Below are 161,836 nucleotides of genomic sequence, written 5' to 3'. Positions count from 1 at the left end.
TGAGCCTTATTCTAAGCGGCAAAGCCGCTAAGAATAACGACACGGCGAGCTCACCCCGAATTTCTCCGCTCCAGCCGCTCAACGTTTTAACAGCCGTTTGAGCCCTCACGCCAGCTGGCAGGCTATGGTCAATTGATGGGGAGCCACGCAAATGACGACCGTGGTTAGTGGTTACAAGCTTTAAATTGGCGACATCAGTGAAGTCTGCCCGATGAACTGAGGCAAGTTCTTGATGAATCGGCTGAAACGGTCGATTTCACCAAGAATTGTTGAGGAACAAGTAGAGACATTCAGCTTACGCAAAGTATCCCGGTCCCCCAATCCAAATCCGTTGGTGTTGCCGTACCGCTCCAAAAGTGGGCAATTGTTTTGACCTCAATCTTGCCCAATCGCTTCGTCAAATTCTTCGCCCATATTGCAGATAGGCTCAATTCTGCCTAGCAACCGCCTCAGGACGTGTGGCTCAGCGGTGAGATTATTCGGTTCTTTCTAAGGTTTGGCGAATAGCCTTAAAATTTCTCGATAATTTAGGTCCTTACGTTCGAAATTTGGAAAATTGCAACACTCAACATTAGATAATTAGGATGGTTGATGCGGCGATTTATCTCCTATCGCGCTAATTAATTTAGTTGGAGTATTCAGTCGTCGTCTTGAAAGCCGCTAAATCAGTGTTGATTGTGTCTTCGCCAAAGTATAGAAAGAACCGATTATTCTTAGCGATTTATCGCTTAGAATAAGGCTCGATTTGAAGCCAATTCCCGTTTTTGGAATTGGCTTCAAACGATGCCCACCGCGTTCCAGCCACGACAAACGTCCTGAGGCGGTTGCGTCACCACCAAACCCAGCACACCCGCAATTGGATGAGAAATTCCGATCAGCGATAACGCTTTTGGAATTGGTAGAAAACGACGCCCACCACGTTCCAGTCCGCATCAGCAGTCCCAGCCGGTTGCGCTCACGCGCAACACCCACCAAAACCTGCAATCAGGCAACAAAAAAAATCCAGATCATCAACCTCAACAGGTTAAATGATCTGGATCAGTGAACTGTCAGAGCCGCGCATAACAACACGCAATTAGACTAGCGCAGGAAGGATGTTAGGCAAGTTGCGTTGGATATGCGTACGAAGCGCGTGAGTTTTAACGGAACATCGTCCGCGTCGCGCGCGCCATTACCTTGGCGTTCTTTTCATAGTGATGGAGTTTCGTTAATTGACTGTCAGGAATGCCTAAGAAGTGGTAAACCGCGACTTGAGCAGCCCGGAAGGAATATTGTTCGGTGAAGACCATGTCAAATGGCATTTCCACGAATTGACTGATGAAAGCCAAGTTCTTGGATCCCTTTGGCACGACTGCTGGCCGGTCGCCAACAGCGCGCTGATTGAATAAGGCGCTGGCATATGGCATGTGTGCGGGGATCACGTTGACGATGCTAGCCATGATCTCATCCATATGGTTGCGGATGTTGTCGCGGCTTGGATCGATCGCGGCCAGTTGGCCAATGAACTCTTCCAACATTTCCCGACCGGTCATTTCCATGAATGGTTTGTCTACATAATCGCCGACTTGGCGTGGGTACAAACTGTAACCCCAGAAGACGGTTTCGTTTTCTTTTTGGGCATGGAAGTGAGGTTGATGGTGGACAACGATCGACAATAACTCATTGCTGTCAATGAAAGTATTCAGCGCGTTCCCTGGTTGTTGCTGGGTGATCCGGCAGATTTCATTCAACAGGTAATGATTGTTGGTCGTGACTGTGAAACTGGTCCATTCAGATTGTTCCCGATCACCGAAGAATTTATCAGGTTGACCTAATTGATAGAAATGGTTAGCGGCCTGTTTCCATAATTGCGCGGAAGCGGCGTATTCCATATTTTCTTTCGCCGGGGTATCCATGTCACCGATCGAGCTACTGTCAGTGATCGAGCCATTGGTGTCAAAGACGAAATCGTCAGGATCAACTTTGATGATCCCGCGAGCGTCTTTGGCGTCCTTAGGTTGATCGACACGTTCGTAGCGTAAACCTTCAACGATGATATCATCGCGTAGTGGCGTGTCGGCGAACAATAATTCTGTGATCTTGCAATTGTTAACGAACGTCACGCCTTGCTTTTCTAGGAAGTGGCGCATTGGCAAAATAATACTTTCATATTGGTTGTATGGAGAACGCGTGACCCCTTCCAACGTGTTGATCCGGCTGAATTCAAGGATCATCCGGTTCATGTAACGCCGCAGCTCCATCGCCGCGCTTTGCCGCTTGAACGCGAAGGTGGTTTCCCACATGTACCAGAAATTCGTCGTGAACATATGCGGGCTCTTAGAGAACCATTCCTCAATACTGATGTTGTTCAATTCTGGTTCCTTGGATTCAGGCAACATCATCAATTTGGTCAAAAGTTCGCGGTCGCGGTTATTGAATTGCATGTGGCGATAATCGTTCTTACCGCCGTTGATCCGCAATCCTTCAGTTTTATCCATCAATCGGCCGACATCATGGGTTGGATGATCATGGTCGAAGTTAAGGATGTCGTCAGTGACGCTCCAGCCAGGATGATCTTCGGAAGGAACGGAACCTAACAGATCCCAAAGGTTCTCGTAAGTTTCTTCGTTGAGCATCCGGCCACCTTTCGCCAAATAACCCTTGTTGTTACCTAATGCTTGATTACTATATTCGTGTTCGTAATCGCTGACTTTAGCGCCATCGTTGGCACCGTGGGTTTCCAAACCATACATGGTGATTTGTTTTCCTTGCCAGTGACCATCACGAATCAAATAAAGACCTGCTGCTAAGTTACCAATACCTGTACCGATCATATAAGCTTTACGGGTCATAACTATCACTCCTTGTTTACTTTTACAGGCCCATTATAAAACGTTTGCGCCAAAAAACCATTAGACAAACTTCGAAAAGTGTCGCATTTTTTGACACATTCGCTAAAGTGTCTAAGTAAAAGCAAGGATAAAAAAGTATTGAAAACTCGGCTAGCCGACTTGTCCCAACGCCTTAGGCCGGCTTTGCCGATTTCAATGTTACTCAGTAAGTTAGACCATCATGTTTTGCCGGTAAAATCAAAAAATAGCAGCACCCTACTCAAAAAGCGGATGGACAGACGCAGTAAAAAACATCGTAATGAAGCAATCAGTCGACTAGTTAAACAAAAATATCCGGCATCCAGCCAAGTGCGATCGCTTTTTCTCCGAGATGCGTCCCGATCACTGGTCCGAAGTAAGTGACCTCCGTCACCACATCGGGGAACTGGCCTTGGAGTTTTTTCTGCCAAGCTAAGGCCGCATCAGGGTCATTGGCATGGATGATCAAGAGTCTCAGTGGGATCGGACTGTGCGCTAAATCATCAGCAAAGATTTTTTCAGCATGCTGATAGGCACGTTTAAGTGAACGGACTTTTTCAAAAAGCACGATCTTATTCGTCTGTTGATCAAACGTCAAAAGCGGTTTGATCTTCAGCATGCTACCTAAAGCTGCAGACATATTGGATAAACGACCGCCACGAGCAAGATTTTTGAGATCATTGACGATAAAGACTTCATTGATCTGGCCGCGCAAGCGATCTAGTTCACTGATGATCGTTGCTAGATCGGCACCTTGTTCGGCCAAACGAGCGGCGGCGATCACCAAATAACCTAATAATCGAACCGTGATCCCTGAATCATAGGGAACGACCTTCAGCCCCGTTACTTTCGGTGTTACTGATTGTAAAGTGTGGTAGAAACCGGAGATCGTGCTCGCCAAATGAATCGATAAAACCACATCATAGCCTGCATTAGCGATATTTTCATAAGTTCGTAACATATCGCCTAATGGTGGCTGGGAAGTGCTTGGTAACGTCGCGGCCACTCGTAATTTCTCATAAAAGGCCGTTGTCTCCAGATCAATACCTTCGCGATAAACTTGATCGTCCATGATAAAGGGGATCGGCACCACAGTGATTGAATAGCGTTGGCATTCAGCAGCAGTCAAATAAGCTGAACTATCCGTCACGATCGCAATTTTCAAAAGACCCCTCCTAAATTTACTTGCTCATTGACAAGTATTAGTCTTGTGCAGTGAGATCAACTCGATTTCAGCAGCTTTAGCCGATGATTGCAAGCTGATCTCGTGAGTAAAACCCACCAATGATCCAGATTATGGTAAAATAGAACAGTCTGTTCCTGAGCTGGCCACTTAATGCTTATCGCACTTTTAATTGTAATTTATCAGTGCTCCGTAATAAACGATTCAATAAGGTAGTCAGCAAGCGGATCTCATCTGGGCCCCAATTTCCGATCAAGAATTGTTCGAGATCGTGTAGCTGGGTCTCGATCGTGTGTTGCAAGTGACTGCCAGTCGCGGTCAAAATATATTGACGTTGGCGTTTGTCTGGCTGCGGTTCAACTTGAATGAGCTTTTTATCTGTTAAGGTCGCCAGTTGCCGGCTCAAGGTAGAGTTATCTAGAACGAGCGATTGTTTCAGTTGAGTCATACTGGTGGGTTGCTCGGCGAGATTCAGCAATAAGCGGATCTGCGAAATAGGTAGATCCAGCTGTTCGCTGAGCTGTTGTTCGATCAATCGAATTTGCTGGGCTAAGTCCACTAAAACTGTGGTCAAGTCTTCCATAAGCGCTCAAGTCACCTCCAAATAAATGATATTTGTATTATACAACAAAAACAATGTATCGTACAACAAATATTTTTAACCTTGAATTACCAATGAAAGGAATGATTTTATGTCATTTGATGGTATTTTTCTACACGCTATGACAGCCGAATTGACAGATGAGCTTGTTGGTGGTCGTGTTGTCAAATTACAACAGCCTTACCCCCAGGATGTGATCGTGGTCGTTCGCAATCAGCGTCAGAATTTCCCCCTACTGCTTTCAGTCAATCCGACTTTAGCACGGGCCCAGATCACTCGGATCCCTTATGCCAATCCCAAAACACCACCCAATTTTGTGATGACTTTACGAAAATATTTGGAGAATGCCACCGTCGTTGGTGTGGAACAGGTAGCCAATGATCGGATCTTGCGGCTACGACTTCGTTCGCGTAACGAACTTGGTGACCAAGAGGACCTGCTTTTGATCGCTGAGATCATGGGTCGGCATAGCAATATTTTGTTGGTCGACAGTGCGACTGGTCGGATCATTGATTTGATCAAACATGTGTCGCCCGACCAGAACCGCTTTCGTCTACTGATGCCTGGCGCGCAGTATGTTCAACCAGAGTTGCAGAATGGCTTTGATCCTTTTGGAAAGTCGGCCCTGACCTCAGCTGATTGGGAACGACTTTTATTAGCATTACGTGACCTCAAAACAAAGCCAGAACAAGTTTGGCAACGGACTTTTCAAGGGCTGGGCAAAGACAGCGCCGCTGAATTGGCTTTACAGACCAAGCGCTGTTTAGATGTTGCCAGTTTACAAACGACAACACTTGACTTTTGGCAACACTTTTCTCAACAGCAAGCGACGATCGGCCGATTCAATGGTCAATTGCAATTCAGCGCTGTGCCCTATCAAGTTATGACCGAACAGCAAAGTGATTTTGCGGATCTGAGTGTGATGCTGGATCAATTTTATGGGCAAAAGGCTGAAACAGATCGCAAACACCAATTGGCTAGTAATATGTTGCAACGCCTGAGCACGGTGATCAAACGGAATCGGAAAAAAGTCAAAAAGCTACAACAAACGCTGGATCATGCTGAAAATGCTGATATCGATCGGATCAAGGGTGAAATTCTAACGACCTATCTGAATCAAGTGCCGGAGCATGCGAAATCCGTGACCCTACCTAATTATTACGAAGAAGGGCAACCCTTAGTGATCAAACTAGCGCCAGAACTTTCGCCTTCCAAGAATGCGCAGAAATATTTTACTCGTTATCAAAAGGCCAAGACAGCTTTGGTGGTGGTCAAGCAACAGCTAGAAGAGACACAAACTGAATTGGATTATTTGCTAGGTGTGGAAGCACAAGTCGGCGTTGGTGACCCTAAGGATCTTGCTGATATTCAATATGAATTGGAGCAACAAGGCGTACTCCGACCTAATCAAAAACGGAAAAAGCAACGGGTCAAAGTCAATCCAGCGGAGCGTTTCTATGCCAGTGATGGAACTGAGATCTTAGTTGGGAAGAACAACCTACAAAATGATCAACTGACCCTAAAAACGGCTAAGAAGACTGATCTTTGGCTCCATACTAAAAATATTCCCGGTTCGCATGTGATCATCACTGATCCCGCACCTAGCGAAGCGACGATCAAAGAGGCCGCCATGTTGGCTGCTTATTTCTCCAAGGCCCGGCAATCAAGCCAAGTTCCGGTGGATTATGTTCCGGTCAAGGCAATCAAAAAACCCAATGGGGCCAAGCCTGGCTTCGTGATCTATACGGGTCAACATACGCTTTATGTGACCCCAGAACTTGAACTGGTCACGCGTTTGCGCCAGAAGCCAATAGCGCCGGTCAAGTCCTGATCGCTAGGTTGAAGAAATCTACGGACCTATTTGATCGATCAAGCTTTCAGCTATAACATATAAAAAACGTTCGCGCCAACTGCCCTCTGATCCATTGATCAAGGGCAGTCGTGGAGCGAACGTTTTTTTGGATCTAAAATTTTTCTGGGTCAATGGCGTGGTGCTCAGGGAAATAGTGTGGTTAAAGAGACGATCGATTCAATCCCGTAGGACCAGTCTTGATTCAAGAAAGCGGTTGGATCGCGAACGCGCGGGATTCCAGGACGGTCAGGATCGCCTTCGCCTCGTCCATCGTCGTGATCAAGGGTACACTGTGCATCACAGCGACTTCACGGAGCAGCGCGCCAGAAATACTGACGGGACCGCGCCATTCAGCAGTATTGATCACCATTTGGATTCGCCCACTACTGATCTCGGTCGCGATATCTGGTTGCTTTTTGCCGATATTATGGACAAAATCAGTTGGCAGACCTGCAGCCTGAAAGGCGGCGGCAGTTTTTGCGGTCGCAACGATCTGATAGCCTAGCTGTTTGAAACGATTGGCGATCGCTAGACCTTGAGTCAGGTCATGAGACGCGATCGAAAACAGGATCCGACCGTAAGCAGGTAAAGGTTGACGTGCGGCCTCCAGTGCCTTATAAAGCGCCTTTTCGAAAGTTAGGTCGCTACCGATCGCTTCCCCAGTCGTTTTCATTTGCACTTGGGATAATTTTTCCCGCTTATTTAGTTTGGTAAAAGAATAGACTGGGATCTTAACGTGGAAATTATGACTTGGCAAGATCTGATCACCGGGATAACCTAATTCCGATAAACTTGCGCCTAATAAAACCTGTACGCCCAGCGCAACCACCGGTTCAGTCGTTGTCTTATTGATGAATGCGAGATTTCGACTTCCTTTTAGATCGATCGCTAGCACATATAGTTGAGCCTCTTTGACCAGAAAACGAATATTCATAAAACCCCGAGCGTTCAGTTCCTGCCCAACCAATTTAAAGACAGTCTGGATCTGTTGGGCCATTTCGGGACTCAGGTTTTGAGCTGGCGTAACGGTCATCGCTTCGCCGGAATGGAGGCTTGAATGTTCTAAATGGGCCAAAATCCCGGTGATCAGGACTTGATCACCATCAAAGATGCCATCGACTTCGTATTTATCACCACTAAGAAATTCTCTAAGTGTAAAGGGAAAATTAGCTGGATCCCGTTGGAAATGACCCAAATAACGTTGTAGATCCTCGAGATTACGGATCACTTCTGTTGGTGAGAAGAAATGCTCGGGATTGGGGTGGATCAGTAACGGAAAACGGAGATCGTTTTGCTGAACTAATTCGGGAATCGCAGTCGGTTGTAGTAGTTGTCGAATCTGCGGTCCTTTTAAAGTCAATTTGGCCAACAGCTGCCGAAAACGCTCAGGCTGATGGACCTGATCCAAGGCATCAGCCTGAGCACCTAAAATTTTGAGACCACGTGCTTGTAAAGCCGCGGTCAATTTACTAGCAGACTTCCCACCTAATTGGGTAATGATATATTTAGGCTGTTCCACGGTCGCAACATTCAGCGCTGATTCTGCGTTGATCGGTGCATAATATAAACGGTCAGCAACACCTACACTGGTCGAATACGCATCAGGATTATTGTTCAGTAAAATAGTTTGATAGCCTAGCTGGCGCATCGCCAGTAGCCCGCGGACAGTCTCATAATCGACTTCACTACCCTGCTCGATCTTAGTTGGACCAGCGCCGATCACCAATATTTTTTCTCGCTGATCCGAACAAACAACTTCATTTTCGGTGGCATAAGTAATGAAATATTGTTGCGAATGGATCAACGGCGTCGTCGCTAAACTATTGAGTTCCTGAAAACCTGGTTCGATCGCTGCTTCTTTGCGGAAATCACGTAACTGTTGAACCGTGATCTCCCACAATTGACTGATCTTTAAATCAGAAAAGCCATAGACTTTAGCGCGAGCCAAAGTGGCGCTATCCCCCTTATGCAAGCGCAATTCGTTTTCAAGTTCGATGATATTTTGGATCTTAGCAATGAAAAACGCATCGATTTTAGAGATATGACTAAGGTCGCTGACACTATATCCTCGGCGCAAGGCCTCTGCTAAACAAAAAATCTCCTCATCAGTCGGATGGATCAGTTGCGCGGTCAGTTCATCATCAGGTAAGGCGGCGATATTCGGTTTCCAGAGATGATCGATCCGCAAATTGAAAGAGCGAACCCCCTTCAATAAGGCGGCCTCAACGTTCCGCTCAAACACCAGGACTTCACCAGTCGCCTTCATCTCTGCGCCTAACGTTCGATCCGCACCCGTGATCCGGTCAAAGGGCCAACCAGGAAATTTACAAGCAATGTAATCAAAAGCAGGCTCGACCAGCGCCGTACTGCCCTGCTCATAAGGATGGGCGATCTGATCAAGACGCAAACCTAATGTCAGCAAGGTCGCGATCTTAGCCAGTGGATAGCCTAATGCTTTGGCAGCAAAAGCACTGGTACGTCCTAAGCGTGGCGTCGCCTTCATGATCCAGTAGGCATCGCTGTCTGGCGCCACCGCAAATTGAATGTTACAAGACCCCACGATCTTCAATTCCCGAACGATCATGATCGCGGTTTGACGCAGGCGTTGGACTTGACGATCAGTCAAGGTTTGGATCGGCGCCAAGGTGATCGAATCACCAGAATGGATCCCAACAGGATTAAGCTGTTCGCAGTTAAAGATCGCAGTGACTTGATCGGCAGAGTCGCGGAGAACTTCAAATTCGATCTCTTTAGCGCCAACCACACTTTGGCATAAAGCAACTTGGTGCAATGGTGATAAGGCCAAAGCCCGTTCAAAAATCTCTTGTAACTGATGCTGACTTTCAGCGACACCGCCGCCAGTCCCACCAATGGAATTGACCGGACGGACCATGATCGGCCAGCCCAGTTGATTGCTGGCCGCAGTCAATTCTGATGTTTTGGTAACGATCAAGCTAGCTAAGATCGGCAATTGTAGGGCCTGCATCGTCGTTTGGAATTTTTGCACACTGGTCGCCGCTGTTTCGCGACTCAAGTCGGTCCCTAAGATCTTGACGCCTAATTGATCCAGCAGTCCTGATCGGCGTAAAGCCAAGACTAAGTTGACCGTAGTTTGACCACCGACTGTTGCTAAGATAGCGTCCGGCAATTCCTTACGAATGATCTCTGTTAAAAATTTCAAGGTGATCGGTTCTAAGTAAATACTAACATTGGGATGACGGTCAGTCATATTGGTCGCCGGATTGGAGTTGACTAGGACAACTTGATAGCCGGCGTCTGCTAATGTATTGACAGCTTCGGTCCCTAAATAATCAAATTCAGTTGATTGGCCGACCACATAAGGTCCCGAGCCAATAACCAGTATTTTTTCAATATCAGTACGTTTTCCCATTAGAATACCCTCTGCTTACGTTCGATATCCGCATTCATCAAATCAAGAAAATCATCAAAGAGATGTTGCGCGTCTGTAGGACCAGCGGCTGCTTCTGGATCAAAATTCACTGCAAAAACAGGCAGGAAACGATGACGAAAACCCAAGACCTCTTGATGATTGACGGCAAGATGCGTGGTCAAGAGATTTGAATCCGCTGGGATCGTGGTCAGGCCGTAATTCCCATTCTGGGCGGTAAAACTAATATTCTGGGTGATTTTCTCTTTGACGACTAGATTGATCGAATGTCGCGCGAATTGTCGAGTCTCAACGCTGACGTCATTGACCAACGCCATTATGGAAAAACCTAAGCCGATCGCAAAAATCGGATAGTGGCCTTGGATCTCTTTTAACATGGTGATCGTTTTCGTCAAAGCTTGAGGATCGCCGGGACCATCACTGATCAAGATACCATCTGGTGCGATCGTTTCGATCGTTTCACTGGCCGTGTCAAAAGGCAAGACCGTAACATTACATTGACGTTTCGACAATTCTCGGAGCACAGTATTTTTTAAGCCGAGATCAAGGACAACAACATTGCGCCCGATATTCGGGCTAGGATAAGCCTGTTTGGTCGAAACTTGGCTAACTTGATTATTGGCCACGACCAACGCCTTGATCTGATCATGGGCGTGAGCATCGTGGGTGTCCATTAAACTCGCCTTCATATTGCCATGAATGGCCAAGTGTCGATAAAGCCGACGCGTATCAACATTCTGTAAACCAGGGATCCGTTTTGAGCGCAAAAACTGATCTAACGTCATCTGCGCGCGCCAGTGGCTGGTCAGCTGATAGGATTCGCCAAGAACGACCCCCTTGATCGTTGGTTCGATCGTTTCATAATCATCACGATTGATCCCGACCGCACCTTGCTGGGGATAGGTGAAGCCAATGATCTGGCCGGTGTAACTTTTATTAGTGATCGCCTCCTGGTAACCAGTAGCGCCCGTGTAAAGAACCAGTTCTCCCGTTGTATTCACCGCGGCGCCGATCGCCTGGCCCGGGAAAACTGTCCCATCTTCAAGAATTAAGAATCGTTTCATTATTTGGCCTTCATTTCCGGTCTGGCAGTGCACTTCTGGTGGAGCGACTACCTTATTCTCATTACGCAATCTTTGCAAGCATCATTGACTCAAGCCAAAGACTCAAGCCAAAACGACCTGATCGATCTGATCGATCTCAGCGACTTGGACCTTGATTTTTTCCGTCCGAGCTGTCGGAATATTCTTGCCGACAAAATCTGGACGGATCGGTAATTCGCGATGACCGCGATCGATCAAAACAGCTAAAGCAATCTTTTGTGGTCGCCCAACGGCCATCAACGCATCTAACGCTGCTCGGATCGTGCGGCCAGTATACAAGACATCATCAACCAAAACCACATTTTTTCCGGTGATCGCCACAGGTAATTCAGGAATCGTGTGATGGTCAGCTGGGCGGTCGTCACGATAATCACTAGCATCCAGCGCGATCACCGGGATTGCCCTGCCCTCCAATTGGGCGATCCGTTCACCGATCCGTTGCGCCAAGACGATCCCTCTAGTCTTGATCCCAACGATGACCAGATCATTTAGGCCACGATTTTGTTCAATGATCTCATAGGTGATCCGCGTCAACGCGCGTTGCATCGCTGTTTTATCCAATACTACTTTGGCCATAAGCCGCCTCCTAAAAAAACTCACGTACCAGCAACGGTCCGTGAGTTTGATTTGTTGTTAGCGTCGTGAACTCGTGACGCTGCTTCCGCTTGTCTCACCGACCCTAATTAAAGATGTTGCACATTAAATCAAGTTTAGGGACAGATTTATAAAAAGTCAAGTCAGGCCTGCCCTGAGCCTGGGTTCATCGACCAGTCTTCTATATTGATAAAATATTGATAAAAATCAAAAAAAGGTTACCAAGCCTCAGCGCTGGTCTGCTGTTGTTTCACTGGTATGCCGGTCGCGCTCCTGTCGCAACCTGGTCAGCGTTTCTGTAAAAATCGCTGGCAGCGGCGCTTCAAAGGTCAACCACTGACCAGTTGTCGGGTGCTTGAATCCCAAAGTCGCCGCATGCAGAAATTGACCGTGCCCCGATAAAGTCTTTTTGGGACCATAGAGCGGATCACCTGCCAACGGGTGGCCAATATAACGAAAGTGGACCCGGATCTGATGTGTCCGACCTGTTTCCAATTGGCACTCCACCAAGGTATATTGGTCAAACCGTTCCAGGACCTTGAAATGAGTGACAGCATGACGACCACCAGCAACGACCGCCTGACGCTGGCGATTCTTAGGGTCACGCGCGATCGGGGCATCAATGGTGCCGGTGTCCGCGCTGATCACCCCATGGACCAAGGCCAAGTAACGGCGTAAATTTGTTTTGGCCTTGAGTTGGGCGGCTAAACTTTGATGTGCTATATCGGTTTTGGCTACCATCAAGAGACCAGAAGTATCCTTATCAATGCGATGAACAATACCTGGTCGGATCTGTCCATTGATACTGGAAAGCTGCCCGTGGGCCAATAATCCGTTAACTAAGGTGCCATCAGGATGTCCGGGGCTGGGATGAACAACTAGTCCTTGAGGCTTATTGACGACCAAAACTTGGTCATCTTCGTAAATGATATCCAGCGGCATCGCTTGGGGTTTAGCTGTTATCGGCAGAGGTTCCACAAAAATCAGGGTCAATTCATCGCCGGAGTGGACCGCATACTTGGCCCGCGTTGGTTGACCATTGACCAATAAACGTTCGGCCTTGATCGCACTCTGGATCTGACTTCGACTCAGCGTTGGATCGAGCTGGGTCATGACCCTGTCTAGGCGGCCGCTTTCAGTGGTGATTTTAAAATGTTGTGTTTTCATTTTTTGCGACCTTGAACGTTCTCAGTGGGGTCTTCGTCTTTTTCCAGAAACAAGACATAAATAAAAATTAGGATCACGCCGAAGGTCAAGGCCATATCGGCAATGTTAAAAATCGGAAAGTTGATGAATTCAAATTGAAACATGTCAACGACATAGCCTTGGCGCGCGCGATCAATAAAATTCCCTAGCGTTCCTGCTAGAACTAAGACCAACCCACTGAAATAAACCAGACTATCATGGCGCCGAAAAGCACGCACCAAAAGTGGTAGGATCACAGCCAACGCAATGATCGTAATGATGTAAAAGAACCAAGTCTGTCCTTCAAAACTACTCCAAGCCGCTCCGGTATTGCGGATATGAGTCAATGAGAGCAACCCTGGCATAAAAGTCCGGGTCTGCCCCAAAGTAAGATTTGAACTGATCCAGTACTTGAGCAATTGATCGCCGCCAAGAACCAAGCCACCAAGAATAAGAATAAGAATCTGCATGGATCTACTCCTTTAAATGAAAGTTACTGTTCGAAATAACGTTTTTAAACGTTGTTAAGTGATCAATAAAATAAATCAGGATCCATTACTAGGCCTGCTGATCAGAATAAACCGCTGATTTGACCAGCGCCGTCGATATCGATCTGTTCAGCAGCAGGATGAGCTGGTAGTCCGGGCATAGTCAAAATATTTCCTGCTAGGGCCACGATGAAACCGGCGCCTAGTTTAGGAACCAACTCGCGGATCGTTAAGGTGAAGCCACTGGGTGCCCCTAATGCTTTGGGAACATCTGAGAAAGAATACTGTGTTTTGGCGATACAGACTGGTAACTTTTCCCAGCCAAATTTACGGATCTGGCGCAATTGGCGTTGCGCAGTAGCGCTCAGTTCGACTTGTCCAGCACCATAGATTTTTTGCGCGATCGTGGTCAATTTTGTCGGTAAGTCGGCTTGATCATCATAGAGCCGGCGATAATCTGCCGGTTGCTGGACCGCATTAAGGACTAGATCGGCCAATGCCAAGCCGCCAGTGCCACCATTGGCGAAGACGGTAGTCAATGCGCTCGAGACCTGATCTTGAGCAATCAATTCTTGGAGTAAAGCCAACTCCGCTGGGGTATCTTGAGCGAATTGGTTGATACTAGCAACGACAGGGAGCTGATATTGACGCATATTGTGTAAATGACGTTGCAGATTGACATAACCTTGACGCAAGGCGCCAAGGTCTTCTTGATCTAGAGTGGCCAATTTCTGACCACCATTGTATTTAAGGGCGCGAACAGTCGCCACCACTACGATCACATCAGGCGCTTTAGGTAAATGTGGGGTCACGATATCAAGAAATTTTTCCGCGCCCAGATCGGCACCGAAGCCAGCTTCCGTGATCGCAAATTCGCCAGTATGCAAAGCCGCTTCTGTTGCCAAAATACTGTTACAACCGTGAGCGATATTCGCAAAAGGCCCCCCATGAATGATTGCTGGGGTCTGTTCTAAAGTCTGCACCAGATTAGGTTGCAAAGCATCTTTCAATAGTACTGTCAACGCGCCAGCCACCCCAAGATCAGCGACATAAACTGGTTGCCGTTCATAGGTATAGCCAATCAAGATCCGCGCTAAACGCGCTTTCAGATCAGTTAGATCTCGTGCTAAACATAAAATGGCCATCATCTCACTGGCCACGGTGATATCAAAACCATCACTGCGCATTTGCCCATTGGCTGGACGACCTAGGCCGATGATCGTTTCTCGCAGCGCCCGATCATTGATATCTAAGGCGCGCCGCCAGAGGATCCGTTTGGGATCAAGACCTAGTCGATTCCCCTGATGTAAATGATTGTCGATCAATGCGGCCAGTGTATTGTTGGCCGCAGTCAACGCATGCATATCTCCGGTAAAATGCAGATTGATATCCGCCATCGGTACGACTTGAGCATAGCCGCCACCGGTCGCGCCGCCCTTCATGCCCATCACCGGACCTAATGAAGGTTCACGTAACGCGATCACGGCGCGATGTCCACGCTGATTGAGCGCGTCTGCTAAGCCGATCGTGACCGTTGACTTCCCTTCACCGGCTGGCGTGGGATTGATCGACGTGACCAGAACTAATTTGCCTAAGGGGCGTTGACGCAGTTTAGCCAAGGTCGGTGCCGGTAGTTTAGCTTTATCATGACCATAAGGCTCGATCTCGGCCGCTGCTAATTCAAGTTTTGCGGCAATCGTTTCAATCGTGGCCGGTTGATTTTCCTGTGCAATGGCAATATCTGTTTTCATGATGAGGCCTGCCCTTCTTGTGCGACCAGTTGTTGTAATTGGAGCACGGTTTTATGACTCAGCAATAAATGGTAAACTTGTCCTTTGGCGGTTTGGGCCTTGACCGTTCGTTTACTGAAATCAAACGTTGTAAAAGCGCTCAGTGGTAGCTCAAAAGCTTGGCGACTAAAAGGAAAATGCAGGTCCAAGCGGCGCGCGACCAAGTCGATCCGAAAATAAGAACTCATTAATAGGTAGATCGTCAAAGCAAGATAAATGATAAAAAATAGAACCGCGACCCAGCTGACTGAACCACTCATTTCCAGTTGAAAAACCAGCCCTAATAAAAGTAGAGCCGTGGTCCAGAGCCAGAGATTGAGTCGATTCAAAGTTAGCGGTTGGCAATGGAATTTCTTCGTTATTTTCATGAATAGCGCACCTCAACGTCTATCTTATCACAGACTGTTGTACAATGGGACTATCAAAAACGTGGCAATTTTTATGAGCAAGAGAAACGAATGGGAGGATTTTATGATCTGGTTAACGACAGATTCGGCCGTCGATAATGAGCGTTGTTTGACGGGGATCGGCTTTTTCATTCAAGGCCAGCAACTTGCGCGTAGCCCTATTCGCTATGGTCAAAAAATCGCCTTCACAGATAACCACCATGGCGAATTTCAAGCAGTCTTGGCTGGGTTGACTTATTTAGCAGGCCAGACTACTTTGGCAGCGCAAACTGTGGTCTTACAAACAGATAGTCAACTGGTCGAACAAGCGCTCACGAAGCGTTACGCGAAACATTATCAGTCAGAAGTCAGGGCGATCTTGGCCTTGAGCGATCAATGTCAACTTTTTTTAGTCAAGCGGATCACAGATCGGCAGAATCGTACCGCCCATCAACTAGCACGTCAGGCCATTTATGGTTGACAGTGATTTCAAAACAAACCGGTCGGCCAGTCTTTAAAATTTATTAAAGCTTTCCTTAATAACGGGGGCTGCAATAACTGGGGCTGCAAAATTAGCCATGGATCTGATCGCATTAAAAAACGGCCACGTTGCTAAAGGCAAACAGGTCGTTTTTTGAAGACTGAGCTAAAATAGTTGTGCCGAATGATTGGAAAGATTTACTTAAAAACACGGAAACGCTGATCAGCTGGCAAGTAATCTTTGCTTGGCGCTGGTGCTTCGATCGAGCCATAAGGCATTTGTGCCCGTAAACGCCAGTCTTGGGGAATATCAAAAGCAGTTGCGACTGCCTCATCGATCAATGGATTATAATGTTGGAGGCTGGCGCCGATACCGTTATTGGCCAGGCTGGTCCAAACACCGACCGTCATGATCCCCTGCCCTTGCTCAGACCAATCAAGGAAGTTGTCACGATAAAGTGGGAAGTTCTTTTCCAGTTCATGCACCACGGCCATATCCGTGTAATAGAGGATGGTCCCGTGACCGGCTTTGAATGTCGCCAGCTTCGCTTGAGTTTTCTTGAAAGCTTCTGGATCAGGGACTTCTCGTTGTAAACGTGTCGCGATCAAATCCCATAATTTATCATGTTCAGCCCCGAATAGGAAAACAGCCCGCGTTGTTTGACTATTAAAGGCGGTCGGTGATTCTGCGATCACGGCCTCCGCTAATTCGATGACTTGCTCGTCGGACAAAGAAATATCCTTGCCTAGCGCATAAATAGAACGACGTTGTTTCAATAATGCTAAATAATCTTGATTCATTTGATTTGCTCCTAACCAATATATTTTAACTATGATTTCAATATATCAGCTTGTTTAAAGTAAGTCTAATAATCGTGCTCTTTTCCTAAGGATTTTTTTCTAAAAATATCCTCAAAACAAATGATAAAAACCAATTAGCGTTGGCACGGCGTAAAGTGACCTCGATAGTCTTGCTGAAAGTGGCCTGCAGGATCGTCAAATGGTCAACTTCAAGGGGCTAGTCACAATCAACAAAATGCTTGTTTTTTACTTGGTCGTTTTGCTTAAATCGGCAAGGATTAGGATGAAACCGTGAATCTTTACTAGAATTATGATAGAATTTAGGCAATATCTTAAAAAGGGGTCACAACATGAAAGTTGCAGTAATGACAGATAGCACCGCCTATTTGACGTCAGAGCAAGTAGCGCGCTATCAAATCCACGTTTTGCCTATCCCGATTTTATGGGGCGATGAAACTTTGCGGGATATGATCGATATCGGTCAGGAGCCATTCTATGATCGCATGCGGACAGATCCAGTGTTACCAACGACTTCGCAACCATCGATCGGCGCGGTCCAAGAATTGGTCGGCCAATTGGTCGCGGAAGGTTATGAGGCCTTGATCGCGCCCGTGATCTCCAGCGGGATCAGTTCGTTTTATAGTAATCTTGCTGCCTATGCAGCTCAAGAGAAGCGCTTGCGGGTCTATCCTTTTGATTCGCATATTACCTGTGCTGGGTTAGCTTTTGCGGCTCAGCTAGCCGGGAAAATGGCCCAAGCGCCCGATGCGGATCCTGAACAGATCATGACCGCATTAGCTCAGCTTCGTGAAACCACTGGCGTTTATTTTATGGTCGATGATCTGGCACACTTACGTCGAACGGGGCGCCTTAGCAACGCTTCAAGTTTTGTTGCTGGTCTCCTAAAAATAAAACCGATCTTGTCCATGGATATCCACGCCGCCGGCAAAGGTGAGATCTCCGCGATCGCCAAAGAACGACAAACCAAACGGGCAGTTCAATGGATCATGGATCATTTCGCTGCGGCGATCAAAGATCTCGATTACCCGATCCGTTGTACGATCTTTGACGCCAACGATCCGATCGCCAAGCAAGAATGGTTAACGGAATTCTCTAAACAATTCCCGCAAGTGACTTTTGATACCAGTATCATTGGTCCAGTTATTGGGGTCCATACCGGCGAGAAAGCGATGTCGATGATCTGGGCCAAAGATTGGGAGAAATTTTAGCCAGCTATTTGCTCAAATCGGCGCTCAATCAAAATATGAAAGCAACGAACATTGACCTGACCTTGGGGCCAATGTTTTTTTGATTGTTTACAATTCTTTTTAGTCGTTTTTCTCGGCAAAGTTTGCTAGACTTGAAGTGCAAGAATTTATTTTGTCATTGGAGGGGTCGTCATGTACTATGTGGTCATGCCGAAGCGCGATATTCGCGATAATTTGGCAACAGAACAATATTTAATGAATCAAAAATCGTTTGATGAACCATTATTGCTTTTCTATATTGAAAAACCCTGCATTATTGTTGGTCGCAATCAAAACACCTTTGAAGAGATCAATCAGGATTACGTTGAGCAACATGGAATCACGGTAACTCGCCGGCTTTCGGGTGGCGGCGCTGTTTATCAAGATCTTGGGAATCTTTGCTTCAGCTTTGTGGTCGATGCTAAGGATCAAGCGTTTGGCGATTTCAAATCATTCGTTCAACCGATCGTGACCGCGTTACAGAAGATGGGTGCCAGTTCCGTTGAAGTTAGTGGTCGCAATGATATCCTCGTTGACGGCAAGAAATTCTCCGGTAATGCGATGTATACTCGTAATGGCAAAACCTTCAGTCATGGCACCCTCTCCTTTGATGTTGATCTGGATGTTTTGACCAAAGCGTTGAATGTTCCGGCAGATAAGATCGCTTCTAAGGGCATCAAATCGATTCGTTCACGGGTCACGAACATCAAACCTTATTTACGCCCAGAATTTCAGGATCTGACCACAGAACAATTCCGCGATCGTTTGATCAAAGAGATTTTTGGTGTTCAGGATCTGGCCGAAGTCGCGGATAAGGAATATCAGATCACTGCCGAAGACCAAGCGGCGATCGATCTGATCGCACAGGAAACTTATCGTAACTGGAATTGGGTCTACGGCAAGAACCCGCAATTCAGTATTCAAAAACGGAAACATTTTGATTACGGAACGGTCGACGCACGGATGTTGGTGGAGAATGGTCGGATCAAGGCGATCACGTTCTTCGGGGACTTCTTTGGACCTAAAGATGTTCATGAGCTGGCCGATAATTTAACTGGGATCATTTATGATCGCGGCCATTTGACCACGGCGTTGGCAAAACTGGACGTCAACCAGTATTTTACTGGGATCAGTCAAGAACAATTGATCGATCTGTTGGCGCAATGATCTTAAAATGATTTTTAATTCAATACGTATTGATCAAGCAAGTCCAAAACGATTTATGGACTTGCTTTTTTGATTGCTTAGCTGATGGCTATAACGCGTGAGCGTAACTACTGGTGACTGCCACTTGGCAACGATTCAGGCTTGAAATCGTCGCAGAACGGCACCTGATTTTTTCAGAAGTTAACAGTTAAACTTGTTTCTCGACTAATTTTGCATTAGGCTGTAATTATCATTGTTGCAAAGGAGCAAGTTATGTTACGGGTAGGACGAAAAACCAAAGCAGATAATCAAATCATTTCCGTGATCGATATGGATCCTCAAGATCGCACCAAATTAATGGACAACTATCATTTGACCGGTGAATTTTTACGTTATGCTACTGACCCGCTCGAACGGGCGCGCGTTGAATTTAATTCATTTACCGAAAACTGGTTGATCGTTTATAATGTGCCAGTGGCCGCGACCTCTGCGGACCACCGCGTGATCCATCCGGTCAGTTTCATTATCAAAGCGGATCAATTATTTGTTTTTGTGACGACACAGACCAAGTATGTCTTGTCGATGACAACAGAAGCCAACTCTGATGATCAAACCCGAGGGATGTGGGATTCTGTTTTTACGATCCTTTTTGAGATTACCACAACTTATTTTGATCATATCCAACGGTTAACGGAAGCTCGAACCCAGATCGAAAGTCATTTGCGCCAACGTCAGCGCAATAATTCGCAACACATTTTTGAATTAGCAAATTTGAGTACGGATCTCACCTATTATTTGACTGGGGCCAATGGCAATTTAGTAGCGATCAGCCAATTGCGCTTGGCCGCAAAGCGGGCCGCGAATTTGGAATTGAGTAGTATCAGTCAATCTCAATTAGAAGATGTTGAAGTCGAGGCCCGTCAAGCTCAAGAAATGCTGGAATTAAATAGTGATATCGTTGATAAATTATCGAACACCTACAACAATCTACTGAATAATAATTTAAACCAAGTGATGAAGTTACTGACGATCTATTCCGTTGTCTTAATGATCCCGCCGATCATCTTTGGTTTTTATGGGATGAATATGTCTTTGCCGCTGGCCGATAAAGAATGGGGTTGGCTATTTTCGATCTTGATTTCTTTGATCCCGATCATCTGGGTCATGTACCGTTTACACCACGATCACTTCATTTAAAAAACCAGTCTTAGCGTGAAAATCATCGCTGGGACTGGTTTAGTTGGTGGCGCTATTTAGCTACTTTTTTATAATCGGGACGGCCCCAATACTGGAATAGATCAGTCCGCAGATAGCCATTATATAGTTTGCGCCGTTTAGTGGCGTGTTGACCATAAAAATTTTGGAATTCTAGGTCGCTGGTCAAAATGTATTTGCTCCACGTGGTCAATGGTCGGAAGGCCTGGCCCATTTCTGCGTAGATCTCACGAGCCTTTTTCTGGTCGTTTAGGCGTTTCCCATAAGGCGGATTGGCGATAATAATACCATTACGGAGATCCGTCTGGAAATCTTTGACGGCAACTTGTTTGAAAGTAATGTCATGCAGGACCCCAGCCTGATCAGCGTTGACCTTGGCCAAAGCGATCATGGTCTCATCGATATCATTGGCAAAGATCTGCAAAGTGAGGTCAGTCTTTATCTCGGCTTGGGCAGCGGCGCGTGCGTCTGTCACCATTTGGGGCGTGATCGTCGCGAATTGTTCGAACGCGAAATGGCGTTTAAGCCCTGGGGCGATATTCCGCGCTTTTAAGGCCGCCTCAATGGCGATCGTCCCGGAACCGGTCATGGGGTCAAGGAAGGGATCATTGGCCCGCCAAGGTGTTAACGCTAAAAGTCCGGCCGCAAAGTTCTCTTTCAGTGGAGCGCCACCATGATCAAGCCGGTAGCCACGTTTGAATAAGCTGTCGCCAGTAGTGTCGATCAATATTTCGGCTTGGTTTTTCCGCAAACGAACATCGATCTTTGTCAACGCGCCGGTTTCTGGTAACCGGGTCCGGCGATGATAGGCATCCTGCAAACGCTGAACGATTGCTTTCTTGGTAATGGCTTGAACGTCAGGCACACTGTGTAATTTCGAAGCGACCGCGCGCCCAGTCACCGGAAATTGGGCATCCATCGTGAGATAAGTTTCCCAAGGGATCGCGTTGACTTGATCAAACAGTTCCGTAAAATCCATGGCCTTGAATGTTTTGACAATGATCATGACGCGATCAGCGGTCCGCAGCCACAAATTTGTTTTAATGATATCGGCCTCATCACCGCTAAAATAGACGCGACCATTATCGGTACGTGTCTGGTAACCCAATGCCTGTAATTCTTTCGCTACGATCGCTTCAAAACCTGCCGCCATCGTTGCCATCAATTGATATGCCATCTTTTGCCTCCTAAAGCTGTGAGCCCTGTGTCGACCCATTGACTGGGATCTAGTCAATGGGTCGACACAGTGTTGTAATAACTGGTGGATCAAATTTTTAAAGATCTCTGCGACGATTCCGCAGAAACATTTTTCCTGAAAAAAATTGACGCAAAACGAGTTTGCGCCAACCACCTTGGTAAATTTCTATAAGCCACGTTTTGTTCCAACCAGAATTAGGTCCATTCTGATCTTCAGTAATCATCTATCTGCTGCCGCTCCTACTTTAGGTTCGATTTCCGCCGTAGGACTCCCCTACCAAAATTTGGGTTGCTCGCTCGTGGGGTTTACCCGTTCCAAGCGCCGATTTTCAAGGGCGCATCGTCTCTGTGGCACTTTCAAGGCATTGACCATGGCGTAAACTTTAGGTCGTTGCCTGCCGTTACCTGTCACCAGGCACCTTAGCTTATTGGGCTAAGCGCGAACACTACAAGCATCACAGCTTGTGCGAGCGTGGACTTTCCTCAGTTTATCCGAAATAAACCGCGATTACTCGAAACTTACCATTGATATCAAATTAATATGAGTCGCTTAGGTCGGCTAAAAGCGATCGATCTGACTGCGATTCTCAAAACTGCCCAAACCAAGATTATCCTGAGTCGTTGGACTGGTTGGATTGCTCGTTGTGGGTTTATTAGCGATCTTGGCCGCTTCTTTCTCACCAAAAACATGACGTTCAAGATTACTGATGCGGCGCAAAATATCGTAATTGGTCGTATTCTGCATTGCGGAAACACCAGAATTGAAATTAGGCGCATTTACGCCACTATTGTCATTCTGTCGTGAAAGTTCATCGACTTTTTTGACCAACCGCGTATTTTCTTGTTCTAAGGTCTTGATTCGATTGCGAAAAGTCTCATAGTCTTGAATAACTTGATCCAAGAATGGATCGACCTCGGCATCATCGTAACCACGATACTTCTTCTTGAAGTCCTTATTAACGATGTCTTCAGGCGATAGATTGATCTTGAATTCGCGATTCTCTTCTGACTTGTCCATAAATGCTTGCACCTCATTCATCACTGATCACGCATCTTTAATAGTATAGCAAAAAAAACGCTAAATGAGAACCAAAAGTCTCTAATAATCCAGATTCCTTATAAAAAATCAATAATCATGATTCATTTCGTCGGCTAAATCTTGCAATTCATAGAAATCGATCAGTTCAAGCCCATATCCTCGCGGCTGTAAAACCTTGGTAATGTAATCATAGTCATAATGGGGTTTGCCGGGATGCTCCGGATCATATAACAGTAAGGCATTTTCAGTATGCTGGCCCATGAACTGTTGATAATTTTGCAATTGACCGGGATTCTCATAGGGATGATCAGAAGTATAGCCCACAAAATCTGCCTTGGCCAAAATCTGCGCCAATTGGCTTTGGTTTTTTTCATTCCATTGTTGACCAAAAGCCGTGAATGGCAACATGACCGCCACTCGTAAGTCAGGATAATCTGCCTTCAGTTCGCCGACTGTCGTCACTGCCCATTGCTCGGTACCTAGTTGGGCGCCGGTGATCACCCATGTCAAACCATCCTCTAAGTATCGCCGCAATGTATTTCTTAGCGAATACTTAATAACCTGTAATTTAGGGTCATTATCTTGATAAACATTGAGTTCGTAAGAACGGTAACCAGTCAACCACAATCGCTTTGCCATCTAAAAACAGCCTTTCTAATGAAGTTAAGTCGGACAATCTGGTATAATGTGGGCATTGGGAGTGTCGTAAAATGATAATCAATTATCCAAATGGTCAACCCTATCGCTTTGAACCAGATAAATCTCAGTCTACCACAAATCAGGTCAGCTCGCGCGATCAGGCTGTGGTTTTTGGTGGGCGTGGGATGACGCTGGAAGAAACGATCAATGAAAGCAATGAGTTTTATCGGCAGCAACAACGAGCGGTGATCTATAAGAAGCCGACGCCGATCCAGATCGTCAAGGTCGACTATCCGCAGCGAAGTAAGGCGGTGATCCGCGAGGCATACTTCCGTCAGGCTTCGACCACTGACTATAACGGTGTTTATCGCGGTTACTATCTAGATTTTGAAGCCAAAGAAACCACAAATAAACGTTCATTTCCGCTTAAAAATTTCCATCAACATCAAGTGGATCATTTTCAAAACTGCTTACAACAGAATGGTATTTGTTTTACGATCATGCGTTTCACAAGTTTGGCGCGATATTTTTTGACACCTGCGTCACTTTTGATCCAACATTGGCAGGAGCAAAAGGATGGCCGTAAATCAATTCCATTAAGTGAGATCGAGACTTCCGGCTACGAACTGACTTTGGCATATCGTCCCACTCTGGATTATCTGAATGCGGTCGATCAATTGATCCAGAAAACAAATCTGAAAAATTAGGTGATAGGTTTATGGCGCAACAAGAAAAAGCAATGACCCGTGAGGCTCGCAAAGCTGCCCAGAATCGCAAAAATGGACACAACCCCCGGCCCAAGAAAAGAAAACCGCTTTGGCGACGGATCCTCAAATGGCTTCTTTGGCTGATCGTAGCTGGTTTTGCCTTAGGAGTCTGTTTGTTCGCGTACTATGTCAAGGATACACCGGCGCTTTCGGCCAGTAAATTGGAAAGTGGCGGCGCCACCACGCTGTATGCTGCTGACGCCACCACGGTCTTAACTAAATTAGGCAATGAAGATCGCACCAATGTTAAAAGCACTGCGATCCCGCAACAATTGAAAGATGCGGTAGTTTCGATCGAGGATCGCCGTTTTTATCGGGAGCCATTGGGGATCGATCCGATCCGGATCGTGTCATCGGCCTTCTATAATGTGACCCACCCAAACAGTGATCCTCAAGGCGGCAGTACTTTGACGCAACAGCTAGTCAAGCTTGCTTACTTTTCAACGAAGAAATCAGATCAGACACTGCGGCGTAAAGCGCAAGAAGCCTGGTTGGCGATCCAAGTCGAACGACGTTTCTCCAAAGAACAGATCTTGGAATATTATATCAATGCGGTTTATGAGGCCAACGGTGTTTATGGCATGGGGACTGCGGCGACCTATTATTACGGCAAAGAGCTGGATAAGCTGACTTTGGCGCAAACCGCGTTGATAGCGGGGATCCCCAACTCACCGAATACGTACGACCCCTACGCTCATCCTGAAGCGGCCAAGCAAAGACGAGATCTCGTTTTACAGGCAATGGCTGATAATGGTAAAATCACCGCCAGTCAGGCTCAGACTGCTAAGGCGGTAGCAATCACGGATGGTCTGAAGGCTAAGGCCACCACAACTGGTTCTGATAGCAACGCCCTGATCGCCGATGCTTATATTCAAGAAGTCATCAAGCAGATCAAGAAAAAGGGCTACGAACCCTATCAGGACAATTTAAAAGTTGTAACAAATCTGAATCTTTCAGCACAAAAATATTTATATCAATTGGTCAATGGTGATCAGATCAGCTTCCCTGACGATAAATTTCAAACGGGGGTAACCGTCACTGATCCGAATAACGGCAACGTTGTCGCGATGATCGGGAATCGCAAGGTCGGTAATGTGCAGATGGCTTTGAACCGAGCGACCCAGACCGATCGGAGCAATGGATCAACGATCAAACCGTTGTTGGACTATGGCCCGGCCATTGAATATTTGAATTGGGCGACAGACCATTCAGTCAAAGATACTCCCTACACTTACCCAGGCACGAATATCTCGCTGATGGACTGGGATAATAAGTATATGGGTACGATGACCATGCGCCAAGCCCTAGCGGTTTCGCGAAATATCCCCGCAGTGAGAACACTTGAAGAAGTCGGCCTGACCAAGGCGACGCAGTTCGTTAATAAGTTAGGCATTGACCTGCCCAGCAAGGTGGGACTTTCCGTCGGGATCGGGGCTTCGATCTCGACTTTGCAAGTCGCTTCGGCTTATAACGCATTTGCAAATGGTGGGACTTATTACCAACCGCAATACATCAAATCAATTACGACTTCTGATAAAATCAGTCATGATTATTCAGAATCTAGCTCTGGAACCAGCGCGATGAAAGCATCCACAGCTTATATGATCACTGATATGTTGAAAGATGTGCTTACCAGCGGGATCGGCACTACTGCTGCGATCTCGGGACTTTATCAAGCCGGTAAAACAGGAACAGTCGGCTATACACCTAGCGAGATCGCCAAGAATCCAGCACTGAACAATACGGTCAGGGATGCATGGTTCGCTGGGTACACGAAGCATTACTCGATCGCGGTTTGGACCGGCTATGATAAAGCCGATCAACAAGGTGTGGCTGATCAAACGATCGCTCAAGTGATCTATCGTTACATGATGGCCTACCTCAGCCAAAACGTCAGTAATACCGACTGGACCAAACCAAGTTCAGTCGTTGCCCAGAATAATGTTCTCTATGTCAAAGGTTACGCTCCTGAACAACAGACTAGTTCTTCGGAGAGTTCCAGCTCCAGCTCGGAGAGTAGTTCGTCAAGTTCAGTGAGCGACTCTGAATCAAGTAGTCAAACACCAGCGACCCCAAGTTATTCCGAAGGATCTAGTAGTACCATCACTCCGGAAACACCAAGTGATGACTCGCAATCAAGTAGTAGCTCGACCACCAGTCAATCTAGCAGTAGTACGGTTTCGCCAGGAAATGGCACAAACGAGAATACAAATAATGGTGCCAGTCAATAATGGCGTCTAGTCAATCGAGATTGGGCTCCAAATCAAGAAAAAGTGCCGTCACGTAAGTATGACGGCACTTTTTGTGGGCAAATTTTAGATGAACAAGCTACTCTAAAAAAACTTCGGGTGACTTTGATTCACGCTAAAGTTACCCATCAAGCCAAAGTGCGAGCTGACCTGCATTGCTCCTGAGCATTAACCTAGCTAGGATTTTGGAAGCGCTCCTTGCTTCCGGAACCCTAGCGTAGTTAAGCGTAAGGAGCTAGGTCAGTGAGCACGTTTCAAGCCAGAGTGCGGAGCGAGCCGGGTTGCTTGTGAGCATTAACCTAGCGATTGTTTTGGGAGCGCATCTTGCTCCCGAAACAATTGCGTAGTTAAGCGCAACAAGCAGGCGCACGCAGCACGTTTCAAGCCAGAGTGCGAAACACAACGGTTTGACTTTGAGCATTAGCCTAGTTCTGGATTTTGGAAGCGCTCCTTGCTTCCGGAACCCTAGCGTAGTTAAGCGCAACAAGCAGGCGCGCGCAGCACATTTCAAAAAACGGGACACAGTATGCGCTCAGCCATTCATTGCCAAATAATTTTGACCAAATGGGCATAAGTCGAGTAGTGGACAGTGGGCACATTCGGGCTTTTTAGCGTGGCAAACTTCGCGCCCAAAATAAATCATCGCGTGGTGACCGTGGATCCATTCGTCCTCTGGTAATGCTGTGGTGATCCGCGTTTCGATCTGACGGACTGAATCATTAGCGGCCGCGATCGTGAGCCGCTTACTGATCCGGGTAACGTGGGTATCCACGGCAAAAGCAGGTACCCCAAAGGCATCGCCTAAAACCACATTGGCCGATTTACGCCCTACCCCTGGCAACGTGACTAATTCCGCGCGGGTGTTGGGGACAACGCCGGCAAAGTCATGGGTCAATTTTTGGCCTAAAGCGACTAAATACTTGGCCTTGTTGTGGTAAAGACCAATAGTTTTGATATAGGGCTCGACCTCGGCTGGGGTCGCCACTGCTAAAGTGGCTGGATCAGGAAAGCGAGCAAAAAGCGCTGGGGTCGCTTTATTAACGGAAACATCGGTCGCTTGCGCGCTAAGCAACACGGAAACAACTTTTTGAAATGGTGTCCGCGCATCAAGACTCGGCACCGCGTTGGGGTACATCTTCATGATGCGCTCGATCGCGATCCGCGTCACTTTTTTGGTTAACATCTGAGTCTGCCCCTTTTCTAAAAAAGTTTGACTGAGCAACTATTATTTGAATTTTGCCTTATAGCGTTGGAGATCGTCAGCGTTCTTGATTTGGCGCCGTTGCCAGTCGATCAGGATCCGATCGATATACTTCAGCGAACGGGCGTCACTTAAAACAGCCTCGCGCAGGGCTAGACGGATCAGCGTTAGAGAATACTGATCACGGTTGAGCCAATTGTCGATAGTCTCCATTTCGATCGGTGACAAAGGACGACCAAATTCCACTTGAAATTCTTTGTAGAGTTTGGCGATGTCAGCTTGCTCTTCCTGAAAAGAATGAACGACCTGCTTTTGATCCCGTAATTGTGCGACCCGTTGGAAGAATGGCGCCACGCTGTATTGGTCGCGATGTTGCGCGTGATAGGTATCAGTTGTGACCATGATGAACCGTTGCTGCGTTAACTGTGAAAGAATTTGATAGACTTCGCCGACCGGTTTTTTGACGACCAAAGCCAATTGATCCGGACTAGGAAATTTCTCATTAAGTTGGCTATATTTTACGATTTGTAGAAAAATCGCCAACTGATGATCATTCATGCCGAGCTCCGCATAATGATCCAAAATCAAGTTGGCAATTACCGTGTAAGGTGTTCCGACTAAATCGTTGATGGTAAATTCAGTCATTTGATCACGGTTCCTTTTCTTAATGTGTCGATTGTGTTTATGGTTCGATCCGGTTGATCATGCGTGGGAATGGAATAGCTTCACGCAGGTGGTCAAGTTTGCAGATCCAAGTGATCGCGCGTTCAAAGCCTAGGCCAAAACCAGAATGTGGCGTACTCCCATATTTCCGCAGATCTAAATACCAGTCATAGTCCTCTTCATGTAGTCCGGCGTCGAGGATCCGTTGTTTCAAGACCTCATAGTCAGTTTCCCGTTCGGAACCACCGATGATCTCACCATAGCCTTCTGGTGCTAAGAGGTCGGCGCAAAGATAAACGTCATCACGACCAGGGACTTTCTTCATATAGAATGGTTTGATCGCCACGGGGTAATTCAAAATGAAAACAGGTTGTTCAAATTGATCAGAGATGAAAGTCTCGTCAGGTGCGCCGAAGTCATCGCCCCACTTGATATCGGTACCATGATCTTGCAACATTTTGACTGCTTCATCATAACTGATCCGCGGATAAGGTAGCTTGGTATATTTCTTCAGTGTTTCTAGATCACGGCCTAATAAATGCAGTTCATATTCGCAATTATCCAACACACTTTGGACCAAGTAGGCGATATATTTCTCTTGGACCGCCAAACTTTCATCTTGATGAGTAAAGGCCATTTCTGGTTCGATCATCCAAAATTCAGTCAGATGGCGCCGAGTCTTGGATTTTTCTGCCCGGAAAGTTGGCCCGAAGGAGAAGACTTTCCCAAAGGCTTGAGCGCCAGCTTCCATATAAAGCTGACCACTTTGACTTAAATAAGCGTCATGATCAAAATAATCGATTTGGAACAGTTCAGTAGTCCCTTCCGGCGCCGATCCAGTTAAGATCGGTGGATCGATCTTAATGAAACCTTCCTTGTTGAAAAATTCATAAGTCGCGCGGATCATTTCATTACGGATCTGCATGATCGCAAATGGTCGCTTCGAGCGCAACCATAAATGACGATGATCGAGTAAGAACTCGATACCGTGATCTTTGGGCGTGATCGGATAATCTTCACTTTCGCCAATGATCTCAATATCACTGATCTCGATCTCATAGCCAAAATGAGAGCGATCATCTTGATGGATCGTCCCAGTTACCCAGAAACTGGTCTCTTGATGCATTTCTTTAGCGGCTTCAAAGACTGCCGCCGCAACATTATTTTTAACGATGACGCCTTGGAAAAAGGCGCTCCCATCTCTTAATTGTAAGAATGCGATTTTACCACTTGAGCGTTTATCGGTCAGCCAAACACCGATTTTTACTTCCTCATTGACATGATCCTTAGCTTCGTTGATGCGAATGATTTGTACCATTTTGAAAAACTCTCCCAACTTTTATTCTTAGAATGTCCTTAAAGGTTGTCGATCAGATCGACAGTTTTACCTGTATAAAAATCTAGTAACCGGTAGCTTAGCTGACCGTTTTGTTTCTTAGCCGCGACTTCCCAAACAGGTCGCCCTGCGTCGATACCGAGATTGATCCCATAGATCTTTCGGGGTGCGATTTGCTTTTGGATCCGTGCTCGCACTTCGCCTTGGGTCAGCCCTTTGTTACCAGCAAGGACTTTGATTTTGCCACTTTTGCCATTGACCACGACATAGGTCAATTTGTTTTGCTGATCATAACCAGTGACGGCGTAGTAGGTTTGTTGACGCTGATAAATCGTGAAATTCGTTGTTCGTTGCAGATCGCCAGCTTTTTTAGCGATAGCTTCGGTCTGACGTTGCGCGCTGATCCGAGGCATCATTGTTGCCAGATACAAACCGATCAACAGGATCACAGCTGTCAAAACACTGATAATGATCATTCGTTTTCGCTGTCGAGTCATACTTCACTTCCTCAAATGCTGCGCTAGGGCCAGCTAAAAATAGTCGATTTTCCAGATCAAAACTAACTTTCTTGATCTAGGTCGCAAAATTACCGCGATGCTGTTTCAATTATAGCAAAAATACCACTGATTGCCACGTCTCGCAAAAAAATACTTGATTTTTTGCTGCCTGGAGTTTTTTGATCATTTGCTGAGGTAAAAATGCCAGCGCAGGACTATTTTCTAACTTACCCGACTGGTTCTTTCTTGTTGATGAGCGCTACTGGAGAAAATCATGGATATGATCGGCTAAGAGTGAGTTGGCTAATTGGACGCGCGGTAATTGGGCGGGGAAAGCTTGCTGAATGATTCCCGCGTAACTGCTTTGATTGATCCGCTCATCCAAAACCAGGACCAGACCATGATCTTCTTCCGAGCGGATCAAACGGCCAAACCCCTGTTTCAATTTGAGGACAGCGCGAGGTAAGGCATCGTCCCAGAAAGGCTGGCCTTGCCCACTGCTCGCCAAGCGGTGCTGGCGATAATTAGTCAAAGGATTTTTAGGTGACTCAAACGGGATCCGGGTAATGATCAATAAGGATAGCTGTTGGCCCGGAAAATCAACGCCTTCCCAGAAACTTTGAGACCCTAATAAGATTCCATTATTAGTGAAGCGGAAACGCTTGGCGATTTTATCATTGCTCCCGGTGATCCCTTGGGCCATGATCTCGCGTTTTCCCCCTAGCGCACGTTGCAGCGGATAGTAAACATTTTTTACACTGGCTAATGAGTTGAAGAGGATCAAGGTCTGTACGCTAGTTTTTCGGAGGATCGGCAGAATGACCGCGACCAACCAATGATCATAATCAGCGCCGTTCTCTGATGGTGAGAAAGTCGTCGCTGGCGTTACTAATTCGGCTTTACGACCATAATCGAATGGCGATGGTAATTGTAATAGGTCGAGTTGATCACGTTGATAGCGCAATTGTTTCAGGAAATAGGTGAAACTCGTCCCAACGGCCAATGAAGCGCCGGTATAAATTTGCTGCGGGAATTGTTGATCCAAGGCTAAGCGAATCGTACGATGGGACCGCGCTAACCAATTGAAACGATAATTGATCCCGTCGTCATCAAGGTCTAGGTAAAAACCGAACTCTGAAAATGACTGATCTTGTAAATGAGTTTGCGCATCTTCTAGCTGATCTAATCCGCGTTCTAACTTGGTATTCAACCGTTGCCAATCATTGACTTTTTGACGGGTATTACTTTGCATTTGGCTAGCGTTGAAATTCGTTTCTAAACTAAAACTGGCTTCCAAATATTGATCTAGGGCATGACTGACTTGGCGCAAGACTGTGGTCAAGGCCGTCCGTTCTTCAGGAACAGTCGCTAAGTCAAGATAGATCGGTCGGGTAATATAGTTTTCATGGGCCAACATCAGGATACAATCGTTCAAGGTCAGAAGTTCTTGCTGGAATTGAGCCAACAATGAACGGATCTCTGTCAACCAAAGATAGCTTTGCTCCAGGGTAGGCTCCACCTCGTTATTATCGATCAAAGTGTGGAGCAATTCGGTCGCTTGCCGGGCCCAGCTGACCAAGCGCATCACGGAGAAATAATGATGCGAACTATTCGTCAGATCATCTGCGAAATGTTGGGCCTCATCAATGACCAGCATCGTTTGCTCAGGCGCAAATTCTGATAGATGTTGGGCCAAATAGGCGTTGTTCGTGATCGTAATGTCTGCGGTAGCCGCTTGATCACAGATCCGCCGCCAGAAATCGACTTTAGCGTAAATGCTACTTGCGACTAATTGCGGCAAATGATTGATTCCTTGGAAAAAGGCCGTATCATAATTCGTCATTTGCAGCTCATCCAAATCACCAGTCCGAGTTTGCGTCAACCAAATCAAGAGCCGCATCTCGTTCACGACCGTTCCGCGATTTTGTTGGCCTTGCCGTAAGTAAGTCGTGAATCGGTCCAGATCGACATAATGACTAGAACTTTTCAAGATCGCGGCTGAAAAATGTGGCTGGCGGAGATCATTCAATAGTGGGATTGCCTGACGATAAAGTTGATTTTGAAGGACTGTGGTCGAAGTCGTGATCACCAAACGGGTCGTGGTCATCGCTGCTGAGCTGAGCTGATATGAGAGCGGTAATAGATAGCCTAGTGATTTACCGATACCCGTAGGCGCTTCAATGACTAATGGTCGACCAGCAGGATTATGCCGGTGTTGCTGGATAAAATCCATCATTTTGAATTGGCTTTGTCGCGGACGCAACAACCGCCCCCACTGCTGCATTTTGGCCATGAAAGTTTCTGGATAATCATCATGCCCAAGCCATTCGTGTGCTGGTGTTACTGCCGCTGGTCGACGTAAAACCAGATCACCGACTTGGATCAGATGTGCTGGCAAGGCCTGATCGCGGCGATGTTGATAAGCTCGCGAAAATACGGTTCCCGTTTCCCGACTTAAATAGCCGCCTAGGTGACTCAGTTGACCTAAAACTACTCCTGGGACCTGATCGATCCGTTTCAATAGTAATAACAAGATCTTTGCTGTGGCAATCGCGTCACTATCAGCCTGATGCGGGTGTTTGTGGGTAATATTCAAATAACCACTCAGGTCTTGAAGTCGATAACTAGCCGCTTGAGGCAACATGATCTGAGCCAATTCAACCGTATCGATCGCCGTGACCTGCAAGGGAGGTAACCCGATCTCTTGGAAGGCCTCATTCAGAAAAGGAAGATCGAAGTTAACGTTGTGAGCGACAAAGATCTTATTTTTTAAAAGTTGTTGTAAAGTGGTGGCGACCTCCTTGAAGGTCGGCGCGCGCAAAAGCGCCTTGGGATCAAGTTGCGTCAATTGTAAGATCTCCACCGGGACCTCACGTTGGGGGTTCAAAGTCAGCGAAATATGTTCTGTGATCTGTCGTTCATGAACGATCGCGCAACCGAATTGAATGATTCGATTGCCAACACCCCGTTGTGTGCCCGTCGTTTCTAAATCGACCACCGCAAAATCTTGTCCACTCAACAAACCACCTCCATTCATTTTTTACTCAGAGTGCGCAACACAACGGGTTGACTTCGAGCATTAGCCTAGCGATTGCTTTTGGAAGCAGCACTTCGCTTCCGAAACAATTGCGTAGCTAAGCACAGAAGTCAGTTGTGCGGAGCACGTTTCAAATCAGAGTGCGCAGCACAACGGGTTGACTTCGAGCATTAGCCTAGCGATTGCTTTTGGAAGCAGCACTTCGCTTCCGAAATAATTGCGTAGCTAAGCACAGAAGTCAGTTGCGCGAAACACGTTTCAAATCGCCGCGCCTGTTACCCTTAGAAAGGCAACGGCGATGATCAGGCTAGATCGATCAGTTGGTTGTTACTGAGAAAATATAAATACTTATGGGCGATCGGCCGTTGCAAAATATTGCTCAAGGCCTCTGCGTAAAGATTCAACTGCCCTTGATATTTGGCGATAAGCGTCGTCAATTTAGCCGTCTGGGTCGCCCCCGTAGGCAAATGATCTGTTTTGTAATCAAACAATAAAACTTGCTCTGGGGTGATGACGTACCCATCCATAATACCATGAACCAATAGATTTTGAATATCCGGTTCATCAGGCATCTCGAAAATCGCTTGCGCCGGCAATAATAAAGAAAACGGCACCTCGCGAAAAACCTGATTTTGGGGATCTTGTAACTGTTGCCCCAGTTCAGTGCTGAAAAACGTTTGGACAGACTGAAGTTCGATCTTGGCTGCAACTGCTGGTAAAATCAGTCCGGCAGTCACTAGTGATCGGCGTAACTCCTCTAGGTAGGTCAAGGTCAGTGGGCGGCGCAGCTCAACGCGCTGCAACAAGAGATGGGTCGCTGTTCCGATTTGGGCACCAGTGACGGCCTGATCAGTCGCCAAGAAGGCCGGCTCCGGGAAATCTTGCGCTAAAAACCGACCAGGTAAGCGGTCATTATCTGCCCCGAGTTGCCCGGCTGGTAAAGGTCGTGGAGCAGTTTGTTGCCCAGCAAGCGGTAGAAAACTAAGCCGAAATTGATCCGGATCTGTAAAGGCCTGCTTGATCTCCGAAACAGATTGATAGGCGGTGGTCTGCGTGGCTGACTGGTGAGGATATTCGAAATCCAACAAAGTTTGGACGGTCGAGCGTAATTTAGTATCTAGTGGTGCTGGCGCTGTAGTTGCCCGCGTTGTGTCCGACGCCGCTGGTAATGATCGTAATAACTCAGGCGCTTGGTAAAGATGGATCAAATATTTAGCGCCATTTCCGGCGATTTTGGCCTGACTATCAGTTTGTTCGCTACCACCGGTGATCGCCAGTTGGGGGGCCCGCAAAACCGCCGGCAAGATCATACTCAAAAAATCGCGTAATTTACTTGGATCCCGTAAGGTTATGGGGAGTAGTTGTTGCTGTTCTAAGGCCGGATTTTCATATTTGGCCAAAGTCTCGGACCAATTACTGATCGACCCCACCAAGATCAATTTCTGCTTAGCGCGGGTCAAAGCAACATAAAGCTTCCGCATTTCTTCAGAAATACTGGCCTGCTGCCGTTGTCGGCGGATAAAAGTATCGATCAACGTTGGATATTTGATCCGAGTCTCAGGATCAAAATACTTAGTCCCCAGACCTAAGCGACCATCAAGGACGATCGCGTTTTTGGTGTAGTCACTATTATTGAAACCATGATCTAGGTCATATAAACAAACGATCGGAAACTCCAATCCTTTACTACCATGGATCGTCATTAACCGAACTGCGTCTTGATCGGCATCCCCGACCTGCGCTTGAGCCAGATCCTGATCATGAGTCTGCATCTGTTCAATAAACGCGATGAATTGATACAATCCTTTGAAACTCGACTGTTCATAAGCAAAAGCACGCTGATATAAGGCATGAAGATTCATTGACCGTTGTAGGCCTCCGGGCATCCCGCCAACATAATCCAAATAGCCGGTCTTCTGATAGATCGTCCAGATCAGTTCCGCGATACTATGCTGCGTGCTGTAATCGCGGAAACTTGTCAGTTGCGCTAGAAATTGCTGGCATTTTTTAGTCAGCTCGCTCAGCCTAGCTGGCGTTTCTGGGACGGTATTTTCAGCGGTGGCAGCAACAGCGGCCATGGCCTGGAGCGCATGATAGAAATTACCGGTGCGTTGCTGACCACGGATCCTAGCCAATTCATTTTCGTTGAACCCCGCGATCGGTGACCGCAAAACTGCGACCAAGGGGATATCCTGTTCCGGATTATTGATCAAAGTCAATAGTGCCAACATGACTTGGATCTCCGTTGTTTGAAAATAATCGTTGGCATCTTGTACATAAACTGGCACGCCTAGCTCCGTCAGTTGATTGACGATCTCCAGGTTGTTCGCCCGAGTCGGCACCAAGATCGCAACATCGCGATAAGCCATTGGACGCAATGGTTGATCTGGCCCGTCACAGATCGGATAACCAGCATCATGCATTTGACGGATCCGGCGCCCTAAGATCTGGATCGTCGCCGCCTTTTTATCAAACGCAGCTAGGGCTTCAGCACTTACTGAATCACTGTCCTCAAGAGCGGTTTCTGGTTGTTCCACCGTCTTAGTTTCAAAAAGATGAAGTTCGGTATCAGTGGGCAGGTCCTCAGGATAAGCCGTTGATCCCGTTTTGAGTTGAGCGTCCTCATCATAGTCCAACTCGGCCAGATCATGGTGCATCAACTGCTCAAAAATAAAATTCGTGCTGGCATTGATATTTTCCGCAGAGCGAAAATTTTCCGCTAAAATAATTCGTTCACCAGGTTCATCCGTGGCTTTGAAGGCTGTATATTTGTCTAAAAATTTGCGCGGATCGGCTTGGCGAAACCCATAGATCGACTGTTTAACATCACCGACCATGAATAGATTACCTGGATCTCGCCGGGAAACCGTTTGTAAAATCGCTTCTTGTAACGGATTGATATCTTGATATTCGTCAACCATGACCTCATGGAAACGCTGTTGATAATAATCACGAACTGGCCGAGTCTGGTCATTAGGATCTTGATAAGTCAGTAACTGCCAAGTCAATTGTTCCAAATCGTTAAAATCCAGTGCTTTAAGCCGTAATTTCTCGTTTTGATAGGCCGTAATAAACTCACTGGTGATCTCAGCCAAGTGCGCGACGACTGTTTGGGTCGCTTTTTGACCGGCAATGATCTGTGCCTCAGGTAATTCGAAAAAATCACTGCGAAAATCTTTTAAGTCATCACGCAACACTTGTAATTGGCGACTGACAGCTAGGCGTGTTTCGGTTTCATCAGTGGTGATCACTTCGCCATTTTTCTTCAAAGTTTTCATAAAGCGAGCAGGCAATTGCAGACCTTGTAGGCATTCTTTAAATTGCAAATAAGTCGTCTGGGACTGGGCCAATAATGTAGTCAAAGCGGTCAAGCTTGCCTGTGCTGGTTCCGTGACGACTTCAGCCTTGATGATCGGTGTTGCCGTTTGGATCAAGACAATGAACTGCTGCTGAAGTTGTTGACAACGTTGCCGTAAGTACGGCGTCAGCCATTTTTGGAAAAATGGGCTACTATCGACGGTCGTCTCGATTTGATAATCGGTTGGTAGCCGTTGCAACCATTGGCTCGTTTCCGGACGGGTGATCGCAAAATAATAAAGTTGGAAAATGGTTTGGGTCAAGCCATCATCGGAACGGTCATTGCCGAATTGATCCGCCAATGCGAAAAAGTCTGGATCATCTGCATCATAATGGTGATCGCGTAAATCACCCCAAACCTTCTCCATTAAAAGTTGACGTTCTGTATCATCGGTCAGTAAGCGAAAACTAGGGTCAAGATCCAGCAAATAATAAAATTTATGGATCACTTGCAAGCAAAAAGCGTGTAATGTACTGATCTGCGCTGCCGCTAACAAATTAAGTTGTTTGCGTAAGCGTTGTTGCTGCTGCGGATCACTGGTCCGACCAAGTTCATTCTCTAGCGCTTTGCGGATCCGCGCCTGCATCTCCGCGGCGGCGGCGTCCGTAAAAGTTACGACCAAAAGTTGATCCAGATCAGTCCCCTGTTGCAAGATCTCGGTGATCAAACGTTCCACTAGGACCGTTGTTTTACCAGAGCCTGCCGATGCCGAAACTAGGATATCGTGCCCATGATGGTCGATCGCCGCCTGTTGTTGGGGCGTGAAATTAGTCATGAAGATGCGCCTGCCCTTCTGCTTGTTTTTGCGTGAATTCAGCCAATTTTGCTAGGAAGTCGGTTTTATCGATCGTTAATAATTGACGATAGCGATTTTCTGGTAGCATCGCATCAAACATCATGATGGCTTTAAAATCACTGTATTGTAAACCAGTTTCATCAGCGCCGATTCGATAAGGCGCGATCCGCAAAGCGCCCGAAAAGATCTCCGTAGCCGCCTGTTGCAGTAAAAAGCGATTGTAGGCTAATAATTCAGGTAGTTGTGGTCGCGGAAAACTATTGCCAGCCGTTACTGAATAACCATTCTTCTTGGAATAGCCGCGGGGATAAAGGCTGGATTTTTTATTTTGACTTGCAGGATCAAGCGCGGCCAGAAAATCTTGGTTGTTTTGATGGCCTTCTGGCGTCTGATCTTTAGCTTGGCTTTCGGTATTTTCCAACAAGATGCCGTTGTAGCGATGGTCATCAAGGATCTGCAATAAAAGTTTATTGGGATCGTCAAGCCCGGATTTGTAGGCCATTTTTTGTTCGGAAAGGTGGAGATAAAATGCGCCGAGCGAGGTTGCCGCAGGTAATGCCAAGACTTGACGATTGTTTTGGATACTTTGTAAGTAGGTCAATAATTGGAGTGATAAGCCATAGTAAACTCGGGTGTAATCAAATTTTTTCAGCCCAGATTTGTAGTCGATGATCTGATAATACCAATCCGACCCCCACTGACCAACGTCTAGGCGATCGATCTTGCCGCGAACTGATAGTTTCTGTTTGCCAGGGAGCGTGAACTCAAGCGCTGGCAATTGACCATCTCCTTCGATCTGACCAAACTGGATCTCGGTCTTTGCGGGATAAAGAAAGGAATGCGCTGCTTGTTTTTGGATCACATTTGCCATGAACGCGCTTGTTTGCGCCAAACGTTTGGCAAAATAATGCATCTGCCCCGGACCATTCAATAATTGATAGGCTGGATCGTTTGCTAAGGTTTGTTGGATCTGTTTGGTGATCGTCAACAAGTCAGCCTTTGATAACTGATCAAGTGGCTGCCCGATCGTTGCGACCGCTTTAAGGAAATGATCTAAATAATCATGGAAATAAGTACCGGTATCTGCGCTATTCAGCGCAAACTGTTGCCGCGGCCGTAACCGTAACCCATATTTTAAGAAGAATTCGTAAGGATTGGTATAGTAACTCTCTAATTGCGAGACCGAACTAAATAAATGATCACCATAGATCAAGGCGACGTTTTCAGGGCTAAGGTCGGTGGCCACGTTGTGATAAGTCAGACTTTGCCAGAGACGACGGTAAAAGCTACTGGCCTCACCGGTCAACAGAAGATCGGCGATCGCTTGCCAATCAGCCGGCAGTGGTTGTTTCTTTGTTTGAGCTTCCCGAGCCAATAGTAACAATGGCCCAATGACACCTGCCCGTGAGGCCGCATAACTTAAGGCCGGCTGGCTACGTTGTGGCTCCAGTTGGGGATGGTCGGTCAAATAAGCCGGGTCGCCCAATTGGAAATGATCCTGGAGCCGAATCACGTAGGGTGAAAGTTCTTGCGCGCCTTGCTGGTCATTGAAAGCCGGATAAGTAAAGATCAAACGCTGACTACTACTGAAAAAGATATTACCATAACGTAAAGGCAGATCGGCGGAACTTTCAACGCTGGCTTGACGTAGTTGCGGATCACCGGGTTCTGAGTATAACCGGTTGAGTAATGAACGTTCTTGATCATCGATCAATTGCTGACCTTGACTGAGAGCAGGCAGATTTTGGCGAGTTGCGCCTAAAATGATCGTGATCCGATGTGTTTGAGTTTGGACCATCCCCAGCTTAGAAACAAGGACCGCGTCTAAAGTCGCTGGGATCTGCGCAAATTCGGTATTATTAAAACCAGCGTTCAATAAATCGGTGAATAGATTCAAGTCAAATGGCGTTGTGCCCCAAACTTGAACATAATCATCTAAGAGCGCAATAAAAGCCTGATAGGTCTGTTTAGGTCGTTGCGCCAAAATCAGATCAGCATGCTCGACCGCATCTTGTTCCCATTGTTGTAGTTGCTGGATCACACCGATTTTTTTCAGGAAATGAAAAAGTTCGCTAGCAAAATCAGCGCTATCAGTCACCTGTGCCACGGTTGTGCGCCATTGCTGCAGGGCTTGACCGTAGAAGCGATGTAACGACTCGATAGCTGCCTGTTGCACCGCTTGTTCCGGTGTTAACTTGGTCGCGGGTTGCTGCGCCTGCTTTACATATGGGCCGGTCGCTTGCCAAGGGGTAGTGTTGAGCCAGTGATAGGAACGCAGTCCGAACGCCAGCGCATAATTTTCTAACCAATCTAATTGCTGCCGAAAGTCGGCCAAAGATTGTCCGTCAGGTCGCCACAACTCGGTCCGCAACAATACAAAAAGATCAGTCAGCTGAAAGTTGCCTTGGCTCAGGGCTAAAAGACTGCGAATGAACACGACAAAAGGATGGTTGGCCATCGGCGTCTGTTGGTCGCTGAAGAAAGGGACGTCATTTTGGCGGAAAAGTGACTCGATCGTTGCCGAATAACTATTCAGATCCTCCGCCAGCACGAGAAAGTCGCGATAGCGATAGCCTTGCAAGGCGACAAGTTGTCGAAGATAGTTGACCACACCGCGCACTTCACTGGTCAAGGAATCTGCTTGCCAGACTTGAAGGTTTGGTTGCGATAATCGTTGCCGCGATTGGCTGGTTTGGCCAGCATTACTGGCGATCCAAAAATCCTCCACCTGCTGTAACTCGGCGCTGATCCTTTTATTAGGCGCCGGAAATAGGTCCGCAGCGGCGAAGTCAGTCAGCCCATCATACCCCAATTGCTTCAAGATGCGCCAAGAGCTGGCAAAGTAATAAGGTAGACGTTCGCCGGATGTCGGTAGATATAAAGTCAGGTAGATCGTTGCCTGTTGCTGTAACAATGTCCTGATCAAAGCCAATTGTTGCTGATCGAACTCGGAAAATCCGCTGATAAAAAATTCGTATTGACTGAAATCACGTTGTTGGACTTGTTGGATCAAGTAATGGAGCAACTGCTCATTGGTAACGAAATTGCTAGTGATCTCCGTTTGATACAGTTGATAGATCCGACTCAGCTCTTGGAGTTTAGCAGTCGTCGACCGTGGGACTCCTTGAGTAGCCAACTTTTCAGCAGCTTGATCCAAGGTTGCGGGACTAAAATCACCTTGAGCCAATTCTGTCAGCTGATCGCCTAACTGTTCGAGAAATCCCATTCGTCGTCGTTCGCCGTAAAAAATCGGGAAATGGGCCCGCTCACGATCTAGTAACTCACTCAGCAGCATCGCCTGACTGGCCTTCGTCAATTGAGGTTGCTGATAATAAGGATCATCACGTAGAAAGTACCAAAGCAAACGCGAGAATGAAAGGATCTGTAAGCGACTGCTGGCAATGATCCCTTTACTGGTCGTCTGCGGATCAGCGGCGCCGATCGCCTGCAAGATCTGGACTTCACTGCTGAACTTGATATGGTTGGGAACTAGACAAATAAACTGTTTTTCAGGTGATTGTTGATAAGCATGCCCGATTTGTTGATACATTTCACCGGTCACATCATCTTGTTGCAAGCCATAAATTATTTTTAGTGACACGCCTACACCTCCGTGAGTATTCTGCTATTATTTTAGCATATTTTCACCTTAGAAAAACGTCAGGGCAAGTTGGCTCGAAAATCTGAACAGATCACTTTGGACAAGCAAGGACCAACACTTATCGGCCTGATCGAGGTCATTGAGCAAGTCAACAACCAACCACATTTCAAATCAGGCCCGATCTGGTCCGATTATTTAAAAATAAGTGATGTTATTTGAACCAGTTGGGTCAAATTATCACAATATGTTATAATCAAAAAGGAAAAACTCGCTTAAAGCAGTTTTAGCGCGAGTAATCAGCTAAAGATAAGGAAGGCGAATCTTTTGAGCATTGCTTCTCCTGCATCGCAGTCATCTGATCACTGGCCGGTGAATCAAACGAGTCATGGGCAAAGCCACGCCAAATTGATCCTGACTGGCGAACACGCTGTCGTATATGATATTCCCGGGATCGCGATCCCTTTACCAGCGATCACCGTCAGTGCGGAATTGATCAGTAGTGGGCAACAAGCTGGTCGCCCCGCTCAAGTGACATTGAGCTCAGCTCTTTACCAAGGCGATCTGGTCGAAGCACCCGCAGATCTTGCCAATCTTCAGGGACTATTCGCACATTTCTTTTCATTGTTCACTGCGGCTGAACCCCTACCTGAAAAGATCCAAGTGACATTGACCAGCAAGATCCCCTTTGAGCGTGGAATGGGTTCCTCAGCGGCGATCGCGACGGCGATCGTCACGGCATTGGCGGTTCAATTTCCTGATAAATTACCACCAGCAAGGCAAACTGAGCTGATCGGCGCCGAAGAGAAGATCCAGCATGGCAATCCTAGTGGTCTTGACGCGCTGGTCGTTAGTTCAAGTCAGGGCTATTATTTTTGTCGGGGCCAAGTGCCGGTACCTTTGACCTTGACATTGCCTGGCTATCTGGTGATCATCGACAGCGGCGCCACGGGTCAGACCGGCACGGCGATCGCGAAAGTAGCCGCCTTACGCCAAAAACAGCCAATGTTGTGGCAACAATTGATGCAACAGATCGGTGTGATCACACCTCAGATCCAGCAGTTATTGACTGATTGGGCACTGGTCGCGCCAGACCTTGATGGCGCTCAACACCAATTTGGTCAGCTGTTGAGCGAGAATCAGCGAGCATTGCAGCGCTTAAGTGTGAGCACCCCGTTGTTAGATCAGTTGATCCAACAGTTACTGGCTGAAGGTGCTTTAGGAGCCAAACTGACCGGTGGTGGTTTAGGCGGTTGTGTTTTTGGCTATTTCAACTCCTTCAAGGCAGCACAACAGGCACAAGCCAAGTTTTCCAGCAAACAAACTTGGTTGACGAAACTGGGCTGATCAGCGAACGGGATGCCTTGACCGATCAGCCGATCAGGGCTGCGTGAAGAGCGCCTTACGTTTTGATTTTTAAGTTCTTAGACCTAACCATTACACTAGATATCGTGCGCTCCGCTTGATTGCTGACCGCGCTTTTTTAGACGGTATCTTTCAACAAACAAACAGTAAAGGAGTGTCAGCATGGCTACAGCCCGTGCCTATACGAATATTGCTTTGATCAAATATTGGGGTAAACGCGACTCTCAGCAAATGTTACCTTGGAATAGTTCGTTGTCCCTGACCCTAGACCAGTTCTACACGGAAACAAAAGTGACGTTCCTACCTAAGCGTAGTCAGCAACAGCAGGATGAATTTATCTTTGCTGGGGTCGCACAGCCGATCAGCGCTAAAGTGACTCGTGTTTTATCCTTGATTCGCCAACAAGCAGATTTGACCAATTTTGCCCGGATCGAGACCGATAATCATGTTCCGACTTCAGCTGGGTTAGCTTCTTCAGCATCAGCTTTTGCCGCATTAGCGGCAGCCGGTGCCCGCGCGGCTGGTTTGACTTTAGACCAACGCCAACTTTCGATTTTAGCACGTCATGGCTCGGGATCAGCTAGTCGCTCGATCGCTGGTGGATTTGTCGTTTGGCACGCGGGGCACGATGACCAAAGTTCCTATGCCGAATCATTACTCCCCCGGGTCGATTTCCCGATCGTTGTGATTGCTGTTTTGGTTGATCAGCGCCCGAAAAAAGTCCTGTCCAGCACAGGTATGGCGCAATCTGTATTGACTTCGCCGTTTTATCAAGCGTGGGTCAATACAGCAGAGGCAGGCATCGAAACAATGACCGCAGCGATCAAGGCTCGCGATATCCCCCAGATCGGCGCTTTAGCTGAGGCTAACGCCATGCAAATGCATGCGACCACTTTGAGTGCGGTGCCACCATTCACTTATTTTGCGCCGCTGACATTGCGGATCTGGGAACTGGTTCAGGCAATTCGTATAAAAGGGTTAAATTGTTATTTAACCCTTGACGCCGGTCCCAACCCTAAATTAATATGTGCTAGGCAAGATGCTGAGCGTGTGATCAAAGCGTTACAAAAAGACGAACCACAATTACGCTATACAGTTTGCGGCCCCGGTCCTGGGGTCACTTATATTGAGCAAACCAAGTAGACTCGACGTCAGGCAGTCGGTTGTGTTCAAATTGATTTTTTTAATTTAACGATTTTAATAATATAGAGAGATTTGGAAAGGTCGAGTATGTGAATGATTACTGTTAAGGCGCCAGGAAAATTATATATTGCCGGAGAATACGCGGTTTTGGAACCAGGGCATCCAGCGTTGATCGTTGCTTTAGACCGCTTCATCACGGTTTCACTTGTTGAAACTCAGGAGCAAGGGTCGATCAATTCGCGACAATATTTGGAGACTGACTTTCATTGGCGCCGCAATGGCGACCGCATGGTATTTGATAATCGGGATAATCCGTATCATTACATTTTGGAAGCGATTCGGATCGTCGAGGCTTTGGCGCTTGAAATGGGCCGCTCACTGCGGGTCTTTGATTTGAACATCAATAGCCAATTAGAGGATCAAGGCGGTCGTAAATATGGTTTAGGCAGTTCTGCCGCCGTGACCGTCGCAACAGTTAAAGCCCTTTGTGAGTTCTACCAGTTACCCCTGAACCGTTTAGATATTTTCAAATTAGCGGCGATCGCCCACTTCAACGTCCAAGGAAATGGGTCCTTGGGTGATATTGCCGCCAGCGTTTTTGGAGGTTGGATCGCTTTTAGTACCTTTGACAAGGATTGGCTACGAACAGTTTTAAAAAATAATTCTTTCGCGCAGATCATTGCTAGCGATTGGCCCGGCCTAAAGATCGAATTATTAAAAGTCCCCCACGAATTGGAATTATTGATCGGTTGGACCGGATCCCCGGCTTCTACCAGCCACTTAGTCGATCGGATCACGATCGCTAAGTTTGCGGAAAAACAACAGTATCAGGATTTCCTGAACGCAAGTCGTCATTGTGTCGAGGCCATGATCAAGGGTATCAAAGAAGCCAAACTGAGCGTGGTCAAAGATGGGATCCGTTTGAATCGGCAATTGATCAAGGGTTTAGGCGTTTTTTCAAACGTGGCGATCGAAACGCCAGCTTTGGCTGAGCTCTGCCAGATCGCGGAAGACCATGGTGGCGCGGCGAAGTCCTCAGGCGCTGGTGGCGGTGATTGTGGCATTGTTTTAACAGACCAGACTGTCGATCAAGCTCGCTTGATTTCTGACTGGAATCGCCATCAGATCACTACCCTCCCCTTGACCGTTTTTGAATTGACCGGAGCAAGTGTATGACCTCAACAGACCCCTTGAGATTACAAGAACAACGTAAACGTGCGCACCTCGCGCTGGCTGAGAAATTTTATCGTGCTCATCCCCAAGGACATGCGGATTTTCAACAAGTTCGCTTACTTCATCCTGAGCTACCCGAAGTCAGTTTGGCCGAGATCGATCTATCCCGCTCTCTTTTCAAGAAAGAAATCGCGGCTCCCTTTTATATCAACGCGATGACTGGTGGCACCGCAGCGGCGCAGCCGATCAATCAGAAACTAGCACACTTGGCGGCGCATTTTGAGTTGCCGCTGGCAGTGGGTTCGATGAGTATTTTGCAACGAGCGCCTGAACTGGCCGCCAGTTTTACGGTCGTTCGTGCAGAAGACCCGACCGGCGTGGTCTTCGCTAACCTAGGCGCAAACCACTCACCAGCAGTCGCTGAACAAATGGTCGATCTTTTGGCCGCTGATGCTTTGCAGATCCATTTGAATGCGGCTCAAGAATTTGCGATGCCTGAAGGCGATGATGATTTTCATTGGCGTGAAAACTTCCAATCGTTGCAAGCACGATTAGGCGCGCAGCTCCCTTTGATCGCCAAAGAAGTCGGTTTCGGCATGAGCCCAGCAGCACTGACGACTTTCGCAGAATGGCATTTGGCCGGGGTCGATCTTTCCGGCGCCAGTAGCACGAATTTTATTGCCATTGAAAATGAACGGCGCGATCAGCCCCTACTTTCCGACCTTAGTGATTTTGGTCTTTCCACAGTGGAAAGTTTATTGGGACGTTGGCAAGTTTATCAAAAGCTAACGCGATTTTCACCGTTGACTTTTGCCAGTGGTGGGATCCGCACACCTTGGGAAGCCATCAAAGCATTCGCTTTAGGCGCAGATCTCGTTGGTATGTCCGGTTATTTCTTACACCTAGCATTGCATCAAGATGAAATGGCGATGATCAAGGAATTTGAGCGCTGGTTAGCTGAATTTCGCGGTCTACTGGCCTTAATGGGTTGTCATAACGTCGGCGAGTTACGTCAGGTCCCGTTGATTTTAGGTCCCGAACTTGCATCATTTGCGCAACAACTGGGGCTCGATCCGTGCGAGCTCAACCGTCTTCGGTCGCAAGATTGAATTTATTGGCTGTTATTACCCCTGTGTCAGAAAATATAATGATGTATCATTCAGAATATCGGTTGATCAGAATTCAAAGCAGAAATAGCTCAATACCTTTTCTAAACATGGTATTGAGCTATTTTAATAAACTGAAATCAAGCCGCTTAGCTTATTTTTTCCGGCAAAGCTTATTAGTTGAAATATTTTCTCGGATTTTGCAAAAGCACGGCTAGGCCCATTATCTTTCTGGAAAAACAATCATCTGAGTTTTAAAATCTAGCAATTTTGTGTGGCGTTCTAGAACATCCCATACAGAATCGATTCTAGACTAGTTTGAAAATAGGCGCCATAGAAAATCATAAGCAATTAGAAAGACGGCAATAGCACTTGTTAAGAATAATTTTTGTTTAGCGGACGGATCTTTTTTTATCAGAAAGTTATCAGAAAGTTACATGAGGCAACGCATGTAATTACAGCAGAAAATATTATTGTTTTTAACATTGATCGCAAATACCTCCCGAGGGTCTGTTTAGCGTGTGCGCAGATTTTTAGGGTAGAAGTTCTTGACGGTATTGCCAACTAAATAGCCCCAGCTAAAAATCAATCCTTGCGTAGCCACGGGATACCAGCCTTTTGCTAAGGTGGTTGCAGGCAAGTCGACTGTTTCACCATGGCGAAAACGCTGATAGTCAGCCTGATCCAATTCAATTGTTACGGCAAAGGCCGCTGATGGCAGGGCCATTACTAAAGCCTGATTCGGAACAAAACGATTTTTGCGCAACTCGCCTAACCATAAGCCGCGGCGGACATAATGGACCCCGGACAAGGCCGGCAGTTCCTTAGGGATAGCGAACAATTGCTGTTGATCATGTTGGAGTTGTAACTTTTCAAAGAAGTCGGGTAAGCTGATTTTATTTTGACGACAGAAATCTAGCCAAATTGCCCCTTCATTCTTGGAGAGTGGTTGTAAGCCCGTTGAACGTTCTTGGCGCCGTTGCTGAGGATGGCGCCTTTCTGGTGCAGTCAGTGGGGTGTCCGTCCGCTTAACTACCTGACTCTTGATTGCTGGAGCAGGCATAGTCCGCTGTAACTTGGCCAAAAAATGACCTTCACCGCGTAAATGCTGGGGCCAAAAACGTAAAGTCTGTGTCATTTCCGGTCGATCTTGGCCCCATTCTGGGCGACCTCGATCCACTTGAGCCCAGGTAGCACTATTAGGCGCGACCAAGCGCATTGTTGGTTCCTTCGTCAAAAGCCAAGCGATATTTTCCTCGTCTTCTTCCGGAGCAAAGGTACAAGTGGAATAGACTAGCGTGCCCTCAGGCGCCAACATTTTAAGAGCCTCGGTCAAGATCTGACGTTGTCGTTGCTGACAGGCCAAGGGATAATCGGCCTGCCAATATTGGATCGCATCAGGGTCCTTGCGAAACATCCCCTCACCTGAGCAAGGCGCATCGACGACGATCATGTCAAAAAAATTAGGGAAAAGCTGCGCCAAACGTTGCGGTTCATGATTGGTAACGACCACATTGCTATAACCGAAACGTTCAACATTTTCAGAAAGGATCTTAGCACGTTGCCGATCGATCTCATTGGCGACCAATAACCCAGTTTCGCCTAAGATCCCGGCCAGCTGGGTGGTTTTACCCCCGGGAGCCGCACAAAGATCAAGGACCCGACTACCTGGCCGCGGGTCAGCAAAAGCGGCCACCGCCTGAGCACTAGGTTCTTGGCTATAGATCGCGCCAGAAGTCTGTGCGATCGCTGTCCCCTTGACCTGTCCATAATAACCTAGCAGACTCCAAGGAATCGCAGTTGCCTTAGCTTTTAGGTCGACGATCTCCGGCGAACGTGTGGTCATTTTCTTGGGATTGAAGCGGAACCCTTTGACAGCAGGCTGGTCGAAACTGGCAAGAAACGCCGTGCCTTCGACTGGACCTAGTAAACAACGATATTTTTCACGAAAAGCGTTAGGTAGTGACAATGATGGCAACCTATTTTTCCTCCTCAGTCAATTGTTTGACAGCGCGTTTCAGGCGGGGATAATTGCGAGAATAAGTCAAGTATAGAAAAGTGATCAATAATGCGATCAAATCAAACATAAGCAACAGACCAACAATGATCCAGCCATGACTGACGTTAAAGAAACGCAAACCAATAAAGGCGCCTAGACCAGTCGTGACGAGTAAATGTAAGGCGGTCTGACCTAATAATTTTAGACGCAGTTGATTTTTCAGAAAACTCCCTAGGGCAAAATTACGCCCGGCCAAAACAATCAAATAGATCAAGATCCAAGTTACCGTGGTCATCACTGTGAAAATCAAAATACTTTGGGTCAGCAAGATCCCGGAACGCTGGAACCATCCTTGTCGTTCCCGCTTCACCGTTGATGTGTCGACTAAGCGAGTTGCTTTCTTGGCATCAAAAAAATCAATGATCCGTCGGGTATCCGCACTATTCGGCTCGGTCGGATCGTAAATGATCCGAAAACCATTGGTCAGGAGATTCTGGTCACTTTGTTGCGGAGAAAGCGAAATGAAGATATGATCATTGATCGCGTAATTGCCACTGGCGCCAGTCACTCCGATCACCGCAAGATAACGATCATTGCTCAGGAAGTACTGTTGAGATTGTGGTCGATAAGCCTCTTGGGTACGATCCTTGCCCAGTAAGACAAAGGGCACCTCGGACTGAAAATCATTACTATTAAAAATACGGCCGGAAGTCGTCGGTAAACTCTCACCTGATGTTCCCTTCGCGTAAACATAAGAAAAGTTAGGATCATCTTTATCGACCAATTGCAATTGAAAATCAGTCAGATCGCTGGCCGCTAGTTCTTTGATCACCGGGGCTATCGCTATTTTTTTGCCACCAGTAATGATCAGACTGTTTTCAGAAAGGCCATTACGATCAAGGCGACTTTGGCTATTACGTTGTTCATCTTGCTGAAAACAAATCACCAGCAAAATCGTTAAAATCAACAATAAAATATCGAGGAACATTCGTCGTTTCATTGATAGGCTCCAATTTTTAGAAATTAAAATAACAAAACTTGTTCATGAACACCATCGCTGGTCATAGGCAAATAACGTGAGATCAGTTGGGCTGGCGCCGAAAAACGCCGGCGCGCGAATTGCCAAAAAGTCAAACTATTGGTAACACCAAAGGGCTCGCCGATCACCAATAAATCAGGACGTTGTGACGCCGGGAGCTGCTGGAGCTGCTGAAAAAGCAGCCAGTCCAGTGGATCGTTGTTAGGACTCCACGATAATACCACGATATCGACTTGCGTGGCATATTTATGAAGCGCGGCTGGTGCGGCTAAGGCTTCCACAGGATAGTAAGTCTGGCGCCCGGTTTTATTCTCAGTCCGCCAAGCAAAACTGTCTGTGGCGATCACCGACTGCCCCAATCCTGCCAATGATCGTGCCAACCGACCATTGCCAGCCATCAGTTCTAAATAACGTCGCCCCGGTAAAAGGTGGGTCCAGATCGCTAACGCTTGTTCAGAGATCAAAGTCCATTGACCAAAGTGATATTGTAAATATTTTCTAAAGTTATGTAACAAATGATCCAAAGTCAGAAAATCACGTTGGCAAGCGACGCTATCACGGCCGGAACCCTCTGCGCTCGCTACCATTTGCCACCAATCATCATCAGTCAATTGCAATGGCGGTAATGGTCGCGATAATAGTCGGCCTTTTTCCAATTCCTGACAACAACGTTGGATCTCCGCCAATTGCAGCTGGATCGACAAGACGGCGGCATACCGCTGCGCCAATTTCGTCACGTTTTCGAGATAATCCAACTGTTGTTCCTCCTTAAGGATCAGATCCAACCTGATTTGCTCCGCTGTATTTGCAGCGATCGATTTGATCAATAAAATCTCGGTCGAACATCATACTTTCCTGAAACTCATTATACCTTAAAAAAAGATTTTTTTGAATGCTAGGTCGACAAGCGCAAAACCTCGATTCAAAATAGTCCAGGCTCGCTCAATTTTGGGAACTTTTTCGGAGAACTGCTGGTCTTTTCACAAAACTACGCTAAAATAGAAGTGGTGTTATAAAACGGATACAAAAAGGATGAGATCAAATGACGGTTACTTATAAATATGCGGACGATCTAGCGCCATTATCGACAGAAGCAGCTTGGCAAGCGGATCGAGAAGAATCACGGGTCGTGCTCCCTACTGGTTTAGAACCATTGACCTTGGCGTGGGCCGATGCGCCTGCAGCTGAGATCTTAGGGGCGATCATTGAGGAGTTGTGCCCGCAGGCATCGTTGGTAGCAGCAACAGAATTAGCGGCTCAAGCGCTCCAAACCACTTGGGGCAAGAAAGCGCCCCTCGCCTTGACACCAGCGCGTGGCTCATTGGGAACACGTTTTTCTGAATTAGGCGCCGGCCCGACGATGACGGCTGCAGATTGGTCGACTGCTTTAGTTCAGGACTTGGCCAAATCGGAGACCCCATTAAGTTTAGTGGCCCATGACCCAGCGTTGTTGATCGCGTTGGCGGAAAAACTACTACCAGGAAATCATCTGACCGGTTTTGCTGATCTCAGTCGACTAGCGCCACTCGTTCAGAAACAATTTCTGGCGACTGCCCTACTTGATGACGTAGCTCCGCTTAGTGTTGATCAAACTGAAGACTTGGTGACTCTGGCCGGCTGGCAACAAGAGCGAGCACATTTACAAGAAACAGTAAAGGCGGAGCAACGTTATTATGTCCCCGTCGATGGTGGTCAATTAGCCGTGATCTTGCCACAGATCCTTGATTATTTCTTGATTGCTCAACAGGCTCCAGACCAAGACTTGACGATCGTGACGGCGACCACTGATTTTAGCAATATCATCGCGGCGCGCTACGCCCAATTATTGGGCGCGCCGATCAAGCGGCTCTTTGTTACCCTAACCGATGATCACCTCTTGGCCCAATATCAACAAGGTGAGCAGGCAGCCTTACCTTGGGCGACACTGAAAAATCTCCTGCGCCTGGCTGCAAGTTTTGATGGTCAAGCACGTGACCTGACAGCCACTTGGGCCCAATTGAGCGCAACTTGGCAAGATTGGCTTCAAATCGAAGTCGTTGCTGAACCTGCGATCTTGCGTGAGATCCGCCGCGGGCAAACTCAAGATCAATTGACCCTTGGTGTGACCGCAGCTCAGGCCAGCGCGTTCGTTCAAGCTCATCAACTTAAAAACGCGATCGTTTTGAGCTTGGCGGATCCTTTCCAGACTCCAGAAGCTATCCTGCGCGGGATCACAAATCGTCAAGACGGTAAAACTGATTTTGAGGCAGTTCAGATCCTGCGGCAGATCGTTGATCTGAAAGTGCCCCGAGTGCTGACCCATCTAAAGGCAAAAACATTACCAACTTTGCCGCAAGTCCCAGCTGAAGAAATCGTCACACAATTATCAGAAAATCTGTGACCGTTCTTTTCACTTAAACCAAGTCAAGCTAAAAAAGCATCTTACCCCCAGCGTCGCCACTGGCCACGACAAGGGTAAGATGCTTTTATTAGATTGTTAGGCGCAAACATCACTGACTTTAGTGAATACCTTGCCCCTGTTCATCGATGATTGGCGCGTTGAAATTACGTTGGTAATAATCCACATCAATGATTTTATATTTCTTATTGACGAACCGAGCGATGATCTTGCCATAATCGACTGGCGCCCATCCTTCGCTACCAAGAACGACCAAGCGATCGTTGATCACATCGGCTTTTTTTCCATAATCGCCGCCAAAGAAGGCTTTGACCATTGCTAACGTTGTATTCCTATTGTACGGTAGGAAGTTGGCCATCTTAGTGGTCGAAAAAGCAGCAAACTCACCTGTGGGAAAATTTGCTAAATCTTGATTTGACATATTCTTCACCTACATTTTATTTTGTATCTCTCGGATTTAATGCTAAAATTAAGTCGAGTCCAATTCCGACTGACCATTAAGGAGGTATGACGGTATGGCATTATCAACTATCGGACAAGCTTTGATCGATTTTCAGAAACAAAAAGAATTGACTGACACGCAGATCGCGTTTGAAAGTCACTTCACGGTGGAAAAAATCCACCAAATCAAAGCAGGTGAAAGCGAGCCCACTGATGACGAAGCTAAAAGACTGACTGCTTATTTCGCTAGCAAAAAGTAGCGTGATCAGTTTTAACAGTGAAGGCCGCTTTGGCGGTCTTTTTTTGTGATGTCGAACTCAGTCATTTTTATTGACGTAAAATCTTAGCCATTGTCCGACCACGAGCCAATTCATCGACTAGCTTATCCAAATAGCGGATCTTCTGGAGCAAAGGTTCCGCGATCGTTTCGACTTGAACGCCACAGACCTTGCCCGTGATCAAACTAGCCTTTGGATTAAAGGCTGGCGCCTCTGCAAAAAAAGTATAGAGGTCGACTTGGGCGCTGACCTGTGCTTGGATCTGGTCGGCAGAATAGCCCGTCAACCAAGTGATCACCTGATCCAATTCTACTTGTTTCCGCCCTTTTTTAGTTACTTTCTGTAAATAAAGTGGGTAGATACGAGCGAATGCCATCCGATACAGTTTAGGTTGAGCCATTTGATCAACTCCTTATCCTGTCTTTAGCCGATACCTAATGAGATACGCGCATAACGACTCATCATTTCTGGGTTCCATTGAGGATACCAAACCAAATCGATCTCCACATCCTCGACTTCAGGCAATTTCATCACGGCGGTATTGATCGAATCTGATAAATAGTCGGTCAAAGGACAACCCATCGTCGTCAAAGTCATTTTGATCGTACACAAACCGTCATCATCAAGTTCGACTTCATAAACCAGACCGAGATTAACAATGTCGATGCCCAGTTCGGGATCGATGACTGTTTCAAGGGCACCAAGAATTTTTTCTTGCATTACTTCTGCTTGTTCCACGGTTATCACTCCTCATCGCCATTATACTGATTCCCTGGAAAAAGCGCAATTGACAATTATAGGGTGATACCACGGCGGCGAACACCTGGGGCCGATCTGCTGATCTGTTATTTCGATTGCAATGATCCTAGTGATCATGATTGAGCGGCTGTATTTGCCTGATTTAAATCACGGCCGGTAACTACAGAAATCAGAATTGCAGGATCACTTCATTCGGGCAAGTCTGAAATGGATCGTCATCAGCTCAGCAGCGCAAACCTGATTTTGACATGAACAAGGCCAAAACGAAGCGGTATTCCTGAATTATTTGCTTTATTTATACGTGATTTTTTGCTAAAATAAAGCAACATACCTATTTATTGTATGAAAAACTGAGAATAATTAAAAAGTTCCACTTAAAAAAAGAAATATCGAGATAGAGGAGTAACGAACGTATTATGACAAAGAAATTAATTGCCTTAGATCTAGACGGCACGACCTTGAACAATGAGTCAAAGATCACGGCGAAAACGATCGCGGCCTTACATCAAGCCGCGGCGCAAGGCCACATGGTGGCGATCGCCACTGGTCGACCTAATCGAATCAGTGAGAATTATTATCATCAATTGGGTCTCCAGGGGCCGATGGTCAATTTCAATGGTGGCCTGATCCATATTCCCGAACATTCTTGGGCCGGTGAATATTCATCCGCGATCCCTCGTGATCTGGTTTTTGATGTTTTGAAATTGAAACAGGATCTACCAATCGAAATGATCGCCGCAGAAGGCAAAAATTTTGTTTATGCGGATCGGGTCTCAAACTTAGACATTGGTTTTTTCCCCAAAGCATTGTCGCCGGACCAGGTGTTGAATGAACGTAATTTACGAGCAGACCCCACTTCGTTGACGATCTTCGTTGACAATAAAGATCAAGAATTCATTCGTGAGACCTTATATGCGAAGTATCCGAATATTGAAATGAACAGTTGGGGCGGTGCGATCAATGCGTTAGAGATCGTGGAAAAGGGCATCAATAAATATCGTGGCGTGCAATATTTAGCCGATTATTTTGAGATCGACAATAAGGATATCATTGCTTTTGGTGATGAAGTCAATGATCTAGAGATGTTGACCCACGTTGGCTGGGGTGTGGCGATGGCGAATGGCGTGCCTGAGGTCAAAGCGGTAGCCAATGATGTGACTACCCTACCCAATAACGAAGATGGGTTGGCCGATTATTTGACCAAATATCTCGCGGTTTAAAAAACAGAGTCGCGACGCCCATTCTTGGCGTGCTTGCGACTCTGTTTTTTCATTGATCATTATTGCTACTGCTCACTGCGCAAAACGCCGCCGTCCGCGTAACGGTTCGGCTGCATTTCATTCAAAACGACATGGACATGTTCCGCCGGCGCGCCGGTATTCTTGACCACTGCCGCTGTTACCTCGGCAACCAAAGCTTTTAACTGGTCTTCACTACGGCCAGCAATCAAATCAATATGAACTAAAGGCATCTTTTTCCCTCCTTAATTGGAATTAGGTCTGCCTTTATCATGAACAAGGAGCGCTAAAAATGCAACCAAAAATTCAGAGAAGTTCTTGCACCTCGATCCTGATCGGTAAAAACGCCAGCAACGATGGCTCAGTGATCATCGGGCGCAATGAAGATAGTCAAACGGCTTGGCCGAAGCATCTTCAATTCAATCCCCGCCAAAAGGTCACAGGTAATCACTTTCGCTCACGGGCGAACAAATTTGAGCTGGAGCTACCAGAGCTGATTTTTCAACATTCGGCCACGCCAGAATGGACAGATCGTTATGGGATCTTCGCCGAAGATGGGATCAATGAGTATCATGTCGCAGTCAGTGCGACCGAGAGCGCTTATGGGAATGAACGGGTTTTGGCCCATGATCCCTTCAAAACTGGAACCGGCATATTGGAAGAAGCCATCGTGACCGTCGTGCTCCCCTACGTCAAAACCGCGCGGGCTGGCGTCCAACGTTTAGGAGCGATCATCAATGAACATGGTAGCGCTGAAGCCAACGGCATTTTGTTCGCCGACCAAAATGAAGCTTGGTATTTTGAAGTCGCTTCCGGTCATCAATGGGTCGCCCAACGGATCCCCGATGATGCATATGCAGTCGTCGCCAATCAGATCTCGATCCAAACCATTGATTTTACCGATCCAGATAATTTCATCTGGGCACCCCATTTAGAAGATTTCGTGACTAAAAATAACCTGTGGCCCGCCACACGACCATTCAATTTTCGGCGGATCTTTGGTACCAATGATGACTCGGATCTGACTTATAATACGCCCCGAGTCTGGAGTGGCCAACGTTTATTAACACCATCCTGCGAGCAAACGCCTCAAGATCACGAATTACCTTTTTTGCGTCAACCGGATTATCCGATCACGATCGCGGCCGCGGCACGTGTTTTAGGTGATCATTTTCAGGACACCCCTTATGATTTAATGGGGAATCAACCAGTGGCCAAACGTTTTCGCCCGATCAGTGTCGCCACCACCCAAGAATCCCATTTGTTACAATTACGGTCCACAGCGACACCAGAGTTAGTTGGGATCCATTGGCTGGCAATGGGTGTGACCGCACAAAGTGTTTTTGTGCCTTTCTACAGTCAAGGCGCGAAAGTACCACAAATGTATCAGCGCGGACGAGAAAATTATACCCCGACCTCGGCCTATTGGATCTTCAAGCAGGCTGGCGTTTTGGTCGATCGCGCCCCTCAAGCTTACGCTCGCGATCTCAGTGGCACGCAAACCCAAACCACCCAGGACTTATGGCGGCAATTGGCCTTGGCCGATGCAAAAATCGCTGCACTGGCCGGTGTTCAGCGCCAGGCTGCGCTCGATCAAAGCAATGCTCAAGTGGCCAAGATCGCGCTTAGTGCTTACCAAAAGTTGATCAGCACGTTGATCACTAAACAGACCGCCCGTTCGCCCTTGAACTTTAAAGTGGATCCTAATTTATAAACATTTTGAAGTCCAATTGGCGCCTAGAGCTTAGCGAAAACACCAGCTCAGAACCTTGTTTGAATAAACGTTCGGAAATAGCACTTGCTCATTCAACTAAGACACAGCGCTGAGTAATCAAAAAACCACCAAAATCCAATGTGATTTTTGGTGGTTTTTGATACGCTGAGATTAGCTCGCGTTAGCTTAGGTCAAAGAAATGTTGATAGATCGTAGCGGCCAATTCTGCCGGCGGTGGAACGGGTTCATTTAAGGCCAACTGATCAGTCGCCACATCCGCGTAAAGTTGCTGGCGCTGCTCAAAGCGTTGAAGTAGACCATTGCGCGTCAGGGTCGCGACCAGGGGACGACCAGCGGCATGATCGATCCGTTGCCAAGATAACTCAAAGCTGCCGTTTAGCCAAAGAACTTGAGCTTGTCTCCGTAAAAGTTGCTGGCTGGCCGGCGTTTCAACGATACCACCGCCTAATGCGAGCACATCAGGAGATCCTTGTCCTTGTAGGCAGCGAGCTAAGGTCTGGTATTCCAATCGACGAAACTCGGCTTCACCAGCACGGTCAAAAATCTTTTCGATCGGCCCGTAAGTTTGGCTGATGACCTGATCCAAATCAACAGCTGACAATTGATAGCGTTGGGCCAAAGCATGGGCCACTGTGCTTTTACCAACACCCATAAAACCAATCAAGATCAAAGTCATGATCGGCCACCTGCTAACGCGCGCACTAGATCGGTCAAAAAAGTGGGATTAGAAATAGCGATGCTATTCAAGCCACGGATCGGTAGTTTGGCTTTGACTAATAATTCGGCAATGACCAGCATCATCGCGATCCGGTGATCACCATGACTATCTAGGTCAGCAACAGTCGGTACTTGGAGCGCCGAGCCACCATGAATGATCAATCCCGCTGGCTGTTCGTCGATCTGGCCGCCAAACAAACGTAATTGCTCAGAAATCACCGCTAACCGATCTGTTTCTTTATGCCGTAAAGTCTCCGCGTCGGTGATGACTGAGGTTCCCGGCAATTGGGTCGCCAGTAATGCCAACAAAGGAACTTCATCGATCAGGCCGCCAAGATTGTGTTGGTCGATCCTGATCGTACCAGAAGGTCGTGACCAAGTTTTGACTAAAATATCTGCGGCTGGTTCAACCGTTCCGGTTTGACTTGCTGGTAAAATCGTGATCGGCGCGCCAAGATCTTGCAACAGTCGCAACAACCCTGTTCTGGTTGGGTTTAGACTGTGATTGGCGATCGTTAATTCACTATTGGGCCGCAACAACGCGGCACAGATCATAAATGCCGCGCTAGAAGGATCACCAGGGATCGTTAACTTTTGGGCCTGTAAAGGCCGCCTCTGGGGGGTAACCTGGATCTTACCGGCATTCGTCAGCACTTGAGCACCAAATAAGCGCAAAAGACGTTCAGTATGATCACGAGTCGGTGCTAATTCCCAGAATACACTAGGTTGATCCGCCTGCAGCGCCGCCAAGATCAACGCGCTTTTCAATTGCGCACTAGCGACAGGCAAACGATAGCGCAGACCATTGAGCCACTGATTTGGTGCGATCGATAAGGGTAACGTTGCTGTCACTGTTTGGAATTTGGCCCCCATCTCACTTAAAGGTTCGATAATATCGGCTAAAGGCCGTTGAGAGAGACTGATATCGCCCCGTAAATGACTCGTAAAACGCTGACGGGCCAGTAAGCCCAGCAAGAGGCGCGTTGTCGTCCCAGAATTACCAAGATCAAGCTCGATTTTTTCTTGAACAGGTTGAAATCGCCAGCCGCCTTGACCGCTCACTTCAGTGACTGCGCCCTTAGTTTTGATGGTGATCCCCAAAGTTTGTAACGCTTGCCGGGTTGAAAGAATATCGCCAGCAGGCAATAACCCATTGATCACCGTAGTACCCTGAGCTAAAGCGCCTAACAATAACGCGCGATGGGAAATACTTTTATCACCGGGTGTCTGATAGGTGCCGGTCAGTCCAGCGCTGGTCGTCGGATCAAATCCAGTCGCAAAAAGGGTCGTCAGCGTTGTCACAAGATCGCTTCCTTTCGTGATTCCAAAAACAGTTGCCAGTATCAAGTCACAAGACAGTGATAGCCGGCAAAAAACTATCTTATCTCAGCAAGGCTTTGATAGAGCAAGCCTTATTTTTCAAAAAAATCTGTTTTGATCGTATCCAAATAATACTGATAAGCTGCCTTGATCCGCCCAAATTCATCGCCGCCAAACATGTCGCAAAAGGCCTGCATCAAAACGATCGCGGTCATATTTTGAGCAATCACGGAAGCTGCGGGAACGGCGGTCACATCAGAACGCTGCACTGTTGCCCGACTGGCGGTCATGGTGCGTAGATCCACTGTCGGTGCGCCTTGCGGTTGTGTCGGGATCGGCTTCATTACCAGATCGATCACCAATGGTTGGCCATTGGTCATACCACCTTCCAACCCGCCTTGATGATTGCTGGTTCGTGAAAAACCTGCTGTCGTGGCAACGATCGGATCCAGTGTTGCTCGGCCCCATTGCTGACCCAGCTCAAAGCCGGAGCCAAAACTGATTCCTTTGATGGCATTGATGCTCAGTAATGCTTGCGCTAAACGACCATCCAATTTGTCTGTGGCGGAAACATAAGAGCCCAGTCCGATCGGTAGACCCAAAACGACTACCCTGATCTGCCCACCTAATGTTGTTCCTTCGGCCTGGGCACGATCGATCTCTTGACACATTGCCTGCATGGCCTGGTCATTCAACGTGCGCACCGGATCACGGCTGACTCGGTCCTGCCATTTGGCAAATTCTGGTAGAGTTTGCGCCCCACTGGCCGTCTTTTGAACAGATGAAGGGATCGTTGCAGTCCCGATCGCGCTGACCCAGCCCAAGACCTCGATCCCGAATCGTTGCAAAAATTGGCGGCAAAGGCTGCCGACTGCCACCCGCATCGCAGTCTCACGGGCACTGGCGCGTTCCAAAACATTACGCAGATCTTGTTGCTGCCCATACTTTAGCGCACCGCTTAGATCGGCATGACCTGGGCGGGGTTGGGTCACTGTTCGTTTCCGTCGCGCCGCTGAGCTTAACTGACCGCTGGCATTATTGGAAGCCGTGGGCCAAACAGACATGATCTCTTGCCAATTCGCGAAGTCCTGGTTAGGTAAAAGCAACCCGATCGGCCCGCCTAAAGTTTGACCGAAGCGAACACCACTGGTGATCTGCACTTGATCTGTCTCGATCTGCATCCGACCACCGCGACCATAACCCTTTTGCCGTTGGGCCAGATCAGCCAATAAGGTTGTTTGACTTAACGATACATTGGCTGGAAAACCACTAATGATCGCCGATAAATAGGGACCGTGAGACTCACCAGCTGTGACATAACTCAACATGTTGACCACCCCAGCCAAGTTGCTAGCTTTGTTAACGGTATTTTTTGTAAATAAGGCTGCCCCCAATCATGGAGCAAGACCAGTTCGACCTGCCCGGCCGCGACCTTCTTGTCTAAAGCAATCTTAGCCAGCAGCTGTTGACTGGTCATCGTCGCCGGGATTGTTGTGGGCAATCTTAAAGCTTTTAGTTTCGTGGTTACCAGCAACAACAACTGCGCCGGGATCAACTGATGCGTCACTAAAGCTTGCAAAATCGCGACCATCCCAATACTGACAGCCTCGCCATGACGTAATCGTCCTGCAGCCAGCGCCTCAACGGCATGGCCGACCGTATGACCAAAATTCAAATAACGGCGTTCCTTAAAGTCATAGAAATCACGCTGGACCAAGTCTGATTTGACACGCGCACCTTGGGCCACTAATGACGCCAGACCAACTCGTGTTTGTAAAAAATCTGTCGGAAGCCCAGCCAACAAGTTGCGCGCAGTGGGCTGGTCAGGACTGATCAGCAAACATTTGATCATTTCTGCCAAGCCACTACTCAACTCGCGGGGCGGCAAACTGACAAGAAATTCTGGATCGCTGAAAACAGCTTGAGCCGGATAAAAACTACCGATCAAATTTTTTGTCATCGCAAGATCAACAGCAGTTTTACCGCCTAGGCTACTGTCTCCCTGCGCCACGACTGTCGTTGGAACTTGGATCAAAGCCATCCCCCGCATATAGGTACTTGCCACAAACGCCCCAAGGTCTCCAATCACCCCACCGCCCAAAGCTAACAAAATATCACGGCGAGAGAACTTCTTTTGTAATAACAGGTCGTAAAGTGTGTTGACCTGTTGGAGATTCTTAGTTGCCTCACCAGCAGGAACGACTTTCGTCACCACTTGATAGTTGGCCGCTTGTAATTGGCTGGTCAGGGAACGCAAATAAAGCGGCGCCACATTGTCGTCGCTTAAAACCAACAGCTTTTGCGCCGCGGTCGTTTTCAAAAATGAAAGCAAGTATTGCCGCGCCCCTTTGCCTGAGATGACCTGGGTCGTTTTATCCGCCAATGCTAGCGTCCATCGTTGTGGTTTATCATCACGGCGCTCACTGGTTGCAATATGTTCAGTCATGAGCTTCAACATTTTTTTTCATAACAGAAGTTGAGTTTGCTGGTCCTTGCATTGGTTCTTGCACCAAAGCATGGATCTGTTGAACTTGTTGAACAAGCGGTGCAAACGCTGCTGGGGTCAATTGTTGGGCCGCGTCAGATAAAGCTTTAGCCGGATCTTGGTGCACTTCGACCAACATGCCTTGAGCACCTGCCGCCACTCCCGCTTTTGCCAAAGACGCGACCAAATCAGCGTGCCCTGAGGCGTGACTAGGATCCACGATCACAGGATAGTGACTCAACTTGCGTAAAACTGCGATTGCCCCCACGTCTAAAACATTTCGTGTATAAGTACTGTCAAACGAGCGAATGCCGCGCTCGACCAAGATGATCTGTAAGTTACCTTGAGCGGCGATGTATTCTGCGGCGTTCAGCATCTCATCGATCGTTGCTGCCAGGCCACGCTTGAGCGCCACTGGTTTGCCAGCTTTGCCCACTGCCTTCAAGAGATCAAAATTCTGCATATTACGCGCGCCGATCTGAAAAATATCGGTATAAGGCGCCGCGATCCCGATCTCTGCTTCGGACATGACCTCGGTGATCACATCAAGTCCTTGTTCATCAGCGGCCGCGCGCAAATAGCGTAAGCCAGTCTCACCTAGACCTTGAAAATCATAGGGTGACGTCCGTGGCTTGAACGCCCCGCCACGAATGACGGTCGCGCCTGCTGTTTTGACTTTGGCAGCCAATTCAGTGATCATTGCTTGATTCTCGACTGAACATGGACCAGCCATGACCGTGAAATTAGCGCCGCCGATTTGATTATGGGCAGTCCGAATGATCGTGTCCTCCGGCTGAAAAACGCGGCTACCAAGAACATAGCGAGGTTGCTTGGTGATCACCTGAGCGACTGCTGCCTGCTCGCGCTGATTAAGATCCAAATGATCCACATCAAAGATCACCAAATGATGTTTGACCAAGATCCCATGATAATGCGCTTCTTTCAACTTACGCAAGATCTCTTGCATGATTGCTTGATTAACTGGCTGTTTAAATTGAATGATCAAAATAAAACCTCACTTTATTTTTAAATAATTCTGGAGCTGTCTGAGCGGCAGATGTTGACCTGTCCAAATCTGAAACGCTAAATCAGCCTGATACAGCAACATCGCCAAACCATTATGGGTCGCCAGACCGCAACTCTGCGCCAAACGCAACAATTCACTTTGCCGCGGCTGGTAGATCACATCCCAAACACTGGCAGTGGTCGGAAGTTGCTGCAATTGGCTCAGTGCCAATGGACTTGCTCCTTGATGGTCACCGAAACCAAGATTCGTGGCGTTGATCACTAAATCGACTTGTTGCCAATCGACCTGCGCCAATTCTGACCAATCGCGAGCAGTGATCACGGCTTGTCCCAGTGCATCTAGTAATTGTTGTAGCTGGACGAAATGAACACTCGTCCGCCGTTGGAAAACTTGGAGCTGCTGAGTTTCTGCTTGCGCCAAAGCCACTAAGATCGCTCGTGCTGCGGCACCGGCGCCTAGTAATACCACCCGACTATTGTGCAGATCAATGCCTGCTGTGACCAGTCCTTGGACAAAGCCGCGTCCATCCGTATTACTACCGATCAGGTAACCGTTATTATTTTTAACTGTATTGACAGCGCCGATCAAGCGAGCATCTGGTGTCAATTCATCTAAAAAAGGCAAAACCGTTTCTTTATCAGGCAAAGAAAGATTGCAGCCTGCAAGATCCAAGGTGCGCAGACTAGTCGTCAAGGCAGCACCATCATGACCACCACTGTCGAAAGCCAAATAAACTGCATTGATTTGATTGGCCGCAAAACCTTGGTTGTGTAACAAGGGTGACAAACTATGCTGGGCCGGGTGCGCCAACAACCCATAAACCTTCGTAGCGCCATTGATCGTGTTTTCCGGCCATAAAAAATCAGATGAATTTAATCTTTGCTTATTGGGCATTCAATTCACTGATCTTCAAGATCACGTCCACCGCTTTTTCCATCACTTGCAACGAAACGAATTCGTAACGGCCGTGCATATTCTCGCCGCCTGCGAATAAGTTCGGCGTTGGCAAGCCCATGAAGGAGATTTTGGAGCCATCGGTGCCGCCGCGAACAGGTTCTTCATCGGGGGTGATTCCTAGGGCGACCATGGCCCGCTCCGCCAATTCAACCACGTCCATATGGTCCTTCATCACTTCGACCATGTTGTAATATTGATCATACATCTTCACTTGAACGCGCGGTTGGGTAAATGGCTCGTTCAATTTCGCCGCGATCGTTTCCACCAAAGCCTTGCGTCGCGCCAAACCATCGCGTTCAAAATCCCGAATGATATAAGACATTTTCGCTTCATCAACGGTCCCATTGAAGCTCAACAGATGGAAAAAGCCTTCGCGACCATCCGTTTTTTCTGGGACTTCCGCCGCTGGTAAAGCGTTTTGGAAATCGATTCCCAGTTGTAAGGCGTTGACCATGATCCCCTTGGCCGTGCTAGGGTGCACGTTTTTGCCGGCGATGGTAACTTCTAAGGCCGCGGCGCTAAACGTCTCGTATTCCAACTGACCTTCGGGACCGCCATCAACGGTATAAGCGAAATCAGCGTTAAAATCAGCCACATCAAACTTATCGGCGCCGGTCCCGATTTCTTCGTCAGGGCCAAAACCAACCTTCAAATCACCGTGCTTGATTTCCGGATGGGCCAACAAATACGCCAGCGCGGTCATAATCTCGGCCACCCCTGATTTGTCATCGGAACCAAGCAGCGTACTGCCATCGGTGGTGATCAAAGTATGCCCCGCATAATGGGTCAGCGCCGGAAATTCCGCTGGATCCAAGACATAGTTACCAGCCGCATCAAGCGGAATAATGGCTTGACCGTCATAATTCTCAACGATTTGCGGGGAAATCCCTTCCGCGTTGAAATCAGCGGTATCCACATGGGCCAAAAATCCGATCGTTGGCACTTTTTTGGCTTGGTTACTTGGCAAAAGCGCGGTCACGTAGCCATTAGTTTCGTTATACTTTACTTCCGCCAAGCCCAGATCCTTTAATTGCTGGACCAACTTGTTTAGAAAAATGACTTGACGTTCCGTTGAAGGAATTGTCGTAGAATTTTCGTCCGAGCGGGTATTTTCTTTCACGTAACTAAGGAATAAAGGGAGTAGCTGTTGATATTTTGTCATGGTAAGACCTCCAAATTTTATAAATGTGTTTTCTGGTGCAGACCGCTGCGCCTTAAAGTATCCGCTTGCCCAACTTCTTCCACTTAGCTACGTCAGTTTTCTGGAGGCATGGACCGCTCCAAAATCCTGACTAGACTAATGCTCGGAAGCTAACGGGGGTGGCTCACACTCTGCTAAATAAATTGAAACGGATCGGTGCTCAGTTGGGACGAACACACGCTGAGTTGCCAGTTGTTGGCCTGGGCCCACTGGTTGATCAGCGGCGGCAGTTTGGTCTTGATGACCGCTTCGATGTGATGGCCGGGATCGATCACCGATAAACCATGGGCCAACATATCATGGGCGGTATGATAGTAAACATCACCTGTGATCAACACTTGCGCGCCGGTCCCAGCCACTGCCGGATAAAACTTACCACCGTCACCACCAATGATCGCCACCTGCTCCACCAATTGGTCGGGCTGGTGCGTGATCAAGCGTAACCCAGCGACCTGAAATTTGCTTTTGCAAGTCACCGCCAACTCACGGACGGTTTGCGTTTGCGGCAAACGCCCGACCACGCCCAAATACGCCGCCAATTGCGGCTCGGCTTTCGGACGCGGATTGAACGACCGCAACTCAGTCAAACCCAGCACTTCGGCCAGCCACGTGTTCATGCCGCCACTGACCTCATCAAGATTTGTATGCGCCGCAAAAACACTGATGTCATGTTGCAATAACGTGGCGTACATGGCGTTTTGCGGATCCGCCAGATCTAAGTTGATCGCGGGATGGAACATCATTGGGTGATGGGCAATGATCAAATCGACCTGGGCCGACACCGCCTCAGCCACAACTTCGGGCCGCACGTCTAACGTGACCATCACCTTGTGGACCGCTTGCTCCCGCCGTCCTAACTGCAATCCCACCGGGTCATGCGGTTCCGCATAGGCCGGTGGCGCTAATCGTTCCATTGCAGTGATCAATTGTTGCACAGTTGGTGTACTCATCGGTGCCCTCCTTGATAAAAAGATAAAAAATTATTTTAGCGATTGGACTTGTGCGAGTCCGGCTTCGATCAAGGTGATCTCACGTTGCAAGGCCGCCAATTTCTCCAGCGGCAAAGTTTGCGCCTGTTGCAGTTGACGCACCAATTTCTGCCGTTGCGCTAATTTGAATTGCCAGTAGCGCACAAACGTTGGCTCTGCCCCAGCCTGAAGCAAGCAAGGCCCCATCAACGCTTCAAGGGCGGTATATTGCAACGGTTCCTTGCTGGGCCGCGCCTGCATCATCTGATAGCAGTGCCCCTCGTCAAACACGATTTTCTCCGCGGTGATCCGCCATTGATGGGCTGCTAGCCATTGCCGCACCTCGGCCACATTTTGGTTCGGTTGTAAGACCAGCCCTGCTAAACTAGCGACCGTTGCCGCACTGCGGGCCAAGATCTGCGTGATCAAGAAACCACCCATTCCCGCCAAAACCGCGCATTGCATATGATCGGCAGGCGCAATAGCCGCCAACCCATCGGCCAAGCGCACCGTGATCCGCTCACTTAAGCCCGCGGTGGCCACATGCTCCGTCGCAATGGCAAAAGGTCCCGGGATCACTTCGCCAGCCACCCCTTGCTGCAATTGACCGATCTCGGCCAAATAAATTGGCAAATGAGCATGATCGGAGCCAATATCGGCGATGCGCGACCACGGCGCCGTCAAATCCGCGACGGCCTGTAAACGTCTTGATAATTTTTGGATCGCAGTGACCTCCTTCAGCATTTCAATTCTTCGGACAAGTCGGGACTCGTCAGTTGATAATATCCCTATTATAGCAATTATTCCGCTTTGAAAGAACCTCCCGCAGGCGCAAATCTTGAGGTTGCTGGTGGGAAAAACGAAGCTCCAGTCAAAATCAACTAGGGATTGGGCGGGAATTGCTGTCTAGTGGGCTTGCCGTGACCTATTTTGATCTATCGCCTAATTGCAAGTTTTGGTGGGTGTTGCGCGTGAGCGCAACCGGGTCGGGCCATTTGTGCGGCTGGAACGCAGTGGGCATCGTTTTAAGCCAATTCGCAAAACTCGCGGCTTGTCTTAAAATCGAGCCTTATTCTAAGTGGCAAAGCCGCAAAGAATAATCTCACTGCTGAGCCGCATGGCCCGACCCGGTTGCTAGGCAGAATTGAGCCTATCTGCAATTATAGTTGGATATTTGACAAAGCACTTTTACAAGCGAGCGGTCAAAACAATTGCCTACTTTTGAGATGGTACGGCAATACCAACTGATTTGGATCAGGCGGTCGGGCTATTTTGCGTTGGCTGAACATTTCTACGATGAAAACCAACCCACTCAGCTGATTCATTAAGAACTTGCCTCAGTTCATCAAGCAGACTGCGCTGGTATCACCAATTGAAAGCTGTTGATCACTAGCCACGATCGTCAATTACGTGGCACCTCATCAATTGACCATAGCTTGCCAGTCGGCGTGAGTGCTCAAGCGACTGTTAAAACGTTGAGCGGCTGGAGCGGAGCGTGGCGTTGAAATGTGTTCGCCGACCTAGCTTCTTCCGCTTAGCTACGCAACTATTCCGGAGGCATAAACCTGCCTTCAAAATAGTTGCTAGGCTAATGCTCAGAAGCTGCCCAGGTCGGTTCACACTCTGGCGTTGGTGGTTCGTTTATCCGCCAGGCGGAAGGTCGGGCTGGGGGTGAGTCAGCCGCGATATTATTGTTGGCGATTTATCGCCTACAATAAGGCCGAGTTTTGAGATTTTCGGTGGGTTTCCGAAAAGCTCAAAATCGTGCCCGCCGCGTTCCACCACCCCCAGCCCGACCTGGAGCCCCACTATACCTGCCGACCACCAACGCCACGCGCAGCGCAAGTTGCGGCCAACCTACTTTTTATAAGATCGGCAACGTAGTCATTTGCTGGATCTGCTGATCTTTGATCAACAAATACTGATCGAAATTCTGTTCCAGAAAGTAGCGATCATGACTGATGGCCAGCAAAGTTCCCTGATAATCATGGATCAACTGCTCGATTTCCTCTTTCGCTTCAATATCCAAATGGTTCGTCGGTTCATCAAGAATCAACAAATTGACCGCTTGCTGCGCTAATTTCGCCAAAACTAACCGCACCGTTTCGCCGCCGGATAAATCTTGCAAGCGTTTAGTCACTTCTGATGCGGGAAAGCCATAGCGGGCCAGCAAGCGCCGTGCCGGTTCTTCGGCGCCCATGAAGCTCATCGCATAGGCTAACAAGCGTTGTTGCGGTTGGGCAAAGCGGATATGCTGGGGCAAATAGCCGATCTGCAAACTGGCACCGCGCTTCAATTCACCGTCCGCTAGTTCATGTTGCTGTAAAATCGTTTGGACCAGCGTGGTTTTGCCAGCGCCATTATCACCTAGTAGCGCCACCTTATCACCACGATAAATGGCAAAATCACTGTCGGCGAAGAGTAGCTTCTCCCCAGCAAAACAGCCGATTCCCCGCGCCAACAAGACTTCATTGCCCGAACGCGAGCTAGCGCTGAGTTTCGGGACGGGCGGCGTTTGCGGCTGCGGTCGTTTGATCACGGTGAGCCGTTCCAAACGTTTGGCCACTTCCTTAGCCTTCTTGAAGAATTTCGGATTATCGCTTTCCACACCCCACTGGCGATATTGCCGAATCAAACGTTGCAGTCGCTTGATCTCTTTTTGCTGCAGATCATAATCTTTTTGCAATTTTTCCAACTCGGCCTGCTTCAAGAAGCGAAAACGCGAATAGTTGCCAGGGTAACTCTTCAGCTGACCGTCCTCAAGTTGGTACGTCTTGGTGGTGACGTGATCGAGAAAAGCGCGGTCATGGGAAATGACCAGAAACGCCGCTTTGGTATGCTTCAAAAACTCTTCTAGCCATAAAATCCCGGCCAGGTCCAAGTGATTGGTTGGTTCGTCTAGTAAATAAAGATCGGCCTCCTGAGCCAAGGCCTTGGCCAGCTCGACCTTCACTTTCTCACCCCCGCTAAGCTGATCCAGCGGCGCTTCAGCCAAATCCCCTAAGCCGACCCCCTTCAGAATACTTTGCAAGCGCTCCGCTAAGGTGTAACCGCCGGCGGCCTCATAATCCTCCTGAACGCGACTATATTTAGGCAAAATCGCGGTTAGATCTTGTTGCGGATCGGTCATCAATTTTTCATAGTAATGTAGCGTTTCACTGAGTTGGCCGATCTGACTGAAATTCCGTAGTAAATAAGTCATCACACTGACGGATTCATTGGCGGTTTGTTGCTGGACGTAACCGATGCGCAGGCCTTTCTGTTGACTCACACTGCCCGCGTCCACCCCTTCGATCCCCAGTAAAACCTCGAATAAGGTCGTTTTGCCACTGCCATTGACGCCGATCAAGGCAGACTTCTCGCCAGGTTCCAGTTGCAGATTTAAATGGTCTAAAATCGGATAATTGCTAAAACGTTTGGTAATGTCATTTGCTTGTAAATACATGATTGGACTCCTTATCCCAGCCCACAAAAAAAGTCATGAAGCGAAATCCATGACCTAAAAAGCCATAACGGCGTTTTCAAATTGAGGGACATTGGTCATTTTCTTCGTGTTGGTTCGCTTAAAAAAGGATAGACTGATAGCGTTGTTGGCCCACAGTCGAACACGATTGCATGACAAAAACTGGTGTAGGCACCGATCAAATTGCGTGGTTGTAAGGTTTCTGACATGCTGACCATCGAACTGGCCCTCCTCTCTAATAAAATAATAATTTAATTGTACGCTATTGGGCCTACTTCTGGCAAGCCCTTCGGACAAATTGCCCGCAGCTGAGCTGTTGGTGCTTTTCAGATAGGTTGGCCGCAGCTTGCGCTGCGAAATTCGGGGTGAGCTCGCTGTGGGCGTCACTTTGAGCTTCGCAAAGTGCGCGAATCTCAAAGCTGAGCCTTGTCCTAAGCGGTAAACCGCCAAGGACAATTGGTTCTTTCTAAACTTTGGCGAAGACACGATCAGCGCTGATATAATGGCTTTCAAGACGACGACTAAATACTCCAATTAAATAAATTAGAGCAATAGGAGATAAATGGCTGCATCAAGTCAACCTAATTATCTAAGCTTGAGTGTTGCAATTTATCAAATTCCCGAAGCAAGACTCTTGGTTATCGAAAAATTTTAAGGCTATTCGCTAAACGTTAGAAAGAACCGGACAATTTCACGGCGAGCTCACCCGAATTTCTCCGCTCCAGCCGCTCAACGTATCATAGTTGTTTCAGCACTCACTCCAATTGGCAAGCTGTGGTCAATTGATGAGGAGCCACGCAAATGACGACCTTGGTTAGTGGTTACCAGCTTTAAATTGGTGACACCAGTGCAGTCTGCCTTAAAAACTGGGGTAAGTTCTCGATGAATCAACTGAATCGGTCGGTTACAACTCAATGATTGTTTAGGGAACAGGTAAAGTGTTCAACCAATGCAAACTGTACCAACCAACTAATCCAATTCTATTGGCATTGCCGTACCACCTTAAAAAAAGGCAATTGTTTGACATCTAGCTTGCAAAACCACTTCGTCAGATACTCAACTTCGATTGCAGATGAGCTCAATGCTGCCTAGCAACCGCCTCAGGACGTGTGGCTCAGCGGTGACGTTATTCTTAGCGATTTATCGCTTAGAATAAGGCTCGATTTTGAGCCAATCCGTGGGTTTCGGATTGGCTCAAAACGATGCCCACCGCGTTCGAAACAGAGTGCGCAGCGCAACGGATTGACTTCGAGCGTTAGCCTAGCAATGGCTTTGGAAGCGGGCTTCGCTTCCGAAACAATTGCGTAGCTAAGCGCAGAAGTCAGTTGTGCGGAGCACGTTTCCAGCCACGACAAACGTCCTGAGGCGGTTGCGTCACCACCCAACCCACTGCATCAGCAGTCCAACGCAAAAAAATCACCGGACCGCGAACAGCCGGTGATTCCATGATGATTTTGCAAACAATTCTGTTTAGTGATTTAGAACTTCGGTAAACTTCAAAAGTTTCCTAATGTTCGACTTCTTGCAGTTTTTGATTGTCGTCTAACTGTGAGACGCCCATCAGATGTTTCTTTTGTAAATGATTCATTACTAACCATAAGAGTGCTAGGAAGATCACGCTGACCAAGATCAGGAAGAAAATCGAGAAGTTGACCGTTCCCCTGTTGATGCCACTGGTGATGGCTTGACGGAAGCCCATGATCGAATAACTCATTGGTAAGAATGGATGGATCACGTTATAGAAGTGGTTGGTGATCTGCATTGGGAAGGTCCCACCGGCGCCACCTAATTGGAGCATCAGAAGGATCATCGCAAAGAATCGACCTGGGTTGTCCAGCCACATAGACAGGAACATGATCAGGTACATCGAGGCCATCGCGAACAACCATGCAATCAGGTAGAACAAGCCGACATGATCAACTTGTAGGCCGAACGCCATGATCAAAGTTGCTTCAACCAAGGCCATCCCTGTCGCGACAACGGCGCCAATAGTAATTTTACTGAAGAACCATTGAGTAGCCGTACCATCTTTCTTGGAAACCTTGCGGATCGGATAAGCGAAGTTAAAGACTAACGCGCCGACATACAAGGCCAAGGACAAAACATATGGCGCTAAGGCGTGGCCATAGTTAGCGACCTTACTGAAATAAGTATGCTTGGTCTTTGTTGGTGCAGCAAACATTTCTGCTGTCTCACTGCTTAACTTGATGCCATTGACTTCTTTAGCACCATCGCCTAGAGAAGTTGACAACGTCTTACTACCTGATTTCAGCTTAGTTGCGCCAGAAGTCAATTGGCCATTTTTATCAGTCAATTGCGTGGTTCCAGCCAACAATTGGCTGACGCCACTTGTTAAGGTTGGAATCTGACCATTCAAAGTCGTTAAACCACTGGCCAACTGACTAGAACCGCTGGTCAAGGCGCCGCCATTAGCCGCTAATTGTTGACCACCAGCGTTTAATTGGTTGACGCCAGCCGCTAATTGACCAACGCCGCCATTCAAAGTCGCACTATTGGCATTTAGCTTTTGTGCGCCGGCATTCAGCTGGTTGACGCCAGCAATCAAAGCTGGCACGCTAGCATTCAGGCTGTTCAAACCTGTATTTAATTGGCTAGCACCAGCTTTAAGCTTCACTCCATTGGTCTTCAAAGCCGCGATTCCGGCATTCAAAGCTGGTAATTGCGCTGCCAATTTTTGGACCGCGGCCAAGTTCGCTGGGCTCAAGAATTTGGTGTCGATCGTCGTTAACATTGAACTCATGCCTTGGAGCAGTTGGGTGGTAGCCTGGGCTTCGCCATTGCGAACCTGAGCCAGTCCATTATAGGATTGCTTCATTGCGGCCAGACCACCCTGAATTTGCGCCTTGCTCTGTTGCGAAAGATTCGGATCGGCCAATCCTGCGTTGATGGCAGCCTCGCCCTGTTCAAACGCCACATTGGCCTTCGCGACGCTTGCCTGATTCTCTTGCAATACGCCACTCAACTTGGAAATACTGGCTTTCGCAGTCGCCAACTGAGCTTGAACCTGACCCGCTTGTTCTAATAAATCGGGCAATTTCGTAATCAGTGGTGTCAACCCAGCAACTAATTGATCGGTGCCATCAACGTATTGGCTGATACCAGCGTTTAAGTTTGTGCTACCTTGAGCCAATCGAGTGATCCCTGATTCCAAAGTACCAGTCTGCCCACTCATCGTTTGCAAACCAGTCGCCAACTGACCAACACCATTGGTATAGCTCGTCACGCCACTAGATAGCGTACCGACTTTGCCGTTCAGTGTATTCAAGCCAGAAGCTACTTGATTCGTACCACTAATATAGGTCCCTAACCCACTGTTCAATTGGTTAGCGCCAGTGGCTAATTGTTGCACGCCGCTAGACAATGGCTTGACTTTCAAGCTCATGGTTTGGATACCATCATGGACCGTTGAGACGCCGACTGTATATTGGTTGACGCCGTCGTCCAAGGTAACCAACCCGTCGTTCAATTGGGTCGCACCCTTTGCCGCCTTCTTCATGCCTTTGCCGACCAATTTGACTTGATCAAACAAAGCGCTGGCATAGGCATTGGTCACGTTGGCACGGATCTCTTTATCAAGCGTGGAAACACCGACACCAGAAATAACTTGACTCAGATAGTTCAATGAATCGTTGGTTTCATACTTGAGTTGCATTTTCTTAGGATGTTCATCCAGAACGGTCGCTGCATTGGCCGAAAAGTTCTCAGGGATCGTGACTACTGTATAGTATTTGTTGTCCTTCATTCCCTGTTTAGCCCGCTTAGCACTAACAAAATGCCAGCCAAGTTCTTTGTTCTTGCGCAACTTTTTCTCGGTTTCTTGACCGACATTCAAAGTCGTGCCGTTATATTTGACCGCAGTATCGTTATTGACCACTGCGACCGGCAGATCTTGGGTACTGCCATAAGGATCCCAGACCGACTTCAAGAAGAAGATCGCGTACAAGAATGGGATCACCATAATGACCAGTACCGATAATAAAATCAATTTGTTTTTCTTAATAAAACCAAATTCGTCCTTAACCATTTGAAAAAACACGTCCTCCCGCTAGGAAATGACCTCTCCTAGATATAAATCGATCAATTGTTGGAACGATCGGTGTTGCTCGGCGCCGACCTTGTTCAAAAAGCCCATGATCTCGATCACGGTGTAACCCATCACACTGCTAATGAAAGCTTCTTCAAAAGAGTCATTATCCATTTGCTTGAGCTTGATGTGCCGAATCACTCGCCGTAAAAGGTTCAAGACCCGTCCGGTTTCTTGAACGAACGGACTTTCTTCAGAATAACGATGGACGTAATACAATAATTGAACCATCGCTCCCTGAGACTCAAAATAATCATGAGCGATATTGGCATATCCGCGAAGCGCGTCCTTGCCAGAGATCCCGGTTAGATTTTCCGTCATTTTCAAGTATAGGGTCTTCATGAAAGTCGTCCCCATATCTTCGATCACCGCGTCAATGTTCGCATAATAGTTATAAAGTGATTGCGAACGAATATCGAGCTTCCGCGCCAAACTCCGAAATGATAATGTCGGAAAACCGTTCTCTATGACAATTTCCTGAGCCGTGGCCATAATTTTTTCCTTACTCATATCACGCTGCTTTGCCACTAAAAATCACCCGCCTTTACCTTTGGTGTGCCACTAATATTACTACAATTTGGAATTATATTACGACAGGATGCATTAGTCAACCTACATCTTGTAGTTTTTTACCTGTATAGCAAACTTTGTTTCCTTGAAGCGTTTTCATTTGCGGATCAATAGGATTTTTATTTTTGATCAAAATAAGAAAAAAGTATCTCTATTGAACGACACATTTTCTATTCAAAATCTTTCGTCCGATACCAGCGATCGAATCTCGGAGTGAACGCACCCGCTCGAAACTATCGTTGCAAAACCTAGTGTTTCAGCATCAAGTGGCAATGATAAAGCCATTTAGGATCAGTTGAACCTGAATGAGGTCTTCCCACACAAAAAAGCATCAAAGCCAAGGAATCTAGGCTCTGATGCTTTTTAAACCAAACATATTGGTGAATAAATTATTCTAAGAAGTCTTTCAATTGATTTGACCGCGATGGGTGACGTAACTTCCGCAACGCCTTGGCCTCGATCTGACGGATCCGTTCCCGGGTCACACCAAAGACCTTACCGACTTCTTCCAAGGTGCGGGTCCGGCCATCATCTAGACCGAAGCGCAACCGCAAGACATTTTCTTCGCGGTCGGTCAGGGTATCCAGCACACTCTCCAATTGTTCTTTGAGCAATTCATAAGAAGCATGATCTTCAGGGCTGGTAGCGTCGGCGTCTTCGATAAAATCACCTAAATGAGAATCATCTTCTTCACCGATCGGCGTTTCCAATGAAACAGGCTCTTGGGCGATCTTCAAGATCTCACGAACTTTTTCAGTAGGCATGTCCATTTCAGCGCCAATTTCTTCGGGCGTTGGTTCACGACCTAGATCTTGCAACAATTGCCGTTGGATCCGAATCAATTTATTGATCGTTTCGACCATGTGGACAGGGATCCGGATCGTCCGCGCCTGATCGGCGATCGCACGGGTGATCGCCTGACGGATCCACCAAGTCGCATAAGTCGAGAACTTGAAACCTTTCCGATAATCAAATTTTTCCACGGCCTTCATCAAGCCCATGTTACCTTCTTGGATCAAATCCAGAAATTGCATGCCTCGACCGACGTAACGTTTGGCGATCGATACGACCAACCGTAAGTTAGCTTCTGCTAAACGCTGCTTGGCGATTTGATCACCTTGCTCGATCTTTAGGGCTAAAGCAACTTCTTCTTCGGCGGTCAATAAAGGAACACGACCGATCTCTTTGAGATACATCCGGACTGGATCATTGATCTTGACGCCAGTCGGTGCGGAGAGATTCTGCATTTCCTTCTTGGTTACTTTTTTCTGCTTCTTCAACGATAATTCGCTGGGGTCGCCATTCTCATCAACGATAGCAAAACCCTTGTCTTCCATTTGTTGCAACAATTCTTCAACAGCCTGATCTTCAAGTTGATAAGGCTGAACGATCTTAGTGACCAATTCAGTATTGGTTACTTCCTTATCCGCTTTGTGAGCCGCAATCAGCTTCTTGATTGCTGTTTCCAATTTGACCTCGGGTTGTTTGACTGTTTCTTTGGTATTCTTTGCCATCAATTTTACCCCCATTTAACTAAAAACCTATTAACCTATTTATTAGAACTTGTGACATAAAGGATTTATTTCACGCGTCTAAATCAACTGACGCTTTAAAGTCAACACCTGATCAAGCCAGATCATTTCGGCCTCACTATCACCGACTTCAGTAGCATGCTGCACATTTTTTTGCGCAGCGGTCAATGCTTGCCGGATCTGTGCCTGCGCGACATTGCGCTGGTAGTCCCCGATTTCTTCATCGGAGACATCCTCAGGAACTTCCATCATCTCGATCTCCAAAAGCAAACTCTGCAGATCAGGCGTGATCAAATCGACGAATGCCGCCAAGGTATGTTCTCCTGGTGAGCGGGCGTAATCACGCCAAGCCTCAAAAAGTTCTTGGATCTGCTCATTATTAAAATGAAAATCTTCATCGGCCGACAATCGTGCCAGTAAACTATCCTGCCTGATCGCCAAGTACAAGAGCCGTCTTTCGGAGATCGCAGCGCCATCAAGTTTGGTAGAAAGCACTGGTGTTGGCGGTTGCTGAGCGGTCGGCGCAGTCACATCACGATTTTGTCGTTGCTGTGCGCGTTGTTGCCGGTGAAATTGACGCGTGATCCCTTCAAATTCTTGATGCAAGGCAGCCAGGTCAACATTACCTTGAGATGCCACCTGTTTCAAATAAAGATCCTGCTCGATCACGGAAGGCAATTTAACTATTTCTTGTAAGGCCGCCTGCACATAGGCTAAACGATCCGCATCCTGATTCAGATTATATTTATTGGCCAATTGTGCCAACGTAAACTGGATCGGTGTCTGCACATGATCCTGTAATTGCTTTTGAAATGCGCTCGCCCCATATTTCTTGACGAACTCGTCCGGATCCTTCCGCTCAGGTAAACTAACGACACCAACTTCAAAATCGCTATTTCGCAACAGTTGTAATGCCGCGGCCGAAGCGTGTTGCCCCGGCTCGTCACCATCATAACAGATGATCAATTTCTTCGCGGCCCGAGACAATAGGTAAAGTTGCTGACTCGTCAAACTCGTTCCCATTGAGGCAACACCATTTTTGACCCCCGCACGAAAAGCAGTGATCACGTCCATAAAGCCTTCAAAAAGTATGGCCGTTTGTGCTTGCCGCATTATTGGCCGCGCCTGCGCGAAATGATAGAGAGTATCGCGTTTTTGAAAGATCTTGGTCTCCGGTGAGTTCAAATATTTGGGTTCGTGCTCCTTTTGCACCAAGATCCGACCGGAAAAAGCAATCACGTTTCCATTTTGATCTTGGATCGGGAACATCACGCGACCACGAAAGCGGTCGATCAACGTGCCATCCTCTCGTTGTGCAAACAGACCTGAACGTACCAATAATTCTCGTGGGACCTGACGACTGGTCAAGAAGTCTAGCAAAACATTGGCCTGTTGAGGTGCATAGCCTAAGCCAAACTCGGCGATCGCAGCATCATCCATCTCCCGCTGGTGAAGATAATTCAACGCGTCCTCGCCCACTTGAGTTTTGGTCAAAATATGACTATACAGGACCTGAGCGTCTTGATAGAGCTTCTGCAATTGCCGCGTTTCTGAATGCTGTGACTGTTGATTAGCCGCAACTACATTCTCCGGCAAAGGCAGATCGCTGAACTCGGCGACTTTGATCACCGCTTCTGGAAAAGAAATCTGCTCCAATTCCATCAAGAATTTAAAAACATTACCACCGCGATGACAACTGAAACAATGGAAGATCTGTTTCTCTTCATTGACCGAAAACGACGGTGTCCGTTCCTCATGGAAAGGACACAGACCAAATAAATTCTTGCCCGCCTTGTGTAATTGGACGGTTTGGCCAATCAAATCAACGATATTCGTCTTCGAGCGCACCATATCGATGTAGCTCTCAGGAATCTTCGTTGCCATGATCTTCACATCCTTTCCTTGCAACTCATAAGCAAGAAATAGGCTGACCACAATCTGTTCGCCAGCCTAGACACACTTATACAACATATAATTTATCATAAAATCGAGAGAACTTCAAATGTAATGCTTGCGAAAAGCTTTGGCTAGCTGGTCAACTATACCGACTTAGGTTGGCCGCAGCTTGCGCTGCGCAGAGCGTTGATGTTGGGATGTGGTGCTTTGTGGACAAAGGTAGCTTGGCCACGGCTTGCGCTGCGAAATTCGGGGTGAGCTCGCTGTGGGCGTCACTTTGAGCTTCGCAAAACCCGCGTATCTCAAAGCTGAGCCTTATTCTAAGCGGCAAAGCCGCTAAGAATAACGACACGGCGATCTCACCCGAATTTCTCTGCTCCAACCGCTCAACGTTATAACAGCCGTTTGAGCACTCACGCAGACTGGCAAGCTATGGCCGATGGATGGGGAACCACGCAATTAATAACCATGGCTAGTGGTCATAAGTTTTAAATTGGCGACACCGGTATAGTCTGTCTGATAAACAAACCCAGTTCTCAGTAAATCAATTAAATCCATTGGCATTGCCATACCACCAAAAAAGCCGGCGGTTGCGTTCACACCAAACCCCAGCATACCTGCAATCAGGAAAGAAATCAGAACGAAACCAGCTTTTTAGCAGCGCCACTCAAATCAATTTCGGAAAGGCCAACCTCTTTGCAAATAAAGTTGCGTCCTCGCCATCGTGGCGCTAAACTAGTATTCATTAAGCTGGTAAAGAAAGGAAGCGCTGTATGTTAAATTTTCAAATCGTGACTCAACTCTCTGACCAACAAACTGAAGAAATCGTGGATTTGATTGCCCAATGTCATCTTTATGACGGCGGCGCGAAAGATCCTTATTTGGATAATCGCTTTAATTATTTCCAAGAAATGCCTTGGGTTGCGTTGGCCAGCAGCGACCAACACATTGTCGGGGTGGCCACGATCTACGCCGATGCTCAACCACCAGAGGAAGCGGAAATGGCGGTTTTTGTGCTTCCACATAAGCGGCGTCAAGGGATTGGCCAGCGGTTAGGCGAACTTTGTCAAACAACCTTGCGTCAATATGGTTATGATCAATGGGAATATTGGACGGAACTCGCCTTTTTGAACAGGGAGCCAGATTTTTTAGCTGCGATTGGGCTAACAGCGGATCCGGATTGGGAATTGCAAATGGCGCGACCGCAACAAGCAACACTGGCCCTACCTGCCCGCGCCAAGACTGTTTTACGACCATTAAGCCTTGCTGAGATTCCTGCTGTTCTTCCCATCTATCAGGCGGCGTTTCCAGAAAACACCGTGGACAGTACCCGTCAATATCTGTTGGGGTGCCTGCAGGATCAGCAAAATGACTTTCAGGTTCTTTGGCGGGGGTCAGAACCGCTGGGTGCTTGCGCCATTAATCTAGATGTGGACCGCGCTTATCTATTCAGTTTGTTCATCAGTCCGGAGCAGCAGGGAAACGGCTGGGGCACTTATTTGCTCAACCAACTGTGCCTGACCTATGATCAAGTTTCCACGTTACGCTTAGGCGTGGAAGCCAGTAATGTTCAGGCCCATCATTTATACGAGCGGGCCGGCTTTCAAGTCGAAACCACGGTGATCTACTTGGACTGTCCTGAACCGAAACGCCATTTGGCTTAAAAAACGCGCAAGCTGACCTGGTCAGCTTCTGAGCATTAGCCTAGTCAGAATTTGTGCAGCGCACGATACTTCCAGAAGCCTGGCGTAAATAGGCGGAAGGAGCTGGGTCAGCGAACACGTTTAAAAGTCCCCTAGTCGCCGCCAGCGCCATTAAGATTATTTCACCAGTCAAAAACCGCTTCTCAGCCTCACGTCAGACAATTGGCGTGGCACTGAAAAGCGGTTTTTATTTTTTTAGTCGGGCATCAGTATTCTTAAGCGCTCATCCCTATTTGACAACTAATTCTTGCAGATCACCGAAGATCGTGATCAGCTTTTGCAGGATCCGCAATTGATTCAAGCGGTTATTCCGCACTTGCAGATCGTCGGCCATGATCATATTTTCTTCGAAATAGTTTTCAATCAGGGGGCGTAGATCACGGAGCGCTTCATAATTCTGTTCGACCGTTTGCTGGGCGAATTGGCTGCGGATTTGCGTCACGGCGTCGAACAACACTTGTTCAGACGGATTCTCAAACAAGGCGGGATCCACGGACAAATCACTGGATTTAGCGTCAGTTTGCTTGGTCAAACGCAAGACCCGAGTCAACGCTTCGATGGTTTCCTTGAAATCGTCATCGTGGCGGTGCTCGTTCAAGGTCTCGGCTACTTCATTGATCATGGTTGGATCGATCGCGTTGGAATCAGCCAAGGCTTCCACGAAGTCATGACGGAAATTCTTCTCACTGAACAATTGGCGCATCCGATCGGTGAAGAAATGCCGCAGTTCGGCGCCGTTCTTTTGCCAGTCCAGCTTGAAGGTCAAGCCCCGGTCGGCCAAAACGTGTTCGATTTCGGCTTGTAATTTGCCTAAGGAAAGGTGCCATTGGTTGGCCAACAAGATTCGGACCACACCGTAAGCTTGCCGCCGCAACGCGTAAGGATCGTTGGAACCATTGGGGATCATGCCCACCACGAAAAAGGCCAGCGTGCTGTCAAGTTTATCGGCGATCGCCAAGGTCGCGCCAACTCTAGAAGCGGGCAAGGCGCCTTCCGCGGAGATCGGCAAATAATGTTCGCGGATCGCCTGGGCGACGGCGTCATTTTCACCAAAAATCTTAGCGTAGATCTCCCCCATCGTGCCTTGCAATTCGGGGAACTCACCGACCATGCCAGTCACCAGATCAAACTTGTAGATCCGACTGGCCCGATCCAAATCGGCCATTTCTTGCGCGCTCAAGCCAAACAATTGACCTAGGCTTTGGGCAATGACATTGACCCGCTGCATTTTCTCATAGAGCGTGCCGATCTTGTCGTGGAAGGTGACCTTCTTCAATTTCGCCACATAAGCATCGATCGACAGCTTCTGATCCTCTTCGAAGAAGAAGCGGGCGTCATCTAAGCGCGCAACCAGCACTTTCTCGTTGCCGGCGATGACATTGTCTAAATACTCGCGATTACCGTTGCGGACCCCGATAAAATCAGCAGCCAACTGGCCGTTCTGGTCACGCACATAGAAATAGCGCTGATTATCTTTCATTGAAGTGATCAAAACTGGTTCAGGAACGGCCAAGTATTTGTGATCAAAGTGGCCAGCGAACGCGGTTGGATATTCCACCAAGTTGACTACTTCTTCTAATAAATCAGGATCAAGATCAACTTGCCAATTATGATCATGGGCGATGGTTTGGATCTGAGCCTCGATCAGGGCCTGCCGTCGCGCCAAATCCGCGATCACCTTAACTTGAGCCAAGTCCTGTTCATAGTCGGTCGCCGTGGCGATCGTCACCGGTTTGCCTAAGAAACGATGACCTTGTGAGACGCGGCCCGCAGTCACATCCAGCAGGCTCATCGGAATGATTTGGTCATCCAGCAGGCTGACCAACCAGTGGATCGGCCGAATATATTCGAAATGATTCGTGCCCCACTTCATGCGCGTGGGGAAAGTCAGGCCTTTGACCACCTGGATCAATTCAGGCAGGATCGCTGCGGCGGGCCGACCCACTGTCTTCTTTTCGACGAAGACATAATCAACGCCTTTGAAGTCTTTGAAAGTGATCGCGCTGGGATCAACCCCTTGACCCCGAGCAAAACCCAGCGCCGCCTTGCTAAACTCGCCGTCAGGTGTCAAGGCGATCTTCTTAGCGGGACCTTTGACTTCTTCAACTTGGTCGGGCTGTTCTGTCGCCAGATCCCGCACCAAGACAGCTAAGCGCCGCGGTGTCGCGAAAACCTCGATTCGCGCAAACGCCAAATGCTGGTCGTTCAAAAAAGCGGCCGTTTTGGTCTTCAGTTGTTCCACGCTTGGGCGTACAACATGGGCCGGCATTTCTTCCAAACCGATTTCTAATAAATAATTTGCCGTCATTTTAGTTTTCCTCCCCAGCGGTTTCTTGAGCATGTTCCAATAATGGGAAGCCGAGTTTCTCCCGTTCTTCCACGAAGGCCTTGGCAATCTTGTGCGCCATGCTGCGAATCCGGGACAGATAACCGGCCCGTTCAGTCACGGAAACGGCACCGCGAGCGTCCAGCAGATTGAAAGTATGGCTACATTTCAGCACGTAATCATAGGCAGGATGGACCAGCCCTAATTTGATCAACCTCAGCGCCTCTTTTTCATAACTATTGAAGAAATTCAGCAACATTTCCTGGTCGCTCTCTTCAAAGGCGTACTTTGAGTGCTCGTATTCTGGCTCCTTGAAAATATCGCCGTAGAGCACACCATCGCCCCACTGCAAATCGAAAACAGAATTGACGTTTTGGATATAAGAAGCCAAACGTTCGACCCCATAAGTGATTTCAGACGTGACCGGATCAACGGTCAGTCCCCCGACTTGTTGGAAATAGGTGAACTGCGAAACTTCCATGCCATCCAGCCAAACTTCCCAACCAACACCGGCACAACCCATTGACGGATTTTCCCAGTTGTCTTCAACGAAACGAATATCGTGTTCCAACGGCTCGATCCCCAGCTCCCGCAAGCTATCCAAGTAATATTCTTGGATATTCTTCGGTGACGGCTTCATGACCACTTGAAATTGATGATGCTGAAACAAGCGATTCGGATTCTCGCCATAACGCCCATCTGCCGGCCGCCGGGATGGTTCCACATAAGCCGCGTTCCAAGGTTCTGGCCCGATCGCCCGTAGGAAAGTATACGGCGACATCGTACCCGCGCCTTTCTCGTTATCATAGGCCTCCATCAACATACAACCCTTTTTCGCCCAAAATTGTTGCAACGTCAAGATCATCTCTTGAATATTCAACTGTTTGACCATTTCCTCACCTCATCGTTGATTGTCCATCCGCCTTAAGCGTTCCCGGAACATAAAAAAATCCCTATGCGGCTACACTGGTAGCCACATAGGGACGATTATTTTCGCGGTTCCACCCTAATTTAGATGCGTACATCTACACTTCATTGCTTAACCGCTCCTAGGCGCCAGATAGCGTGATTGTGCCCTTTCACTGTCGGCACTCGCTGGAAAACGCTGATTGACCTGATCATTGCGGTGGTATTAAGTTACGACTTATGATAGCCCTAAATTTGTGAAATTGCAAGAGTTAAAATTAACGGCGGAGTCGATAATTGCCGGTTTAGCAAGGTGGAAAGCAGATTGACCGCGGCTTGCGCTGCGAAACTCGGGGTGAGCTCGCTGTGGGCGTCACTTTGAGCTTTTCGGAAGGCGCCGAAAATCTCAAAGCTGAGCCTTGACCTAAGCGGTAAACCGCTAAGGTCAATTTCACGGCGATCTCACCCCGAATTTCTCCGCTCCAGCCGCTCAACGTTATCTTAGTCATTAAAGCCCGCATGTATTCTATAAATAGATTTGGAGATAGTATCACTTCCCAATCGGAAAATATTAAAGTCATGAGACATGACTCGCCGGTATTATGAGTTCGTTTGCCATTATTTGTGTATTTTTTTAATAATGGCTTGTTGAGCTTGGGGAAAACTCGTATACTGAAATAGTTGTATAAGTTTTAAAATCTTGTTTTTATAATTGGAGGAGTGCTATGTCACTTTGGAAATGTATCAAGCGGCAGCGTCGTCTTAGTCTGATCACGCTGTTTTGGCAAATTGTGGGCGCTGGTTGTACAACCATGTATGGCTTGGGCAGTGCAAATATTGTCACGAATATCGTTAAGTTGAATCTGAGAGCTGTCATTTTATGGCTGGTTGTTCTCGAATTAACAAATATCGTTTGGGGTTGGCAGATCGTTGCGAACGAAACCAGTATGGAAAGATGGGTCCAAGCCATGGATCAGGATATTCGCCAGCAGATCGTGGTTAATTTAAGCCGCTTGCCGTATGCGGATTATCATCAGCAGGACCAGGCAACCTATCTTTCTTGGGTGACCAACGATATCAATACGATCAACGATTATGGTTTTGAGACCTTGGCCTTAGTCGTCTCGCAGGGGCTAACGATCGTGATGAGTATTGGCGCGATCATTCAATTTCACTATTCATTGATCATTACGATCGCGCTCCTGTTGGCAGTGATGTTGACGGCGCCACGCGTTTTCACGAAGAAAATGAACGCCGCAGCCTTGAAGTCCTCACACAGCGCCGAACAGCTGACCAAAAGTTTTACGGATCTGTTTGGTGGTTTCGATGAACTGATGCAATTGAATCGGCAGAAAGCCGCCGTTAAGTTCACGAAAGGCGCCACGACCAACTTTGCGACCAGCAAGATCGCGCAGGCGCGCACGTCTGGGCGTATGATGGGCGCCTCAAATTTCATCAGTTTGACTAGTCAAGTCATTGTCATGGCCCACGCCTGCGCTTTGTTCTTCGCAAAACTGGTACCGGTTGGGGCAATCAGTGGTGCGCGCTACTTTTCCGCCACGATCTTCGCTAACCTGACGGGCTTGATGGCCAATCTGGTCGAAATGAAAACTGTTGAACCGATTTTTGCCAAATATACGCAAGTCACAGCGTCGCCGCACATTTCCACGACCACTGCCGCACCGGCACAATTAGCGCCGGCGACAGTCAGTTTGGAGGACGTCACGTTTACTTATGACGACAAGCCGATCCTCCAGGATTTCTCCTATACCTTTACCGCTCAGCAAAAATACGCCGTGATCGGACCATCAGGTGTGGGCAAAAGCACCTTGCTGAATTTATTGGCCGGGCGACTCATTCCCACGACAGGAACTGTGACGCTGGCCGGTCATGACTATCAACAATTGCCCGCTCCGCAGGTCCGCGAACAAATTGTTTATCTCAGCCAACAGCCGCATATCTTTTCGGCGACGTTAGGCTTCAATATCATGTTGGACGCGCCGGAAGATCCGGAACGGTTACAGGCCGCCTTACATTTCAGCGGGCTCGATCAAATGCCCCAGGTTTTTCCAGCGGGCTTGGCGACAGAGATCATTCAGTCTGGTCAGCAGTTATCAGGCGGCCAACGGGAACGGATCGCGTTGGCCCGTGGTTTCTACCAGCAGCGTAAAATCTGGCTAGTTGATGAGGCGACAGCTTCGCTTGATCCGCAGGCGGCAACTGCCATCGAGACTGCCTTGTTGCAACTGAGCGACGTCACGCTGATCGTCGTCAGCCATCATTTTGCTAATCCAGATTTTATTACCTCGGTTGACGGAGTCCTTGATTTCAACCAATAGAAAACGCCCAACAAGAATACTCAAAAAGCACCCGTTTCAAACTGGCCTAGATCCTGTGGGCAACCTCAACAGCTAGAAAGTTATCCAATTCAATAAATGGCATGACTCCGATGAAACCTGGAGTCATGCCATTTATTTGTTCATATAGAGTAAAATGACGAATGCACCAACATTGATCAAGCGAACGGGGCAACCCGCCAGCACCCGCAACCAACACCAGCGACAGCGCCTACTTAGCCAACAAATAACTTTCCTCTATGCGCTGGCAAATTTCAGACAGTGGCACCGACCCATCTAGAATAATGGTGTACCAATGTTGCTTGTTCATGTGCCAGCCGGGATAATAGTCGGGCCGTTCAAGTAGCCCAGCTAAGTTTTCTGGCGCGCTGCGAAGATCAATGATCTCCACGATTTCATCAGAATCACCGCCTAATTTACGCCGCGGGACAGTCAGCAACAAGCTATACCATTTATTATTATCCTGGCGGCGCCAGACTGCGTTGGTGGGAAATTTCTCCCAGAGATATGCCAACTGATCGCCGTACTGCTGTTGGACAGCGTTGATCAGCTGGATTGCTTGTGCGGTTTCAAAAACCGTGGTCACGCAACATTTAGCGGCAATGTCGTCCAGAACTGCGGCGACGGCGGCGCGCACTTCCGCGACAAACGCGCCCGTGGCGTTGGTCTGATAGAGAATATATTCCTCATTGCTCGCTATTTCGGTCAAAGTTGTCTGCCCGCGGCCATCTTGATCGATCAATACCGACAAATGAAAATCGCCGTTCAAAATTGTTGTTGTATAGTGATAACCACGACTGACCGCTTGAAAGCCGTATTCAAGTAACTTCTCTGGCAGTGCGTTGCGAAATGATGGTGCTTGTGCCATGGGTAAATGACCTCCAAATCTTTCAATGAGTTGAACCAGCCAGTGATCAATCTCGCTTCAACAATAGCCCATTACCGCCATTGACCAATCCGTCTAGAAATTTTTTACTCTTGGGCACTAGCCCGACTTGATCTTGATAAATATGATCCAGAACGCGCTGTAATTCGCGCTTGGTCCGCGGGTTCAGGTCCGTGGCGCCCAACTGCAGCGGCATCATCCGCGCCAAGCGTTGCACCAGAACGATGGCGTTAGGTTGGGCGTGGAGACGATGAGGATCACGGGCCCAATGGTTCTGGCAAAGCAGGCCGCCAAACGCCTCCGAATAGTCTAGAGGCAAATCATTGCGGCCGCAAATGGCGCAACCGGTGAGATCAGGGGCGACACCGAAACGGTCCAGTAACTTGATTTCCACCATGTTCGTCAATAATTGCGGATCAATACCGCCGTCGATTTGGTTCAAGGCGGTTTGGATCAAGGTGAAAGCGCGGCCCAAGGGCTCACCTTCAGGAAAAGCCGCGCCAGCCAAGCTGAGAATGTAAGCCGCATAAGCCTGCAACAACAGGTCTTCGCTGATGTTGCGCCAGAGTTTGGTTGTTTTCGTGGCAGTCAAATAGGATAAGCCCTCGGGACTGATCCGCCCGATATAAGTTGCTTCCGTAAATGGCAAAATAGCGCTGGTCAGCTTGAACCCGCGCTTTTTTGCACCACGAACGAGAAACATTTTCGGGCCGAATTGATCGGTCAAGATCTGAACCAGCAAATCACGCTCGGCGTAATCACGCCGATACATGACCAAGCCTTGAAATTCGGCGTCGATCAAACGACTCAATTCTTGAAATCCTTCTGATTGTAGCCAGCTCGTTGTAAGAAAATCGGATTATCGCGCCAATTCCGTTGCGTCTTGACTTGCAGTTTCAAGTTGACGCGCTCACCAAGGAGCGGCTCGATCTCCTTCCGGGAGCGGATCCCGATTTGCTTGATCATCGCCGCCCCTTTGCCAATGACGATTCCCTTTTGACTATCCCGGTCAACGAAAACGGTGGCGTCGATCACCAGTTTCCCCTGCTCATGGGTATTCATTTGGTTGACGATGACCGCAGTGGAATGGGGAATCTCATCGCGGGTCAGTAACAGGATCTGCTCACGGATCAATTCCGCCACGATAAAGTACTCAGGGTGGTCGGTCAATTGGTCGTCAGGATAATATTTCGGTCCCGCTGGCAAATAGGATTTGATCTCTTTGACCAATTCGTCCACATTGTTGCCTTCCGTGGCCGATAATGGAATCACTTCCGCAAACTTCGCCAACTCTTGGTAGCCCACGATCAGGTCCAGCAAGTCGTCAGGATGGACCAAGTCGATTTTGTTGATGACCAAGAATAACGGCGTGTCCAGTTTTGCCAAGCGCTCCAAAATGAAACGGTCACCAGGGCCGATTTTGTCGGCGGCGCCCGTCATGTAAACGGCGATGTCCACCTCACTGAGGGCGGAGAAAGCCGCCTGGTCCATATAGTTGTCCAAGTCGTTTTTAGGCTTGTGGATCCCTGGGGTGTCCAAGAAAATGATCTGGGCGTCAGCGTCGGTGATCACCCCCTGGATCTTATTGCGCGTGGTCTGCGCTTTCGGTGACATAATCGCCACCTTTTCGCCAATGATTCGGTTCATTAGTGTTGATTTGCCCACATTTGGGCGGCCTAACAAGGCTACGAAGCCTGATTTAAATGGTTGTTCCGTCATTACGATCATCCTTTAGGAAAAATGAAAACGGCAAGATCTCACTGACCGATACCGTTCTGGTGTCACCATGAAGATTGCTCATGGTGATGGTGCCATCTGGAGCCATGAACTCGGTCATGACTTGGCGACAAGCGCCACAAGGTGAAACGGGGCCTTTCGTGTCGGCCACCACCGCGATCGCCTTGATGTGCTGTTGACCCGCGGCCACCGCCTTGAAAATCGCCACCCGTTCCGCGCAAACGGTCAGCGGAAAGGACGAGTTTTCAATGTTACAGCCCTGATAGATCGTGCCATTTTCGGTCAAAACGGCGGCACCCACCGCAAATTTGGAATAAGGTACATAGGCGGCCAGCCGCGCTTCTTGCGCCGCTGCGGTCAATTCTGTTAGATCCATCCAAAAATCTCCCTTATCATGCAAAATGTTTTTCTAAAACAATAACTGCCAAAAATATGGAACGAAGATGATCAAGCCGACGATGACCGCCAACGCCGCGGCCACCAAGACGATCGCCGCGGAAACGTCCTTGATGTGCTTGGCCAAGGGATCGTACTGCTTGGCCACCAACAAATCGACGATATATTCCACCGCCGTATTCCACAGCTCGGCGATCAACACAATGAAAATCACCCCGATCAGCCAGAGCCACTCGGTGGTATTGACTTGGATCACCGCGCTGAAAACAATCACCAAAAAGCCGATCAACACGTGAAACTTGAAATTCTGCTCATGCTGGAAGGTAAAGCGCAGACCGGTCCAAGCGTGTTTGAACGACTGCCAGAAATTATGGTTCTTGCCTGTTTGCGGCGGCTTAACGTTTGAGGCCATAAGCATCAAGTATTTCTTCTTGAAGTTTGATCATCACCTGCTCATCGGCGGGCTCGATGTGATCATAACCATTTAAGTGGAGAAACCCGTGGACCACCGTATAGCCGAATTCCCGGTCAAAACTATGTTCGTAAGTTTTGGCTTGTTCCGCCACGTGCCCAGGGGCGATAAACAAATCGCCGATATTACGCGGAATGTCCAGCTCGTCTTCCAGCTCGCGGAAGTTGGGCCACTCATCGGCCTCATCATCCTCGATGGCGAAACTGATCACATCAGTCACCCGATCCTTGTCGCGATACTCCCGATTGATCTCGCGGATCTTGTCATCGGTGATCAAGCTGATCGACATTTCCGTGTCGGCGGGCAGTTCCAGCTTCGCCGCCGCAAAGTCAACTAATTTACGGATCCAATCTTCCCGTTCTGCGGGTAACAAATGGTCGTCATTAATGATTTCTAGATTCACGTTTCATCTGCTCCTGATCAAATTTTTCGTACGCGTCAATGATTTTAGCGACAACTGGATGGCGTACCACATCCGTTGAAGAAAAGCGCACGATCCCGATTCGCTTGACTTGCTGCAAGATCTCGGTTGCCTGCCGCAACCCACTCTTCTGATTATGCGGCAGATCCACTTGGGTCAAATCACCGTTAATGATCATTTTCGAATTGATCCCCAAACGGGTCAGAAACATCTTCATCTGCGCGGTGGTCGTGTTCTGGGCCTCATCCAAGATCACGAACGCCTCTTCCAAAGTCCGCCCGCGCATATAAGCCAGCGGCGCGATCTCAATAATGCCTCGATCCAACATCCGATTGGCCTGCTCCGTGCCCAAAATCGTGTACAACGCGTCATACAGCGGCCGCAAATAAGGATCGATCTTCTCTTTCAAGTCGCCGGGAAGAAAGCCCAGACTCTCCCCCGCTTCCACCGCAGGCCGGGTCAAAATGATCCGCTGGACTTGGTTGCTCTTCAAGGCTGAGACCGCCAAGACCACCGCTAGAAATGTTTTCCCCGTCCCCGCCGGCCCTACGCCAAAGGTGATTTCATTGTGGCGGACCGATTGAACATATTGGCGCTGCCCCAGATTCTTCACCCGGATCGGCCGCTGCTGACTGTCGCGGATCAGGACTTCCTGATAAAGTTCGCTAAAATATTCCAAAGTCCCTTTTTGCGCCATTTTCAAAGCGCTTTGAACATCGGCGGTGCTGAGGGTGATTCCTTGGGCGCTGACTTGTGCTAATTGTTCCAAGACTTGCAGCGCTAAACTGGCTGTGGGCGCCGGCCCGGTGATCGTGATTCTCTCCGCGAAAGCGCGTAGTTCAACGTTCAAGTCTTCTTCTAACAAATGGAGAAATTCATCATTGACTCCCAGTAGGTTCAACGCCTGTTCTGGGTGGGTCAAGGTGAACGCCTTTTCAACCGAGGTTTCTTCGACCAACTATTTCGCTCCCATCAAATACTTGCAATACCTAAATTTTAGCACAAACCGCTCCAGAGCGCGACTAGCAAAAAGGTGAAAGTAGTTTGACCGCGGCTTGCGCTGCGCGTGGCGTTGGTGGTGGGCAGATATGGAATGGCTCCAGGTCGGGCTGGGGGTGGTGGAACGCTGCGGGCACGACTTGAAGCTTTTCGGAAGTGCACCGAAAATCTTCAAGCTCGGCCTTATTGTAGGCGATTAATCGCCAACAATAATATCGCGGCTGACTCACCCCCGGTCCGACCTTCCGCCGACAAACGAACAGACCACCAACACTACGCTCCGCTCCAGCCGCCCAACGTTAACTTAATCATTGAAGCACTCACGCCAACTGGCAAGCTATAGCCAATTGATGAGGCGCCACGCAAATGACGGTCGTGGTTAGTGGTTACCGGCTTTAAATTGGTGACACCAGCGCTGTCTACTTGATGGACAAACCTAGTTCTCGGTGAATCAGCTGGATCGGTCAGTTTTCAACCCGAACCCGCTTAGGTAAGTGAGATAAAGTTGGTGGCACTATCCGAAATGTACCGACCTACTAATCCAAATCCGTTGGTATTGCCGTACCACCGCAAAAGTGGGCAATTGTTATGACCTCTAACTCGCAAAACCACTTCGTCAAATCCTTCGTATCAATTGCAGATAAGCACAATTCTGCCTAGCAACCGCCTCAGGACGTGTGGCTCAGCGGTGAGATTATTCTTGGCGATTTATCGCTTAGAATAAGGTCTGATTTTGAGACAAGCCGCGAGTTTTGCGGATTGGCTCAAAACAGTGCCCACCGCGTTCCAGCCACGATAAACGTCCTGAGGCGGTTGCGTCCCCATCCAAACCCACCACACCTGCAATTAAGAATAAAATCAAAAATGGAACCGAATGAGGTAACAATCTGTCTAGGCAAACGCTTACTAACTGTTTGGGTCAAAAACAGCACTCGCTTTTTGTCCGAGTGCCGTTGCCATGATCGTTATTTGGTGGGGCCAAAATTTCAAACGTTTCAATTTTGCTAGACGGTTAAGCTGCGCCTTGGCAGCCAAACCGCGGAAGTCATTGGACGTTTAGCGCCGTCCTAACCGCCTGCGACGGGCGAACGAGCGCGATCAGTACTGATCTCCTTACCTGGGTAGAAACGTTCCTGCGGCCTTACCAGGTGCCTGAACGCTTTACTTCATCAAAGCCGTTTTGACGAGCTGGTTGACTTTGCCGCCATCGGCACGTCCCTTGACTTTGGGCATCAGAGCCTTCATTACTGCCCCCATATCCTTCATGGAGGTCGCTCCGGTTTCATTGATCGCGGCGCTGACCGCTTCGCCTAACTCAGCATCGCTCAAAGGTGCGGGCAGATAGGTTTGGACAATAGCGATTTCCGCTTTGGTTTCGGCGGCCAAATCGTCGCGACCCGCCTTTTCAAATTCGGCCAGCGAATCCTGGCGTTGTTTCAGTTCGGTGCTCAAAACCGCTAATTCTTCCTCGCGGGTCAAGGTGGCTTGGAGGCTTTCCTTCTTGATTTTAGCGTTCATCAGGGACGATTTGATCATCCGCACGACATTCAATTTGGTTTTGTCGTGGGCCTTCATCGCTGTTTTTAAATCATTGGTCAATTGTGTGGTCAGATCCATCATAATTCCTCGCTTTCTTTTTTTGAAAAAATAGTTTGGCGGCGTCAGGTCAGTTCCCTGCGTTCACCGGTGAAATTCAACAAAGCGCCAGCAAAGAAAAAAGCCCCTTAGTTAGTGATCACATTCGTAATCCCAAACCAAGAGGGCGTTTCTCATTATCTAAACTTTTTACGTTTCCGGGCAGCTTCGGATTTTAATTTACGCTTAACGCTAGGTTTCTCGTAAAATTCTCGTTTCCGATATTCTTGAAGTGTACCACTTTTAGAAACGGAACGTTTAAAACGTCGAAGAGCATCATCAATTGACTCATTGTCACGGACAACTGTCTTATTAGCCATGTGATTTCCCTCCTTCCGGTTTCTATGTAACTACCCACGACCTGTGCAAATTGCGCAACCCCATAAGTGTTCTTGTCTATTATAGCGAAAGATAAAAATGAGGTCAACAACTTTAGGAAAATTCCGTTAAAATAGTTATGTAAGCGTTGAATATGCTATGATTGACTTAGCAAGAAAAAGTCGAAATAAATGAGGATGATAGGAATGGCACAACGAAAAACCCTTTATTTATGCTTGATCTCAGATTCCGTAGGTGAAACAGCCTTCAAACTGACCCAGGCCGCTATGGCGCAATTTCCTGAAGTCAAACCGATCTATGAACGTTTCCCCTTCGTTAATACCAAAGAAAAAGTCGACAGTCTGATCCAAGTTGCGGTGGAAAAGAATGCGATCATCACCCATACTGTTGTGACGCAAGGCTTAAGCGAGTATATTCAGATCCAAGCGGCCAATCATGAATTGACCGCGATCGACCTACTATCACCAGTCGTTCGCTCCGTCAGCAAGCGTTTCAACTTGCAACCGACGCATGAGGCTGGCGCGGTCCATCATTTGAACGAACTATATTTCGACCGGATCTCCGCCATGGAATTCGCGGTGCTTTATGATGATGGCAAAGATCCACGCGGTTTTCTTGACGCTGACGTGATTTTATTAGGCATCTCGCGTACCTCCAAAACACCGATCTCGCTTTTCTTGGCTAATCGCAATATCAAAGTCGCCAATTTGCCGATCGTGCCCCAAGCGCATATCCCTGACGAGATCTACCAAGTCGATCCTCATAAGATCATTGGTCTGACCAATGATCCTAAGGTGTTGAACAACATTCGTCGTGAGCGAATGATCGCCTATGGCTTGAATCCGGACACCAACTATTCCAATATGGATGAGATCAAAAACGAGCTGGCCTTTGCGGAGAACCTCTACAAGAAACTGGGCTGCTACGTGATCAATGTTTCTAACCGCTCGATCGAAGAAACAGCGACTCTGATCTTAGAACGCCTTGGCTTGGATCATTATTAAGCTTGCAGATGGTCCGACAAAAGTAAAAACGATCAAAATAATATTTATCTAAATAATCAAAAAACGCGCTAATGCCTTGTGTTCTGGTCAAGTTGACAGATCAGCGAGCATTGGCGCGTTTTTTTAGTTGGCCAATTTTTTAATGACCGAGGGGATAAATTCAAAATTTCAGATCGAGCCGACCAGTTCAGGTCTAAGCACGGAGTTTAGCGATCATATCCGGATCAAAACGACCGGCCCGTACCATGGCGATCTCAGCACCATAAGGCGCGATCGTCCCCTTAGCGTCTGCCGTGATCCCCACATATGGCGTTTCCATGATTTTCGGTACTGCCAACAATTGGGGATGATGCGCCACGCGATTCAGCGCATCAAAGCCGATCGTGCCAAATCCCAGATTGGTGTGGCGATCCTTGTGACTCCCTTGGGGATTTTTCGAGTCATTCAAATGGATCACGCTCAGCCGCTCCAGCCCGATCACGTGATCAAACTGGTTCAGAACCCCATCAAAATCATTTTTGATGTCGTAACCTGCATCACTGGTATGACAAGTATCAAAAGTAACGCTAAGATGATCATTTTGCTGGGTCCGATCAATGATCTGCGCGAGTTCCTCAAAAGTTCGCCCAACTTCTGTCCCTTTTCCGGCCATCGTTTCCAGTGCGATCGTCGCCTTTTGATCCCGAGAAATGATCTCATCTAAAGCATGAGCGATCTGGGTGATCGCCACATCAGCGCCAGCACCAACATGCGCGCCAGGATGGAAACTGATCGCATAGGCACCTAACGCATCAGCCCGGCGCAGCTCTTCTTGCATAAATTCAATCGCGAAAGGCAATTTCTCCGGCTTGATCGTATTACCCAAGTTCAGAATATAAGGCGCGTGCACCACCAATTTTGCAATGTCATTGGCTGCCATCAGTGCTTGGCCTTCAGGGATCCGCAACTCCGCGATCGGTTTACGTCGCGTATTTTGCGGCGCGCCGGTAAAAACCATCATTGTGGTCGCCTGATAGGAAATCGCTTCTTCCGCGGCGCCCACTAACATTTTTTGCCCGCTCATACTTACATGTGAGCCAATCAATAATGGTGTGGTCATGATAAAACCTCCTCTATTTGAAACGTGTTCGCTACCCCAGCTCCTTCCGCTTAGCTACGCCAGGCTTTCGGAGGCCAAGCCCTGCCTCCAAAAGCCTGGCTAGGCTAATGCTCAGGAGCTCCCGGGGTGGCTCACACTCTCTATTTACTCGACCTTAGGCTCATAGAAATGGCCCATGACCTTAAATGATTCAGTGATACTAACAAAGGCATACGGATCCGATTTATACATAGCATCGGAAAGATCATGCATTTCATAACGTGAGATGACCGTGAACAAGATCGTTTTTTCTTCATGTTTGAAGGCACCCTCAGCGTCATGCACGATCGTGATCCCACGCCGCATCGAATGTTGGATCTCATTGATCACTTTTTTCGGCTGATTAGTGATGATCATCACCTGCAAACGCTGGTGACTAGTATAAACCATGTCGATCACCCGACCGTTGATAAAGATCCCCATGGCACTATATAAGGCATGGACCCAACCAAAAACAAACCCGGCCGCGATGATGATGATCAAATTGAAGAAGATATTGATTGAGCCCATACTCCGACCTGTTTTTTTACGTAAAATAATACCAATGATATCCAGACCACCCGTGGAAATATTATTCTTCAGGGCCATCCCCGTCCCCATACCGTTGATCAAACCACCAAAAATCGCGCAAACGATCGGATCATTGGTAATGTGAACAGCTGGCATCAAATGCATCATGATCGTCGAGAACAACACCGCCAAAAATGTAAAAGCAGTAAAGTGATGCCCAATCTTGAACCAAGCCAAAATGAATAAAGGAATATTCAAAGCGAAATACAAAATCGGCGTCGTCAAAGGAATATGGACCTTTTCGGAAATACTGGCAATCACCTGTGCCGCGCCAGTCACGCCAGACGAATAAATCTTACCTGGCTGCCAAAAGAAATTCAAAGCAATCGAAACCGCAATCGCATAAAAAAACGCCATTGATAACTTGGACAAGTTAGAATGTCGCCTTCTCATTTTTTCTAAATCGTTAAACATGGTCGTAAGGATCCTCTCTACACGCTAATGTGCCACTATTGTAACACATTGTCACAGTTGGGAGTTAGTCTTGATCTGCCATTTTAAAAAAAATAGCGTAATGGAAATCCACTCGCGCTTTTCTTACAGAAAGCGATAATACTCTCCAATCATCTTAGCAAGCCGATCAATAGAAATCGCCTGATGCTACGCCACTTATTTAGACCAGTGCGTCTGAATGAACTGCTCACGGCCACCCGCCTCTTCCAAGGCCATCCGTGCCGGATCCTTCTTGTAGAAATCCTGATGATAGTCTTCCGCCGGATAAAACGGCTCAACTGGCTCGATCGTCGTCACGATCGGCTGCTTGAACACACCTGAGGCCGCCAAAGCCGCCCGTGAAGCCGTGGCGATCTGTTGTTGCGCTTCATTGGCCACATAAATGACCGGCCGATAATTATCGCCCCGATCCTGAAATTGGCCAGACGCATCAGTCGGATCGGTCACCTGCCAGTAAATGTCGACCAGCTCCTGATACGAAATCACCGCCGGATCGAAATCGATCTTGACCGCCTCTGTATGACCGGTCGTGCCGCTACAAACTTGTTCGTAAGTTGGATCGACCACATGACCGCCTGTATACCCCGAGGTTACTTTCAAAATCCCTGGATGCTGGTCGAAAGGTTGCACCATACACCAGAAACAGCCACCGGCAAAAATCGCGCTTGCTTGTGTCATCAAACTCACTTCTTTCTCCATCATTATCTCCATTATCTGTGTTATCCGCTGAAAATGCAATGAAACAAGTTGGGCACAATTTGATTTGATGGCACCTCTGTTCGGGATTCTTTTTGCCTAATTGCATGTGTGGTGGGGGTTGTATAAGCGCAACCGGCTGGGACTGCTTTTGCGGACTGGAACGTGGTGGGCGTCGTTTGAAGCCAATTCCAAAAACGGGAATTGTCTCCAAATCGAGCCTTATTCTAAGCGATAAATCGCTAAGAATAATCTCACCGCTGAGCCACACGTCCTGAGGCGGTTGCTGGGCAGAATTGAGCTTATTTTCAATCGAGGCGACGTATCGAACGAAGTGCTTTTGCGAACTAGAGGTCAAACAATTGCCCACTTTTGAGGTGGTACGGCAATACCAACAAATTCGGATTAGAAGGTTGGGACTTTTGCATCGGTTGAACATCTTTACTCGTTTCCATAACAATCCACGGGTGGAAGGCCAACCGATTCAGTTGATTCACTGAGAACTAGCTCTGTTCATCAGACAGACTGTACTGGTGTCACCAATTTAAAGCTGGTGACCACTAACTACGGTCGTCAATTGCGTGGCTCCCCATCAATTGACCATAGCTTGTCAGTTGGCGTGAGTGCTCAAGCGACTGTTATAACGTTGAGCGGCTGGAGCGGAGAAATTCGGGGTGAGATAGCCGTGTCGTTATTCTTAGCGGCTTTGCCGCTTAGAATAAGGCTCAGCTTTGAGATTCGCGGGTTTTGCGAAGCTCAAAGTGACGCCCACAGCGATCTCACCCCGAATTTCGCAGCGCAAGCTGCGGCCAACCTACTATATCATCCAATTCCCAAATTTCATGCAAAAAAGCCACGTCCGCAGACATGACTTTTCATTAAGTGCGAATTGCGCTTTGTTGACGTTCAAGCCACCAAACCCTAATCCTGTTTCTCGACCTCGATACCAAGTTCATCCAATTGCGCTGGCGCTACTGGCGTTGGCGCCGCGGTCATTGGTTCGGTCGCGTTGGAGTTCTTCGGAAAGGCGATCACATCCCGAATATTGTCCCGATCCGCTAACAGCATCGCAAAGCGATCCAACCCGATCGCCAAGCCGCCTAGTGGTGGGAACCCGTAGTCCATCGCGTCCAGCAAGAAGCCGAATTGCTTTTGGGCGGTCTCCGGGCTGATTTCCAAGGCCTTCAACATTTTCTCTTGGATCTCACGTTGATGGATACGGATCGAACCGCCACCTAATTCGTAGCCGTTCAAGACAATATCGTAGCTTTGCGCGTGGGCGGCGTGAGGATCTGTGTCCAGCAAATGAACATCTTCTTCGTTAGGCATCGTGAAGGGATGGTGCGCCGCGATCCAACGCTGGTCGCCTTCATCATATTCAAACAAAGGCCAATCAACGACCCAAGTGAACGCAAATTGGTTTTTCGGAATGAGGTTCAATTCTTTGGCGAAGAAAGTCCGTAAATAGCCCAGACTATCTGCCACAACCTTTTGACTGGCGGCGACGAAAAGAATCAGGTCGCCATCTTGCGCGCCTAGTCGATCCAACAAATTGGCAGCATCATCCTTTAAGAATTTCGCGATCGGACCGGCAACGGTGCCCGCTTCGACTTTGACCCAAGCCAGCCCTTTAGCGCCAAAACGCTTGAGATAATCTTGAATGCCGTCGATCTTTTTCCGTGAATATTGAGCCGCTGCTTGGGGCGCGACGATTGCCTTGACTTGGCCATCATTGGCAATGGCATCGGTGAAGACCTTGAAGCTGCTCTCCTTGAAATAGTCGCTCAGATCTTGGAGTTCCATGCCATAACGCAAGTCTGGTTTATCAGAGCCATAGCGGGCCATGGCGTCATTCCAAGTGATCCGTGGGAACGGTAATTTGACGTCAATCCCCTTCTCATCGTGCATGACTTGGGCGATAACGCCCTCAGTGATCGCTTGGATCTCTTCGGCGGATAAGAAACTTGTTTCCAAATCGATTTGGGTAAATTCCGGTTGGCGGTCGCCCCGCAGATCTTCGTCCCGGAAGCAACGGGCAATCTGGTAATACCGGTCAAAACCCGCGCCCATCAACAATTCCTTGAACAATTGTGGCGATTGCGGCAAGGCGAAGAAGCTGCCGGGATAGACCCGTGATGGCACTAAATAATCCCGGGCGCCTTCTGGAGTCGACTTGGTCAGATCAGGTGTTTCAATTTCGATAAAGCCATGATCGTCTAAATAATGATGGACCGATTTAACGATTTGCGCCCGTGTCCGCAAGCCTTTCATCATTTCTGGCCGGCGCAGATCCAAATAACGATACTTCAATTTGGTATCTTCGGAGGCGGTCACATTGTCGGCGATATCGAAAGGTGGTGTTTTTGACTTATTCAAAACCGTCAATTTCGTCACTTCAACTTCGATCTTGCCGGTTTTCATTTTTGGATTGACCGCGTGCTCCCCACGAGCGCGCACCCGGCCTTGGACCGCGATCACGTATTCAGAACGCAGCGTTTCCGCAACGGCTAAAGCAGCCGCATCGATTTCATTACTGAAAACCAATTGGACGATGCCTTCCCGATCACGCAGATCAATGAAAACCAGGTTGCCCAAGCTCCGCCGTTTCTGAACCCATCCCGCCAGATCAACGGTTTGACCTAAATACTGCTCATCAACTAAACCACAATATGTTGTTCGTTCTACCATTACGCTTTGCCTCCAAATTGTTGCATCAAATCTTGATAAACCTTGTTAAAATCAGTCTGGATCGCGCTGAGACTGACGGAAACCTGCTCGCCAGACGCTAAGTCCTTCACTGGAACTTGCCCACTAGCCAACTCGCTATCACCTAATGTGATCACGAAGCGGCTGTTCAGCCGTGTAGCGTTTTTGAATTGGCCTTTGACTTTGCGATCAAGATAATCTTGATCGGCGCGGAAGCCGGCATGGCGAATCGCGTTCAGGATCTGTAAGGCCGTGCTATCTAAGTTGTCGCCTGCCTTGACCAGATAAAAGTCCAATCCTGGCGCGGCTAAGCCCAACTTTGTCTCATCCAGCAGCAACAACAGCCGTTCAAGACCGATGCCAAAGCCGATGCCCGGTTCATCAGGTCCACCGAATTCTTGAACCAGTCCGTCATAACGACCGCCGGCGATCACCGTCATTTCTGTATTGTTGAAAGCCGGCGCGCTGACCATGATCTCAAAAATCGTATCCGTATAATAATCTAACCCACGAACCATGGTTTGATTGACCGTGTAGTCGATTCCTAAAGCGGCCAAGCCCGCCTTGACCGCCGCGAAATGAGCCGCGGAGTCCGGGGTCAAATAATCCAAGATACTTGGCGCGTCGGCGACCAACTCTTGATCGTGGGCGTCCTTGCTGTCAAGAATGCGCAAAGGGTTCGTCGTCAAGCGCCGTTGAGAATCAGCGGAAAGCTGATCTTGCAAAGGGGTCAAATAGTTGACCAACGCTTCGTGATAAGCTTGGCGCGTCGCCGCGTCGCCTAAACTATTGATCTCCAATTTCAAATCGTGGAGTTGCAACTGATGCAACAATTCCTCCGCCATCGCGATAATTTCCACGTCTAAGGCTGGAGAACTGGCGCCGAATGCCTCGACCCCGATTTGATGGAATTGACGCTGACGACCGGATTGCGGCCGTTCATAGCGAAACATCGGCCCATGATAATAAACTTTGTAAGGTTTGACATATTCCGGTCCAAAAAGTTTGTTTTCCACATAAGCGCGGACCACACCGGCGGTGCCTTCCGGGCGTAAAGCAATGTGACGCTCGCCCTTGTCAAAGAAATCATACATTTCCTTAGAAACAACGTCAGAACTTTCGCCAGATGAACGTTCGAAAACATCATAGGATTCGAAGATCGGCGTCCGGATCTCTTGGAAATCATAGGTGCCGAATACTTCCGCCGCCTTTTGTTCCACAAATTGCCATTTTCGTGACTCTGCTGGGGTAATATCCGCAGTGCCTTTCGGTTTTTGATAGCGCATGGTTATTCCTCCTTGATGAAAAAAGACAAAAAGCACCCCTATCTTGTTTGATAAGGGTGCTTTTTGCACGGTACCACCTTAATTTGGTCTAATTGGATAACGTCGTTGCAGACGGAGCCCAGGCTCAACCTCAAAATGGTCGTTTCGTTCGTTCTGCTTTCTCACCTACCGCAGTCTCTGTGCTTGAACTACTTTTCATTTTTCATCGGTTTGATATTCGCTTACTAATTTACACGTCTAGTCAGCAAAAGTCAAGACTGGCAACGTTTTCACGGTGATAAATCGTCATCGCAGACCTACAAAATACTCAGCAGCGAATATTCTAAGATTTATTCAGGCCTGGCTCAGCAAGTGCCAGTTTTTGAAGCGATCGATCTTGTGCTTACAACGACAAAAGCAGCAAATGATCACTTATCTGGTTAATTATTTGCCGCATTTCTTGTTTACGATCCCCCCTACGTCAGGCGTAGAATAAAGAAAAAATGTGTCAGAAAGATTGTTTTGTCTAAAAAATCTGATCTTTTAACGTTAAGGCCAGACATTCCCTCAGTAATCATGGTAAAATCAAGCTAAACGTCTGACAAAATTAAGCGATTTCCTGAATAACATGCAAAGGAATGGATCGAATGAAAACTTTCTTACATAAGCTCTGGCAATGGCGCCTTTGGCTGATCGTCGGCTTAGCGATCTTAGGCTCGATCGGGACGACGATCGTGATGGCCAATTCGCAACAAGTCGTTGTGCAGGCCAATGTTTTGAATGTACGTAAAGGGCCTGGCTTGGCTTACGACGTCACTGCTCAAGTCAATAAGGGCCAGCGGTTGACCGTGATCGATGAACGCAATGAGTGGTATGAAGTTCGTCTCAGCGAAACTGAAGTCGGTTGGGTCGCCAGCTGGTTGATCAAGAATACAGAAGTCAGTGCGACCTCGAATCGGATCGGTTTAGTCAATGAAGGCAGTACACCCCTATATGTCAGTAACAATACTGGGGCTAAGCAGCTCAAACAATTGAACGCCGGCGATAAAGTCACTGTTTTATATCAGGAAGGCGACTGGCTCGAGGTCAAATATGAGGATTCTGTAGCTTGGCTATTGACCAGCAAAGTCAAGTTGACCGATCAAGTCGAAAGCACTGCTAAAACGACAAATACTGGCGATTCCAGTAGTCTTTTGACCAAATCTAGTAATCAAGTCGTGATCATTGATACCGATAATACCGCCTTGCGTGAGCAACCGAACGCCGAGGCCACGGTCGTGCAAAAATTAGCGGCAAAAACAGCGTTGACCTATCTGAAGACGGTCAATCAATGGTATCAAGTCAAGACGGCCGCCGGAAAAACTGGTTATGTGGCGAGCTGGGTCGTTTCGATCGCAGATAAGAGCACCTTGGATGACACGATGCCAAAGATCGCCTCCAACTTAGCCGAGGCCACGATCGTATTGGATCCCGGACATGGTGGCAATGATGTAGGCGCCCTGTCACAGACCTCAAAATACGAAAAGAGTTATACCTTAGCGGTTGCCAATGTGATCGAAAACAAATTAAAAGATGCGGGCGCAAATGTCGTCATGACACGAACTGATGATAGTTTCGTTGATCTGGCACCGCGGGCTCAGGCTGCCAATAAACTCAAGGCCGACGCCTTTATTAGTTTACATTTTGATTCAAGTGAGACAGCCAATTCGGCTACGGGGACAACCACTTATTTCTATCACGACAATCGGGACAAGAAACTGGCCCAAGTCCTTAACGAACAATTCAATAATCTGCCATTGACGAATCGCGGCATTGAATATGGCAACTTCCAAGTCTTACGTGATAATCAACGACCGGCAGTACTGCTGGAGTTAGGTTACATCAACAATAGCAAGGATTTCAGTTACATCACCAAGAGCAGTTATTACAACAAAGTCGCCAATGATATCGTGATCGCTTTGACCAATTATTTCAAGTAATTCCTTGATGCCCGTGGCAATGGCAGCCAAGTTTTGCAGCCTCGAATTGACTGCTTAACCGGATAAAATCAAATTTAACCGCAATATAAACAAAGGTGTCCCATCAAATTGATGAGCACCTTTGTTTTACTATTAAGTAAGAAATCCGAATCCACTCAAGTTCGAAGAATTAGGGCTGACTCCCCCAAAAAACGAAAAAAATCAGTCATTGGCCTCCGTCTTTCGATTTCAATCAAAAAAGATGTGAATAATAATCTAGGATAGGGACATCATGTTTCAATAAGTACTGGCCAACCCCGCGCTCGATATCGGATTTCGCTTGATCGGTTATTCCGGGTAACGGAAAGACCAAGAGCAGACTCTCATCCCACTTCTTTTCTAGCTGATCGATCAAGATACCAGAAGTGGTATATTTCCATTTGGATCGCCGACCTGGATCATTGTAATGAGCAGGATCGGGTGGTATATCGAAATTGCAATCATTTCCCGAAGCGACAACGCCGAGGAACTTATCCATCGTGAATTTAAGCCAGACGATGTGATTAACAGTATTCAAATCATTGTTCCGTTTTATTGCCTCATAGTCCAGCTCAACAATCTTAGTGGCTGGATCAACTTTGAAATCAGTCATTATTGGGTGGGCGACTTCTGGCATCTCGATTTTTTCCAAGAACTCATTGATCAACTTGATAATCACTTCAACCGGAACAGGTGGTAACTGTGCCTGTGACTTGGCCATCGTTAACCTCGACAAATCCCCATAATGTACTGAGGCTTTAACTGGGCTTAGTCGCTTCTGAGTCAGATATTGATCCATTTCTTCTGAAAATTTCAATATACAGACCTCCCATTAACTACGGAATCGGCTGGTTTCGCCAGATCAGAATTCAAAATTAGAATTCAAAAAAAGATTCAGCCATTATTTTCTGACTAGCTCAAAAATTTCCCAGCTCAGTCTACCTTCAACAACGGCACGATCGCCACGATTTGATCGACGGTGTAAGTTGCCATCGGCGCGTCCGCAAAAAGATCCGGATCAAAATAGATCGTCTGGATCCCAGCCCGTTCACCTGCTTCGATGTCCAGCCGGCGATCGCCGACCATTGCGGTCTTTTGGGGAGCTAAGTTAAATTTTGTCACCAAGGCGTTGACCCCACTAGGGTCTGGCTTTCGGGGAAAATCATCATCAGCGGTGACCCCACCGGCAAAATATTGCCAAAGCCCATCTTGCCGCATTTGCGCGATCGCGCCTTGGTTATTATGAGTCTCCAACAAGTTGACCCCACCACTGGCCACTACTTGAGCCAAAACTTCTGCGACGCCCTGAAAAGGCTTCACGCTGGGTGCCTCGGGCCGCGTCAGGTAAAATTGAAACCGTTGTTCGACCTGAGTACGATCCAAACCATAGACCTGTTGATAATAGGTCAAGGCGAAACGAATCGACTTGATTTTGATCAAACGATACAATTCGTCTTGGTCCAAGCTGGTTTGGCCAAAATCTGCCAAGGCTTGCCGCAAACAAAGCAACATTTTGGGATAGGTATCATATAAGGTGCCGTCATAATCCCAAATCAAATTCTTAATCATGGGCCACCTCCAGATTGATCGTCACCGGCCCATCATTCACCACGGTCACGGTCATGTCCGCGCCGAATTCACCGGTAGGGATCGGCTGCTGCAGCAAATCCGCCAACAGCGCGTTGAAGGCCAAGTAGCCGGCCTCAGCTTGATCCGGTTTGGCGGCGGCAGTGAAGCTCGGTCGATTTCCTTTGCGCGTATCCGCGTAAAGGGTGAATTGTGAGATCGACAGGATCTCTCCGCCGACTTGTTGCAGATTCAGATTCATTTTTTGTTGATCATCTTCAAAAATCCGTAACTTGGCGATCTTATTAGCCATTTTTGTAAGTTCTTGCGTCGTATCTTCTGGGGCGATCCCGACAAACAAGACCAACCCCTGTTTGATCTGACCGACCGTTGTTCCCGCAACACTAACACTAGCTGATTTGACCCGCTGTAACGTTACCCGCATAAAAGACTCCTATCCGATTTGCTTAAATCTATTTTTATTTAAAATCGTATTACTAATAAGCTGATCCTGACTTTGTTCCAACAAACGATCACAAACTGACTTTCAGTTTCAAGGATCCCACGCCGCCTAACGAAAAAAGCGCCTACCCAGATCAAAAGATATCTGTCGGCGACTTTTTGCGAAACTAACCTTTGGCCCGTTTCACCTCATAAACATCAGGGATATTCTTGAGACTATCAATGATCCTTTCTAGATGTTGGGCATTGCGCACACCAACAGTGACATAAATATTGGCCATCTTATTATGATCGACACGCCCATTGACATTGTTGAGATTCTTGCTTTGAGAATTTAAGGTCTGCAACACTTCGTTCAATAAACCGCTACGATTGTAGCCGAAGATCTCCAAATTCGCCAGATAAGATTGCGTTGTATCATCGACTTCATCCCACTCGACTTCGATCAAACGCATCGCATCTTTTTCATTGAGGATATTTGGACAGTCAGCGCGATGGATTGTCACGCCACGCCCCTTTGTCACATAACCAACGATGGGGTCCCCCGGCACTGGGTTACAACATTTGGCTAAACGGATCAACAGGTTATTGACCCCTTGGATCACCACGCCACCTTCATGTTGGATCTTCAGTTTTTCCGGACCATCTTTTGGCTTCGCCGGCGTTTTAGGTGTGGATAAGATCTCTTCTGCCTGTTGCTTCTGTAACTCTTCTTCTTTTTCTTTACGTTCTTTTTCGGTCAGACGATTGGCGACGACTTGCGCCGAGATCTCACCATAACCGACGGCGCCTAACAGTTCCTCATCAGTGTTGAAGTTAAAACGCGCCAGCGCCTGACTCATATGTTCCTTATCCAAAAATTGCTTAGCCGGATAACCCAGATCCTGTAACTGTTTCTCTAACAATTCACGGCCACGATCGATATTGACATCTTTTTCTTTTTGCTTATAAAAGCGGCGGATCTTATTACGGGCGCGACTAGTAAACGCGATCGTCGCCCAATCTTTACTGGGAGCGGCAGAAGTTGACGTCAACATTTCGACGATATCGCCGTTTTTCATTTGATAATTCAATGGCACGATCTTGCCATTGACCTTGGCGCCTACGGTGTGATTCCCGACTTCTGTATGGACCAAATAAGCGAAATCGATCGGCACTGAGCCTTTAGGCAACTCATAAACATCGCCACGGGGCGTGAAAACATAGACCCGATCACTGAAAATATCCCCTTTGACACTTTCCATGAAGTCTTTGGCGTCTTCCGACTCGTCTTGGATCTCAAGGATCTCCCGGAAAATATCCAGTTTCTGACCGGTAACGTCAAGATGGACCTCATCTTTGACGCCTTCTTTATAAGCCCAGTGTGCGGCCACACCATATTCAGCCACTTGATGCATCTCTTGCGTCCGGATCTGCACTTCCAGCGGCTTCCCTTGAGGACCGATCACGGTCGTGTGCAGGGATTGGTAGCCATTGGCTTTGGGCATCGCGATATAATCCTTGAAACGGCCGGGCAATGGTTTCCACTTGGTGTGGATCGCGCCCAAAACCGCATAACAGTCTTTGATCGAATCGACCACTACCCGGATCGCCAACAAGTCATAAAGTTCATTGAATTGCTTGTGCTGATCGCGCATTTTTTTATAAATAGAATAAATGTGTTTGGGACGGCCATAGATCTCATACTTAACGTTCAATTCGCTCAAAGCAGCCTTGATCTCACCAATGGCTTCTGAAATGTAACTTTCGCGCTCACCGCGTTTAGAGTTCATCAGATGGACGATGCGATAGTATTGTTGCGGATTCAAGTAATGGAGCGAGATATCCTCCAATTCCCACTTGATCCGACTGATCCCTAAACGATCAGCCAAAGGGGCATAAATCTCCAATGTTTCATCAGCGATCCGCCGTTGTTTGTCTGGACGCAGATGTTGCAATGTGCGCATGTTGTTTAAGCGATCGGCCAGTTTGACCATGATCACCCGCAGATCCTTCGCCATGGCCAGCAACATTTTTCGGTGATTCTCGGCTAATTGTTCTTGATGCGACTTATATTTGATCTTGCCTAACTTGGTGACCCCATCAACGATGATCGCCACATCCTTACCAAAAAGCTCCTCAACATCTCCGAGGGTCACATTGGTATCCTCCACTACATCATGCAAATAGCCAGAGGCCACGGTCTCTGGATCCATATGTAATTCTGCTAAGATCCCGGCAACTTGGATCGGGTGAATAATATATGGTTCGCCTGATTGTCGCTTTTGTTCCCGATGGACATATGCCGCAAAATCATAGGCTTTTTGCACAAAAGCGAGATGATCTTGATTCATATATTCTCGGCAAAGTTCCATGACTTCATCTTGAGTCAAGACACGTTCTTTTGACACCGCCATCATCCCCAATTTTAATCAAATATTCATATTCTTTATTCTAAAAAATCCGCCTGACCCAGTGAGCGCAAATAGTCTTAAAAAAACAAACGCTTTTGATCAAGATTTCCGTGGTGTCGCCAAATAAATGATCACCGCTAATAACAGATACATCCCTACCAACCAATAATTATACTGCGCAAACCGCCACCAAACACTTAAGGCGAAAATTGCTGGAAACGCCAATAGCCACCAAGCGGACCAGTGTTGACGCTTGATCATGATCGAACTGATGATCACGATCAACGGGTCCAAGATCAGAAATAAACTAATAATACGCTGGACTGTCGAAATATGTAACCAACTGGTCAATAGTGGCAAGGGAAAACACACGACCAAAGCCACTAATAGAAAAATCAAAATAGGTTTCGGCAAGACTTTCTTTATTTTTGTCATCGGTTCAACAATCATTCCTATTCATTTAGATTCAAACAAAAACTAAATTCAAATAAAGCCGGTCGAATAACTTTACTGCGACAATGACTCGACCTCAATAGCATAGCTTAAACTGCTCAGAAAATAAAGTGGTGCTGTCTCTGTCCGCAGGATCCGCGGGCCAAGTCCCACTGTGCGAACACCCTGCTCGGCTAGGAGATCCATTTCTTCTGGCGCCAAACCACCTTCAGGGCCAAAGATCATCCGGATTGCTGGTTTGTTCAGCATTGGATCTGCCACTTGTAGCACTGGATCCACTAATGTCTGCCGCAGTTCCTGAAATCGTTGGGCTAAAGCCAAGTTTTTTTGCCCGTTCTTAACGACTTCTTCATAGGCCACTAGATTCAGACCAGCACTTGGTAAATCATGCAGGGAGGACCAGTAGGCCACCTGAGGGACTTGACGACGGTGCGACTGCTCCGCAGCGCTTAACGCGATCTGCTGTAAATGCGCGATTTTTTTGGCGACCTGCTCTTTCTTCCAACGCATCACCGCACGCTGACTCGGAAAGAAAACAATCGTTGCCGCACCTAACTCGGTGGCCTTTTGGACGATCAATTTGGCCTTTTCCCCCTTGGGAAGACCACAGATGATCGTCGCTTGCACTGGTAGTTCTGTATTCGCTAACGGCTTTGTCCCTAGCGTCGCCGTCAAGCTAGCTTGCTGGAGATCGATCGCCGTGATCGTGGCCCCATAACCGAGCTGGTCACAGCCAACGATCTCCAAAGGCGCGCCCACATTCAAACGTAAGACTTTGATCACATGCTGAAAAGCCGTTCCCGTTATAACCAGCGTTTGTTGCGGCTGTAACGTTTCTTCAACAAATAATAGCTGCATCAGCTTTCTCCCTCCTTTTGACAACGGAGGCAGAACCAGTCACCGGCCTGTAAAAGCAGATCGACCACAAAGCCAGCCTGAGTCAGCGCGTTTTGGATCTTAGGTAATTGTGTGTTGATGATCCCCGTCAAGATCACCTGACCCTCTGGCTGTAAATGACCAGTCAATTGTGGGATCAATGGCAAAAGCGCTTCTGGCAACATATTGGCGATGATCAAGTCAGCACGCCCTTCGACCGGCGTCAATAAACTACCGGCCATCAATTTAATAGCCGCTTCACCATGATTGAGGCGTAGATTTTTTTCAGTGAACGCCAAAGCATTTTCATCCAGTTCTGTGGCCTGAATAGTGCTAGCTCCTAGCCGCCAAGCGACTAAACTTAAGATTCCCGAACCAGTTCCCACATCAAAAACGGATCGGCCCGGACGTAAACTTAATTCTAAGGCGCTGACCGCTAGCCGCGTTGTTGGGTGCATGCCGGTCCCAAAAGATCGTCCGGGATCAAGGCGGATCACGATCTCGTCATTAGTCGTGGGCTGATGATCCTCCCACTGTGGGACAACCGTAATGAATCGAGTCAAATGTTGAACGTGATAGTAAGATTCCCAAGCCAAGGCTCCTTTTTGATCATCGACCTGACGCGTGGATAAACGCCACCCAACTGTTAAAAAGCCTTGGTCTTGCAAACTTTGCAAACGCTGGTCCAACTTCTGAAGAAAATCAGTCAATTCTTGTGCCGCTGGTAAATAGGCCAGGACCGCGGCGCGATCATTCCCCGGTGCCGTCGTTGTTTCGTCATCCAACCACTGGACGCCGCCAGTACCCAACTCGATCAATTGATCCGCGATCAAGTCGACCATCTCTGGCGCGCAATCCACCCGAATTTGTTCCCAGATCATCGTCTTACTCCTTAATATTTAGGATAGCTGTAATAGCCAGTCGCGCCATTAGCCCGAGCCGCCGCTACCGCCGCCTCAAAATCAGTTGTGGACCAAGCCAATTGAAAAGTAGCCACCTCCAGATCAGGGTCAAGAAAATCAAGAAAATCATTCATCCCGTCATCAAGCAGCGTCGTTAAATAAGTTACTAATCCTTGTAGTACAGCCTTTTCGATCCCCTTACGACCAGCAAAAGGAATCGTCGCCAAATAATTCTCCGCGTAATCCTGACCAGCAACTTTCTGCTCATCGTAAATCAGGATCGCGTCATCATAATTGACTTCCTCCGCTTGAGTATCACCTTCTTGATCCTCGATCTCCAGTTCATTTGTTTGTCCAGTCATCAAGATCTCGATCTCAAATGAGCGGATCTCCTTGTCCCAATTGATATTCAGATCGCCAGGGAAATCACTTTGTTCGATCTGTTCATCTAAGTAACTTAAAATATCCATAGCTACCACTCCTTTTTCTGATGGTAATATTTTTGAATTTATTAACGTCTTTGTAGTGCAACCATTTTATTAACTGTTCCTATTATGACACAGAAACCCTTGGGTCACCACAAAAAACCAGTTGAATCAACGTAGCTCGTTTTACTTTGCCCATCGTCGCCGATTTTGCCGCGACTAGACTCTTGCTTAGGTGTAATCACTAAACAATTTTCTCATTATAGCTTAGACTAGAGTCAGTGAAAGATTGGAGGAATCGGTATGAAAGTATTTGTAATTGGTGCGCATGGTCAAATCGGCCAACGGACTGTTGAAAAATTAGCCGCACAAGGTGATCAAGTCACTGCTGGTGTGCGTGATCCTGAAACACAAGCCGTCTCGAAACAAACTAACGTTGATTATGTCGCCTTTGATTTGAATTGGTCAGAAGCAAAAATGGCCACGACTTTAAGTCACCACGATGTTGTGATCTTCACCGCGGGCTCAGCTGGTCGTGAACTCTTGAAGATCGACCTTGATGGCGCGGTCAAAACAATGAATGCCACAGAGAAAGCTGGGATCAAGCGGTACTTCTTGGTTAGCTCTGTTGATGCCAATCATCCCGAAAAGTGGTCAGGAAGCTTACATGATTACTTTATCGCTAAGCACTACGCCGATGAATGGTTGACTCATCGCACTGATCTTGACTATGTAATCATTCGCCCCGTTGCCTTAACTAATGAAGTTGGTTCAGGCGCAGTCGATCTTGATCATCACAGTGATCTATCTGCCAGTGTCAGCCGCGATAATGTCGCTGATCTCCTGGTAAAATTAGTTCATCGGCCAGAATTGAAGCAACTTGAGATCACCGTTTCTGATGGTGGCCAAGCACTGGATCAAGCCATTGATGAACTAAGCTCAAAGGCTTGGGAACTATAACCCGCCAGCAAAACTTGTCAGTCAACAGTTGCGGTTGACCACTGATTGGCTTAAAATAAACAACCAGACGCTTATTAAAAATGAGCAACAAAGGGCAATTAAAACTAAGAGACTGGGACAAAACAATGTTTTGTCCCAGTCTCTCCTAAGTTTTTTGCTGATCAGATCCTGATCCATGAGAAACAGGTCGGTTCGTTGACGGCGATTTTGGATAGGTACGGGTGTATTTCTTGAAATCATTTTGCACCTGTTCCAAGTGCTGTGGATCTTGGCGTACCTGATGCATCAATTTTGAAAAGTCAAATTCACTGCTCGTCGTTGGCTTCTTCTTTCTAAAAGCGAACATGTCTCTCACCTCTTGGTCATTATTATAGTAAGCTCACCATAAAATTGCTAGAATTAAGGTGCCTAAATGAGTAAACGTAAGAATAAATTACCAAAAACTTTAGTCGAAAAAATCCTTGATCGCGCCAAGATCCCCTATGAACAACTGGAATTCACCCTGGGTCAATCCCACGAAGCCGATGTCGCCCAATTGATCTACAAAACACTGGTCCTTCACGGTGAAAAGACCGGTCCCTTGGTCGGTGTGATCCCGATCAGCGCACACCTCGATGAGCGAAAACTGGCAACGATCTCGGGGAATAAACGCGTACGGATGTTACCACAAAAAGAGTTGGAGCAAACAACCGGCTATGTTCATGGTGCCAATACACCGATCGGGATCTACGAGCAACATCATTTTCCGATCTACATCGATACCGAAGCACTAGAACATCCGACCATGACTGTCTCAGCAGGAAAGTTAGGACGTTCGATCCAATTACGCCCACAAGATCTAATCACATTTGTCCACGCAACGGTCACTGATCTAACTGTTGATACTGAGGAACTAAACCAATAAACAGACACCATTTTTTTAGGAGAAGAGGTCCTAGCCATGTTCCAAGCTACTGATAATCGTTTTGCGACAATCGCCGTCGCTAGTCAATTGCCTGACACACTGATCGATGCGCTTTGGTTGATCATCGATCAAGATCTGCAAGGTGTTTTTCCATTACAGAATCTACTTCACTTCAAACTCAAAGCCACTGATCAAAACAATGTCCAGATCACCTTTGATTCAGAAGCTACCGGTGACCAAATCGCTTTTGACACGACCGCAGCCTATCATAATAGCTATCCTGAAATGATCCTAGCTTATGACGATGGCCGTTCACAGACGATTTTACTCCCCTCAGATGTTGATCAAGATTAATGGCGACCAACGAAAAAAGATTCTCCTTGCACTTTTTAGGAGAATCTTTTTTATTCGCAAAAATCCGCTTTTAAAGGCCAGCCAACCGTTCTAAACAGGAGTCTTCTATGAATCGCTATTGAATAAATTAGTTCTATAAAGTATCATCATGCTTCTTTAAATCCTTGAGAATAGCGATGGTTGTATCTAGCAAGTATTTGGTTGTAGCCTGCAATGAATATTAATGATCATTTCTTTCGTTTAGGCAACTCGAAGTAGGTACGGATCTTCGCCGCAGCCACTGGCGCAGTCAAATCGGTATTATCCAAGACCATTGTTGCTACCTGAGGAAACAATTTTGCTAGCTCACCAGGTCGACTTAATAAGCGATATGTGGACATGCTCTGCCGCAGTTCTTGTTCAGACGCCTGACGATCCCGTTTTGAAGGCTTTTTCTGTAAACGATGGTCACTCTGATTACGTTGCAAACGGGTTTCTAAATCGGCTTGCAACTCGACAAAGTACACTGATTGTCCTGCCGCTAGAAAAATATCGCTGATCTCTGTTAAGAAGTCGCGATCCGCCTCACCGGAAAAATCGATCATTATTGTGAAAATAATCGTCTCGACCAAATTTGCTTCAGGTTTCGCGACGAAAGCACGGAATAACTCTTTTCTCGTTCGATCAGACAAAGCAAAAGTCCGTTCATCATACCCTAGAAAATTAGCGAAAAGATCGATCGTTTGATGATTAAATAGAAGTCGACCATCTATTTCTTGGCTCAAGGCCTCTCCCACTGTCATTTTACCAACGGCTTGGGCGCCGATCAAAACTAATAGGCTCATCTGTCTTCCTCCCAAGATCGAAGTAGTTGACCTCAATCCAATTTTCTGATCGTCCAAGGATGCCGGTGGGCGCCATCACCGGTACTGACTGCGCCAACCTGCGAGGTATCACTCATTGTGCTTGCAGTTGAATGCTTAGCATTGTGGTTCTGATTACTTTTTTTCGCAAGGGGTGCTCGGCGGCCAGGTTTTTTACTGTTTTTTTGCGGACGTGTCGTGGTCCTTGATTTGTTTGGTACATGTTGCGAGGTATGGCCACCTTCATGAAGCGCCTTGGGCTGACTTGTCCCACCAGTAGAGCGAGTCGTTCGCTGATCTGCAGACTTTACTGGCATACCTTGAGCTGCTGATTTGGTCTTTTCCGACTGGCGCTTGGGTAATGATTTTTTTTCGGCCAACTTTTGCTTGCTGGGTCTGGCGGCCACATCAGCAGTCTTTACCTGTGGCATTGGTCGCTTCACGTCATGCGGTTTAGTTGAACTCGATTTTGACATTTTCCCGCTTTTTTTCACCGGTACTGTTCGTGTTGTCGTCGTTGGAATCACTTTGGCAGCACGATCGGTCTGCTGTTCTTGGGTGTTTACAGGCCGATCCTGGGCTGATTGTTTCGCGCGAGGCCCTTGTGTCGTTGCCGCGTTCGGCTTGGCCGCTGACTTTTGATTTTTTTTCGTGTTCTGGTTGTCAACTGACCTTGGTTGCACGCCTCTAGTAGGCTTTACCGCCATTTCAGAACGGGTAGATTTATTATTCTTATTTTGTACTTGAGCTTGCTGTTGTAAGCTCTTTTCCATCGTCATTTCTGCGCGTGGCTCCAACATTTGACTGTGGGTCACCGGCGTATGCTGGATCGAACGCGACTTCGAGCCGTTTACTGACTTCGATCGCCGCTTCGATTGCCGCTGCTTTGTTTGGTTCGCGCCGGCCGCTGTTAAGCGTTGTTCCTGAAGCTTAACATGGATCAATTGCTCTTGAGTCGAAACAGCGGGTGTGATCGGCCGGATCGTCCAACGTCTTTGTTTTAGTTTTGTGGTCGTCGGTCGGGTCTCCCGCGTCGTTTGCGCCACGGATTTTTGGGCCGTCCCCTGATTGCGGCGAGAAGGCTTCTGCCCAGCCGTGGTCGTGGTTATTTTTTTAGAATGTTGAGCTTGATCGGCTTCTGGTGCTTTTGTGGTTGATCTAGTCGATTTTTCTACTACGGGTGCGTTTTTTTTCTCAGATGAACCAGGCCGTTGCTGCTTGGACGAAGGTTGAGCGGCCGGTTTCTGCCCGGATCGCGTACTGGTTCGTCGTGGCGTTGAGGTATGCTTTTTCGAAGACGCGACATTGGCTTTCGTCTCCACCTGGGGAGTGGTGACTTTCTTGGCCGTGGATTTAGTCGTTGTTGCTTTGCTAACCTTAGCATCACCTTGAGTAATGCCCTGAGTTTTCTTGTTTGATCGCGATGCGCCATTTGGTAGCTGTTTGGCCACAGTAGTGCCTTTGTTCTGATTAACGGCCAGATTTGTTTGATCGTTTTTCTTCACTGCTTGATTCCTCATTATTTCTTTTTTTGATTGGGTCACTGGTACAGTACTTATTGATTTGTTGGCTTGGCCGTGTCGTTTGCGCCGCTGCCTAAGTTTTCGTTGCCGTTGTTTACTTGTTGGCAAAGCGCCGATCTCAGGCACTTTTGTTGCCGTGGTCGAAACCTCTAACAACCGCTTTTTCTCACTCTTAGTAGTTGTCTGGCGTTGTTGCTTGCGAGTCTCTTGGCGGCGTTTCTTGGTCTGGGATCGGGCTGAGCGTGTAGCACTGACCTGATCAATGGTGCCTGCGGTTGTGACTTTCGATTTTGGCAAAACTTTTTTGGTTACTTGGGCCTGATCGTTATTCGCTTTTTCTTTTTTTCGGACTGATCCTGATGTTGGATTTGTTGCCTTGATAGCCTTGACCTTAGCCTTTTGCCGCGAACGAGCCCGCGTTTTCGTTGGTTTCTTACCAAAGGCAGTTTGAGGCAAAGTCAATGTTTTTCTTAAATTTTTATGCAAGGCGGCGTACGCGCCTTTTTTCTGAGTCTCATAAAAATTATTGATGGCATTCGCCGCAAAATCCGCCGCTTGAATGCCATAGTTAAGTTGCGACTCATAATAATTGATCGAAACGGTCAGATCTGGACGTTGCATTTCAAAATTGAAATGGATCCGCAGATGATCTGCCAGCGAATTCTGACTACCGTCTTTTAGAGCACGCTGGTCTAATTGCGCCAATAATTCCGTGATTTCCGGTTGCGTCGCGACGATCTGATCTAATAAAAGTTGGACCCAGTAGTCGTAAGAACTATTTTTACTAGCAAAATCGGTGACTGGTAAATGCCGCTTATCAAGGATCAAGGCATAAATCGCGATTTCCGGCGTCAGCACCTGCCGTAGCATCGTCGCGCGTTCCTTTTGGTTCAACGCCGCGGCCTTGACCTCATTATTGGGCCATTTCTTAGTTGGGCTACTACGACGAAAACGTTCGGCGGCGTTCTTTTGACGACGGCGCAACCCTTTCATCGCCTCGGTCGTGCCAACTACCGCGGCCAAGGTAAAATAACGGCCTTGATCTTGGCCCAGATTGCCGGACTCATCGATATATACCGTTAATGTTTCTGTTGTCATGTTGTTCATCTCACTTAATTCATCTCATTAGTTGTAACGTCAGTGCTCAGGCCGATCCCCCGCCTGAGCCGATATTGGCAAGCCACGATTACCCGCGCCAAACCAGTTTCTACGCAAATAGTGCCGACACCTACACTCAATAGAATGTGGCCAAGGCGCCAGAAAATCGCACGGCACACATGGCCAGGGAAATCTCAGTAACGGTGCTAACGATCGATCAATGCAAACCCGCCAGAATAAATGTCAGCGCCGAGCAAAAGCGGGCTGGCCAAATCCAGTCGCACCTACTATGGACTTGGATATCTTATTTAGTTTCTAATAATATGATACCCTAAATTCAGGCAAAAAGGAATTTTAACTCGTTAACGCCCCTAGTAAAATACTCAGTCATAGAATTAGGCACCGCAACAATATCTTCAGGCTGGTTTTCGCGCGACGATCAGAAAACGATCTTCGAAAGTTGCAATACTCCCCTGTTCCGTGATCAAACGACTGAGTTGGCGTAGTCGCGGCAGACAAGCGGCCACGGAAAAGTTCGGGAACTCCCACGGGATCATGGTGGCGTAATAGACGATCGCGCCCACATCAAAGAAACTCATTTTACTAAAGGCCGAATTCTGCTGTTCGATCCGCAGACCGGCTGCCTGCATGCGCGCGCAAGCATCGATCAGGGTGTTGTCCGGATATGCCGGGCTGTAATTGGGGTCGAGGAAGCGCGACAGGGCAAAATTATTGGTCGCACCGACCTGCTGGGTGATGAAGATCCCACCGGGTCGCAACTTGTTGACAGTCTCTTGAACTGGCAATGCGCCATGACTGTTGGTGATGATGTCAAAATGCTGATCTGGCACCTTGGCCAAGTCTTCGTTTTGGTCAGAAATCACGGTCACCGCGGAAGTCGCGTATTTCTCGCGCAACAACTTCAGATTTGGCGCCCAGCCTTCCGTGACCACCGTCTTATGCGCGGGATGTCTAAAGCTGTCCATTAGTTCGCCGCCACCGGTATCAACATCAAGCCACATCAGCTCGTCCTTAAGATTAGCCTTGACCACAGCCTGATAATCCCAAGGTAAGGGCTCATTTTCCCAGCGGCCGTCCAGATGGCTGAAATCCCACCCGTGCATCGCTAACTGACTTTCCGCCTGCCATTGATCAACTTGATCCATTTGCTGGTCCTCCATGCTCTGGTGTCATCATTTTGGTATTGCCATTGTCAAAATAGTAACCCTTTTCAGCAGTTACGGCAATGGTAGCAGAAGCAAGTTAAAAGAGAAATTAAAACAATCAAAAAAATCAAAAAAATAGAGTCAGGCAAACGTTCAAAAACCATTTTAGGTCGACGTTTACACAGCTCTATCAGTTGAAATTCGAGACAGGCACAGCTTACAAGACCTCATGCTGATCATTGGGCTGGCCCGCCAGAATAAACCTTTTCAAAAAATCATTAGCGCAATTTTATTTCGCCGCTACCGGACGACACAAACAGTCTCATAGAAATGAGGAATGACGGTCAAAATCTACCGCCCGATCCTGCCGTGATCACGCTGCTATTCTAACTCAAGTGACGATCTTGCTTTTCAAATTTTTTTACAGTGGAAACTTGTGGTGTTGAGGACATCACTAAGATAACCAACACGTCCGTCTTGAAGCCGCTCCAAGCTAACGGACCTGGAATTTACGTTTAAAGCTTATGACGTTCCCTACACATAGACATAATAGAATCATAAGCGGAAGCAGTCCATGCCATGTATATTCCCCACTGAAAAGAAGGACCAAGATACAGACAAGAAAAATGAGGCAACCTCCAATCGTAGTCCAAAGTTGAAAACGTTCTAAGCCGTTGATTTTTTTCATTGAATTATCTTCACTTTCTTGAATTTTTATTGAGTTGCTACCGACCTTCAAACCTTGCGAGCCAGCTTACACCATATTTGATCAAATATTCATTTACTATCTTCTTACGTAGAATACGCTTTTTCTAACACTTTGGCAACTCAATTTTGTCAACGGACCCGTATACCCGCATCTTTAAAAAATCCATCAGCGTGATCATGCAGCGGTCACTGTTGCCGCACTTCAAACGTTGTCGGGAATGCCCTACTTATCCGAGTTTTATCCCAGTCGCTACCAAAAACAAACAAAAAAAGATAAAAGAAAAACCCCGAAGATGCCTTGATACCAGCATTTTCAGGATTCATTTACAAGTGATAAGGAGAGTACAGGAATTGAACCTGCGCGCCGTTTTACCGGTTCGCCGGATTTCGAGTTGTAATCTGATGGTTTGAATGACGTCGGATTGTTGATTTAACGGCATTCTTGGCGCGATTGAAAAGGTTGAAATCGGCTGAATTTGGATGACGTGGTACTGAATTGGTACGCGTATATACTTAGTTGTTCGTCACTGGTTGGCGGCCTTTTTAATATCTTGTGTATTCTGACTTTATTTAGATACGCCTAGGACGAGCTCCAGACCACTATAGTCACTTGAATCTTGGACGCACCAGTTCTGCTGACCAACACTTTCGTTTCTTAGATGGTGTATAGACATCTAATCTCGTTAAACTAGTTCTGCGTAATAGCTACGTACGCTTGGTTACGCACTTGACCTACGTCGGGAAAAGTAATTAGCCAGCCGCTTTTTATATAATAGAATTAATGGCCTCAGCTACTTTCTTTGAGAAAATAGGAGGAACAGCATTACCAATCTGAGTTAGTGCCGAAGTGCGAGAAGACTCAAAGTAATAATCGTCGGGGAATCCTTGTAGGCGTGCTGCCTCACGAACCGTGATAGACCTATTCTGCGTATAGTCAGGATGAATATAATGATGTCCATCTTTAGCAATATGGGCCACAATCGTGTGGGACGGCTCATCCCATCCAAGTGCTTTAAAACGGTCCAAGAATTTATCAGTATGACGATGTGTAATTAGTTTTTGATTTAGCTCGTTATATTTTACATTGATTCCGTTAGCTTTTGCTTTAGCCACAATCTGATATATTTGTAGATCGTTGTCATTATTAGGTCTTGAACAATTTTGTGTTAGTGGAATGCTGGCATTACCTCGAAAGTTCTTCTTAATGAATTTTGTTGGTATCTTGGCATAGTTGTTATTTTCAGTGCCAGCTGACAACCTTGGCAAATCATAAAATGTTTCCCTGACCGTATGTGCCCGCGTTTTTAGGTGAGATAACTCGTCAAAAAAACGCTGGATCATTTGAGTATCGCTACTTCTTGCACCGAAAATAATTACTCGTTTTCTTGACTGAGGCGTACCAAAGTCAGAAGCGTCTAAAACTCGATAATCAAGATTATATCCTGCCTTTTGAAATTCTAGCTTCATTTTCGGAAAGAGGAGTTGGCCATCCATATCTTTAAAACTTAATAGCCCTCGAACGTTTTCAAATACGAAAAACTTTGGTAGATACCTTCTTAAAAAATCGATGTAGTATCTGTATAGGTATATACGACCGTCAGATGCTTTTTTGGGGGCATTTCGCGCTCTACCAATAGTTGAATATGCTTGACACGGTGGCCCACCAATAAGGCCATCTACAGAGGCAGAGCCAATTCGTTCGTCAAGCTGTTTAAATATGTTTTGAATGTTGTTGTCATTTATTTCTTCGTTGATTGTACCTTTTAACAATCTTGTAGGAACGGAGCCAAATACATCTTGTAAGCTTAGCTTATTGTTCAAGAAATCGTAGTAGGTCGATTCACGGTGATTAGCTTTGAAATAGTAGAACGCATCTCGTAAACGCAACGTTTCACTTGCTGCGGCTTCCTTCTCAACGTGACCGACAATATTAAAATCGTGACGGAATCCTTCGGTGAGCCCGCCTGCTCCAGAAAATAAATCGATAATATTCATAATTTTTACCTCTTGTCCAGGATACTAGTAGTTATACAAAAATGGAAGAGGCTCTAACAGTATTTAAACAGTAGCGCGAGTATAGGGGCCAATTTGTCCCACATAAGTTTCAAATCTGGGAATTGCGGCCACTGTTCTGAATCGTGCATTAGCTGATCAAGTTTTTTAATAACGCCGATGCTTCCTATTTCGCTTTTCAGTGTCTGTGATGCCTGACCACCCGATAATTGATTCATTTCACTGAGAAATTCAATCGAGTCAAAGAGCTTATCTTTCAAGGGCATGTCGTAGACCCGTTTTGGCGTCGAAACAGGTTGCCCAACTATGCCTAAATTGTGCAAATTATCGAGATTTTTGATAATTACAATGCTGCAGGTACTGTCAATCATCGCACGAAGGAGCAATCCTTGTGTGAGGATAAATCTATTTGGATCGGCTTCATCCGTTGCTGCAGCGACCATCTCTTCACGAAGCATCTGAATTTTTGTTATAATATTACTAGGCACAGAAAAGCTAGTGGGAATAAGTTTCTTATAGACACTGTGATTCCGTTTATAGGTATCCGTTTGTTGAGCGATTTGACTTATCAGCCTATCTTTCCCAGCAGCGGAAATCTTTGTCTGATCATCCTCAAGAAGTTCGGAAACCGTGTTAATTGATTCTATTTCTTTTGGTGTTACATCAGGGGAGTGCAGTACCTCGTTGGCGTCTGGATTTTCGTTCAACGACTGTTCTTGCTTTTTTTTCTTGGTGTTTTGACGAGCAGCTCGCCATTTTGATTGAATAACGTTCATTAGCTTATCTAGATTTTCTCGAAGTCGTTCCAGAGAATCATTTGAGTTCCATAAAATTGCTTGCCTATCAGTAGAAATATAATCATCGCGTTGATCATTGTCGATAACGTCGACGTTAAAATAGCCAGTTGCATATGTGTAAAAATAATCGTTTGCGCGATCAGAAAACTGGGACTGTGAGCGTTCACTTGCAAGCTTTCCTCGAGATAGCACAGAAAACCCCTGATTTGCTGAAGATAGCGGAGTAAACTTTGTGAACACAGCCCCGTAAATCCCTTGTGATTTAAGATTCTGCAGTGCAGTATTACTTTGAAGCTCATCACTGAAATCTTCGGGGAATCTGAAGGTGAATTCAAGGTGATCTGGAATCACGCTAAGCTCGAATGCATCCTCGTCTAGCTTCTCAACATTGCCGCTCTCATCAGTAAGTAATACCAAAAAATCAGAGGCAGAGTACTTATTGAATCGTCGTGCGAGTGAACGCTTAAGGTCACTCAACTTTGTGATGTTTTTGAGAGACAATTCATCAATTACGATTGTCGTCCCATTCTCTTCACTGGTGACGGAATCATTCTCGATTGCCTTTGGATGATACTGCTTATCTTCATCAGTATTCTTGATGTCCATGAAGTTCATTTCAAAAGAATTTTCAAGTCCATTTTTCACACTAGTCACTTGGATACGATTAGCTATCCCAAAAAGTGCAAGTTTTCCGAGACCTTTCTTCCCAGTAACCAATCTCCCTCTTGGCGTTTTACTATTGGTTTGTGAAAGTCGACGATTTTTTGCAACACGAAGAAAGTTGGAGTTTAATTCAGCATGGGACATCCCACAGCCGTTATCGGACACAGTAATCTTTTTAGCAAAGTAATCAATGTGTAAGTTGACTGCTGTTGCATCAGCATCCCAAGCATTGGTTATGAGTTCAGCCAATGCCTGGGGAAGTTGTTTGTATAGTCCAACGCCTAGGTGTTGAACAGCGCTTGGTGCGTAATCGAGAATATAACTATCGCTTGTCATCTAGTTTACTCCTAAATTTTTTTGATGGGAGGCAGACAATTTATCCGCTTGAGATGGTAGAAGAAGCTTTATTATTGATAATAGTCAATTGTAGGTTAGTATCCCCAACCCTTCAAAGAGGTCAGTTGATACGACTGTAAGAACAGACAGTCGTTTGTTGCAAACTGGTACTTAGACCATCTTATTGGTCGGAACCCAATTTCCTTGAGCATACACGACTAACTTCGAAGCAGTGAACGCAGCCGCAGTCAGGTCAACATTCAAGATATACCCAGCCTCGTACCGACTTGGAAGAAACGTTGCCGCTGGCCACCGCAGTTTGATGGCTAATGACGTCCACTCGGCTATAACTCCTTTGCGTATTGGTTCGGAATCAAGAACATCTTAGAATTGCACCCACGTTCAGTCAACGTGATATAGCCAAGTGTGTGTTCCATTGTTAACCATTTATAGTACTTTGCATTAATCGAAACATGAGCTCGTAATTTTGGTAATGCTCTTTCCTGCCACCACGAGAGAGAACTTCCGTATAGTACGGTTGATGGTATTTTCATCCGCCACATTAACCATTTTTAAAACGAGATTGGTAAATTCAAGTGCCGCAGTACCATTTGCTGTCACTAAGTTAGGATCAATGACAGCTTGTTTATCTGTAAAGTCACTTGCGTTGGTGTAATGAGAAAAATCAGGCCATAGGTATTGCGCATTACCAGTGTGACTGTAGCCCGTGAGCAGTCCGTTTTGTGCCAAGAAGTATACTTCCCCGCAGATAACGGCAACGCTTTGCCAGTCCGCAACCTTTCCTTGATGATATCTGAAAAACGCATGTCCTCGATATTCTAAGAGTTGCCGCTAATCAGAACAATTAGGTCAGCCTGCTTGGACAGATCAGTCGAAGCGCAGATCCCAATCAGCCCATGCCTCTAATAATACAAATACTGCTTTTTTCACGTTGAGTCCTTTCAAGTTATGTGAGACCGACATTGAGCGCGCCGTTGATGTGAACGTCAAGCTGAGACACAGTGTTGTAATCTGACGGTTTGAACGCCGTTGAATTGTTGATTTAACGGCATTCTTGGTGCGATTGAAACGGCTGAATTTGTGTGAAGTGGTTCTGATTTGGCACACAGATATACTTGGTTGGTCGTCACTTATTGGCGTTTTTTTCATTGAGCGCCTGCCAAACCAAGACGCCGCAATCGTAAGTTTATGACGTTGGACCTGTAGGTGTACTGTCAATCGAATTAAGCTCAACTCTATGCCATGCTTGCCGGGCCAATCGTGAGAGTGAGTGGGCGACCCAGCGCATTGGCAAGCTTGGTTAACGTATCGATGGAAGTGTTGTTTCCGTTTTCAATACGCACAATGGTCGTCTTAGGAACGCCAGACTTGTCCGCCAACTTCTGCTGGGATAAACCAGCTTCCTCGCGGGCCTTAAGCAGCGCCATTGCACTTGCCATTTTGTTCTTTTCTTCATTGTAGACTTCACGGTACGAAGAGTCTTTCATCATTTCCGCAAAGTAGGCGTCGAGATCACCGGTGTGTTCCATTGTAAATTCATGCAGGTCTTTACTCATTTGTCGTCTTCCTCCTTGTAGGTTTGATAGAACTCAGCTCGCAGGTCGATGGCATGATCAATCTCTCGCTGCGGCGTCTTGTTGGTCTTTTTGGAGAAGCCATGGGTGATAACGTAATCACTGCCAGCTACGTGAAAATACAAACCGCGCTGGTAGGTTTTCCCCTGTCGCGAACGCAACTCATACAAATTAGTTGTCAGCTTCTTAATCAGCAAATGTTGAGCCGCTTCCTGTAAGCCAAGCTCTTCCGTAGTATGGATGGCTAACTGTAATTTTGCTCGTTCCTTGAATGGTAACGATTCGAGAAATTCAATGAATTCCATGTGGCCGTTCGGCCGCTTGTAAGGTCTGAATTTTGGCTTTTCCATAAGTCGATTTTAACATATATTGTACCAAAACACAAATATGCGACCGAACTGTTGCAAGAATAATTGCCGGTGTAGAAATACTGATTTAGCAAACTGGTCGGACGTCATAACCAGATAATAATTTACGCATAATTTCCACCGTATACAGATACGACCAATGCCCGATGTCAAACTAACGACAACGGCTCATGATTAAGGTGAATTGGGGCAAAGATGAAAGTGTATGACGATATGGAAATTATTTTTGATCACGTAACAATGAAGTTTGGCGATCACGCTGCCGTTAAGAATTTTTCGGCAACGTTGAACACTCACGGTGTGGTCGGGCTGATCGGCCCTAACGCTGCGGGTAAATCAACGCTGATCAGAATGCTAACGACGCAAACCAAGCCAACTGATGGTGACATCTTGCTAAATGGGACTAGTGTTGTGAAACACCCAGATTCACTACGGGGCATACTTGGTTACCTTCCCCAGCAAATTCCATATTACCCTGAACTCACCGTGTGAGCCTACCTGCACTACATTGGAGCGGCAAAAAGATTGCCAACGGACAAACAAATCGAAAGCCTCTTGGCGCAACTGCACTTGGAAAACATTCACGCCGCCGATTGGTTGATTATTCTGGTGGTATGCGGCAACGGGTTGCGATTGCTGCCAGCTTGGTTGGTGATCCGCAGTTGATTGTCTGCGACGAGCCACCCGTCGGCCTGGATCCGATTGAAAGAGCCAGCCTGCGCACTTTGTATAGTCAACTTGCGCAAACGCAACTGGTGCTGATGCCGACCCACATTATTTCAGATATCGAATCAGTTGCCAACCCGTATTTTATTGATGCGCCAAAATCAACCTTACTTTGACGGCACGCCGGATGATGCAATCACCGCGACACAAGGCTGTGGATGGGAAATTACCTCGCCGATTGGGCAGCCCTTACCCGATATTCCGATTAGCGCAATGCGGCAAGTAAGCCAAGGTGAAATGATTCGGTTCGTTGCGAATTGCGCCGTAGTAACTGGTGCTGTCAAGTCACGCCTACTTTGGAAGATGCTAGTCTGGCAATATTAGAAGGACTGGTGACGACACATGCGTGAGTTAATCGTCGGAGAGATTTAAAGGCGTATGCGACGACCAGTGTTGCCTTGCCGTTTTAATACTGACACGCTCTGCGTTCCTGCCAGTGGTACCAGTCTACATGTTTTGCCCGTTGAATCGGCTGTTTTTAGTCAGGCGGATAATCCCACTTGGATCAGTATCAGTGGCGCCTTCGTGATAGCACTTGTGTTGCCAATCATAGGGGCAATGACAATTAACAATGCGCTCTCGACCACTCGAAAATCTGGAGTGCTGCCATTTTTACAAATCTCTCGCTGTTTACGAGTACGGCTTCTGTTCAGCATGTTCATCGGAAATTTAGTTCAATTACTCGGATTATGGGCTGGTGATGGTGATCAGTGCTGGCGATATGTGGCTAATTCGCTTCTTCGGCATGGCGATGACGCCTTGGCAATTTATTAGTGTCTTTAGACCTAGTATATCATGGTCAACGACCAAAACAAGCGTGCTTTCGATGATTTAGAGGTATGAAATGAGCATTAACCAAGCACCTAATGGCACCTATGTTGTCGGTGTCTCCCTTGGCACTGATCCCGTCAACGGCAAACGCCGCCGTAGGAAGAAATAAGGCATTCATTCAATGGCGGCTGCCGGCGAAGTCGAAAAGGAGATGATGCGTACTAGCATCGGCCGGCTGTTCAATCAAGAAACCGTCACCTTCGACGAGTTGTTCGAGCGTTACGTCAATCGCGTGAAGATCCACATCAAGCCGTCCTACTTGCAGTCACAGCGCGCCGTGTACACGCGCTATATTCAGACATTCTTCGTCAATGCTGATATTAATCGCCTGACCAGCGAGCATATCCGCGACTTTCAAGAATCGCTTACCGAAGAACGCGATTTGAGCAACAACACCAACAACAAGACTTTGATTGAACTGAAACTGATTCTCGACATCGCCGTTGAGGAAAAAGTGATTGTCGAAAATCCTTGTGTTGGCGTAAAGAAGCTCAAAATTGAACGAAATAAAATGGAATTCTACACGCCAGATGAATTTCATGCCTTTACCAAGCTGATTCATCTGCCAGAAGAATTCGACTGTTACGTGTTGTTCTCGCTGTTATCTCCTCTGGCCTATGGGTGGGCGAACTCTGCACGCTGAATTGGTCAACTCTCGATTTCAAACGCAAGAAACTGACTGTCAGCAAGTCCGTATTCCGGCGCGGCGACGTAGATATCATTACCCCACCAAAGTCTAAGGCCAGCAATCGCCGCATCAGCCTCAACCAAGGCATGATTGCCTTACTCCTGCAATGGCGTGAATAGCAACAAGAACTCTTTAAACATGACTTAGCCCTCGACTGGAGCGAAGATACGTCGATCTTCCAAGCGACACTGATTACGTATAACAAGCACACAATCCGCATGCGCTACAAACGCATCAGCAAGCGTGATCCAATGATGAAGCAGATTCGCATTCAGGACTTCCGGCATTCACACGTCGCCTTGTTGATCGACCAAGAAACAGGGTACACCAACATCAAGGAACGACTGGGTCATGCCAGTATCGTCACAACGAGTGACACTTACGGGCACTTTTCCCAACTAAGCAACGCAAAACCGCCGATGCTTCCGACAAATTCTTCTAAAGGAAAGGTCTGATGATATGAAATTTCGAACACGTTTGCCGCCAAAAGCGGCGGTATGATTTTTCGAACTGGTATTGCACTGGTACTAGTACTGGTACTGGAAGGACAATTTCGCCTCAAACAGTCACTTGAATGCAACAAAAAACGCGGCCCACGAAAGGCCGCGAAACGTTGATATATCTGCTTCCATAAGGAGAGTACAGGAATTGAACCTGCGCGCCGTTTTACCGGTTCGCCGGATTTCGAGTCCGGTGCATTACCACTCTGCCAACTCTCCACAACTCAATTAGTATATCAAAGAGTTGCCGCTAAATTCAAGTCAGTTTTTTCAAAAAGAACCAATTTTGCCCACTTTTTTAAAGATCTGATTTGGGAAACCGAATGATGATCCAGTTAATGCTTTTCTCATTTCTAACCTACTGGATTCATTTAGGTAGCTCATTTCAGCGTGCTGGCTTCTTTTCCTTAAGTCCAAAATGAGCAATCTTAGCAGCATCATGATTATCCCGTTCTGTTGATGTCATTGCCAATAAAATCGCCGCCCGTTGACGGGCCACGCCGTAAATTTCGACCAGATCACTTGACGATAGATTTTTCAATAACTCGCACTCAATTTCCTTGAATAAATCGAAACTTGCGCTGATAAAATTCGCCATCAACGCTCTACTCAATTCGTAATGTCCTTTAGTTGCCATTGTTTGCCCTGCTTTCTTTAACCCGATTTTTTCAGGCCCTCATTATTAATAACGTTTGAGCAACCTGATTACGGCAAGAAAAGTAGCAAATTTTACAAAATACTTTTATCATCTATTAAAAAAAAACTACCCCACCAGCATAGTTCGACGATCCGAATTTGATTCGATCGCGCCTATTACCTGGTGTGGTAGCTTTGTGATTCTTGAATCAAATTTAGCGCAGTTGCAAACTCAAAAAAGCGACAAGATTCCAACGCTCTCCCATCAGTCTTCCTCGGTTCCCAAGGCGCGCCCAGTAAAGGCGGCTAGGACGCCACCTAATAGCGGCGCCAATAGATAGACCCAATAATGAGCCAAGGCTGTCCCCCCCAGCAAAAATCGCTGGGCCAAAACTCCGAGCAGGGTTCAAAGAGCCACCCGTGACATTGAGCACCGTAATGATCAATAGCCCTAGTGTCAAGCCGATCGCTACTGGAGCTAGATTACCAGCACTATATTTTTTGCTCGTGACTAATAAAATCACCAAAACAAAAATAAACGTGATCAGGGTCTCTGCGACAAAGGCTGTCCCTGCATTGACTTTAGGAAAATCGGTCTGGCCCAACGAATTACCGGCCTGTCCAAGGCTAGTGGTCCACCATTTAATGATCCCCGAAGCGGCGATTGCACCCAAGAACTGGGACACGATATAAGCAATCCCGTCCTTGATCGGCAAACGCCCGTTGACCATCAATGCTGTGGAAATAGCCGGATTGAAGTTCCCACCGGAGATTGCCCCAACAGAATAGGCCATGACTGTCACCGTTAGTCCAAAAGCCAATCCAATCGTTAAAGCGTCTCCTTTCGCTAAAACGACCGAACCTGTCCCGACAAAAACGAGCATGAAAGTACCAATGAATTCCGCCAAATATTTCTTCATGATCAACACCCTTTTCTCTTTTGATTAGCCTCATTATACCGTAATTGAGCGCCCGGCAAACCAATAAAGCTCAAAACCAAAGTGCGGAGCGAGCCGGGTTGCTTGTGAGCATTAACCTAGCAATTATTTTGGGAGCGCATCTTGCTCCCGGAATAATCGCGTAGTTAAGCACAAAAAGCAGGCTCGTGCAACACGTTTCAAACCAGAGTACGAACTGACCTGCATTGCTCCTGAGCACGTTTCAAACCAAAGTGCGAGCCGGCCCGGGTAGCTTGCGAGCATTAACCTAACAATTGTTTTGGGAGCGCATCTTGCTCCCGGAACAATTGCTAGGTTAAGCACAACAGGCAGGCTTGCGCAACCGGTTCGGAAATGATAGAAAATAAATAATCTTGAAACGATCATTACGATAGCAAAAATCTTTTAATAGAATTGAAAACACTCCGGCTTTCCAAAGAGACAGTCTGCCGCTCATCTTGAAGGTGACCTGGGTCGATCAAACCATCTTTTCCTTGAAGCAGGCGATCAAATGCTGGATCCGTTGATTTTGACGTTTGCCTTTTAAAGTCACTGCATAGTTTTCAGTGGCTAATTCCGGCGCGTCGATCATGACTCGCTGCAATTGATTGGTCGCAAAATACGGGCGGCAATAAGGTTCTGGCAGAATCGTCAGACCTAAACCGCCGCAAGCGGCATTGACCAGAACTTCTGTATTCACGCTTTCGATCACGGGATCGACCAACAACTGTTCTTGCCATAATAATGATTCCCAATGATCGCGTAATGAGCTACCCCGTTCGCGCAATAAGAAGGGCAGTCGTGCCGCCTCAGCCAAACTAAGTAATCGCCGCGGCCAAAAATCCGCATGGGGATCGGCAACGCAGAAAAGGCGATAACTAGACAAGGACTGACGTTCAAAATCCCGATTAGTTTGAAAGCCTTCGATAAAGGCGACGTCGATCTCCCCTGCCAATAAACGCCGCTGGATCTGATCAACATTTTCCGCATAGACCTTGATCGGTGTCTTGGCATAGTCTTGGTGAAATTGTTGTAATGCTGGCGTCAGCGCCTGAGTCCCGATCGTTAAACTAACCCCCAAATTCAAAGGTGTATTGCGAGCCTGACGATGTTTAAAATCAGCTAAGCTCTGATAATCACGGACCAGTTGTATTGCGCGGATCTGAAAATTCTGACCGTCACGATTTAAAACCAGACGAGCATGGATGCGATCAAACAAAGGTAGACCGATCTCTTGTTCCAACTCTGCCAATGTTTTTGAAATGGCAGGCTGTGATAGAAAGAACCGTTGCGCTGTTTTGGTGACTGAACCGGTTTCACAAACACTGAGAAAAATCCGCAATTGGCGAATATTCATTAATTACACCTCATAACTTTCTGAATATGTTGTAATGACTTAATATGTATTTTTAGTAATTACGATTTCTTGGTACACTGGGATCAAGGAGTGATCACATGTCAAAAAATTGGCTATTATTCAAAGCATATTTATTAGCAGGTAGTTTAACTTTTTCCGGTGGTATGGCCATGTTGCCTTTGATCGAGCAAGAGCTATGCGTGAAACAGCAATTGATCGATCGCGATACCCTGTATGAGTATAGCACACTTGCACAAACTTTCCCGGGAGTCATCGCATTAACGAACGCTTGTTTTGTCGGGCGTAAGATCAACGGTCGTTCTGGAATGATCGCGGCAGGTCTAGGCGCGATTTTGCCCGCCTATTTATTGATGTCCCTAGCCACGGTCCTTTATCGATTTTTACCAGAAACCGGTCCGATCTTGCCTGCTCTCGCAGCTATTCGCGCGACTTCGGCCTCCTTCCTTTTCGTGGCGGCTTTTGATCTGGCGCGACATAACTTACGCGATCGTCAAAGTGCCGCGATCGCTTTGCTTGCATTCATAGCCACGGTCTTCGGCCTGATCAGCGCGCCTTATCTGATCGGCCTCGCTTTGGTCATTGGCCTGCTGCAAGCTTGGCATGGCCAACGCCAGCGGGAGGTCCATTAATGTTGATCAACCTAGGATGGACATTTCTAAAAATCGGCTGGCTGGGCTTTGGTGGCGGCTATGCGATGCTTTCTTTGATCGTGGCCGAAATGCAACAATTGGGACTGACTATGACGCAGTATGCTGACCTGACGGCACTAGATCTGCTGATCCCCGGACCGATCGCGATCAATTCGGCAACTTACATCGGCCAACTTTGCGGTGGTTTCAGCGGCGCATTGGTCGCAACGATCGCAGTCTGTGTCCCTTCAGTGGTCATCGTTCCCTTTTTTATGAAACGAGAACAAACTATCCGTGCTGACCCGTATTTGGATCAGATGCTAAAACTGGTTAAAATCGTTTTGGTTGGGCTGATCTTCGCTGTCGCTTTCTCCCTATTGCTAACGACGATTTGGGGCATCGACCAAGTGCAGTCTTGGCGTTCGGGTCATTTGGCGCCGCTAAACTTAGTGGTGATGCTAGGTGCATTAGGACTCAATCTCCGATATCGGATCAACCCAGTCTGGTTGACCCTACTAGCCGGCTTGATCGGCTGGCTCAGTTATTACCTCTAGAACCAGCAACGTCGGTTTGATCGGCCAATCGAAAATAACCCGATCTTTGTCAGTTACAGTTACAGAAAAAGCTTGCCCCAAATACGCTTGATCCTACTGACCTATTATTCATTCAACGTGTCAGAGAAATCCAACAGTTTTCCCGCCGCGATTTTTGTGACAAGTTTTGCCCGATCGCGCTGGCTGACGATAAAAAGTGGTGTTTTGGGCGCGTTTTCGTGAATCAATGCCGGTAAAGCTTGGCGGTTTCGTCCTGGGAAACCCCAAACAAATTTTAAAAACTCCCAATAGTCTTGATCAAAACGCTCTTGAAATTCAGGGGCCATATCTGGCCGTTCCTGACCGAAATAGCGTCTTTTCAATGAACGAGTGACCACCCGCTTGATGGCAATACCACGCGGCACCTGTAGCCAAATGATCGCATCCGCCTGTGACAGTCTGACTGCCATCGTGCCACTATAATTACCGTCAATGATCCAGTTTTGGGGATGCGCCGCCATAAAATCTTTTTGAAACTGGATAAATCTTTTCTTCGCCGCCGGGGAATAATCCGTTTGGTGCCAATAATAATCCAAATACAACAAAGGCCAACCCGTCGCCAACTGGATCTGGCGCGCCAGCGTTGATTTGCCACTACCTGGGGAGCCGATCAACATGATCCTCATTTTTGTCCTCCTTAAATAATTGGCGCTCAAATAAAAAAGATCACTTTCCAGTGACCTCAAAGTAACTCGATGATGCTTTGATTTTTGCGAAAATCAATTGTTCCGAGAAAAAATTCGTAGAATCGAAAGGAATAAGTTGATGAAATCTAAATAAAGTTCCAGAGCGCCATAAATAGCCAGATTTTCAACCGGGATGCTGCCGGTTTCAGTGGCGTTTTGATACATCAATGTCAATTTTTGATTATCCCATGCTGTTAAAATAATGAAAACGACTAAGGTCGCATAAGATAAAATGAATTCCATTTGGCTAGAGCCAAGGAAAATGTTGATCACTGTCGCTGCCAAAACACCGATCAGGCCCATAAACGCTACCCGACCCATTTTCTGTAACGGTTTACTCGTGACCCGACCGTAAATGGACATAGTCACGAAAACAACTAAAGCTGTCAAAAAAGCCGCGGTGATCGCGCCAAGATCATAAGCCCAAGGTAAGATCGTAAAGGTCAGTCCTTGTAAGACGGAATAAAGGACAAAATAAGTTGCAGTTTGGGCTTTGGACTTCAAGGCCGCCCGACTAAGGGACAAGACCATCACTAATTCACCAGCAAAAATGACCCACATCACCCAAGAATGATTCGCTAAAACATTCAAAACCGCATTTTGGAAAAACGTGTTCAGTAAAAAGGCCACTGCTGCGGTGATCCCAACGCCTAACGCCATATAACCATAAACTTGATTGAAGAACCGTTTGAGACCTTCATCTTTCACGATTTCAGGTTGTTGTTGCATTGAATTACCTCCAAATTGATTGATTAAATACAGATCTGATCAGATCGTCGGTCGACCGACGTCATCAAAAACAATTTCTGAATAGTACCCATTATAACATAGTTTCCAAGCAACCAATCAGACTTTGGTCTAATCTTAAACCGTTTTCACCTTGATCAAGCAGGATCCTTGCACCATCGTCAAGCAGGTGACAGCGCGATCGATCACGGTGTCGTCAAAACATCCACTTGATCCAAGTAAGCCTCCAAGCTGAGTTTCTTGGCCATGATCGTTTTGGCAACCGTCGACCCAACAAACCGAATATGCCAAGGTTCATATTGATAACCAGTCTCCGCTTCTTTTCCCTGTGGAAAGCGAATAATAAAACCATAATCAGCGCAATGATTGGCCAGCCACTGCCCAGCAGCAGTTTCACCGTAATGGTCATCAACCGCCCCGACATCAAAGGCCAGACCGGTCTGATGCTCCGAAAAACCGGGACGCGAAGAGTAGTGATCCGCCGCTGCGACTCCATCTTTATTGACATAGCTTTGATATAATTGTTGTTGGCGTTGATAACTACGATAGCCAGATAGTTGAGGTAATGTGAAGCCTGCCGCTTGAGCGCCTGCTTGCAATTTCAAGAGTGCCTGTTCCGCTTCAACTTGAATACCACCATAATCTTCGGGGAGCGGATGGGTTTTATTGACCAATAAGATACCCTGATAATAGCTGGGTTTGACTTGACTTGCGGCTGGATATTGATAAGGTGTGACCTTTTTCTTGGTCGGCACTGGCTTGGCGATCTTGACTTGATGAACGATCCGTTTCTCTACGCCTGCCTTAGTGATCGTAAACGTCAATTTCTGGATCCCTATTTTTTTCGTATCTAATTTCGTTGCTTTGATCAAACGCGCTCCCGGCGTGATCTTATTGACCAGGTCCGCGCTCGTCAGATCAGCGCCGTAAGCAACTTTAGTTCTCGCGGAAAAGTGGATATCCAGTGAGGCCAAAACCTTTTGCTGTTGTTGGTCATGGATCGCCACCCCCAGCACAATCAAAATAAGCGCACCGATCATGATCGAGAGCGCAGAAATGATCAACGTATTATGTCGTCGCCCTGCCTTCAATGTTAAACCACCTTATCGCTCAATTAGAATTCGTCCGTTATTTAACGAACCTAATTTGATTATAGCTTGCCTAAACTCAGACAACAACTGTCTCAAGGTCCCTTTTTTACTTTTCTTGAAATTTTAATGAATATTTTCAAGATCATTCAGCATTTTTCTAAAAGCGCCTTCATTTTTATTGTTTCAGTGTTATACTAAAGGGTAAGTCAAAATTTAAGTAAGTGAGTGTCTATCCATGATCACCTTTTTCAAAAAATATGGTTATTTGATTTTTGTCGTTGTCACACTAGGTCTATTGGTTGGCGGCTATTTCATGACGAATGAACTTAGCTCCGGCCCTTTGGTTACTGTAACTGGTCGACAACAACAATTAGTTCGACATGAAAAAAATGAAAACAAATTAACAACTTTTGAACGCTATTTAGAAAAAAAATTATCCATTCATTTTACCGCGAAACAATTACAACAGGCAGCAACTTGGGTCGTCAGCCTTAGTTTGGCTGTCCTATTGCTTGAGCCATTATTGGTTTGGTTGATCTATCGTCGAAAACCGGCGCCGACACCAGCAGAGTTTCGTCAGCTCAAGAGTAAAGTCAATCATGATCCTTATCGAATCGACCATGACACCGACCGTAACTTCAAGCCTTGGTTGTGAGCACCACTAAAACTGACAACCCATTCAAAAAACGTGCCCACCAATCAAAGTTGGTAGCACGTTTTTTGAATGACTTTTTCAGACCAGGATCATTACTTTATTCTAGTGACTTCAGTATAAACTTTCTGAAAACAGTTTGGCTTCCTTAGTCTAGCTACCTTGATATTGTAACAGCGTAAAGAGATCATAGTCTTTGATTTTCTCGCGACCCTTTAGATCGACTAATTCGATCAAAAAGGCTGTTCCCACAACGATGCCGCCCAGTTGCTCAACCAGATCGATCGTGGCCTTGATCGTCCCACCAGTAGCCAACAGATCATCAACGACCAATACTTTTTGGCCCGGTTTGACCGCGTCTTTGTGCATAAACAGTTCCGCTTGACCATACTCCAAGTCGTAAGTGACCGAGATCGTCTCCCGCGGTAGTTTTCCTTTTTTTCGTGCCGGCGCAAAACCGATCCCTAAGCGATCAGCCACAGGGCAGCCAACGATAAAGCCACGCGCTTCTGGACCACAGATCATTTCGGCACCGTGTTCCTTAGCAAAAGCCGTGATCTTAGCTGTTGCCGCCGCATAGGCTGGGCCGTTTTCCATTAACGGCGAAATATCACGAAAAATAATCCCCGGCTCTGGAAAATCTGGTACTGACGCAATATAATCGTGAAAATCGATCTCTTTCTCTGTCATGATCTACATCCTATCTTTACTATTCTTCAAAATCTTCTTAAAAAATGGCGCGGTCAAGCTTGCTTGATAAACGCATCGACTTGTTGTAAGCTGCCTAACGCCAATTGCTGGTAAGCTAACTGCATCGCCTGTTGCCGTTGAAAGGTCGCCGAAGCGGTCAACGGTTGTTTTTCTGCTTGCCGGTTTGCCACCAAGCGTTCCTTATCCATTTTAACAAAATTCAGTTCAGAAAACACCCTAATTCCAAAATCTAGTTGAGCAGTCGTTAGCTGACAATGATCAGCAAAACGGGACAGCTGTGGTCGCTTGATTTCTGGCTGGCGATAGATTTCTTTCAATAACGCGCGCAATTGCGGGATCTGTAGACGCAACTGTTCTTGACGTTGTTGCGAAGTATAAAACAATAAATATAATCGTGGGGTCTGTAATATTTTTAAATAAGTTTGTAACTGATCGACCGACGACGGTAAGTCAATGAAAACCGTTGCCGCCATATTTGGCAACAATTGATCTGGATGCAAAATAAAACGGACTTGTTGATGTTGCTGTTGTAATCTTTGCCCTAGCCGTTGATCGAAACAAATATAAGACCAAGGGTGCTGTAACATTTTAGGCCCTAGCCGTTGGTGCCGACAATCAATAACTTGAAAATCTTGCTGGGGCCAACGCCACTGCGCCGTCGCAAAATTCGCTATTGCATCAGGATTCACCTTGACCGTGGGATTAGCGCTGGCCGTGACCGAACGTGCTGAAGCCGGCTCAGCAGTTGGCGTTGCTACTGGTGATACCGGCGTGGTTGTTTGGGACCCCTTTTTTGTGACCTTGGGGGTGGTGGCTGATAAACTTGACGCTTTGGTCGTCTGCGCAAGGTCTGTGCCCGTGGGATGGGCCCCACAAACTGTGATCTGTAATTTAGTTTTTCCCCGCCACGTATTTGTACCTAGCGTACCTAAGATCGCCAACTGTTGCCCAGCTTGGCGCAATTTTGCTGCCTGATCGCCCTCACGGAAAGCAACAGCTTCGATTTGATTGGTCAACGTGCCCTTTAAAGTTTGCTGGGTCTGTCCAATGGCCTGCCACTGTTGCCAAGGTAGATCGATCAATTCAAAAAGCGGTTGAGGATTTTTTTCACCAAAGGGACCTAAGACTTGCTCAAGTTGAATTACCGTCTCAGGTGTCAGGGCAGCCAACTCTGAAGCACTTAAGCGATAATCAGCGACTAACCCGGCGGTGGCTGTGATCGCGCTGAGCTGACTCTGTGCTTGCGCAACTAAATGGGTCCGCAGTCCAGCGATCTCGGTCGGAGCTAAGGAAAGTCCGACCGCGCCAGCATGACCGCCAAATTTCTGGAAATGTTCTCGATATCGATCCAAGGCCTTGAATAGATCAAATTCACCAACAGAACGGCCAGAGCCTTTGGCAACGCCTGTTTTTTGATCGATGCTCAAGACCAAGGTAGGACAATGATAAGTATCCACCAAACGACTAGCGACGATCCCCAAGACACCCTCGGCCCAATCAACGCCAGCCACGACTAGCGCGGCTGGTCGCGATCCAGTTTCGATCTGTTCTGTTGCCTGTGACAAAACAGCTTGCACTAAAGTCTGCCGCTGCTGATTGACTTGTTCCACTTCTTGAGCGATTTTTTTCGCCTCTGACTCCGCGAAGGTCGTCAATAAGGCGACTGCGGGGCGAGCACTACCAACCCGCCCTAAAGAATTCAACCGAGGGATCAGACTAAAGGCCAAGTCACGGGCGGTAACCTTAGTCAGGTCGATTTTTGCTTGTTCGGCTAAAGCGGCCAAGCCTAGGCGTGGATCACCTTGGAGCTGCTGGAGTCCAGCAGCGACGATCACCCGATTATCTGCGACCAAAGGCATCACATCGCCAACTGTTCCGATCATGGCCAAGTCCAATGACTCACTAGGTAATTCGCCTAGAAGCCCCCAAGCCAGATAAAAAGCGACGCCGGCACCTGAGAAGAAGCCGAAGTCACAAGTCGACTTAGGATGACGTGGATGCACGATCGCATAAGCCTGTGGTAACTGCTCGGGCAGGTCATGATGATCGGTAATGATCACATCCATCCCTTGAGCCTGGGCATAAGCGACTTCAGCCACCCCAGTGATACCATTGTCCACCGTGATCAATAATTGTGTCCCCTGCTCGACTAGTTCCTGGTAGCGTGCCAAGTTTGGCCCATAGCCATCAGTGAATCGACTGGGCACATAATAGTCCACATCCACACCTAGCGTGCTAAAAGCATCAACTAAGATCGCGACACTGGTCACACCGTCAGCGTCATAATCACCATAGATCACTATTTTTTCGTTATTTTCTAAAGCCTGTTCGATTCGAGCCACAGCCTTATCCAAGTCATGAAAATGATCTGGCGTAGTCAGATCACTGAGATCCACCGCCAAAAAGTCGCGGATCTGTTCAGCCGTCGTCAAGCCTCGATTCATCAATATAGCAACGATCAGCGGCGCTAGACCTAAGCTTTGTGCCAAAGTCGTGATTTGATCGTGATCAAATTGTTTTGGTGCTGTCCATTTATCTTGCAAAAAATCAAACTCCATCATCTTTTGACCCAGCCGACCTAAAATAGAATCAAGACAAGTCAACGATGCGACCTGTCTTGATTTTTGGGTCAACTTAACCAGCTATCCGCTTGCGTCATTCGGTTCGTCCGGTCATGACGCTGACCTTGTTAATGCGCGAAAACCTTCAATGTTTTTTTAGTCGCCGGCTTAACGCTTTTTAGCTTGCCTTGAACGGCCCAACGATTGGCGCCACCATCAGCGCAAGTGATCAAGGTGACGATCTTCTCGCCAGCGCGATCGTCGATGATCGCCACAGCTTCCGGCTTGATCACCGCCTTACTAGTGATCTGATAGGTATACACATGATCTAGATCAGTCAAATAGATTTTCTGACCTAGCTCTGTTTGCGCCACTGGTGAGAATAAAATGCCTTTATTGGTCATGTAGTGGCCGGCGAGTGCATAATTGCCTGTTCCCATTTTTTGATCCGCCTTCATTGTGCCCGCACCTAACGACATAGCGGTATCACTCAAACCTTTTAAGATCGGCAAATACAAAGACACGCTGGGGATCGCGATCTTACCCAAGGCCCCCACTGGACCGGGATCGATCGCTGCTTTGGCAACTTGAGTCGCGTCAATACTTTTGACCTTGGAGAAATCAAATTCCCCTTCGATTGCTGCCGCGTTCTTGATCGATTTCTTAGTGACTTGCTCCGTCCGATTCCCGGTCATCCATTTGATTGCTTGATCTTTGATCTGGCGGTTAAAGATCAGACCTAAAGAAACCAATAATAAAAGAATCAAACCAATGATCTTAAGCTTTTTTTTCAACTCAGGCCACCTCGATTTTATCTTTAAAACTTCAATATCGATTATTTACCCTTGATATCATCATCGTTGAGTTGCAAGATCGTCATGAAAGCTGCTTGGGGAACCTCCACGTTACCAATTGCTTTCATCCGCTTTTTACCAGCCTTCTGTTTCTCCAGTAGCTTGCGTTTCCGCGTGATATCACCACCGTAACACTTCGCCAAGACATTCTTGCGATAAGCCTTGATCGTCGACCGAGCAATGATCTTATTACCGATCGCCGCTTGGATCGGGACTTCGAACTGTTGCCGCGGGATCACGGCTTTTAAGCGCGTGACGATCAAACGACCACGCTCGAATGCGAAGTCACGGTGAACAATGAAGCTCAATGCGTCGACCGGCTCACCATTCAACAGGATATCCATTTTGACCAAATCACTGGCCCGATAACCGCTGATCTCGTAATCTAAGGAAGCATAGCCCTTAGTACTCGATTTCAGATCATCGAAGAAATCATAGATGATCTCTGAAAGTGGGAGTTGATAGATCACATTGACCCGAAAAGTATCAAGGTAATCCATCGTCACGAAATCGCCGCGCTTGCGCTGGCATAACTCCATCACCGCGCCAACATAATCATTGGGCACCATGATCTCCGCTTTGACATAGGGTTCGCGAACTTCTTTGATCTCAGATGACTCAGGTAATTGCGCGGGGTTATCAATGATTTGTTCGGTGCCATCTGTTAAGACAACATGATAGTCTACCGAAGGCGCGGTCATGATCAGATCAAGATTGAATTCACGCTCTAATCGTTCTTGAACCACATCCATGTGTAATAGCCCTAAGAAGCCACAACGAAAACCAAAACCTAGGGCCTGCGACGTTTCAGGCTCAAAATCCAGAGCGGCATCATTCAAGCGCAACTTCTCCAAAGCCTCGCGTAGGTCGTTATACTTGGCATTATCTACTGGATACATACCGGAATAGACCATTGGTTGGATCTTGCGATAACCAGGGAGAACCTCACTGGCTGGGTCATCTACTAACGTGATCGTGTCACCGACATCGGTTTCTTGGACTGATTTGATCGCAGCGGTCAAATAGCCAACATCGCCGGCCATCAAGAGCTCACGCTGCACTGCTTTGGGCGACATCACACCGACCTCAGTCACTTCATACTCATGACCGTGACTCATCAGCTTGATTTTATCGCCAGGTTTGACGGTGCCGTCCACGACCCTGATACTTAAGACCACGCCGCGATAACTGTCATAGACCGAATCAAAGATCAGTGCCTTCAACGGTGCCGTTGGATCACCAGTCGGCGCCGGAATATCAGTCACGATCCGCTCCAACAATTCGGGGATCCCAGTCCCCACCTTAGCGCTGGTCAAAACCGCCTCGCTCGCGTCGATCCCGATCATTTCTTCGATTTCTTCTTTGACCCGATCAGGATCAGCGGATGGGAGATCGATCTTATTGATCACAGGTAAGATCTCCAAGTCATTGTCCAAAGCCAAATAAACATTCGCTAAGGTTTGGGCCTCTACACCTTGCGCGGCATCAACGACCAGGACAGCCCCCTCGCAAGCCGCCAAAGAGCGAGAAACTTCATAGGAAAAATCCACATGACCTGGCGTGTCGATCAGATGGAAGATATAAGTCTGCCCATCTTTCGCCTGATAATGAAGCTCTACTGCGTTTAACTTGATTGTGATCCCCCGCTCGCGTTCTAGATCCATGTTATCTAGTAATTGCGCTTGCATTTCTCGCGGCGCCACGCTATCTGTTAGCTCCAAAATTCGATCCGCAATCGTTGACTTACCATGATCGATATGGGCCACAATCGAAAAATTGCGGATATGTTTTTGCCGTTCTAGCATTTCTTCTCGTGTCATTTTCTTCGCACCTAACTCGTTTCTTCTCAGTAAATTATAACAAAAATTGCCTGCAAGTGCGACTAGTCGTCACTCACTTGCTGTTTGAAGCTGGTTTGGTCATGTCAAGTATCATGTCCGCGGCTTGCGCTGCGAAATTCGGGGTGAGCTCGCTGTGGGCGTCACTTTGAGCTTCGCAAAACCCGCGAATCTCAAAGCTGAGCCTTGGCCTAAGCGGCAGAGCCGCTAAGGCCAATTTCACGGCGATCTCACCCCAAATTTCTCCGCTCCAGCCGCTCAACGTTATAATAGTCGTTTGAGCACTCACGTCAAATTGGCAAGCTATGGCCAATTGATGGGGAGCCACGCAAATGACGACCAGGGCTAGTGGTCACCAGCCTTAAATTGGTGACACCGGCACAGTCCGTCTGATGAACTAAGGCAAATTCTTGTGAATCAGCTGAATCGGTCGGTTTTCAACCAGTGATTGTCTAGGATGAAGGCAAAGATGTCCAACCAACAAATCCAAATCCGTTGGTGTTGCGTACCACCCTCAAAATAGGCAATTGTTTGACATCTACCCTGCAATAGCACTTCGTCATATATCCATCTTCGGTTGCAGATGAGCTCAATTCTGCCTAGCAACCGGTTCGGGACATGCGGCTCAGCAGTGAAATTATTCTTTGCGGCTCTGCCGCTTAGAATAAGGCTTGATTTTGAGACAAGCCTCACACTTTGCGGATTGGCTTAAAACGATGCCCACTGCGTTCCAGCCACACAAATGGCCCGAACCGGTTGCGCTCACGCACCACACCCAGCACACCTGCAATCAAGCAAAACATCAAATAGCTAAGCGCAAGGAGCTGGGTCGGCGCGTTTCCAGCCACGGCAACCGTCACTAACTAAACGCCAATCAAAAAAAGCGGGACGCTGGCCCGGGGATCAGCTTGTTAATGGACAAGTTGCCTCTGGACGCCATTGCGACCCACTTGTTTTTGATTTTATAATTGGGAATAGCCCTTAGCGTTCGCGCTAGAAGACTGGCTGGCTGAGCACTTGCCAAGTCGCATAGCTAGTATCGGCTGGCGTAAACTTTTGGCCGTTTTGTAAATAGTCTTTAGCTTTTAAAACCAATGGTGACGCATTTGCTAAGTTCAAATCGGCCAAGTTGACCCGAACGGCTCCCAACGAATCCTGTCCGATAAACTGATCTACCTTCGCCGCGACTTGACCGGTCACTTCATTGATCCGATAAAAGACGCAAATGTGCTGATTCCAATGGAAATCTTGATAATCCCAAGGATATTTGAAGGAAGTCACGCCTAGTTGGGTCAGACGCAATGGCTGGAGCGCTGTTTCTTCAGTGATCTCGCGAAGAATCGCGTGGTCCAATGACTCGCCATCTTCCAGACTACCACCGGGGAGATCAAAACGATTGATGTAAGGTCCCCCATTTTTCTTGATCACGACCAGCGAAGTTTGATCGCCAATGATGCCATAAACACCAAACGCGAGATGATAATCTACTGCCATTACCAACAGCCGCCTCCTACCTATTTTTCAAAGAAGCTGGTGTCACTTGATTGAGACAGCTCGCTTCATTCAATGATGGTTAGCCGATTGAGCCAACGCAGGCTGTGCCTAATGTTATTGAAACTTCTCTTTAAAGCGGCTGAAAAAATCACCTTTTTGCGGATCGATCTTGTCGCCACTGGCGATCACAAAATCTTTCAACGCGTTCTTTTGCTTGTCATTCAAGCGTTTCGGGGTCACCACGTTAACGGTGACGGTTTCATCGCCGTTGGTCTTGCTATGCAAACGAGGGGCGCCCTTGCCTTTCAGCCGGAATTTCGTGCCTGATTGTGTTCCCGCTGGCACCTTCAGCTTGACTGGTCCGTGAACCGTATCCACCTCGAGTTCATCGCCTAAAGCCGCCTGGGGGAAACTGATCGGGATCGTCACGAAGATCTCCGCGCCGTCACGTTCAAATTTATCACTTGGCGCCACGCGGAAGACAATGTAAAGATCGCCATAAGGGCCGCCGTTTTCGCCAGCCTCACCTTGACCTTCCAAGCGCATTTGTTGACCGTCCTCGATGCCCGCGGGAATCGTGACTTTGACCTGATGACTTTGTTTCTCTTTGCCGGTACCGTGGCAAGTTGGGCAAGGGTTCTCAACGATCTTACCTTTGCCGCCACAACGATCACAGTTGACCCGCGTCCGAATGCGACCCAGCGGTGATTGTTGCTCAACTTCCATAAACCCAGTGCCATGACACTTAGGACAAGTGATCGGCTGGGTACCAGGCTTAGCGCCACTACCGTTACAGGTATGACAATTAGCCTCGCGATTATAACTGATATCCGTTTCCTTACCAAAAATCGCTTCTTCAAATTTCAGATCCATCCGATATTGTAGATCGGCACCTTGACGAGGGGCGGTGGCGCTATTCGCGCGACTGCCGCCACCGCCAAAGAACTGACTGAAGATGTCACCGAAATCACCAAAGCCACCACTGGCTTGACCATAACCGCCACCACCGAAGGGATTACCGCCGCCTTGAAAAGCCCCATCCATGCCGGACTTACCATATTGGTCATAAGCCGCTCGTTGTTGTGGATCAGAAAGGGTCTCATATGCTTCATTGATTTTTTTAAATTTCGCTTCGGCATCTGGAGCCTTGTTGATATCGGGATGATATTTTTTGGATAATTGTCGATAAGCTTTTTTGATATCTGCGTCGGATGCGTCTTTCTGCAAACCAAGAACATCATAAAAGTCCTGATCGTCTGCCATTGTTTTCCTCCTTATCGACCATACGTCGAATTAATACACATCAAAAATTGTAGCATAAACAAGAGAGCGCGACAAGCGGCTTGAGGTGATCAGACCGTGCCTGCAATTGCTTTCTGCATTGACCCACCACTTCACTGTTAGAAAGGGACACTAACTGGCCACCAACACCTGCCTGCCAACAAAAAGAGATTGGATCAACGACCCAATCTCCCTTGGTGGCAAACAGACTGGTGCTCTTTGCCACTTTTTACTTATGACGCTGTTGGTTGCGCTGGTTGCTTATTTCTTGTCTTTATCGACTTCTTCAAAGTCACCGTCAACCGTGCCGTCGTCGCCCTTGCCTTGATCGTCAGCGCCTTTACCTTCGTCACCCTTGGCCGCGTCGCCTTGTGCTTGCTGCGCTTCTTGAGCTTGTTGGTAAAGTTTGACCGTTAAGTCTTGAACGACCTTGCTTAATTCGTCACGCTTGGTCTTCATCTCTTCAGTGTCATTGGCTTCTTGCGCCTTCTTCAAAGCGTCACGAGCGTCTTCAGCCTTCTTGATTTCTTCGTCAGAAACCTTGCCTTTGAGTTCGCCTAAAGTCTTTTCAGTTTGGAAGAGTAATTGGTCAACGTCGTTCTTCAAGTCGACTTCTTCTTTACGTTTCTTATCTTCTTCAGCGTTCTCGTCGGCTTCTTTCTTCATCCGTTCGATTTCTTCATCGGACAAGCCTGATGAACTCTTGATGGTGATCTTTTGTTCCTTGCCCGTGCCCATATCCTTCGCGGAAACGTTAACGATCCCGTTCCGGTCGATATCAAAAGTCACTTGGATTTGTGGGACGCCACGAGGAGCAGCTGGAATGTCAGTTAATTGGAAACGACCTAAAGTCTTGTCGTCAGCCGCCATTGGCCGTTCGCCTTGGAGCACGTGGATATCAACAGCAGGTTGGTTATCAGCGGCTGTGGAGAAGGTTTGTGACTTGGAAGTTGGGATCGTCGTATTCCGATCGATCAACTTGGTGAAGACACCACCCATGGTTTCGATACCTAATGATAATGGCGTGACGTCAAGCAAAACAACGTCCTTAACATCACCAGCGATCACGCCACCTTGGATCGCCGCACCAATGGCAACGGCTTCGTCAGGGTTGATCGAATGGTCAGGTTCTTTGCCCGTCCAGCTCTTAACAGCATCTTGAACAGCTGGGATCCGCGTTGAGCCACCATTTAAAATAACTTTATCAATATCCGCATTACTTAAACCAGCGTCACGCATGGCATTTTCAACTGGGATCCGGGTTTTTTCAACTAAATCAGCAGTCAATTGGTCGAATTGCGCGCGGGTCAACGTTTCTTCCAAGTGCAAAGGCCCATTAGCGCCAGCGGAAATAAATGGCAAGCTGATCGATGTTTGGCTAACGCCAGACAAGTCTTTCTTAGCCTTTTCAGCGGCGTCCTTCAAGCGTTGCATCGCCATCTTGTCTTGGGACAAGTCGATGCCATTAGCTTGCTTGAATTGTGCGACCAGCCAGTCGATGATCTTGTTATCAAAGTCATCGCCACCTAAACGAGTGTCACCGTTCGTGGACAGAACTTGGAAAACGCCATCGCCTAATTCCAAGATGGAAACGTCAAAAGTCCCACCACCAAGGTCATAAACTAAAACTTTCTCATCAGCGTCGCCTTTATCAAGGCCATAAGCCAAAGCGCTGGCCGTTGGTTCGTTGATGATCCGTTGTACATTCAAACCGGCGATCTTACCAGCGTCCTTAGTGGCCTGACGTTGGCTGTCGTTAAAGTAGGCAGGCACCGTAATGACCGCGTCTGTCACGGGTTCGCCAAGATAGTCCTCAGAGAATTTCTTGATGTACTGCAAAATCATCGCGGAAATTTCTTGTGGTGTGTATTCCTTGCCATTGGCTGAGACCTTGTAGCCGGCCTCGCCCATATGACGTTTGATCGAAGAAATCGTATCTGGGTTGGTGATCGCTTGCCGCTTGGCAACTTCACCAACTTGGATCTCGCCGTCTTTAAAAGCCACGACAGAAGGAGTGGTCCGATTGCCTTCTGGGTTTGTAATGATTTTTGGTTTGCCGCCTTCAAGGACTGCAACTGCAGAGTTGGTTGTCCCTAAGTCGATCCCAATAACTTTTGCCATATTGAATTACCTCACTTAATAGATTAGAAATTATTTTATTTATTTTTTGCTTGTTTGCTTAGTTTGCTTGTTTGCTTAGATTGATTTGATTTTGGTGCTAAGATCGAAAACTATTTTGCCACGATGACCATCGCTGGCCGAATCGTCCGATCCTTCAGGCAATAACCTTTTTGCAGGACCTGATAAATCGTATCTGTTGGATGATCAGCGTCAGCCGGGGCTGTTTGGACAGCCTGATGGAAGTGAGGATCGAACGGTTCACCGACCTTACCGACCTCGGTGATCCCGTTATCGGTCAAGGCAGTCTGTAAATGTTCCAAAACCATCGCTACACCCTTATGCAGTTGCTGGGCAGATTCATCAGTAACTGCCACTGCTAGAGCTCGTTCCAAATTATCAACGACTGGTAGCACTGCCGTCCCTAATTTTTGCGCTGCATATTTTGCCTGTGACTCCCGTTCTTTCTCGTGGCGACCATGCATATTCTGGATCTCTGCTTGAGAACGTAACCACTTATCTTGCAGTTCTTCATTCTTGGCATTCAGATCCGTGATCTGTTTTTCCAAATCAGCGGTGTTAGTCGCAATAACTTCTTTCAGGTCCTCATCATTTAGATCCGCGATCACTTGCTTAACGGATTCTGATGTAGGCGCCTTTTTCACCGACGCTTTTTTACTTTTTTTTGCTTGCTGAGCCTTTTCCGCGAATTTCGCATCTTTTTCAGATGGAAATTCAGCAGTCTGATCAGCTTGTTTGCTTGTCTTCTCGGACAAATCCGTCACTCCCTTGATTTTAACTAGCTATCATCATGAAAATAGCCGTAATACTCAACTAGCTTTTTGACCAATTCGTCACTGAAAAGTTGCAACAAACCGATCAACTGTGAATAAGGCATGCTGGTTGGTCCCAAGATGGCGATCACGCCATCACCATGTTGACCAACGTGATACTTAGCGGTGATCAGACCGTAGTCACTGAGCAACGAATTATTGAATTCATCACCTAAGCGAACTGAGATCGGTCCCAGCACCTGTTGCGGATCATCAGGACGTGGATCGATTTGATTCAGATCCAACAATGATGGTAGAACTGACTCTTTATCGAGTAATTGATACAAACTCTTCAGTTGATCCAGATCGGTCGGTTGCGCAAAATTCAATAAATTAGAACGCCCACCTACATAAAAATGTTGAGAAGCGGCCCGCTTTAACACGTCACCGAACAAATCAAGAAAGCCAGCGGACGAATGCAGATACTTCGTCAGCAATTGCGGGATCTCACCGGCCAATTTCTGTTTGACCACCGTCAGCGGTAAGCCAACGAGCTGATCATTAATGATTCGAACAGCCTTCTCCAAATCATCGGAGCTGATCAAATGTAACAACCGATAAACCCGACTTTCCACAGTTCCCGCACTCGTCGCCAGAATCGCGATGATCTGATCATTACCTAAAGGAATGATCCGAAATCCAGTCAACGTCATATCAGCGCTTTCTGGTCCCAGTGAGATCGCCGTATAATTCGTTAAATTAGATAAAATCGTCGCCGATTGTTTAACGATCTCGTCGATCTCATGATAATCACGGTCAAAATTCGCAGCGATCTTATCAAAAACTTGTGGTGGCACCGCCGTTGGTTGTAACAAATGATCGAGATAATAACGATAACCAGCCGTTGAGGGGATCCGCCCCGACGACGTATGATTCTTCATGATCAGACCATCTTCTTCAAGTGTGGCCATCTCATTACGGATCGTCGCCGAACTAACATGAAACGGTAATTGTCCCATCAATGTCTTGGAACCAACAGGCTGTCCTGTTTCGTTATAAATACGAACAATCTCTGCCAAAATCAGTGCCTGACGTTTGGTCGGCATAGTTATCACCTCTTTTTTAGCACTTGATTGTTATGAGTGCTAACAACACTATAAAATATACCAACCGCGGCTTTTAAAGTCAAGGAAACACACCATTTTTCTTGAAAAAAACGTGAAATCAGACCGGGGACCGATGAGCTTCTCCGTCCTGATTGTCGCTGGGACTCAGACCACGACCAGCAGGAAAAAGTAACTTGCCAGCGGCTTGCGCTGCGAGAATCGGGGTGAGATCGCTAGCTTTAAATTGGTGACACCAGAATAGTCTGTCTGATGAACTCGAGCAGAATCTTGACGAATCAACTAAATCGGTCGGCTTTCACCAGTAGATTGTGGAGAAAACGAGTAGAGATGTTCGACCTACGCAAAGTATCCCGGCCTCCGAACCAGTTGACATTAACATACCACCAAAAAAGTGTGATGGTTTTGACCACCACACTTGCAAAAGCATTTCGTCAGATATTCAAATCCGATTGTAGATAGGCTCAATTCTGTTCAGCAACCGGGTCGGGCCATGCGGCTCAGCAGTGAAATTATTCTTTGCGGCTTTGCCGCTTAGAATAAGGCTCGATTTTAAGACAAGCCGCGGGTTTTGCGGATTGGCTTAAAACGACGCCCACTGCGTTCCAGCCGCACCAATGGCACGACCCGGTTGCGTCCCCACCAAACCCACAACACCTGCAATCAGCAAAAAAAAAAGCGGCGTGGCCGCCACTTTTCAAAACCAAAACCACCCCTGCAAATCAAACCAACATAAAATCAGCGAAAACATCATTGCCAATAAACCGACCACGCTCGGTCAGCGCATAAGCAGGCCCGAGATCAACCAGCAACCCCTGCTGGATCAACCGGGGGATCACCTGCGGATAAACCGCCAAGATCGAACGGCCGAAACGTTCCTGAAAACGTGCCTTTTCCACCCCGGCATTTAGCCGTAACCCTAGGAAAAGTTGTTCCTCGATTTGTTGATTGGTGGTGATCTGCTCCGACGTTAGGATCGGCAATTGTTCCTGGGCCAAGGGCTGCAGGTATTGCTGGATCGGGCCGAAATTCTGATACCGGGTTTGCCCCAAGTAGCCCGACGCGCCGGCGCCAAAGCCGAAATAATGCTCGTTATGCCAATAGACCAAGTTATGTTGCGATTGAAACCCCGGGCGCGCAAAGTTGCTGATCTCGTACTGTTCGATGCCATGGGCGTTCAACGTGTCCATCGCCAGTTGGTACATATCCGCTTCCATATCTTGACTGGGTAGCTGTAATTTGCCCCGGCGCATCAAGTTGTAGAAAACTGTTTTACGTTCCAAAATCAGCGAATAGGTCGCATAATGCGGAATTTCCAGCGCCAAGGCTTGACTCAAACTGCGTTGAAAATCAACCAGATCCTGGCCCGGCAAGCGATAGATCAGGTCAATGGAAATGTTGTCAAAACCAGCTTGTTGGGCCTGCTCCACTGCTTGGACCGCCTGGCGCGCCGTATGGGTACGGCCAATTTTTTTCAAAACGGTGTCGTTGAAAGACTGGACCCCGATACTAAGGCGGTTAACGCCGTGAGATCGGAGTAAGGCCAATTTTGTGCCATCCAACAGGTCATTGGGATTGGCCTCAAAAGTCACCTCTTGACCGCGAAATGGCAATAATTCCTGCACACCGGTCAAGAGGAAATCCAGCTCCGCCACAGGTAAGGCGCTGGGAGTGCCGCCGCCAAAATAAATCGTGCCGATGGTCACATCGGGGTGCTGGGCCAAGGTCAAACGGATCTCGGTCAGCAACGCTACCAAATAATCATGGACCGGTTGCCCATTGATCAACACCTTGTTGAAATTGCAATAGTAACAAATATGATCACAAAAAGGAATGTGAATATAGACAGCGGCCTGCTGGCGACTAACCTGTGCTACCATGTGCTACCTCCTATTCAGGTACTTTGAAAATGACTGCCGCGCGGGTTTTAACGAACATTTTAATCCTTCGGCGCGGCTAAAAAAGCGCGACTCTGCTGGGCATCTTTTTGCAACTGGGCGACTAACCCAGCCGCGCCGGTAAATTTGACCTCACCTCGTAAGTAGTGATGCCAGCGCAATTTGACTGTCTCGCCATAAATATCCTGATCAAAATCAAAAATATTACATTCCACGGTCAGCGGATGGTCAGTGCCAAACGTGACATTGCGGCCAATCGAGGTCATTGACGGGTACCAACGCCCCTGAACCAAGATCTCGGTGGTATAGATCCCCACGCCGGGCAAGCGCTCACCGTGAGTCGTGCGAATATTGGCCGTTGGGTAGCCCAAAGTCCGGCCGCGCGCTTCACCATGGACCACGATGCCTGAGGTTTGATACACATACCCCAGCAAATGATTCGCTGTCTCGACCTGACCACCAGCCAACGCGTCCCGAATGGCGCTAGATGAGATCTTATGGGCCAACAATTGCTGTTGCGGCACTTCAATGATTTCGAAACGGTCTTGGGCATAAGCCGGCAAATGAGCCATGTCGGCGATGGTTTTCGGCCCATAGGTATAGTCAAAGCCGGCCACCGCCACATGCACACCTAAACCCACGAGGAATTGATCGACAAAACTCTGCGGCGTCAAATGACCCACTTGTGAGGTGAAATCGACCACATATAAATAATCGACGCCCAGCCCCGCCATCAATTCGATTTTACGTGCCAAGGTCGACAAATACGTGAAGTCCGCCGCGGCGACTTTCTGAAAAACGATCCCCGGATACTTATCAAAAGTCATCACCGCTACCGGTAAATCCGCCGCCTGTCCCGCCGCTAACGCAGTCTTGATCACCGCTTGATGGCCGCGATGGACCCCGTCAAAGAACCCCAGGGCCATAACTTTAGGGCGCAGATCGATTTTTGTTGCCTGAAATGGATAGCTTAAATGAATGACTTCCACAATTGTTCCCTCTTCCTTGAACAGTGCCACAATAAATTAACAATATGCTGACAATACTTTGAAATTACAGCGCCCCAATACTTTAAAAATTATGAAATGATTTTGAAAGTGCCTGAATCAATCATTGAAAATATCTGGGTCAACTTTTAACATCAGCGGACACCTGCCCTACTGATTGGCCAATAGCATGGTCTCGGCGCTGTAATTACCTAACCGACTCGGCTGATAACGATAGATCGCCTTGATTTTATCTTCGTAGAACAGCGCAACTTCCGGCGCCGATCCTGCCAAGGTGATCGCGCCGCCGTTTTTGACCAGTTGCCATTGGGCCGCGTCCAGTCGCACGGCCGGCAAAGTCGCCAGTACTGTTTCGATCGGGCGTAAAACCGTGCTCAGGTCAGCTTGGGCCATCGCTGCTGTGACCTGCGCCAAGGTCACCGTTTCCGCCAAGGTGATCCCACCGCTTTCCAACCGCTGCAATGATGACATCACTGCGGGCACGCCTAATAGCTGACCACAATCCGTGGCCAAGGTGCGCACATAGGTCCCCTTGGAGCAACTGACCGTGAAAGGAAAGCGAACCACCCCAGCAGTGGCGTCATAAACAAGGGGCGCGGTCCGCTGGAAGCGAAAAACGTGGATCTGCCGCACTGGTCGTTCCACAGTTTCGCCAGCTCGAGCATACTCGTATAGCCGGCGTCCATTGACCTTGACTGCCGAAAACATCGGGGGGATCTGTGCCACATCGCCAGTCAGTTTCGTCAAGGCCGCATCCACCTCAGCCTCTGTCGGCGCTTGCGTCAGAAAGACCCGTTCGACCTCGTCTCCGCTCAGATCCTCAGTGGTAGTCGCAAAGCCCAGGGTGATCTCACCTTGATAAACCTTCCCTCCGGCTAGCAGACGATTGACTAGTTTGGTGGCCTGACCCACACAAATCGGCAATACGCCATCCACATCGGGATCCAACGTGCCGGTGTGGCCAATGCGTCGCTCATGCAAGATCTTTCTTAACTTATAAACACAGTCCGCGCTGGTCACCCCCCGCGGTTTGTATAATGGGATCACGCCGTCCATTCCAATTCTCCTCATAACCTGACTTAGAAAACAATGCATTTATTATAACAGAAAAACCCGTTGTTGTTGTGGATACTTATTTGCGGCTTTTTTGAAAGCCAGCTGGCGGCAACATTATGGCCGCCATCAACTACTGTGAAAAGGAGTCGGCGCCCACCTGAGCAACTCCTGAACCAATAACCGAGCAGGCGCTTTTGAAGTGGGCTGGGCTCCAGGAGCACCTTCATTGTTGAGCGAACGTGGTTACGTCAGAAAACGCGTTCAAAAAAACCCACTTCTGCTTAGAAGTGGGTTGGCGTTTCAGGTTTAGTCCTGATCTTTTTTCTCGGCATCCAGTTGTCGGATCAATTGATCGATCCGTTCGCCGTAACGAACAGATTCATCTTGAACGAAAGTCAAATCCGGAGTTTTGTATAAAGACAAGCGTCCGCCTAGTTCCTTACGAACTAAACCGGTTGCCTTGTCCAAACCGGCTTGAGCCTTCTCAACATCACTGGCTTTGTTGGAGAGAATACTATAAAAGATTTTTGCGTGTTGCAGGTCACCGGTCAGTTCAACGCCGGTGATGGTCACACCATCGACCCGCGGATCACGGACACGTTTCAACAAGATGTCATTGACTTCTCGTTGGATCTCCTGTTCAACACGACCAATACGATGTTTCATCCATGGTCTCCTTTTTTGAAATGTGCTCGGTTATCTAAATTATTTTGCGGGAACTTCTTTCATGACGTAAGCTTCGATCTGATCATCGACCTTAAGATCGTTGTAATTCTCGATCATCACACCACATTCGAACCCTTGACGGACTTCTTTAACGTCATCTTTGAAACGCTTCAATGACGCAAGTTTGCCTTCATAGATCACGATGCCATTACGGATCAAGCGGACGCCTGAATTACGTTGGATCAGACCGTTATTCACGATACAACCAGCGATCGTGCCTAACTTGGTGACCTTGTAAGTTTCCCGAATCGTCAAATCACCAGTAACTTGTTCTTCAAAAACAGGTTCCAGCATCCCCTTCATCGCCGCTTCGATTTCATCGATCGCGCGGTAAATGACGTTGTGCAGACGAATCTCCACATCTTCACTTTCAGCTTGGGACTTGGCTTGCGGTGTTGGCCGCACGTTAAAGCCAATGATGATCGCATTACTTGCGGAGGCCAAAGTGACATCACTTTCATTGATCGCGCCAACAGCTTGATGAATGATATTGACCCGAACACCTTCAACATCGATCTTCTGCAAGCTACCCGCCAACGCTTCGGCGGATCCTTGGACGTCAGCCTTGATGATCACGTTGACTTCCTTGAGTTCGCCCTCTTTCATGGTTTCAAAGAGGTTATCCAAGGTCACGCGATGCGCCTTGTTCCGTTCTGCCAATTGCGCGCGCTTAGCCCGTTCTTCACCGGCTGACCGCGCTGTTTTCTCGTCTTCAAAGACGGCGAAGTGATCAGCTGCGTCAGGAACATCATTCAACCCAGTGATCTCCACTGGTTCTGATGGCAAGGCTGTCTTGACCCGCCGACCGTGGTCATTGGTCATGACCCGGACCCGACCAAAGGTGTTACCAACGACGATCGGATCGCCGACATGCATGGTCCCTTGTTGGATCAATAATGAAGCGACTGGGCCTTTACCCTTGTCCAAACGTGCTTCCAGAACAGTTCCGACTGCCCGTTGTTTAGGATTGGCCTTCAATTCCAGAATATCGGCTTCCAGCAAGATCATTTCCAACAGTTCGTCGATATTGGTGCCATTTTTCGCGGAGATCTCCACGAAAATCGTGTCGCCGCCCCATGATTCAGGAATCAATTCATATTCCGTCAATTGTTCCATCACATGGTTCGGGTTCGCGCCTGGCTTATCGATCTTGTTGACCGCCACGATGATCGGATCGTGCGCTGCCTTGGCATGATTGATTGCTTCGATCGTTTGCGGCATGACACCATCGTCAGCTGCCACGACCAAAACAACGATATCCGTCACATCAGCGCCCCGCGCCCGCATATTCGTGAAGGCCGCATGTCCTGGCGTATCCAAGAACGTGATCAAGCGATCATTCAGCTTAACTTGATAAGCCCCGATATGTTGAGTGATCCCACCAGCTTCGCCAGCGGTCACGTGAGTATGACGCAGACGATCCAGCAAGGTCGTTTTACCATGGTCAACGTGACCCATGATGGTAACCACTGGTGGCCGCGGCGCCTGATAATCAGTATTCGCGACTTCCGCCTTAACAATCTTCTCGATATCAGAAAGATCTTCTTCGACCTTCTTCTGCGCTTCGATACCATAGTCCGTCGCCAATAACTCGATCGTATCGCCATCAAGTGATTGGTTCTGGTTGGTCATCACGCCCAGCATGAAGAGCTTCTTCACGATTTCCGCTGGTTCCCGGTGCAAAAGTTTACCCAAATCTTGAGCGTTCATGCCATCGGTATAAACCAGAACTTCTGGCAATGGCCGATCTTTTCGTTGTGGCATTACTTTAGTCGCTTGATGACGTTGTTGCGCCCGTTGCTTGCGCTTATTGCGCTTGCGTGGATTTGGCTTGTAGCCATCACGATCATTGGCGTTGAAGCCACCTTCACGTTTTGGCGCCGCATTATGGGTAAAGACCTTTTCTGGCCGCTTCTTAGCAGTAGTAGTCTTAGGAGTTTCTGTGGTCGCAGCTGGTGCTGGTTTCCGGGCTACCTTCTTTTCAGCGGCTGCTTCTTGACGAGCCTGCTCTTGTTGCTTGACCCGTGCTTCTTGAGCTTGCTTATCTTTAGCCTTTTGATCGCGACGTTGCTTTTCAGCACGACGCTGTTCGTCCGCCCGTTCTTGCTGGATCGACGCTTGTGTCTGCGCCGCTTGTTCTTTGTATTGTTGCAAATGACGCAAGCCAGCATTCGCTGCGGGACGTGGGCTACTGCCATTATTGCGGTTTTGGTTGTTCCGGCGTTGATTCCCACCAGTCGCGTTACTTTGGTTACCGCGATTCGCTTGGCTATAACGGTTGTTGCCACCGTTATTATTGTTACCACTATTGCTGTTATTGTTACGATTGCGACTATTCGCAGCGTTACTATTATTGCCGTTATTGCGGTTATTCATGCGATCCCCATTTGTGCCATTTTGGCGTTGATTTCGTTGCCCGTTCTGACCGCGATTTGGCTGTTGCCGTTCACCGCCTTGTGACCGGCTATTGCTGTTAGTGGTATTACGATTACGACGAATTGCCGTGATCTTGATCTTAGTCTTACCATCATTTTTAGAATCAGCGGTTGTTTTACCAGTTGTTGATTGCGTCGGGGTCGCTGCGGTCACATGGCCTTCGTGCTTATCAGCTGCGCCGGGTTTGGTCACGGCTGGTTTTGCTTTAGCAGTCACGTTCGCCGTTTGACTTGGTTGGGGTTTTTCTGCTGGCCGTGCCGACGTTTCTTTACTTGCCGCACTGTTCGTAGCCTGATGCCCACCTAATTTCTGGGTCAATTGTTGGGCTTGCTGGTCATCCAAGGTCGACATATGGTTCTTGAGATCAAGGCCCATTGCTTTGGCCTGACTGATCACATCTTTACTGGCAACATTCAATTCTTTCGCTAATTCATAAACTCGTTTCTTCCCCATATTTCACACTCCTTAATTACTGCATCAAGCTCACCATTCCTTTGGCGAATCCGGCGTCTTTAACACCGATCACTTTTCGTGACGCGCCGATCGCATGTGTGAGTTGAGTTGCAGAGAAAACTTCGATCATGGGAATCTGATAGAAATTTGCTTTATTTTTGATTCGTTTAGTTGTATTTGGTCCAAGATCACTGGCGATAAAAATCAATTGGAGTTGACCGTGGCGTGCTGCTTCAACAACCAGTTCTTCACCAAGGACCAGTTGTTGAGCTCGACGCGCCAAGCCAAGTAAGTTTAAAGCTTTGGTTTGAGGATCGACCTGTGCGTTCATTCTTGGGCTCCAAATAATTCTTGACGCGCCTTTTGATGGTCAACATAAGCAAATAACTCATCATAAAAAGTCGGCGCGATCGTTTGATCAAAAACTTTATCCAAAGTTTTCTTGGCTTTAGCCTGTTGGACCGCTTCCGGATCAAGAGAAACGTAAGCGCCACGGCCCGGTTTTTTGCCGGTGGGATCAAGACTGATCTCACCTTCACTATTACGAACGATCCGCACTAAATTCTTTTTAGGCTGCATTTCATTCGTTAAAACATCTTTCCGCATTGGGATTTTTCTTTTTCTCATACCGTCACCAATTATGCCTCAGAGTCCGTTGTATCAGAATCAGAGGTCGACGCAGGCTGATCATCAGCCGGTGCGTCATTGTCATCATCGTCAACAAATTCAACTTCCGATTCAGGTTTGATATCGATCTTGAATCCAGTCAATTTTGCTGCTAAACGCGCATTTTGACCGCGCTTACCGATTGCCAGCGACAACTGATAATCAGGGACGATCACCATACATTCACGTTTAGCCTCATCGAATTGGACCGCGATCACTTCAGCAGGATTGAGCGCATTGGCAATATAGTCGGAAGGATCCTCTTCCCATTTGACGATATCCATATTCTCGCCATGTAGTTCATTGACGATCGTCTGGACCCGTTGACCTTTAGGACCAACGCAAGTACCCACAGGATCAACATTGGGGTTCGTTGAGCGAACCGCGACTTTTGAACGATCGCCAGCCTCCCGCGCGATCGAAACGATCTCGACCGTGCCATCATAGACTTCAGGGATCTCCTGTTCAAACAAACGCTTGACCAATTCCGGGTTCGTCCGCGATACGAAAACTTGGGGGCCCTTGGTCGTATTCTCAACCTTGCTGACAAAAACTTTGATCCGATCGTGAACTTGATAATCCTCATTAGGGATCTGATCTTGTTTACCCATGACTGCCTCGATATCGCCAAGATCAACATAGATAAACTTATTATCACGCCGCAAAACAGTTCCTTGAATGATCTCATGCTCATACTGGGTATATTCATTATAGATCTGTGAACGTTCCGCTTCACGCAAACGCTGCATGATCACTTGCTTAGCCGTTTGCGCGGAGATCCGGCCGAAATTCTTCGGTGTCACTTCACGCTTGATCTCATCGCCGACTTCATAAGCACGGTTGATCTTCAAAGCATCGTCTAAACTAACCTCTAAACGATCATCCGCAACTTCTTCAACGACTTTTTTCACAGCATAAACATGGATATTGCCAGTGTTGTTATCAAAATCAACTTCAACATTTTGCGCTTGTCCATAATTACGCTTATAGGCAGAAACCAAGGCAGCCTGAATCGCTTCAATAACCACATCTTTTTTGATGCCCTTTTCTTTTTCCAGTGCGTCTAAGGCACCTAACATCTCATCGTTCATGATGTCTTCCCTTCTCCGTCTAAAATTCGATTGCCAAACGTGCTTGCGCAATATTGTCTCGTGGAATGACGACCGATTTCTGGCGGCCGCGATCTTTGTACTCGAGTTCCAATTCGCTGTCCGTCAATTTACGTAAATGACCTTCATAGACCTTTGCTTTGTTGATGGCCTGATATAAGGAAACGTGGATATATTGATCAACAGCATTTTGATAATCACGCTCATTTTTTAAAGGCCGTTCCGCACCCGGCGATGACACCTCTAAGAAATAAGCTTGGGGAATCGGATCTGGATCCATTCCATCTAATTTTTCACTGAGCAATTCGCTTACGAGCGCACATTCTTCAATATCAATACCACCAGGCTTGTCAATATAAAGCCGGAGATACCAGCTTTTACCTTCCTTTTGGTATTCTAGATCGACTAATTGAAAATGGTTAGCGTTGAGGATCGGCATAACGAGCGTGCGAACGGTTTCGATGACTGAACTCAAAACTTAACCTCCTTTCGGAAATCGGTCAATAAAAAGAGTGAGCATTTCTGCTCACTCGAACCAATTCATGACAATAGTATAACACAGAATGCTTGCAACAACAAGCATTCTGTTGGGTGAATTCACGTGATGGATAATCGCTTCATGTGAATGACTCAGCACATTTGTTGCGCTGGGCGTTGTTTGAAAACATTAGAACGCTTGAGTCCTATCTTGAACTTACACTTGATTGCAGAGATAGTGGGTGTTGCGCGTGAGCGCAACCGAAGCTGGATATCTGACGAAGTGCTTTTGCAAGCAAGAGGTCAAAACAATCGCCCCTTTTTTGGTGGTACGGCAACATCAACTGATGCGGATTATAGCTGGTTGGTACAGCTTGCGAAGGCCAGAAATCTTTACCAGTTCCCTCAACAATTCTTGGGGGAAATCAACCAATTCAGCCGATTCATCAAGAACTTGCCTCAGTTCATCAAGCAGACCGTACTGGTGTCACCAATTTAAAACTGGTGAACACTAACCACGCTGTCAATTGCGCGGTTCCTTATCCATGAGACACAGTTTGCTGGTTGGCGTGAGTGCTCAAATGGATAAAATAACGTTGAGCGGCTGGTGCGGAGAGAATCGGGGTGAGATCGCCGTGAAATTAAATGAGAGCGTGGAACACAACGGGTTGCTTTTGAGCACGACTAGCGATTTTGCTGGATTGATGCAATCAATCCAGTGAAATTGCGTATCGGCGGAGAAAGCAGTTGTGAGGAACGCGTTTTTAGTGGCTTTGCCACTTAGACCAAGGCCTGATTTTAAGACTTGCGTACTTTGCGAGGATTAAAACAGCGCCCACAGCGAGCTCACCCCGATTCTCGCAGCGCAAGCCGCGGCCAGGCTACTTTTGTAGCGCCCGACCACATCTGCCACCAACAGCGATACCAGCGTAGGCTGCGCATGACCAAAAATCAATCAGAACAGCGAGAGTTGGTTCTCATCAGGTAGGTCATTCAAAACGCCATTGGCACTCAGATAATCGATCAGCGTTTTAGAAACTTTGCCCCGAGTTGCCAAGTCTTCTTTCGATAAGAAAGGACGTTCGGCGCGCGCCGCGACGATTTGTTTGGCTACGTTGCCTCCTAATCCGGGAATGGCTTTGAATGGCGCTAGGATCGTGTGCTCATCGAGGATCTGGAAATTCTCGGAATCGGACTTTTCGATATCGACCATTTTGATCTCAAAACCCCGTTCCAAACATTCATTGGCCAATTCCAGAACGGTCAATAAATTGGCCTGCTTGACCGCGCGACTTTTACCCTTTTCATTGATCTCATCATTCAATTCTTTCATTCGTGCTTTGACGGCTTCCTTGCCATGACTCATAGCCACCAGATCGTAATCATCAGCGCGAACGGAAAAATAGGTCGTGTAATAAATAACAGGGAAATAAACTTTGAAATACGCGATCCGTAGAGCCATTAAAATATAAGCGGTGGCATGCGCCTTAGGAAACATATATTTGATTTTCAAGCAGGAATCGATGTACCAGGCAGGGACCTTATCGTTTTGACGCAAAGTATCTTGCCACTCTTCCTTCATCCCCTTACCTTTACGCACACTCTCCATGATCTGGAAACTCAACTGCGAGTCAACGCCCCAATGGATCAAGTCCATCATGATGTTATCCCGACAGCCGATCACATCCTTTAGGGTGACCACACCCTGATTGATCAATTCCTCCGCGTTACCTAGCCAAACGTCAGTCCCATGTGAAAGCCCGGAGATCTGTAACAACTCCGCAAAAGTGCTCGGGTGTGTCTCCTCCAACATGCCCCGAACAAAGGCCGTCCCAAATTCTGGCACGCCTAGAGTACCGGTTTTGGAATTGATCTGTTCAGGCGTCACACCTAAAGCATCCGTCCCTGAAAATAGGGACAAAACGCCAGGATCATCAGTGGGGATCGTGACAGGATCGATCCCCGAAAGATCTTGCAACATCCGGATCATCGTTGGATCATCATGACCCAGAATATCGAGTTTCAAAATATTATCATGGATCGAGTGGAAATCAAAGTGAGTCGTGCGCCAAGCCGCATCCGTTTTGTCCGCAGGGAACTGGATCGGCGTAAAATCATAGATATCCATGTAATTAGGGACAACGATGATCCCGGCCGGATGTTGACCCGTGGTTCTTTTGACACCAGTAGCACCAGCCGCCAGTCGATCCAATTCAGCTCCGCGGAGATGGAGATCGTTGACCTCTTCATAATGCTTGACGTAACCATAAGCCGTTCGATCAGCGACAGTGCCGATCGTTCCAGCTCGAAAAACATATTTCTCGCCAAACAAAACCTTGGTGTAATTATGGGCGATCGGCTGGTAGTCTCCAGAGAAGTTAAGATCGATATCAGGTACTTTATCACCCCGAAAACCAAGGAAAGTCTCGAAGGGAATATCATGACCATCTTTGATCAAGGCTGTGCCACACTTAGGACAATCTTTATCAGGTAAGTCAAAACCGGAACCATATTCGCCCTGAGTATAAAACTCACTGTACTGACATTGCGGGCAACGATAGTGCGGTGGCAAAGGATTGACCTCAGTGATTCCAGTCATGGTCGCGACCAAACTGGAACCAACAGACCCCCGCGAGCCAACCAAATAACCATCCTTATTACTCTTAAATACCAATTTTTGCGAAATCAAATAAATCACTGAGAACCCATTGCCAATGATCGACTTCAATTCTTTTTTCACTCGCGCATCGACGATCTCCGGAAGCGGATCACCATAAAGTTGATGTGCCTTATTCATCGCCAAAGTACGGATCTCATCTTCCGCGCCTGGCATTTTCGGTGTATACAATTTGTCTTTGACCGGAGTGATCCCATCATCGACTAAAGCAGCCACTTTATTGGTGTTGGTGATCACGATCTCTTGAGCCTTCTCTGGACCGAGAAAATCAAACGCCGCCAACATCTCCGCAGTTGAAAGGAAATGAACATCTGGTAATACTTGACGACTCAGCGGGTTACTTTTATCAGCGCGGATCAAGATCTCGCGATAGATCGCGTCATGAGGATCCAAATAATGAACATCGCCGGTAGCAACGACAGGTTTACCCAGATCATCGCCAAGTTTGACGATATTTTTCAGAATATCTTCTAAGGCGGCGTCATTGTTGATCAGCTCACGCTGGATCAAGGGCTGATAAACCGCCTTGGGCATCACTTCCAAATAATCGTAATACATTGCTTTCTGTCGCGCTTCTTCGTAACCCTTTTGCATCATACTCGTGAAAACTTCGCCAGCATCACAAGCAGACCCGACCATGATCCCTTCGCGATAGCGATTGAGGAGCGAACGAGGTACTCGGGCGACCCGATAAAAATAATCGACCATCGAACTGGAAATGATCTTAAATAGATTTTTCAAACCAGCCTGTGTCCGCGCGATCAAAATGGCGTGATGTGGCCGCGACAAACGCCAAGCGGTCCCATCGCCGACATGCTCGTTCAATTGATTGAGATCAGTCGTACCAAAGCGCTGATTCATTTCCTTGAACAATGCGTAATAAAGCAGCCCTGTTGCCTCAGCGTCAGAATCCGCACGGTGATGATGTTCCAAGACGATGTTGTAGCGCTTCGACAGCGTATCCAATTTATGATTGGCATTTTCTGGGTGTAACGTTCGCGACATTTCCAAGGTATCGACCACTGGGTTATGGACAGCGGTCCGGCCCAAACGCGACAAAGCTGCGTTTAAAAAGCCGATATCAAAAGTCACGTTATGACCGACAACCACCGCATCGCCAATAAAGTCCATAAACTCCGCAATCACTGTCGCTTCACTACTGCCAGATCGGACCATTTCATCAGTGATGTTGGTTAAATTGATCGTCGTCGCCGACAAAGGATGCCCAGGGTCGATAAACCGATCATAGCGCTCGACCACTTGACCATCCTGCATCCGGACCGCGCCGATCTCAATGATCGTGTCATAGACCGCCGAAAGTCCGGTGGTCTCCACGTCGAAGATCACATATTCGGCGCCAAGCGCATCTTGATCGCGGAGATTATATGCCACTTGATTGCCATCATCGACCAAATTGATCTCAACACCATACATCAGCTTCAAACCATATTTTTGACTGGCCGCGTGGGCGTCAGGAAAAGACTGGGCCCCAACATGATCGGTCAAGGCCAGAGCTGTTTGTCCCCATGACTTGGCACGCTTGGCAAAGTCGCCGATGCTATTGGTCGCGTCCATTTGACTCATGTTGGTATGCAAATGAAGCTCCACCCGTTTTTGTTCACCCTGATAGCTTTCTTGCGGTTCAGGATGTTGGAAGATCTCCATTTCGCGGGCATTCAAAACTAATTCGTGGGTGAATTGATCATTTTCCACACTACCTTGTGCACGGACCCAAACACCTTTTTTATATTGCTCAAATATAGCCAGATCATTGCCGCGTTTACGGGAGAAACATTTGATCATGATCGAACTGGTATAATCAGTGATCTCGATCGTTAAAAGTGAGCGCCCCGAATTGAAGGTGCGGATCTCGCTGGCGAAGACATAGCCCTGCACATAAACATTTCGTTCTTCTTGCTCGATCTGATCCAAAGTGGTCATGGGTGTTTTGGGTTCCACACCACCACCGATCACCGGTGCGACTTCTTCGTCACCAGCACTGGGCACGCTTTGGCGCTGTTGTTGCTGAGCTGCTTTTTGCGCCGCTTGTTGGGCAAAAGCAAGGTCGGCGGCGGCTTGCTTCGCCTTCAATTCTTCGATTTTAGCTTGGACTTGCGAATCATCTAGCTCGATCTGAAAACGCAACGCTGGAAACCCAACTTGCTGGTAAGCTTCTTGGATCGGGCCTAGCGCCTGCTTTTCCATAAAACTTTTTACGATCTCATTATCCACGCGCAAAATTAAGCGCTGATCCTGCAACTCAGGTATTTGATTTTGGCAAACTTCCGTGATCATTGGCGAATCGATCCCCGTTTGAGCGATCACATAGCGCCAATACGCGCTTAAATTTGCTTGGGTCACTTGCGGTGTGGTGGTGGTCAACGTTAGTTCCACTTGCGCAATATCTTGAAAAGTCGCGCGTAATTGCGTTTGAAACTGTTGAAAAACCGCAAAGGGCAAAATATCTGGCAGTTGTATTTTGAAAGTCCAGCGCCCCGAGAGCTCATGTACGACCAATTCAGTCAGCTGAGCCGCGCTGAAATAAGCTTGCTGATCTTCAGGCCAGTTGATCTGTTCTAATAATTTGTCGATCAAATTTTCTTGCGTCAAATGATTTCTCCTTTTTTGACTATCGTGATAGGTGAACGAACGCTGGATCCAGTTCTTTTTCCATTAAACGTTTCATCTCAGGACCAGCTTCAAGCGCGATCTCTTACAAAAATGAGACCAAGCGGCGCGGCTCAACGCCGAACCACTTCGTCTCAAGTTCATTCAAATTTAGCTTACGATGCTGAACGTGCCAAAAAGATTTGGATCACATTGATCAAGTCGGCCTTTTTGACTTCGACATTTTCACCAGTCGCGCGCAATTGAACTTCGACCACGCCTTCGCCGGCCTTCTTGCCGATCGTGATCCTGATCGGTAAGCCGATCAGTTCTGACTCCGCGAATTTCACGCCCGGGCGCTCTTTGCGATCATCGGTCAGATAAGTCAAACCAGCCTGATCTAAAATGGTTTCGATCTCCGTGGTCAACTCAGCCTGCTCGGCGTTTTTAAGATTGATCGGTACTAGATGGACATCAAAAGGTGCCACGGCGCGAGGCCAAATGATGCCTTGGTCATCAGAATGTTGTTCCACGATCGCGGACAATAATCGTGAAACGCCGATCCCATAACAGCCCATGATCAGTGGTTGCTCGCGGCCATTTTCATCGAGGAAGTTCGCATTGAACGTCTCGGTGTAACGTGTCCCTAGTTTGAAAATATGGGCGATCTCGATCCCGCGAGTGAAATGTAAAGCGCTAGTGCCGTCCATTGCCGTATCACCTTCGCGAACGAAGCGTAGATCAGTCACGTCAGCTGTATTCAGCGCAAAATCCCGACCAGGATTGACGTTCGTCAAATGATGTCCTGCTTCATTAGCGCCAACGACCGCATTGATCATTTTAGTGACCGTCTCATCCGCAACGATCCGGATCTGTTCGTCGACCGCTACAGGACCAACTGAACCCACCGGTGCCTGCAACCATTGTTTGACTTCAGCTTCGCTGGCCATTTCCAAGAAGTCTGCCTGCAAAAAGTTTTTCAATTTCACGTCATTGATCTCATAATCACCACGGATCAAAGCTAAAACTGGCTGACCATCGGCCATGAACAGCACACTTTTAATCAGCTTTTTCGCATCGATCTGTAAGAATTCAGCGACTTCGGCGATCGTGCCCGCATTAGGCGTGGCCACTTTCGTTAAGGCCAGTTCAGGCTCTTGGGTCGGAATATATTTGTCAACATTACGCGCCATTTCCAAATTGGCTGCATAGTCATTATTGTCGGTGTAAACGATCGTGTCTTCACCGATCGCCGCGATTGCGGAGAACTCCAGTGAGTCACTGCCACCCATTGCGCCGGCGTCACCGATAATCACCCGATAATTTAAACCGACCTGATCGAAGATCGCGCGATAGGCTTTTTCCGTCGCGTGAAAGGTCTCATCCAATTGAGCCTCATTCGCAGAAAAAGAATAACCATCTTTCATGATAAATTCTCGTCCGCGTAATAAACCATAACGTGGTCGATCTTCATCGCGAAACTTAGTCTTGATCTGATAAAGCGTCAACGGTAACTTTTTATAGGAACGAATCTCGTTGCGAACTAAATCAGTGACAGTTTCTTCATGAGTTGGGCCTAAAACAAAGTCACGTTGATGGCGATCCTTCAGTTTGAACAAATTATCGCCGTAAGTATCATAGCGACCACTCTCATGCCAAAGATCCGCGGGGATCAATTCAGGCATTGATACCTCAACTGCGCCCGTGCGATCGATCTCGGTCCGAATAATGGTCTCGATCTTTCTAAGCACGCGGACCGCTAAGGGCAAATAAGTATACACCCCCGCTGAAGTTTGCCGAATATAGCCGGCGCGCAACATCAACTGGTGACTGCGCGCCTCCGCGTCGGTTGGATTTTCCTTTAACGTGGGAATAAACATTTGTGACTGTTTCATGCCAAAACTCCTCCAAAAAAACAAACAGATTTATTTAATAAAATAACGAACGATATCGTTCCAAGTCACCGCGACCATCAAAACCAATAAGAAACCAGCCCCGATCAAAGTGATGATACCTTCTTTTTCCACTGGGATCGGTTTACGCCGGATCGCTTCGACCAAGTTCAATAAGATCTTGCCGCCGTCCAGCCCCGGGATCGGCACCAAGTTGACCAAGCCTAAGTTGACCGACAGCATCGCCAAGAAATAAACGATGTTGACTAAGCCGGCGTTGACGACTTGCGCGGTACTATTATAGATCCCCACTGGACCCGATAATTTATTCAAGCTAAAGCCGCCAGTAAAGAAGGACCCTAGCACATGTAAGATCCGACCACCCAGATCCCAAGTCGCCGTGAAACCATATTTCAGTTTAGCGCCAAAACTCCGATCGATCGCATTCGTGATCCCAATCTGACCGTATTTGGTTTTGCTGCCACTATCTTGGACGGTTTTAGGCGTTAAAGTCGTTGTCTTCGTTGCCCCATCACGCTGGTAAGTCAAAGTTGTCGTTTTGCCATAGCGTTTCTGGATCGCCGTCACCAACGCTGTCCAATCAGAAGTCGTTTGCCCATTGACCTTGGTGATTTGATCACCAGCCATCAGACCAGCCTTAGCTGCAACTGAACCACTTTGGATCGTACCGACCGCATTACTATTGCTAACGACCCCACCTTGCAAAAAGGCCACCACCATAAAACCGACGATCGCCAACAAGAAGTTATTGAATGGTCCCGCAAAATTGGTCATGATCCGCCGACCAACAGATGCCGACTGAAATTGAACATCTCGCGGCGCGATCTGTACTTCAGTACCGTCTTTTTCGATGATCAAGGCGTCATGATCGACTTGGTAAGTACGTGGTTGATCTGGATCGGCATTTTCATTGCCACTGATCGTCAAAGCATCGATCAAGTCCGCCTTGCCGATCTGCAAAGGGATCCCAGAAAGATTACCGCTCTCCTCACTGATGTCGATGACCGTCACGACCCCAGCCTCGTTCAGCTGCACGGTACCACTAGTCCCCGGCTCGATCGCGGAATCATCGTCTTCCGCGCCAGCCATTCGCACGTAACCGCCCACCGGTAACCAACGAATCGTGAACGTGGTATGATGACGACGCCAACTGACCATTTTCGGCCCGAAACCAATCGAAAATTCCCGCACTAAGATTCCAGAACGGCGGGCAACAGAATAGTGACCAAACTCATGAAAGACGACTAAAATACTAAAAATGATCAGAAAAATCAATATCGTTTTTAACACAGTTTTAAACTCCTTTACGGCGTGGTCAAAAACGAATGCTTCTGAACGCCAAACTGAAACTAGTCGCACGTAAAACCAGAACTATTTTTGGAACAATCTGCCGGTCCTAAGACCAAACGACTTCAGGATGAGCAGTCAACTGTCTAAAAAATCCCGAACCAGTGTAGCATCGGTAATACGAAAAGCAAACTGTCAAAGCGATCCAAGATCCCACCATGTCCCGGCAAGATCTTACCGGAATCCTTGACACCATAATAACGCTTGTAGGCAGATTCGACCAAGTCGCCCATCTGACCAAAAATAGAAAAAATCAAGGTCAAGATCATCATGCCCCAGAAATTATGATAACCAACAGGGAAAAACTGCAAATAGATCGCCGCGCCGACTAACGCGCAAACAGTGCCGGCGATACTACCTTCCCAAGTTTTATTGGGACTGATCGCGGGCCACAATTTGTGTTTACCAATTTTACGACCGAAGGAATAAGCGCCAATATCAGTGGACCAGATCACTACCAAGATATAGCAAAGTAACGCCAAACCATCCCCATTCACGCCACGCACCGCGACCAATGAATGGAAGCCATTCCCTATATAAACGATTGCCAAGGTGTTGATGCCAATATCATCAATATTGGTGCG

At 47.5% G+C, this 161,836-nt stretch carries 133 protein-coding genes, 1 tRNA gene, 1 other RNA gene and 1 pseudogene (1 of these 136 running past the window's edge); 31 read left to right on the top strand and 105 right to left on the bottom strand.

Annotated features, from left to right (window positions below; all coding sequences use genetic code 11):
* Positions 1-1,139 precede the first annotated feature (1,139 nt).
* The 3 genes from OCU21_RS00900 to OCU21_RS00890 form a co-directional block, all read right to left on the bottom strand.
* Positions 1,140-2,831 (bottom strand): oleate hydratase, encoded by a 1,692-nt coding sequence (locus OCU21_RS00900; protein WP_261805623.1) that lies wholly within the window; start codon positions 2,829-2,831, stop codon positions 1,140-1,142.
* Positions 2,832-3,150: 319 nt separating this feature from the next.
* Positions 3,151-4,014: a DegV family protein gene (gene fakB, locus OCU21_RS00895; protein WP_261805622.1), complete on the bottom strand. Its 864-nt coding sequence runs from the start codon at positions 4,012-4,014 to the stop codon at positions 3,151-3,153.
* Positions 4,015-4,189: 175 nt separating this feature from the next.
* Entirely contained in the window at positions 4,190-4,615 is a 426-nt protein-coding gene (locus tag OCU21_RS00890; protein ID WP_261805621.1) for a MarR family winged helix-turn-helix transcriptional regulator, read from the bottom strand.
* Positions 4,616-4,724: 109 nt separating this feature from the next.
* On the opposite strand from OCU21_RS00890, the gene OCU21_RS00885 reads away from it, so the two are divergent.
* Positions 4,725-6,464, top strand: a complete 1,740-nt coding sequence (locus OCU21_RS00885) for an Rqc2 family fibronectin-binding protein (protein WP_261805620.1) — start codon at positions 4,725-4,727, stop codon at positions 6,462-6,464.
* 223 nt (positions 6,465-6,687) lie between these two features.
* Here OCU21_RS00885 and carB read toward each other — a convergent pair whose 3' ends face one another.
* The 7 genes from carB to OCU21_RS00850 form a co-directional block, all read right to left on the bottom strand.
* Positions 6,688-9,876: a carbamoyl-phosphate synthase large subunit gene (carB, locus tag OCU21_RS00880; RefSeq protein ID WP_261805619.1), complete on the bottom strand. Its 3,189-nt coding sequence runs from the start codon at positions 9,874-9,876 to the stop codon at positions 6,688-6,690.
* Complete coding sequence (locus OCU21_RS00875) at positions 9,876-10,958, bottom strand: carbamoyl phosphate synthase small subunit (protein WP_261805618.1); 1,083 nt, start codon at positions 10,956-10,958, stop codon at positions 9,876-9,878. The genes carB and OCU21_RS00875 overlap by 1 nt, the downstream gene beginning before the upstream one ends.
* Positions 10,959-11,060: 102 nt before the next feature.
* Positions 11,061-11,573 carry a bifunctional pyr operon transcriptional regulator/uracil phosphoribosyltransferase PyrR gene (gene pyrR, locus OCU21_RS00870; RefSeq protein WP_261805617.1) on the bottom strand — a complete coding sequence of 171 codons (513 nt, stop codon included), beginning with the start codon at positions 11,571-11,573 and terminating at the stop codon, positions 11,061-11,063.
* Positions 11,574-11,819: 246 nt separating this feature from the next.
* A complete protein-coding gene (locus tag OCU21_RS00865) occupies positions 11,820-12,758 on the bottom strand; it encodes an RluA family pseudouridine synthase (protein WP_261805616.1) in 939 nt (312 codons plus the stop codon).
* Positions 12,755-13,246 (bottom strand): signal peptidase II, encoded by a 492-nt coding sequence (gene lspA, locus OCU21_RS00860; RefSeq protein WP_261805615.1) that lies wholly within the window; start codon positions 13,244-13,246, stop codon positions 12,755-12,757. The genes OCU21_RS00865 and lspA overlap by 4 nt, the downstream gene beginning before the upstream one ends.
* Before the next feature lie 101 nt (positions 13,247-13,347).
* The gene (locus tag OCU21_RS00855; protein ID WP_261805614.1) at positions 13,348-15,015 is read right to left on the bottom strand and encodes a formate--tetrahydrofolate ligase; all 1,668 of its coding nucleotides are present in this window, start codon (positions 15,013-15,015) and stop codon (positions 13,348-13,350) included.
* Complete coding sequence (locus OCU21_RS00850) at positions 15,012-15,422, bottom strand: EbsA family protein (protein WP_261805613.1); 411 nt, start codon at positions 15,420-15,422, stop codon at positions 15,012-15,014. The genes OCU21_RS00855 and OCU21_RS00850 overlap by 4 nt, the downstream gene beginning before the upstream one ends.
* A gap of 103 nt (positions 15,423-15,525) precedes the next feature.
* Between OCU21_RS00850 and OCU21_RS00845 the strand changes: the two genes are divergently transcribed.
* Positions 15,526-15,921: a reverse transcriptase-like protein gene (locus OCU21_RS00845; protein WP_261805612.1), complete on the top strand. Its 396-nt coding sequence runs from the start codon at positions 15,526-15,528 to the stop codon at positions 15,919-15,921.
* 197 nt (positions 15,922-16,118) lie between these two features.
* Here OCU21_RS00845 and OCU21_RS00840 read toward each other — a convergent pair whose 3' ends face one another.
* Complete coding sequence (locus OCU21_RS00840; protein WP_261805611.1) at positions 16,119-16,721, bottom strand: nitroreductase family protein; 603 nt, start codon at positions 16,719-16,721, stop codon at positions 16,119-16,121.
* A 350-nt stretch (positions 16,722-17,071) separates the two neighbouring features.
* Here OCU21_RS00840 and OCU21_RS00835 point away from each other — a divergent pair, with 350 nt between their 5' ends.
* The 3 genes from OCU21_RS00835 to OCU21_RS00825 all read left to right on the top strand — a co-directional run bounded on the left by OCU21_RS00835 (position 17,072) and on the right by OCU21_RS00825 (position 20,311).
* On the top strand, positions 17,072-17,950 hold the full coding sequence (locus tag OCU21_RS00835; RefSeq protein ID WP_261805610.1) for a DegV family protein: 879 nt from the start codon (positions 17,072-17,074) through the stop codon (positions 17,948-17,950).
* 171 nt (positions 17,951-18,121) lie between these two features.
* Positions 18,122-19,135 carry a lipoate--protein ligase gene (lplA, locus tag OCU21_RS00830; RefSeq protein ID WP_261805609.1) on the top strand — a complete coding sequence of 338 codons (1,014 nt, stop codon included), beginning with the start codon at positions 18,122-18,124 and terminating at the stop codon, positions 19,133-19,135.
* A 252-nt stretch (positions 19,136-19,387) separates the two neighbouring features.
* Complete coding sequence (locus OCU21_RS00825; RefSeq protein ID WP_261805608.1) at positions 19,388-20,311, top strand: magnesium transporter CorA family protein; 924 nt, start codon at positions 19,388-19,390, stop codon at positions 20,309-20,311.
* A gap of 52 nt (positions 20,312-20,363) precedes the next feature.
* Here OCU21_RS00825 and OCU21_RS00820 read toward each other — a convergent pair whose 3' ends face one another.
* The 4 genes from OCU21_RS00820 to OCU21_RS00805 form a co-directional block, all read right to left on the bottom strand.
* Positions 20,364-21,506 carry a THUMP domain-containing class I SAM-dependent RNA methyltransferase gene (locus OCU21_RS00820; protein ID WP_261805607.1) on the bottom strand — a complete coding sequence of 381 codons (1,143 nt, stop codon included), beginning with the start codon at positions 21,504-21,506 and terminating at the stop codon, positions 20,364-20,366.
* Between the two features lie 184 nt (positions 21,507-21,690).
* An RNA gene (gene rnpB / locus OCU21_RS00815) (RNase P RNA component class B) lies at positions 21,691-22,046 on the bottom strand.
* A 39-nt stretch (positions 22,047-22,085) separates the two neighbouring features.
* Positions 22,086-22,544: a cell division regulator GpsB gene (gpsB, locus tag OCU21_RS00810; RefSeq protein ID WP_261805606.1), complete on the bottom strand. Its 459-nt coding sequence runs from the start codon at positions 22,542-22,544 to the stop codon at positions 22,086-22,088.
* A gap of 108 nt (positions 22,545-22,652) precedes the next feature.
* Positions 22,653-23,204: an SLOG family protein gene (locus tag OCU21_RS00805; protein ID WP_261805605.1), complete on the bottom strand. Its 552-nt coding sequence runs from the start codon at positions 23,202-23,204 to the stop codon at positions 22,653-22,655.
* A gap of 71 nt (positions 23,205-23,275) precedes the next feature.
* Here OCU21_RS00805 and recU point away from each other — a divergent pair, with 71 nt between their 5' ends.
* Both recU and OCU21_RS00795 read left to right on the top strand, forming a co-directional pair.
* Positions 23,276-23,911 carry a Holliday junction resolvase RecU gene (gene recU / locus OCU21_RS00800; protein WP_261805604.1) on the top strand — a complete coding sequence of 212 codons (636 nt, stop codon included), beginning with the start codon at positions 23,276-23,278 and terminating at the stop codon, positions 23,909-23,911.
* A gap of 11 nt (positions 23,912-23,922) precedes the next feature.
* Positions 23,923-26,202 carry a PBP1A family penicillin-binding protein gene (locus tag OCU21_RS00795; RefSeq protein WP_261805603.1) on the top strand — a complete coding sequence of 760 codons (2,280 nt, stop codon included), beginning with the start codon at positions 23,923-23,925 and terminating at the stop codon, positions 26,200-26,202.
* 550 nt (positions 26,203-26,752) lie between these two features.
* On the opposite strand, the gene nth is transcribed toward OCU21_RS00795, so the two are convergent.
* The 7 genes from nth to OCU21_RS00760 all read right to left on the bottom strand — a co-directional run bounded on the left by nth (position 26,753) and on the right by OCU21_RS00760 (position 40,709).
* On the bottom strand, positions 26,753-27,403 hold the full coding sequence (gene nth, locus OCU21_RS00790) for an endonuclease III (protein WP_261805602.1): 651 nt from the start codon (positions 27,401-27,403) through the stop codon (positions 26,753-26,755).
* Positions 27,404-27,445: 42 nt separating this feature from the next.
* Positions 27,446-28,066 carry a DnaD domain-containing protein gene (locus tag OCU21_RS00785; RefSeq protein WP_261805601.1) on the bottom strand — a complete coding sequence of 207 codons (621 nt, stop codon included), beginning with the start codon at positions 28,064-28,066 and terminating at the stop codon, positions 27,446-27,448.
* A gap of 37 nt (positions 28,067-28,103) precedes the next feature.
* A complete protein-coding gene (gene asnS, locus OCU21_RS00780; RefSeq protein ID WP_261805600.1) occupies positions 28,104-29,402 on the bottom strand; it encodes an asparagine--tRNA ligase in 1,299 nt (432 codons plus the stop codon).
* Positions 29,403-29,440: 38 nt separating this feature from the next.
* Positions 29,441-29,917 carry a cell wall elongation regulator TseB-like domain-containing protein gene (locus tag OCU21_RS00775; RefSeq protein ID WP_261805599.1) on the bottom strand — a complete coding sequence of 159 codons (477 nt, stop codon included), beginning with the start codon at positions 29,915-29,917 and terminating at the stop codon, positions 29,441-29,443.
* A gap of 259 nt (positions 29,918-30,176) precedes the next feature.
* Complete coding sequence (dinG, locus tag OCU21_RS00770) at positions 30,177-32,936, bottom strand: helicase C-terminal domain-containing protein (protein WP_261805598.1); 2,760 nt, start codon at positions 32,934-32,936, stop codon at positions 30,177-30,179.
* A 320-nt stretch (positions 32,937-33,256) separates the two neighbouring features.
* A complete protein-coding gene (gene addA, locus OCU21_RS00765) occupies positions 33,257-37,087 on the bottom strand; it encodes a helicase-exonuclease AddAB subunit AddA (RefSeq protein ID WP_261805597.1) in 3,831 nt (1,276 codons plus the stop codon).
* On the bottom strand, positions 37,080-40,709 hold the full coding sequence (locus OCU21_RS00760; RefSeq protein WP_261805596.1) for a PD-(D/E)XK nuclease family protein: 3,630 nt from the start codon (positions 40,707-40,709) through the stop codon (positions 37,080-37,082). Before OCU21_RS00760 ends, addA begins: the two co-directional genes overlap by 8 nt.
* A 69-nt stretch (positions 40,710-40,778) precedes the next feature.
* Here OCU21_RS00760 and OCU21_RS00755 point away from each other — a divergent pair, with 69 nt between their 5' ends.
* The 5 genes from OCU21_RS00755 (at position 40,779) to fni (ending at position 45,496) form a co-directional block, all read left to right on the top strand.
* The gene (locus OCU21_RS00755) at positions 40,779-40,928 is read left to right on the top strand and encodes a hypothetical protein (RefSeq protein WP_261805595.1); all 150 of its coding nucleotides are present in this window, start codon (positions 40,779-40,781) and stop codon (positions 40,926-40,928) included.
* Between the two features lie 105 nt (positions 40,929-41,033).
* A complete protein-coding gene (mvk, locus tag OCU21_RS00750; protein WP_261805594.1) occupies positions 41,034-42,053 on the top strand; it encodes a mevalonate kinase in 1,020 nt (339 codons plus the stop codon).
* 180 nt (positions 42,054-42,233) lie between these two features.
* Entirely contained in the window at positions 42,234-43,214 is a 981-nt protein-coding gene (gene mvaD / locus OCU21_RS00745; RefSeq protein ID WP_261805593.1) for a diphosphomevalonate decarboxylase, read from the top strand.
* 93 nt (positions 43,215-43,307) lie between these two features.
* The gene (locus OCU21_RS00740) at positions 43,308-44,390 is read left to right on the top strand and encodes a phosphomevalonate kinase (protein WP_261805592.1); all 1,083 of its coding nucleotides are present in this window, start codon (positions 43,308-43,310) and stop codon (positions 44,388-44,390) included.
* The gene (gene fni, locus OCU21_RS00735) at positions 44,387-45,496 is read left to right on the top strand and encodes a type 2 isopentenyl-diphosphate Delta-isomerase (protein WP_261805591.1); all 1,110 of its coding nucleotides are present in this window, start codon (positions 44,387-44,389) and stop codon (positions 45,494-45,496) included. Before OCU21_RS00740 ends, fni begins: the two co-directional genes overlap by 4 nt.
* A gap of 511 nt (positions 45,497-46,007) precedes the next feature.
* Here fni and OCU21_RS00730 read toward each other — a convergent pair.
* From OCU21_RS00730 to OCU21_RS00720, 3 genes are read right to left on the bottom strand one after another with little or no spacing between them, the layout of a single operon-like run.
* Positions 46,008-47,471 (bottom strand): RsmB/NOP family class I SAM-dependent RNA methyltransferase, encoded by a 1,464-nt coding sequence (locus tag OCU21_RS00730; RefSeq protein WP_261805590.1) that lies wholly within the window; start codon positions 47,469-47,471, stop codon positions 46,008-46,010.
* A 1-nt stretch (position 47,472) separates the two neighbouring features.
* On the bottom strand, positions 47,473-48,492 hold the full coding sequence (locus OCU21_RS00725) for a hypothetical protein (protein ID WP_261805589.1): 1,020 nt from the start codon (positions 48,490-48,492) through the stop codon (positions 47,473-47,475).
* Between the two features lie 23 nt (positions 48,493-48,515).
* Positions 48,516-49,286 carry a hypothetical protein gene (locus OCU21_RS00720; protein ID WP_261805588.1) on the bottom strand — a complete coding sequence of 257 codons (771 nt, stop codon included), beginning with the start codon at positions 49,284-49,286 and terminating at the stop codon, positions 48,516-48,518.
* A gap of 287 nt (positions 49,287-49,573) precedes the next feature.
* Between OCU21_RS00720 and OCU21_RS00715 the strand changes: the two genes are divergently transcribed.
* The gene (locus OCU21_RS00715) at positions 49,574-50,911 is read left to right on the top strand and encodes a PALP domain-containing protein (protein ID WP_261805587.1); all 1,338 of its coding nucleotides are present in this window, start codon (positions 49,574-49,576) and stop codon (positions 50,909-50,911) included.
* Between the two features lie 118 nt (positions 50,912-51,029).
* On the opposite strand, the gene OCU21_RS00710 is transcribed toward OCU21_RS00715, so the two are convergent.
* On the bottom strand, positions 51,030-51,350 hold the full coding sequence (locus OCU21_RS00710; RefSeq protein WP_261805586.1) for a hypothetical protein: 321 nt from the start codon (positions 51,348-51,350) through the stop codon (positions 51,030-51,032).
* Between the two features lie 94 nt (positions 51,351-51,444).
* Here OCU21_RS00710 and OCU21_RS00705 point away from each other — a divergent pair, with 94 nt between their 5' ends.
* Positions 51,445-51,630 carry an LBP_cg2779 family protein gene (locus tag OCU21_RS00705; RefSeq protein ID WP_261805585.1) on the top strand — a complete coding sequence of 62 codons (186 nt, stop codon included), beginning with the start codon at positions 51,445-51,447 and terminating at the stop codon, positions 51,628-51,630.
* A gap of 67 nt (positions 51,631-51,697) precedes the next feature.
* On the opposite strand, the gene OCU21_RS00700 is transcribed toward OCU21_RS00705, so the two are convergent.
* Together OCU21_RS00700 and OCU21_RS00695 are read right to left on the bottom strand one after the other, a co-directional pair.
* A complete protein-coding gene (locus tag OCU21_RS00700) occupies positions 51,698-52,048 on the bottom strand; it encodes a DUF2200 domain-containing protein (protein ID WP_261805584.1) in 351 nt (116 codons plus the stop codon).
* A gap of 23 nt (positions 52,049-52,071) precedes the next feature.
* A complete protein-coding gene (locus OCU21_RS00695) occupies positions 52,072-52,368 on the bottom strand; it encodes a metal-sulfur cluster assembly factor (protein ID WP_261805630.1) in 297 nt (98 codons plus the stop codon).
* A 455-nt stretch (positions 52,369-52,823) separates the two neighbouring features.
* On the opposite strand from OCU21_RS00695, the gene OCU21_RS00690 reads away from it, so the two are divergent.
* Complete coding sequence (locus OCU21_RS00690) at positions 52,824-53,627, top strand: Cof-type HAD-IIB family hydrolase (protein ID WP_261805583.1); 804 nt, start codon at positions 52,824-52,826, stop codon at positions 53,625-53,627.
* A 65-nt stretch (positions 53,628-53,692) separates the two neighbouring features.
* Here OCU21_RS00690 and thmT read toward each other — a convergent pair whose 3' ends face one another.
* Positions 53,693-53,878: a 2-hydroxymuconate tautomerase gene (gene thmT / locus OCU21_RS00685; protein ID WP_125595934.1), complete on the bottom strand. Its 186-nt coding sequence runs from the start codon at positions 53,876-53,878 to the stop codon at positions 53,693-53,695.
* 59 nt (positions 53,879-53,937) lie between these two features.
* Here thmT and OCU21_RS00680 point away from each other — a divergent pair, with 59 nt between their 5' ends.
* Complete coding sequence (locus OCU21_RS00680; protein WP_261805582.1) at positions 53,938-55,359, top strand: C69 family dipeptidase; 1,422 nt, start codon at positions 53,938-53,940, stop codon at positions 55,357-55,359.
* A gap of 181 nt (positions 55,360-55,540) precedes the next feature.
* On the opposite strand, the gene OCU21_RS00675 is transcribed toward OCU21_RS00680, so the two are convergent.
* From OCU21_RS00675 to dnaG, 14 genes are all read right to left on the bottom strand, one after another.
* The gene (locus tag OCU21_RS00675) at positions 55,541-56,056 is read right to left on the bottom strand and encodes a shikimate kinase (RefSeq protein WP_261805581.1); all 516 of its coding nucleotides are present in this window, start codon (positions 56,054-56,056) and stop codon (positions 55,541-55,543) included.
* Positions 56,053-57,399, bottom strand: coding sequence for a 3-phosphoshikimate 1-carboxyvinyltransferase (gene aroA / locus OCU21_RS00670; RefSeq protein ID WP_261805580.1), 1,347 nt, complete (start codon positions 57,397-57,399; stop codon positions 56,053-56,055). Before aroA ends, OCU21_RS00675 begins: the two co-directional genes overlap by 4 nt.
* A gap of 110 nt (positions 57,400-57,509) precedes the next feature.
* Positions 57,510-58,745, bottom strand: a complete 1,236-nt coding sequence (gene aroC / locus OCU21_RS00665; protein WP_261805579.1) for a chorismate synthase — start codon at positions 58,743-58,745, stop codon at positions 57,510-57,512.
* On the bottom strand, positions 58,739-59,863 hold the full coding sequence (gene aroB / locus OCU21_RS00660; protein ID WP_261805578.1) for a 3-dehydroquinate synthase: 1,125 nt from the start codon (positions 59,861-59,863) through the stop codon (positions 58,739-58,741). Before aroB ends, aroC begins: the two co-directional genes overlap by 7 nt.
* Positions 59,856-60,908 carry a 3-deoxy-7-phosphoheptulonate synthase gene (gene aroF / locus OCU21_RS00655; protein WP_261805577.1) on the bottom strand — a complete coding sequence of 351 codons (1,053 nt, stop codon included), beginning with the start codon at positions 60,906-60,908 and terminating at the stop codon, positions 59,856-59,858. The genes aroB and aroF overlap by 8 nt, the downstream gene beginning before the upstream one ends.
* 9 nt (positions 60,909-60,917) lie before the next feature.
* Positions 60,918-61,823: a shikimate dehydrogenase gene (aroE, locus tag OCU21_RS00650; protein WP_261805576.1), complete on the bottom strand. Its 906-nt coding sequence runs from the start codon at positions 61,821-61,823 to the stop codon at positions 60,918-60,920.
* The gene (pepT, locus tag OCU21_RS00645; protein WP_261805575.1) at positions 61,813-63,048 is read right to left on the bottom strand and encodes a peptidase T; all 1,236 of its coding nucleotides are present in this window, start codon (positions 63,046-63,048) and stop codon (positions 61,813-61,815) included. Before pepT ends, aroE begins: the two co-directional genes overlap by 11 nt.
* 173 nt (positions 63,049-63,221) lie before the next feature.
* Complete coding sequence (locus tag OCU21_RS00640) at positions 63,222-64,037, bottom strand: Nif3-like dinuclear metal center hexameric protein (protein WP_261805574.1); 816 nt, start codon at positions 64,035-64,037, stop codon at positions 63,222-63,224.
* 30 nt (positions 64,038-64,067) lie between these two features.
* Positions 64,068-64,799 (bottom strand): tRNA (adenine(22)-N(1))-methyltransferase, encoded by a 732-nt coding sequence (locus OCU21_RS00635; RefSeq protein WP_261805573.1) that lies wholly within the window; start codon positions 64,797-64,799, stop codon positions 64,068-64,070.
* A 1,120-nt stretch (positions 64,800-65,919) separates the two neighbouring features.
* The gene (gene abc-f / locus OCU21_RS00630) at positions 65,920-67,500 is read right to left on the bottom strand and encodes a ribosomal protection-like ABC-F family protein (RefSeq protein WP_261805572.1); all 1,581 of its coding nucleotides are present in this window, start codon (positions 67,498-67,500) and stop codon (positions 65,920-65,922) included.
* 1,525 nt (positions 67,501-69,025) lie between these two features.
* Positions 69,026-71,563: a YhgE/Pip domain-containing protein gene (locus tag OCU21_RS00625; RefSeq protein WP_261805571.1), complete on the bottom strand. Its 2,538-nt coding sequence runs from the start codon at positions 71,561-71,563 to the stop codon at positions 69,026-69,028.
* A 21-nt stretch (positions 71,564-71,584) separates the two neighbouring features.
* Positions 71,585-72,151 carry a TetR/AcrR family transcriptional regulator gene (locus OCU21_RS00620; protein WP_261805570.1) on the bottom strand — a complete coding sequence of 189 codons (567 nt, stop codon included), beginning with the start codon at positions 72,149-72,151 and terminating at the stop codon, positions 71,585-71,587.
* A gap of 431 nt (positions 72,152-72,582) precedes the next feature.
* A complete protein-coding gene (gene rpoD, locus OCU21_RS00615) occupies positions 72,583-73,707 on the bottom strand; it encodes an RNA polymerase sigma factor RpoD (RefSeq protein WP_261805569.1) in 1,125 nt (374 codons plus the stop codon).
* 78 nt (positions 73,708-73,785) lie between these two features.
* A complete protein-coding gene (dnaG, locus tag OCU21_RS00610; RefSeq protein WP_261805568.1) occupies positions 73,786-75,609 on the bottom strand; it encodes a DNA primase in 1,824 nt (607 codons plus the stop codon).
* Positions 75,610-76,394: 785 nt separating this feature from the next.
* Here dnaG and OCU21_RS00605 point away from each other — a divergent pair.
* Complete coding sequence (locus tag OCU21_RS00605; RefSeq protein ID WP_261805567.1) at positions 76,395-77,285, top strand: GNAT family N-acetyltransferase; 891 nt, start codon at positions 76,395-76,397, stop codon at positions 77,283-77,285.
* A gap of 268 nt (positions 77,286-77,553) precedes the next feature.
* On the opposite strand, the gene glyS is transcribed toward OCU21_RS00605, so the two are convergent.
* Together glyS and glyQ are read right to left on the bottom strand one after the other, a co-directional pair.
* Positions 77,554-79,632: a glycine--tRNA ligase subunit beta gene (gene glyS, locus OCU21_RS00600; protein ID WP_261805566.1), complete on the bottom strand. Its 2,079-nt coding sequence runs from the start codon at positions 79,630-79,632 to the stop codon at positions 77,554-77,556.
* A gap of 1 nt (position 79,633) precedes the next feature.
* Entirely contained in the window at positions 79,634-80,542 is a 909-nt protein-coding gene (gene glyQ / locus OCU21_RS00595; RefSeq protein ID WP_261805565.1) for a glycine--tRNA ligase subunit alpha, read from the bottom strand.
* Positions 80,543-81,281: 739 nt separating this feature from the next.
* Between glyQ and OCU21_RS00590 the strand changes: the two genes are divergently transcribed.
* Positions 81,282-82,895, top strand: a complete 1,614-nt coding sequence (locus tag OCU21_RS00590) for an ATP-binding cassette domain-containing protein (RefSeq protein WP_261805564.1) — start codon at positions 81,282-81,284, stop codon at positions 82,893-82,895.
* Between the two features lie 229 nt (positions 82,896-83,124).
* Here OCU21_RS00590 and OCU21_RS00585 read toward each other — a convergent pair whose 3' ends face one another.
* The 9 genes from OCU21_RS00585 to rpsU all read right to left on the bottom strand — a co-directional run bounded on the left by OCU21_RS00585 (position 83,125) and on the right by rpsU (position 89,779).
* Positions 83,125-83,781 carry an MmcQ/YjbR family DNA-binding protein gene (locus OCU21_RS00585; protein ID WP_261805563.1) on the bottom strand — a complete coding sequence of 219 codons (657 nt, stop codon included), beginning with the start codon at positions 83,779-83,781 and terminating at the stop codon, positions 83,125-83,127.
* Positions 83,782-83,827: 46 nt separating this feature from the next.
* Positions 83,828-84,610: a DNA repair protein RecO gene (gene recO / locus OCU21_RS00580; protein WP_261805562.1), complete on the bottom strand. Its 783-nt coding sequence runs from the start codon at positions 84,608-84,610 to the stop codon at positions 83,828-83,830.
* The gene (era, locus tag OCU21_RS00575) at positions 84,607-85,518 is read right to left on the bottom strand and encodes a GTPase Era (RefSeq protein WP_125596013.1); all 912 of its coding nucleotides are present in this window, start codon (positions 85,516-85,518) and stop codon (positions 84,607-84,609) included. Before era ends, recO begins: the two co-directional genes overlap by 4 nt.
* The gene (gene cdd / locus OCU21_RS00570) at positions 85,499-85,912 is read right to left on the bottom strand and encodes a cytidine deaminase (protein WP_125596016.1); all 414 of its coding nucleotides are present in this window, start codon (positions 85,910-85,912) and stop codon (positions 85,499-85,501) included. Before cdd ends, era begins: the two co-directional genes overlap by 20 nt.
* Before the next feature lie 33 nt (positions 85,913-85,945).
* Complete coding sequence (locus OCU21_RS00565; RefSeq protein WP_261805561.1) at positions 85,946-86,350, bottom strand: diacylglycerol kinase family protein; 405 nt, start codon at positions 86,348-86,350, stop codon at positions 85,946-85,948.
* The gene (ybeY, locus tag OCU21_RS00560; protein ID WP_261805560.1) at positions 86,328-86,807 is read right to left on the bottom strand and encodes an rRNA maturation RNase YbeY; all 480 of its coding nucleotides are present in this window, start codon (positions 86,805-86,807) and stop codon (positions 86,328-86,330) included. The genes OCU21_RS00565 and ybeY overlap by 23 nt, the downstream gene beginning before the upstream one ends.
* On the bottom strand, positions 86,788-87,783 hold the full coding sequence (locus tag OCU21_RS00555; protein ID WP_261805559.1) for a PhoH family protein: 996 nt from the start codon (positions 87,781-87,783) through the stop codon (positions 86,788-86,790). Before OCU21_RS00555 ends, ybeY begins: the two co-directional genes overlap by 20 nt.
* 1,202 nt (positions 87,784-88,985) lie before the next feature.
* Positions 88,986-89,441, bottom strand: a complete 456-nt coding sequence (locus OCU21_RS00550; protein ID WP_261805629.1) for a GatB/YqeY domain-containing protein — start codon at positions 89,439-89,441, stop codon at positions 88,986-88,988.
* 155 nt (positions 89,442-89,596) lie between these two features.
* Complete coding sequence (gene rpsU / locus OCU21_RS00545) at positions 89,597-89,779, bottom strand: 30S ribosomal protein S21 (protein WP_125596037.1); 183 nt, start codon at positions 89,777-89,779, stop codon at positions 89,597-89,599.
* Between the two features lie 204 nt (positions 89,780-89,983).
* On the opposite strand from rpsU, the gene OCU21_RS00540 reads away from it, so the two are divergent.
* The gene (locus tag OCU21_RS00540; protein ID WP_261805558.1) at positions 89,984-90,802 is read left to right on the top strand and encodes a pyruvate, water dikinase regulatory protein; all 819 of its coding nucleotides are present in this window, start codon (positions 89,984-89,986) and stop codon (positions 90,800-90,802) included.
* Between the two features lie 193 nt (positions 90,803-90,995).
* On the opposite strand, the gene OCU21_RS00535 is transcribed toward OCU21_RS00540, so the two are convergent.
* The 5 genes from OCU21_RS00535 to hisS form a co-directional block, all read right to left on the bottom strand.
* On the bottom strand, positions 90,996-91,901 hold the full coding sequence (locus tag OCU21_RS00535; RefSeq protein ID WP_261805557.1) for a deoxyribonuclease IV: 906 nt from the start codon (positions 91,899-91,901) through the stop codon (positions 90,996-90,998).
* A 144-nt stretch (positions 91,902-92,045) separates the two neighbouring features.
* Positions 92,046-92,924 carry a YitT family protein gene (locus OCU21_RS00530; protein WP_261805556.1) on the bottom strand — a complete coding sequence of 293 codons (879 nt, stop codon included), beginning with the start codon at positions 92,922-92,924 and terminating at the stop codon, positions 92,046-92,048.
* 195 nt (positions 92,925-93,119) lie between these two features.
* Positions 93,120-93,641, bottom strand: coding sequence for a peptide-methionine (S)-S-oxide reductase MsrA (gene msrA / locus OCU21_RS00525; protein WP_261805555.1), 522 nt, complete (start codon positions 93,639-93,641; stop codon positions 93,120-93,122).
* Positions 93,642-94,580: 939 nt separating this feature from the next.
* A complete protein-coding gene (aspS, locus tag OCU21_RS00520; RefSeq protein ID WP_261805554.1) occupies positions 94,581-96,347 on the bottom strand; it encodes an aspartate--tRNA ligase in 1,767 nt (588 codons plus the stop codon).
* A complete protein-coding gene (hisS, locus tag OCU21_RS00515; protein WP_261805553.1) occupies positions 96,347-97,651 on the bottom strand; it encodes a histidine--tRNA ligase in 1,305 nt (434 codons plus the stop codon). The genes aspS and hisS overlap by 1 nt, the downstream gene beginning before the upstream one ends.
* Before the next feature lie 626 nt (positions 97,652-98,277).
* On the opposite strand from hisS, the gene OCU21_RS00510 reads away from it, so the two are divergent.
* Entirely contained in the window at positions 98,278-99,609 is a 1,332-nt protein-coding gene (locus OCU21_RS00510; protein WP_261805552.1) for an N-acetylmuramoyl-L-alanine amidase family protein, read from the top strand.
* A 232-nt stretch (positions 99,610-99,841) separates the two neighbouring features.
* Here the strand turns inward: OCU21_RS00510 and OCU21_RS00505 are convergent, their stop codons facing one another.
* The 8 genes from OCU21_RS00505 to OCU21_RS00470 all read right to left on the bottom strand — a co-directional run bounded on the left by OCU21_RS00505 (position 99,842) and on the right by OCU21_RS00470 (position 106,749).
* A complete protein-coding gene (locus OCU21_RS00505) occupies positions 99,842-100,444 on the bottom strand; it encodes a hypothetical protein (protein ID WP_261805551.1) in 603 nt (200 codons plus the stop codon).
* 116 nt (positions 100,445-100,560) lie between these two features.
* Entirely contained in the window at positions 100,561-101,196 is a 636-nt protein-coding gene (locus OCU21_RS00500; protein ID WP_261805550.1) for an HAD hydrolase-like protein, read from the bottom strand.
* Positions 101,189-101,638 carry a D-aminoacyl-tRNA deacylase gene (gene dtd / locus OCU21_RS00495; protein ID WP_261805549.1) on the bottom strand — a complete coding sequence of 150 codons (450 nt, stop codon included), beginning with the start codon at positions 101,636-101,638 and terminating at the stop codon, positions 101,189-101,191. Before dtd ends, OCU21_RS00500 begins: the two co-directional genes overlap by 8 nt.
* A gap of 184 nt (positions 101,639-101,822) precedes the next feature.
* The gene (locus OCU21_RS00490; RefSeq protein ID WP_261805548.1) at positions 101,823-104,045 is read right to left on the bottom strand and encodes a RelA/SpoT family protein; all 2,223 of its coding nucleotides are present in this window, start codon (positions 104,043-104,045) and stop codon (positions 101,823-101,825) included.
* A gap of 102 nt (positions 104,046-104,147) precedes the next feature.
* Complete coding sequence (locus OCU21_RS00485) at positions 104,148-104,483, bottom strand: hypothetical protein (RefSeq protein WP_261805547.1); 336 nt, start codon at positions 104,481-104,483, stop codon at positions 104,148-104,150.
* 72 nt (positions 104,484-104,555) lie between these two features.
* Entirely contained in the window at positions 104,556-105,359 is an 804-nt protein-coding gene (locus OCU21_RS00480) for an RsmE family RNA methyltransferase (RefSeq protein ID WP_261805546.1), read from the bottom strand.
* Complete coding sequence (locus OCU21_RS00475) at positions 105,359-106,258, bottom strand: 50S ribosomal protein L11 methyltransferase (protein WP_261805545.1); 900 nt, start codon at positions 106,256-106,258, stop codon at positions 105,359-105,361. The genes OCU21_RS00480 and OCU21_RS00475 overlap by 1 nt, the downstream gene beginning before the upstream one ends.
* A gap of 11 nt (positions 106,259-106,269) precedes the next feature.
* Positions 106,270-106,749: a DUF3013 family protein gene (locus OCU21_RS00470; RefSeq protein WP_261805544.1), complete on the bottom strand. Its 480-nt coding sequence runs from the start codon at positions 106,747-106,749 to the stop codon at positions 106,270-106,272.
* A 258-nt stretch (positions 106,750-107,007) separates the two neighbouring features.
* On the opposite strand from OCU21_RS00470, the gene OCU21_RS00465 reads away from it, so the two are divergent.
* Complete coding sequence (locus OCU21_RS00465) at positions 107,008-107,664, top strand: SDR family oxidoreductase (protein ID WP_261805543.1); 657 nt, start codon at positions 107,008-107,010, stop codon at positions 107,662-107,664.
* Between the two features lie 145 nt (positions 107,665-107,809).
* Here the strand turns inward: OCU21_RS00465 and OCU21_RS00460 are convergent, their stop codons facing one another.
* On the bottom strand, positions 107,810-108,010 hold the full coding sequence (locus OCU21_RS00460; protein ID WP_261805542.1) for a hypothetical protein: 201 nt from the start codon (positions 108,008-108,010) through the stop codon (positions 107,810-107,812).
* Between the two features lie 66 nt (positions 108,011-108,076).
* Between OCU21_RS00460 and OCU21_RS00455 the strand changes: the two genes are divergently transcribed.
* Complete coding sequence (locus OCU21_RS00455; protein WP_261805541.1) at positions 108,077-108,568, top strand: aminoacyl-tRNA deacylase; 492 nt, start codon at positions 108,077-108,079, stop codon at positions 108,566-108,568.
* 36 nt (positions 108,569-108,604) lie between these two features.
* Positions 108,605-108,922: a DUF960 domain-containing protein gene (locus OCU21_RS00450; protein ID WP_261805540.1), complete on the top strand. Its 318-nt coding sequence runs from the start codon at positions 108,605-108,607 to the stop codon at positions 108,920-108,922.
* A gap of 227 nt (positions 108,923-109,149) precedes the next feature.
* Here the strand turns inward: OCU21_RS00450 and OCU21_RS00445 are convergent, their stop codons facing one another.
* From OCU21_RS00445 to OCU21_RS00410, 8 genes are all read right to left on the bottom strand, one after another.
* Positions 109,150-109,746, bottom strand: coding sequence for a P-loop nucleotide/nucleoside kinase family protein (locus OCU21_RS00445; RefSeq protein ID WP_261805539.1), 597 nt, complete (start codon positions 109,744-109,746; stop codon positions 109,150-109,152).
* Between the two features lie 32 nt (positions 109,747-109,778).
* Complete coding sequence (locus tag OCU21_RS00440; protein WP_261805538.1) at positions 109,779-112,385, bottom strand: DUF3800 domain-containing protein; 2,607 nt, start codon at positions 112,383-112,385, stop codon at positions 109,779-109,781.
* A gap of 416 nt (positions 112,386-112,801) precedes the next feature.
* Positions 112,802-113,551 (bottom strand): class I SAM-dependent methyltransferase, encoded by a 750-nt coding sequence (locus OCU21_RS00435; RefSeq protein ID WP_261805537.1) that lies wholly within the window; start codon positions 113,549-113,551, stop codon positions 112,802-112,804.
* A gap of 1,473 nt (positions 113,552-115,024) precedes the next feature.
* Positions 115,025-116,254 carry a DNA cytosine methyltransferase gene (locus OCU21_RS00430; RefSeq protein WP_261805536.1) on the bottom strand — a complete coding sequence of 410 codons (1,230 nt, stop codon included), beginning with the start codon at positions 116,252-116,254 and terminating at the stop codon, positions 115,025-115,027.
* A 53-nt stretch (positions 116,255-116,307) separates the two neighbouring features.
* A complete protein-coding gene (locus OCU21_RS00425; RefSeq protein WP_261805535.1) occupies positions 116,308-118,068 on the bottom strand; it encodes an ATP-binding protein in 1,761 nt (586 codons plus the stop codon).
* 462 nt (positions 118,069-118,530) lie between these two features.
* Positions 118,531-118,839, bottom strand: a complete 309-nt coding sequence (locus OCU21_RS00420) for a DJ-1/PfpI family protein (RefSeq protein WP_261805628.1) — start codon at positions 118,837-118,839, stop codon at positions 118,531-118,533.
* Positions 118,840-119,324: 485 nt separating this feature from the next.
* On the bottom strand, positions 119,325-119,645 hold the full coding sequence (locus OCU21_RS00415) for a helix-turn-helix transcriptional regulator (RefSeq protein WP_261805534.1): 321 nt from the start codon (positions 119,643-119,645) through the stop codon (positions 119,325-119,327).
* The gene (locus OCU21_RS00410) at positions 119,642-120,013 is read right to left on the bottom strand and encodes a type II toxin-antitoxin system RelE/ParE family toxin (protein WP_261805533.1); all 372 of its coding nucleotides are present in this window, start codon (positions 120,011-120,013) and stop codon (positions 119,642-119,644) included. Before OCU21_RS00410 ends, OCU21_RS00415 begins: the two co-directional genes overlap by 4 nt.
* Positions 120,014-120,226: 213 nt before the next feature.
* On the opposite strand from OCU21_RS00410, the gene OCU21_RS00405 reads away from it, so the two are divergent.
* The 4 genes from OCU21_RS00405 to OCU21_RS00390 all read left to right on the top strand — a co-directional run bounded on the left by OCU21_RS00405 (position 120,227) and on the right by OCU21_RS00390 (position 122,731).
* Complete coding sequence (locus OCU21_RS00405) at positions 120,227-120,523, top strand: ATP-binding cassette domain-containing protein (protein WP_261805532.1); 297 nt, start codon at positions 120,227-120,229, stop codon at positions 120,521-120,523.
* Complete coding sequence (locus OCU21_RS00400) at positions 120,520-120,873, top strand: ATP-binding cassette domain-containing protein (protein ID WP_261805531.1); 354 nt, start codon at positions 120,520-120,522, stop codon at positions 120,871-120,873. Before OCU21_RS00405 ends, OCU21_RS00400 begins: the two co-directional genes overlap by 4 nt.
* 836 nt (positions 120,874-121,709) lie before the next feature.
* Positions 121,710-122,231 carry a tyrosine-type recombinase/integrase gene (locus tag OCU21_RS00395; RefSeq protein ID WP_261805530.1) on the top strand — a complete coding sequence of 174 codons (522 nt, stop codon included), beginning with the start codon at positions 121,710-121,712 and terminating at the stop codon, positions 122,229-122,231.
* Between the two features lie 296 nt (positions 122,232-122,527).
* A complete protein-coding gene (locus tag OCU21_RS00390; protein WP_261805529.1) occupies positions 122,528-122,731 on the top strand; it encodes a site-specific integrase in 204 nt (67 codons plus the stop codon).
* Between the two features lie 178 nt (positions 122,732-122,909).
* Here OCU21_RS00390 and OCU21_RS00385 read toward each other — a convergent pair.
* The 4 genes and pseudogenes from OCU21_RS00385 to OCU21_RS00370 form a co-directional block, all read right to left on the bottom strand.
* Positions 122,910-122,995 (bottom strand) — tRNA-Ser (locus OCU21_RS00385).
* 166 nt (positions 122,996-123,161) lie between these two features.
* Positions 123,162-123,413 carry a hypothetical protein gene (locus tag OCU21_RS00380; protein WP_261805528.1) on the bottom strand — a complete coding sequence of 84 codons (252 nt, stop codon included), beginning with the start codon at positions 123,411-123,413 and terminating at the stop codon, positions 123,162-123,164.
* Positions 123,414-123,677: 264 nt separating this feature from the next.
* Positions 123,678-124,332, bottom strand: a pseudogene (locus tag OCU21_RS00375) (MIP/aquaporin family protein).
* A 496-nt stretch (positions 124,333-124,828) separates the two neighbouring features.
* Positions 124,829-125,707: a LysR family transcriptional regulator gene (locus OCU21_RS00370; protein WP_261805527.1), complete on the bottom strand. Its 879-nt coding sequence runs from the start codon at positions 125,705-125,707 to the stop codon at positions 124,829-124,831.
* Positions 125,708-125,805: 98 nt separating this feature from the next.
* Between OCU21_RS00370 and OCU21_RS00365 the strand changes: the two genes are divergently transcribed.
* Together OCU21_RS00365 and OCU21_RS00360 are read left to right on the top strand one after the other, a co-directional pair.
* Entirely contained in the window at positions 125,806-126,357 is a 552-nt protein-coding gene (locus tag OCU21_RS00365) for a chromate transporter (protein WP_261805526.1), read from the top strand.
* On the top strand, positions 126,357-126,911 hold the full coding sequence (locus OCU21_RS00360; RefSeq protein WP_261805525.1) for a chromate transporter: 555 nt from the start codon (positions 126,357-126,359) through the stop codon (positions 126,909-126,911). Before OCU21_RS00365 ends, OCU21_RS00360 begins: the two co-directional genes overlap by 1 nt.
* A 104-nt stretch (positions 126,912-127,015) precedes the next feature.
* Here the strand turns inward: OCU21_RS00360 and OCU21_RS00355 are convergent, their stop codons facing one another.
* The 3 genes from OCU21_RS00355 to OCU21_RS00345 form a co-directional block, all read right to left on the bottom strand.
* Positions 127,016-127,576: a P-loop NTPase family protein gene (locus tag OCU21_RS00355; RefSeq protein WP_261805524.1), complete on the bottom strand. Its 561-nt coding sequence runs from the start codon at positions 127,574-127,576 to the stop codon at positions 127,016-127,018.
* A gap of 93 nt (positions 127,577-127,669) precedes the next feature.
* Positions 127,670-128,365, bottom strand: a complete 696-nt coding sequence (locus OCU21_RS00350) for a Bax inhibitor-1/YccA family protein (protein WP_261805523.1) — start codon at positions 128,363-128,365, stop codon at positions 127,670-127,672.
* 203 nt (positions 128,366-128,568) lie between these two features.
* Positions 128,569-129,474: a M15 family metallopeptidase gene (locus OCU21_RS00345; protein WP_261805522.1), complete on the bottom strand. Its 906-nt coding sequence runs from the start codon at positions 129,472-129,474 to the stop codon at positions 128,569-128,571.
* Positions 129,475-129,709: 235 nt separating this feature from the next.
* Between OCU21_RS00345 and OCU21_RS00340 the strand changes: the two genes are divergently transcribed.
* Positions 129,710-130,129 carry a hypothetical protein gene (locus OCU21_RS00340; protein ID WP_261805521.1) on the top strand — a complete coding sequence of 140 codons (420 nt, stop codon included), beginning with the start codon at positions 129,710-129,712 and terminating at the stop codon, positions 130,127-130,129.
* Between the two features lie 150 nt (positions 130,130-130,279).
* Here the strand turns inward: OCU21_RS00340 and OCU21_RS00335 are convergent, their stop codons facing one another.
* The 18 genes from OCU21_RS00335 to rimP form a co-directional block, all read right to left on the bottom strand.
* Positions 130,280-130,816 (bottom strand): adenine phosphoribosyltransferase, encoded by a 537-nt coding sequence (locus tag OCU21_RS00335; protein WP_261805520.1) that lies wholly within the window; start codon positions 130,814-130,816, stop codon positions 130,280-130,282.
* 53 nt (positions 130,817-130,869) lie between these two features.
* A complete protein-coding gene (gene recJ / locus OCU21_RS00330) occupies positions 130,870-133,380 on the bottom strand; it encodes a single-stranded-DNA-specific exonuclease RecJ (RefSeq protein WP_261805519.1) in 2,511 nt (836 codons plus the stop codon).
* Positions 133,381-133,526: 146 nt separating this feature from the next.
* Positions 133,527-134,192, bottom strand: coding sequence for a class A sortase (locus tag OCU21_RS00325; protein WP_261805518.1), 666 nt, complete (start codon positions 134,190-134,192; stop codon positions 133,527-133,529).
* Between the two features lie 41 nt (positions 134,193-134,233).
* Complete coding sequence (gene lepA, locus OCU21_RS00320) at positions 134,234-136,072, bottom strand: translation elongation factor 4 (protein WP_261805517.1); 1,839 nt, start codon at positions 136,070-136,072, stop codon at positions 134,234-134,236.
* Between the two features lie 1,011 nt (positions 136,073-137,083).
* Entirely contained in the window at positions 137,084-137,584 is a 501-nt protein-coding gene (locus OCU21_RS00315) for an NUDIX hydrolase (RefSeq protein ID WP_261805516.1), read from the bottom strand.
* Positions 137,585-137,698: 114 nt separating this feature from the next.
* Positions 137,699-138,847, bottom strand: a complete 1,149-nt coding sequence (gene dnaJ, locus OCU21_RS00310; RefSeq protein WP_261805515.1) for a molecular chaperone DnaJ — start codon at positions 138,845-138,847, stop codon at positions 137,699-137,701.
* 279 nt (positions 138,848-139,126) lie between these two features.
* Positions 139,127-140,986: a molecular chaperone DnaK gene (dnaK, locus tag OCU21_RS00305; RefSeq protein ID WP_261805514.1), complete on the bottom strand. Its 1,860-nt coding sequence runs from the start codon at positions 140,984-140,986 to the stop codon at positions 139,127-139,129.
* Positions 140,987-141,096: 110 nt separating this feature from the next.
* Positions 141,097-141,759 carry a nucleotide exchange factor GrpE gene (gene grpE / locus OCU21_RS00300; RefSeq protein ID WP_261805513.1) on the bottom strand — a complete coding sequence of 221 codons (663 nt, stop codon included), beginning with the start codon at positions 141,757-141,759 and terminating at the stop codon, positions 141,097-141,099.
* 23 nt (positions 141,760-141,782) lie between these two features.
* Entirely contained in the window at positions 141,783-142,862 is a 1,080-nt protein-coding gene (hrcA, locus tag OCU21_RS00295; protein ID WP_261805512.1) for a heat-inducible transcriptional repressor HrcA, read from the bottom strand.
* 740 nt (positions 142,863-143,602) lie between these two features.
* Positions 143,603-144,760, bottom strand: coding sequence for a radical SAM family heme chaperone HemW (gene hemW, locus OCU21_RS00290; protein WP_261805511.1), 1,158 nt, complete (start codon positions 144,758-144,760; stop codon positions 143,603-143,605).
* Positions 144,761-144,819: 59 nt separating this feature from the next.
* The gene (gene ribF / locus OCU21_RS00285) at positions 144,820-145,767 is read right to left on the bottom strand and encodes a riboflavin biosynthesis protein RibF (RefSeq protein WP_261805510.1); all 948 of its coding nucleotides are present in this window, start codon (positions 145,765-145,767) and stop codon (positions 144,820-144,822) included.
* Between the two features lie 168 nt (positions 145,768-145,935).
* Entirely contained in the window at positions 145,936-146,841 is a 906-nt protein-coding gene (gene truB, locus OCU21_RS00280) for a tRNA pseudouridine(55) synthase TruB (protein ID WP_261805509.1), read from the bottom strand.
* A gap of 306 nt (positions 146,842-147,147) precedes the next feature.
* Positions 147,148-147,507, bottom strand: a complete 360-nt coding sequence (rbfA, locus tag OCU21_RS00275) for a 30S ribosome-binding factor RbfA (protein ID WP_125596195.1) — start codon at positions 147,505-147,507, stop codon at positions 147,148-147,150.
* A gap of 39 nt (positions 147,508-147,546) precedes the next feature.
* Positions 147,547-150,456 (bottom strand): translation initiation factor IF-2, encoded by a 2,910-nt coding sequence (gene infB / locus OCU21_RS00270; protein WP_261805508.1) that lies wholly within the window; start codon positions 150,454-150,456, stop codon positions 147,547-147,549.
* Positions 150,457-150,472: 16 nt separating this feature from the next.
* Positions 150,473-150,787: a YlxQ-related RNA-binding protein gene (locus tag OCU21_RS00265; RefSeq protein WP_261805507.1), complete on the bottom strand. Its 315-nt coding sequence runs from the start codon at positions 150,785-150,787 to the stop codon at positions 150,473-150,475.
* On the bottom strand, positions 150,784-151,083 hold the full coding sequence (gene rnpM / locus OCU21_RS00260) for an RNase P modulator RnpM (RefSeq protein WP_261805506.1): 300 nt from the start codon (positions 151,081-151,083) through the stop codon (positions 150,784-150,786). Before rnpM ends, OCU21_RS00265 begins: the two co-directional genes overlap by 4 nt.
* Before the next feature lie 11 nt (positions 151,084-151,094).
* The gene (gene nusA / locus OCU21_RS00255; protein ID WP_261805505.1) at positions 151,095-152,213 is read right to left on the bottom strand and encodes a transcription termination factor NusA; all 1,119 of its coding nucleotides are present in this window, start codon (positions 152,211-152,213) and stop codon (positions 151,095-151,097) included.
* 19 nt (positions 152,214-152,232) lie between these two features.
* Positions 152,233-152,706 (bottom strand): ribosome maturation factor RimP, encoded by a 474-nt coding sequence (rimP, locus tag OCU21_RS00250; protein WP_261805504.1) that lies wholly within the window; start codon positions 152,704-152,706, stop codon positions 152,233-152,235.
* 183 nt (positions 152,707-152,889) lie between these two features.
* Between rimP and OCU21_RS00245 the strand changes: the two genes are divergently transcribed.
* Positions 152,890-153,207 carry a hypothetical protein gene (locus OCU21_RS00245; RefSeq protein ID WP_261805503.1) on the top strand — a complete coding sequence of 106 codons (318 nt, stop codon included), beginning with the start codon at positions 152,890-152,892 and terminating at the stop codon, positions 153,205-153,207.
* Between the two features lie 456 nt (positions 153,208-153,663).
* Here the strand turns inward: OCU21_RS00245 and OCU21_RS00240 are convergent, their stop codons facing one another.
* From OCU21_RS00240 to OCU21_RS00225, 4 genes are all read right to left on the bottom strand, one after another.
* Positions 153,664-157,995, bottom strand: coding sequence for a PolC-type DNA polymerase III (locus tag OCU21_RS00240; RefSeq protein WP_261805502.1), 4,332 nt, complete (start codon positions 157,993-157,995; stop codon positions 153,664-153,666).
* 173 nt (positions 157,996-158,168) lie between these two features.
* Positions 158,169-159,887: a proline--tRNA ligase gene (locus OCU21_RS00235; RefSeq protein WP_261805501.1), complete on the bottom strand. Its 1,719-nt coding sequence runs from the start codon at positions 159,885-159,887 to the stop codon at positions 158,169-158,171.
* Positions 159,888-159,917: 30 nt separating this feature from the next.
* Entirely contained in the window at positions 159,918-161,195 is a 1,278-nt protein-coding gene (gene rseP / locus OCU21_RS00230; RefSeq protein ID WP_261805500.1) for an RIP metalloprotease RseP, read from the bottom strand.
* Positions 161,196-161,338: 143 nt separating this feature from the next.
* Positions 161,339-161,836, bottom strand: the 3' portion of a protein-coding gene (locus OCU21_RS00225) for a phosphatidate cytidylyltransferase (RefSeq protein WP_261805499.1). Its footprint extends 300 nt past the window's final position; the window shows 498 of its 798 coding nt (coding positions 301-798); its start codon lies off the right edge, out of view; it ends in the stop codon at positions 161,339-161,341.

This window comes from Lapidilactobacillus luobeiensis (assembly GCF_024345205.1).
Classification (GTDB): domain Bacteria; phylum Bacillota; class Bacilli; order Lactobacillales; family Lactobacillaceae; genus Lapidilactobacillus; species Lapidilactobacillus luobeiensis.
The sequence above is the reverse complement of the archived record's forward strand: the minus strand, read 5'-3'. Positions and strand labels throughout refer to the sequence as shown.

Coding starts and splice junctions, on each gene's coding strand:
- OCU21_RS00900 (WP_261805623.1), bottom strand. CDS start 2,831: ATGACCCGTAAAGCTTATATGATCGGTACAGGTATTGGTAACTTAGCA.
- OCU21_RS00890 (WP_261805621.1), bottom strand. CDS start 4,615: ATGGAAGACTTGACCACAGTTTTAGTGGACTTAGCCCAGCAAATTCGA.
- OCU21_RS00885 (WP_261805620.1), top strand. CDS start 4,725: ATGTCATTTGATGGTATTTTTCTACACGCTATGACAGCCGAATTGACA.
- carB (WP_261805619.1), bottom strand. CDS start 9,876: ATGGGAAAACGTACTGATATTGAAAAAATACTGGTTATTGGCTCGGGA.
- OCU21_RS00875 (WP_261805618.1), bottom strand. CDS start 10,958: ATGAAACGATTCTTAATTCTTGAAGATGGGACAGTTTTCCCGGGCCAG.
- pyrR (WP_261805617.1), bottom strand. CDS start 11,573: ATGGCCAAAGTAGTATTGGATAAAACAGCGATGCAACGCGCGTTGACG.
- OCU21_RS00865 (WP_261805616.1), bottom strand. CDS start 12,758: ATGAAAACACAACATTTTAAAATCACCACTGAAAGCGGCCGCCTAGAC.
- lspA (WP_261805615.1), bottom strand. CDS start 13,246: ATGCAGATTCTTATTCTTATTCTTGGTGGCTTGGTTCTTGGCGGCGAT.
- OCU21_RS00855 (WP_261805614.1), bottom strand. CDS start 15,015: ATGAAAACAGATATTGCCATTGCACAGGAAAATCAACCGGCCACGATT.
- OCU21_RS00850 (WP_261805613.1), bottom strand. CDS start 15,422: ATGAAAATAACGAAGAAATTCCATTGCCAACCGCTAACTTTGAATCGA.
- OCU21_RS00845 (WP_261805612.1), top strand. CDS start 15,526: ATGATCTGGTTAACGACAGATTCGGCCGTCGATAATGAGCGTTGTTTG.
- OCU21_RS00840 (WP_261805611.1), bottom strand. CDS start 16,721: ATGAATCAAGATTATTTAGCATTATTGAAACAACGTCGTTCTATTTAT.
- OCU21_RS00835 (WP_261805610.1), top strand. CDS start 17,072: ATGAAAGTTGCAGTAATGACAGATAGCACCGCCTATTTGACGTCAGAG.
- lplA (WP_261805609.1), top strand. CDS start 18,122: ATGTACTATGTGGTCATGCCGAAGCGCGATATTCGCGATAATTTGGCA.
- OCU21_RS00825 (WP_261805608.1), top strand. CDS start 19,388: ATGTTACGGGTAGGACGAAAAACCAAAGCAGATAATCAAATCATTTCC.
- OCU21_RS00820 (WP_261805607.1), bottom strand. CDS start 21,506: ATGGCATATCAATTGATGGCAACGATGGCGGCAGGTTTTGAAGCGATC.
- gpsB (WP_261805606.1), bottom strand. CDS start 22,544: ATGGACAAGTCAGAAGAGAATCGCGAATTCAAGATCAATCTATCGCCT.
- OCU21_RS00805 (WP_261805605.1), bottom strand. CDS start 23,204: ATGGCAAAGCGATTGTGGTTGACTGGTTACCGTTCTTACGAACTCAAT.
- recU (WP_261805604.1), top strand. CDS start 23,276: ATGATAATCAATTATCCAAATGGTCAACCCTATCGCTTTGAACCAGAT.
- OCU21_RS00795 (WP_261805603.1), top strand. CDS start 23,923: ATGGCGCAACAAGAAAAAGCAATGACCCGTGAGGCTCGCAAAGCTGCC.
- nth (WP_261805602.1), bottom strand. CDS start 27,403: ATGTTAACCAAAAAAGTGACGCGGATCGCGATCGAGCGCATCATGAAG.
- OCU21_RS00785 (WP_261805601.1), bottom strand. CDS start 28,066: ATGACTGAATTTACCATCAACGATTTAGTCGGAACACCTTACACGGTA.
- asnS (WP_261805600.1), bottom strand. CDS start 29,402: ATGGTACAAATCATTCGCATCAACGAAGCTAAGGATCATGTCAATGAG.
- OCU21_RS00775 (WP_261805599.1), bottom strand. CDS start 29,917: ATGACTCGACAGCGAAAACGAATGATCATTATCAGTGTTTTGACAGCT.
- addA (WP_261805597.1), bottom strand. CDS start 37,087: ATGACTAATTTCACGCCCCAACAACAGGCGGCGATCGACCATCATGGG.
- mvaD (WP_261805593.1), top strand. CDS start 42,234: ATGGCTACAGCCCGTGCCTATACGAATATTGCTTTGATCAAATATTGG.
- OCU21_RS00740 (WP_261805592.1), top strand. CDS start 43,308: ATGATTACTGTTAAGGCGCCAGGAAAATTATATATTGCCGGAGAATAC.
- fni (WP_261805591.1), top strand. CDS start 44,387: ATGACCTCAACAGACCCCTTGAGATTACAAGAACAACGTAAACGTGCG.
- OCU21_RS00725 (WP_261805589.1), bottom strand. CDS start 48,492: ATGAAACGACGAATGTTCCTCGATATTTTATTGTTGATTTTAACGATT.
- OCU21_RS00715 (WP_261805587.1), top strand. CDS start 49,574: ATGACGGTTACTTATAAATATGCGGACGATCTAGCGCCATTATCGACA.
- OCU21_RS00710 (WP_261805586.1), bottom strand. CDS start 51,350: ATGTCAAATCAAGATTTAGCAAATTTTCCCACAGGTGAGTTTGCTGCT.
- OCU21_RS00705 (WP_261805585.1), top strand. CDS start 51,445: ATGGCATTATCAACTATCGGACAAGCTTTGATCGATTTTCAGAAACAA.
- OCU21_RS00700 (WP_261805584.1), bottom strand. CDS start 52,048: ATGGCTCAACCTAAACTGTATCGGATGGCATTCGCTCGTATCTACCCA.
- OCU21_RS00695 (WP_261805630.1), bottom strand. CDS start 52,368: ATGCAAGAAAAAATTCTTGGTGCCCTTGAAACAGTCATCGATCCCGAA.
- OCU21_RS00690 (WP_261805583.1), top strand. CDS start 52,824: ATGACAAAGAAATTAATTGCCTTAGATCTAGACGGCACGACCTTGAAC.
- thmT (WP_125595934.1), bottom strand. CDS start 53,878: ATGCCTTTAGTTCATATTGATTTGATTGCTGGCCGTAGTGAAGACCAG.
- OCU21_RS00680 (WP_261805582.1), top strand. CDS start 53,938: ATGCAACCAAAAATTCAGAGAAGTTCTTGCACCTCGATCCTGATCGGT.
- OCU21_RS00675 (WP_261805581.1), bottom strand. CDS start 56,056: ATGACTTTGATCTTGATTGGTTTTATGGGTGTTGGTAAAAGCACAGTG.
- aroC (WP_261805579.1), bottom strand. CDS start 58,745: ATGTTGAGTTATGTCACAGCTGGTGAGTCTCACGGTCCCTATTTATCG.
- aroB (WP_261805578.1), bottom strand. CDS start 59,863: ATGACTGAACATATTGCAACCAGTGAGCGCCGTGATGATAAACCACAA.
- aroE (WP_261805576.1), bottom strand. CDS start 61,823: ATGCCCAATAAGCAAAGATTAAATTCATCTGATTTTTTATGGCCGGAA.
- pepT (WP_261805575.1), bottom strand. CDS start 63,048: ATGACAAAATATCAACAGCTACTCCCTTTATTCCTTAGTTACGTGAAA.
- OCU21_RS00640 (WP_261805574.1), bottom strand. CDS start 64,037: ATGAGTACACCAACTGTGCAACAATTGATCACTGCAATGGAACGATTA.
- OCU21_RS00635 (WP_261805573.1), bottom strand. CDS start 64,799: ATGCTGAAGGAGGTCACTGCGATCCAAAAATTATCAAGACGTTTACAG.
- abc-f (WP_261805572.1), bottom strand. CDS start 67,500: ATGTATTTACAAGCAAATGACATTACCAAACGTTTTAGCAATTATCCG.
- OCU21_RS00625 (WP_261805571.1), bottom strand. CDS start 71,563: ATGGTTAAGGACGAATTTGGTTTTATTAAGAAAAACAAATTGATTTTA.
- rpoD (WP_261805569.1), bottom strand. CDS start 73,707: ATGGCAAAGAATACCAAAGAAACAGTCAAACAACCCGAGGTCAAATTG.
- dnaG (WP_261805568.1), bottom strand. CDS start 75,609: ATGGCAACGAAGATTCCTGAGAGCTACATCGATATGGTGCGCTCGAAG.
- OCU21_RS00605 (WP_261805567.1), top strand. CDS start 76,395: ATGTTAAATTTTCAAATCGTGACTCAACTCTCTGACCAACAAACTGAA.
- glyS (WP_261805566.1), bottom strand. CDS start 79,632: ATGACGGCAAATTATTTATTAGAAATCGGTTTGGAAGAAATGCCGGCC.
- glyQ (WP_261805565.1), bottom strand. CDS start 80,542: ATGGTCAAACAGTTGAATATTCAAGAGATGATCTTGACGTTGCAACAA.
- OCU21_RS00590 (WP_261805564.1), top strand. CDS start 81,282: ATGTCACTTTGGAAATGTATCAAGCGGCAGCGTCGTCTTAGTCTGATC.
- OCU21_RS00585 (WP_261805563.1), bottom strand. CDS start 83,781: ATGGCACAAGCACCATCATTTCGCAACGCACTGCCAGAGAAGTTACTT.
- era (WP_125596013.1), bottom strand. CDS start 85,518: ATGACGGAACAACCATTTAAATCAGGCTTCGTAGCCTTGTTAGGCCGC.
- cdd (WP_125596016.1), bottom strand. CDS start 85,912: ATGGATCTAACAGAATTGACCGCAGCGGCGCAAGAAGCGCGGCTGGCC.
- OCU21_RS00565 (WP_261805561.1), bottom strand. CDS start 86,350: ATGCTTATGGCCTCAAACGTTAAGCCGCCGCAAACAGGCAAGAACCAT.
- OCU21_RS00550 (WP_261805629.1), bottom strand. CDS start 89,441: ATGGATCTGACCACACAATTGACCAATGATTTAAAAACAGCGATGAAG.
- rpsU (WP_125596037.1), bottom strand. CDS start 89,779: ATGGCTAATAAGACAGTTGTCCGTGACAATGAGTCAATTGATGATGCT.
- OCU21_RS00540 (WP_261805558.1), top strand. CDS start 89,984: ATGGCACAACGAAAAACCCTTTATTTATGCTTGATCTCAGATTCCGTA.
- OCU21_RS00535 (WP_261805557.1), bottom strand. CDS start 91,901: ATGACCACACCATTATTGATTGGCTCACATGTAAGTATGAGCGGGCAA.
- OCU21_RS00530 (WP_261805556.1), bottom strand. CDS start 92,924: ATGTTTAACGATTTAGAAAAAATGAGAAGGCGACATTCTAACTTGTCC.
- msrA (WP_261805555.1), bottom strand. CDS start 93,641: ATGACACAAGCAAGCGCGATTTTTGCCGGTGGCTGTTTCTGGTGTATG.
- aspS (WP_261805554.1), bottom strand. CDS start 96,347: ATGGTAGAACGAACAACATATTGTGGTTTAGTTGATGAGCAGTATTTA.
- hisS (WP_261805553.1), bottom strand. CDS start 97,651: ATGCGCTATCAAAAACCGAAAGGCACTGCGGATATTACCCCAGCAGAG.
- OCU21_RS00510 (WP_261805552.1), top strand. CDS start 98,278: ATGAAAACTTTCTTACATAAGCTCTGGCAATGGCGCCTTTGGCTGATC.
- OCU21_RS00500 (WP_261805550.1), bottom strand. CDS start 101,196: ATGATTAAGAATTTGATTTGGGATTATGACGGCACCTTATATGATACC.
- dtd (WP_261805549.1), bottom strand. CDS start 101,638: ATGCGGGTAACGTTACAGCGGGTCAAATCAGCTAGTGTTAGTGTTGCG.
- OCU21_RS00485 (WP_261805547.1), bottom strand. CDS start 104,483: ATGACAAAAATAAAGAAAGTCTTGCCGAAACCTATTTTGATTTTTCTA.
- OCU21_RS00480 (WP_261805546.1), bottom strand. CDS start 105,359: ATGCAGCTATTATTTGTTGAAGAAACGTTACAGCCGCAACAAACGCTG.
- OCU21_RS00475 (WP_261805545.1), bottom strand. CDS start 106,258: ATGATCTGGGAACAAATTCGGGTGGATTGCGCGCCAGAGATGGTCGAC.
- OCU21_RS00470 (WP_261805544.1), bottom strand. CDS start 106,749: ATGGATATTTTAAGTTACTTAGATGAACAGATCGAACAAAGTGATTTC.
- OCU21_RS00465 (WP_261805543.1), top strand. CDS start 107,008: ATGAAAGTATTTGTAATTGGTGCGCATGGTCAAATCGGCCAACGGACT.
- OCU21_RS00460 (WP_261805542.1), bottom strand. CDS start 108,010: ATGTTCGCTTTTAGAAAGAAGAAGCCAACGACGAGCAGTGAATTTGAC.
- OCU21_RS00455 (WP_261805541.1), top strand. CDS start 108,077: ATGAGTAAACGTAAGAATAAATTACCAAAAACTTTAGTCGAAAAAATC.
- OCU21_RS00450 (WP_261805540.1), top strand. CDS start 108,605: ATGTTCCAAGCTACTGATAATCGTTTTGCGACAATCGCCGTCGCTAGT.
- OCU21_RS00445 (WP_261805539.1), bottom strand. CDS start 109,746: ATGAGCCTATTAGTTTTGATCGGCGCCCAAGCCGTTGGTAAAATGACA.
- OCU21_RS00440 (WP_261805538.1), bottom strand. CDS start 112,385: ATGACAACAGAAACATTAACGGTATATATCGATGAGTCCGGCAATCTG.
- OCU21_RS00435 (WP_261805537.1), bottom strand. CDS start 113,551: ATGGATCAAGTTGATCAATGGCAGGCGGAAAGTCAGTTAGCGATGCAC.
- OCU21_RS00430 (WP_261805536.1), bottom strand. CDS start 116,254: ATGAATATTATCGATTTATTTTCTGGAGCAGGCGGGCTCACCGAAGGA.
- OCU21_RS00425 (WP_261805535.1), bottom strand. CDS start 118,068: ATGACAAGCGATAGTTATATTCTCGATTACGCACCAAGCGCTGTTCAA.
- OCU21_RS00415 (WP_261805534.1), bottom strand. CDS start 119,645: ATGAGTAAAGACCTGCATGAATTTACAATGGAACACACCGGTGATCTC.
- OCU21_RS00410 (WP_261805533.1), bottom strand. CDS start 120,013: ATGGAAAAGCCAAAATTCAGACCTTACAAGCGGCCGAACGGCCACATG.
- OCU21_RS00405 (WP_261805532.1), top strand. CDS start 120,227: ATGAAAGTGTATGACGATATGGAAATTATTTTTGATCACGTAACAATG.
- OCU21_RS00395 (WP_261805530.1), top strand. CDS start 121,710: ATGGCGGCTGCCGGCGAAGTCGAAAAGGAGATGATGCGTACTAGCATC.
- OCU21_RS00390 (WP_261805529.1), top strand. CDS start 122,528: ATGATGAAGCAGATTCGCATTCAGGACTTCCGGCATTCACACGTCGCC.
- OCU21_RS00380 (WP_261805528.1), bottom strand. CDS start 123,413: ATGGCAACTAAAGGACATTACGAATTGAGTAGAGCGTTGATGGCGAAT.
- OCU21_RS00370 (WP_261805527.1), bottom strand. CDS start 125,707: ATGAATATTCGCCAATTGCGGATTTTTCTCAGTGTTTGTGAAACCGGT.
- OCU21_RS00365 (WP_261805526.1), top strand. CDS start 125,806: ATGTCAAAAAATTGGCTATTATTCAAAGCATATTTATTAGCAGGTAGT.
- OCU21_RS00360 (WP_261805525.1), top strand. CDS start 126,357: ATGTTGATCAACCTAGGATGGACATTTCTAAAAATCGGCTGGCTGGGC.
- OCU21_RS00355 (WP_261805524.1), bottom strand. CDS start 127,576: ATGAGGATCATGTTGATCGGCTCCCCAGGTAGTGGCAAATCAACGCTG.
- OCU21_RS00350 (WP_261805523.1), bottom strand. CDS start 128,365: ATGCAACAACAACCTGAAATCGTGAAAGATGAAGGTCTCAAACGGTTC.
- OCU21_RS00340 (WP_261805521.1), top strand. CDS start 129,710: ATGATCACCTTTTTCAAAAAATATGGTTATTTGATTTTTGTCGTTGTC.
- OCU21_RS00335 (WP_261805520.1), bottom strand. CDS start 130,816: ATGACAGAGAAAGAGATCGATTTTCACGATTATATTGCGTCAGTACCA.
- lepA (WP_261805517.1), bottom strand. CDS start 136,072: ATGACACGAGAAGAAATGCTAGAACGGCAAAAACATATCCGCAATTTT.
- OCU21_RS00315 (WP_261805516.1), bottom strand. CDS start 137,584: ATGGCAGTAGATTATCATCTCGCGTTTGGTGTTTATGGCATCATTGGC.
- dnaJ (WP_261805515.1), bottom strand. CDS start 138,847: ATGGCAGACGATCAGGACTTTTATGATGTTCTTGGTTTGCAGAAAGAC.
- dnaK (WP_261805514.1), bottom strand. CDS start 140,986: ATGGCAAAAGTTATTGGGATCGACTTAGGGACAACCAACTCTGCAGTT.
- hrcA (WP_261805512.1), bottom strand. CDS start 142,862: ATGCCGACCAAACGTCAGGCACTGATTTTGGCAGAGATTGTTCGTATT.
- hemW (WP_261805511.1), bottom strand. CDS start 144,760: ATGGTAGCACAGGTTAGTCGCCAGCAGGCCGCTGTCTATATTCACATT.
- truB (WP_261805509.1), bottom strand. CDS start 146,841: ATGGACGGCGTGATCCCATTATACAAACCGCGGGGGGTGACCAGCGCG.
- rbfA (WP_125596195.1), bottom strand. CDS start 147,507: ATGAAACATCGTATTGGTCGTGTTGAACAGGAGATCCAACGAGAAGTC.
- infB (WP_261805508.1), bottom strand. CDS start 150,456: ATGGGGAAGAAACGAGTTTATGAATTAGCGAAAGAATTGAATGTTGCC.
- OCU21_RS00265 (WP_261805507.1), bottom strand. CDS start 150,787: ATGAACGCACAGGTCGATCCTCAAACCAAAGCTTTAAACTTACTTGGC.
- rnpM (WP_261805506.1), bottom strand. CDS start 151,083: ATGAGAAAAAGAAAAATCCCAATGCGGAAAGATGTTTTAACGAATGAA.
- nusA (WP_261805505.1), bottom strand. CDS start 152,213: ATGAACGATGAGATGTTAGGTGCCTTAGACGCACTGGAAAAAGAAAAG.
- OCU21_RS00235 (WP_261805501.1), bottom strand. CDS start 159,887: ATGAAACAGTCACAAATGTTTATTCCCACGTTAAAGGAAAATCCAACC.